General features: G+C 29.0%; 205 protein-coding genes, 3 tRNA genes, 2 rRNA genes and 4 pseudogenes. 63 read left to right on the forward strand and 151 right to left on the reverse strand.

Annotation, left to right across the window (positions count from 1 at the left end):
- From MBBWO_RS00365 to MBBWO_RS00380, 4 genes are all read right to left on the reverse strand, one after another.
- Positions 1 to 1,118, reverse strand: a 1,118-nt coding sequence (locus tag MBBWO_RS00365) for a restriction endonuclease subunit S (protein ID WP_116668909.1), incomplete at its 3' end; no start/stop codon positions are given.
- An 8-nt stretch (positions 1,119 to 1,126) separates the two neighbouring features.
- Positions 1,127 to 2,593, reverse strand: coding sequence for a type I restriction-modification system subunit M (locus tag MBBWO_RS00370; protein ID WP_116668910.1), 1,467 nt, complete (start codon positions 2,591 to 2,593; stop codon positions 1,127 to 1,129).
- Between the two features lie 18 nt (positions 2,594 to 2,611).
- Positions 2,612 to 4,894, reverse strand: a complete 2,283-nt coding sequence (gene hsdR / locus MBBWO_RS00375) for an EcoAI/FtnUII family type I restriction enzme subunit R (RefSeq protein ID WP_116668911.1) — start codon at positions 4,892 to 4,894, stop codon at positions 2,612 to 2,614.
- A 107-nt stretch (positions 4,895 to 5,001) separates the two neighbouring features.
- A complete protein-coding gene (locus MBBWO_RS00380; RefSeq protein ID WP_243408438.1) occupies positions 5,002 to 8,073 on the reverse strand; it encodes an RNA-dependent RNA polymerase family protein in 3,072 nt (1,023 codons plus the stop codon).
- A 124-nt stretch (positions 8,074 to 8,197) separates the two neighbouring features.
- Here MBBWO_RS00380 and MBBWO_RS00385 point away from each other — a divergent pair, with 124 nt between their 5' ends.
- Positions 8,198 to 11,332, forward strand: a complete 3,135-nt coding sequence (locus MBBWO_RS00385) for an ATP-dependent DNA helicase (RefSeq protein ID WP_116668912.1) — start codon at positions 8,198 to 8,200, stop codon at positions 11,330 to 11,332.
- A 60-nt stretch (positions 11,333 to 11,392) separates the two neighbouring features.
- On the opposite strand, the gene MBBWO_RS00390 is transcribed toward MBBWO_RS00385, so the two are convergent.
- Together MBBWO_RS00390 and MBBWO_RS00395 are read right to left on the reverse strand one after the other, a co-directional pair.
- The gene (locus MBBWO_RS00390) at positions 11,393 to 11,797 is read right to left on the reverse strand and encodes a type II toxin-antitoxin system VapC family toxin (protein ID WP_116668913.1); all 405 of its coding nucleotides are present in this window, start codon (positions 11,795 to 11,797) and stop codon (positions 11,393 to 11,395) included.
- Positions 11,794 to 12,018 carry a hypothetical protein gene (locus tag MBBWO_RS00395; protein ID WP_116668914.1) on the reverse strand — a complete coding sequence of 75 codons (225 nt, stop codon included), beginning with the start codon at positions 12,016 to 12,018 and terminating at the stop codon, positions 11,794 to 11,796. Before MBBWO_RS00395 ends, MBBWO_RS00390 begins: the two co-directional genes overlap by 4 nt.
- A 163-nt stretch (positions 12,019 to 12,181) precedes the next feature.
- Between MBBWO_RS00395 and MBBWO_RS00400 the strand changes: the two genes are divergently transcribed.
- Both MBBWO_RS00400 and MBBWO_RS00405 read left to right on the forward strand, forming a co-directional pair.
- Positions 12,182 to 12,592, forward strand: coding sequence for a hypothetical protein (locus tag MBBWO_RS00400; protein ID WP_116668915.1), 411 nt, complete (start codon positions 12,182 to 12,184; stop codon positions 12,590 to 12,592).
- Between the two features lie 71 nt (positions 12,593 to 12,663).
- Positions 12,664 to 12,981, forward strand: coding sequence for a hypothetical protein (locus tag MBBWO_RS00405; RefSeq protein WP_116668916.1), 318 nt, complete (start codon positions 12,664 to 12,666; stop codon positions 12,979 to 12,981).
- 38 nt (positions 12,982 to 13,019) lie between these two features.
- Here MBBWO_RS00405 and MBBWO_RS00410 read toward each other — a convergent pair whose 3' ends face one another.
- The 3 genes from MBBWO_RS00410 to xseA are packed head-to-tail and all read right to left on the reverse strand — an operon-like array spanning position 13,020 to position 15,251.
- A complete protein-coding gene (locus MBBWO_RS00410; RefSeq protein ID WP_116668917.1) occupies positions 13,020 to 13,436 on the reverse strand; it encodes a hypothetical protein in 417 nt (138 codons plus the stop codon).
- 8 nt (positions 13,437 to 13,444) lie between these two features.
- Entirely contained in the window at positions 13,445 to 13,651 is a 207-nt protein-coding gene (xseB, locus tag MBBWO_RS00415; protein WP_116668918.1) for an exodeoxyribonuclease VII small subunit, read from the reverse strand.
- Positions 13,652 to 13,664: 13 nt separating this feature from the next.
- Positions 13,665 to 15,251, reverse strand: a complete 1,587-nt coding sequence (xseA, locus tag MBBWO_RS00420; RefSeq protein ID WP_116668919.1) for an exodeoxyribonuclease VII large subunit — start codon at positions 15,249 to 15,251, stop codon at positions 13,665 to 13,667.
- A 223-nt stretch (positions 15,252 to 15,474) separates the two neighbouring features.
- On the opposite strand from xseA, the gene MBBWO_RS00425 reads away from it, so the two are divergent.
- Entirely contained in the window at positions 15,475 to 18,825 is a 3,351-nt protein-coding gene (locus tag MBBWO_RS00425; protein ID WP_116668920.1) for a helicase C-terminal domain-containing protein, read from the forward strand.
- A gap of 8 nt (positions 18,826 to 18,833) precedes the next feature.
- On the opposite strand, the gene MBBWO_RS00430 is transcribed toward MBBWO_RS00425, so the two are convergent.
- Positions 18,834 to 20,330, reverse strand: a complete 1,497-nt coding sequence (locus MBBWO_RS00430) for a DUF2142 domain-containing protein (RefSeq protein WP_116668921.1) — start codon at positions 20,328 to 20,330, stop codon at positions 18,834 to 18,836.
- Positions 20,331 to 20,552: 222 nt separating this feature from the next.
- Between MBBWO_RS00430 and MBBWO_RS00435 the strand changes: the two genes are divergently transcribed.
- On the forward strand, positions 20,553 to 20,798 hold the full coding sequence (locus MBBWO_RS00435) for a DUF5654 family protein (RefSeq protein WP_116668922.1): 246 nt from the start codon (positions 20,553 to 20,555) through the stop codon (positions 20,796 to 20,798).
- A gap of 96 nt (positions 20,799 to 20,894) precedes the next feature.
- On the opposite strand, the gene MBBWO_RS00440 is transcribed toward MBBWO_RS00435, so the two are convergent.
- Both MBBWO_RS00440 and MBBWO_RS00445 read right to left on the reverse strand, forming a co-directional pair.
- A complete protein-coding gene (locus MBBWO_RS00440; RefSeq protein WP_116668923.1) occupies positions 20,895 to 22,280 on the reverse strand; it encodes a glutamate synthase-related protein in 1,386 nt (461 codons plus the stop codon).
- Positions 22,281 to 22,372: 92 nt separating this feature from the next.
- Complete coding sequence (locus tag MBBWO_RS00445) at positions 22,373 to 22,993, reverse strand: LemA family protein (protein WP_116669099.1); 621 nt, start codon at positions 22,991 to 22,993, stop codon at positions 22,373 to 22,375.
- A gap of 97 nt (positions 22,994 to 23,090) precedes the next feature.
- Between MBBWO_RS00445 and MBBWO_RS00450 the strand changes: the two genes are divergently transcribed.
- The 3 genes from MBBWO_RS00450 to MBBWO_RS00460 are packed head-to-tail and all read left to right on the forward strand — an operon-like array spanning position 23,091 to position 25,870.
- Entirely contained in the window at positions 23,091 to 25,106 is a 2,016-nt protein-coding gene (locus MBBWO_RS00450; RefSeq protein WP_116668924.1) for an FUSC family protein, read from the forward strand.
- 13 nt (positions 25,107 to 25,119) lie between these two features.
- On the forward strand, positions 25,120 to 25,335 hold the full coding sequence (locus MBBWO_RS00455) for a hypothetical protein (protein ID WP_116668925.1): 216 nt from the start codon (positions 25,120 to 25,122) through the stop codon (positions 25,333 to 25,335).
- Positions 25,328 to 25,870 (forward strand): DUF2115 domain-containing protein, encoded by a 543-nt coding sequence (locus MBBWO_RS00460; RefSeq protein WP_116668926.1) that lies wholly within the window; start codon positions 25,328 to 25,330, stop codon positions 25,868 to 25,870. Before MBBWO_RS00455 ends, MBBWO_RS00460 begins: the two co-directional genes overlap by 8 nt.
- Before the next feature lie 10 nt (positions 25,871 to 25,880).
- On the opposite strand, the gene MBBWO_RS00465 is transcribed toward MBBWO_RS00460, so the two are convergent.
- Complete coding sequence (locus tag MBBWO_RS00465; RefSeq protein WP_116668927.1) at positions 25,881 to 27,302, reverse strand: nicotinate phosphoribosyltransferase; 1,422 nt, start codon at positions 27,300 to 27,302, stop codon at positions 25,881 to 25,883.
- Positions 27,303 to 27,481: 179 nt separating this feature from the next.
- On the reverse strand, positions 27,482 to 27,850 hold the full coding sequence (locus tag MBBWO_RS00470) for a flagellar protein, FliL (RefSeq protein ID WP_116668928.1): 369 nt from the start codon (positions 27,848 to 27,850) through the stop codon (positions 27,482 to 27,484).
- Positions 27,851 to 27,975: 125 nt separating this feature from the next.
- Here MBBWO_RS00470 and MBBWO_RS00475 point away from each other — a divergent pair, with 125 nt between their 5' ends.
- Positions 27,976 to 28,605: a queuosine precursor transporter gene (locus MBBWO_RS00475; RefSeq protein WP_116668929.1), complete on the forward strand. Its 630-nt coding sequence runs from the start codon at positions 27,976 to 27,978 to the stop codon at positions 28,603 to 28,605.
- Positions 28,606 to 28,607: 2 nt separating this feature from the next.
- On the opposite strand, the gene MBBWO_RS00480 is transcribed toward MBBWO_RS00475, so the two are convergent.
- Both MBBWO_RS00480 and MBBWO_RS00485 read right to left on the reverse strand, forming a co-directional pair.
- Positions 28,608 to 28,934 (reverse strand): hypothetical protein, encoded by a 327-nt coding sequence (locus MBBWO_RS00480; protein ID WP_116668930.1) that lies wholly within the window; start codon positions 28,932 to 28,934, stop codon positions 28,608 to 28,610.
- 22 nt (positions 28,935 to 28,956) lie between these two features.
- Positions 28,957 to 29,316, reverse strand: coding sequence for a cyclophilin-like fold protein (locus tag MBBWO_RS00485; protein ID WP_116668931.1), 360 nt, complete (start codon positions 29,314 to 29,316; stop codon positions 28,957 to 28,959).
- 245 nt (positions 29,317 to 29,561) lie between these two features.
- Between MBBWO_RS00485 and mch the strand changes: the two genes are divergently transcribed.
- A complete protein-coding gene (gene mch, locus MBBWO_RS00490) occupies positions 29,562 to 30,527 on the forward strand; it encodes a methenyltetrahydromethanopterin cyclohydrolase (protein ID WP_116668932.1) in 966 nt (321 codons plus the stop codon).
- A 68-nt stretch (positions 30,528 to 30,595) separates the two neighbouring features.
- Here the strand turns inward: mch and MBBWO_RS00495 are convergent, their stop codons facing one another.
- Both MBBWO_RS00495 and MBBWO_RS00500 read right to left on the reverse strand, forming a co-directional pair.
- Positions 30,596 to 31,105 carry a nitroreductase family protein gene (locus tag MBBWO_RS00495; protein ID WP_116668933.1) on the reverse strand — a complete coding sequence of 170 codons (510 nt, stop codon included), beginning with the start codon at positions 31,103 to 31,105 and terminating at the stop codon, positions 30,596 to 30,598.
- A 646-nt stretch (positions 31,106 to 31,751) separates the two neighbouring features.
- Positions 31,752 to 32,072, reverse strand: a complete 321-nt coding sequence (locus MBBWO_RS00500) for a transcription factor S (protein ID WP_116668934.1) — start codon at positions 32,070 to 32,072, stop codon at positions 31,752 to 31,754.
- A 151-nt stretch (positions 32,073 to 32,223) separates the two neighbouring features.
- Between MBBWO_RS00500 and MBBWO_RS00505 the strand changes: the two genes are divergently transcribed.
- Together MBBWO_RS00505 and MBBWO_RS00510 are read left to right on the forward strand one after the other, a co-directional pair.
- Positions 32,224 to 33,525, forward strand: a complete 1,302-nt coding sequence (locus tag MBBWO_RS00505; protein ID WP_116668935.1) for a phenylacetate--CoA ligase family protein — start codon at positions 32,224 to 32,226, stop codon at positions 33,523 to 33,525.
- A gap of 12 nt (positions 33,526 to 33,537) precedes the next feature.
- On the forward strand, positions 33,538 to 33,969 hold the full coding sequence (locus MBBWO_RS00510) for an acetolactate synthase (RefSeq protein ID WP_116668936.1): 432 nt from the start codon (positions 33,538 to 33,540) through the stop codon (positions 33,967 to 33,969).
- A gap of 53 nt (positions 33,970 to 34,022) precedes the next feature.
- Here MBBWO_RS00510 and MBBWO_RS00515 read toward each other — a convergent pair.
- The 10 genes and pseudogenes from MBBWO_RS00515 to MBBWO_RS00560 all read right to left on the reverse strand — a co-directional run bounded on the left by MBBWO_RS00515 (position 34,023) and on the right by MBBWO_RS00560 (position 43,707).
- Positions 34,023 to 34,549, reverse strand: a pseudogene (locus MBBWO_RS00515) (ferritin).
- Positions 34,550 to 34,669: 120 nt separating this feature from the next.
- On the reverse strand, positions 34,670 to 35,470 hold the full coding sequence (gene cfbC / locus MBBWO_RS00520; protein ID WP_116668937.1) for a Ni-sirohydrochlorin a,c-diamide reductive cyclase ATP-dependent reductase subunit: 801 nt from the start codon (positions 35,468 to 35,470) through the stop codon (positions 34,670 to 34,672).
- Between the two features lie 10 nt (positions 35,471 to 35,480).
- Positions 35,481 to 36,722 (reverse strand): peptidase U32 family protein, encoded by a 1,242-nt coding sequence (locus MBBWO_RS00525; RefSeq protein WP_116668938.1) that lies wholly within the window; start codon positions 36,720 to 36,722, stop codon positions 35,481 to 35,483.
- 9 nt (positions 36,723 to 36,731) lie between these two features.
- Entirely contained in the window at positions 36,732 to 38,153 is a 1,422-nt protein-coding gene (gene purF, locus MBBWO_RS00530) for an amidophosphoribosyltransferase (protein WP_116668939.1), read from the reverse strand.
- Between the two features lie 78 nt (positions 38,154 to 38,231).
- Positions 38,232 to 39,152, reverse strand: a complete 921-nt coding sequence (locus MBBWO_RS00535; RefSeq protein WP_243408440.1) for a hypothetical protein — start codon at positions 39,150 to 39,152, stop codon at positions 38,232 to 38,234.
- A gap of 9 nt (positions 39,153 to 39,161) precedes the next feature.
- Positions 39,162 to 40,130 carry a UDP-glucose 4-epimerase GalE gene (gene galE / locus MBBWO_RS00540; RefSeq protein ID WP_116668940.1) on the reverse strand — a complete coding sequence of 323 codons (969 nt, stop codon included), beginning with the start codon at positions 40,128 to 40,130 and terminating at the stop codon, positions 39,162 to 39,164.
- 9 nt (positions 40,131 to 40,139) lie between these two features.
- Entirely contained in the window at positions 40,140 to 41,321 is a 1,182-nt protein-coding gene (locus MBBWO_RS00545; RefSeq protein ID WP_116668941.1) for an NAD(P)/FAD-dependent oxidoreductase, read from the reverse strand.
- 9 nt (positions 41,322 to 41,330) lie between these two features.
- On the reverse strand, positions 41,331 to 41,495 hold the full coding sequence (locus MBBWO_RS00550; RefSeq protein WP_116668942.1) for a 4Fe-4S binding protein: 165 nt from the start codon (positions 41,493 to 41,495) through the stop codon (positions 41,331 to 41,333).
- A gap of 99 nt (positions 41,496 to 41,594) precedes the next feature.
- Positions 41,595 to 42,002, reverse strand: coding sequence for a universal stress protein (locus tag MBBWO_RS00555; protein ID WP_116668943.1), 408 nt, complete (start codon positions 42,000 to 42,002; stop codon positions 41,595 to 41,597).
- A 1-nt stretch (position 42,003) separates the two neighbouring features.
- Positions 42,004 to 43,707: an ATP-binding cassette domain-containing protein gene (locus MBBWO_RS00560; protein ID WP_116668944.1), complete on the reverse strand. Its 1,704-nt coding sequence runs from the start codon at positions 43,705 to 43,707 to the stop codon at positions 42,004 to 42,006.
- A gap of 161 nt (positions 43,708 to 43,868) precedes the next feature.
- On the opposite strand from MBBWO_RS00560, the gene MBBWO_RS00565 reads away from it, so the two are divergent.
- Positions 43,869 to 44,174 (forward strand): hypothetical protein, encoded by a 306-nt coding sequence (locus MBBWO_RS00565; protein ID WP_116668945.1) that lies wholly within the window; start codon positions 43,869 to 43,871, stop codon positions 44,172 to 44,174.
- Between the two features lie 39 nt (positions 44,175 to 44,213).
- Here the strand turns inward: MBBWO_RS00565 and MBBWO_RS00570 are convergent, their stop codons facing one another.
- The 6 genes from MBBWO_RS00570 to MBBWO_RS00595 form a co-directional block, all read right to left on the reverse strand.
- The gene (locus MBBWO_RS00570) at positions 44,214 to 44,741 is read right to left on the reverse strand and encodes a zinc ribbon domain-containing protein (protein ID WP_116668946.1); all 528 of its coding nucleotides are present in this window, start codon (positions 44,739 to 44,741) and stop codon (positions 44,214 to 44,216) included.
- Positions 44,742 to 45,045: 304 nt separating this feature from the next.
- Positions 45,046 to 46,797 carry an excinuclease ABC subunit UvrC gene (gene uvrC / locus MBBWO_RS00575; RefSeq protein ID WP_116668947.1) on the reverse strand — a complete coding sequence of 584 codons (1,752 nt, stop codon included), beginning with the start codon at positions 46,795 to 46,797 and terminating at the stop codon, positions 45,046 to 45,048.
- An 18-nt stretch (positions 46,798 to 46,815) separates the two neighbouring features.
- Complete coding sequence (locus MBBWO_RS00580; RefSeq protein ID WP_116668948.1) at positions 46,816 to 53,142, reverse strand: DUF3320 domain-containing protein; 6,327 nt, start codon at positions 53,140 to 53,142, stop codon at positions 46,816 to 46,818.
- A gap of 190 nt (positions 53,143 to 53,332) precedes the next feature.
- A complete protein-coding gene (locus MBBWO_RS00585; protein WP_116668949.1) occupies positions 53,333 to 54,187 on the reverse strand; it encodes a PfkB family carbohydrate kinase in 855 nt (284 codons plus the stop codon).
- A gap of 23 nt (positions 54,188 to 54,210) precedes the next feature.
- Positions 54,211 to 55,092, reverse strand: a complete 882-nt coding sequence (gene pdxS / locus MBBWO_RS00590) for a pyridoxal 5'-phosphate synthase lyase subunit PdxS (protein ID WP_116668950.1) — start codon at positions 55,090 to 55,092, stop codon at positions 54,211 to 54,213.
- A gap of 133 nt (positions 55,093 to 55,225) precedes the next feature.
- Complete coding sequence (locus MBBWO_RS00595) at positions 55,226 to 56,749, reverse strand: SulP family inorganic anion transporter (RefSeq protein ID WP_116668951.1); 1,524 nt, start codon at positions 56,747 to 56,749, stop codon at positions 55,226 to 55,228.
- Between the two features lie 161 nt (positions 56,750 to 56,910).
- On the opposite strand from MBBWO_RS00595, the gene MBBWO_RS00600 reads away from it, so the two are divergent.
- Entirely contained in the window at positions 56,911 to 57,087 is a 177-nt protein-coding gene (locus tag MBBWO_RS00600) for a hypothetical protein (protein WP_243408441.1), read from the forward strand.
- On the opposite strand, the gene MBBWO_RS00605 is transcribed toward MBBWO_RS00600, so the two are convergent.
- Entirely contained in the window at positions 57,082 to 57,768 is a 687-nt protein-coding gene (locus tag MBBWO_RS00605) for a HisA/HisF family protein (RefSeq protein ID WP_116668953.1), read from the reverse strand. The two genes, MBBWO_RS00600 and MBBWO_RS00605, sit on opposite strands and share 6 nt — an antisense overlap.
- An 89-nt stretch (positions 57,769 to 57,857) precedes the next feature.
- Positions 57,858 to 59,105, reverse strand: a complete 1,248-nt coding sequence (locus MBBWO_RS00610; RefSeq protein WP_116668954.1) for a YhgE/Pip domain-containing protein — start codon at positions 59,103 to 59,105, stop codon at positions 57,858 to 57,860.
- A 127-nt stretch (positions 59,106 to 59,232) separates the two neighbouring features.
- Between MBBWO_RS00610 and MBBWO_RS00615 the strand changes: the two genes are divergently transcribed.
- Positions 59,233 to 59,652, forward strand: coding sequence for a PadR family transcriptional regulator (locus tag MBBWO_RS00615; RefSeq protein ID WP_116668955.1), 420 nt, complete (start codon positions 59,233 to 59,235; stop codon positions 59,650 to 59,652).
- Between the two features lie 542 nt (positions 59,653 to 60,194).
- On the opposite strand, the gene MBBWO_RS00620 is transcribed toward MBBWO_RS00615, so the two are convergent.
- The 17 genes from MBBWO_RS00620 to MBBWO_RS00700 form a co-directional block, all read right to left on the reverse strand.
- Positions 60,195 to 60,479 carry a DUF3194 domain-containing protein gene (locus MBBWO_RS00620; protein WP_116668956.1) on the reverse strand — a complete coding sequence of 95 codons (285 nt, stop codon included), beginning with the start codon at positions 60,477 to 60,479 and terminating at the stop codon, positions 60,195 to 60,197.
- Between the two features lie 34 nt (positions 60,480 to 60,513).
- Positions 60,514 to 60,870: a prefoldin subunit beta gene (locus MBBWO_RS00625; protein ID WP_116668957.1), complete on the reverse strand. Its 357-nt coding sequence runs from the start codon at positions 60,868 to 60,870 to the stop codon at positions 60,514 to 60,516.
- A gap of 52 nt (positions 60,871 to 60,922) precedes the next feature.
- Positions 60,923 to 61,189 (reverse strand): KEOPS complex subunit Pcc1, encoded by a 267-nt coding sequence (locus tag MBBWO_RS00630; RefSeq protein ID WP_116668958.1) that lies wholly within the window; start codon positions 61,187 to 61,189, stop codon positions 60,923 to 60,925.
- Positions 61,190 to 61,192: 3 nt separating this feature from the next.
- Positions 61,193 to 61,672: a Brix domain-containing protein gene (locus MBBWO_RS00635; protein WP_116668959.1), complete on the reverse strand. Its 480-nt coding sequence runs from the start codon at positions 61,670 to 61,672 to the stop codon at positions 61,193 to 61,195.
- Positions 61,673 to 61,748: 76 nt separating this feature from the next.
- The gene (locus MBBWO_RS00640) at positions 61,749 to 61,880 is read right to left on the reverse strand and encodes a DNA-directed RNA polymerase subunit P (RefSeq protein WP_116668960.1); all 132 of its coding nucleotides are present in this window, start codon (positions 61,878 to 61,880) and stop codon (positions 61,749 to 61,751) included.
- The gene (rpl37A, locus tag MBBWO_RS00645) at positions 61,881 to 62,156 is read right to left on the reverse strand and encodes a 50S ribosomal protein L37Ae (protein ID WP_116668961.1); all 276 of its coding nucleotides are present in this window, start codon (positions 62,154 to 62,156) and stop codon (positions 61,881 to 61,883) included. It lies immediately after the preceding gene.
- Positions 62,157 to 62,395: 239 nt separating this feature from the next.
- Positions 62,396 to 63,880 carry an IMP dehydrogenase gene (guaB, locus tag MBBWO_RS00650; protein WP_116668962.1) on the reverse strand — a complete coding sequence of 495 codons (1,485 nt, stop codon included), beginning with the start codon at positions 63,878 to 63,880 and terminating at the stop codon, positions 62,396 to 62,398.
- A gap of 17 nt (positions 63,881 to 63,897) precedes the next feature.
- On the reverse strand, positions 63,898 to 64,617 hold the full coding sequence (locus MBBWO_RS00655; protein WP_116668963.1) for a (5-formylfuran-3-yl)methyl phosphate synthase: 720 nt from the start codon (positions 64,615 to 64,617) through the stop codon (positions 63,898 to 63,900).
- A gap of 124 nt (positions 64,618 to 64,741) precedes the next feature.
- Complete coding sequence (locus MBBWO_RS00660) at positions 64,742 to 65,941, reverse strand: LUD domain-containing protein (RefSeq protein ID WP_116668964.1); 1,200 nt, start codon at positions 65,939 to 65,941, stop codon at positions 64,742 to 64,744.
- The gene (locus tag MBBWO_RS00665) at positions 65,938 to 66,600 is read right to left on the reverse strand and encodes a (Fe-S)-binding protein (RefSeq protein ID WP_116668965.1); all 663 of its coding nucleotides are present in this window, start codon (positions 66,598 to 66,600) and stop codon (positions 65,938 to 65,940) included. Before MBBWO_RS00665 ends, MBBWO_RS00660 begins: the two co-directional genes overlap by 4 nt.
- Before the next feature lie 101 nt (positions 66,601 to 66,701).
- Positions 66,702 to 67,055: a DUF2304 domain-containing protein gene (locus MBBWO_RS00670; protein ID WP_116668966.1), complete on the reverse strand. Its 354-nt coding sequence runs from the start codon at positions 67,053 to 67,055 to the stop codon at positions 66,702 to 66,704.
- A 10-nt stretch (positions 67,056 to 67,065) separates the two neighbouring features.
- Positions 67,066 to 67,782: a glycosyltransferase family 2 protein gene (locus tag MBBWO_RS00675; protein ID WP_243408442.1), complete on the reverse strand. Its 717-nt coding sequence runs from the start codon at positions 67,780 to 67,782 to the stop codon at positions 67,066 to 67,068.
- Positions 67,783 to 67,793: 11 nt separating this feature from the next.
- A complete protein-coding gene (ribC, locus tag MBBWO_RS00680; protein WP_116668967.1) occupies positions 67,794 to 68,252 on the reverse strand; it encodes a riboflavin synthase in 459 nt (152 codons plus the stop codon).
- A gap of 61 nt (positions 68,253 to 68,313) precedes the next feature.
- Complete coding sequence (locus MBBWO_RS00685) at positions 68,314 to 69,147, reverse strand: ATP-binding cassette domain-containing protein (RefSeq protein ID WP_116669101.1); 834 nt, start codon at positions 69,145 to 69,147, stop codon at positions 68,314 to 68,316.
- An 11-nt stretch (positions 69,148 to 69,158) separates the two neighbouring features.
- Positions 69,159 to 69,845, reverse strand: coding sequence for a cobalt ECF transporter T component CbiQ (cbiQ, locus tag MBBWO_RS00690; RefSeq protein ID WP_116668968.1), 687 nt, complete (start codon positions 69,843 to 69,845; stop codon positions 69,159 to 69,161).
- A 133-nt stretch (positions 69,846 to 69,978) separates the two neighbouring features.
- On the reverse strand, positions 69,979 to 70,266 hold the full coding sequence (locus MBBWO_RS00695) for an energy-coupling factor ABC transporter substrate-binding protein (protein ID WP_116668969.1): 288 nt from the start codon (positions 70,264 to 70,266) through the stop codon (positions 69,979 to 69,981).
- 14 nt (positions 70,267 to 70,280) lie between these two features.
- On the reverse strand, positions 70,281 to 70,955 hold the full coding sequence (locus MBBWO_RS00700; RefSeq protein ID WP_116668970.1) for an energy-coupling factor ABC transporter permease: 675 nt from the start codon (positions 70,953 to 70,955) through the stop codon (positions 70,281 to 70,283).
- Between the two features lie 190 nt (positions 70,956 to 71,145).
- On the opposite strand from MBBWO_RS00700, the gene pyrF reads away from it, so the two are divergent.
- Positions 71,146 to 71,790, forward strand: coding sequence for an orotidine-5'-phosphate decarboxylase (gene pyrF / locus MBBWO_RS00705; protein WP_116668971.1), 645 nt, complete (start codon positions 71,146 to 71,148; stop codon positions 71,788 to 71,790).
- On the opposite strand, the gene MBBWO_RS00710 is transcribed toward pyrF, so the two are convergent.
- The 3 genes from MBBWO_RS00710 to MBBWO_RS00720 are packed head-to-tail and all read right to left on the reverse strand — an operon-like array spanning position 71,782 to position 74,199.
- Positions 71,782 to 72,309 (reverse strand): hypothetical protein, encoded by a 528-nt coding sequence (locus MBBWO_RS00710; protein WP_116668972.1) that lies wholly within the window; start codon positions 72,307 to 72,309, stop codon positions 71,782 to 71,784. The two genes, pyrF and MBBWO_RS00710, sit on opposite strands and share 9 nt — an antisense overlap.
- Complete coding sequence (locus tag MBBWO_RS00715; protein WP_116668973.1) at positions 72,310 to 73,233, reverse strand: deoxyhypusine synthase; 924 nt, start codon at positions 73,231 to 73,233, stop codon at positions 72,310 to 72,312.
- A 57-nt stretch (positions 73,234 to 73,290) separates the two neighbouring features.
- Complete coding sequence (locus tag MBBWO_RS00720) at positions 73,291 to 74,199, reverse strand: CBS domain-containing protein (protein WP_116668974.1); 909 nt, start codon at positions 74,197 to 74,199, stop codon at positions 73,291 to 73,293.
- A 205-nt stretch (positions 74,200 to 74,404) separates the two neighbouring features.
- Between MBBWO_RS00720 and MBBWO_RS00725 the strand changes: the two genes are divergently transcribed.
- The 3 genes from MBBWO_RS00725 (at position 74,405) to MBBWO_RS00735 (ending at position 77,022) form a co-directional block, all read left to right on the forward strand.
- Positions 74,405 to 75,619, forward strand: a complete 1,215-nt coding sequence (locus MBBWO_RS00725; RefSeq protein WP_116668975.1) for an aldo/keto reductase — start codon at positions 74,405 to 74,407, stop codon at positions 75,617 to 75,619.
- A gap of 61 nt (positions 75,620 to 75,680) precedes the next feature.
- The gene (locus MBBWO_RS00730; protein ID WP_116668976.1) at positions 75,681 to 75,890 is read left to right on the forward strand and encodes a TIGR04165 family Cys-rich peptide; all 210 of its coding nucleotides are present in this window, start codon (positions 75,681 to 75,683) and stop codon (positions 75,888 to 75,890) included.
- A 1-nt stretch (position 75,891) separates the two neighbouring features.
- Positions 75,892 to 77,022, forward strand: coding sequence for a TIGR04083 family peptide-modifying radical SAM enzyme (locus MBBWO_RS00735; protein ID WP_116669102.1), 1,131 nt, complete (start codon positions 75,892 to 75,894; stop codon positions 77,020 to 77,022).
- A 181-nt stretch (positions 77,023 to 77,203) separates the two neighbouring features.
- Here the strand turns inward: MBBWO_RS00735 and MBBWO_RS00740 are convergent, their stop codons facing one another.
- The 11 genes and pseudogenes from MBBWO_RS00740 to MBBWO_RS00790 form a co-directional block, all read right to left on the reverse strand.
- Complete coding sequence (locus tag MBBWO_RS00740; RefSeq protein WP_116668977.1) at positions 77,204 to 77,569, reverse strand: DUF2283 domain-containing protein; 366 nt, start codon at positions 77,567 to 77,569, stop codon at positions 77,204 to 77,206.
- Positions 77,556 to 77,882, reverse strand: a complete 327-nt coding sequence (locus tag MBBWO_RS00745; RefSeq protein WP_116668978.1) for a hypothetical protein — start codon at positions 77,880 to 77,882, stop codon at positions 77,556 to 77,558. Before MBBWO_RS00745 ends, MBBWO_RS00740 begins: the two co-directional genes overlap by 14 nt.
- A gap of 70 nt (positions 77,883 to 77,952) precedes the next feature.
- Positions 77,953 to 78,653 (reverse strand): annotated as a pseudogene (gene rhuM / locus MBBWO_RS08215) (RhuM family protein).
- A gap of 217 nt (positions 78,654 to 78,870) precedes the next feature.
- Positions 78,871 to 79,581, reverse strand: coding sequence for a glycosyltransferase family 2 protein (locus MBBWO_RS00755; protein WP_243408443.1), 711 nt, complete (start codon positions 79,579 to 79,581; stop codon positions 78,871 to 78,873).
- Positions 79,551 to 80,519 (reverse strand): NAD-dependent epimerase/dehydratase family protein, encoded by a 969-nt coding sequence (locus tag MBBWO_RS00760; RefSeq protein WP_116668979.1) that lies wholly within the window; start codon positions 80,517 to 80,519, stop codon positions 79,551 to 79,553. Before MBBWO_RS00760 ends, MBBWO_RS00755 begins: the two co-directional genes overlap by 31 nt.
- Positions 80,520 to 80,531: 12 nt before the next feature.
- Positions 80,532 to 81,374 carry a UTP--glucose-1-phosphate uridylyltransferase GalU gene (gene galU / locus MBBWO_RS00765; protein ID WP_116668980.1) on the reverse strand — a complete coding sequence of 281 codons (843 nt, stop codon included), beginning with the start codon at positions 81,372 to 81,374 and terminating at the stop codon, positions 80,532 to 80,534.
- Positions 81,375 to 81,540: 166 nt separating this feature from the next.
- Positions 81,541 to 81,624 (reverse strand) — tRNA-Leu (locus MBBWO_RS00770).
- 105 nt (positions 81,625 to 81,729) lie between these two features.
- Entirely contained in the window at positions 81,730 to 82,308 is a 579-nt protein-coding gene (locus tag MBBWO_RS00775) for a hypothetical protein (protein WP_116668981.1), read from the reverse strand.
- Positions 82,301 to 83,032, reverse strand: coding sequence for an ImmA/IrrE family metallo-endopeptidase (locus tag MBBWO_RS00780; protein WP_116668982.1), 732 nt, complete (start codon positions 83,030 to 83,032; stop codon positions 82,301 to 82,303). Before MBBWO_RS00780 ends, MBBWO_RS00775 begins: the two co-directional genes overlap by 8 nt.
- Before the next feature lie 3 nt (positions 83,033 to 83,035).
- Entirely contained in the window at positions 83,036 to 83,359 is a 324-nt protein-coding gene (locus tag MBBWO_RS00785) for a helix-turn-helix domain-containing protein (protein WP_116668983.1), read from the reverse strand.
- A 115-nt stretch (positions 83,360 to 83,474) separates the two neighbouring features.
- Positions 83,475 to 86,048, reverse strand: coding sequence for a bifunctional glycosyltransferase/CDP-glycerol:glycerophosphate glycerophosphotransferase (locus tag MBBWO_RS00790; RefSeq protein WP_243408444.1), 2,574 nt, complete (start codon positions 86,046 to 86,048; stop codon positions 83,475 to 83,477).
- Positions 86,049 to 86,202: 154 nt separating this feature from the next.
- On the opposite strand from MBBWO_RS00790, the gene MBBWO_RS00795 reads away from it, so the two are divergent.
- Positions 86,203 to 86,694, forward strand: a complete 492-nt coding sequence (locus MBBWO_RS00795; RefSeq protein WP_116668985.1) for a hypothetical protein — start codon at positions 86,203 to 86,205, stop codon at positions 86,692 to 86,694.
- 40 nt (positions 86,695 to 86,734) lie between these two features.
- Here the strand turns inward: MBBWO_RS00795 and MBBWO_RS00800 are convergent, their stop codons facing one another.
- From MBBWO_RS00800 to MBBWO_RS00825, 7 genes and pseudogenes are all read right to left on the reverse strand, one after another.
- On the reverse strand, positions 86,735 to 87,547 hold the full coding sequence (locus MBBWO_RS00800; RefSeq protein ID WP_116668986.1) for an acyltransferase: 813 nt from the start codon (positions 87,545 to 87,547) through the stop codon (positions 86,735 to 86,737).
- A 9-nt stretch (positions 87,548 to 87,556) separates the two neighbouring features.
- Positions 87,557 to 88,165 (reverse strand): methyltransferase domain-containing protein, encoded by a 609-nt coding sequence (locus MBBWO_RS00805; protein WP_116668987.1) that lies wholly within the window; start codon positions 88,163 to 88,165, stop codon positions 87,557 to 87,559.
- Between the two features lie 51 nt (positions 88,166 to 88,216).
- A complete protein-coding gene (locus tag MBBWO_RS00810; RefSeq protein WP_116668988.1) occupies positions 88,217 to 89,227 on the reverse strand; it encodes a hypothetical protein in 1,011 nt (336 codons plus the stop codon).
- A gap of 16 nt (positions 89,228 to 89,243) precedes the next feature.
- Positions 89,244 to 93,941: a glycosyltransferase gene (locus MBBWO_RS00815; protein WP_116668989.1), complete on the reverse strand. Its 4,698-nt coding sequence runs from the start codon at positions 93,939 to 93,941 to the stop codon at positions 89,244 to 89,246.
- A 15-nt stretch (positions 93,942 to 93,956) separates the two neighbouring features.
- The gene (locus MBBWO_RS00820; RefSeq protein ID WP_116668990.1) at positions 93,957 to 95,144 is read right to left on the reverse strand and encodes a glycosyltransferase family 2 protein; all 1,188 of its coding nucleotides are present in this window, start codon (positions 95,142 to 95,144) and stop codon (positions 93,957 to 93,959) included.
- Between the two features lie 234 nt (positions 95,145 to 95,378).
- Positions 95,379 to 95,760 (reverse strand): annotated as a pseudogene (locus MBBWO_RS08220) (FkbM family methyltransferase); the annotation flags it as partial.
- 299 nt (positions 95,761 to 96,059) lie between these two features.
- Positions 96,060 to 99,641, reverse strand: coding sequence for a bifunctional glycosyltransferase/CDP-glycerol:glycerophosphate glycerophosphotransferase (locus MBBWO_RS00825; protein ID WP_116668991.1), 3,582 nt, complete (start codon positions 99,639 to 99,641; stop codon positions 96,060 to 96,062).
- Between the two features lie 83 nt (positions 99,642 to 99,724).
- Here MBBWO_RS00825 and MBBWO_RS00830 point away from each other — a divergent pair, with 83 nt between their 5' ends.
- Together MBBWO_RS00830 and MBBWO_RS00835 are read left to right on the forward strand one after the other, a co-directional pair.
- Positions 99,725 to 100,504, forward strand: a complete 780-nt coding sequence (locus MBBWO_RS00830; RefSeq protein WP_116668992.1) for an ABC transporter permease — start codon at positions 99,725 to 99,727, stop codon at positions 100,502 to 100,504.
- Positions 100,505 to 101,226: 722 nt separating this feature from the next.
- Positions 101,227 to 102,051 (forward strand): annotated as a pseudogene (locus MBBWO_RS00835) (ABC transporter ATP-binding protein); the annotation flags it as partial.
- A 29-nt stretch (positions 102,052 to 102,080) separates the two neighbouring features.
- Here the strand turns inward: MBBWO_RS00835 and MBBWO_RS00840 are convergent.
- Complete coding sequence (locus MBBWO_RS00840; protein WP_116668993.1) at positions 102,081 to 103,403, reverse strand: UDP-glucose dehydrogenase family protein; 1,323 nt, start codon at positions 103,401 to 103,403, stop codon at positions 102,081 to 102,083.
- Positions 103,404 to 103,424: 21 nt separating this feature from the next.
- Positions 103,425 to 103,847: a DUF371 domain-containing protein gene (locus MBBWO_RS00845; RefSeq protein WP_116668994.1), complete on the reverse strand. Its 423-nt coding sequence runs from the start codon at positions 103,845 to 103,847 to the stop codon at positions 103,425 to 103,427.
- Positions 103,848 to 103,926: 79 nt separating this feature from the next.
- Between MBBWO_RS00845 and MBBWO_RS00850 the strand changes: the two genes are divergently transcribed.
- Positions 103,927 to 104,349 (forward strand): GIY-YIG nuclease family protein, encoded by a 423-nt coding sequence (locus tag MBBWO_RS00850; RefSeq protein WP_116668995.1) that lies wholly within the window; start codon positions 103,927 to 103,929, stop codon positions 104,347 to 104,349.
- On the opposite strand, the gene MBBWO_RS00855 is transcribed toward MBBWO_RS00850, so the two are convergent.
- From MBBWO_RS00855 to MBBWO_RS00880, 6 genes are all read right to left on the reverse strand, one after another.
- Positions 104,346 to 106,931 (reverse strand): DUF5814 domain-containing protein, encoded by a 2,586-nt coding sequence (locus MBBWO_RS00855; protein ID WP_116668996.1) that lies wholly within the window; start codon positions 106,929 to 106,931, stop codon positions 104,346 to 104,348. The two genes, MBBWO_RS00850 and MBBWO_RS00855, sit on opposite strands and share 4 nt — an antisense overlap.
- Before the next feature lie 87 nt (positions 106,932 to 107,018).
- Positions 107,019 to 107,837, reverse strand: coding sequence for a DUF368 domain-containing protein (locus MBBWO_RS00860; RefSeq protein ID WP_116669104.1), 819 nt, complete (start codon positions 107,835 to 107,837; stop codon positions 107,019 to 107,021).
- 141 nt (positions 107,838 to 107,978) lie between these two features.
- The gene (gene uvrA, locus MBBWO_RS00865) at positions 107,979 to 110,870 is read right to left on the reverse strand and encodes an excinuclease ABC subunit UvrA (RefSeq protein ID WP_116668997.1); all 2,892 of its coding nucleotides are present in this window, start codon (positions 110,868 to 110,870) and stop codon (positions 107,979 to 107,981) included.
- 145 nt (positions 110,871 to 111,015) lie between these two features.
- Positions 111,016 to 112,977 (reverse strand): excinuclease ABC subunit UvrB, encoded by a 1,962-nt coding sequence (gene uvrB, locus MBBWO_RS00870; RefSeq protein ID WP_116668998.1) that lies wholly within the window; start codon positions 112,975 to 112,977, stop codon positions 111,016 to 111,018.
- Between the two features lie 21 nt (positions 112,978 to 112,998).
- A complete protein-coding gene (locus MBBWO_RS00875) occupies positions 112,999 to 113,295 on the reverse strand; it encodes a hypothetical protein (RefSeq protein WP_243408446.1) in 297 nt (98 codons plus the stop codon).
- 5 nt (positions 113,296 to 113,300) lie between these two features.
- Positions 113,301 to 114,200 (reverse strand): ribose-phosphate diphosphokinase, encoded by a 900-nt coding sequence (locus tag MBBWO_RS00880; protein ID WP_116668999.1) that lies wholly within the window; start codon positions 114,198 to 114,200, stop codon positions 113,301 to 113,303.
- 142 nt (positions 114,201 to 114,342) lie between these two features.
- Between MBBWO_RS00880 and MBBWO_RS00885 the strand changes: the two genes are divergently transcribed.
- A complete protein-coding gene (locus MBBWO_RS00885; protein WP_116669000.1) occupies positions 114,343 to 114,834 on the forward strand; it encodes a hypothetical protein in 492 nt (163 codons plus the stop codon).
- Positions 114,835 to 114,889: 55 nt separating this feature from the next.
- Here the strand turns inward: MBBWO_RS00885 and MBBWO_RS00890 are convergent, their stop codons facing one another.
- Genes MBBWO_RS00890 through MBBWO_RS00905 form a run of 4 tightly spaced genes read right to left on the reverse strand, consistent with a single transcriptional unit; the run spans position 114,890 to position 116,744 of the window.
- On the reverse strand, positions 114,890 to 115,261 hold the full coding sequence (locus MBBWO_RS00890; protein ID WP_116669001.1) for a zinc ribbon domain-containing protein: 372 nt from the start codon (positions 115,259 to 115,261) through the stop codon (positions 114,890 to 114,892).
- Between the two features lie 7 nt (positions 115,262 to 115,268).
- Complete coding sequence (locus MBBWO_RS00895) at positions 115,269 to 115,802, reverse strand: nitroreductase family protein (protein ID WP_116669002.1); 534 nt, start codon at positions 115,800 to 115,802, stop codon at positions 115,269 to 115,271.
- 45 nt (positions 115,803 to 115,847) lie between these two features.
- A complete protein-coding gene (locus MBBWO_RS00900) occupies positions 115,848 to 116,360 on the reverse strand; it encodes a GNAT family N-acetyltransferase (RefSeq protein ID WP_116669003.1) in 513 nt (170 codons plus the stop codon).
- Between the two features lie 15 nt (positions 116,361 to 116,375).
- Positions 116,376 to 116,744 carry a hypothetical protein gene (locus MBBWO_RS00905; RefSeq protein WP_116669004.1) on the reverse strand — a complete coding sequence of 123 codons (369 nt, stop codon included), beginning with the start codon at positions 116,742 to 116,744 and terminating at the stop codon, positions 116,376 to 116,378.
- Between the two features lie 106 nt (positions 116,745 to 116,850).
- Here MBBWO_RS00905 and MBBWO_RS00910 point away from each other — a divergent pair, with 106 nt between their 5' ends.
- Positions 116,851 to 117,759 carry an ADP-ribosylglycohydrolase family protein gene (locus MBBWO_RS00910; protein ID WP_116669005.1) on the forward strand — a complete coding sequence of 303 codons (909 nt, stop codon included), beginning with the start codon at positions 116,851 to 116,853 and terminating at the stop codon, positions 117,757 to 117,759.
- On the forward strand, positions 117,756 to 118,187 hold the full coding sequence (locus MBBWO_RS00915) for a hypothetical protein (protein ID WP_116669006.1): 432 nt from the start codon (positions 117,756 to 117,758) through the stop codon (positions 118,185 to 118,187). The genes MBBWO_RS00910 and MBBWO_RS00915 overlap by 4 nt, the downstream gene beginning before the upstream one ends.
- Before the next feature lie 178 nt (positions 118,188 to 118,365).
- Here MBBWO_RS00915 and lonB read toward each other — a convergent pair whose 3' ends face one another.
- The 3 genes from lonB to MBBWO_RS00930 all read right to left on the reverse strand — a co-directional run bounded on the left by lonB (position 118,366) and on the right by MBBWO_RS00930 (position 124,229).
- Positions 118,366 to 120,336, reverse strand: coding sequence for an ATP-dependent protease LonB (gene lonB / locus MBBWO_RS00920; RefSeq protein WP_116669007.1), 1,971 nt, complete (start codon positions 120,334 to 120,336; stop codon positions 118,366 to 118,368).
- 876 nt (positions 120,337 to 121,212) lie between these two features.
- Complete coding sequence (locus MBBWO_RS00925) at positions 121,213 to 122,127, reverse strand: DNA-processing protein DprA (protein ID WP_165807903.1); 915 nt, start codon at positions 122,125 to 122,127, stop codon at positions 121,213 to 121,215.
- 5 nt (positions 122,128 to 122,132) lie between these two features.
- Entirely contained in the window at positions 122,133 to 124,229 is a 2,097-nt protein-coding gene (locus MBBWO_RS00930; RefSeq protein WP_116669009.1) for a P-loop NTPase family protein, read from the reverse strand.
- A 468-nt stretch (positions 124,230 to 124,697) separates the two neighbouring features.
- Here MBBWO_RS00930 and cobQ point away from each other — a divergent pair, with 468 nt between their 5' ends.
- Positions 124,698 to 126,233, forward strand: coding sequence for a cobyric acid synthase CobQ (gene cobQ / locus MBBWO_RS00935; protein WP_116669010.1), 1,536 nt, complete (start codon positions 124,698 to 124,700; stop codon positions 126,231 to 126,233).
- 5 nt (positions 126,234 to 126,238) lie between these two features.
- Here the strand turns inward: cobQ and MBBWO_RS00940 are convergent, their stop codons facing one another.
- The 9 genes from MBBWO_RS00940 to tgtA form a co-directional block, all read right to left on the reverse strand.
- Complete coding sequence (locus MBBWO_RS00940; RefSeq protein ID WP_116669011.1) at positions 126,239 to 127,984, reverse strand: DUF2207 domain-containing protein; 1,746 nt, start codon at positions 127,982 to 127,984, stop codon at positions 126,239 to 126,241.
- 18 nt (positions 127,985 to 128,002) lie between these two features.
- Entirely contained in the window at positions 128,003 to 128,554 is a 552-nt protein-coding gene (locus MBBWO_RS00945; protein WP_116669012.1) for a LemA family protein, read from the reverse strand.
- Positions 128,555 to 128,645: 91 nt separating this feature from the next.
- The gene (locus MBBWO_RS00950; RefSeq protein WP_116669013.1) at positions 128,646 to 129,806 is read right to left on the reverse strand and encodes an acetyl-CoA acetyltransferase; all 1,161 of its coding nucleotides are present in this window, start codon (positions 129,804 to 129,806) and stop codon (positions 128,646 to 128,648) included.
- Between the two features lie 21 nt (positions 129,807 to 129,827).
- Positions 129,828 to 130,865, reverse strand: coding sequence for a hydroxymethylglutaryl-CoA synthase (locus tag MBBWO_RS00955; RefSeq protein WP_116669014.1), 1,038 nt, complete (start codon positions 130,863 to 130,865; stop codon positions 129,828 to 129,830).
- A 188-nt stretch (positions 130,866 to 131,053) separates the two neighbouring features.
- Positions 131,054 to 131,127 (reverse strand) — tRNA-Gly (locus tag MBBWO_RS00960).
- A 4-nt stretch (positions 131,128 to 131,131) separates the two neighbouring features.
- A tRNA-Gly gene (locus MBBWO_RS00965) sits at positions 131,132 to 131,205 on the reverse strand.
- A gap of 56 nt (positions 131,206 to 131,261) precedes the next feature.
- The gene (locus tag MBBWO_RS00970; protein ID WP_116669015.1) at positions 131,262 to 132,686 is read right to left on the reverse strand and encodes a flippase; all 1,425 of its coding nucleotides are present in this window, start codon (positions 132,684 to 132,686) and stop codon (positions 131,262 to 131,264) included.
- A 47-nt stretch (positions 132,687 to 132,733) separates the two neighbouring features.
- Positions 132,734 to 133,399, reverse strand: coding sequence for a class I SAM-dependent methyltransferase (locus MBBWO_RS00975; protein WP_116669016.1), 666 nt, complete (start codon positions 133,397 to 133,399; stop codon positions 132,734 to 132,736).
- A gap of 9 nt (positions 133,400 to 133,408) precedes the next feature.
- Complete coding sequence (gene tgtA / locus MBBWO_RS00980; RefSeq protein ID WP_116669017.1) at positions 133,409 to 135,388, reverse strand: tRNA guanosine(15) transglycosylase TgtA; 1,980 nt, start codon at positions 135,386 to 135,388, stop codon at positions 133,409 to 133,411.
- A gap of 225 nt (positions 135,389 to 135,613) precedes the next feature.
- On the opposite strand from tgtA, the gene MBBWO_RS00985 reads away from it, so the two are divergent.
- Positions 135,614 to 136,825 carry an MnmC family methyltransferase gene (locus tag MBBWO_RS00985; RefSeq protein ID WP_116669018.1) on the forward strand — a complete coding sequence of 404 codons (1,212 nt, stop codon included), beginning with the start codon at positions 135,614 to 135,616 and terminating at the stop codon, positions 136,823 to 136,825.
- A gap of 15 nt (positions 136,826 to 136,840) precedes the next feature.
- Positions 136,841 to 137,899, forward strand: coding sequence for a glycosyltransferase family 2 protein (locus MBBWO_RS00990; RefSeq protein WP_116669019.1), 1,059 nt, complete (start codon positions 136,841 to 136,843; stop codon positions 137,897 to 137,899).
- 4 nt (positions 137,900 to 137,903) lie between these two features.
- Here MBBWO_RS00990 and MBBWO_RS00995 read toward each other — a convergent pair whose 3' ends face one another.
- From MBBWO_RS00995 to purC, 6 genes are all read right to left on the reverse strand, one after another.
- The gene (locus MBBWO_RS00995) at positions 137,904 to 138,788 is read right to left on the reverse strand and encodes an FkbM family methyltransferase (protein ID WP_116669020.1); all 885 of its coding nucleotides are present in this window, start codon (positions 138,786 to 138,788) and stop codon (positions 137,904 to 137,906) included.
- A 54-nt stretch (positions 138,789 to 138,842) separates the two neighbouring features.
- Positions 138,843 to 140,642: a glutamine--fructose-6-phosphate transaminase (isomerizing) gene (gene glmS / locus MBBWO_RS01000; RefSeq protein WP_116669021.1), complete on the reverse strand. Its 1,800-nt coding sequence runs from the start codon at positions 140,640 to 140,642 to the stop codon at positions 138,843 to 138,845.
- 117 nt (positions 140,643 to 140,759) lie between these two features.
- Positions 140,760 to 141,473 (reverse strand): uroporphyrinogen-III C-methyltransferase, encoded by a 714-nt coding sequence (cobA, locus tag MBBWO_RS01005; protein ID WP_116669022.1) that lies wholly within the window; start codon positions 141,471 to 141,473, stop codon positions 140,760 to 140,762.
- 7 nt (positions 141,474 to 141,480) lie between these two features.
- Positions 141,481 to 142,125: a phosphoribosylformylglycinamidine synthase subunit PurQ gene (gene purQ, locus MBBWO_RS01010; protein ID WP_116669023.1), complete on the reverse strand. Its 645-nt coding sequence runs from the start codon at positions 142,123 to 142,125 to the stop codon at positions 141,481 to 141,483.
- Positions 142,126 to 142,145: 20 nt separating this feature from the next.
- Complete coding sequence (gene purS / locus MBBWO_RS01015) at positions 142,146 to 142,415, reverse strand: phosphoribosylformylglycinamidine synthase subunit PurS (protein ID WP_116669024.1); 270 nt, start codon at positions 142,413 to 142,415, stop codon at positions 142,146 to 142,148.
- 9 nt (positions 142,416 to 142,424) lie between these two features.
- Positions 142,425 to 143,162 carry a phosphoribosylaminoimidazolesuccinocarboxamide synthase gene (gene purC / locus MBBWO_RS01020; protein ID WP_116669025.1) on the reverse strand — a complete coding sequence of 246 codons (738 nt, stop codon included), beginning with the start codon at positions 143,160 to 143,162 and terminating at the stop codon, positions 142,425 to 142,427.
- A 148-nt stretch (positions 143,163 to 143,310) separates the two neighbouring features.
- Here purC and MBBWO_RS01025 point away from each other — a divergent pair, with 148 nt between their 5' ends.
- Both MBBWO_RS01025 and MBBWO_RS01030 read left to right on the forward strand, forming a co-directional pair.
- A complete protein-coding gene (locus tag MBBWO_RS01025) occupies positions 143,311 to 144,393 on the forward strand; it encodes a glycosyltransferase family 2 protein (protein ID WP_165807904.1) in 1,083 nt (360 codons plus the stop codon).
- On the forward strand, positions 144,374 to 145,207 hold the full coding sequence (locus tag MBBWO_RS01030) for a LicD family protein (protein WP_116669027.1): 834 nt from the start codon (positions 144,374 to 144,376) through the stop codon (positions 145,205 to 145,207). Before MBBWO_RS01025 ends, MBBWO_RS01030 begins: the two co-directional genes overlap by 20 nt.
- 11 nt (positions 145,208 to 145,218) lie before the next feature.
- On the opposite strand, the gene MBBWO_RS01035 is transcribed toward MBBWO_RS01030, so the two are convergent.
- Together MBBWO_RS01035 and MBBWO_RS01040 are read right to left on the reverse strand one after the other, a co-directional pair.
- Positions 145,219 to 145,914, reverse strand: coding sequence for an IspD/TarI family cytidylyltransferase (locus MBBWO_RS01035; RefSeq protein ID WP_116669028.1), 696 nt, complete (start codon positions 145,912 to 145,914; stop codon positions 145,219 to 145,221).
- Between the two features lie 9 nt (positions 145,915 to 145,923).
- On the reverse strand, positions 145,924 to 146,892 hold the full coding sequence (locus MBBWO_RS01040; protein WP_116669029.1) for an NAD(P)H-dependent glycerol-3-phosphate dehydrogenase: 969 nt from the start codon (positions 146,890 to 146,892) through the stop codon (positions 145,924 to 145,926).
- Positions 146,893 to 147,023: 131 nt separating this feature from the next.
- Between MBBWO_RS01040 and MBBWO_RS01045 the strand changes: the two genes are divergently transcribed.
- The 7 genes from MBBWO_RS01045 (at position 147,024) to MBBWO_RS01075 (ending at position 153,962) form a co-directional block, all read left to right on the forward strand.
- Positions 147,024 to 148,232 (forward strand): M48 family metallopeptidase, encoded by a 1,209-nt coding sequence (locus MBBWO_RS01045; protein WP_116669030.1) that lies wholly within the window; start codon positions 147,024 to 147,026, stop codon positions 148,230 to 148,232.
- A 225-nt stretch (positions 148,233 to 148,457) separates the two neighbouring features.
- Positions 148,458 to 149,225 (forward strand): uroporphyrinogen-III synthase, encoded by a 768-nt coding sequence (locus MBBWO_RS01050; RefSeq protein WP_116669031.1) that lies wholly within the window; start codon positions 148,458 to 148,460, stop codon positions 149,223 to 149,225.
- Positions 149,222 to 150,325, forward strand: a complete 1,104-nt coding sequence (locus MBBWO_RS01055; RefSeq protein WP_116669032.1) for a glycosyltransferase family 2 protein — start codon at positions 149,222 to 149,224, stop codon at positions 150,323 to 150,325. The genes MBBWO_RS01050 and MBBWO_RS01055 overlap by 4 nt, the downstream gene beginning before the upstream one ends.
- A gap of 4 nt (positions 150,326 to 150,329) precedes the next feature.
- Positions 150,330 to 151,424, forward strand: coding sequence for a UDP-galactopyranose mutase (gene glf, locus MBBWO_RS01060; protein WP_116669033.1), 1,095 nt, complete (start codon positions 150,330 to 150,332; stop codon positions 151,422 to 151,424).
- 5 nt (positions 151,425 to 151,429) lie between these two features.
- A complete protein-coding gene (locus tag MBBWO_RS01065; protein ID WP_116669034.1) occupies positions 151,430 to 151,714 on the forward strand; it encodes a signal recognition particle subunit SRP19/SEC65 family protein in 285 nt (94 codons plus the stop codon).
- On the forward strand, positions 151,711 to 153,111 hold the full coding sequence (recJ, locus tag MBBWO_RS01070) for a single-stranded-DNA-specific exonuclease RecJ (protein ID WP_116669035.1): 1,401 nt from the start codon (positions 151,711 to 151,713) through the stop codon (positions 153,109 to 153,111). Before MBBWO_RS01065 ends, recJ begins: the two co-directional genes overlap by 4 nt.
- A 47-nt stretch (positions 153,112 to 153,158) precedes the next feature.
- A complete protein-coding gene (locus tag MBBWO_RS01075) occupies positions 153,159 to 153,962 on the forward strand; it encodes a DUF7839 domain-containing protein (RefSeq protein WP_116669106.1) in 804 nt (267 codons plus the stop codon).
- Here the strand turns inward: MBBWO_RS01075 and MBBWO_RS01080 are convergent, their stop codons facing one another.
- Positions 153,963 to 155,255, reverse strand: a complete 1,293-nt coding sequence (locus MBBWO_RS01080) for a DEAD/DEAH box helicase (RefSeq protein ID WP_116669036.1) — start codon at positions 155,253 to 155,255, stop codon at positions 153,963 to 153,965.
- Positions 155,256 to 155,447: 192 nt separating this feature from the next.
- On the opposite strand from MBBWO_RS01080, the gene cas4 reads away from it, so the two are divergent.
- Positions 155,448 to 156,134, forward strand: coding sequence for a CRISPR-associated protein Cas4 (gene cas4, locus MBBWO_RS01085; protein ID WP_116669107.1), 687 nt, complete (start codon positions 155,448 to 155,450; stop codon positions 156,132 to 156,134).
- An 87-nt stretch (positions 156,135 to 156,221) separates the two neighbouring features.
- Here the strand turns inward: cas4 and MBBWO_RS01090 are convergent, their stop codons facing one another.
- From MBBWO_RS01090 to MBBWO_RS01105, 4 genes are all read right to left on the reverse strand, one after another.
- Complete coding sequence (locus MBBWO_RS01090; protein WP_116669037.1) at positions 156,222 to 156,635, reverse strand: RDD family protein; 414 nt, start codon at positions 156,633 to 156,635, stop codon at positions 156,222 to 156,224.
- 11 nt (positions 156,636 to 156,646) lie between these two features.
- Entirely contained in the window at positions 156,647 to 157,666 is a 1,020-nt protein-coding gene (hypE, locus tag MBBWO_RS01095) for a hydrogenase expression/formation protein HypE (RefSeq protein WP_116669038.1), read from the reverse strand.
- A 304-nt stretch (positions 157,667 to 157,970) separates the two neighbouring features.
- Positions 157,971 to 159,401, reverse strand: a complete 1,431-nt coding sequence (locus MBBWO_RS01100; RefSeq protein WP_165807905.1) for a DUF2142 domain-containing protein — start codon at positions 159,399 to 159,401, stop codon at positions 157,971 to 157,973.
- Positions 159,402 to 159,816: 415 nt separating this feature from the next.
- Entirely contained in the window at positions 159,817 to 160,200 is a 384-nt protein-coding gene (locus MBBWO_RS01105; protein WP_116669040.1) for a 30S ribosomal protein S8e, read from the reverse strand.
- 349 nt (positions 160,201 to 160,549) lie between these two features.
- Here MBBWO_RS01105 and proS point away from each other — a divergent pair, with 349 nt between their 5' ends.
- Genes proS through thiD form a run of 3 tightly spaced genes read left to right on the forward strand, consistent with a single transcriptional unit; the run spans position 160,550 to position 163,383 of the window.
- A complete protein-coding gene (gene proS, locus MBBWO_RS01110; protein WP_116669041.1) occupies positions 160,550 to 161,956 on the forward strand; it encodes a proline--tRNA ligase in 1,407 nt (468 codons plus the stop codon).
- Positions 161,957 to 161,967: 11 nt separating this feature from the next.
- Positions 161,968 to 162,639: a 2-phospho-L-lactate guanylyltransferase gene (gene cofC, locus MBBWO_RS01115; protein ID WP_116669042.1), complete on the forward strand. Its 672-nt coding sequence runs from the start codon at positions 161,968 to 161,970 to the stop codon at positions 162,637 to 162,639.
- Between the two features lie 3 nt (positions 162,640 to 162,642).
- On the forward strand, positions 162,643 to 163,383 hold the full coding sequence (gene thiD / locus MBBWO_RS01120; RefSeq protein WP_116669043.1) for a bifunctional hydroxymethylpyrimidine kinase/phosphomethylpyrimidine kinase: 741 nt from the start codon (positions 162,643 to 162,645) through the stop codon (positions 163,381 to 163,383).
- Here the strand turns inward: thiD and MBBWO_RS01125 are convergent.
- From MBBWO_RS01125 to MBBWO_RS01140, 4 genes are all read right to left on the reverse strand, one after another.
- The gene (locus MBBWO_RS01125) at positions 163,366 to 164,109 is read right to left on the reverse strand and encodes an ABC transporter ATP-binding protein (RefSeq protein WP_116669044.1); all 744 of its coding nucleotides are present in this window, start codon (positions 164,107 to 164,109) and stop codon (positions 163,366 to 163,368) included. The genes thiD and MBBWO_RS01125 overlap by 18 nt on opposite strands.
- 15 nt (positions 164,110 to 164,124) lie before the next feature.
- Complete coding sequence (locus MBBWO_RS01130) at positions 164,125 to 164,865, reverse strand: ABC transporter permease (RefSeq protein WP_116669045.1); 741 nt, start codon at positions 164,863 to 164,865, stop codon at positions 164,125 to 164,127.
- Positions 164,866 to 164,984: 119 nt separating this feature from the next.
- On the reverse strand, positions 164,985 to 167,111 hold the full coding sequence (locus MBBWO_RS01135; protein WP_116669046.1) for a heavy metal translocating P-type ATPase: 2,127 nt from the start codon (positions 167,109 to 167,111) through the stop codon (positions 164,985 to 164,987).
- 24 nt (positions 167,112 to 167,135) lie between these two features.
- Positions 167,136 to 167,411, reverse strand: coding sequence for a DUF6110 family protein (locus MBBWO_RS01140; protein WP_116669047.1), 276 nt, complete (start codon positions 167,409 to 167,411; stop codon positions 167,136 to 167,138).
- Positions 167,412 to 167,638: 227 nt separating this feature from the next.
- Between MBBWO_RS01140 and MBBWO_RS01145 the strand changes: the two genes are divergently transcribed.
- On the forward strand, positions 167,639 to 168,559 hold the full coding sequence (locus MBBWO_RS01145; protein ID WP_116669048.1) for a CPBP family intramembrane glutamic endopeptidase: 921 nt from the start codon (positions 167,639 to 167,641) through the stop codon (positions 168,557 to 168,559).
- A gap of 22 nt (positions 168,560 to 168,581) precedes the next feature.
- Here the strand turns inward: MBBWO_RS01145 and MBBWO_RS01150 are convergent, their stop codons facing one another.
- The 4 genes from MBBWO_RS01150 to MBBWO_RS01165 all read right to left on the reverse strand — a co-directional run bounded on the left by MBBWO_RS01150 (position 168,582) and on the right by MBBWO_RS01165 (position 171,436).
- The gene (locus MBBWO_RS01150; protein ID WP_116669049.1) at positions 168,582 to 168,929 is read right to left on the reverse strand and encodes a carboxymuconolactone decarboxylase family protein; all 348 of its coding nucleotides are present in this window, start codon (positions 168,927 to 168,929) and stop codon (positions 168,582 to 168,584) included.
- Between the two features lie 83 nt (positions 168,930 to 169,012).
- A complete protein-coding gene (locus MBBWO_RS01155; RefSeq protein WP_116669050.1) occupies positions 169,013 to 169,435 on the reverse strand; it encodes an RNA-binding protein in 423 nt (140 codons plus the stop codon).
- Between the two features lie 71 nt (positions 169,436 to 169,506).
- Positions 169,507 to 170,064, reverse strand: a complete 558-nt coding sequence (locus tag MBBWO_RS01160) for a 50S ribosomal protein L15e (protein ID WP_116669108.1) — start codon at positions 170,062 to 170,064, stop codon at positions 169,507 to 169,509.
- Between the two features lie 175 nt (positions 170,065 to 170,239).
- Complete coding sequence (locus MBBWO_RS01165; RefSeq protein WP_116669051.1) at positions 170,240 to 171,436, reverse strand: glycosyltransferase; 1,197 nt, start codon at positions 171,434 to 171,436, stop codon at positions 170,240 to 170,242.
- A gap of 355 nt (positions 171,437 to 171,791) precedes the next feature.
- Between MBBWO_RS01165 and MBBWO_RS01170 the strand changes: the two genes are divergently transcribed.
- Complete coding sequence (locus MBBWO_RS01170; protein WP_116669052.1) at positions 171,792 to 172,739, forward strand: ABC transporter ATP-binding protein; 948 nt, start codon at positions 171,792 to 171,794, stop codon at positions 172,737 to 172,739.
- A complete protein-coding gene (locus tag MBBWO_RS01175) occupies positions 172,739 to 173,353 on the forward strand; it encodes an ATP-binding cassette domain-containing protein (RefSeq protein WP_116669053.1) in 615 nt (204 codons plus the stop codon). The genes MBBWO_RS01170 and MBBWO_RS01175 overlap by 1 nt, the downstream gene beginning before the upstream one ends.
- A 62-nt stretch (positions 173,354 to 173,415) precedes the next feature.
- On the opposite strand, the gene MBBWO_RS01180 is transcribed toward MBBWO_RS01175, so the two are convergent.
- From MBBWO_RS01180 to MBBWO_RS01290, 23 genes are all read right to left on the reverse strand, one after another.
- Positions 173,416 to 174,414, reverse strand: coding sequence for an NAD-dependent epimerase/dehydratase family protein (locus MBBWO_RS01180; RefSeq protein ID WP_116669054.1), 999 nt, complete (start codon positions 174,412 to 174,414; stop codon positions 173,416 to 173,418).
- 15 nt (positions 174,415 to 174,429) lie between these two features.
- The gene (locus MBBWO_RS01185) at positions 174,430 to 175,068 is read right to left on the reverse strand and encodes a CBS domain-containing protein (protein ID WP_116669055.1); all 639 of its coding nucleotides are present in this window, start codon (positions 175,066 to 175,068) and stop codon (positions 174,430 to 174,432) included.
- On the reverse strand, positions 175,069 to 175,908 hold the full coding sequence (locus tag MBBWO_RS01190; protein ID WP_116669056.1) for a 4Fe-4S binding protein: 840 nt from the start codon (positions 175,906 to 175,908) through the stop codon (positions 175,069 to 175,071).
- Between the two features lie 78 nt (positions 175,909 to 175,986).
- A complete protein-coding gene (locus MBBWO_RS01195; protein WP_116669057.1) occupies positions 175,987 to 176,952 on the reverse strand; it encodes a carbohydrate kinase family protein in 966 nt (321 codons plus the stop codon).
- 10 nt (positions 176,953 to 176,962) lie between these two features.
- Positions 176,963 to 177,850, reverse strand: coding sequence for a formylmethanofuran--tetrahydromethanopterin N-formyltransferase (locus MBBWO_RS01200; RefSeq protein WP_116669058.1), 888 nt, complete (start codon positions 177,848 to 177,850; stop codon positions 176,963 to 176,965).
- A gap of 16 nt (positions 177,851 to 177,866) precedes the next feature.
- Entirely contained in the window at positions 177,867 to 178,913 is a 1,047-nt protein-coding gene (locus tag MBBWO_RS01205; protein WP_116669059.1) for a hypothetical protein, read from the reverse strand.
- Positions 178,914 to 178,918: 5 nt separating this feature from the next.
- The gene (locus tag MBBWO_RS01210) at positions 178,919 to 180,271 is read right to left on the reverse strand and encodes a 4Fe-4S binding protein (protein WP_116669060.1); all 1,353 of its coding nucleotides are present in this window, start codon (positions 180,269 to 180,271) and stop codon (positions 178,919 to 178,921) included.
- A gap of 4 nt (positions 180,272 to 180,275) precedes the next feature.
- Entirely contained in the window at positions 180,276 to 181,316 is a 1,041-nt protein-coding gene (locus MBBWO_RS01215) for a 4Fe-4S binding protein (protein WP_116669061.1), read from the reverse strand.
- Positions 181,317 to 181,318: 2 nt separating this feature from the next.
- A complete protein-coding gene (locus MBBWO_RS01220) occupies positions 181,319 to 182,443 on the reverse strand; it encodes a hydrogenase large subunit (RefSeq protein WP_116669062.1) in 1,125 nt (374 codons plus the stop codon).
- Positions 182,440 to 182,889, reverse strand: a complete 450-nt coding sequence (locus MBBWO_RS01225; RefSeq protein ID WP_116669063.1) for an NADH-quinone oxidoreductase subunit B family protein — start codon at positions 182,887 to 182,889, stop codon at positions 182,440 to 182,442. The genes MBBWO_RS01220 and MBBWO_RS01225 overlap by 4 nt, the downstream gene beginning before the upstream one ends.
- Positions 182,890 to 182,907: 18 nt before the next feature.
- Entirely contained in the window at positions 182,908 to 183,297 is a 390-nt protein-coding gene (locus MBBWO_RS01230) for an EhaM family protein (protein WP_116669064.1), read from the reverse strand.
- Between the two features lie 4 nt (positions 183,298 to 183,301).
- Positions 183,302 to 183,610 carry an energy-converting hydrogenase subunit EhaL family protein gene (locus MBBWO_RS01235; protein ID WP_116669065.1) on the reverse strand — a complete coding sequence of 103 codons (309 nt, stop codon included), beginning with the start codon at positions 183,608 to 183,610 and terminating at the stop codon, positions 183,302 to 183,304.
- A 9-nt stretch (positions 183,611 to 183,619) separates the two neighbouring features.
- A complete protein-coding gene (locus MBBWO_RS01240) occupies positions 183,620 to 183,880 on the reverse strand; it encodes a hypothetical protein (protein ID WP_116669066.1) in 261 nt (86 codons plus the stop codon).
- Positions 183,881 to 183,893: 13 nt separating this feature from the next.
- Positions 183,894 to 184,754, reverse strand: a complete 861-nt coding sequence (locus tag MBBWO_RS01245; protein ID WP_116669067.1) for a respiratory chain complex I subunit 1 family protein — start codon at positions 184,752 to 184,754, stop codon at positions 183,894 to 183,896.
- A 7-nt stretch (positions 184,755 to 184,761) separates the two neighbouring features.
- Entirely contained in the window at positions 184,762 to 184,977 is a 216-nt protein-coding gene (locus MBBWO_RS01250; protein ID WP_116669068.1) for a DUF788 domain-containing protein, read from the reverse strand.
- Positions 184,978 to 184,987: 10 nt separating this feature from the next.
- Entirely contained in the window at positions 184,988 to 185,674 is a 687-nt protein-coding gene (locus MBBWO_RS01255; RefSeq protein ID WP_116669069.1) for a hypothetical protein, read from the reverse strand.
- A gap of 14 nt (positions 185,675 to 185,688) precedes the next feature.
- Positions 185,689 to 186,384 carry an EhaG family protein gene (locus MBBWO_RS01260; RefSeq protein ID WP_116669070.1) on the reverse strand — a complete coding sequence of 232 codons (696 nt, stop codon included), beginning with the start codon at positions 186,382 to 186,384 and terminating at the stop codon, positions 185,689 to 185,691.
- Positions 186,384 to 186,977: an EhaF family protein gene (locus MBBWO_RS01265; RefSeq protein WP_116669071.1), complete on the reverse strand. Its 594-nt coding sequence runs from the start codon at positions 186,975 to 186,977 to the stop codon at positions 186,384 to 186,386. Before MBBWO_RS01265 ends, MBBWO_RS01260 begins: the two co-directional genes overlap by 1 nt.
- Positions 186,974 to 187,234, reverse strand: coding sequence for an EhaE family protein (locus MBBWO_RS01270; RefSeq protein WP_116669072.1), 261 nt, complete (start codon positions 187,232 to 187,234; stop codon positions 186,974 to 186,976). Before MBBWO_RS01270 ends, MBBWO_RS01265 begins: the two co-directional genes overlap by 4 nt.
- A complete protein-coding gene (locus tag MBBWO_RS01275; protein WP_116669073.1) occupies positions 187,227 to 187,499 on the reverse strand; it encodes an EhaD family protein in 273 nt (90 codons plus the stop codon). Before MBBWO_RS01275 ends, MBBWO_RS01270 begins: the two co-directional genes overlap by 8 nt.
- 9 nt (positions 187,500 to 187,508) lie before the next feature.
- Complete coding sequence (locus tag MBBWO_RS01280; protein ID WP_116669074.1) at positions 187,509 to 187,757, reverse strand: DUF2109 domain-containing protein; 249 nt, start codon at positions 187,755 to 187,757, stop codon at positions 187,509 to 187,511.
- 5 nt (positions 187,758 to 187,762) lie between these two features.
- Positions 187,763 to 188,260 carry a hypothetical protein gene (locus MBBWO_RS01285; RefSeq protein WP_116669075.1) on the reverse strand — a complete coding sequence of 166 codons (498 nt, stop codon included), beginning with the start codon at positions 188,258 to 188,260 and terminating at the stop codon, positions 187,763 to 187,765.
- A complete protein-coding gene (locus tag MBBWO_RS01290; RefSeq protein ID WP_116669076.1) occupies positions 188,253 to 188,588 on the reverse strand; it encodes an energy-converting hydrogenase A subunit A EhaA in 336 nt (111 codons plus the stop codon). The genes MBBWO_RS01285 and MBBWO_RS01290 overlap by 8 nt, the downstream gene beginning before the upstream one ends.
- Positions 188,589 to 188,896: 308 nt before the next feature.
- Here MBBWO_RS01290 and MBBWO_RS01295 point away from each other — a divergent pair, with 308 nt between their 5' ends.
- On the forward strand, positions 188,897 to 189,829 hold the full coding sequence (locus MBBWO_RS01295; RefSeq protein WP_116669077.1) for a GDP-mannose 4,6-dehydratase: 933 nt from the start codon (positions 188,897 to 188,899) through the stop codon (positions 189,827 to 189,829).
- A gap of 46 nt (positions 189,830 to 189,875) precedes the next feature.
- On the opposite strand, the gene MBBWO_RS01300 is transcribed toward MBBWO_RS01295, so the two are convergent.
- Positions 189,876 to 190,250, reverse strand: coding sequence for a hypothetical protein (locus MBBWO_RS01300; RefSeq protein ID WP_116669078.1), 375 nt, complete (start codon positions 190,248 to 190,250; stop codon positions 189,876 to 189,878).
- 214 nt (positions 190,251 to 190,464) lie between these two features.
- Between MBBWO_RS01300 and MBBWO_RS01305 the strand changes: the two genes are divergently transcribed.
- The 9 genes from MBBWO_RS01305 to MBBWO_RS01345 all read left to right on the forward strand — a co-directional run bounded on the left by MBBWO_RS01305 (position 190,465) and on the right by MBBWO_RS01345 (position 200,582).
- Positions 190,465 to 191,025 carry a helix-turn-helix domain-containing protein gene (locus MBBWO_RS01305; protein ID WP_116669079.1) on the forward strand — a complete coding sequence of 187 codons (561 nt, stop codon included), beginning with the start codon at positions 190,465 to 190,467 and terminating at the stop codon, positions 191,023 to 191,025.
- A gap of 19 nt (positions 191,026 to 191,044) precedes the next feature.
- Positions 191,045 to 192,712 carry an AMP-binding protein gene (locus MBBWO_RS01310; RefSeq protein ID WP_116669080.1) on the forward strand — a complete coding sequence of 556 codons (1,668 nt, stop codon included), beginning with the start codon at positions 191,045 to 191,047 and terminating at the stop codon, positions 192,710 to 192,712.
- Between the two features lie 21 nt (positions 192,713 to 192,733).
- Positions 192,734 to 193,018 (forward strand): 4Fe-4S dicluster domain-containing protein, encoded by a 285-nt coding sequence (locus MBBWO_RS01315; RefSeq protein WP_116669081.1) that lies wholly within the window; start codon positions 192,734 to 192,736, stop codon positions 193,016 to 193,018.
- Positions 193,011 to 194,069 carry a 3-methyl-2-oxobutanoate dehydrogenase subunit VorB gene (locus MBBWO_RS01320; RefSeq protein WP_116669082.1) on the forward strand — a complete coding sequence of 353 codons (1,059 nt, stop codon included), beginning with the start codon at positions 193,011 to 193,013 and terminating at the stop codon, positions 194,067 to 194,069. Before MBBWO_RS01315 ends, MBBWO_RS01320 begins: the two co-directional genes overlap by 8 nt.
- Before the next feature lie 12 nt (positions 194,070 to 194,081).
- Positions 194,082 to 195,542, forward strand: coding sequence for a 2-oxoacid:acceptor oxidoreductase family protein (locus MBBWO_RS01325; RefSeq protein ID WP_116669083.1), 1,461 nt, complete (start codon positions 194,082 to 194,084; stop codon positions 195,540 to 195,542).
- Between the two features lie 13 nt (positions 195,543 to 195,555).
- Positions 195,556 to 196,866 (forward strand): Glu-tRNA(Gln) amidotransferase subunit GatD, encoded by a 1,311-nt coding sequence (gene gatD / locus MBBWO_RS01330; RefSeq protein ID WP_116669084.1) that lies wholly within the window; start codon positions 195,556 to 195,558, stop codon positions 196,864 to 196,866.
- A gap of 13 nt (positions 196,867 to 196,879) precedes the next feature.
- Positions 196,880 to 198,745, forward strand: coding sequence for a Glu-tRNA(Gln) amidotransferase subunit GatE (gene gatE / locus MBBWO_RS01335; protein WP_116669085.1), 1,866 nt, complete (start codon positions 196,880 to 196,882; stop codon positions 198,743 to 198,745).
- A gap of 87 nt (positions 198,746 to 198,832) precedes the next feature.
- A complete protein-coding gene (trxB, locus tag MBBWO_RS01340) occupies positions 198,833 to 199,753 on the forward strand; it encodes a thioredoxin-disulfide reductase (protein WP_116669086.1) in 921 nt (306 codons plus the stop codon).
- 244 nt (positions 199,754 to 199,997) lie between these two features.
- Complete coding sequence (locus MBBWO_RS01345) at positions 199,998 to 200,582, forward strand: Ig-like domain repeat protein (RefSeq protein ID WP_116669087.1); 585 nt, start codon at positions 199,998 to 200,000, stop codon at positions 200,580 to 200,582.
- A gap of 135 nt (positions 200,583 to 200,717) precedes the next feature.
- Here MBBWO_RS01345 and MBBWO_RS01350 read toward each other — a convergent pair whose 3' ends face one another.
- A complete protein-coding gene (locus MBBWO_RS01350; RefSeq protein WP_116669088.1) occupies positions 200,718 to 201,440 on the reverse strand; it encodes a DUF4012 domain-containing protein in 723 nt (240 codons plus the stop codon).
- Positions 201,441 to 201,713: 273 nt separating this feature from the next.
- Here MBBWO_RS01350 and MBBWO_RS01355 point away from each other — a divergent pair, with 273 nt between their 5' ends.
- On the forward strand, positions 201,714 to 201,920 hold the full coding sequence (locus MBBWO_RS01355) for a TOBE domain-containing protein (protein WP_116669089.1): 207 nt from the start codon (positions 201,714 to 201,716) through the stop codon (positions 201,918 to 201,920).
- Between the two features lie 30 nt (positions 201,921 to 201,950).
- Here the strand turns inward: MBBWO_RS01355 and MBBWO_RS01360 are convergent, their stop codons facing one another.
- Entirely contained in the window at positions 201,951 to 202,514 is a 564-nt protein-coding gene (locus tag MBBWO_RS01360) for a hypothetical protein (RefSeq protein ID WP_116669109.1), read from the reverse strand.
- Positions 202,515 to 202,544: 30 nt separating this feature from the next.
- On the reverse strand, positions 202,545 to 202,982 hold the full coding sequence (locus MBBWO_RS01365) for an Rpo12/RPC10 RNA polymerase subunit family protein (protein WP_116669090.1): 438 nt from the start codon (positions 202,980 to 202,982) through the stop codon (positions 202,545 to 202,547).
- A 263-nt stretch (positions 202,983 to 203,245) separates the two neighbouring features.
- Here MBBWO_RS01365 and MBBWO_RS01370 point away from each other — a divergent pair, with 263 nt between their 5' ends.
- Positions 203,246 to 204,859, forward strand: a complete 1,614-nt coding sequence (locus MBBWO_RS01370; protein ID WP_116669091.1) for an ABC transporter substrate-binding protein — start codon at positions 203,246 to 203,248, stop codon at positions 204,857 to 204,859.
- A 149-nt stretch (positions 204,860 to 205,008) separates the two neighbouring features.
- On the opposite strand, the gene MBBWO_RS08090 is transcribed toward MBBWO_RS01370, so the two are convergent.
- Positions 205,009 to 205,152 (reverse strand): hypothetical protein, encoded by a 144-nt coding sequence (locus MBBWO_RS08090; protein WP_165807907.1) that lies wholly within the window; start codon positions 205,150 to 205,152, stop codon positions 205,009 to 205,011.
- A 130-nt stretch (positions 205,153 to 205,282) separates the two neighbouring features.
- Here MBBWO_RS08090 and MBBWO_RS01375 point away from each other — a divergent pair, with 130 nt between their 5' ends.
- From MBBWO_RS01375 to MBBWO_RS01400, 6 genes are read left to right on the forward strand one after another with little or no spacing between them, the layout of a single operon-like run.
- Positions 205,283 to 205,846, forward strand: coding sequence for a GMP synthase subunit A (locus MBBWO_RS01375; RefSeq protein WP_116669092.1), 564 nt, complete (start codon positions 205,283 to 205,285; stop codon positions 205,844 to 205,846).
- A gap of 2 nt (positions 205,847 to 205,848) precedes the next feature.
- A complete protein-coding gene (locus tag MBBWO_RS01380) occupies positions 205,849 to 206,115 on the forward strand; it encodes a hypothetical protein (protein WP_116669093.1) in 267 nt (88 codons plus the stop codon).
- 12 nt (positions 206,116 to 206,127) lie between these two features.
- Positions 206,128 to 207,054: a glutamine-hydrolyzing GMP synthase gene (gene guaA / locus MBBWO_RS01385; RefSeq protein WP_116669110.1), complete on the forward strand. Its 927-nt coding sequence runs from the start codon at positions 206,128 to 206,130 to the stop codon at positions 207,052 to 207,054.
- 18 nt (positions 207,055 to 207,072) lie between these two features.
- Positions 207,073 to 207,732 (forward strand): DUF4234 domain-containing protein, encoded by a 660-nt coding sequence (locus MBBWO_RS01390; protein WP_116669094.1) that lies wholly within the window; start codon positions 207,073 to 207,075, stop codon positions 207,730 to 207,732.
- 39 nt (positions 207,733 to 207,771) lie between these two features.
- Positions 207,772 to 208,944 carry an Nre family DNA repair protein gene (locus tag MBBWO_RS01395; RefSeq protein ID WP_116669095.1) on the forward strand — a complete coding sequence of 391 codons (1,173 nt, stop codon included), beginning with the start codon at positions 207,772 to 207,774 and terminating at the stop codon, positions 208,942 to 208,944.
- 1 nt (position 208,945) lies between these two features.
- The gene (locus tag MBBWO_RS01400) at positions 208,946 to 209,917 is read left to right on the forward strand and encodes a DegT/DnrJ/EryC1/StrS family aminotransferase (protein WP_116669096.1); all 972 of its coding nucleotides are present in this window, start codon (positions 208,946 to 208,948) and stop codon (positions 209,915 to 209,917) included.
- Here MBBWO_RS01400 and cgi121 read toward each other — a convergent pair.
- From cgi121 to MBBWO_RS08180, 4 genes are all read right to left on the reverse strand, one after another.
- Positions 209,901 to 210,401: a KEOPS complex subunit Cgi121 gene (gene cgi121 / locus MBBWO_RS01405; protein WP_243408447.1), complete on the reverse strand. Its 501-nt coding sequence runs from the start codon at positions 210,399 to 210,401 to the stop codon at positions 209,901 to 209,903. The two genes, MBBWO_RS01400 and cgi121, sit on opposite strands and share 17 nt — an antisense overlap.
- Positions 210,402 to 210,414: 13 nt before the next feature.
- Entirely contained in the window at positions 210,415 to 211,884 is a 1,470-nt protein-coding gene (locus tag MBBWO_RS01410) for a (R)-citramalate synthase (RefSeq protein WP_116669097.1), read from the reverse strand.
- A 112-nt stretch (positions 211,885 to 211,996) separates the two neighbouring features.
- Positions 211,997 to 212,115 (reverse strand): 5S ribosomal RNA (gene rrf, locus MBBWO_RS01415).
- 135 nt (positions 212,116 to 212,250) lie between these two features.
- Positions 212,251 to 212,369 (reverse strand): 23S ribosomal RNA (locus MBBWO_RS08180); the annotation flags it as partial.

The following is a 212,369-nucleotide window of genomic DNA, read 5'->3' on the forward strand; positions in this document are numbered from 1 at the left end:
ATAGAAAAATTGACAACACTACCAAATCTGCACCATTCCCATGTTTCAGGAATATCGAAAGGTATTTCATCATCAATGCAAACAGGTTCTCCATTTTTACCTATTTTCTCATAAAAATGATTATTTTCTTTATAAATAAATGACTCTTTATTATTCCTCTTAATCTTCTTATCCTTAATCAACTGCTCTTTTTCTTCCCTAATTCTATCTAAAAGAACAGAAGCAGACTCATCAGAAGAATCCTGAGGAACAAGTTTTCCCTGAATAGCTTCTTGAAGAATAGACTTTTTAATTAACTCCGGAAAATTATCATTCAATATTGTCAATTCTTCTTCTAAATAATCATATTTTTCAACATAATATGATAATTCATCAATTTTTTTTACAATTCTTTCTTGCTCATTGAATGGAGGAATTGGTAAAAGTAAGTTTCGTAATTTATTTATTCCTACTCCTCCTATAATTCCTGTTGTTTTTGATTTGAATACTTCTATAAATAAAGGATTTTGTAAATAATAAAATAAAAATTTGTTATTTATTCCATAACTTGTAAAACATGCAAGTTTATTACCAAAACAAATTGTTTCTTCTGTTATTGCTATTTTTCTACCAGCACTTCCTCCTTCAATACAAAGTAAAACACTATCTTTAGCTGCGATTTTAAATTTTTCTAAATCTTTTGGGATTTTAATTCCATTATTATAATCAATTGTTGAATCAAATTTCACATCTTTAGTTGCAATATAATTATAGCCCTCAGTCAATCCAGTAAATTTTCTTTCTTTTTCTGTTTTATTGATACTATTTCCAGTAAAAATATTATTTACAGTACTTAATCTACACCATTCCCATGTTTCAGGAATATCAAAAGGTATTTCATCATCAATGCAAACAGGTTCTCCTTTTTTACCTATTTTCTCATAAAAATGATTATTTTTTCTAAAAATAAATGACTCTTTATTATTCCTCTTAATCTTCTTATCCTTAATCAACTGCTCTTTTTCTTCCCTAATTCTATCTAAAAGAACAGAAGCAGACTCATCACTAGGATCCTGAGGAACCAATTTACCTTCCATGGCTAATTGTAATATTGAATTCTTTAAATCTTGAGCTTTCACAAAAACACCTATTCAATATTTAGTATCTTTTTAATTTCATCTAATGTTCTATCAATCTCTGCATTTAAGCTAGCGCGTTTTTCTTGATATTGTTGAATGAGCTCTTTTGGAGGTAAGATTTCATCTTCTTCATGAGGAAATCCACATAAATCCAAATTATAATTATTATTAACAATTTCATCAAGTGTGTACTTTTTTGCTTTGTCAAATCCATCAATTTCAACAGGAATACGATTATCCCACCAATTTATAGCATCATTGAAGTGTTCTAATTTCATAGGTTTTGTTTTTGAGAAATGTTTATATCCTTCAGGCATATCAACCCTATAAAACCATGTTTCTTTAGTAGTGCTTTTTTTATCAAAGAATAATATATTTGTTGTAATATTTGTATATGGAGCAAATACATCATGAGGTAATCTAATTACAGTATGCAAATTAAATTCTGATAAAAGTTTCTTCTTAATAGCAATTTTAGTGTTATCAGTACCAAATAAAAATCCATCAGGTAAAATAACTGCTGCTCTTCCATTTTCTTTTAAACGATACATAATTACAGACATGAATAAATCAGCAGTTTCAGAACTTCTTAAATCAATTGGAAAATTAGTTAAAACAGTTTTTTTCTCATGTCCACCGTATGGTGGATTCATAATTACAACATCAAATTTTTCATCATCAGAATATTCAAGCACATTTTTGTCAAATGAATTTCCATGAATAATATTAGGATTATCAATATCATGTAAAAGCATATTTGTTACACAAAGCATATATGGAAGTGCTTTTTTTTCAATCCCGAAAATAGAATTTTTATATTTTTCCCTTTCCTCAGTAGATACAACTTTTTTATCTAAAATTTTTAAAACAGATGTTAAAAACCCTCCAGTACCACAGGCAAAATCAGCTATTTTTTCACCTAATTGAGGATTTAACATTTGAGCCATAAAATCAGTTACTGCACGAGGTGTGTAAAATTCTCCAGCATTCCCTGCACTTTGTAAATCCTTAAGAATTGTTTCGTAAATTTCACCAAAAGCATGACGATCTTCATATTCTTCAAAATTAAGTTCATCAATAATATTTATCACTTGTCTTAAAAGAACACCGTCTTTCATATAGTTATTATTATCTTCAAAAACACCTTTTACAATAATCTGACTTTTTGTGCTGTTTTCATCAATTGGTAATGATTTAAGTCCGGGAAATAATTCATTATTAACAAAATCTAATAAAGAGTCAGCAGTTAATGCATTTCCGTCTTTTTTGTCTACTGCCCAATTTCTCCATCTTAATTCATTTGGTATTATTGAACTATAATTATCATCATAGAGCTCCCAAATTTCTTCTTTTGAATCATATATCTTAAGAAACAAAATCCATGTCATTTGCTCTATTCTTTGTGCATCTCCATTAACTCCTGCATCATTTCTCATGATATCCTGTATTCTTTTAACAAATGTATTTAAACTCATAAACTAAATCTCCACATATTATATAAACAGTTCTCTTTTTAAATCATGCATTGCATTTAATAAATTATTTTTTCCACCAAAAGCTTTAACTATTTTAATAGGGCTACCAAAATTTCTAAATGGTTCATTATCCAAAACCTGAATATTTTCAATATCTTCAATGCCATCACTTGCATATTTATCAATTAAACCATTAATGACTTGTTTAGCTATTCCTTCATATTTATTAAGATATCCTCTTTTTTTAACATTGTTTGCTCTTTCTTGACGAGTTAATGGTTTTTTATCAAATGCTATGTGACAAATCAAATCAAAATCATCAATATCTTTGTTTCCAGCAGCTTCTCTAAGTTCATCTAAAAAAATATCATGTTGATATAACTCATCTATAATCGCATTTCTTTTCATTTCGCTTGTCCATTTTGATAAAAAGGTATTTAAATCATTATATTCTTCAATTAATTTATTTTTACTATAATTAATCAGATTTTCAGTAATTAAATTACCATTACTATCATAACATTGATTTTGTTCTAAAATGATATTTACATCAACATCATTTATTTTTGGTTTAGGCTTAGGAGGTTTATATCCATCAATCTTAGGAGAAAGAGTAAAAATTGGTTTATCAATGTCAATATCTGCGACAGATATTGGTTCTCCATCAAATTCAGGATCAACAAATTTTCGACTATTATTTCTAAAATCAAGAATTGTAAAATGATTTTTACCATATTTTTCTTCAATTCTTGTTCCACGACCTATTATCTGTTTAAATTCAGTCATAGAATTGATATTTTCATCTAAAACAATTAATTTACAAGTTTTACAATCAACACCAGTAGTGAGTAATTTAGAAGTTGTTACAATTGTAGGATATTTTTCATTATTTGATATAAAATAATCTAATTGTCTTTTACCTTCTTCATCATTTCCAGTTATCCTCATAATATATCTTTCATCTTCCGCAACTAAATCACTATTTTCATTGATTAAATAATGTCTCATTGCATCTGCATGCTCTGTATCAACACAAAAAACAATAGTCTTTGAAAATCTATCTGTTTTTTTTAAAAATTCAGTGATTTTTTTAGCAACAAGTTTACGTCTTTTCTCAAGGATAATATTTTTATCAAAATCTAAAACATTATATTCTCTATCTTCAATTAAATTACCATTTTTATCTTTTTTTCCTTTTTCAGGACGATAACCCATTAAATCTTTATCAATTCCAATCCTAATTACTTTATAAGGAGCTAAAAAACCATCTTTAATACCATCTTTTAAACTATATGTATAAATTGGTTCACCAAAATAATCGATGTTAGAAATTTTTTTAGTCTCTTTAGGTGTAGCAGTCATTCCAATTTGTGTTGCTGTATGGAAATATTCTAAAATTTGTCTCCACTCTGAATCTTGTGAAGCACTACCCCTGTGGCATTCATCAACAATTATTAAATCAAAAAATTCCGGCTCTAAACTTGTAAATGGCTGTTTAGATTTTTTATCATCTACTAACTGCTGGTATAAAGCAAAATATATTTCATAAGAAGTATCCATTTCTTTTTTTTCTATTTTTGTCATGACCTTCTCAAATGGTTTAAAGTCATTATCCATTGTTTGATCAATTAAAATATTCCTATCAGCTAAATACAAAATCTTTTTTTTCAATCCAGATTCTTTTAATCTATGTGCAATTTGAAATGCAGTGAAAGTTTTACCAGTACCTGTTGCCATAACAAGCAATATTCGGTTTTGTCCTTTTGCTATTGCTTCAATAGTTCTATTAATAGCAATTCTTTGATAATAACGAGGTTCTTTATTACTATTTATATCATAATAATAAGGTTGTGTTACAATTTTTTCTTCAGTTGGGGTGAACTCTTTGCTTAATTTATATCTTTCCCAAAGCTCTTCTGGACTTGGAAATTCATCTAAACTAATTTCTCTTTCAGTTCCATTAATCCTATCTCTCTCTAAAAATCCAGTACCATTTGAACTAAATGCAAAAGGGATATCTAATATATTTGCATAATCTACTGCTTGTTGAATTCCATCACCTAAACTGTGATACTGATCTTTAGCTTCAACAATAGCTATTGGTAAATTTGGTTTATATAATAATAAATAATCTGCACGTTTCTTTGGCCCTCTATTAGTTTTATCTCCTCTGATTTGAATTTCACCATCAGTAAAAGAATATTCAAATTTAAATTGATTTTTATTCCAGCCAGCATCTTCAATTGCAGGCGTAATAAATTGAAATTTTACATCTTCTTCAGTTAATTTATCAAAAGTCATTATTGATATCCCCTTATTATAATATACTATGAAAATAAAACTATAAAAAATAGTAACAAATTACTCATAGTTATATTAAAAAAAAGAAATTTAAAATTTATATAAACTTATTCTAATTTCATTCTTTTTTTTATTATAGTCATATCAAGACCTGGGGGTTTAGGTTTAAAAGTATTCTCTTTATCATAAACATCATCTTTAATTGCATTTTCTCTTAGGATATTAATATCTAAATTACATGTTACAACATAATCATCATCCCCTCCTTTTAAATTAATTAAATATTTATTTTCAGAAGAAGATGGTTGTATAATTACATTACCTCCAAACTCTGAAGTGTTTGATTTAATACAATAACAAAATAAATCTCTAGATAACGACTCTCCAATTCCATTAAAATAATTTACATCTTTATTAAATTCTGAAACCGTAATTATATCACACCAACTTTTAAAAATATTTCTTGAAGAAATATCTGTAATTTCAAAACAATAATATGGTGCAATATATACATTATTCCAATTAAACAAATAATAAAAATCTTTTTCAGTTCGAATTAGTTCTTTTCCATAAGTTTTTAATAACTTAATCTCAGATGGTGCATAATGATTTTTTAAACGATAAAAAAGTGTAGATTCATAATATTTTTCATTGATAATAAAAGGAAATGCCATCATTATATAATTTCCAACATATCCTTCACTTTCAATAGGTTCTACACCAAAAATAATTGCCATTTGATGATCTTTAGATATCTTAACAAGTTCTCCTATCCATTCATAGGGAATATACATTTCAGGCATCAATAATAAATCAACCTCTTTTTTTATTGATTCATTAATTAATTTTTTGAGCATATCAAATCGTTTATTTGATAAATTTGGAATTTTTTTTATTCTATCAGCAATATCTTTCTCTTCAAGTTTTGTATTTAATAAACCAACTTTTATTCTCTGTTTTATATCAGTTCCAATGTTAAAAACCTTGCATGCATAATTATAACTCATATGCTCTTTTTTACACATATTACAATTTAAATTACAGATATCTTTAACATTTAACCCACAACCTTCTTTTATTTCATTAATATTTCCTTTATCTTCAAAATTATATTTATAATAAAGATTGATAGAGTCATTAATATAATTTAAATCACAATTTTTTTTAAACAATTCTTTATTGATGTTATACAATATAAACTCGTGAAGTTTTATGAATCTAGGATATATTCCTAAAAATTCATCATAATCCCCATTATTTGTTTTAATTAAATTATAATTATCATTATTCTTATAAACCATATATGCATTTTGTAAAGGATATTTCATTAGATTATTATTTTGCATTAATGAAAAAAGAATCATTTTAATATCTTTTTTATAATTATAATTATCAAAAGTATTTTCATTAATATGAGTTAGAAGTCTTTTAAAATGATAATTATTTTCATTAAAGCTTTTTAATGAAAATGTTCTTACTAAAGAGAAATACAAAAATTTAAATAATGAATTTTTAATATTATAAGTTTCATCAATATCCTTTAATAAAAAATCAAAAGTTTCTTTTTGAGAGTTATTATCTTTTATACAAAATGAAATAGTAGAAATTTCATTAATAATATCAAGACAGTATAAACATAACTCTTCAAATTTATTATTAATATATAAAAATGAAAATAATTTTTCCCAAAGGCTAAAAAATTCCAATGATTTTCCATTAAATGCATTTAAAATTTCTTTAACAATATCCATGGAAATTGTATTACTCATATTTTTTGAAGCAATATTAAGTCTAGTTAAAATTTTCGAAATCTCAAATTTATTAATTTTTACATTTTCAATATCATTCAATTTATTAATAGACTCACGATAATTAATTTGATATATATTATCTTCAAGTTCATCAATTATTGACTCAAAACCATGCATTAATCTAAATTCACTTGAATTTTTATATATTTCTTTCCTAAAATTTTTTAGAATAACATCTGAACATTTGTAAGAAAATTTATATATCTTTAATTTATCATTTTGTATTTTCAAATTGTTATAGGGATAATAATTTTCTTCATTATTATGAACAGGTATATCACACAGCATCCAATCAGAATTATTCTTTTTAAAAATATTATTATGTGGATTTTCATGTTTATAAGTCAAATATTTTTCAATAAATTTATTTAAAGATAGTTCGTTTATATGTTGTTCACCATGAAGTTCACTTTTTTCATGTGATTCCATAACTATCAAAACATCATCAACATATCTCCCATAATAAAATGGATTTATATCTTCTAAAATAGATTGATCAAAACCTTGTAAATTCCAATTTGCAATAATTAATGAAGGTAAAAATCCTAATGGTATCATGGGTAAATTTTCTTCATTATTTTTGTCAAAAATTCTTTTAAATTTTAATGAATAACAATTAAATACTTTTTCAATAAATGAATTCAATTTTTCATCAAAATCCGTATGAGGAACATTAATTTTTTCTTTAGAATCAATAATATCATCATTTAAACGTTTAAAATCAATTAATGATCTATAATAATAATCTTTGAAATCTAATGATAACATGATTGCATTTTTATTATCTTTTAATAGAGTAGTAATACTATTTAATGCATTATCTCTCCAAGAGGAATATTTCTCATAATATGGATGAAATAAAAATGGTGAAAAAATATTTTTATTGTTTAAAATAGAATCAATTAAAGTATCATTAATCCGGTTAGCATAACAATTATTATATAATCTTTTATCAAGAACAAAACCTGATTTAATAATCCACAATACACTTAGAATATGGCCTTCAATAGGTAAATCAATAAAATAGTGAATTTTTGAAATATTGTTCTTTTTTTTATTACAATTTGAAATAACTTTAATAGAATCTTTATCATTTGATACTGATTTTGGTAATGAAATAACATCAATTTTATTAACAATATCTGAAATTACATTATCAAAATCACTGATTAAATCTTCTGCAAATTTATAAAAAAATCTATCAAACACATCTTTATCAAAGATATCCTTATCATTTCTAAAATTTTCGAATTCAAAATTTGCTAATTCAAATCTTTGAATAACAGCATAGTTATCATAATAAATATGATTTTTAAGTTTTTTATAAGAAGCAATTAATTGATCTTTTAAAATATCTATATCACCCATAAATCTCACCATTAATTCAAAAAAATAGATTACTTTTAGAATATTGATTTTAATATAATTAATTATATATCTATATATACTATTAATTTTATTTATAAGATAATAGATATTTATGTGAATACCCATGTCAATTGAATTAAATCCAGAACAGAAAGAAGCAGTAACCTATTTAGGTCCAAAACCTTTACTTATTGAAGCAGGACCTGGATCAGGTAAAACACGCGTACTTATTGAAAGAATTAAATTTCTCCTAAATCATGGCATTGAGCCTTCTTCAATGCTTATAATTACTTTCACTAAAAAAGCTGCACATGAACTTAAAGAACGTTTAAACAATGATAATATAGCTCAAAGTGTTATCAATGAGATGCAGATTTCAACTATTCACAGTTTCTGTTTGAAGCTACTAGCTGACAGTAATATCAATATATTTAATATTTATGATGAAAAAGAGCTTATAATGTTTTTAAGCCAGCACAAAAAAGAGTTAGGATTTACAGGAGAATTTTATATCCCTAACAGTCAGTTAAAAGATGTTGTTAAAAAGTATGATGAGTATTCACTTTTTGATGTAGATGTTAATGGATTATGCGATTATATCCATGAAAATCACCCTTATAGTAAGGAATATGCTGATTTTGTAAAAAGAGAATTTAGACAAAAAGGCAAATTTCCAAGAAAAGCCCTTAAATATGACAAAAAGGTTAAAAAAGGTGAAAGAAATCTGGAAGATGACTGGTATGATGCAAAGTACTTTAAAATAGCTGAGTCTTACCCTAAATTTTTAAAGCTTTTAAAAAAAAATAACCTTTCAACTTACGATTTGCTTCAAAAAGAGGCTCTTAATTATCTTATTAAAAACCCTAAAACACAATATACCAATATTTTAATTGATGAGTTTCAGGACACTGACCCTATTCAAATTCAGATTTTTGAGATTCTTTTAGGTGAAATACTTAAAAATAAAGGTTCTTTTACTGTTGTTGGTGATGCAGACCAGAAAATTTATGGTTTTAGAGGTGCAACTGGAGATTATTTTGAGTATTTACACTCAAGATATTCCTGCAAAAACCTGGCACTTAACTATAATTACCGTTCCACTGATGATATTATCTCAATTTCCAATAATTTTATTAAGCATCAGAGAAGTAAAACCTCTCAAAAAATGCTTAAAGGATTTAGAGAGATTAATAAAGACTCTTTTTACATGATAACTTCAAGTGACAAGAGATCTATAAAAGTTAGTGAAAGTGAAAATATTGGCCATCTTATTAAGTATTTGGTTGATGTAAAAGGCTTAAAGTATAGTGATATAGCTGTTCTTTACCGTTCACTTAAAAATGACTCCGAACATTTAGTTAATTATCTTAAAAAAAATAATATACCTTTCCAGATGTCTGGACTTGCTGATTTGGAACTTAAAGATGAAATTCAAATTATTCTAACCCTTTTTTATTATATTGTTGATTTTACATCTAAAGTTCCTCTAAGAAATAGCTGGAGTGGAAAATGGCTTAGTTTAGAAACACTAGCTGAATCTGAGCTTATTAATTTATCAGAAAGAACTTCAGATATTTTAATTAAAAAACAGGAAGAATATGAAGAGGATGCTTTTAATCTTTTTAAAGATATGTATTTAGAGGAGTTTGGTGAGAAAACAAGAATAAGATCATTCAATGGCATTTTTACAAATCCTCAGGTGCCTGATGAGTTTATAGAAAAATTATTTGATAATATTGAAAAACCAACTCTTGAATTAAGTCAACTGGAAAATTGGGGAATTACTGATGAGGATGATTTAAAATTCTTTGAGAAATTCAATCTTATTAGAAATCAGGTAACTGCACTTCCAGATATTAGACAGATAAATGATGAAGAATATTTAAATGAAGTAATGGAAGTGTTTAAAGAACAGTTCAATATGGAATCAATTCCTACAATCCTGGATATTTTCTATGAGATTTTAGAGCTTTGTGGATTTTTAGAAAACTTCCAAGAAAATGTATTTAAAAATATAGGCAGATTTAGTGAAATCTTATATGAATATGAAACTGTTGTGTCAAAATATGATTTTGTTGGCTTATTCTGGTACTTATCATCTAATCTTCGTGACTATGAGTCTTCTGTTTCAAAAGATAAAGGTGTTTTCTTATCAACTATCCATAAATCCAAAGGTCTTGAATTTCCAGTAGTTATTGTTGCTTCAATTAGAGATGGTGCCCTTCCAAAAGAGTTTACAAATCCTCTTGAAAACAGGTTCAAAAATGGAAGTGCTATCTATTACACTCCATCTGAATATTTAAAACACAAAAACTTAACATTAGATGAAGAAGAAGCTGAACATCAAAGAGAAGAGGAAAGGATTCTTTATGTTGCAATTACAAGAGCAGAAGATATTGTAATTCTATCTCTTAATGAAATTGAAAATCAGCTTCCTGAAATTGGTCAAAATTTAGTTGAGAATAATGATGAGTGCCTAAAGGAACTTACTTTAGATAATTTAGATGAACTTCCTCAAATTGAAAGTAGTGATGTAGATAACAGTGGAGAAAAATTGGATTTAAGTTATACTGGTTTAAATGATTATCAGATGTGTCCATTAAAATACAACTTAATCTACAACTATGGATTTAAACAATCAGATAGTGAAGATATTAGCTATGGATTAATAATGCATGAAATATTCAACATCATAAATAAAGAACTTAAAGATTATGGAAAAATGCCTAATGAAAGTGAAATCAGAAAAATAGCTGAAAAATCATATCATAAAGAACAGAATATTATCCATAATTCAGAAGAGCTGAACTCCATTGTAACAGCTGTAAATGAATACTATGAGAAAATAGGTTCAAAAATTAAGGTATTGGAAAGCGAATATGACTTCAATATACGTAAAGATAGTTATAACCTAAAAGGAGCTATTGATTTATTATATGAAACTTCTGAAGGTAAAATAGGAATTCTAGACTATAAAAACAGTGAAGATGGAGAATCCAAGAAATGGAAATATGAAAAACAGCTCTCAACTTATATATTAGCTCTTAAAAATGATGCTAAATACAAAGACATTAAAGTTGATGAAGCTAAAATCTACACAATGAAAGATTCTAACTTAATTGATATTGAAATAAATGATACAGATAGCTATAATTTAAACATAGATAAAGCAGCTAGTAAAATAGAAAACAATAACTTTAAACCTCATGAAAGTGCTGCCTGTGACTATTGTAAGTTTAAATTTTTCTGTAATAAATAAAAAGATAATATTACTTTTTATTTATTTTTTTTAAAAAAAGTTATAAAATATTCTAAAATCTCAATAAATCCAATTAATATTTTTAATTCTTTTAAATTCTTTATCAAAACTAACTAAATTTTCAATACCATATTCTTGCATTAATATAATAATACTAGAATCTGTAAAAGATAATTTTGTATTAGTTAATCTATAAACATCTAAAACTTTATCATTGAAATTGTTAATTTCATATTCATTTAAAATATTAAAATTATCATTTACAAGTTCATAAGCTTCAATAGCTGCTGTTAATCCCAATTTATTTCCTATCACAGTGATAATCTCATTTATAATCAAATTTGAAATATAACATTCATTATTTAACAAATCTTCATTTATAATCAATTTTTTTGCTTTTTCATGATTAGAATCTGTCTTAATAATCGATGAAACAATAAATGAAGTGTCTAAAAATACTTTCATTTATAAAGCTCCTTTTTTAACTCTACACTATTTGTTGGTTCATCTAATGAATATTTACCTAACATCTCTTTGAATGTTCTTTTTTTCCTGAATTTTACTTCATAGGTATTGTCTTCTTTTTCTATCCATTCCACGATAGTATTATTATCAATAGATTCTTTTTTTCTAAGATGTGCAGGAATTGTAGTTTGATTATTGTATACCTTTGTTTCAATACCCATTTTATCACCTATTAAATTGTATATCAAAAGGCATAAATAAATTTACCTATTAATTGAAATCAATACGGTTATTTAAACTAATTTTCATCAATTCCTATAAATTTTAATCATGACATTTAATAATATCAAAAAACATACTTTAATAATATAAAGAAGTGATTAAATGAGTAACAAATCATTAATAACAATACTTATTATACTAATTGCCTGTTGTATTGTTGTTGGATTATTCTGCGTATTTTCTGCAAATACTGCAGAAGACAATAATATGACCCTTAACAATACAACTAATTTAACAAACAGTACAAATGCGACTGTTGTAGAGGAATCATCACAAAGCTATGAATCATCATCCCAATATCAAGATCCCCATCCTGACTGGGTTTGTGAAGGTGACACATGGTATAGTGTTGAGTTAAGTGAAGGACATTATGGATTATATGATAAAGAAAGCGGAAGATTAATTGGAACTGGAGATATGCCAGATAGACATGGATACCATAGCCCGGAATATCTCGAAGATCAAAGCTCTACTGTAAAATACAGAAGTGATGGTGAATATTACTCTGATTAATAGAGAAAAAACACCAACAAGAAATAGTTTAATAATCAATAGCTAAATACTATTTAATAGGAGTTTATATTATGGTTTCAATTTATAAAGTTTCAAAAGAAGATGTTAATGCTATTTTTGCAGTTGACTTTGCAGCTAACCCTGTTTTGTATTTCTTTGAAAATAGTGAATGGGTTAAAGATGACGATAACATCACTAACGACTCAATAGCTGAAATTTATGGTGGCGATGTTACTTTAGATGATTTGAAAGCTCTTGAGTTAGGTGAAGGTTCCAAGATTCCTGATGGAGATATAACTTGTTTAACTAAAATGGAAGAACTTTCAGAAGATGTTGAAGAGTTCTTAAACACCTATGCTGAAATTATTAAGATTCAGGAAGATTTTTAAAAATAAAAAAATAGCTAGTTTAAAGATTTCCTTTAAAACTAGTAATTTTCTTCCATATATTCATCGCTTATTCCATTATATCTGTCGGGATAAGCTTCTTCTAATTTTTGATTTGCATATTGTGCACCCTCTTCAGTTTGGAAATAAGGGTTTGTTGCACAGCTATGACAAACTTTACCTTGTGTATATTCATCATTAGCTTCAGCTTCTGTTAATGGAGCTCCACAAACAGCACAATATCCAAATTCTCCATTAGGGCCTTGATTTGAATTTGTACTCTTTTCTTCTGTAACTTTTTCAACTGCAACTGTTGTATTATTTGTAATATTGGTTGTATTGTTTGTAGCGTTTATTATCTTAGTTTCACTAGAATCTGATAAATAACCGGCTAAGATAAATCCAACACATACTATAACAATTACAGCAATAATTATACCTAATAATTTGTTATTCATTATCTCACTTAACCGTTAAATTCTTCTAAAGCTCCATCTTCACTTATTTTTTGAATTAATTCTTTAGTATCGTTTAATTCATCCCCACATTCTTTAAGAAGTTTATTTGCCTGAGTGTATAATTCAACAGCTTCTTTTAGTGGTACATTTTCTGATTCCAATTGTTTAACAAGACTTTCAAGTTCATCTAATTTTTCTTCAAAGCTTTTATCCATAATTACACCTTATTTATTTCAATATAAGTAAAATCATCAATATTATTACAATTACTAAAAATATAAGAATAATTATACTTTTAATTTTAGATTTTCTCATCACTTCAGGATCTTTTACAACATATCCTTTTTCAACTAATTTTTCAGGATTTAAAACAGCTAACTTTTCTTCAAGAATAGCTAATTTATTTTCATAGTTTTCTATTGTTCTGTTAATATTATTTTGTAAACTTTTATTTATTTCATTAACCTGCTCATATTTTCCATCCAATAGCTGACAGGAATTGGTGAGAACATGATTATTTTTAAAAATCATCAGATTATTTACTGATGAACTTAATTTATTATCCATTATATTATCAAGATTATTTCTAACTAAATCCAGATTATTCCTTTTAATTTCAAAAGATTCCATTAAATTTACTGATTTTAAAGATTTATTCTGTAAATTAAGTTTGTTTTCACAGCTAACTAATAGATTTTTAATGTTTTTAGACAAGTTATCCTTAAATAAAGACAGTTTAGTAACTTTTTTATCTAAAATATAATCTGGATTATTAAGTAAATATGAACTTCTAAATCCATCTAAGAGCATCTGATTGGAGGTAATTAGCTGATTTATTGATTTATCAGCATTTGACTTTAATAAATTTAGAGTTTCATGCTTGCTTTTATATTTCAATAAAGGATTTTTCAGATAGTTATTATTCCTGGAATTATTATATCTGTGAGTTAGATTATCTAATTTGGAATTCATCAAATCATTTAATCTTATCTCAAAGTTTCTTAATTTTTCATGTATCTCCATTTTATTTGGAACTGCAATTTCAGCAGCTTTTGTTGGTGTAGCTGCAACTTTATCTGAAGCCAAATCTGATAAAGTTTTATCAGTTGAATGTCCAATAGCTGTAATGATTGGTTTTTTAGAATTAGCTACTGCTCTTACAACTTCTTCTTTATTGAAATCCCATAAATCCTGTGCACTTCCACCACCACGACCTAAAATTATCAAATCAACATCAGATTCATTAGCTAGTGCAAGATTTTGAGTTATACTAACAGTTGAGTTTGCACCCTGTACAGTTGTATTCCAAATTAAAATCTCTGCAGGCCATCTTTTTTCAATATTACCTACAATATCTTTAATAGCTTTACCGCTGGCTGATGTTAATACACCAATCTTTTTAGGAAATTTGGGAAGTGGTTTTTTTAAATCAAACAAACCTTCTTTTAGTAATTTCTCTTTAAGTTCCTCATAGGCAACATATAGTTCCCCCAAACCTGCCTCTTCCATATTCTTAACAGTTATCTGTAGATTTCCACGAGGCTTATAAAATGAAACATCACCTTCGATTATAACATCCATTCCATTTTCAGGCTTGAATTTAAGATTTCTTCTGGCATGTTTAAACATTACACAGGAAATTTCTGATCTTTTATCCTTTAGTGAAAAATAGAGGTGTCCTGAAGCATAACGTCTGTTTAAATTAGTTATTTCACCCTGAATTTTGACATGTCTAAATTCATCATGAGAGGTGATTTTTCTATTGATTAAATTATTTAAAAGACTGATTGAGTAAATTTTTTCCTCTTCTTGCATTAAAACACCTGGTTAAATATTAAATTTAACTAGATTAATCTTTTATAATTAATGTAATTTAATTATTGTTATTTAATTATGTTAATTAAGTGTGTAGAAAAATAACTCTTTACAAAAGTGTTCTATAATTAAGAAGATAATTAAATGTTATTAAAATAGAAGTTAAATGCATTAATTTTATTATTAACATACCATAAAGTATAAATTAGAATTCTATAGGGGAATGTATACTATTAAAATAGACTATCATAAGCCATTTAAAGATGGAATATCAGGAAAGGTAATCGAGCTTAGAGACCATCAAATAAAAGCAATAAAAGCTGTTTTCAGTAAAATAAAATCCAGACAGAACGGATATATTTGTATTGCCAAAGGATGTGGAAATTCTACAACATCCTTTAGATTAGCTCAACTGTTAGAGAATAAACACCATAAAGTTGTTTATTTAACAAGCCCTGACATTTTAAGAAAGTTACCATCAGCAATTAGTTTTAGAAAGGGAAGTTCATTAATAAAAAATTTTAATAATAAAAACTTAATCTGTACAACAAACGGAATTCTTTTTAATGCACTTAAAAAAAGTCGTAAGAAGTTTAACAGGGAAAAATGTATTTTTATTTATGATGAGTGTAGATGGGCTTGCACCAATAATAAGCATGAACTTTTTAAAAGTTTATTTAATAATTCATTATTTTATGGATTTACTAACTCCCCAATTTACATGAATACTTCAATTTATGATAAAACATCTAAAAAGATTTTTTCAAATGAATTATATTCTTATAACCTAAAAGATGCATTAAATGATGGATATCAAACTCCATTTAAAATCAAATACTTTAATGTCCCTACAGATTCTAAAAAAAGAGTTTCAATAGTTTCAAATTACATTATACGTAAAGAAACAGATTTTAAGGGTATTCTAATTACAAGCCTAAACCAAATACATCATTACTATAACTATTTTAAAGAGAACTCTAATTTAAAGATAGCTACTTTTTATTCAGCTAAATCGGATTCTTCAAAAAAGAAGTTTAAAGAATACTTAGAGGATTACAATAAGACATTTAAAACATCCTTTAATTTAAATGAGAACCAGAAAATTCGAGATCACATATTCAATAATCAAAATATTAATCTGTTAATTATTTCCTATGCAGATTATATAAAGGAAATTGATTTAACTAATGTTAATGCCATATACTTTGATAAAATATATGAAAATATTTTAAATACTATTTTAGATATTAATAATAGGTGCAATAACCTAATAACAGCACATCTTTTTAGAAATGTGAAATCAGAAATTGATAATAATCTTAAACTACTCAATGAAAATCATCCATCAGAAAAACCACGATTGAAGAAATATTCCAACTATATTAAGGAATTTAATAAAAATATTACAACAATCCAAAACAAATTGCCATCTCCATTTGATTTTTACAACTTAAAAGAAAAAGATAAGGAAACCATTTCCAATTTAATTGATATATCTGAATATAACTTAAAAAATGCAAAAACTTTCTTGAAATTTTCAGAAAAGAAATTAAGGATAGGAATAGATCTTTTTAATAAATATTCAGAAGCTAATTATAACTATAAACAAGAATCAATAGAAAAAGACAATAATTTAAAATTTAAACTAGTTAAAACAGACCTTATTAATGAAGAATATATTCAAAATCTTCTTGAAGGCAAAATAGAAGAAATTCCAGTAGCAGATGAATATCAAATAACAGAAGAAGACTTTGAAGATGATAGCTGGAAAAGTGATGCATTAAAAGTATACCAATACTGGAAAAATAAAGATTCCTTTGAAAATGAGAGTGCATCTATTGAATCAGTACAAAATTCAATTGCTGATTCTTATGATAAAAACCAGAAAAAATCAACCAAATCAAGTAGTGAAAAGTATGCTTTTAGTAAATGGAAATACAGCAACTGGATCAAAGTATATGAGGAAGTGAAAGAAACATTCCCATTTGATAAGCCTAGAAGTGGCCAACTAGAAACAATATCTGAAATCCAACATGCAATCAATAAAGGTTATAAATATATTATACTAGAAGCTGGAACTGGAACTGGAAAATCAGTAATTGCAGCAACATTAGCTATGCTGCAAGGAAATTCATATATTTTAACAAGCACTAAACAGCTTCAAAAGCAATATTTAAAAGATTTTGAAGGGCATGGATTTAAAGAGGTTAAAGGCCGTCAGAACTTTGACTGTAAAGTCATCAAGAGTACTTGCAAAGAAGGAAAATGTCAAATTGATGATTATAACTGCCCATATGGAATAACAAAAAGAAAATCTGATGGAACAAAACAAGCTTATAAATACTTATATTGGAAAAGCAGTACACATTGTAATTATTATCAGCAAAAAATTGATGGCTTAAACTGTCCTCACATAATAACTAACTATGCTTATGCTTTAGTTGAGCTTAATAATGTGAATGACTTTTTAAAAAGGGATTTGTTAGTTTTAGATGAAGCTCATAATGTTGAAGATATCCTAATGGATTTTTTAACTTTAGAGTTTGAAAGAGAAGAGCTTAAAGAAAACCTTCAAATAAATCTATCAAAAAAAGTTATTGATACTTTAAAGAAAAAAGGACAAAACCATTGGATAAAATTCGCTGAGAGAATACTTAGCAAATATAATGAGGAATATGAATCCCTATCAAAACTTGTTAAAAATAGTAAAAAAGATTTATCCGCTATACAAAGCAAAATTTTTACTTTGAAAGACAATATTAAAGAAATTGAATTTTTTATCACCCAAATTAATAGATATCCTAATGAATGGGTTATGAACTATGATAACAGAAATCTAAAACTTTCATTTAAACCTATTAAAGTAGATAAATATGCAAAGGACTTTTTATTTAGATATGGTAATGTATGCTTATTTATGAGTGCAACCATCCTTGATCCAAAACAGTTTTCTAAGTGGCTAGGTATTAAAGAACATGAAATCTATACAGTCAGAAGAAAAAGTCCATTTAATATAAAAAGACATCCGATTTATACAAAAAATAGCGTAGATATGAATTATAGGAAATTAAGAGAAAATGCACCCTCTACAATCCCAATGATTAAAGAAATTTTAGATAAACATTCCAAAGATAAAGGCCTGATTCATTCAATTAGTTATAATTGTGGAAAATATATTAAAAATCATGTTATCAATAACAGATTAATTATACATGATAGTAAGAATAGAGAAAAAATAATTAAGGAATTTGAAGAAACTGCAAGTCCAAAAGTCTTAATAAGCCCCTCAATGAATGAAGGAGTTGACTTGCCATATGATAATTGCCGTTTCCAAATTATATATAAAATACCATATCCTAATATCACAGATAAGCAGATAGAGAAACGAAAAGATATGGATATGAATTGGTACATCTATAAAACTGCAATTTATCTACTTCAAACATATGGAAGAGGAATGCGTGCTGAAGATGATTCATGTGTAACTTATATTGTTGATTCAAGATTAACAAACTTCATTTACAAAAATAGAAGGCTTATACCAGACTATTTCATTGATGCAATTCAAAATTAATAGCTAAACTAATAATAATGAGATATTGTAAGAATTAGAAGACCTGATAAAAAGACAATAATCAAAGTTATAATCCAAGAATCAAGATCCTTTATTTTTAATTTATTCTCTTTTAAATTAACTATAAGAGGTATTAAAAGAATTATAGGTAAAAAATATCTTGCTTGAACTCCAAGAACTACATTTAATCCCACTGGTGTCCATTGAAGATATTGAATTGCATAAAATCCAACATAGACTACTAAAAAGATTATAGCTAAGAAAATTCTTTTTATTTTACTTAAATTAACCTTATTGCAATAGAATATTGAAACTGCAAAGAAGAAAAGGAAATAAAGTATAGTTAAAAACTTGGTTCCTTTAAAACCACCATAATGGAAGAAAGTTAACTCTGTAATAAATAAATTTGGAACTGATTTTACAATATATACTAATAAATCAATACAGATTAATGGATTTGCCAGAACAGAATTCAACTGACCCTGGAGACTAACATTTGATGTTGTTTGAACTACATTAACTGCTTGAGAAGTGAAAATATTATTAATCAAACCTCCATAAGATAAAATAACTGCTAAAAATAGAACTATTAAAGAAGCTATAATTGCATACACTTGTTTTCTATTTTTTATTAATATTTTCCTTGGAATTATGAATATAGTTAATCCAAGAAGAATGTAAGGAGGCTTAATTAAGCTGATTAATAAACATGATATGAAAAATATTGCCAAGTAGCTATTTTTAAGACCTTCATTATACATTTTCACCAAATAAGTTATAACAACCATTGATAAAGTTAAAATAAAGCTGTCATAGCTTACTGAACATATTTGAGCCATAAGTAGTGGTATTGTCCCCAACATCAAAAGAGGAACTTTAAAATTATCATTAGTTACTTTAATAAGATAAAAGAACACAACTGCATAAAACAGAAGGTTGAATAATCTAGAAACCCATAATGCAAAAATAATTGGAAAGTCTAAAACCTTTGTAAATAAAATTCCTAAGGCAGATAAGAGATAGGAATAAAAAGGAGTTTGTGTAGTTACTGGCCAATAATCCTTAGAATCACCAATAGAACTGTAAAAGCTATCAACATCTAGAAAAGTCAAACCATCATAAACAGTATTTAAAGCAAAGTAATAATCATTTACATAATAACCCTTTTCAGTTGCTTCTGGATATAGTTGCCCCTCTGTTATCAGTTCAGCACGGGTAAAGTGTGTACCCTCATCAGGAAAACCCATTGGTGGTGCTAGAACAATCAACAGAACTCCAAAAATAAGAACTATCAAAAAAGCTATTTTATGTAGATCTAATTTCTTTTTAAATGAATAATATATTAAAATACATGAAACAACAGTTAAAATAGAAACTAAAACCAGCTCATTTTTAAAATATGTGTAGTTTTCATTGTTAAAAGAAAATAACACAAATAGCAATATAAATACCAAGTAAATAAAAATGAATTTATTATTTGTAATTACATTACTATTAAATTTCATATAAATTATTTATATTTTATTAACTACTTATATTTGTAGGTTTAAATAAGAAAAAATAGAAAATTCCATAAGAATAGGATTTATGATTAAAAATAAACATTTACTCCCCCCATAAATTCTTCCTTTTTTACTAATTTTTAGGAAATTTATATTAATCATAACAATTAAAAATTAACAATATAGTTTATAGAAACTATTCTTTTTTTAATAAAATAAATTAATATGGCAGATGCAATACATAAAGAGATGTTAAGAACAATTTCAGTTTTAATGACAACTGCTTTCGCATTCGTTGCTGGTTCTGCTTGGAACACAGCTATTCAAGGATTAATTGAAGAATTCATACCAAAAGGTTCAGCTATCACAAGCTTACTCATTTATGCAATTGTTGTAACAATTATCGCTGTAGCAGTAACTTTATTCATTGGTAGACTTGTCGGTAAAGTTGGAATTGATATTGAAGACTAAATTTAAATTAATAATAGCTTATTAAAAGCTATTACCTTATTTTTTATTTTAACATACTTTTTCTAAAAAAAAATAAAATTAGATTAAAAATCTAATTTAAACATGTTTTATATTGGTATAATCAGATATTTCACGATTGAATGTTGCCAAATCATTTATATTAAAATCATGCACATCACTGTGGTGAGTCATTCTTGCAAATTCCTTAATTTCATTTAAAGACTGATTCAGGAAGTTTGCAACTCTCCAAGATGATTTATCGATTTTAAATCTTTCCCTTAACTCTTCTTTTTGAGTAGCTATTCCAACAGGACATTCTCCAGTTCCACAGATTCTATACTGCTGACAGGATGCTGCAATAATAGCTGCAGTTGCAATAGCTATAGCATCAGCACCCATAGCTAGTGCCTTTGTAAAGTCAGAAGAAACACGTAAACCACCAGTAATCACTAAATCAATATCTGATTCATGCTCATCAAGATATTTACGAGCTCTGTGAAGTGCATATACTGTAGGTACAGAAGTTGATTCACGCACAAGCAGTGGACTTGCACCAGTTCCACCACCACGACCATCCAAAGTTACAAAATCAGGATCTGCATATAAAACATGCTCCAAGTCATCTTCAATTCTTCCAGCAGCTATTTTAATTCCAATTGGTCTTCCTTTAGAAGTTTCTCTTAACTCATCAACAAGATCCTTTAAGTCTTCCTTTGAGTTTACCCATGGAAATGAAGCAGGTGCATGAATAGATTCCCCTTCACTGCGACCTCTAATTTCTGCAATTTCAGCAGTTACTTTATTTCCTGGCAACTGTCCTCCCAAACCAGGTTTTGTACCCTGACCAATTTTAATATCAATAGCATCTGAATTTTGAAGGTTTTCATCTGTTACAGAGTACTTATTTGGAACATACTCAAAAATATACTTATATGAAGCATCCATTTCCTCTTTTAAGATACCTCCTTCACCACTGCACATAGCTGTTTTAGCAAGAGCACTTCCCTTTGCAAGAGCTATTTTAGATTCCCTTGATAAAGCTCCAAAGGACATGTGAGAAATATAAACTGGACTTTGCAGTACCATCGGTTTTTTAGCCTTTTTACCTATAACTGTTTCAGTATTAACTTCTGCATCATAATCCAATGGTTTAGGGTTTAGCTGACATCCCATTATAAGAATATCATCCCAGTTAGGCATTGGCATTGTAGTAGCCATTGAAGCAACAACAGATTCTCCAGATACAGCTATCTGATGAATTGTATCCATGTGTCTTTTAGTTTTATCACTTCTTGCATCACCATGGTCATAATATAACTCTTCAGATTTATTTGATTTTTCTCCTGCTTTTTTAACCTCTTTTTCTTCGTTAAATTTTTCAATTGGTTGTTTACATACTGGACAATGTTTTAAATCCTTTAATTTAATTCCAGTTTTTTCTTCATCATGGACATATCCACAAATGCTGCATTTATAAATCATAGTACCACATCTTTATGTTGAATAGTATAACTAACTGATTTAATATAATTTGTTAAAAAATTAAAAAAAGAGAGATATTTAAAAAAAAATAATTAAAATTGAACTTTAGGAACCATTCTGGATTCATCATCACTTTCAAAGAAATCAGCTTCATTAAAATTAAACATCTTTGCAACTACATTGCTTGGAAACTGTTCACAGCTATTGTTGTAGGTAAAAACAGCATTATTATAACTTTCCCTATAAGATGCAATAAGATTTTCAGTATTTTCAAGCTGATTTTGTAAATTCAAGAAGTTTTCATTAGCTTTCAAATCAGGATAAGCTTCAACAATAGCAAATAATGACATTAAAGAGTCTGAAACCTGTTTATTTGAAGTTGCCATTTCAGGCACTGTAGTTGCATTTAAAAGACCTGATCTTGCCTCTATTACTTCCCTTAAAGTTTTATTTTCATGCCCGGCATATCCTTTAACTGTTTCTACAAGATTATAAATTAAATCTGCTCTTCTGTTTAACTGAACTTCAATTTTACTCCATGCATTTTTTACCATGTTTTTATCATTAACTAGCTGGTTATATTCATGTATAATAAAGTATGCAACAATTGCAAGAACAATAATGATTACCCATGAACCTGGAAGGAAATTATTAACCCATGATGCCAGTACTAAAATAAGAAATCCAATTAAACATTTTATAAAGAAATTCATTATATCCAATCCAATTTTCTCTAAATGATAATATGTACACAATATGTTAATAATGATTTCTAAACTTTAATAACCTATAAAAATAAACTTTTAGTTAATGACTGAATCTGATTTAGAGAAAATAAATATTGTTAAAAGAATAATCAATGTATTTCACAGAAAACCTTCACCTCAATGGGAAAATATCCTTATTGTGGGCTGTGGAATGATTTTAACCTTGGCAATAGCTATATTTTTAGGATTAACCAACTATCTGGATTTAATCATTATTGTTACAACCATTGTGGAAATGTTTGTTGTTCAGAAAATACCTCTAAAAAGAATGGCAAGGTTTCTCTTAATCCTATCACTGTCAACAGGAGCTACTTTCCTAACAGCTACTTTAAGTGTTGGCAATTTAGCTGTTGCAGTATTTTTCTTTATAATCTGGTTTTTGATTTTTGTTATTTTGCAGTTAAGTGAAAGTCCACTTGCTAAAATTGGTTTAAGCAATATTTTCACTTTCTTTTTTGCAGCTACACAAATTGAAACCATGAATCTTATAGTATTTCCAGTTATGGGATTTTTAATTGTTATAGTTGCATCTATTCCAATGTTTATATCAGAAATTGGCAGAAGAGATCCTCATAAAAGAAGACTGCTTGCTGAATTATTTGATGAAGACATTACATTTCATGAGTTTCTTGAAAACAGAGAAAAGATTCTTAAAAGTGATGATTCAGCACGTGTTAAAAGTTTAATAGCTATTGCCATGAGCTTTTTTATAGCGGGAAATAATATTAAAAGCCTTTCACACTTTTTAAATCCTGAATCTTTTGAAAGATATAAACCCTTTGAAAATGAGATTAACAGACTGTTAAATAAAGTAAAGAATGCTATTTTAGGTGCCTATGATTATGATTTTGAGCTTAATTTAGGATATATCACTGAGTTTCAAAAGGACTTGGAATTTAAGTTAAACTCCATTGATGATTTATCTCCAAAATTAGAACTCTTTAATCTATCAATAAGAAAATATAAGACAATGTTTGAGGATTTAAATCTCGTTTTAGCTGATAAAAAGGTGCTTGAAGAGATTGAAATTCATCCGCCATATAACTTCAGATTAAATCTTAAAAACAATTTATCTTTTAGCAATAATAAATTAAGATATTCTATCAGATTTGCAGTTGCAAGTTTTTTAGGTTTTACTGCAGATATATTACTTCATAGTCAGCCGTTATATCCTACAACATTATTTACAGGTTTTACATTATCTCCAAATCAGATAAATACTAAAAAATTAGTTTATCTTAAAGCTGTAAGTACTGCAATTGGAGCTGTTTTATCAATTCTCATTATTAATATCCTATTTAACTACAAAATAGAAGATTTGGCCTTTATAATAGCTGCCATATCCTTTTTACTTTTCTTTGTATTTGAAGAAGACAAACATATAGCAATGATATTCTTTATGCTTGGAATCAGCTTATCAATGCCACTTCATTTAGTGCCACATACAGCTGTTGAACATTTAGTTGCAACTTTAATTGGAGTTATAATAGTTTTAGTTGTTAATTACTTTGTATTTCCAAATGATAATGATAATCTATGTAATCTTATACTTAAGAAAATAAAGATTACAGAAGATTTTATTAACGATACATTAGTTCTTAAAAAAGACACCTATAAATCAACTAAAAAGATTATCATCAATAACTCAGATATAAGTAAAATTATTGATGAAATAAATGCAAATTATTACAATGTTGATAAAGATATTATAATCTTCAGTGAATTAAATGATACTTTAGGAGAAATTCGTGATATAATTATAGGTATAGATACATACATTGATAAAAATTCCATAGATTACAACTTTTCAAAAATCAATAGATTAACTAAAGAATTTTTCATGTTTATGAGTTATGCAATATCTGAAGAAAAATACATATTAAATGAAGATTACAACTTCAAAGAGCTGGAATCAGAAATCAATAAGATAGGAAATGAAATAAGTGTATTAAAACCTTCATTTGAAAGTATTTTAAATAGCCTTCAATATATAAATAATTTAATTATTAAAGGAGAATCAAAACAACTATTTGATATTTATAATGAAGATTTAGTTTAATAGAGATGATTTGATGTTATCACCATATGTATCTGCAATAATATCCTTTTTTATTCCCGGATTAGGCCAGATTTGTAAAGGAGAAATAATAAAAGGCATAATTTTATTTATAATAGCTATGATAATATTTATTGTTTTAAAAACTTATTTAACTCAAAATATTGGGTTAATTTATATTTACAATTTATTCACTGCATATGAAGCATATAGGGGGAAACTAAATGGATAATGCATTAATAGAGCTTAAAAATAATGAAGAAATTTATAAAAGCACATTAATGGAAAATTTAGTAAGAATAGCTAAAACAATATCTGTTTTTGATCAGATGAACTTATCTTCAAGCATAAAAAATGATATGAATCATGTTCAGGGTGCTTATCAGGATGAATTCAGTGATTTATATGTTAAAGGATTTATAATGCGCATAAATGAAGTTAGACAAAAAACAGTCACATATACCGATGATGTGATTGATAAAAATAGTTATTGTGATGCTATTGATTTACTTATACATCAGGAAGAACTTAATCGTCAGGAAGAAGAAGGTGAAAATGAAAAATTTAGAGATGTTTACACAATAATCTCTTTATATACAACATTTGTTATTGATGAACCAATCCATCCAGTTGGATCTCCATTTCCAGGTCATCAGCAAGTGGAATATATTAATGGAATATATTACTGTCCTGTTAAAAAAAATAATGAGGATAATCCAAGAGCTGTTTGTAAATTCTGTGTAGCAGAACAAACAATCGACTCCTAGATTAATTTTTTTATCTGTTTACTGGATATTGTGAATAGTTTTGAGCTCTTTTTTGGATTTGGGCAAATTTATCATTAACTAAGAGTTCACCATCTCTAAAGACAGTCTGCAATATATCCTCACCCTCTTCATCATATTTAATGGTTTTGAAGTTATTGCCATCCTTAATTAATTTAAATCTACCTGTTTTTGATTTTTTACTACTGTCCAATGGATTTTTAAAGATGTCAAACCATTTTCCATCTCTTTTTTGAGCAGAACATTTAAATGCATTTCTTTGAGTGTCACGAGTTACTGCTGAGTGCAATCCTCCACCCATACCAAAGATAATGTTTTCAGCTGCCCATCCATTTGATTTCATAGCAAATAAAATATCCCTTATTTTGTGATAGTTTAAACCATCTCCCCATAAAAGACCAATATTTGAATCAAAGACTTTATATCCTTTATCTGTTTTATAGCTTCCAAAACCGCTTTCAAGGATATTTAAACAGTCTAAAGTAGTTGAAACAGGTTCACCACTATCTGGTCTAAAAACTACTTTATTTGATTCAGTTTTGTCTAAAAATTTCCATATTGCTTCATTAAGCTGGCATCCTTCAGTGGTTGCTTCAGCCAGGAAGTTACGGTAATTATAGCTGTCAATAACTATTGACAATATTCCATCTTTAGCATTTTTAATTATATTTAATGCCTGATTTATTTCTAATTCTGGTCCTAAAGCAGTCATTACACTGTGTTCTGTTGCCTGAACTGAAAATCCATAAAGGTTTGAATCATTATAGTATTTTCCAGGCACAGTCAATGCAGGTATGTTATCAGTACCTTTAAAGTTAAGTAAAGATGCTGAACCACAGAGCATTGCTGATTCATTTGATGTTGCTCCTCTATAACCAAAATCATGTAACATAAATTCAAGATTATCCTTACATGATCCAGTTACATCTAAATAGAACTCACATAGCTTTTTAACCTCTGCAGTTAATGTAGCTATTGTTGAAGGATACCATACTTGAAGAAGTAATGATTCCAGATAATTAGGAAGCCAGAAACAATGTTTATCAGTATTTTCAACAGTCATTAACACATTTCCAACATTTACTGGCATACCTTCTGGGACCGCTTTAATTTCAACTGGTAGTTTTCCATCTAACTCATTAGCTATGTATAACCAGTCAGAAAGATTGAAAATATCTTCACCAATATGGCTGTTAACTAAATCATTAGCTTCAAGTACTTTTTCTTCTGAGACTACAGAGCCTTCTAAATATTTTTTAATAATATACTGAAGTCCGTAGAATACTGTTCTATTAAACTCAGCCCCTACTCTACTTTCAAGGTATGAATAAATCTTTTCTGTACCTTTTGGGTAGAAATAATGGTGAGTTACCTTGTAGCTGTCTGTTAAAAGACAAATATTGTTTTCATACATTTTTTCACCATATTCCCAAGTTTATACTAATTTGTACACAAAATAATTTGTGTGAATAAGATTTTAGATTTTTGAACTATTTAAAGTTTTCTGTTAAAATAAGGAATAGCTATTAAAAAATGTTTAAAAAATAAGAGTTAATTTAGAAAATAGAAAAAAAGAAGAATAATAAATTTTTATTATTCCATACTAGGCAAATATTTTTGGTCAGATGGATAGGAAGAACCTATTAATTCTCCAGTGTTTACATCATATTGACGGAAATTACCATCAGAATATTCAACTTGCCTATAATAACCTTCACCATTTTGATAATTGAATTCTACAGATTCACTTACAACATATGGATCATTAGAAGAATCTCCACCTGCTGAGTTTTGACTACTGCTAACACTTGATGTGTCAACTGTTGTATTATTAGTGATATTGGTTATATTTGTGCTATTAGAATCATCAGAACTATCGCCAGTTAAAAAAACAGCACTTACTGCCCCAATTACTACAACAATAATAATTATAATAGCAATTAAAAGTTTATTATTATCCATAAATAAACCTCCTTTTCTGATTTATTAATAATTAGTCAACCTTATTAAAAAATATTTCCTTTTCAGTATATAAAAAGAAAGAATTAATAAAAATAAAAAATAAAAATAATTCAAGGTGAATTTAAATGTTTAAAAATATTACTAAAACAGATGCATTTTCTATTTTTACTGCTTTTTTCTGCAGTTGTTTAATTATTAGTAATGTTTTAGCCTTTAAAACCTTTGAGATTTCATTTATAACATTGCCATGTGCAGTAATTATTTTCCCTGTGCTTTATATTGTAAATGATGTTTTAACTGAAATCTACGGATTTGAAAAAGTAAAAAATATAATCTTTTTAGGATTTTTCCTTAATTTAATAGCTGTTATTGCTTATGAGATAGCTATTTACCTTCCTGCTCCAAGTTATTTTGTCGGTGCTGATGCCTTTGCACTGGTACTTGGAAACAGTTTAAGAATTTTAATTGCATCGTTTATCTCATATATTGTAGGATCACTTGTAAACTCCTATATTATGGACAGATTAAAAGCAAAATTCGAAAAATATCTCTTCGGCAGATGTATACTCTCTACACTTTGTGGAGAAGGACTTGATGCTTTAATATTTATTTCAATAGCTTTTATAGGAACAATGCCATTTGAAGCGCTTCTTATAATGATTGTTGCTCAGGCATTATTTAAAACAGCCTATGAAATTGTTATTTATCCATTAACAAGATTTATAATAAATAAAGTAAAAGGATTACCTCAATAGGTTTAATATGACTTCTGCATTGCATATATTGCTTCAAGGCCCTGTGAAACTCTATCTAAAAAAAGAGTATCATCCTTTAGACTTTCAATGTAGTGAATCATATTTAATCTTAAATCCTCTAATTTTATACGTGCCTCCAAATCATCAAAATTTAGAGTAAAAATAAAAGCATAACAAATATCACCATCATGTGAAACTAATTTCCAGGTTAATCCATCCATCTTTAAAACATGAACTTTCCATTTGTCAATCCATGCTTCAATAGCTTCACTAACAGATTCAACATCAAAATCTGAGTCTATTTCAAAAAAAGAGCTTCCAAAAGTCATAATTAAAAATTAAAAAAAGTAATTAATCTGCAGTTTCACAGATTATATGAACATTTCTACCACAATCTTTTAAGTATTCACTTGCATCTTCTTCAAAATCACCGATATGGACAATTTTGTAGTTAGCCACTTCCTCATCTTCAAAGGTGATAAATAATGCATTCCATTTTTTATGATAATACAATTTATTTGCATGTAATTTATCAGTTAAAGGACATCCTTCATCATCAGCTGGAGATGGAAGCTTTGTAAAGTATTCATGTCCATGAAAACTTTTAAAATTAGATTCAAATGGACACATTTCAGCTATTTGATTAACTAAATCATAATCAAGCATATTAGCATGAAATTCGTTATCATCAATAGTTATTTTAAATCTCACTATTAACCTCCTATAAAATCTAATTAATAGTATATTTATCAATGAAACTATATTATACTTTCTATTATGTTCATAAATTTTAATCTTTAAATAAAAAATTTCAAGATTATATTTACTTCAAAAGATGTGAAAAAACTGAGAATCTGAAAAAATGAGAGTTATTTATAAAATTATAAATAACAATTAAACTAAAATTTAATTAACTTACTATAAATGTAAGTATTATCATATTATGAGGTTAAATAATGGTAAGTGTAAACTTAGAAGCTAAAAAAACTGTAGATGTAATGATTGAAAAAGCAGATGATTTAAACATTGCTGTTAGTCAATTATCCAACGGTGCTACAATCATCGATTGTGGTGTAAACGTTGCAGGAAGTTTTAAAGCAGGAGAACTTTATACAAAAGTTTGTCTTGGTGGATTAGCAGATGTAGGTATCTCAATACCTGGTGATTTATCTGAAAAATTCGCATTACCTTCAGTTAAAATTAAAACCGATTTCCCAGCTATCTCAACATTAGGTTCACAAAAAGCTGGATGGTCTGTATCTGTAGGAGATTTCTTTGCATTAGGATCAGGTCCTGCAAGAGCAATAGCTAAAAAACCTGCTGAAACCTATGAAGAAATCGGATATGAAGACACCGAAGCAGACATAGCTATTTTAACTTTAGAAGCAGATGTATTACCTGTTGACGATGTAGCTCAACACATTGCAGATGAATGTAATGTTGACCCTAAAGATGTCTATTTACTTGTAGCTCCTACCTCTTCATTAGTTGGATCTATCCAAATTTCTGGAAGAGTAGTTGAAAACGGAACCTACAAAATGTTAGAAGCTATTAAATTCGATGTAACAAAAGTAAAACACGCAGCTGGTATCGCTCCTATTGCACCAATTGACCCAGATGGATTAAAAGCTATGGGTAAAACCAACGATGCAGTATTATTTGGTGGAAGAACCTACTACTATGTTGAATCTGAAGAAGGCGATGACATAGCTGAAGTAGCTGCAAAATTACCATCATCTGCAGCAGATGGATATGGAAAACCATTCTTTGATGTATTTAAAGAAGCAGAATTCGATTTCTATAAAATCGACAAAGGAATGTTTGCTCCAGCAGAAGTTGTAATTAATGACTTAACAACTGGAAAATTATATAAAGAAGGTTATGTAAACGTAGATTTACTTAAGAAATCTTTCGGATTATAGAATAAGTTAATCACTTATTCTAACACCTTTTTTTATACTATATTAAATATAGTCTTGTTTTTTTAAAATTAATATCTTGCAAAATGAATTTTTTCTGGTTTGAAATTTCTCCTGGCAGCAGGTTTTTCTACAGGATATCCTAATGCAATAACTGCAAATGGAATAATATAATCAGGAATATCAAAATATTCTCTAAGTGCATTAACTCTTTCTTCATTAGGATACATACCTAACCAAACTGACCCTATTTTTCTATCAGTAGCCTCAATAAGACAATTTTGAGTGCATGCTCCCAAATCCTGTTGGAAATAATCAAAAGTACCATATTCTTCTAGGATTTTTTTGTTAGCTAGTACTATGATTAATTTTTGAGCACCTGCAGCAGGTCCTGCATATGGAGACATTTTTGAAACAGCTTCCATATCTTCTGGATCATTAACAACAATAAATTCCCAAGGCTGTGAATTCATGGCAGACGGTGCCTGCATACCTGCCCTAATGATATCCTCAATGTCCTGAATTTCCACTTCTTCTTCTGTAAATTCACGAACACTAGCTCTTTCAAATAAAGAGTTCATATAAATTTCCCCCTATTTTTGTTATTTATATAGACTCAGATAATTTTAATAATATAATAATAGGTTATTAAAATATATAAAGTTACCTACTAAAAGTTCAATTAATCTTTTATTAGTGGAATATTTATTTAACAGATTAAAATAATTAAAAGATAAACATATATAAATAAAACTAAAAACTAGCTAATTGTTCAATATAAAAAGATAATATCTCCTTATAGACAAATAATAATTAAAATAAGAAAATTTAAAGACTTATTATAAAATTAGATTATTATGCTTATATAGTTATCGATTTTATAAGATTATAATTGAGATTTTTTAAAAATAAGAAGCATTAGTATTTATTTTAACTAAAATTTTTTAAGAAAATAGGAAGTAAATCTAAACTAGGAACTATATACAATATAATAATTTTAATTAATATTCATACTTTTTTAAAAAAAACTAAAATTTTTTTAGTTGATATTGAAAAAATTAACACAAATAAAAAGGTCAAAAAAAGTTATTCTCTTAGCTTTAAAGTTAAAAATCAATAATCAAATTTAATATTCAGTAAAAAAAAAAAAAAAAAAAAAAAAAAAAAAAAAGCTATAACTTTATATGAGAACTTATTTTAAGAATTTAAAACTTTATTGAACTTTAACTAATTAGACTGTCTCCAAGTGTTTCCACAGTTGGTACATCTAATGAAATAGGTCGGTGCTTCATCAGCAGATCTTGTTTGTAAAACCCACCAGACCCCTTCTGTTCCACCACATTTATAACAGGTAATCTTCTTAGTTGGCATAGCTGTACTTTTCTTATCTGTGACAATTACTTCTTGTTGAGGGTTTGTTTCACCTTCAAAGCTGTACTGTTCCTTTACTTCTTCATCAGATATTGAATCTTCATATCCACAGCTACATTTTAAGTTTCCATCTTTATCTGGCAGTAATATTTTACCACATTTTGGACAAAATTCCATAGATAATTAACCTCTAGAAAATCTTATTAAAAATAGTATTAGATTAAACTTACTTAAAAAAGTAATGAATATTCCATAAAAAGCACAACTTTTAAAATTATTAAAATAGAAAGTTAATAATATTATATTAAGCTATTTTTTGAGGAATAAAATGATATGGAATGAAAAGATTGAGTGTATGGAAAGAGATGAACTTGAAGAATTACAACTTAAAAGACTTCAAGAAACTGTAAAAAGGGCTTTTGATAAAATACCTTATTACAATAAAAAATACACTGAAAATAATGTTTTTCCAGAAGATATTGAAACTTTAAAAGATATTGAAAAATTACCTTTTATAACAAAAGATGATTTAAGAGAAAGTTATCCTTTTGGACTATTTGCTGTTGATAGAAAGAAAATAACAGAAGTACATTCATCTTCAGGTACTACCGGTAAGCCAGTTGTTTCTGGTTACACACCTAAAGACCTTGATACATGGAGTGAAACAATAGCTCGTGGTTTAACAATGATGGGTCTTGGAGAAGAAGATATTATCCAAAATACTCATGGATATGGTCTTTTTACAGGAGGATTTGGTGTTCATTATGGTTCTCATAAAATTGGAGCAACTATCATACCAATCTCCACTGGACAGACAAGAAGACAAATTGAAATTATGAAAGATTTTGGAACTACCTGTTTGATATTTACTCCTTCCTATGGAATACACCTTGGAGAAGTAGCTATTGAAGAAGGAATTGATCCAAAAGAATTGGGTGTTAAAGCTATTGGTTTTGGAGCTGAAATGTGGACTGAAGAGATAAGACAAAAAGTAGAGGATATATTTGGAGCTAAAGCTTACAATATCTATGGATTAACAGAATTAATGGGTCCTGGAGTGGGAATTGAGTGTGAAGCACAGAATGGTCTTCATATACCTGAAGATATTTACTATCCGGAAATTATTGACCCTAATACCTTGAAAAATTTAGGTCCTAATGAAAAAGGAGAACTTGTATTAACTAACCTCTACAGAGAAGGAATGCCAATAATTAGATTTAGAACTAAAGATATCACTTCAATTACCTATGAACCATGTGAATGTGGAAGAACACTTGCAAGAATGAGCAGAATCACCGGAAGAAGCGATGATATGATTAAAGTTAAAGGAGTAGCTATTTTCCCATCACAAATTGAAACAGCTCTTCTAAAAGCAGGAGATGTAGAACCTCATTACTTAATCATTGTTACAAGGCCACATGTTCTTGATGAAATCGAAGTTAAAGTTGAAGCATCTAAAGACCTTTTCTTTGACGGTGTAAAAGAAATGGTAAATGTAAAAGACAGAATAGCTAAATCTATTGAAAATGAAACAGGAATAAGGGTTAAAGTAACCTTAGTTGAACCAAAAAGCCTTCCAAGATTTGAAGGAAAAGCAAAAAGAGTTATCGATGAAAGAAACCTACACTAAAGGAGATATTTTATGAAAATTAAACAATTATCAATATTTTTACAGAATAAAAAAGGAAGTTTATATGATGCATTAGATGTTTTATCTAAAGGAGGAATTAACATTAAAGCTCTTTCCCTTGCAGATACTTCTGACTTTGGTATCTTAAGAGTTGTTGTTAACAATCCTCAAAAAGGGTTAGAAATTCTTGAAGAAGCTAATTTCCTTGTAAAAATGACTGATATAATAGCTATTGAAATGAATGATAATCCTGGTGGACTTTCAGATGTGTTAAAAACCATTAAAGATAATGATATTGATTTAGAATATCTTTATGCATTTACACATAATAAAACAGATAAAGCTATTCTTTTATTACATACTGATGAGTTAGACAACTTGGCAGCTGTTTTAAAAGAAAATAATATAACTGTTGTATCTTCTGAGGAAGTATACAACTTATAAATACTTTTTTTACTATTTTTATTTTTTTAAAAAAAAAGAAAGGAAGAATAAATTTATTCTTCAGAAGTTGATGGAGTGTAAACTCTGGAACCTAATTCAGAGTCTAACATGTATAAAATGTTTGCTGCTCCGCGTTTGCTGCTCCGCCAGCTCTTTTGATTTTTCCTAATACTTCCATAGCTGACTCTTCTTCTTCAACTTGTTCTTCTACATACCATTGTAAGAATTGGTTAGTTGCGTGGTCTTTTTCTTCGATTGCAATGTCAACTAAGTTGTTGATTAAGGAAGTTACCATTTGTTCATGTTCTAATACATGTTTGAATACAGCTTCAATGGAATCCCATTCTGTTTGAGGTGCTTCAATAGCTGTTAAGGTTACTCTTGCTCCTCTTGTGTTTAAGTAGTCATAGAATTTCATTGCATGATCTAATTCTTCTTGTGCTTGTACTCTCATCCATTGTGCAAATCCTGGATAGTCTTGATCTTCAAAGTAAGCTGCCATTGATAAGTATAAGTATCCGGAATACATTTCTGCATTTAATTGTTCGTTTATTGCTTTTTCCATATTTTCTGAAACCATTTATATCACCAGTTTTTATTCAATTAAAATATAAGTATTGATAACTATAAATACTTTGTGTTTTTTATAACTTTTTGTTACTATAATATGAATTTAAAAAAATAATAGAAAAATCAGGAATTATTTTAGGAAACCTTTAAAGAATTCCTCAAGTTCTTCATCTTCCATAGGTTCCGGAGTAGAAACAGTGTCATTGTTCAATATATTTAAAGCAAGCTTCCTGTATTCTTCAGTTTCTTCACTTTCAGGATATTTTTCTACAACGGTTTTTGCATCTAATTCACTTTCTTGAATTAAATCACTCCTATTGATAACACCAATTACATGTGTACCTATCTTTTTTGCAAACTTATCAACAATTTCCACTTCATTGTTGACTCCCTTACAGTTACAGACAATTCCACTTAACTTACCTTTAAGTTTTTTAATTCCACGAACAATGTTGTTTGCTGCATATAGGGACATGTACTCCCCTGAAGAGACAATGATAACTTCATCTGCATACTTTTCACGAAGAGGAACAGAAAATCCACCACATACAACATCCCCTAAAACATCATAAATAACAACATCAAGATCCTTGTCAAAGATACCTAAATGTTCAAGTCTTTTCATAGCTACTATAACACCACGTCCTGCACATCCAACTCCAGGTTCAGGACCTCCACTTTCAACACATAAGATATCTTTATATCCTTTATAAACTAAATCCTCTTCAACAGGGTCTTTTTTATCTTTTATAGTTTTTACAACAGTTGGAATTCTGCCACCACAAAGTGTACGTGTTGTATCAGCTTTTGGATCACAACCAATAACTAGACAGTTCAAATCTTCAAAATCAGCATAGACTGCAGATAGATTAGCTACGGTTGTACTTTTTCCAATTCCGCCTTTTCCATAAATAGCTATCTTTTTAATCATTAAATCACTTTTAGTCTCTTTCAGTTAGTTTATACACAAAATCATTTTCACGAACTTTAGTTTCACATGCAACAGCAACATTACATCCCTTTGGAGCTTTTTCAATTGGTTTTCTATCAATTTCCATAGATTCAATTACATGTTCAATTGATCCTGTAGTCTGGCCCTGAATAAGAATCTTATCTCCAAGAGCCAAATCATCCCATATCTTAAGTTCAGCCACCTTTACTTTACTGTAATAGTTAACAACTTTACCAATATCCTTTTTAATATATTTGGACTGATTGTCTTCACTTATTTCATAAGGCTGATTGAAATAAAATCCTGTATCAAATCCACGGTTAAATACTTCACTTAATCTCTCAATCCATGATGGGTCAACTTTATAATCATCAGGGTTTTCAAAATACCTGTCAATAGCCTGCCTATATACACCAGTAACCATTGCTCCATAGTCAGGACTTCTTGCACGCCCTTCAATTTTAAAGCTGGCCACTCCTGTGTCAACCAGTTCAGGAATGTGCTCAATCATCATCATGTCCTTTGGTGAGAAAAAGTTAGTCCTATAGGAATCATCATAGGATTTAGATATTACAAAGGACTCATCTGAGATATCTGAGAAGTTAACGACATTATCATCATCACTTTCCTCATAGGTCAAGGTCCAGTTCTTACGGCATGGCTGAAGACAGTCCCCGCAGTTGGCGCTTCTTCCATATAATCCATAGCTTAAGAAACATCTTCCAGAAATAGCCATGCACATTGCACCATGGATAAAAACTTCTGTTTCAATTGGAGATTTTTCAGTTATCCTTTTAATCTCATCAATTGACAGCTCCCGTGAAAGAATAGCTCTCTTAGCACCTAATTTTTTAAGTGTTTTTAAAGTAAAAGAATTAGTAATATTTTCCTGAACACTTATGTGAGGTTCAAGACCATGGCCTGCAGTATCTTCAATTAAACCAATATCAGAAAGAATAAGACCATCAATTTCAGCTGCAGCTATTTCAGGTAACTGACTTTTAAGTTTAGCTGCTGTATCTTCTCTTAAAATAGTGTTAGTGCAAAGATAAGTTTTTGCGCCGTATTCAGCAGCTGTCTTTGCAACTTTATCCAAATCATTAAAAGTAAAATTATTGGCATTAGCCCTCATATTGTACCCATCAAGGCCAATATAAACAGCATCTGCCCCATTTTCAAGAACAGCTCTAAGGGAAATAAAATTTCCAGCTGGTGCTAATAATTCTACCATATTAAATCTTTAAGGTTTATAATAAGTTTCAGCTTCAATATCCTCTGGAAGTTCAGTTGGATATTTCTCATTAATACAACCTAAACATAGATCTTCCTTAGGCATTCCAATAGCATCAACAAGAGCTTCTAAAGTAATGTATCCTAAAGAATCAACATCTAACTGTTCTCTAATTTCTTCAACAGAGTAGTTAGCTGCAATTAATTCTTTTTTAGTTGCCATAGCTACTCCATAGAAACAAGGAGATATTACAGGAGGACAGCCTACAAGGAAGTGAATTTCTTTAGGTTCTGCTTCTTTAACAAGTTCTAATAATTGCTGTGATGTAGTACCTCTTACAATACTGTCATCAATGAGAATAATCCTTTTTCCTTTAATAGCTTCTTTAATAGGGTTTAATTTAAGTCTTACAGCTAGTTCTCTTTCTTCCTGTGTTGGCATAATAAATGTTCTTCCAACATACCTGTTTTTAATTAAACCTTCACCATAAGGAATTCCTGATGCTCTTGAATAACCAATAGCTGCAGGAATTGAAGAATCTGGAACAGGAATTACAACATCTGCATCAATAGGATATAACTTATGGAGCTGTTCACCAATATTTAATCTGGTCTGATATACATTAACTCCGTCAATTGTACTGTCAGGTCTTGCAAAATAAACATATTCAAACATACAGTGTGCTAAATAAGGTTCTTCCCCCTTATCTAACATGTAGCTGTTGATTTCATTGTTTTCAAAGTAAACTACTTCTCCAGGTTCAATATCACGGATGTACTTTGCATTAATTACATCAAAAGCTACAGTTTCTGATGCTACAACAAAATCATCTTTTCTTTTTGCAACAGCTAAAGGTTTCATACCCATAGGATCACGTACAGCATATAACTCACCATTAATAAGGATAGTTAATGCATAGGAACCAACAAGTTGTTTACAGACAGCTTCAATTGATTCTAAAATGTCTTTTTGATTATCATGGTGTTCCCTTTTAAGTAAGTAACAGATAACTTCAGAATCAGTATTGGATTTAAAGGAGTAACCTTCTTCTATAAGCTCATCTCTTAACTCTCTGGAATTTACAATATCCCCATTATGAGCCATTGCGATAAATCCATTATCAAAATCAGTTACAAAAGGCTGAGAATTTTCAAGTTTAGATTGACCAGTTGTAGAATATCTTACATGGCCAATTCCTACATTTCCACTAAGATGATTAATCTCGTAATCTTTGAAAACGTCTGAAATTAAACCCATACCACAATAATAATTCAATCCTTTGTCTAAATTATAAGTAGCTATACCTGCTGACTCTTGTCCTCTATGCTGAAGGGCAAAAAGGCAGTAATAAATAAAAGAAGAAACATCCTTACTTTCATTTTCAGAATGAATCCCTACAACCCCACATTTATCTTGCAATTCATCTTGCATGTACAATCTCCTTTAATTAGTAAATATAGTTATAATTATAAAATTTATCTTATTAAATAGTAACGGTTTATTTATATATTAACCAAAAAAGTCACCAATATTGTTTGGTATGTCATACTCTCTTTCATCAATGATTTTATCATCTGATTCATTATTAAGATTATTCAGCTCTTTTTTCAATTCCTCTTCTTTATCTTCAACAAAAATTAAAGCTGTTTTAACAACTTTTAACCAGTCAATAGCTGTTGGTTTGTCTACAGCTCCAATAAAACCTTGACCAACTATAATATTGTCAGGTCTGAATTTATTTGTAGCAATAATGATTTTTTCTTGATTTAAAAGAGATTCATCAAAAACTTCCTGCCATAAATCATTTAAATCATAGATTTCCAGGATATGTTTATTATGAATATCTTCAAACCTACCTTTAAAAGAAGAGAAGTCTGATTTAATCTTGTCAATATTATGATTAAGGTTAGTGATTTCATCTTTTAGTTCAAGGTTAACTTTTTCAAGTTTTTCATTATCATCAATTAACCCATTATAATCATCTAAAAGACTGTTATACTTTCTTGTAAGAGATGAGAGTTTATTTTCTAAAGAATGAATATTAATGATATTTAAAGAATAAGAAAGTCCTGCCTTTATAATGGAATTGAAGATTTCCCTTTCAGCATGACTTATTTCAATAGTACCTTCATCTGAAATAACATTATCATAATTAAATAAACCTATATGATTAAAATCAGTTTTTAAATCATTATATAAAATATTATAATACTCATCATGTCCATAGCTGCCAATGAGAATTATATCTGCACCAGAAGCTACCTTCTTAGCAAGCTCCATATCTTTGGTTGGTATGATGGAAGAAACAATGATATTATAATCTTTCTCAAGCTGCACATTATTTATTGCTTTAGAAACTATTTCTGCCATGTTATTTTCTGAAACAATAACTCTAACATCAACTTTTTCAATAGTTTGATTATCATCCATTCTTTCAACCTAAATCATTTTAACTTTTTTATGCCAATCCCATGCAGAAGAAACAATAGTTTCTAAGTCATATTGAGGAGTCCATCCTAAAACATCCCTGACCTTTGATGAATCAGCTATTAAAACATCAGGATCTCCTTCACGACGGTCTGCAGTTTCAACCTTAAAATCAACACCTGTAACTTTCTTACATGTATCAATAATTTCCTTAACAGAGTACCCTTTACCATTTCCTAAATTAAAGAAATCAGATTTTCCCCCATTAGCTAAATATTCATAAGCAAGAATATGAGCCCTTGCAAGGTCATTAACATGAATATAATCACGTATACATGTACCATCAGGAGTATTATAATCAGTACCAAAAATAGAAATAGAATCTCTAATACCTAATGCAGCATCTAAAACTAATGGAATTAAATGAGTTTCAGGATCATGATACTCACCAACTTCACAGTCAAAATCACAGCCAGCTGCATTAAAGTATCTTAGAGAAACAAAATTAAAATCTCCTTTTTCAGCTTCCCTACTTAAAGATTTTTCAACAATAAATTTTGAATGACCATAAGGATTAATCGGTTTTAACTTTTGGTCTTCAGTAATTGGAATTTTTTCAGGATTTCCATAAACAGCTGCAGTTGAAGAGAGAATAAACTTATCAACCCCAAATTCTCTCATAACCTGCAATAAATTTAAAGTGTTTTTATAATTATTTTTAAAATACATCTGAGGATGTTCAACTGATTCAGCTACTGATGAAAAAGCAGCAAAATGCATTACAGCATCAATATCATGAGTTTCAAAGATTTCTCTAATATCTTTACTGCCAGTATCACCATTTACAAATTCGCCCCATTTTACAAAATTTTCATAACCCTTGGAAAGATTATCTAACACAACAGTGTCATATCCTTCCTGATTTAGCATTTTGTTTGTATGGGAACCAATATAGCCTGCTCCACCAGTAACTAAAATCAAATAATCACCTTAAATTAATTTACCTAATTTTAGTAAAGCTTTAGGAGATACTTTAACTAAGTTTTTAATAAGTTCTGTAGTGGAAATTTTTTCGAAGTTAACATCTTGGAAAGCTTTAGCGATATCATTAAGTTCTTCATCACTTAAGGATAATAGGAACTCATGAGGTTTTTTATACTTGTCAATTTCACTTTTAAGCTCTTTTCTAACTTCTTCATCATATTTCTTAAGGAATTTTTTAGAGCAGTCACCTGCAGCAATAGCTTCTGCAGCTACTTTACCAGCATACATACCTCCAGTCATACCACTGGAAATTCCTCCACCAGTTAATGGGTTTACCTGACCTGCTGCGTCTCCACAAATTAAAAGGTTGTCATCATACATTTTTTTAGGCATTCCACCAACAGGGTCTCCACCAACATTTAATTCAACAGGCTGAGCATTTTTGGTAGCTGGACATTTAGCAATGAATTCATCTAAATATTCAATAGCTGGTTTTTCAGCTAAATGAGAAAGAACAGCTAATCCTACATTTGCAATGTCATCTCCTTTAGGGAAAATCCATACATAACCACCAGGAGCACAGGATCCAAAGAAGAACTCTAAAACACCATCTCTTTCAAAGTCAAGACCTACCATTTCATATTGGACACCAGATTCCATTTCTTTAGCTTTTGTGGTAGGTTTTAATCCTGCCCATCTTGCAACATGACATTCAGGACCATCAGCACCAATTACGATTTTAGCTCTGATTTCTTCTTTCTTACCCATAGATTCAACAGATACAATGAATGCATCTCCATCTCTTCTAAGGCCAGTAGCTAAAGTTTTAATTTTGATTTGAGCACCAGCTCTTGCTGCATCCATAGCCATATATTTATCAAATACTTTTCTCTCTAAGATGTAACCTGCTTCAGGCAATTCAATTTCTTCTTCAGTCATCCATACATCAGTACCATCAGGAGAAACAAGTCTTATACCATCGATTTCTTTAGTAATCCAACGAGGATTAGGTTCAATACCTAATTTTGCAAGACCTTTTTTAGATATTCCTTCAGCACATCTTTTTGGAGCACCGATTTCAGATTTTTTATCCATCAATATTACTTTTGCACCACCAAGAGCAGCATGCTTAGCTGCACTAGAACCTGCTGGTCCTGAACCAATTACTAATACATCAGTTTCAATCATAAAAATCCCCTATTCTCTCTCTAATGCTGTGATAGGACAAGCATCCACACACAAATTACATTCTCTACACTCACTATCATCAAAGATTAAAGCATATTCTTTGACGGTAATTAAATTCCTTGGACAAACACCTGCACATTCACCACAGAATGAGCACCAATCTTTAACAATCATAGAAAATCTCCTATAAAAACCTAATAATATAGTTTATATTAATATAATAATAAGATTTTTATCTTATTTAAGTATATTACTATTTTTAATAAAAATCCTTTATCTAATCATTAAAATAGGAACAGTAGAAGTTTTTAAAACTCTATCTGTTACACTTCCAATTTGATTTTCATTTAGTTCTTCATCAAAAGTATTAGAACCATAAGCATGCATAACAACTAAATCAGCATTTGTTTTACGAATAATAGTTTTCATATCTCTTAAAGGATCACCAGTAATTAGATGCTCAATAACATCAACACCAACTTTATTTGCTTTTTCAGTTATTTTACCTAATATAGCATCACCTTTATCTTCTTCACTGGCATAGCTATTAAATGAAAATTCTTCAAGAACATGAACTGCAGCTATTTTAGAGTTAAATTTCTCTGCAATTTCAATAGCATAATCAACAGCCTTATCACCATATTCAGAGCCATCTACTGGTACAGTAATAGTTTCAAACATTTTATTCCTCCATTAAGTAGTCTGCATGACAGAAACCAATGAAATCATCTACAATTTTATCAACATCAGTATCATCATCAATAACAAGTCCATTATCCATGAAAATAGCTCTGTTACTTAATTCCTTAATGAAATCAGTATTATGTGAAACCATAACTATTGTAATTCCATATTTCTTGGAAATCTTTTTAAGAGAGTTGGTTACAGTTCTTAAGGTAATTGGGTCTAAATCACCAAATGGTTCATCAAGCAATAAGAATTTAGGTTTGGAAATTAAGATTAAAGCAAGCATTACCCTAACTTTTTGACCACCAGATAATTCATAGGATTTCCTATGTAAAATATCCAAAGATAAATCCAAACTATCAAAAATGTCCTTAACGGCTTCCTTAGTTGCAGTTTCTGGGAATTTAGGGAACAAATCATTTAAAATCTCAGGCATTAAACCAACTTGTTCCAAACGTGCTTTAGCTTCATGTTCAGGTAAATCAGTTAATAAGTAAAGTGAATCTAATAATTCATCACTTAAATCCAATTTTTTAGCTCTTTCTCTTGCTTCTTTTACAATATTATGATTTTTATAACCTAAACGAACAGCTAATTGATTAAGAACTGTTGCATAATGGCTTAAGGCAAATTCCTGATGCATAAATCCTAATTTACTTCTAATAGCCATTCTACCCATACCTGGAAGGGCAATATCTTCCCAGTTTCCATCTACATTATAGAATACATCCCCTTTATCTGGGAAATCTAAACCACCAAGCATTCTTAAAAGAACAGTTTTTCCAGCCCCACTAGGACCTACTAAACTAAGGATGTTTTCGCGGTTAACCTTAAAGTTAATATCCTTCATCTGTAGAACTTCACCACCAGTTACAAGATAGAAACGTTTATAGATATCTTTAGCTTCAATTACTTCTTCATCAGTAGCTACATTCTCAATATCTACAATAGGTTCCATATCACTCATGAATTTATCTGTGATTTCAACTGGATCTCCTTCATCTTTAATCTCACCATCTTCAAGCAATATAACCCTATCTGCAAGATATTTTTGAACATCTGGAAGGTGGGATACAACAATAACAGTAATATTTAATTTTTCATTAATCTTTTTAACAGCATCTAAAATTTCCTGTTTTGTTTTTGGACAAGCCATTGTAGCTGGTTCATCTAAAAGTAAAAGTTTTGGTCTTTTTGCTAATTGTCTAGCTATAATCAATCTTTGTTTTTCTCCACCACTTAAAACAGATGCATAATGACCAGATTTCTCTGTTAATGATACCAATTCAAGAATTTCATCTGCTTCTTCACCAAACTCACTTTCAGCTACTTCAAAATCAGTACTTGCTTCATCAAAATATCTTCTTGAGTATAATTTTCTTAAAACATTTTCACGCACTGTTTCCGGCCATATACCGAAAGATCTTTGAAGGTGAATAGCTGTTTCTTTTTTAAGCATATTATAATAAAATTGAGAAGATTCAGAATTAACAGTAACATCCCCAACAGTGATACTTCCTGAATCAATGTGTTCTACTCCCCTTAATGCTCTTAAAAGAGTAGTTTTACCAGAACCACTTTTTCCTATGATTCCTAATATTTCCCCTTCTTTTACTTCAAAGCTAATATTTTTAATTCCAGTGACAGTTTCACCATCATCTAATTTGTAACTTTTACTAACATTTTCAATTTTTATCATCTATTATGCTCCATTTATTCTATGAATTCTTTTTATAGGAAAAAAACATTGAATTAATTTAATAATATTTACTATTTGAAGATTAAAATATTTAAACTCCATCATTATTTTATATAGTGTAAAGTTTAATATAAAAATAATTAAAATAATTTGTGATAAAAATGAGTTTTGATGATAAAGTTAATGAATTTTTAGAAAAAGTAGAACATGAAAAAATAATGATTGAAACACAATTTGCTGATATTGAAAGTTATATTAAAGACCATGATGATATTGATTACGATAAACTTGTTTCTATCTTATCCCATTTCAATACATTAAATATCCAATATGAACAGCTCTGTCATGATTTAACCATATTTATTTCAATATTCAAATCAAAAGAAGAACAGCAAATAAGAATTTATAAAACAGAAGAGTTAGTTGAATTATTAGAAGCTGAGGTAAATAAAATTAATAATCAATAGCTATCGCTAATTTAACTACTTTTTTTTACTATTTTTTATTTACACATGAACAGATACGCCACCATTTTCAGCAGTGGTACTGTTTTCAGAAATAACTTTACCATTTTTAAGTAACTGTACTTTGAGTTCACCAGAGCCATAATCTGTTTTTTGAATATTTGCAAAGGCTTCATCCCATCCAGCGCAACTTAATCTGTATGTCTGATTGCCAGATCCAGACCTTTCAGATGGATGATCAACATCACCTAATCTACCATACCAGCTGCCATCATAGGAAATAACAACTTCAAAAGGAGTGCTTGATGGACTGTTAGCACTTTCATTAGCTGTGATAATATTTAATGAACTTTCAGGTGATGGTTTAGTAACTTCCTGAACAATGGAAAATAGTACTAATGCAATAGCAACAATTCCAATTACTAATAAAACTTTTTTAGCAGTGCTTATATTCCAACCATCATTTTTTCTTTTTTTAGTTAGAATTGCTTTATCAAGTGGATATGTACAGTTTAAACAATATGCATTTTCATCATCATTTTCATATCCACATCGCGGGCACTTAACCATAATCTATACCTCAAACTTCTTTTGTCTAACATCAATTTTATTACATTATCATATTTAAAGTTAATGAAAAAAATGGAAAAAAACCGAAAATTTTAGCTTTTTTTAAAAAATAGGGAAATAAAAATAATACTTATTTCCTATAGCTAATATGTTACTCATTAGAAATAATATTAAAGCCATAGATTAATTATTTTAAGTTATAAGTTAAAAAGTATACATGCATTTCAAGTGTAAGTTATAAGTTAAAAAGTATACCTCCATTTCAAGTGTAAAAATTAAATAAAAAAAATAGCTAAAAAAAGAGTTAATGGTAATAATCATAGACATTTTGAGCAACTTTTGAATTCATAGATTTTACCTTGGCCAATTCATCAACAGAAGCTTTTTTAATAGATTCAACATCCCCAAATTCTTTTAATAGATTTAATTTACGATTTCTACCAATGCCCTTAATATCATCAAGAGAAGACTCGCTGATGTTTTTACTTCTTAACTTTCTATGATATGTAATGGCAAATCTGTGAGATTCATCCCTAACACGTTGAAGAAGGTGTAGTGCCTTATTATTTTTAGGAATTATAATAGGACGACTAGAGTTAGGAATAAATATTTCCTCAAATTCCTTAGCTAAACCAATAATAGGAATATGAGAAAGATTAAGGTCGTCTAAAACCTCACATGCAACATTTAACTGACCTTTACCACCATCAATAACAATCAAATCAGGTTCTTCATCCTGATCCAACATCTTAAGACGTCTGGTTAAAAGTTCCCTCATCATTTCAAAATCATTAGGACCTGGAGTGTTAATTTTAAAGTGTTTATACTTCTTTTTATTAGGTTTTGCATCAAGAAATGAAACTTTGGAACCTACAGCCATTTTACCTGAAATATTACTAATATCATAACCTTCAATAACTCTAGGTAGTTTATCGAGTTTTAAGTACTTTTTAAGTTCAATTAAAGCGTTTTCAAGAGTTTTCTTTTGATGTTTAATAATTTCTGCATTCTTTTTAGCCATTTGAACTAATCTTAATTTAATTCCTTTTTCAGGGACTTTAATATAAACTCTATTTCCCCTTAAATCTGTAAGCCACTCTTCAAGAAGTTCATAACCTTCAATTTCATTATCAACAATAATCTGTTTTGGAATATGTCTATTATACCCATAATACTGTTGAATGAAAGCATATAAAACATCTTCATTAGAATCATGCTCTGTTCCACTCATTAAAAAGTCATCTTTGCCAATAATCTTACCATTACGTATAGCCATTACAACGATAATTACAGTGTCTTTATTTTCTGCAATAGCTATTACATCCTGATCTAAATCATCATCAGCCAGTTCAACAAATTGTTTATCCATAATTTCTTCAATAGATACAATTTGATCTCTTAAAACTGCTGCTTTTTCATATTCTTGATTTTCAGCAGCCTTCATCATCTCCTTTTTAAGATTTCTAACAATAACAGAGTACTTTCCCTGGAAAAACAAATCTATTTTTTTAATAATCTCATTGTATTCCTCTTCAGAGATGTTTCCATCACAAGGAGCATAACATAAATCTATCTGACTATTAAGACAAGGCCCATCCATATTTCTGCATGTTCTTATTTTAAATAAAGATTTTAAAAACTTTACAGTTTTTTTAACAGACCCCACATCTGTAAATGGCCCATAATAGCTACCATTTTTTGTAATGTTTCTTGTAATAACTAACCTTGGAAACTTTTCACTAGTTATTTTAACATAAGGATATCTTTTATCATCCTTTAGCTGAATATTATAACGAGGCTTGTGTTTTTTAATTAAATTAGCCTCTAAAATTAGAGCTTCTTTTTCAGAATTTGTTACAATGTACTCTAAGCTATCAAAATGACTCATTAATATTTGAGTTTTAGGCCTGTCAAGAACTGGACGAAAATAAGATTTAACTCTTTTAATGAGGTTTTTTGCCTTACCAATGTAAATAATTTCATCCTGTTTATTCCTCATTATATAAACACCAGGTTTATTTGGAAGATTTTCAGGAGATTTAACTTTAGTTGACATAACACCCACTAAAAGAAATTATTTAAGTTCAACAATGTCTTTATTTAACTCTACTTTTCCTTCAGCTATTAAGGAATCCAATACCTTGTTAATTTTAGCTGCAGTCTTTTTAGAAGTAGATTTAAAACCAAAGTTACGAGAAACATCTTTTGTTAATTTATTAAGCTCAATTGGTTCTTTAAATTCTAAAACAGTTTCTATATTTTTAGTAATTTCTTCATTAGAAATCAAATCAATGTTAGGTTTCACTCTTTTTCTAATCTCAACATCATTATTCAAATTAAATAAAAAGTCGTCAATTATTATTAAAGAACCTTCATCTTCTGATACTTTAATAGCATCATTAACTGCACTTTTAAACTTGGAACCTGCTCTTTTAATATCACAGTTCTCTTTAACTCTGTTTATTACTTCATTAACATGGATTGGTCCTTCAACATCAACAATTCTATTTATAGATGCAGAAATTTCTTCAGGACTTTTATCATAAAGTTCATCAGAAGACTTTATACCAATATCTTCTGCTTTTTTATAATCATAAATAAAGTCTTTAACAGTTTTACCTTTACCTGGAAGCTTTTTATCATCAAAATCTTTCAATTTATAATTCTGTTTGTGTCTTTCATGTTCTATTTCCTTATATTCTTCATCCACTTCATGAATAATATCTTCAAGCTCCATGTCTTCTTTTGCTTTCCTTCTTTCTTCTTCATGGATTGTTAAGATACTATTATCATCATTAGACAATTCTTTCTTAAGAGCTTCCATTAACTGTTCTTCACGAATTCTTTTCTCTTCCATCTCAGCAAATTCAGAATCATCAATATCAATAATTTTTTCCTCTTCATATTCATGATAATCTTCTTCATCAACCATTGGAGTTATATAATCATCATTTTGTAAGCTAGTTTCAGCCATATTCTGAGCTGCAAACTCATTAGAATAAGAAGTTTCCTGAGGATTATCATTAGATTGAGGATATTCAACTGGATCTTTTGTTCTGTCAATTACACTGACATATCCAATTTCAGTAGGATTTTCAATTTCTTTTAAAGACTTGTTAATATATTTTAATTCATCTTTAAATGCACTGATTTTTCCTAAAGCTGATTTTTTATCATGATACAAATTATTTTTCTTAAGAGGGCTATTGACATCATTTATTCCCTGATAATAATATTCATTGAACTCTGGTTCATTATTGATATTATTTTCTTCAAATTTAGGCATATCCCCAATATCTTCCTCTGTAAGATCATCTAAAAGTTTATCAAAACTATCATTAACAACAGTTGTAGCCTTTTCATGAATTTCTTCATCATCCCAATTTATATTGGATTTAAATTTAATATTATCAAAAGGAGATTTATCATCTTCAATTATATAATCTTCAAATGGAGAATCAGCTTTTTCATCAATTTCTATCTCTTCTATTTCCATTTTCTGATTATCATCATTTGATTCTACTTGATAATCATTGTCAATTTCATAAATAGCTGATTTTTCATCACTAGATTTATCTTCAATTTTCTCTTCTAGATTATCTTCAACATTATTTCGTGGATTTAAATAAGATTCTCCTTCTGTAATTCCTGAAATAATTGAGTTAACAATTCTTTCTTTCATAGATTGTTTTTTTCTAGGTCTGTTAACCTCATTATCCAAAGATTTGCTATTATCATTGTTAAGTATTTTATCTTTAATTTTAGGTTTTTTAAGAGAAGCATTATCATTATTCATTTCTTTTTTCTCCTCATCACTAGACTCTTTTTTATTATTCTCTTTTTTAGAATTATTTATTTCAATATCATTATCTGAATCAGTTTTTTTATCTTTAAAGTTAACAGTGTAGACATTTTCCTCTTGCTTAACTTCATTAAGGAATTCATCTTTAATATCTGCTACATTAGTAACTTCTTCCAATTCATCAACTTCAGATACAACCTCAATATTCTCATCATCAGATACTTCACGAGGATTTACATCTTCTAATTCATCAACTTCAGATACAACCTCAATATTCTCATCATCAGATATTTTACGAGGTGTTACTTCTTCTTGAGGAATAATATACTCTTCATCTTCCTCACTAGCTATTTCATCATCTAAGTTATCTGAAGCATCATCTAAATCTTCTAAATCATTAACTTCCTCAGCTTCCCTTGCTTTTGCTTCAAGTTCAGCTTTACGTGCTTCTTCAGCTTCTTTTTCTCTTTCAAGTTTTGCTTTTTCAGCCTGCTGTTTAAGTTTAAGTGCTAATTTTTCTGCTTCTTCAGTCTTTTTCTGTTCTAATTTTACAGCCTCTTTTTTAGCATTTTCAACTGCTTCAAGAAGTTTTTTGCGGCCTAAATCCCTATTTCTATACCAGTCAGTAGACCATAAATGATAAAGGTTCCATCCAAGGCCGGTTAAAACCTGTTCCCTTAGCCTATCCCTATCTCTAGCTACTTTACTTGAGGCATACATTTTTCCATCAGTGTTAATTCCTAAAATATATTTTCCAGGATTTTCATCATCCACAATAGCTAAATCAACTCTAAATCCTGCACAGCCCACTTGTTTATCTACTTCATAGCCATTTTCTACAAGGAAACTGTAAATTGCATCTTCAAATGGTTCATCCCTATACTCTTCAACTATCTTATGGCCTAAAGTTAAGGTTTCTGCATATCCCAGGAATTCTTTTAGTGCCTTTACACCAAATGGAGGGTTTGCTGTTAAATTCATATCATATGCTTTAAAGTTGGAAAATACTACACATTTTTCTCTGGCACGAGTAATCAATACATTTAAACGTCTTTCTCCACCGTCCTGATTTAAAGGACCAAAATTAAGAGACATTTTTCCATTTTCATCATATCCATATCCAACACTTATGAATATAACATCTCTTTCATCCCCTTGTATTGTTTCAAGGTTTTTAACAAAGAATCTTTCATCCTTATTTTCTGCAAATAAAGGTTCAAGTTCAGGCCTGTTTTTACGTTCAAGCTCCAATTCTTCAAGTATTGCATTTTTCTGTGCAACAGAGAATGTTCCAACTCCAAGACTTTTGGTGTCTCCATATTTATCAAAGTGTTTGAATATCTCTTTAACAACATCTCTTGCTTCAGCACGATTAGCAGATGAAGAACCTCTGTCATATACAGTGTTTGGATTATAATGAAGTTTTAAACCTAATTCTGGATCATTACGTGAGGGTGAAGGATAAACTAAAAGTTCATCATCATAGAACAGGCTATTTGACACTGAAATCAATGATTCATGACGACTTCTGTAGTGCCATTTAAGCATTTTAACTGGGAATGATAATTTACATAAATGTAGAATACTTTCCATATCCATTGATGTAGCTACTTCTTCTTCACCTTCTGCAGAAGACATTTGATCAAAGAAGGATGTTGGAGGTAATTGTTGAGTATCTCCCATTACAACTGCAGTTTTACCTCTCATAAATGCACCTAAAGCATCTTCAGGTTTTACTTGACTAGCTTCATCAAAGATAACAACATCAAACTGTAACTTTTCATTGGTTGGATCTAAATACTGTGCAATGGAAAGTGGACTCATCATAAATACGGGCTTAATCTGTTTTATTATTCCACCTGCTTTTTCAAGCAATTTTCTAACTGGTAAATGTCCGCTTTTTCTTGTAAACTCACCAGCCAATACTTTTGCTTCTGGATTTTCAGTAGCTCCAAATATTTGAGGAATATTGCTATTTAACTTATGGAATATTCTTTTACGGTTTAAAGCCAATATTCTTTGATCTAAATCCTTAAATTCCCTTATTCTATTATCATGAAGTTCACCAATAAATGTAGCTAGTTCCTGATTTTCCAGGAAAAGAATATTCAATAGTGAATCTGCAAAGTTACCTATTACCAATGAGTAGACATCATCTTTTTTAATATTCCTTTTCTCAATAGCTTCAATAAATGGTTCAGCATGGGTTCCTTTAGCTCTTTCTTTTGTGTTTAAATATTGTGACCATAAATGAAGGCTTGATAGCTGTCCTCTCCAATTATTAAGTTGAGTTCTCCATTGATTAAATGTGACATCTCCAAAATCCCTTTTGAAGATTAATTTACTTCTTGGATTTAATTTATTCTGGAGACTGTCTAAATCATTTTTAAAGATATTTCCAAGCCTAATATATTCTGAAAGGTTTTCTTCAGGATTTACATTAAATAAATCATTAGATAATAAATTTACAGTATCTTCAGAAAACATTCCGCTTTCTTTAAGAACTAAAAATTCCCTCATCCATTTGGAAATAGCTTTTAGGTCATTGATATCTGCTTTTAGATGCCAGTAATTACCAAAATAGTCATAAGCTATTTTTTCATTATCATCCATTTGTTTTTTAAGATGGAGTGCACCTTCCACTGCTCTTAAATCATTTAATATCTCATTAGTTCCTGGAACTGAGCCTTTATAATACATTTCAACTAGTTCTTCATTCTGTTTACTTTTAAATAGACGGAACTTTTTATTAGCTAATGACTGAAATTCATTGATTAATTTTCGAATATCTGCAGAAAATATAGTGTTATTAAATTTATCAAATATCTTAGCTACACTTTGATACTTCTCCAAATTACTGATTAAGATATTTGCACCATTAGCATCAGATTCCCAAGCATGAGATTTTAGAATATGTGCATCAATTAAAGATGCATTTTTAGATTCAATTAGCTTAAATGCCTGAAGGGAGTTAGTGAAATCATTTAATGAATCTGGTTTTTTAATTCCAAAGGTCTCATAAACCATATCTCTTTCCATTATAAAGTTGTTTAAAGAGTTTAAAGTATCATTAATTAAGATTTCAATCTCTCTTAAATCTGCAGGAAGTAAACTTTTTGGAGAGCATTTGCTCCATGGATTCTCATTTGAAATTGTCTGATAAAGTTCTGCTAAATTTTCAAGAGATAATGTAATATCATCTAAATCCTTTAAGGTTAAAGTCTCAGGATGGTCAAATCTAACCAAAGGAATAATTGTATCCTTTTTAGAGAAATGATCATCTGCAGATTCCTTCATACCATACAACTGGAATGCAGATAAATTAACAGCATATAATGGTTTATGAATAATTTCTGCATAATCATCAAGCTGTTTTCTTAAGGTTTCAAGCTTCCTGATGATTTGATCTACTTTAAATGGTTCTTCAGCCCTTACAGAAGTAGCTTTTTTCAAATCATTTAAGAGTTTTTTACGTCTTGTTTTATGAGAATGCAACTCCAATACAAATTTACCTAAACCTACTTTTGTTAAACGGTCCCTAACCACATCTAATGCAGCCATTTTCTCACTAACAAAAAGTACAGATTTTCCTTCAGCCAAAAGTTCAGCTATTAAATTTACAATAGTCTGTGATTTTCCCGTGCCTGGAGGTCCTTCCACAACTAAATTACGACCTGCTTTAACATCCTGAATAGCTGCAATCTGTGAAGAGTCAGCATCTAAAACCTGATACATATTCTCATATTCCAAGGTAGAGTCAATATCCTCTTCCTTAAATGAGTCCTTATCGTTTTTACTTGGATTGAAAATAGCTTGAATCAATTCATTTTTAGTTAAATCCACATTGTCAGCCCAGCTTTTAGGATTTAAATCATTGTACATAACAAATTTAGTGAAACTGAAAAATCCTAAAGCTACATTATCATTTACTTTCCAGTTTCTAATTGGACTAACTGCCTGTTTAACTTCCCTTAAATAATGATCAATAACTTCTCCATATTTTTTAGGATGGAATTCAGGTAATTCAATACCATTTTCTCTTAATTTAGCTTTAAGAGATATATTAGTCTGTAAATCTTCCCCAGTCCAAGATAATTCAAAGGACTTACCTACTTTTTTACGTTCCATTACAACTGGAATAAGAACTAATGGTGCCAAATTCTTTTGTTTTGGCTTGGTATTATCATTCCATTCTAAAAATCCAACAGCTAAATAGAGAATATTATAACCTTTCTCCTGGAGCATTGTTTTTGCCTGGTTATTTATGTAAAATAATCTCTTTTGAAGCTCATTAGGAGTTAAGTTAGTTTGTAAAGTATTATCAGGACCAGTGAATCTGGAAAAATCAATTGGTGAATGATCCCATATTGAAAATCGAGACTTTTCTTCCTTTTCTTCTTTTTTATTAGCTACAAAATACATTTTTTTATTTTGTAGGACTAATGTTTGGTAAACATTGATGGTTGATTGATTTACAACAGTTATTGTTTTTGCTCTTGCTTTAAAGTTAAGAAGTTGATTTCTTAAAGTTAAATCCAATAACTCCTTACGTAAATTTTCAAACTCCTTTTCAATTTTATTAGAAGATGTCTTTAACATAATCGATTTTCCTTTTTAAAAAATAATAACAAACTCACAACATTAATATTAATGTATATTTATTTTAGTATAACATTAATAAATCTTTCGAACTTCCAAATAAAATAAGTTTAAATTAAAAATTACCAATAAATAAATGTTAAAAAACAGTATACAATTATTTAAATCAACAGTTTAATCAAATAATGGTTTAAAGTTTTTTATAAGGACCATCAGAAGATAATTTTTCACTAGCTATTAAAGAAGCAAAATTACCAGCTTCAAGTGATGATTTAGCCTCTAATTTTTTAGAAATATATGCTGCCATATATGTATCACCACATCCTGTAGAATCTACAATATACTTCTGCTCTACAGGTTCAATAATAATTTCGTTATCATTGATATTTGAGATAATTCTGGAACCTTTACTTCCATTTGTTACAATAATTTCTCCCACATTACAGCTTGAAAAATCATTATCCTCAAACATAATGTCAAATTCATTTTCATCTAAAAATATTCCAGATGTGTCATTAACAATAGCTTGTATATTTGAATTTTTATCTAATAGAATACCATTGTATCCATCATCATTTTCCAAAGAATCTTTTTTTCTTAAAAAACCCTGAATAGATAAATAAATAGGAACCTTGAAATTCTTTAAATAATCCATAGTTTCTCTTGGAAAATCATATTGATTTAAAGGATTAATGACAAATGCATCAATTTTATCAATCTTATCTAAAATAGGCTTTAATTCATCTACAAAAATAGGAATATTTGCAAAATTAGACAGCTGAACTCTCAAATCAAGATTATCCTCATTAGGATATTCATTTATAAAAAAGTGTGTATCCTCTTTTAAAAGAGCTATTACTTTATTTTTATCTGGAAATTTATCTATTATATCTAAATTTGATAAGTTTACAATAGCTAGATAATCAATATTTAAAGCTTCATATACAAAAGCCTGAAAAAAAGTTGCCCCACCTACTTTAGATTCTTTCATACCATTTTTTATAATGATATCTTCAGTAGCAGGCCCTAAAACTACAAGTGTCATGAAAAAAAAATAAAGTAAAGGAATTAGATTCCTCTATCTTGCATTCTGTCAGCTTCAGTTAAAGTAGACATTTCAATACCTTTCATTGCTTCACCAAGGCCTTTGGAAACTTCAGCTAAAACTTCAGGTTTATCATAGTTAGCTGTTGCTTCTACAATAGCTTCAGCAAATGCTACAGGATTATTGGATTTGAAAATACCTGAACCAACAAAAATACCATCTGAACCTAATTGCATCATTAAAGAAGCATCTGCAGGAGTAGCTATTCCACCAGCAGCAAAGTTAACAACAGGTAATTTACCAAGTTCAGCAGTTTCTTTTACAAGATCAATTGGAGCTTCAATTTTTCTTGCATATTTCCAGATTTCTTCTTCATCTAAACCTTGAATAGTTCTGATTTCACCCATTACCATTCTCATATGACGAACTGCTTCAACAATATTTCCTGTTCCAGGTTCACCTTTAGTACGGATCATTGCTGCACCTTCATCAATTCTCCTTAAAGCTTCCCCTAAATTACGTGCACCACATACGAAAGGAATGGTGAATTCTTTCTTGTTAATGTGATATTCTTCATCAGCAGGTGTAAGTACTTCACTTTCATCAATCATATCTACACCCAATGTTTCTAAAATTTGAGCTTCTGCAATATGGCCGATTCTTGCTTTAGCCATTACAGGAATAGAAACTGCATCAACTACTTCTTCAACAATAGTAGGATCAGCCATTCTAGCTACTCCACCAGCAGCACGAATATCTGCAGGTACTTTTTCTAAAGCCATTACAGCAACAGCACCAGCATCTTCAGCAATAGCTGCTTGTTCAGCATTAACAACATCCATAATGACTCCACCTTTAGTCATTTTAGCAAAGCCTTCTTTTAAAACAGTAGTTCCTTTTTTCATGAGTAGTCTCCAATAAAAATTATTAAAAATATTTTTAAAATTAAAATATTACCTTTAACTCTCTCTTTTTTAACATAAGTATTTTATCAAAAATAAGTGAAAAAATCAATATTTTTCAATTTAAATTATAAAATTAATCAAGCTCATCATGAGGTATCCTATAGTAAGGGTCATCAAGATAATTAACTTCAATTAAACCTTCTGCATTATCTAACAAATCAGCACTGTCCCTACTTAAATAGCTTAATAAAACCTTTTTACCTCTCTTAGCATACTTGGCAGTTACTTCATTAATAATATCAATAGCTGAATGGTCCATAACTCTTGACTGGGAGAAATTTATAACAACACTATCTGGATCGCCATCATAGTCAAATAATTCTTTAAAACTTGATGTTGAACCAAAAAACAGCGGCCCTTGAATTTCATAATATTTGACATCATGTTTTTTATCATAACTAACAATAGCCGTAATTCTTTTTGAATTTTCCCAGGCAAAGGATAATGCTGAAATAACCACACCTAAAATAACAGCCAATGCAAGATTATCAAATATAACAGTGACTAAAGTAACAACAACCATTACAACAACATCAATATTTGGAACATTATGGACTAACTTAAAAGATTCCCATTTAAAGGTATTAAAAGAAACCATAAACATAACTCCAACCAATGCAGCCATTGGAATAATGTTAACCACTGGAGAAGCAAATAAAACAATGCATAACAAAGTAATAGCTGAAATAATACCTGACAACCTATGTCTTCCTCCAGAATTGATGTTAACAATACTTTGACCAATCATAGCACATCCTCCCATACCACTAAAGAATCCACAAACAGTATTAGCTATTCCCTGTGCATAAGTTTCCCTATTTGGCTTTCCACGGGTGTTAGTCATCTCATCAACTACTTCCAAAGTTAATAAACTTTCAATTAGACCAACCAATGCCATAACAATGGAGTAAGGTAAAACAATAGATATTGTTTCAAGATTTACAGGAACCATAGGTATATGAAACTGAGGTAATCCTCCAGCTATTGAAGATAAATCACCAATGGTTTTAGTTGGTACTGCAATTACTAAAGATAAAAGAGTAACAACCATAATAGCTACAAGAGAAGAAGGAACAGCCTTAGTGAACTTCGGAAGAATATAAATGATAATCATAGCTATTACAACAAGAGAAATCATGAAAACCATGTTCATTCCAGATAACAGCTGTCCAGAATCCGTGTAAAACTGATTGAACTGAGATAAAAAGATTACAATAGCCAGTCCATTTAAAAAACCAAAAACAACAGGCTGAGGCACTAACCGAATAAATTTACCTAATTTCAGAGCCCCAATAACTATCTGTATCAGACCCATTAAAATAACAGCTAAAAATAGATATTCTACACCATAACGAACAACCAGTGCAGTAACAACAATTGCAACAGAACCTGCAGCTCCTGAAATCATTCCTGGCCTTCCACCAATTAATGAAGTTATAAAACATAAAAAGAAAGATGTATAAATAGCTGTTAAAGGTGATGTGCCTGCAACAACTGAAAATGCAATAACTTCTGGAATTAAAGCCAAAGCTGAAGTTAATCCTGAAAATAGTTCTGTTTTAATTGTAAAAATATTAATTTTTTGAAAATTAAACATTAATAATTATTTTGTATTTATTGATATTTAAAATAAAGCAAATAAAATATAATCCCTATTTAGTTAATTGAATAGATAACTAAAAGCAGAATTAAGATTACATATGGTAAATAGGATTAATTTTATATATCATAGCAAATTAATATATGTAATGTGATATAATGCCAGTTGGAACAACAATTTTTTCTCATATATTACCAGTAATTTTAGGATTTTTTGGAATTCTTTTGATAATTTCAGGTTTATTAGATGAAAAAAAAGAACTATGGGTAATTGGAATTATACTATTTATTTGTGCATGTATTTTCCCATTTATTATATTAAGTGCAATATTATAAAATAGCTATTTCTCCAGAATGAAGAGAAGTACCTATTAACACTTTTTTTATACCTTCTTTTTCAAGTTCTGCAATAGAATCTTTATTTAATCCACCAGCTATTATTAATTTATCTTTAAACTCTTTGAATTCATTAAGAAGTTCATAGTTAACTCCTTTATTGGTACCTACACCTGTGATATCCAATAGGATTATCTCATTTGGATCTAATTCTTTTAAGATAGGTTTAATCTCATTTAATGTAAGATTTAAATTTTTTGTATATAACTCATTATCTTTAATATCAATACTAATAACGATTCTTTCTTTTGGATATTTATTAAAAATCTTTTTAAGCTCATCTATACTTTCTAAAGTCTCTGTAGCAACGATTATTTTATAAGCATAATCCAAAAAAAAAGTGTATGAATCAAAATCTTTAACTCCACCATCAAAAATTACTGGCAAAATTGAATTAACCATTTTTATTTCATTGATATTATGTCCTTTGGATTCAATTAGATCTAAATCAGCTATATAAATTTCAGAAGCCCCATTAAGTTTTAAATTTTCAGCTATTTCAACAGGATTGGCTGAGTTTGCATAACAGGTATTTAATGGTGTGTATGTTTCTCTCTGACCTGATTTTCCACTTACAGCTATTCCACCTTTTAAATCTAAAACAGGTATTTTAAGCATCATTATATTCACCTATTTTTATAATTAGAATAATAAGTTTAATAAAAGTTATTAGTTTTATTTAGATATTTAAAAAAAGAATAGTGGGAAAATTAGTTAAATAGACCACTATCCCTCATTGTTTTATTCATTTTTGCAACAGCACGATCTACAAAACCTGTTGACTTAATAAGTAATGCAATAATTATAAAAATAGCTGCAAATACTAATAGACTTACTAAAGAAGCAGATAATATAGGCCAGTTTAAATTAAATACTCCTTCTCTTAACAATTGAATTCCATATGTTATTGGTAAATATGGATTGATTGTCTGGAATAAACTGGTGTATGCAGTTGTTATTTCTATTGGATAAACTCCCCCTGTTGCTCCAACCTGCAACACTAATCCAATAACTGCAATTAGCTTTCCAACATTTCCAAGTGCTGAAATCAGTGAATAGACAATAATCATATAAGCTAAACTTGAAACAACAAGACCAAGAAGTAACATAAAACTGTTTGTAACCTGAACACCCATATTTAAAGTTAATATAAATAAAATTAAAGCCTGTAAAATAGCTATTAATACAAATATAAATAATTTTCCGAAATATGCTTCATATGATTTGTATCTTTTCTCTGAAATTGGTTTTGATGGGTTTATATTCATTATTACACAGGATACCAATGCACCTACCCATAATGATATAGAAGTATAGAATGCATAAAATAAATCCCCTAAATGGCTGGAATCATTTTCACTTTCAACTATTAACTCAATTGGTTCTACAGATAAATTTAGAAGTTCCCCACTAACAGGCCCATTTACTTTAGACAATGTCTGATTATTGAAGCTTTTTGCAAAATCATTATTAATTTCATTGATTATTGCAAGTGAAGATGCATTTGTTATTGAATACATCATTGAACTTTCCTTATGAGAATCATAAAATACTAATGATGCCTTTTCACTGCTTAATCCATTTGAAATAGCTAGTATATCTTCAGTGAAATTTGATGGTATTATAAGAGTTGCCATATATTTTCCATCATCTACACCTTTTTTAGCATCATCTTCATCAAGAATAACCCAATTGTACTTATCACTTGAAGTTAAATTGTCCTCTATTGTTTTACCAAAATTATAGGTCTGACCATTAATTGTAACAGCCTCATCATTATTTACAATTGCAAAATCAAGATTTTCTGTTTCTTCACTAGGATCCCATGAAACTGCAGTATTAGTTAATCCATATATGGATGGAATTAAAAGTAAAACAATGAACACTACAAGGACAATGGGGTTTTTAGCTAGTGCCTTAATATCATCCTTTATAATTTCAAAAATATTTGATAGCATAAAATTCACCTTATTATTTTATAAGATATATATCGCAATAAGAAATATATTATTATATGAAATATGTCCTTAAACTATATAAATTATTTGATAAAAATTATATTTTAGTAATAAGTGAGGGTAAAAAATGACTGATGCTACTAAAGAAGAATTAATAACCTTAATGTTAAAAGAGAATAAAACCATAACTAAACATCTTGAAATAGGTCTAACACGATTAATTATACTTTGGAAGATAAGTAAAGGAGATATATACGGATATAACCTTATGAAAACCATTGATGAATTTTACAAAGATCAGATTGAATTAGGGCTTGTTAAAAAAGCAAATCCAAGTAAAATATATCCAATTCTTAAAAAAATGGAAGAAAATGAACTTATTATAGGTGAATGGGAAATTAAAAACAACAAAAATGTGAAAGTATATAAAATAACAGAAAAAGGAAACCTCTTAGTTGACGCATTAAAAGACAAAATAGCTGCCACAAGTCTAAATCCAAAATGGCAGGAATTTATTAAAGATATGAGCTCAAAAGTAGAAAAATAAAAAAAACAGTAAATAATTAAGCTAAACTGCTAGCTTAATTAAACAATAAGAAAAATGATCAATGAGGAAAAAATCATTTACCCTTACTTATACTAAGAACAACATAGTATTTAAATCTTTAGTTTTAATTTAATTTTATTAAAGTATAATTGAATTATACAATCAATAAAAATAAAGAACTTTTTTTAAAAATATAGCTAAAAAATTAAATTAAAATAAATAAAATTCTATTTTTTAATGTAAATTACTAAAAAAAAATTATTTTAATCAATAAATTTAGCAAAATAAAGTCAAATATACTTTATTAATTGATAAGACAGAATAGAGTTTGAAGTAAATGGAGGAAAGGTTTAAAGATAAAATTCTATCGTAGGGTTTATTAATATTTTGGCTAAGCTATCTCAATGTGTTTCATTTTCAATTTACTTCAAACATATTTATTAATTAAACTCACAACTATAAATACTTTTTTATTAAAAAGTATTACTAATATAATAAAGAATATAAAAAAAGTATTAATAAGAAAGAAAAAAATAAAAAAACTACTCTTTGTAGTTATTTTCAATGAAATTATCTAATTTTAAATAAGCTTCATCAATAGCATTTTCTAAAGAATCATTGGAAACTTCAGTAAGTTCATCAAAAAGAAGTTCAACATTACAGGAAACATCTAACTGATCATCGAGATAATCGGCAACAATACCTAAATCAATGTCTTCTAATTCTTTAGTTGAAACAATTTTAGAAATTTCTTCTTCTAAAAAATCTCCAAAAGTGTCAGAAATAGTAATTAAATCTTCATCATTAAGTTTTTTAAGTTTAGACATAATATCTTAAAAAAAAAGAAAGGAAGTGATGAATTTATTCATCAGCTGGAGCTACACCTTTCATTGCAGCTTGAATGGAATTTTGCATTTCTTCAAGTTTTTTCATAACTCTTTCTTCTTGACGTTCCATAGTTTGTGCTCTTAATTTAAGAGTTTCTAATTTGTCTTCCATATCAGCAACAGCTTCTTCGTAGTTAACTTTAATTAATAAAGTTCCAGCTTGTTTAAATACTTCAGTAGAAGCATCAGTTTTGTTAAGTTCTTCAAGAGCTTTTTCAGTTTCTTGTTTTTGAACTTCAACATTTTGTTTTTGCATGGTTACTGCTTGAGCTTGTTGTTGTAATTGTTGGAATTGGTTTAATTGATGTTGAATATTTTCTGGGATTTCCATTTTTTCACCTTTTAATTTTTATTAAGAATTTTTATAAATATGATATTTAAACTTAATTAGTTAAATTATTAATCTCTAAAGAGAGTTTAATCCATTTAATAGCTGAATTTATAGAGGCTCTAAATGAAGTTGAATCTTCTGCATCAATATTAATAATAATGCTTTTCCCCTCAACAGTTATAGTCATGGAAGATCTATAATCAGGAGCAGTTTCAAATTCTAATAAAATAGAATCATATATCAGTTGAGCCTGTTTTTCACTATCAAACTCAATGTTAATATTAGATGAAACATTCTTAAGAGGTGTTGATTCAATCATAATTTACTCTTTTAAAACTTTACGAACATTAATTTGGAATGGAATTTCTTCTTCAAATTTGTTAATAAAGTTAATTTTAGCTACCAAATCATCATCAGTCTTATTTATTTTAATATAATTTGCACTATCTTCTTCAACTAAAGGGAATGTGAAGATTTCAGCTAATGAATTTAACTTTTCAACTTCACTAACAACAGTTAAATTCTTAGGAGAAATATGAAGTCTCTCATTTGTAAGAGTAACATTAATAAGCAATACTAATAAAACTTCTCCTTTATTTGAATAAAAAGTAATTCTACTTGGATTACCTTTAATCTCATGTACAACAGCTATATTAACTTCTCCTAATTCTAAAGCTTTTAAAAGAAGCTCACGCATATTCATTTTTCCTCTATTGACATAGCTGGAAACAGTTGCATGAGAAAAATTCTTACAGAATTTTCTAGTTTTTTGAGAAGGTTTTCTAGATGTTGAAATTAACATAAAAATACCCTACTGAAAATAAGCAAATATTATTTAATAAAAAGCAAATAAGAGAATAAAATAAAAATAAAAAAAATTATCTTGCTTTTATAACTCTTGTTACTTCGGGAACATTTTTAAATAAAATCCTATATCTACATTTAGGACATTTATTTTCCATGTAGCTTTTATGGTCTACTTCTGTCCCACATTTTGGACATCTATACAATTATTCTCCCCCTGCATTAGCATTTCTGCTGATGTTACGTGCTGCAGATTTTGCCATAGGAGTTTGAGGAACAAATGCCCCACCAGTAAATACTGCACCACATTTTCTGCATTTCCAGATACCTGCAGCTTGTCTTTTAACATAAGGTCTATCACATTTAGGACAAACATGATTTTTTTTCATGTTTTCTTCGATTAATTTTACAGATCTTTTAGCTTTTCTTCCGTATCTTGCACCAAATCTACCTGTAATTCCCACTTTTTTAGTTCTTGCCATTTAAATTCTCTCCGTTTTATAAAAAATAAATATTATCTTTATGAATAACAATGCAATTATTAAAAATTACATTTAATAAAATAAATCATAAAATTATCTAATGTAATAATATTATATATACTAATATTTAAAGTTAATGTTTTTTACATCAAAAAACATGCAATTTGATATCAAAAATTATAATAAAAATTTAAAATCAAATCTCATGATTTAAAAAAAGATAAAAGTTAATTAACCAACTAATCAAGAGTTGGATAATTAGGACTTTCATTAGTAATTAATAAATCATGTGGATGTGATTCTTTAATACCACTTGCAGTAATTCTTACAAATTTAGCTTTGTTTTGCATGTCTTGAATATCTTCAGCACCACAGTAACCCATAGAAGCTTTAAGACCACCAACAAGTTGGAATAAAATCTCACTAACAGTTCCTTTATATGGTACTGCTCCTTCAATTCCTTCAGGAACATATTTAGTATGTTTCATATGGCCTTTTTTAGTACCTTGGAAGTATCTGTCTGCACCACCATCATATTCACTGGTCATTGCACCCATAGATCCCATTCCACGGTATTTTTTATATTGTTTACCATTCATAACAACAATTTCACCAGGAGCTTCAAGGGAAGCAGCTAATAAATTACCAAGCATTACAGCATCTGCACCAGCACCAATAGCTTTTGCAATATCACCGGAGTATCTAATACCTCCATCTGCAATAACTGGAATTCCATACTCTTTAGCAACATCTGCAACATCAGAAATAGCTGTTAATTGAGGTACTCCAACACCAGCAACAATACGAGTAGTACACATTGAACCTGGACCAATACCTACTTTTAATCCATCTACTCCCATGGAAATTAAGTCTTCAGCAGCTTCTGCAGTAGCAATATTACCAACACATAAATCTGCATCAATATTATCTTTAATAGTTTCAGTGAATTTTACTGCATTCATATTATGAGCATGAGCACAGTCAATTGAAATAATGTCAGCACCAGCTTCATCAAGTGCCATTGCTCTATCTAAATCAAATGGTCCGGAAGCAGCAGCTACTAAAAAGTTTCCATTTTTATCACGTGCTGCATTAGGATATTGAGATTGATTTAAAATATCTTTAATAGTAATAATACCAACTAATTTACCATCACGAAGAACAGGAAGTCTTTCAACTTTGTTTTCATATGCAATGTTCAATGCTTCTTCAGCAGTAATTGGTTCTTCAACTGTTACAACATCTGAAGTCATAATGTCTTTAACAGTTTTTTCAGCCCCAGATTTTAATACTGGTCTAATATCCCTTTTTGAGATGATACCAATAATTTCATCTCCATCCATAACAGGAAGACCACTGATTAATTCATCATTCATCTTATTTTGAACATCCGCAATAGTTGAATCAGGAGTGATAGTAACTACATCACGAATAGTTAATTCCTCTGCATTTTTTACTTTTTTAACTTCTTCAACTTGTTGTTCTTGAGTGATATTCCTATGAATGACCCCTATACCACCTTCTTGTGCCATAGCTATTGCAAGACGTGATTCTGTAACAGTATCCATAGCTGCACTTAAAATAGGCACATTTAATTTAATATTCTTACCTAATTCAACTTTTGTATCAACATCTTTAGGTTCTACATAACTTGCATTAGGAGTAAGCAAGAAGTCATCAAAGGTATAAGCAACTCTAGCCTCTTGTACTTTTTTTGAAAACATTGAAAAACACCTTTTATTTAATTATCAAATGATTCGCATAATTCTTTAAGTTCAGCTACTGCAGTATGGTGAATATGACCTGTATTTCTGTCACCACCTACACATGCTGCCCCTCTAATTCCCACAACATCACAGCCAATGTCATGTAATGGTTTTAATTGATCTTTTTTAACAGAACCTGCAAGAGCAGTTTTAAGTCCATAGCTATGAGCTTCATCTACAAATTCTTTTAATTCATCCATATTTAAAAAGTCAAATAAAGTTTTTCCATCTTTTACAGCAGTATCTAACATAGCTAAGTCACATCCAGCATCTTTAGCTACTTTTGGAATTTCCATAGGTCCAACTGCACCTACACGATGTGCATCTGCATATCCTGCTGCAACAATAATAGTGTCTGGACTAATATCTTTTACAGTTTTTACTACATTTTCCATTACTTCAACTGCTTCATCATGATTTTTAGTTCCGTATAATCCTACTTTAATGTAATCTGCTCCAGAAACATGAGCACCCATTGCTGCAAGAGAAACAGTACCTGGTTTATAAGGTACATCTCCTAAAGTAGCACTAACTAACTTGTCTTCAGGTGTTAATTCCCTAATATCTTTAATAACCCATGGAAAGTTAGCACCAAGAGATCCTTCTTTAGGATTTTTTACATCAACAATATCTGCTCCACCCTTAATAGATTCAAGAGCTTCTTCATGATTTATAGGACTTATTAATAGAAGCATGTATTTCCTCCAATAAATATTATTTAAGTTTAAAATATAATAATTTAATATTATTTCTTTATTATTTATATATATTTTCCTTAAATAAGAAAAAAAATAAAAAATCATGATAAAAAAAGAAAATTTAGTAAGGAGAGTCATGATTGGAAATATTTTTCCTAATTTTTCCATGAACCTTAGGATAAAATCCTTGAGAATTTGACAACTTCCTTAAGTTTTCAATAATTTCATTTGTTGGAATTGAAACAGGACAATTAAGTGTACATAACCCACATAGAGTGCACATAAATAAACCTGAATCATAACAGGTCTCATCATCAGTGATAAATTTACTCATAGCCACTCCACGACCACCTAAATAATTGTTATATCCAAATTCATTACCAACAGCATTATAAACAGGACAGTGAACAATACAGTTTCCACAACCAATACACCAGAGACATTCAGACTCAGCTTCACTTCTTCCATTATCTAAAAGAATAACAACAACCCTTTCTGCTCCATACATATTTTTAAGAAGTTTTTTCTCAATATCTGCAGTTTTTGAAGGTCCAGAGATAATGTTAACATAAGATGTCAAATAATTACCAGTTGCATAAACTGTTTCAAGTTTAGCTATTGAAATTGCATCTTCAAGAGAAGGCACTATTTTATCAATTCCAGCTACAATAATATGCAAATCTTTTAGAGAAACTAATGAAATATTGCCTTCATTATGGACTAAAAGAACTGCACCCTCTTCAGCAGCTATAACATTGGCTCCACTTATACCTACAGTGCAGTTTTCAATGCGGTCAAGGACATCTTTTCTAACAACTTCCATAATCTCACGAGGAATAGGATCCACATCCACATCCATAGATTCATTTACAATATCTGTAATTTCACCTACATTTAAATGAGATGCAGGACCTGTAGGGTGAACTGGTTTATTATCCGTCTTTTTAAGCTGTAAAATTCTATCTCCCAAATCAGTTTCAACAACATCAAATCCTTTATCTGCTAAAAAGGGTTTAAGATTAATTTCACCTAAAGTATTAGATTTAGCTTTAGCAATAGCTTTTGAATTTGAATACTTAACTAAATCATAGATTATATTCTGACATTCTTCAGCATCATTAGCACAGAAAACATCAATACCATTTCTCTTAAAAGAATCAATAGCTATCTCCCTTAAGGAATCCATATTGTTAATAGAGTTTTCTGCAATTTTTTTAACTCTTTTTTCAAGCCTATCAATTTTAGGAGATTCCAACTTGGAAGAACGGTTTTTAACTGTGTCAAATGATTTCCTCATTGTTTCCAATTCCTCTTCTTTCATTGAATCCCTCCATATTTAGATAAAAATTCAGTCAAATCTAAAACTTCAATTCCTTTATCTTCCAGATTTAATTTACAAAAAGGACAGGCTGTAATTAATACTTCAGCACCAGTTTCTTTAGCTTCCTTTATTTTAAAATCAGCCAACTGATTAGCTATTTCAGGGTATGCTGATTTGACCCCTCCACCAGCACCACAGCAGGTACCTTCTTTTTTAATATGCTCCATCTCACAAAGATTAGCTACTGATTTAATAACATCTCTTGGTTCATCAAAAACACCGCAGTGTCTAGCTAAGTGACATGAATCATGATAAGTAACCTTTAAATCAGATCTGTTTAATTTAAGTTTACCTTCATCAATGAGCTTTTTAAGTAATTGTGAAATATGAATAACTTCTAAACCATAATAATCTTGGGACAATGTTTTATAGCATCCTGCACATGATGTGAGAATAGTTTCACCCTTAAAATCAGCCATATTTTTTTCCATTTGTTCTTCTGCTTCTTTTTCAAAACCTGTTCTTAAAAGAACAGAACCACAACATTTTTCATCTTCTAAAATGTGGTAAGAAACACCGGCCAATTTTAATAATTTTTCAGTAGCATCTGCAATACTTGTTTCTCTCTCACGTGCAGTGCAACCTCTAAAATATAACATAACAATACACCTAACATTACAAAATATATTTTTTAAACTATATTAAATGCACTTAAAAAATAGAGATTATTAAAAATTAATTAAAAAAATAAAAAAATAGTTTAATCTTTTTTATTATTGTCTTTTTCAGCAGAAATTTCATTGTTAAGAGCAATTTCTGTAACAATATCTGTCATTTCCTCTTGTAACTTGTCTACTTTAATATATAATCTAAATACCAAATAGAACAAAACAATAATAGCTACAATAATAAGAAAGTCCAGTCCTCTTGAAATACCGAAAACATTAGCTATGGCTATACTTAATTCTGGAACAAATGCAAATATAACAACAAATAACCAGATTAAAATCCAGAATAAGTAAAACATTATTGATTTTTTAAATAATCGGATATAGCATAAGTATAGGATAGCTATTAATGCAATAAGACTGGCAATAATAGGATATATCATCATTTTTTATCACCTATTCAAATAGTACTTCTTTAAGCATTCTAAACATGATTTTTAATCCAACAATAGCATTAGTACCCTTAGCTTGAGTTTCAGGAGTGTATATTGTAGTAATAGTAACTTCTTTTAATTTAATTTTATTCTCTTTAAACTGTCTTAAAAACTCAGAAGCAATAATATAACCTCTGGCACGAATATCTACTTTATTTAAAGTATCTATTGTAAATGCCCTGAATCCAGTCTGTGAATCAGAAACATTAACCCGATAAAATATTCTTGTTAAGAAATTCATTATATTATTTGCAAAACTTTTAGAAAAAGGCATGTCTTTAAAGGGACGAACTCCAATAACAGCATCAGCTTCTCCTTTAATCAATGGTTCACATACTTTATCAATATCTTCAATAGCATGCTGACCATCAGCATCCATATTAACAATATACTTTGGATTATGTCTTTTTACAGCTTCCAGACCTGTTCTAATAGCTGCACCCATCCCCTGGTTAATAATATGATTTAAAATGAAAATATTTTTAGGATATCTGTTCTGAGACTCAATAAGCTTTTCTAAAGTTTTATCTTCAGATCCGTCATTTACAATAATCATTCTGTATCCGAGCTTAGCTATTTCTTCAATAACTGCCTGAACTCTGGTTTCTTCATTATATGCTGGAATTACCATAAATGTATGTTCTTTATCCTCTTTAGACATTTTAAATTTATTATCCATAACTACACCAATTAAAGAGGACCAACATTTTCTTTTCCTTCACGAACGCCAGTTCCTGCCTCTTTTCTCATAGCTTTTGGATGGTACATCATTTTAATAAGATTTTGCGCATGTTCACGTGCCCTAGTTTCAGCTAGTTTTTTAAGCTCTTCTGGATCATCTTCTTCATCCTCATGGACAAAAACTTCTAGAATATGAGTATTAGTCATTAATTGTGCATTAATAAGACCAGTTGATGCTTCATGAGCACACATTTTATCTTTTTCCATTGGTCCAGGCATTCCCAATGCCATTACAATATCACAGTTTTCCTCTTCAATGAGAATTTTAGCAGTTACTGGTAAATCCTTAACACCAGGTACAGTTTCCCTAATTATCTTTAAATCAGTAGCATTTCTTTTTAATTCATCAATAGCTGCTCCACCCATATCAAATCTAGCAAAAGTAGTGTCACAAATTCCAATTCTCATTTATAAACCATCCATTATTAATCATTTAATAATAAATGTATAATCATTTTAATATATAAAATCATTTAATTAATTTTAAAAATGTTTCATATCCTTCTTCAATTGTTAAAGGATACTTCCCATTAAATGATATATCATCAGATTCAGATTCGATTTTTTTGAAAAAATTAGCTATAATCGGTAAATCAAGATTTGCTTTGTCAATAAGCACTTTATTTGAAAATATGTCTCTAGCAGTTCCATCACCAATTATTTCCCCTTCATGTAAGACATATACCCTATTAGCATACTGAGGCACTAAGTCTACATCATGAGTAGATATTATAATTGTAATTCCCTGCTCATTAAGTTCCTTTAAAAGATTAATTATCTTAGAAGCACCTTTAGGGTCAAGACCTGCTGTAGGTTCATCAAATACCATGATTTCAGGTTTCATTGCAAGTATTCCTGCAATAGCTACTCTTTTTTTCTGACCTCCACTAAGGTGGTGTGGTGCTTTTTTCTCAAATCCTGCCATTCCAACTCTTTCAAGTGCTTCATGAACTCTTTTCTGCACTTCTTCCATTGGCAGTTTCAGATTTAAAGGTCCAAAGGCAACATCTTCCTCTACACTTGGTGCAAATATCTGATCATCAGGATTTTGAAATACAAGACCTACTTTCTGTCTAAATTTTATTAAGGATTTTTTATCATATTTTAGCTTTTCCCCATCAATTATGATTTCACCATTGTCTGGTCTTAAAATACCATTAAAATGAAGAAACAGAGTTGATTTACCTGCACCATTTTTTCCAAGTAAAGCTACAATATCCCCTTTATCCACTTTTAGATTAACATTATTTAATGCTTCAGTACCATCATCATAAGAAAAAGTAATATTTCTTGCTTCCAACATCATTTATACCTCTATTTTACCGGTTCATAGACAGGTAATTCTCCATCATAACCTCTTGAGTCAAGAGAACACTGTAATGTTTCACTTTTTTCTAATGATTTTAAAAACATGTTTACTCCAAGTGAACTTAATGAATTAACAGAAGTTTTATAATCAACATAACCTAATCTTGTTTCTTGAGCTTTTTTCATAGTGTCTACCTGATTTAAAAAGATAAATATTGTATTATACATTAATAATGCAATTTCAATTAATGTTTTTGGAACTTTAGCTTTTCTAAGAGAGTATAAAATATTAGCTATTGGTGTTGTTAGTGCTAAAAATCCTAAACATGAAAAACATCCAAATACTCTGAAGAATGTGTGAATAGCTAAGTTTAGGGAATCTTCTCTAACAGCAATTCCAAATATTCCAGTATTATAAACTATTTCACCATTTCCAAAAAAGAACATTAAAAATAAACAGGTTATAAATGTGAATAAAAAAGGTATTGTAATGAATTTTAAGTAGTTTTTAATAGAAATCCCTGCAACTGCCATTATTAAAATAGCCATTAGAAGGAAAATAAAGCAATCAAGATATAGATTATCAAAAAATAAAGTGATTATCATTGCAACAACAGCAAAAATCATTTTAAAATCTGTATTTACAAATGATAATTTATTGTTGTGAGAAATATAATCTATATCAAATTTCATAAAATTCAAACCTCTTTTAATTATATACAACTAAAGATTATATAAATATTTTGATAATAAATAAAGTTTACTTGAATAAAAAATTTTTAAAATAAAAGAAACTTTAAAAAAAATAAAAAAAAAATAAAAAAAATTATTTATTTTCAGATTTGCCTCTCCAGTATCCAAAGAAGTAACCTACAATTAAAGCACCGATAGCTGCTTGAAGGGCAAATAATAGTGATTCTATTTCACCGCTTGGTGGCTCCCATATTGAGGAAAACCACGGTTCAAAACCAGTTTCTTCAATTGCTTCACCAGCAGCACCATCAGCACCACCAAAGTATCCATCATCTTCACCAAGTCCATTATACATAGCTAATGGAGCAATGAAGATTATTGCAACAATTACAAGTAAAATTATTGTTGTTTTAGTATCCATATTAAACACCTTAATTATATTGTAGATTCCTCTTTTCTTCCTAAAGAGCCTAACTTTTCAAGTAATTTAGGTTTATATTGTTTTAATTTATCCCATATGATTGCAGTTAATATTCCTTCACCAATAGCTAATGGAATTTGAGTAACAGCAAAGATTACTAAAAAATTAGCTAAAGATGCACCAAATGTTGGAGTAGGGAAAGCTAATGCTAATTCAAAAGAGGTTGCAACATAAGTTAAAAGATCTCCAAAGAATGCAGCGAAGAAAATTGCAATTGTAGAGGATATGTTATTTTTAACTAAAAATTTATATACAATCCAAGCTACAAATGGTCCAACAATACCCATAGAGAACACATTAGCTCCCAAAGTTGTTAAACCACCATGAGCAAGCAATAAAGCCTGGAAAAGTAAAACAATAGTAGCTAATACTGCAGCAGCAGCTGGACCAAAAATAGCTGCACTTAATCCATTACCTGTAGGATGTGAACAGCTTCCAGTAACAGAAGGAAGTTTTAAAGAGGATAAAACAAACATGAATGCTCCACTAACAGCTAATAATGCAGTTGATTCAGGAGTTTCTTCACGTGTTTTCTTTATTTGATAAATTCCATATACAATTACTGGTATTGATATAATATACCAAACAATACACCATTCCAAAGGTAAATATCCTTCCATAATATGCATAAAATCATTCCATATTTAATTATTATTTAATAAGAATCAATTAATTTTAATTATGAAGAGTATTAATTAAAGTTAAATTGATATTTAGTAATCTTAACTTTATAGTATATAAAGGTTGTGCATAGTAAAAATTTTATTAAATAAACACTAAAAATAAAAATATATATTAAAAACTCATGAGGAGTTCCAAATGAAAGTAAAAAACAATATTATTTTAGCATTAGATGTAATGAACATGAAAGAAGCTACAGAAATTTGTGAAAAACTTGAAAAGGATTTAGATACTATAAAAATAGGTTATCCACTTACATTAGCTGAAGGACTTGAAGCAGTATCTGAAATTAAAGAAACATTTAATTTTAAAGTAATTTGTGATTATAAAGTAGCTGACATCCCAGCAACTAACTCAAAAATATGTAATCAAACTTTTAAAGCCGGCGCTGATGCTATAATCTGTCATGGATTTGTAGGCCAAGACAGTGTACAGGCATGTGCAGATGAAGCTGGAGAATTCAATGCAGAAGTATTTCTTTTAACTGAAATGTCACATCCAGGTGCAAAATTATTCTTACAGGAAAATGCTGATGCAATTGCAAAAATGGGTGTTGATATGGGAATTAAAAACTATGTTGCACCTGCTACAAGAATCAATAGATTAAAAGAAATAAGAGAAATAGTTGGAAAAGATGCATTTATCATCTCCCCCGGTGTTGGAAAACAGGGAGGAGATGTAAAAGAGACTTTAACCTATGCAAATGCTGCAATTATAGGAAGATCAATCTATGAATCAGATGATTCTCAAAAAGCATTAAAAGATTTCATAAGTTTAATTTAATCTAGCATAAACAAGTCCAGCAAGTTCATAGCTTAATTCAAATAATAAGAACAATAGAAATACTTCAAATCCAAAAGCTCCAAAAAGAGCCAAAAGAAGTATTACAACTTTCATTACACATCTATATTCAAAAAATAGATTAACATACTTATTATTTGTTATTGAGCCTATTTTTTCATGGCCAATTTCATCCAATAATGCTGAAATCATAGCTATTATTAAAACAGCAATACTTAACTCTGGAATACCACATATTATACAGATTAATACATAAACAATTAATGTTGCAATGTGGTGTTTCCCATCTACTTTTAAAGCCAATAGATTTCCAATTAAAATAGCTATAAAAATATATGCTGAACCTGCATCCCAAATAGTGGCCAATGCAGACGCAACAGCACAGACAATTCCAAATATGATAGCTAATTTATTATTATGGCCTACATCAAAGTAGTCATCTGAATATTTCATTGAAAATCCAGATAAAATAAATAAAATAGCTAAAACAACAAAGTTCATCTAATCACTGTCTAATTTATCTAAAGCACCTGCTAATATTAATGGGAATATAACAGTTACATCACCAATAACAGTTGCCAAATCAGAACCGCATTTTGCTTTGGACCAGGATTTTGCCTCTTCAAGAGGAGCTCCACTTAAACTTCCAGTTTCCGGCCTATCCATAGTGATTTGAATAGCCATATCAAGTCCACCTTTAAGTAAATTGGAAGCTAAAGTGTAATGTTTTGTTAATCCTCCACCAAGAAGTATTCCACCTACTTTTTCACTGTTAAATACAATATCCGAAAGATAATGCATATCTTTAACAGCATCTACAGTAAAATCATGATCTTGGTTAAACATCCATAGCTGAAGACCAAACATGCTGTCAATAAGTCCAGGTGCAAAAATAGGAACATTATTACGTGCAGCATTAGCTAAAATAGAATTTTCATCATCAATTAAAAGACCAACTTCATATAATAGCTCCTGAATTGATACTACTTTCTTTTCACTAGCTATTTTTTCAAATATTTTGGTAATTTCCTTTTCAAATATTTCAAAATCCTCAGAACTTGTATAAACATCAGCTATTCTTCCAATACCCTGAGAATTTAGTTCTTCATCATCTCCACCGACATCACGATAATGAGAACCACCAAAGCTTTCAAGTAAATCATGAGTTATGTTAGCCCCACTTGATACAATTAAGTTAACCTGTCCATTTTTAATCATATCAGAAATTACAAATCTTAATCCTCCAGGTACAAGGGGACCACCTAAACTCATAAAAACATTTGTATCTTCATCAGCTATCATTTTTGCAAGTAAATTACATGCTCTGGAAACTCTACCTGACCCTAATACTCCAGAACCGTCAAATTCTTCTATTAATTCACTTACTTTCATATCTTTTTTAATTTTAATCTGGTTTACTTTCATGAAATCACTTGAGAAATAAATATAATTAAATAAAAATTAGAATAGGCAGGAAAAAAGTTATTTTTTACCTGCAAAAATAGGGAATTGTTTTAAATTAGCTAAAGACTCTATTAAATCAGTTCTTGTTATAATTCCAAGTATATCATTATCTTTATCTGCAACAACTAATCTTCCAAGTCCTTTTTTAAACATTATATCAACAGCATTAGCTATTTTCATATCTTCATCTACAATATAGACATTATCAGACATTACATCCCCAACAGATAGATTTTCTTTACCTTCAGCTACAGCCAAAACAATATCAGTTACAGAAAGCATTCCTACAGCTTTTCCTTTTTTCATTACAGGTGCTCCTTTAATGCTTTTTTCGGCAATGATAGCTGCTGCATCCCTTAATGAAGTATCAACAGTTAAAGAAATAATATCTCTTGATGCAATATCTCCAACAGTATTTTTAGGAATACTACGGATAGTTGTAGTGTCTACAAGGAGAATATTATCCATATCATCTCTGCCAACAATTTTACCCATAACTCCTAAATTATTAACAGGTGTTGGACCAACTCTAATGTTATCTCCTAAATTGAGGTCTTTGATGTTTCCTAAAACCTTAATAGCTGCTTCACATTCCCCTGGCTGTGGAACACTGGTAAATTCTATCTTTGCAACAGAAACTCCTTTTACTTCCTCACCATCTTTATATAAAGGTACATGATGATCTTTATCTGTAACTGTAATATTCAAGGAATGATAAGCTTCAACAGTAGGTTTGTAACCTCCTCTAGGACCTGGAACACCTTTAACTAAACCTAAACTCCTGAGAGATTGCATCTGATTACGAATAGTTCCTGGATTTCTATTCATTACCTCAGCAATATCTTCACCTTTTATGGACTTACCATTGGAAGATTGATATAGGTTAATTAAGTTTTGTAATATTTCTTTTTGTACAGATGTTAACATAAATCCACCATAAAAATATAAAATTTAATTATTAATTATGTTAAATCTTAAATATAAATATACTTATTCTAAATTATTTATAATTCATCATTTACAATTGATAAAACAATTTTTATTGATATTAATCTTATATAATATCTAGTTAATAAGTTTTAATAGAATTAGATTCTATTAATAAGTGAAAAAACACTACTTGAGGATAGCTATGAAAAAGAGATTAATTAAAAAGACTGGTGATAAAGTATCACCTTTAGGTTTTGGAGCTATGAGATTACCTCTAAAAAATGGTAAAATCGACCGTGAAGTAGCTAAAAAGCTCATATATCATGGAATTGATAATGGAATTAACTTCATTGACACAGCTGCATTATATGGTAATGGAGATAGTGAAAAGTTCCTTGGAGAAGTCCTTGTAGGAGAATATAAAGATAAAGTTCTATTATCTACAAAATTACCTGTTTATAAGATAAAAAAACATGAACAAATGAATAAAACCTTAAATAAACAGCTTGAAAGGCTTAACCGTGACTCCATTGATTATTATTTCTTACATAATATTGATCTGGAGAATATGAATCGTTTACTTAAATTAAATGTTATTAAATTTCTCACAGAGGCAAAAAAAGAAGGAAAAATAAAGCATGTTGGATTTTCCTATCACGGCAAAAGCAGAGAGTTTCCATTAATTGTTGACAGCTATGACTGGGACTGTGTAATGGTCCAGTATAATTTTATGGACTCAAATACTCAAGTTGACATTGATGGAGTAAAACATGCCTATGAAAAAGGCCTTGGAATATTTATAATGGAGCCTCTAAAAGGAGGTATTCTTGCAGGAAAGATGCCAAATAAAGCATCAAAAATATTAAATAAACAAGACCCTGAAAAAAGTACTACTGAATGGTCACTCTCATGGGTATTGAATCATCCAGAAGTAAGCTGCGTACTATCTGGAATGAATGAAATATCACAGATTGATGAAAATATAGCTATTGCATCGAAAGTAGAAAGCAATTCACTAACTTCTGGTGAAATAGAAACTTTAGATAAAGTAAAAGAAGTGATGCAGGATCTCTTAAAAATAAACTGCACATCATGTGGATATTGCATGCCCTGTCCTCGTAAAGTAAACATTCCTGAGTGTATTAAGATATATAATGAAAAATATCTCTTTAATCAGAAAGGTTTATTAACAGATGCATTTATTAATTATTTCACCTCAGTTGGAGGAGTTATGAATGAAAAAGGAAATGCAGGACTTTGCACTAGCTGTGGAGTATGCATTGAAAAATGTCCACAGCATTTAGATATTCCAAAAGAGCTTAAAAAGGTTAAAAATGAATTTGAAGGTCATGGATTTAATTTCAAGCTATGGTTTATAAAAAACATTGGAATGCCAATCTATCAAAAGTTCTTTTAAAAAGCATAGAATAGTTTTAAAAACTATAAACTAAATAGTAGTAACTAATAGGTGAATTATTATGAAATTAGAAGAAATGTTAGCACCATGCCCGAAATGTGGTTCTAAAGACAAAACAGCACATAGAAAAATGTTAGATAACCACCGTGCACATGCAGAATTAGATACTGTAAGATGTGACAACTGTGGATACATTTTCTTTGTAAATGACAACATAGAAGATGACGAGAAAAAAGAACTTCTTAAAGAGTTAAATAAATTCTATGGATAAAATGACATTTCATGTAATGATTATCCCTACTTTAAACTGTCCATCAAACTGTAAATACTGCTGGGGATCTGAAAACACAAAAGAAATAATGGACATATCAATTATTGATAATATAATTGAATGGTTAAAAGATTTCAGGCAAGATAAAGTTCATTTTACCTTCCACGGTGGAGAACCTCTTCTTGCAGGCTATGATTTTTATAGTGAAGCTCTTGAAAAATTATCTAACATCCCTAATTTCGAAGGATTTTCACTACAAAGTAATATCTGGCTTTTAAATCAGGACCTTATTGATTTATTTAAAAAATACAATGTTGTTATTAGTACAAGTATTGACGGGCCAAAAGAAATCAATGATTATCAAAGGGGAGAAGGCTACTTTGATAAAACAATGTCCAAATATGAACTAGCTAAAGAAAATGGACTTCCAATAAACTTTGTTTTAACTGTAACAGATTATTCTAAAGATTACAGTGATGAATTATATGATTTCTTTAAAGAACATAAAATGAACCTTAAAATACATGCTGCCTTACCTTCACTTAGGGGAGACAATGCAGATCCATGGGCATTAGACCAGGAAGAACATGGAAAGCTATTGATCGAATGGCTAGACAAATATCTCTATGATTTAGATAAATTTGTAATAAAAGACTTAGACCATATCTGTAAAAGCACTCTAAGAAGAAGAGGAACCTTATGTACTTTTGCAGATTGTATTGGTACAACACTAGCTATTGGAGCTGATGGTTCAATATATCCATGTTACCGTTTTGTAGGAATGGATGAATACATTTTAGGAAATGTTAAAGACAATCCTTCCTTTGATAAATTAAAAGAATCTGATGCATGGGCTAAATTACAGGAATTCAGAGATTATGTTGATGAAAACTGTAAAAAATGTAGATATGTGAAATACTGTGAAGGAGGATGTCCTTATAATGGAATTGTAGCATATCAAACACCAAAAGCAGTTGACCCTCAATGTACAGCCTATAAAATGATTTTTGGTGAAGTTTCAAAAAGAATGAACAAGGAATTTGCTAAAAATGCAATTCCAGGACTGGCTCCCAGTGGACCAAAATCAGAAGATGAACCATTTAGTATAATGGATTTAATGATGAAGCCATGAAAAATTTGTTACACTTAAATCATTATTTAATAAATATTAAAAAAAAAACTTATTATTAAAATATTTATCAAATAAGATTAATTTCATCACCACCATGACAAAATCCATTTAAACTTTTTTTTAATTAAATATTCTTGATTTTTCTAAAGTAATTGTAAAAAGAAAAAAGAGAATATTCAATTTAGACAAAAGCAAGATTTAACTCAGGAAGATTAACATTATTCGCGAGACTATTCCGTAAACGATTACTTACAGATTTATTATGTACAAGAACAACAATTAAAGTACTTAATTCAATCAATTTAGAAGTAACATTAATAGAAACATTAATTTTCTTAATATTCATTAAACTACTTTTATCAAATCCAAATAACTTAGAAGCATTTAAAAACTCAAAAGCACAAGGAATACCATTGATATCAAAATCAACTATAACATCATTAGACAACTCTAAAGAATAATCATAATCATAATTTCCATCATACTTTAACATTAAAGCATCACATTCATAATCATAATTTTTAATCAAAGGTTTACCTGAACTCATTTTCACCCATTCTCCTACTAGACTTAGCTTCATATGTAGTTATCATTTTCAAAGATTTAAACTCATTAATTACAATAATAAGATAAAAATCCTTATTCTCTTTATTAGGATACTTATAACATAGTTTAAATTTATTTTCAGCTTGCTTATTAATACCTAACAGTTCATGATTAAATAAAATATCAATCCATAGCTCTTTATTATCATGCCTTAAATCATTATTAAAATTAAAATGTTTTGTTGTGCGAATTTCAGATGCATCATTTAAAGAATTGATAATATCAATAGCCTCTTGAATAGAAAAATCTTTCATAATAATTTTTCCTTTAACATATTTTTTATATAAACTCAAAAATATAAATAATTTTACTTAATTTATTTATCTAATTTTTTAACATCTTAAGAATTTTACCATCATGAACATGATTCCATGTGGTTAATCCCATATGTTTTTTAGTATGGTCTGCTCTTTCATTGATAATCTCTGCTGCAGTTTGACCAGTATTGCATAATGTAATTTATTTTGAACTTTAGAATAGAATTCCCTTGCAGTTTCAGAGTCTTTATCATAATTCCAACTACATTCTTTAAAAATATCTGTAATTTTTTGATAAACTCTTCTTTCACTAGCTCATATTTCCTTAATCTTTTCTAGCAGTTCATCAAAATAATCTTTACCAAATCTAGAACCATTTTTTAATAATTCAGTATCTAATGCAAATCCTTTAACCATATACTCCATAAGAATCTTTGTAGCCCATTTACGGAACTGTGTAGCTTCTTTACTGTTAACACGATAGCCTACAGATATAATAGCATCAAGATTATAAAAATTTCTATTATATTTTTTTCCATCATTTGCAGTTGTTTCCATTTTGGAAATAACTGAATTTTTAGTTAATTCACCTTCATTAAAAATATTTTTTAAATGTTTACTAATAGCTGGAACATTAACATTAAACAGTTCAGCTATTGTTTTTTGTGTAGCCCACATTGTTTCATTTTCTTGATCAATAACAACATTAATTGAAACTGCACTTTCCTCATTTTTATATAATAAAGTTTCTACAAGATTATTAGTCATAATATTACAAATCCTAAAGTTATCAATAAAATCTACTTATCTCTTATTATTATCAAAAAAATCTTAATAAATATTTTTATTTATAAAACATATAACTTAGATAGAAAATGTTTAGAAAAAATTGTATGAATTAAACAAAATTTATATAATTACAAAAAATAATGGCTAAAATAAACATACTAAAAAAAGAAAGAAAGGAATAATTAAAGAAAAATAGCTATTTTTTAAAGGTTCTGATGAATTTATCTTTAATTATTTTAAGTAAAACGCCAACACCATGAGATACAGGGTTTTTTGTAGACCCGTCAACATCATATCTTACAGTAATTGGAACTTCAAGTATTTTAAGATTGTTATCGGCTGCATCAGCCAACATTTCACTTTCAATACCAAAACCAGTGTCTCTAAATCTGAAACATCCAACTGCTTTTTTTGAAAATGCCCTAAAACCACTTTGAGAATCAGTTACATGGATTCCACAGGAAATATTAGTAGCTATATCTAAAACTCTTTGACCTACACGTCTGTAAGCAGGAGTGTTTTCTTCAAATCCATCTAAATACCTGCTTCCATTAACCAAGTCAGCAGTTCCATCTAAAATAGGTTTTATAATAGCTGGAATCTCATCAGGATTATGTTGCCCATCACCATCAATAGTTACAACAACATCATAATCCCTAACTGCATTAAAACCTTTTTTTAGAGCTACTCCTTTTCCCTGGTTGGTTTTATTTGTTATTACCTTTGCACCATGAGAAATAGCTATTTTAGAAGTATTATCACTACTTCCATCATCAATTACCAATGCATCATCAACATATTTAAGGGATTTGTCAATAATTGAACCAATAGCTACCTCTTCGTTAAATGCAGGTATCAATACAATTGATTTCATATTCATTCTATTCTGTAGTAGTCTTTCATCCATTCTACAGTTCTTTTAATTCCTTCTTCAGGTGGAACTTTAGGATCATGTTTTAAATCACGAATAGCTTTTGAAAAATCAATAGTTTTAACTTTTGTTGTGAAATCTTCAGCTGGAGTGTAGGTTACAAGAGAATCATCTACTCCAACAGCATCAAGAACCATATCAGAGTACTGTTTAATATCTCTTTCCCATTCCTGTTTACTTCCTACATTGTAAACTTCTCCAGGAATGAAGTTATCTACGATATTTGCAAAGGTTCTGACAGTGTCTTCCACATAGTCAATAATTCTTTTATGACCCATATGTACTGAGTATGGAAGTCCATGTAGAGCTTTATATATGAAAATTGGAATAAATCCTTTATATGGTGAGTAAGCTTCATGTGGTCCATAACAGTTTACTGGACGAACCCTAACAGTTTCAGTTCCAAACATAGTAGCCGAATTCATACACATTAATTCTCCAGCCCATTTAGAGATTGCATAATCGTTCATCTGGTAGGTTTCAGATATTGGTCTGTTTTCCATTACATCTTCGCTCATAACTCCTTCATAGTCTCCGTAAACTTCAGCTGAGGAAAATGAAATCATTCTGTAGCCTAATTTTTCCTGAAGACGAATCATGTTTTTAAGACCGATTACATTGGTTTCCCAAAGGTTTTCATAGTAACCTTCACCATTCCATCTTCCATATTCTGCAGCAAGATGGTAAACATAGTCAAAGTCATCATTGTCTTCGAAAATCCTTTCCATTTGACGGTAACTTCTTACATCTCCACGGACATAGTCAGAGTAGGAATCAGAGTATAAATCTGCTTCTTCTTCATGATGTAACAAGTCTACAGCTAGTACTTCATGTCCACGGGATCTTAATTCATTTACAAGGTTAGTACCAATAAAACCACTACCACCAGTAACTAAAATTCTTTGAGTTTCCATAATATTTTCTCCTTAAACAATTGTTCTAAGATATTCTAATAAGTCTTCTCTTGATTCTTCATCATCCATTGCAAATTCAATTGATGTTTTAAGCCATTCTAAACGATTACCTATATCATAGGTTTTTCCTTCAAAGGTATTTCCATATATTGCATCTAATTTAGATAAAGCATCAGTAAGTTGGATTTCACCACCAACACCAGGTTCTGTTTCATTAATTTTATCAAATATATCTGGTGTTAAAACATATCTTCCCATAATAGCTAAATTTGATGGTGCTTCACTCATTGGAGGTTTTTCAACAAGCTGATTGATTTTATAAACATCCTTTTCAATTTCTTCCCCTTTGATAATTCCATATCTTTCCACTTTTTCCATTGGAACTGCTTCAAGAGAAATAGCTGATGCATCATATTTATTGTAAATATCAATTAACTGTTTTGTACATGGAGTATCTCCTTTTGTAATTGTATCTCCAAGCATAACAGCAAATGGTTCATCACCAACATGTTTTCTTGCACAGTATATTGCATCTCCAAGTCCTTTCTGTTCTTTTTGACGGATATAACAAATATCTGCTAAATCAGTGATATCTCTAATTTGTTTTAGGTATTTGTCTTTTCCAGCAACCTCTAATGTATGTTCCAGTTCAAAGGATTTGTCAAAATGATCTTCAATAGACCTTTTGTTTTTACCTGTTACAATAAGAATATCATCAATACCTGAAGCTACTGCTTCTTCGATTACATATTGAATTGTAGGTTTATCAAAAACTGGCAACATCTCTTTTGGTTGCGCCTTTGTTGCAGGCAGGAATCTTGTTCCAAAACCAGCAGCAGGAATAACAGCTTTCATATATTTATCACCATGTAAATTATTTTATACTATTTATATATCTTAATATTTAAATAGTTAATTCATTTTAAAAAGTAGTTTTAATAATTAGAAACTAAATTATTCTTGGTTAAATAAAAAAGCAGTTAATAAAAGTTAGTTTTTGAAAAAAATAAAAAGGTTTGAGTGCGGGAGACGGGACTTGAACCCGCGAAGGGACTAACCCAATAGGCCCTCAACCTATCGCCTTTGACCACTCGACCACCCCCGCAAGAGAGTAACAAAATAAACAGTAATAATTAGTTTATTTGAAATTATATATAAACTTAACTATTTTAAAGGATTTTAACTAATGAAAATGAAAAAATTAAGATTATTATTTTAACTTAAAGACATTAAACTTTTTACAGTCTTCTGGATAAATGATGCTATAATAATGTTTAAATGAAGATGCAGGCAAATTTCTTTTTCTATCAATCATTTTACTCCACATTTCTTCAGCATCATCTTCAAAGATTATATTTTTCTCTAAGGCTTGAACTAGTATAATTGAAGATGTTAAAATATACAAATCATTATCCTTAATATAAAATTCAATATCTGATAAATTATTACTTGCAATAACCCCCTCATTTTGTATAGCCAGTGCTAATGCTGCTGCCTCTCCTTTACCAATACATTTTTCATCTTCATGCCAAACACCATTTTTAATTTGTTCATATACATAATACTCTTTATCTTTGATGCTAATATCTTTAATTTCAATAAAATTATCTCTTTTATACTGTTCTAATTCCTTTTTTATTATTGGAGGAGAATTAGGATGAGACAATTCATCATATACCTGTTTTGGTATTATAATCTTTGAAAATAATTTATTTAACAAATCTCCTTCTCCAATAACTAAAAAAGAAACTAAACAATCAGTATCATAAAAAATAGGAGAATCAATCAAATAGATCACTCTCATTTAAATTATAAACAATATCAGACCGGTACATATCAAGAAGAAGTTCATCTTTTTTACCAGCAGAAATTTTATTTTTCAAAAAAGCCTTTTCAGTTAAAGATATAAAAGCACCTAAAGAGAAATATTGCATACTTTTTCTAGAAGGTTCATATAATTCTGTACTGAAACCTCTTTTAGCAGCTTCTGCTTTAATACTTCCTTTAAATTCATCAAATTCTTCAGCTGTAATTAAATTCTCTTGCATTAATCTAACTAACATTGCATGATGACTAATTTTAAAATATTGTTCACACTTTATAATATCCTCTAAAGACCACTTTTCAATGTTATGCTTCTTAATAAATCTCTTTAAAGCAACTGGAGGTAATAAAAAAGAAGATGCAAAATTATTTGCTCTTTTTTCATTATCATTATTTGATTGCTCGTTTTTGCATATTATTGTATCAATATCATCATACAAAATATGATAAATTTCATGAGCTAAAGTAAAATTTTGCCTGCCTTTAGAATGTTCAGAATTAATGATAATCAATATATCATTATTATTTTTAGAACATGCCCCACTAACTAGATCACCTAAAGGCAACCAAAGTAATGTTAAATTATTTATCTTTTCTAAAACCAAAGAAGAAATATCAATAGGATTTGTATTATTAACTCCCCAATCATCTCTTAATTCTTCAGATAACTCATTAATATCAGAAATCATTGATTATTCCCCATTTAATTTTCTAAGTAGTTCTAAATTATTCATTACTGAGTTAATTTTTGCAACAACATTTAAATCAACATCATTTCCATCAGATCTAAATGCAACACTTCTTTTTTGATAATTATCTGCTTTTCCCAAAATATAATCAGGTGAACAATTATATAATTGACATATTTTATCCAATAAAGATAAATTTAAAGTTCTTTCACCTTTTTCAATTCTAGATATATATGCTTGGTCAATATCTAAATATTCAGCTATTTGTTTCTGCGTATAACCATAATCCTTCCTTAATATTTTTAATCTATCTCCTACCACACTCATATTATCACCAGCAACACACTAAAAAATAAACACCTAATTAATAATATGGCATAATAAATATATAAATTTTATTTTAAAAATATGACAATACTTTAAAAAAATATAAATTTAGCAATTAGTAATCAGTATCAATTTTTTTAATTGCATTATAAACTCTTTCACAGTTATGTTTATCTTTAAATTCAAAGAAGTCATCAACTCTTTTCCTATATTTATCCTTCATTTGACAGTTATTTACAATATAATCCATAATTAAGTTAACAAGACTTTCATGATCATGAATAACTTCCCCAAAGCCCATTTTCTCATAATCAAAATAGCTTTCCTCTAAATCGAAATGATAATCCGCAGAATAATGGTAATATACAACTGGCTTCTTAAGATAAGCAAAATCAAAAGCTATTGAAGAGTAATCTGTTATGATTAAAGAGGAATGGGTGAAAATATCATTGTACTTTCTCTCAGTATCTATAGTAACATAATCATTGGTTTCAAATAAATCAATGAAACGATAAACATTAGGATGAGGCTTAAAAGTCAACTTATAACCATGTAATCTGCAAAATTCAATTAAACGTTCATCATTAATTAAGTCATTGTAAATATTGAAGTAATTTGATTTCAAGATATTTTCCTTTGTGGAATGATGGAAATATCTTCTCCATGAAGGCATGATAACTATTTCGCGATTATTTGCTTTTTTCTCAAGAAAATCAAATCTTGGAAAACCTAATAGCTGAACAACTTCCTTATGATAATTATATGGAAACATAAAGAATGATTCAAGCTCTTCTTTAGATGAAGTAACAATTAAAGAGATATTCTTATCTGCCTTGTTAAGCCATCCTGAAATATTATCCTTAGTAATACCATGCTGTAGGAATACGAGTTTAAAACGTGTAAGACCTGATAAAAATGGATAATTTCCCCAGTATGGATAAACTAAACCATTATCAGGGTGAGATGAGATTACTTTCTCTGCAAATAATGCATAGATTCTATGTTTTACAGATCCATATTCTATGGTTTTTCCAATTTGAGAAACATCATTAAATGCAATATTATTTCTATTTAATACAAATACCTTTTCAATACCATCATCTTGCCCAACAGCATACTTAAACATGGCCAAACCATTATCATCAGCCAAATATGGCAAGTCCATGAAAATCCAAATCCTTTTAGATGCAAAAAATGGAAGTAGCATAAAGTAGATTATTCTTAATAAAACACCAGTTTTCCATCCCTGCTTTTTCTCACGAAGCATTGAAGTTAATGTTAAAATCTCATTTTTAAATACTCTCTGGAAATTCCTTGGTTTAACAGTGATTTCATTATAGTCAACTCTACTAACATATTCTTTAGACAGTAAATATTTGGAAATGTTAGATAACCTACATGGCCTGTTAAATTCAATTAAAAGATTGTGAAAATCTGGGAAATTAGATTTGAACTTGATATGAGTAACTTTAGAAGTTATTGGAATATAAACCTCAAAGTTATTGTTATAGCCATATTTAAAGTTTAGAGAGTACTTATCCCTTTGAGGATATTGAAGCTCTTTACATTCATAGAACTTATTATTAGCTTCAACGAATATGCTGCCTTTTTCATTGAAAAAGGTTGTAAGCACCCCTGAAATATAAATCATATCATTCCTAATTTCATAAATATCAATGAAAATCTGATTTAACTCCAAATCATCAGTTAAAATATCTCTAATTAATCTTTTTTTATCTCCCCAAACATTTGAAAGATTAATATATTCGCCTTTAAGATACTTTAAAAATATAATATGTGCCTTAAGCTGATTTGAAATGTTTTTTTGATTAATTATTACCTTATCATCAATATTTTGTAAAATAATAATCAGATTCTTAAAAAGAATACCAATTTCTGTTTCAGATAAGATATTATCAACAGCATTAACCATGAAAACCCATTGGAGATCATACATTATTACATACTGTATGAACTTTAAGATCCTACCATACTTATATTTAGACTCATTAAGGAGTTTAAAATAGAAATGTTCAACTCTTGATGTGTAAAAGGTTTTTGTATTAGTGGAATAATCTAAAAGGGAATTTTTAGCCTCAAATTTCCTATAATGATATTCAGCTCCTGAAACAACCCCTATTTTTAACTTATTTAAAAGAATCTCATTTATAAAAAGAGCATCTTCTGATGTTTTTAAATTTTCATCAAATCTTAAATCACCAATAGCTTCAGCTTTAATAAAAGATGAAGGAGCAGATAACTGGATATTTTTAGGTTCTTTTAATAAATCAATTACTCTGCTTTTTTTAAATTTAAAATTTAATGGATGAGCTCCTTTTTTTGCCCCAAAATAATAAATAGGAATTGAAACCAAATCCACTTCATCATAATGCTTTTCAAAAAAATTTAAAACTTTTTTAAAGGCATTTCTAGAAATATAATCATCACTATCTAAAAAATTAATATATTTACCCTTAGCTTCATTTAAACCTAGATTCCTAGCATGTGATGACCCAAAACATTTCTTAGTTGAAACATACTTAAAGTTCTGAGGGTACTCAACATTATACTTCAAACAGATATCTTCTGTATTATCAACACTTCCATCATTAACAACAATAATTTGAATATTATCCTCAAAATCCAAACTTTGATTAATAATAGATTCAATAGCTTCCCTTAAATACAAATCTGAGTTATAACTTGCAATAATTACAGAAAATAGAAATTTATGTTGAATCTTAAAGTCCCCCTAAGATTATAATCAAATCCATAAACTTAAAAAAATATATTTATCATTATCTATATAAAGTTATTATAATAAATCTTTTGGTGATAAACTTATGAAAAAATTATATTTGGTTTTAATCCTGTTGATTCTAGCATTAATTTTGGTAAATTACTACAATGAAACTGGATTTGATTTTAATGACAATAAAGCGCAAATCAATGAAAGTGAATTCAATATCCCTGATAATTTTGTTGTTGAAAATCAGACAGGAAATTACCTTGAACTTTATGATTCATCTAAAAATATAACAATAGAAATGACTCATTTAAACAATAATACATCAATTGAAAGTTATTTCCAAAGAGCTGCAAATGAAACAATGACAGTAAATAATGAAACAACAACAATGTCAAATATTGATGTATATGTAACTTATCGCCATACAGATTTTACAAATTCAACACAAGCATTCTTTGAAAAAGATGGACACAATTACCGTCTATGGGGTTTGAATTATCACAATGATGATATGGATTACTTCTCACAAGTATTTAATGAGATAATTTCATCCCTAAGACCAGTAGATCAAGGATATATTGCATAAAGCAAATATCCTTTAATACTTTTTTTTAAAAAAAAAAAAATTATTTAATAGTAAATCTATTTTTTCTTTTGTTATAAACAAGTAATTTCTGAATGAAATCTAGGGAATCCTCAACATTTAAAGATTTCAATATTTTATCAATTTCATCAAAAACAAGTGTTTCATTAGGAATTACATTGTAAATAAAAACATCACTTACATAATTATCCATAGTATTTGAATCTTCTTGTTTAAAAGCCCCTAAATAATCTTTAGTGAAAAAAACATCATCTTGTATAATTTCAACAGGATTACCACTTAAAAAACAGTTAGATTTACAAATATAATTTGGCGGAACATAAGAATTGTTATCAACAGTAGTGCCTGACCCTAACCTGGCACCAGAAGCAATATATGACAAATGTCCTAACCAGACATGATCACCAATAAGAACAGAACCAGGATAATTTACTCTCTCCTTTGTTGAGCCAGAAAAAAGAGGATAAGCAAAAGAAGTTCTTATATTAGTACCACTACCAATATTACAGTCATCCCCTATAATTAGATTCTGATGTTCCTGAACATTTATATTAATAGGAGCAGTCATATTGTTGTCTCTTCCAAAAAAGATAACAGAATCATGATAAACCTGTAGAATTAAAGGGTAAATAGCATTTGGTGAAGAAGATAAATAAATTAAAGAGTTATTACCTTCAAAATAAATTTTTGCATTATAAAGTTTAACATCTCTTTCACAATAAAATAAATTGTTTTTTCCATTAAAACGAACAATTGAATTAACAAATTCTGGTTTGCCAATAAAAGAATTATCTTTTAAATCATTAATTTGATCAATATTGCTTACTGACTCCATAGTAACACCTTATTTTCCTTTTAATGAATCTAAAATAACATCAACTTTATTTTCAAGATTCCCCATCCTTATTTCTAAATCTGTTACTCCTTTTACATTTGATTTAGGTTTTCTAGCAACTAAACAGCTATCACACCAAGGTTTACCCTCTTTATTTGTTGAAACGTGAAGAATTTCAAAATCTGCATATTTAGCAAGAGTTGCCATACCATCTTTACAAAAACGATAACAATCTGTGTCTGATACACCGTGTTTAGGACCTTCACTAGGTGCAATAATACAACAAAAACCACCTGGTTTTAATACTCTTTCAATTTCTGCCATAGTAAGCCAAAAAAATTCTAAGTGTTCAAATAGTTGACCTGAAATAATAACATCATAACTTTCACTTTTTATTTCATGCCAATTATAAATATCTTCTACTACAATGTCTACATTATAACCTTCTTCACAATCAAGGCCTGTATAAGACCAATTAGGATTATTAAAAATAGATTTATAATTATAATTAGTCTCACTTGTGTCTAAAGACCCGACATCTAAGATTTTTAAAACTTTTTTACCACTAATATAATTATTTTTAAACCAATTCATCCTATCATAACTAGTTTTATGCATTTTTTCACCAATCTCTAATTAACTCAATTAAAAAGAATAACATTCAATAAATTAATACCAACCTACAAACATATTATCCTCTGAATAAATAACTAATTGGTTTTTAAGGCCAGTAAAGATAAAGGAATGATATTTAATTCCTTTTTCAGAAAATTTATTTAATAATTTTTTAGAAGTATTAACCTCTCCTTCTCTTTCATAATCATCAATTATTATAACAAAACTTTCTGCAATATTATCCACTAAATCCAAAATATTAGATCTAGGATACTTCTGACCAAACCCTAATGGTCCATCAATAATTACTAAATCAAATGATTCATTTTTCACTAAATTATTGAAATCTTCATATTTTAGACATTCAAAAGAATCTATTAAAACTTTTTCTGTGTCCACTTGATTTATTTTAACATTTGAACAAATATTTAATTTATTAGAGAAATAATCAATCCAATCTTGATTATCCTCAATAACCTGCAATTTTGCATCTTTAAAGAAAGATACATACTGAGTAGTCATAATTGTTGACTGACCTAACCCTAATTCCAATATATTTGAAGGCTTTATTTCATTTAGAATTCTATAAAGAACATAAATAAAAGAATAATTTGCTGCAGAGTTATTAAGTGAAAAAGATTTATTAGCCAACCATTCGGAATTATTAATTGTATCTTTAAATACATTAGCATATTTAATTTCATTTAATAATTTCTCATTGTCATGATTTAATCTCTCATTGTCATAAGTTAATTTTAAATTATTAACTAATTCCATTTGCTGTTTTAAACAATTTGAAATATCCATTAACTGTTCTTTTAATTCTCTATTTTGATTATATAAATCATTAATTAAGGAAAAAATATCATTAAACTGTTTATTTGAATCTGAAATAGCAGTTATTTGATTTTTAATAAATGTGTAATCTCTTTGAATATCACATAGAGAATCATCTAATTTATCAGAAAATGGTTTCTCATACTTTCTTTTATTATACTCGGTTTTATAAAAATTGTAACTACCACTCTTTTCTAACATTTTTTTCTTAAATGAATTCAAAGCCATTAAAAAAACCTCATCATTACTTAAAAATATTTTTTAATTTAGTTAAAAAGCGTCCTGTTTTAGAATTATTAATTTCATTCCTTAATAATCTATTAGAGTATTCTAAATACTTAATCCTATCTTTATATCTTCTATTAAGATTAATTAAACTTAATACTTGCCTATTAGAATATGAATCATATACAGAATCCTCTAAATACCTATCATTTAAATCAACTTTTTTTAATTGTAACATTAATTGACACTCTTTAAAAGTATCTGAATCAACAATTGACTCATAAAAATAACGATTTTCATTAGTTAAATTTGGTTCGACTAATAAGTTATTGATATATTTATTTTTTTCAAAATCTTCTTTTATACATTTGTAAAAATCGATTTTAAATTCATCATCAATTTTTCCATACCACATTTTAATTACAGAAATCTTATGGTTAAATAAAATATGGCTAAACTCATTAAACAAATTATGATCAATAAATACTGAAATAACTTCATTTAAAATAGAAACAATATCCAGCATTTTCTTATTTTTATTTTGCATTGTTGAATTACCATGAACACGCCTATAATAAAAATGTTTAGGGATGAAAGAACACCTTTTAGCAGATAAAAAAGCATTATGTGAAAATGGATTATCTTCAAACATAGAATATTCTTCTGGGAAGTAAATATCATTCTCTTTAAGTAAACTAGACTTATAAATTTTATTTACAGGACCTACAGGAATTGAAAATATCTTATTTGAAATATTTTTATAATTGAATATTTCTTTTTCATTATTAAAAAAATTCATGTTATAATAATCAGTTTCAAAATATTTATCAGAAGTATCATCAAAGTTTATTAATTTAAAAAGAATTAAATCTAAATTATTTTTTTTAGCAAGATTATATGAACATTCAAAGGTATTTAAATCTATCCAATCATCGGAATCAACAAATGCTATATAATTACCTTTACTTAGTTTAATACCTCTATTTCTAGCGAAACCCTGCCTATGGTTTTTATTTAATGAAATGATTTTAATTCTTTCATCTCTTGATGCAAAATCATACAATATTTCTAAAGAATTATCAGTTGAACAGTCATCAATACATATAATCTCAATCTCATTAAGAGTTTGATTAACAATACTGTTCAAACAGGTATCCAAATATTCTTCAGCATTATAAACAGGAATTATAACTGATAATTTAATAGGTGAATTAACAACATGATTATACAGAACATCCTCAAATAAAATCTCCCATTTTTTAATTATAAGATCATCTAAAAAGTTATTTAATATATTATTCCTTGCAATTTCACCCATTTTAATCGCATTATCAGGATTATCTAGTAAATCAATGATTGATTCAGCTAATGAATTTATATCATATTTATCAACAATAATACCATCTTCCCCATTTACAATTATGTCAGATGGTCCATAATTAAAATCAAATGCAATCGCTGGAGTAGCACATATCATTGATTCAATAATAGCTAAACAAAAACCTTCTGAATGTGATGTGAAAACTGTAGCTAAAGAATTTTCCATTTCTTCATAAATATTATCACTATATCCTCTAAAAATAACATTATTTTCCATATTATTTTCTTTAATAAACTTTTTAATCTTATTCAGCTCTTCAATTTCTACAGGAAGATAAGCACGACCAAATACTTCAAGCATTGCATTTCTATTATGATCTATAACAACTTTAAAAGCTTTAACAAGATCAAAAAGATTTTTATGAGGTGAGATACTTGAAACAAAACTAATTTTATTTAAATCCTTTTCAACATTATTTAAATCAACATACTCTACAGAATTAGGAATTGTAATAAATCTATCATATCCAAATTCCTTAATTAAATCATTTTTCTGACTTTCAGTTAATGTGATAACCCTTTCTAAATTTTCTCTATCATTAATTGCAGAAAATGATTGAATTTCACTACCTAATACATATGGCTCTTTAAATACATTACCATGCAATTGACCTATTTTATAAGCTAAATCCGAGGAAACATTTCCAATACTTGGTATATGACCTGTAGATTCAATAATTAAAAATGGTTTATCTTTACAATTACCACATATTTCCTCGAAAAAATATGTTTGAAGGTGCAAATGTTTGTTATATTCATGGGCTGCACTAATTTGAATAGATAAATCTTCTTCACGATCATTTAAACAATAAAATTCACGATTATTTTTAATAAACATCTCATAAAAACAAAATCCATCTTCTGTGAAGGATTTTTCTTTAATACATTTATCATTCTCAAAATATTTTTCAATTGCTAAATAATCATTAAAAAATCTTTCTGTTTTAATTTTATTACCATTTTTAAAGTAATTTTTATCAAAAGAATTATCATCATTATAAATAATTTCACAATCATCATCATTTTCCACATACTCTTTATTTGGAGTGTTGACCGCATTTTTGTTTTTATAATAATCAAATAAGTTAATAATATCCACATTTTCAGCTAATAAATTATTATCTCTCAATTTAGCAGTTATAAACTCATAATTCTGACCAAAATCAACTGTTAAAATAGTAACATGATAACCTAAATCAGATAACTTTTTAGATCTACTTAAGACTGCTTTTGCAAGACCACCAATTTGTGGCTCTATTGCATAACATGCAAAGAAAATTTGTTTATTTTTTAATAACAAAGAAACTTTATTATTATAACTTTCATTTAATTTAGACAATTCAATGATAACATCATCATAATCCTTTTTAGAAATTGCATCAAATAATAAGGAATAATTTGATGAAACTGGAAGATTTAAATCTAAAAATCTTTGAAAAAGATTAGAGGAATAACTTACAATCTCTTTAATCTCAGAAAATAATAAATCTGAATCAATAAATTTAGTAATCCAATAATACAAAGATTTAAGTACAATCTCAGTATTATCTGGAGCATAATTTTCAAATAAATCCAAATGTTTATAATATAATTTTATAAGACCAACTAAAACTTTTTTTGAGTTGTTACATGATACAGATACCTCTTTTTCATCATCAGAATTACGTGCAACATAAGAAACAATTGCTTTATTTATAAAAACAATACCTTCTGCCATTAACAAAGCATGATGAACAAAAAATAAATCTTGACCAGGAACATTTTCTGGAAAAACAATATTGTTAGATAAAATAAAATCTTTTCTAAGTATTTTAGCCCAAACAGAAGGATAAACATTAAATAAATTCATATTTTCCTTAATAGAGCTAACTTTTATTTCATCCCCTTTTAATCCAAATTTTTCTTCCCAATCATACATCTCATTATTCTGGAAAAAATAATCTGCAAAATTACCTGAAACAATATCAGCTTCTTCTGAAATAATTTTATTATACAATATTTCACATGCATCCTCAAAATAAGAATCATCCGGGTCTAAAAACATTATATAATCTGCAGAAGCATAGCTCATACCAACATTTCTAGGTTTACCCGCAAATCCACTATTTTCTTTAAGAAATACGCCCTTAATATTATGATATTTATCACAGTAATCTTTAATTATTTTTCTAGAGTTGTCTGTTGAGCAATCATCAACTAAAATCACTTCTAAATTTTCAAAACCAAATGTTTGATTTTTAATTGAATCTAAAGCTTTTGAAAGATGATCTTCCATATTATAAATAGGAATGATTATTGAAATTTTATAAAATATTTCAATATCTTTAACTGAATGTTCCTGATTAATAATACCATTCTCATATTTATAGAATTCATCGTATGAATCACTAAATAAAACATTTATAACTTTCTTTTTATAAGAATCAACTAATAAATTTACATTATTCTGAGTATTTAAGAATGTACTGAAATCAGATTTTATTTTTAAGAAAAATTCCTCTTTAAATTCATCTGCTGTTTCATTAAAACGTGTGAAAACTGAGTACATAAATTTATTAAAAAGAAGTTTTTTATATTCTTCATCATAGTTGTTTGTTTTAATAAATTCCTCACGAATTAATCTGAATGCATCAACAACATTCATAAATTTATTATCTTTTCTAAGCATGGTAGAATTTTCCCTATTTACTCTATAATAATAAAGATAATCATCAAATAAGGAAACCCTCTTTGCATTTAAATATACTTTATAAAAAAAAACTTCATCTTCAAAAATTATATCTTCAGGAAACAAAAAATTATTGTTAACTAAAAATTCCCTTTTATATATTTTTTCCCATGGTGAAACAGAAATATTACAAGTAACCTGTTTTGTGTCTTTATGAGTAAAAATTAACTTATCTAAACCATCCAAACATTTAAATGAAAGATAATCTTTATTAAAATCAGTCAACTCGCCAGTTTTATTATCAAAAGCAAAACTCTTAAATAACAATAAATCTAAATCTAATTTTTTAGCTTCATTATATGTTAATTCAAATAATTTTGTGTCAATCCAGTCATCAGAATCTACAAATCCTACATATTCCCCAATAGCATGTTTAATCCCTACATTTCTTGAAAAACCTTGACCTTTATTTTCACTATTTTTAATTATTTTAATCCTTGAATCTTTTTTAGCATAATTATTCAAAATATTTAATGAATTATCCGTTGAACAGTCATCAACACAGATAATTTCAATATCTTTCAATGACTGATCTAAAACAGAGTCTAAACACTCCTCTAAATAATCTTCAACATTGTATACAGGAATAATAATTGAAACATTAACCATTAAAAAAAACCCCAGTTAAAATAAATTTTTAAACTTCAAAAGTTTTGATGAATTGATATTCTTAAGTTCTAAATTTAATTGTTCATTTTCCTTCTTAAGATAATTATTTTCATCATCTTTAATTCTTAAATTTTTCAATAAAATTTTATTATCATATCTATATTGATTTAAAATATTTTTAACCTTTTCATATTTATAAAAAATATTATTTTCAATATTTGTCTTAATGTAACTAATTAACTCAGAATTATAAAAAATTCCTTTTTCTATGTTATTAAATATTAATTTAAACTCAGTAGCTATGTTAAAAAAATCATGATTTTTAAATTCATTAAAAATAGGAGAATTAAAAAGATCAGATAATTCTTCAGAACTCACTTCCTTTTTTGACAACTGACTATTAAAAAACTGTAAATGAGAAATTAAAATCAATTTAATTAAATCCACTTTTATATTACAGTCTAAACATACATTTAATGTTAAATTATATGCTTTAATCAAACCTAATAAATATTTAGGAGTTACATTTAAAGAAATAGACTTGTCCAATTCATTAAATCTTAATACCCTATTATAAACAATGAAGTTATTTAAAGTTAAAACTTTTTTTGCATGAAAAATCGAGTTTAATACGAAAACTAAATCTTGACCAGGAATACCTTCTGGAAATCTAATATTATTATCAATTAAAAAAGATTTTTTAAAAATTTTAGCTGAAATAGAGGGATTTATTCTAATCAAATCAATATCATTATTAGTGTCATAAATATAAGTCCTACTTGAATTTCCAGGTGGTAAAACAACCTGTTCATTATCACCATGGATATTAACATAACCCCCCAAAACAATATCTAAATCTTTATCATCAATAATTAAATTATATAATCTTTCAATAGCATTTTCTACAAAATAATCATCTGAATCTAAAAACATTACAAAATCAGAAGATGCTTCTTTAAGACCAATATTTCTAGGTTTACCTGCAGAACCACTATTTTGATTTAGGTGAATTGCTCTAAAATTATCATATTTAGATGCATATTCATCAATAATTACACCACTATTATCTGTTGAACAATCATCAACCATTATTACTTCAATATCATTTAAATTAAAAGTTTGATTAATAAGACTATCTAATGATTTTTTAATATGATTTTCAACATTATAAACTGGAATAACAACTGAAACCTTTTTAAGCATAATATAACTATTTAATTAATAATATATAATTTTAGGTGTGAGATATTTATATCCTCAAAAATAATCCATTCTCTGTTTAAACTAGTTATCTACAAAGAAAAATGCAATACAATAAACATACATCATATGCTTATCAAAATATAAAAAAAGTTTCTTATTTTCCTAAATTAATCTTCAAGCACAAAAACCCTATTAAAATGGCAAATATAATTAATAATCCAAATCAAGTGATTAAATTCCTGGTTTTATCTCAAAGAAATCAACAACCTTATGATAAATACTTATGAATAAAAGAGGCTTCTGTTATTTTATTACATCAATCACACCTTTTAGTAGATTTTGGTCTGCCTCTTCTACATCAATTGTAATCAATCCAACATCCAAATCATTCCCACTTACAAACTGATCAACAGTAACTTCATCAACTTTTAATTCTTCAATATATTGCCCTAAACTAGTATCAGAAGTTACTCCTCAAATTAGACAAATAAAGAGTTCCCTCATCATTAATATCACATAATGATTTATGTACTGCACAACATTAGATAATTATAGCTTCAATATATTCTTTTAATAAATTATAATGCTCTTTAAATAATTCAAAGGCATAAACATTTAATAAAATGATAAGAATTTCTTTAAAAGATGCTATTTAAAGATATTAATAAAGATTTACTTAAGCAAAAAATAGTATAAAAAAAGTAGTTTAGCCTAAAAAAATAAAAAAAAGGAAAAAACATTAATGTTAAAATTTATACAGTATTATGAAAATATACCTATATTCTTAAACATATTACTATAAAAATATTAAAAATAAATCAAAAAAGATATATAATTGCTTAAATTTATTTCACAATTCAAAAATATTGTTTAAACAATCATTTGTAAAATAATAAAAATATTAAAAAATTATATTTAATCATTAATTAAAAAATTATAAACACGCTTACAATTTTGTTTGTCCCTAAATTTATAAAAAGCATCCACTCTACTTTTATAAACATCTTTCATAAGACAATCAGTATCCAAATAGCTTTTAATTAAGTCAACTAATTCTTTTTCTTCAGATACAACTTCTCCAAATCCCATATCTTTATATTTGAAATAGCTTTTAGATAAATCGAAATTATAATCATCTGAATATTGATAATAGATAACTGGCTTTTTAAGATAAGCAAAGTCAAAAGCAACAGAAGAATAATCAGTGATTAAAAGCATAGATTCATTAAATAGCTCTTGATAAGTTTTTTTATCATCTACAATGATATCTTCAGATAAATCAAATATATCAATAAACTTAAACAATTTAGGATGGGGTTTAAAGATTATTTCATAACCTTTTTCTTTAGCAAAGCTAATTAAATCTTCATTTTTAAGTAAATTATTTAACTCTATGAAATATTTTGACTTTTTAAGACCATGTACACTTTTTTGAATGTTTTCTCTCCATGAAGGCATAATCAAAATCTGTTTTTTAAGGTTTTTACTTTCTAAATTATCAAAGCGTGGAAAACCAAGCGTTTGAATAATTTCAGGAGCATAATTATAGCTAGGATCTAAAAAAGATTCTCTTTCTAAATCAGAAACTGTTAATATTAAAGATAAATCCTTATCATACTTCCTAAGCCATCTTGAAATGTTATCTTTAGTAACACCATGTTGTAGGAAATATTTCTCTGATGTAATAAGGCCACTATATAACTCACCGTTTTTTCCATGGAATGGATTTAAAATGTTTTCATCAGGATGAGAAGAAATGATTTTATCTGCAAATAAATAAACAAACCTTTGTTTAAAAGAATAAAATGGCAAAACATTTTTAAAACCACTTAAACGATTGAAGTCTTTACTTTCACAAGAAACAGTGAAATACTTACTTATTTTATCATCTTTTGCTGATGCATATCTAAATAAGTACTCAGCATTATCATCTGCAGCTTCTCTTCTATCCATAAAGAGCCATATTTTCCTATTTTTTAAAAATGGATATAATACAAGATAAATTACTCTGAAAAACAATGCTGAAGTAAAAAATGGTCCTCTATCCTTAAATATTTTCAACAAACATCTTACTTCATACATCAGCATACGAATAAAAGAATAAGAATTAAGATAAAATGAATTATCTTTAAATAAAACCATTTTTGAATCTTTAATAAAGTAATTGCTACTAGCTGACAATCTTGCATGATTTTCAAAAGCTATAGGCAACTTATAGTATTTACCATCATGTAAAACCATAATTTCTACTTTATTATCCTTGAGATTAGCTAATGGTATTTCTAAATCAAAATCATAAGGGAATTTATATTCAATAGATAGGAATTTCAAATTCTCACGAGTTGGATAAACAAATCTGCTTGCAACAAATTTTTCATCTCCACAAATAGCTACTATTTCAATAGTGTCTGGATTGTAATAACTCATTAAAAGACCGGAAATATATAAGATATCATTTTTTATCTTGATTATGTCAATATAGCATCTGTGAGTAGCTATTTTATCATCAATTTTCAAATTACTGATTGTTTCAGGAGTGAAATTATATTTTTTAATAGCTAGTAAAAAGTCACGAACATCAATATTTAATGTTTTATGTGTTTTTATAACATCTACATCTATATGTGACAATACATTTAGGAAGGTTTTCCAAAATTCTTTTTTTTCTGTTTCATTAAAAACATTATCAATATCAGGAGCTTTCACCATCCACTGGAGGTCATAGACCAATGTGTACTGTATAAATTTTAAAGTTTCACCAGTAACTTCATTAGAATAATTAATAAGCTCCTCAAAATAATACTTCAATCTGTCTGTGAAAAATCCTTTCTTTTTTTGAGAGTTATCAATTGTGGAAGATTCATCAAAACGTTTTCTATATAAATAATTAGCATCCTTAACAAGCCCTAACTGAGGATTGTTAATTAAAATCTTATTTAAAAGTAATGCATCTTCTGAATTCACCAATCTTGAATCAAAATACAGTCCATCAATAGTTTCTTTTTTAATAAATGCTGATGAAGCTGAAAGCTGAGGATATTGAGGATCTTTGATTAAATCAACAACTTTATCTTTTTTATATTTATAATTGAGAAGATGTGGTCCCTGTTGGTTGTCAAAAAATGTTATTGGAATTGATATCATCTCAACATCAGGATTTTCCAATATAAACTCATAAACTGCTTTAAAAGTATTTGGAGATAATTTATCATCACTATCTAAGAAATTAACATAATCTCCTTTAACATATTTTAAACCAAGATTACGTGCACTGGCCTGACCACCATTTTCTTTATGGATTACCTTAATATTGTCTGGATAGCTAGCCTCAAATTCTTTAGCTATTTTAAGTGAATTGTCAGTACTTCCATCATCTACAATGATAAGTTCAACATTATGTTCAAATCCGAAATTTTGAACTGTTAAGGATTCAATAGCTTCAGCAAGATAATCTTCATTGTTATATAATGCCATTACAACAGAAAATATTTTATAAGAATCCAATTCATTAAATTCTTCAAGATTAGCTGCTTTTAAAACTTTTAAAGTCCTTGATTTAACTCTAGGCTCTAATTTATTTATGTTTAATCTAACGCCTGAAAGTAATTTATCAGATAAAATCTCTTCAAAATCTTTTTTCATTAGATTAAAGAAATTCTGCCTATATTTAGGTGCAGTTTGACTGAATCTCCATAACGTAAGATGAATAAATCTATTGTAAACTTTTTCTTTATAAACATCTACATAACCAGTTTCAACAAGTAAGTCTCTAATTAATCTAAAAATATAAATTACATCAATATAATCATTATCTGAACTTTTTGAAACAGTTGAACCTTTCCTATTGGTTCTGTAATAATATAAATTCTCATCAACTAAAGATATTCTTTTTGCTTTAAGATAGACATTGTAAAAGAATACTTCATCTTCAAAAATGTATTTATTAGGAAATCTTATATTATTTGTTTCAATGAAACTTCTTTTGTAAAGTTTATTATATGGAGTTACTGAAATAGAGTCTGTAAACTTCTTGGTATCAAGATTGTTAAATACATCTTTTTTAAATCCATCAAAACATTTAAGGGAGTAATACCATAAGTCATCATCTACTTCATGAGTTTCATTGTCAAAAGAAGAAACTTTACACATTACCAAGTCAAGATTGTTATTTTCTGCTTTATTATACAATTTCTCAAGCATATCCTTTTTAATAAAATCATCAGAATCTACAAAAGATATGTATTCACCCTGTGCATTATCTAATCCCACATTACGGGCAACACCTTGACCTTCATTTTCTTTAGATATGATCTTAATACGTTTATCCTTTTTTGCATAATTTTCAAGAATATCTAAAGAGTTATCTGTTGACCCATCATTAATGCAAATAATTTCAATATCTTTTAAAGTTTGGTTTAAAATACTGTCTAATGATTCATTAAGATAAGATTCAACATTAAAAACCGGAACAATAACAGATACTTTAATATTTGACATAAATTAGTAACCTATAAATGTTATTTTAAATAAATATTATATAATTAGTATTTTATATTTTATAAATTTTTAGTGGGAAGGTTATGTTTAAAGAAGTGATTAAAAGAGGTACTAGTGAACATTTCTTACTTAAACAGTTAGTTAGGAAAAATTTCACATCCAAATATAAAGATTCAATTTTAGGAATCCTTTGGAGCTTTATAAATCCATTATTAACAATGCTTTTACTTACAGCTATTTTTTCAACAATATTTGCTGGAAATATTGCTAATTATCCAGTTTATTTCCTTGCAGGACGTTGTATGTATGATTTCTTCAGTTCAGGAACAAAAATAGCTATGAACTCTATAAAAGGAAACTCTGGTATTTTAACAAGAATCTATGTTCCAAGACATATTTTTGCTGTTGGTGGGGTTTGCTCAGAGTTTATTAATTTTTTAATATCATTAATAATACTTGTTGCAGTAATGTATTTAACTGGCCTTGCATTAAACCCAATTGACATATTGGTTATTGTCCCAATTGTAATTTTATTTGTAATGATTATGGGAGTAGGTTTAATATTATCCATTGTATGTACTTACTTTAGAGATATTGAATACCTTTATAATATATTTACCATGTTATTAATGTATGCATGTGCTATATTTTATCCAATGGAAATCATTCCAGAACCATTAAGGTCATATGCTGAATTAAATCCAGTGTATATGGTGATTGATCAATTTAGAGATATTGTGATGTACAATGTAGTGCCGAATATTATGAGTGTTATCAACAGTGCATTATTTGCAGCAATTGTATTCGTTATTGGGCTTATTGTATTTAAGAAATATCAAAAGAGAATTACTTTAGAATTATAATTAGTTAATAGGGGTTATTTTAGATGGTGGAGAATAAAAAAAATTTACGTTTTAAAGGCAATGTAAATGCTGATACAAATTCAAAATCAGCAAGTGGAAACAATGGTGAAAACCAAAAAAGAACACAAAACTATTTTCAAACAGTTAATCAGAGAAAAGAACCACGTGAAGTTGTTTTTGATTCAGGAAATGAAAAACAAGTTGCATACAACTTAAATCAACAATTAAGAGTTCAACAACTTAAGAGAAATGAAATGCAACAAGATTATTACCAACAAAGAACACCTCAAACAAAACCTAATCTTCACCCTCAAAATAGACAACAAATATCTTTCCAAAAACCATCTGAAATACCAAAACAACAAGTAACACTACAAAACATTCCACAAAAATCACCAGTAACTCCGAAACCAACTCCTGAAACACCAAGACCACAAGTTAGTGAAAAACCAAAACAAAAACCACAAAAAACAGAAAAAAAACCAAAAGAACAGCCAAAACAGGAAAAAGTTGAAAAACCAAAAGAAACTGAAAAGAAACAAGAACCACAAAAAGATGCTGAAAAACCAAAAGAAGAACCTAAACAAGAAAAAACAGCACCTAAACCAAAAAATAGCGAAAATAAAAAAGAAACTAATAAAAAAGAAAATAAAAAATCCAAAGATAAACCTAAAAAGGATAAAAAATCCCCTAATAATAAAAAAGATACAAAATCTGAGGAAGAACAAGATGTTGATTCATTAGTTTCTCAGTTTATTCCAGGATATAAAGAAAAAATAGCTGTTCAACTTGAAAATGTTTCTTTAAGCTTTAAAGTAAGTAATGATAAAATTGATAACTTAAAAGAATATGTAATTCGTACAATTAAAAGAAATAAAGAAAAAACAAGAAAATTTAAAGCATTAGATAACATTTCTGTTAAAATTTATCAAGGTGAAAAAGTAGGTCTTATTGGATATAATGGAGCAGGAAAAAGTACTTTACTTAGAATAATTGCTGGAGTATATGAACCTGATGAAGGAAATGTAACAACAAATGGAATTATTGCTCCTTTACTATCATTAGGTGCTGGATTTGATTACAATTACTCAGGTAGGGAAAATATATTCTTAAATGGGGCTATTTTAGGATATACAGAGGATTTCTTAAAATCCAAATATGATGAAATCGTTGAATTTTCAGAACTTGAAGAATTCATTGATTTCCCAGTTAAAAACTACTCTTCAGGTATGCAAGCAAAACTTGGTTTTTCAATAGCTACTGTTGTAAATCCAGATATTTTAATTATTGATGAAATATTATCTGTTGGAGATGTAAAGTTCCAAAAGAAAAGTAGTGATAAAATTAAATCATTAATGGGATCTGGTACTACAGTTTTACTTGTTTCACATTCAATTCAGCAAATTAGAAATCTCTGTGATAAAGCTTTATGGATTGAACATGGAAAAGTTGTTGCTTATGATGAAGTAAACAAGGTTTGTGATGCTTATCTTAAAGCTGCTGAAAATGCAACCAAAGATGAGCTTAAAAACATTAAATTAGAGTAAGTTTATTTTTTCTTACTCTTAAAATAGAATTAACATCCGATTTGATATAATTCAAATCCTTCTTCTTTTATTTTTGAATCAAATATGTTTCTTCCATCAAATATGATTTTTTCACTTAATCTTTCAGCTATTTCTTCAAAATCAGGGTTTCTAAATTCTTTCCATTCTGTAACTAAAATTAATGCATTTGCATCATTTATTGCATCATATTTATAGTTTACAAACTCAATTGAATCAATATATTTATCATCAATAGCTACTTTAAAGGTTTCAATAGCTTTTGGATCATATGCCCTAATTTTTCCACCTTTATCGATTATTGACTTAATAACTTCAATTGAAGGTGCTTCACGAACATCATCTGTACCTGGTTTAAATGCAAGACCCCAAATACTGAAAGTTAAGCCTGATAGATCTTCACCAAATCTTTTAACAACTTTATTTACAAGTACTTTCTTTTGATTTGCATTGACAATTTCAACATGATTCAATAATTCCGGAGTGTAACCATTATCAATAGAAGTGTTAATTAAAGCCTGCACATCTTTTGGGAAGCAACTTCCACCATAACCACAACCTGCATAGATAAAATCATAACCAATACGTTTGTCTGAACCAATTCCAATTCTTACATTTTTCACATTAGCACCAGTAACCTCACAAATATTGGCAATTTCATTCATAAATGATATTTTAGTTGCAAGCATGGAATTAGCTACATATTTTGTCATTTCAGAGCTTTTAACATCCATAGTTATTATCCTATCATGTTTTGATACAAAAGGAGCATATAAATCTTTTAATAAATCAAAGACTTCTTCTTTTTCAGCCCCAATAATAACCCTATCTGGATGCATACAGTCTTCAATAGCTACGCCCTCTTTTAAAAACTCAGGATTAGAGGCTATGTCAATATTAATATCTAAACCACGAGAAGCAATGATTTCTTCAATATGTTCTTTAACTTTAAATGCGGTACCAATAGGCACAGTAGATTTAATAACAACCAAGGAATCTTTAGATATGCTATTTCCAATATTATCAGCTGCAGAATAAATATAATCTAAGTTTGCACTACCATCTTCCCTCATTGGTGTTCCAACAGCTAAAAATATAATATTAGAATCATCCAATGCCTCTTTTAAATCTGTAGTAAAGATTAAATCATGTTTTTCCTGGTTTTCCCTAACTAAAGTGTCTAAATTAGGTTCATAAATAGGCATTATATTATTTTTTAAATCATTAATTTTCTTTTCATCAATATCTACACAGTAAACCTTGTTTCCCATCTCGGCAAAACAAGTTCCTGTTACAAGTCCAACATAACCAGTACCAATAATTGTGAGTTTCATAATAATATAGTATTATTATTTTTATGATTTAAAATTAACTGAAATTGTAACTTCCATAGCTTTCTTATTTTTTAAATCTTCAATTAATTTTTCATCTAAATCACATGCAGCTTTGTTTGCCTTTATCATTAAAGTACGACTGCATGTATAATCGCTTTTTCTGCATACAATATCTGTTGGATGAGTTAAAGTTAAATTTTCATGTCCATATCCTATAATTTCATCATGCCCATTTTCTGTATCTAGAACAACATGAATTTCACTGTCAGGATTAGCTATTGCCTTTTTAAAATCATCTGGAAACTCCAACATGGAATTATCCATAGCTACTCCAACAATACAGTCTGCAGATAAACCAATTTCTGGATCTTTTGTAATTTCAAAGGTTGATTTATGTTTTGAAGTTACATTTTCATGCCCATAAGCCTTAATCTTAAAAATCATACTTATTAATTTAAAGTTAAAATATAATAAAAATTTCTACATCAACACTTAAATTAAAAGATAAACAAAAATAAGAATGATGAAAGGGACTTACTGTTTATTAATTAATCTTAAAAAGGATTCAAGAATTAAAATCGGCAATAAATTAAGTTTTATTAATTTTAAAAGTGGATATTACATTTATGTAGGTTCAGCTATGAATTCACTTGAAGCACGTCTAAATCGCCATCTATCAGATGATAAGAAGAAACACTGGCATATAGATTACCTGCTTTTAAATAAAAATAGTCAGATAACTGATATCTATTATACAGTCTCTACAAAGAAAGTTGAGTGTGAAATAGCTAGAAATATCAGCCCAAACTCTTCAGAAATTGATAACTTCGGCTCATCAGACTGTGACTGCAATTCACATTTATTCTATTTTGAAAATATAGAAGATGCAATAACTAATATTAAAGACACCTTCAAAAAATTAGGTTTAAAGATTGAAATATATTAAGGATTTTCAATCTTTTTAATTAAAATATTAACCTCTTTAACAGCTCTTTTATTTTTAAATGCTTTAGCTATTCTTTTTACAGCATCAAGATTTTTCAGATAGTTATCAAGCCATGAAAAGATATCTCCAGGATATATCTGAATCTGATATTTCTTCATAACCTTTTTAGATATGTCTATTGGATCTTTACCTTTTAATCTTTCAAAGATTATAAATTCACTAATTCCTCTTTGAAGACATCCACAAAATGGTCTTTCACTACAACTGCAACGTAAGAAATCAATTTGAAGATTAAGTAATGATTCCTGAAACTTAGAATCAAGTTTAGCTAGTGTATCACCTGAAGATATAATATCTAAAGTAGATTCTGAGAATAGTCTTGTTGATACATTCATTTTAAGTGCATTGGATAATTTTGAATGAATCAAAGGAGATAAATATGCACTTTCAAATAGCTCAAGCTCCATTGCAATAAATAAAACTACATGACGAACAATATTTAATTTCTTATTATTTAATTTAAACAATATTTTTTTCTCAAATACATTTTCTTGATTAATTAAAACATTTCTTAAGTAGTTTCTATTCTGTAAAGACTTTCTGATGTATTCAGCATCTTCCACATTTAAAAATGACATTGCAACAGCTCTACCATAAGAAGTGATTGACATATCAGACCTTACAAGCTCTTTATCAACTAATTCATCACAAATTGACTCCAGACTTACTGGAAATTCAATACCTTTGTAAAAATCAGATACCTGCTGATGATTTCTAACAGCTAGTGAAGATATATCCGATAGAACTTCCTCAATTGCATCATCAGGAGTGTAGTCTATAATTACTTTTTCAGTATCACTTTCCAATAGATTAAGAGCAACAGCTTCTTCATTTTGATTGTCAAAGGAGTTTCCAATCTCTGGAAGCAAGTATACTTTTCCTAAATCATGATAAGATGGTCTTCCTGCTCTTCCAAGCATCTGTGAAAATTCATTTGGTCCAATCCATGAGTTTCCCATTAAAAGAGAGTCAAAAATTACCTGAGATGCTGGAAAATCAACTCCTGCTGCAAGAGCTGCTGTTGTAACAACTGCAGCTATTTTTCCTTTATCAAAATCCTTCTCGATTTTCTCTTTTTTAAAGTATGACAAACCTGCATGATAAGGCCTTACATTTAAACCTTTACCAGACAGATAATTAGCTATCTGGTGAGTTTTACGCCTTGAATTAGTAAATATTATTGATTGACCTTTAAATCCTTTAGATGAAAGTGAATTATACTCTTTTTTAACTAATTTACGCATTAATCTTCTTTTTTCAGATTCATTTCTATTATATATGATATGTCTTTCAATTGGCACTGGCCTTTGACTGTATTCAACTAAATTTGCCTTTAAAATACTTGCCAAAAATTTAGGATTTTTAACAGTAGCTGAAAGTGCGATATTCTGAACATTAGGAAATAGCTTGTTTATCCTTTTTATAAGACCAAAAAGCCTTATTCCCCTATCTTCATCATCTAAATTATGGATTTCATCAATTAAGATAACTCCAATTTCACCAAGCTCTTTATAATTTCCACTTCTAAGTAAAAAATCAATTCCTTCATAGGTTGCAACAATAATATCAGCATCTGTTACCTTAGATTTTTTAATTCTAAGTTCGCCTTTAGCTTTAACACGATTCATTCCTACTTTTATTGTCACTTTAAGGCCTAAAGGTTCATATTTTTTCTTAAATTCCCTATATTTTTGATTAGCCAGTGCAACAAGAGGTGTCAGAAATATAAATTTTTTACCCTCCATTGCTTTCGGTACACCTGCAAGTTCACCAATTAAGGTTTTTCCACTTCCTGTTGCAGATACAGCAAGTATATTCTTTCCTTTTAAAAGTCCTTCTTTAATAGCTAAATACTGAACAGGCAACAATTTCTTATTTCCATGTTTAATTAGGATATTCTTAAAATCTTTTGGAATTTTAAGCCTTTTCATATCAATATCAGGAATTTTAGATACTTTATCTGCTTTAATTTTATCATATAATGTGTAATTGGAATTAAGTTCATTAAATTTATGATGAATAACTTTTATGATTTCTTCTAAATTACCACTTCTTTCAAATAACTCTTTAAAATTTCTAAAAACACTTTTATCATAACCCTGCTGATTTAACTCAGATTTAATAGTGTTAAATGCACATTCTTTACAGATTAACTGATTGTTCATTTTGTAAGTGTTTTTTGAGTTTATAATTGTAATATTCCCTTCATATGCACAAAAATCACAAATATGAGTGAATCTTACTTTAATTCCCTGTTTTTTAAGAAATTCCTCTAATAATTCATCTTTTTCAACAATAAAAACAGCTTGTGATTTAAGAAGTTTTAAAACATCAGAAGGAGGGAGAAGTTTTTCTTCATTTTCATACTTTGCAATGAATCTACTAATATAAATATCATTATTTTCCCTTTTAAACTTTAAAATTCCAATAAAAGAAGGTACTCTTTTCGAATTTAAGGCACCCTTAGGAGAACCAATAGGAAAAACTTCATAACTCTTTTTCTTTTTTTTAATTATAATCATTACAAATAGTTTTTACATTCTAATAATATAAAATTAATCCTTAAAAAAAAGAGAATTTGAAAAAATAAAAAAATAGTGTTGCTGAAACTAATTTATGTAATCAAATTTAGTTTCCATAACAACAATAAGAACAATACCAATAACTGCTACAATAATACAGAGTAAAATTGGAAGTATACCTGGATCAATAGTTGTAATAATATTAACAGCAGGTATCTTTAAAGTACCAACCATTACACCAATCAAGAAAGCCATTGTAGCTTCTTCATGATGCTGCAATAAATAATCCAAGAATTTGGAAAATCCTAAAATACCAATAGCTGCACCAACAATAAATACAATAATTTCAGACCAGTGAAGCTCTTCAAGAGCTGTTAACATATAATCATACTGACCAAGTAAAAGTAGTAAGAAAGAACCTGAAATACCGGGTAAAATCATTGCACAAATAGCTATTAAACCTGAAATAAATAAAACAGGCAATGTATGATTAGTAGCTATTGGATTAAGACTTACAAATATATAAGCAGCAATAAAACCAATAATTGTTAAAACAATATGGCTAAAGGTAACTTTAGATATCTTTTTATATAAAACGTAAGCTGATGCAATAATTAATCCTAAAAAGAAGGAAAATGTTAATGCAGTATGTACATCCATACAATAAGTAACAACATTAGCTAAAGTAAGCATTGCAACAGCAATACCTAAACCTAATGGAATAAAAAATTTAAAGTCAATTTCATCAAGTAATTTATCTTTAAAACCTGAAAAATCTAGTTTAACTAAAGGTTTTATAAATGAAAAACGAATTTTACTAATAGCATGAACCAAATGCTCATAAATACCAGTAATTAATGCAATAGTCCCCCCTGAAACACCAGGAATAATATCAGCTGATCCCATAAGGATACCGCGAATAAAAATTAAAAAGGACTCATATAAATTTATTTTCAAAATAAAATCTCCTTATAATAAATTAAATAATAATAAAAGAATTGAAATAATTATGTAATATATTTTCTTCCTTTTATTATTTAAATTAATTTATTTACTCATCTTTTCTTCAACAAGCTCTTTTGCATAAGGAGTAATATTATTTGTTAACATCTGTTTAAGGAATTGACCAGTGTAGGTATCAGTACTAGCTATTTCTTCAGGTGTTCCAGTAGCTATTACCTGACCTCCACCATCTCCACCTTCAGGACCTAAGTCAATGATATAATCTGCTGTCTTAATAACATCCAAATTATGTTCAATAACAACAACAGAATTTCCTGAATCAGTTAACCTGTTAAGAACAGATAACAATCTCTTAATATCTGCAAAATGAAGACCAGTAGTTGGTTCATCAAGAATATACATTGTTTTTCCAGTGCTTGTTCTTGAAAGCTCTTTAGCTAGTTTAATCCTTTGGGCTTCACCACCAGATAAAGTAGTAGCCGGCTGACCAATTTTCATATAACCTAAACCAACATCCTGTAAAGTTTTAAGTTTCTTATGTATTTTAGGAATATGTTCAAAGAACTCCATTGCTTCATCTACAGTCATTTCAAGAACCTCATAGATATTTTTACCTTTGTAACGAATATCTAAAGTTTCTTCATTGTAACGTTTTCCACCACAGACTTCACAAGGAACAAATACATCAGCTAAAAAGTGCATTTCGATTTGAACAATACCATCACCAGAACATGCTTCACATCTTCCACCTTTAACATTGAAACTAAATCTACCTGGCTTATATCCCCTGGCTTTAGCTTCAGGAGTTTCAGCAAAGAGTTCCCTAATGTAAGTGAATAATCCAGTGTAAGTTGCAGGATTTGAACGTGGTGTTCTACCAATTGGTTTTTGATCAATAGCTATGATTTTATCAATATTTTCTACACCTTCAATCTTGTCATATTTACCTGCAAATGTAAATTTATGGTTTAATTCACCATTTAACCCTTTATAAAGAATTTCATTAATTAAACTACTTTTACCTGAACCACTTACACCAGTAACACATGTAAATTTACCTAGAGGAATTTCAACATCTACATTTTTAAGATTATTCTGTTTTGCACCCACAATTGTAATATGCTGACCATTACCTTCTCTGCGACTTTCTGGAATTGGTATAATTTCCCTCCTTGCAAGGTAGTTACCTGTAATTGAATGTTCAGAGTTCATAATTTCTGTAGGAGTTCCTTCAGCGACAACACGACCTCCATGCTCTCCAGCTCCAGGCCCAATATCTACAACATAATCTGCAGATAAAATAGTTTCTTCATCATGTTCTACAACAATTAATGTGTTTCCCAAGTCTCTGAGTCTTTTTAAAGTTTCAATAAGCTTTACATTATCTCTTTGATGAAGACCAATACTTGGTTCATCAAGAATATATAAAACACCAACTAATCCTGAACCTATTTGAGTAGCTAGTCTTATTCTTTGAGCTTCACCACCAGAAAGAGTTCCTGAAGATCTTTCCATTGACAAGTAGTCAAGTCCTACATCAACAAGGAATTTAAGTCTTTCTCTAATTTCTTTTAAAACTTCTTTTGCAATGAAATTTTCTCTTTCAGTTAACTTTAAATCAAGGAAGAACCTGTAGCTATCCTTAATAGACATTTCAACAACATCAGCTATTGATTTACCATTAACAGTTACAGCTAAAACCTCAGGACGAAGCCTTTTACCATGACAAAGAGGACATTTATGGTTACTCATAAATTTTGAGATGTATTTACGATTGTAATTAGATTTAGTTTCTAAGTATAAACGTTCCATTCTAGGAACAACACCTTCAAATTTACGGTTTACCATGTAAGATTTATTTCTACGTTTAAATGAAAATGGTATTCTCTCATCACATCCATAAAGAATAATAGTCTGTTCTTCTTTAGTTAAATCCTTAAAAGGAATATCCATACTAAATTTAAAGTAATTAGCTACTGCTTCAAGCATTTGATGATAATAATTCTCTTTTTTATTAGATTTGGACCATGGTACAATAGCTCCTTCATTTAGAGATAATAGTTTATTTGGAACTATTAAATCTGGATCTATTTCCATTTTAGAACCAATACCATTACATTCAGGACATGCACCCTGAGGTGCATTAAATGAAAACATCCTTGGAGTTAACTCTTCAAAGTTTATTCCACAGTCCACACATGCAAACTGTTCAGAATACTTTTTCTCGTATTCTTCATCCCCATTATCAAATAATACAGTTACAAGACCTTCTCCAAATTTAGTAGCTGTTTCAAGTGAATCAACAAGCCTTCTTTTGAAATCAACATCTTTTCTTATTTTTAATCTGTCAACAACTACATCAATTGAATGTTTATATGTTTTTGCAAGTTTAATATCCTCATCAAGACCCCTAATTTCACCATCTACTCTTACTCTTGCAAATCCCTTATTGCTTAACTCTTCAAAGATTTGCTTATGTTCACCTTTTCTATCACGAACAATTGGAGCAAGTAAATGGATTTTTAAGCCTTCACCTTCTTCAATAATACTGTCGGCTATTTGACCTACAGTTTGATGAGACACCTCTTTTCCACATTTTGGACAATGAGGTATTCCAATTCTTGCAAATAATAATCTTAGATAATCATAAATTTCTGTTATAGTTCCTACAGTTGAACGAGGATTTTCTTTAGTTGTTTTTTGATCTATTGAAATAGCTGGAGATAAACCTTCAATATAATCCATTTCAGGCTTTTTCATTTGGCCTAAAAACTGTCTTGCATATGCGGATAATGATTCTACATATCTACGCTGTCCTTCAGCATAAATAGTATCAAAAGCTAGTGAAGATTTACCAGACCCACTTAATCCAGTTATTACTACAAATTCATCTCTAGGAATTGACAAATCAATATTTTGTAGGTTGTGTTCTTTAGCACCTTTGATAACAATTTGTCTTTTTGAATCTTGCTTCATTTTTCCTCACCTATTATATTATTCAAAATTTAAATCATATTTTTAAAATTAATATAAAAATATACTTTTGCTTAGAGCAAATGAAAATTAAAATAGATATAATAATTATACTGTTCGCAGTATATAAAACTTTCTTAAGAAGTAATTATTTCTTCAAACCTTTAAGTTCAAATAACTTATTTCTAAGTTCAGCAGCTCTTTCAAAATCAAGATTAGAAGCAGCTTCCTTCATATCATTTTCTAAATCTTTAATAAGTAACCTAAGCTCATCTTGAGGGATTTTACTAATTTCATCCATAGATTTACCATATTTCTTAAGGTCTTCTCTTTTCTCTTTGAGATTACGTGTTGTAGATTTAGGAACAATACCATATTTTTCATTATATTTTAATTGAAGAGCTCTACGTTTATTTGTAATATCCATAGCATTCTGAACAGAATCAGTCATCTCATCAACATACATAATGACACGACCATTGACGTTCCTTGCAGCTCTACCAATTGTCTGAATAAGAGAAGTTTCATTTCTTAAAAATCCTTCCTTATCAGCATCTAAAATAGCTACTAAAGAAACTTCAGGCAAATCAAGACCTTCTCTTAAAAGGTTTACACCAACTAAAACATCAAAGGTTCCACGCCTTAAATCATCCACAATTTCAGTACGTTCCAAAGTATCAATTTCAGAGTGCATATACCTGACTTTAACACCTATTTTAGCATAATAATCTGTTAAATCCTCAGCCATTCTTTTAGTTAAAGTAGTAACAAGTATACGCTCATCTTTTTTAGCTACTTTTTGAACTTCACCAAGCAAATCCTCAACTTGACCTTTAACTGGCCTTATAATGATTTCAGGATCAACTAAACCAGTTGGACGAATAATCTGCTCTACAACATTTTTAGACCTGGATAATTCATACTGGCCAGGAGTAGCTGAAACATAGATGACTTTATCAAGTGCTGCTTCAAATTCATCAAATCTTAAAGGTCTGTTTTCTTTAGCTGAAGGCAATCTAAAACCATGCTCAACTAAAGTTTCCTTACGTGCCCTGTCCCCATTATACATTCCACGAACTTGAGGTACAGTTACATGAGACTCGTCAATAATGGTTAAAAAGTCATCAGGAAAATATTTAAGTAAAGAATAAGGAACATCTCCCCAGTCTCTTCCAGACAGATGCATGGAGTAATTTTCAACCCCTGCACAGTAACCCATTTCTCTTAACATTTCAATATCAAAACGGGTTCTCTGCTCAAGTCTCTGAGCTTCTAATAACTTATTTTGGAGATTTAATTCAGCTAGTCTTTCATCTAACTCATTAGATATTCTGCTGATAGCAGTATCCATCTTATCCTGACCTACGACGAAATGCTTTGCAGGGAAAATCATATATCTTTGCAAATCTTCAGTTTTTTTACCTGTGACCTTATCAATTTGACTAATAGCATCAATTTCATCACCGAACAACTCAATTCTTATTGGTGGTGTTCCATGAACTGGGTTAATCTCAATAATGTCTCCACGAACCCTGAATTGACCTCTGGCAAATTCAATATCATTACGTTCATACTGCATAAAAACTAGTCTTCTGATGATTTCACTTCTATCATAGATGTCTCCAACAGCTATTCCAAAAGCAAACTCACCATAATCTTCAGGAGAACCAATACCATAAATACATGACACACTAGAAACAACAATTACATCATCTCTTGATAGGAGAGACTGAGTAGCTGAATGTCTCATTATATCAATTTCTTCATTGATAGATGCTTCTTTATCAATAAAAGTATCAGTTCTTGGAACATAAGCCTCAGGCTGGTAATAATCATAATAACTTACAAAGTACTCAACTGCATTATCTGGAAAAAAAACCTTAAATTCTTCATATAGCTGAGCAGCTAATGTTTTATTATGAGAAATAACAAGAGTTGGTTTTTGGACTTTTTCAATAACATTAGCCATTGTAAAAGTCTTACCTGACCCTGTTACACCTAAAAGAGTCTGTTCCCTTGCACCATTATTAATACCATCAACTAAGGAGTTAATAGCCTTAGGTTGGTCACCTAATGGCTTATAAGGTGAATTAAGTTTAAATTTTTTCATCAAATCTTCCCAAGAGATTGTCTATTTGTCAACTGCAATATTAAAACTAATATGGAAATAATATGGTGCACAGCAAGGGATAACTTTTCTATTTCTTACTTTAAGAACACCAATATCTTTAAAAGCTTTTTCAATTTCACTTTGGATTTTTTTAACATTGTCATCATTGAAAACCCTTAAATTTCCTAAAAAGCTTGTATTTTTTGCAGTATTTAAAATAGCTATATCATCTACAACATAAGATTCATCATACTTTTTTAAAATTTCATTTGATTTGTCAATAAGTTCCTTTTTAATTGAATCTTTTGACATTGACATTTAAATTACCTCAAATATTCAGCTATTATTTTTGCAAGAGAAACCCGTGAAGTATCAGAGGATAAACTGTTGGTTGAGATAACACTACTAGCTCCAGCTTCATATATTCTTGTAGTAGCTGCATTAACAAGAATTGGATGAACACAACATACATCTACAGATTCAGCACCATATTGTTTTAAAATATTAATTGCATTAACAATAGTTCCACCAGTAGCTATAATATCATCAATAATAAATGCTTTTTTATCTTTAACAGAATCCACATTTACAGTTTCTTCAGATCCGCCTTCACATCTTACATCAACAATTCTAGTTTCCACTTTGTCTGGTCCAAGACGAACTTTAGAAAGGTATGTGCATTCACATTCTAAAATTTGTGCTATTTCTTGTGCAAATGGATAAGCACCTTTGTCAGGAGCAACAATTAAAGGTACACCATCAATATTCTCTTTAATATAATCAGCTATTGCTGGCATTGCAGAGAGAGTGGTAGCTGGAATGTCAAAGAAGTCAAGAACACATTTTTCATGAATGTTGAAAGTGATAAACTCATCAGCACCTGCAGATTCAATTAAGCTAGTTACAATCTTGGCTGAAATAGCTTCACCATCATTAAAACGTTTTTCTTGTCTAGCATAACCTAAATAAGGCACAATAACTCTAACCTTTTTAGCTCCTAAATCTTTAAGAGTTGAAATTAAAAATAAAAGTTCCATTAAATTTTCATCTTGTGGATAACCAGTAGATTGAATAATAGTAACTTCATCTTCAATAGAATCAGTAACTCTCAAATATCTTTCCCCATCTGGGAATTTTTTAGTTTCAACATGACATAACTTTTCATTAAGTTCATTTGCAACTTTAGCTGCAAGATCTTGGGAAGCAGAACCGCCTATAATCACATAAATCACCAAAATATTATAATAAATAACATTACATTATATGATTATTAAAATATAAATAAATTTACATTAAATTGATAAATAGCTGAAACTATTGAAAAATAGGATATATTTATTTAAAAAGAACAACATAAGAAAAATTATGAAAACCGCACTAAAACTAATCTTTGCTATAATAGTTGTAATTATTATAGTATTAGCTGGTTTAACTGTGACATCAAATGCATTAGTAATAGCTACTGATACAACCGAAGGAACTCCTGGTGTTGATATGGCAGCTGTTTGGACTTTATCTGATGGTTTTGAATGGATTTATCCTGGAAGTTCTCTTAATGCAGAAGGACAAACATTACATAACATCTATTTAGATGATCCTGACAGGCCTTATGACGCAGCAGCGGATATAATGGAATATACTTATAATATACGACCAAATGTTGTTGTAACCGTAAACAATGCAGCTGCAGAAAAGATATTTGGTGGAGATATTGTTTCAGATATTCGTGAATATGATTGGGGTCAAGGATATGACCGTGGTGTTGCAGTAGAACAAGCTATGGGAGATTTTAATATTAACTACTTAGCAATCCCAGAATGTATATTAACTGGAGATATTGCATTCCATTTTATTTAAAAATTTTTAATTTTACTTCTTTTTTATCTTTTAAAAAAAAAATAGCAACTTTTATTTAAAGATTAAAAGCTGCCCAATATGATAATACAAGACCAACAATTGAAAGTACTAATTGTATATAACCATGCTTTTTGATTTCTCTATCGCTAGACTGAAGCATGTAAAATGGTAGAAACAATCCAAAAAAGCCAATAAAGCTTATATGAGAATGTGAAAGGAGCAACTTAATAACAAGACCTCCCCATGCAAGAGCAATGGTTATAACATAAGAAAGTATAATAATATTTCTTTTTTGCCTGTCGTTTAAAGGCATTACAACATCAAACTGAGGAGTTTCCACTCCTTCTATAAGAGATGTTCCACATTTTGCACAAAAATTAAAGGAATCATCATTCTCATAACCACATTTAGTACATATTCTTGTCATATTAATCTTATTTTATATAGTTTATATTATCTGGAACTTCACGTTCAGGTGATTCAATTTGCACATCTGCTTCATATCCCATTAAAATAGCAGATACAGGTTTGAAACCTTCAGGAAGTTCTAATTTATCCAAATAACTTTCAGTTAAAGTTTGGATTGGAGAAATTGCATAACAAGTTCCTAATCCTAAATCAGTAGCTGCTAAAATCATTGTAGTTGCTGAACATGCAACATTGATTTGTGTAAAAGGAGTTTCAGGAGCAGATAAAACAATAACAGTTGGAGCACCATATAAAGGTTCATATCCTTCCATAGAAGCTCTTTCTTTCATAAAACCTTCACTAGCCAACATCATTTCTTTGGTTTTATCATTAATTTCTTTTAAGAGATCTTTATCCTGAATTACAGTTACATAGTAAGGACCTGCATTTGGAGCTTTATTTGCAACACTTAATACTTTTTGAAGCTCATCATCACTTATCTGTTCATCTTTATATCCTCTAATACTTGACCTTTTTTCAATTGCATCAAATGTTTCCATAATTATTACCTCGATTTTATAATAAGATTTAGGTTTATATAAAGTTCACTGATTTTCTAAAACCATAACCACTTCCATAAATCTTTCACCAGTGAAATCTTCATTAATAACTGTATCAACAAATTTAAAGCCTAATTTTTCAAGTACTCTTTTTGATTGAAAATTATCATTTCTAAAGGTTGCATATATCTTTTCAAGCTTTAAATCATCAAAACCATGTTTCAATAATTCAATTGAAGCTTCAACAACTAATCCTTCACCCCAAAATGGTTCTCCAATCCAGTATCCAAGCTCTCCACAGCCATCACCCCAGTAATGATTTCCATCAGGATGAATTAAAAGACCAATAGAACCAATAGCTTCACAATTTTTTGTTATTGCATAAGTCTCATTTTTAGCAAAAACAGTATTGATAATTTCCAAACTATCTTCAACACTTTTATGTGGAGGCCATCCCGCTATTGGACCAATTTTAGGATTTTGAGCATATTTATATAAATTTTCAGCATCCTCTTCCTCCCAAGGCCTTAAAACTAATCTTTCTGTTTTGATTATCATCAATTATCAAATATATTAATTTAAGTTATAAATAGCTATTTCAAAAGTTTGCTGATTCAATGCACAAAAATTACAGATTACAACATCTAAAAATTTGGATATTAACATATAAGTTGTTAAAATAATAATTTCACAATTAAAGATTATAACTTCATTAGTTATAGTTATTTTCAAATTTAAAGAGTCAATTTTGGATAAACTTGATTTATCAATCTTAAAAAGTCGTGAAGCCTTTAAAATTTCTATAAAAACAATTTGATTTTCATTATCAAAAATCAAAGAAATATTGGGATTTAAATTAAAATTTCTTTTAAAAATCCAATATTTAGTGTTAAAAATAATTAATACATCAGAAAATTCATCATAATCTAATTTAAACCTCATAAAATTAAATTAAAATGAAATAGAAGATATAATTTCCCTTATAAGAGAAATAAATATTTTAACTAAATAACAACATTTAATTAATTTAATAACAATATTTTGAATTATGAAAATTAAAGATGGAATTGTTGGATTTGTTGTAGGTGATGCATTAGGAGTCCCTGTAGAATTTGAATCCAGAAATAAACTTAAAGATTCACCAGTTACAGAAATGATTGGATATGGTACCTATCATCAACCAAAAGGAACTTTTTCAGATGATTCCTCAATGATATTGGCTACAATGGACAGCATTATAAAAAAGGGACATATTGATTATGAAGATATAATGGATTGTTTTAGTGAATGGTGTTATAATGGAAAATACACACCATTTGGAGAAACTTTCGATATTGGAATTACAACAAGAAAAGCAATAGCAAATTACACCAAAAATCCACCCCTAGAATGTGGAGAAAAAGATTTTAGAGATAATGGAAATGGATCTCTAATGAGAATTCTTCCAATAGCTTTTATGGATGTGAATAAAGAAACAATCAAAGAAATGTCCTCATTAACCCATGCACATGATATTTCTAAAACAGCTTGTGTTTACTACTGCTATTTAGTGAGAACCATTTTAGAAAATAGTGAAAAAACACTAAAGGAAAACATTCAGCTTACTAACAGTAAAATGAAAGAAATGTATAAAGATGATGATATTTTAAATATATTTGATAGTATTATAGATGAAAATATCTTTGATTTTTCTGAAGAAGATATTAAAAGCACAGGATATGTAGTTGATACATTAGAAGCAGTTATCTATTGTTTGCTAAATAATGACAACTATAAAGACACAGTGCTAGCTGCAGTAAATCTTGGAGGAGACACAGATACAATAGCTGCAATAGCTGGCGGAGTTGCAGGAATATACTATGGGTATGATTCAATACCAAAAGAATGGATTGATAGTATAACAAAAATCGACTATGTACTTGAGTTATGCGAGGAATTTGAAAAAGTGATTAAATGAATGTTGAAAAAACCATTGAAAATATCAGAGAAAAATGTGATAGCTATATCGACCCTGAACTCTTAGTTACAGCTATCAGCGATGATTATTATATGGGATCTAATGAGAATATAGGTGTTAAAAACCTGGAATTTGAAAATATCTTCATTAACCTTGGACTTTTAACTTTTGCACCAATAATCAATGAATGTGACATATATTCCTTTAAAGATAGCACTGTTAAGTTATCAACTGAAGAATTCAACAGCTATGAAGAGATAAAAGATGAATACTTTGGCATTTTAGTTAAAAAGAACAGCTGTGAATATATCATAGGAACCTGTGATGTTTGTGGCTGTAAAGTTGATTCGAAATTCACTCCACTTAATACAGATGGAGAATTATATAAAGAATTAGAAAAATTAGTTAATGAAGTTATAATTAAATGAATAGATGTACCTGTAAAAATAGAATAAACCTAAAATATAATTAATCTTTAATTAAAACAAAAACAAACACAATAATTTTAGATAGTTAATCAATAGCTATTAAAATTATTAACTCTTTTTTTAATTTAAATAAATGAAATCTAAATAGTAAAAAAATAAAAAAATAGAAAAAACCAACTTAGTTGTGAGTTGGTTTTGAAATAGATGAAGATACAGTATCAGAAACTTTATTTTTTAAAGCACTCATTTTTGAAAGTAAATTGTCTTTCTCAGTACTGTTAATAAGAATATTTTCTAAAACATCACTTAAAGTTTCAGTCGGAATGATTTCAATCATATCTTCATATTTTTTCTCAATCATTACATCTTTTAAGTTGGATTTAGGAATTAATACCTTTTTCAAACCTGATTCAGCAGCAGCTTCAATTTTAGCAGTTGCACCACCAATAGGCATTACATCTCCACGAACATTTAATGAACCAGTTAAAGCAACAGTTTGATCAATAGGAATATCCTCAACAGCTGAAATAACTGCAGCAGCTATTGATACACTAGCACTGTCCCCTTCAACACCATCATATGTTTGGATAAACTGAACGTGAATATCATAATCAGAAATATCCTTATCAGTATATTTCTTAATTAATGCACTTACATTTTGTACAGATTCCTGAGCAATTTCACCAAGTTTACCAGTAGCTATTATTTTTCCACCGTTTTTAGATAAGGATGGAGCAGCTTCAGCAGCAATAGGTGAAACAATACCACTTCTATCACCAAGAACAGCTAAACCATTAACCATACCAACTTTTCCACCTTCAGCATTAACCATACTGTATTCTTTTCTTTGGATAATTGATCTGTCAGCTATTTGCTGTTCAAGAGTTCTTGAGAATTTTTTAGCTTCAAGTACATGTTCCGCAGTTACTAAATCCGCACCATGTTCAATAGCTACATCTCCAGAAGACCTTACAAGTCCTCCTAACTCTCTTAATCTTAATGTTAAAGCGTTTTGTTTACCTGACCTACGTTTAGCCTCTAAGATAATTTCATCTAATGCATCTGGAGCGAAATGAGGAATTCTTCCATCATTTTTAACTTCCTGAGCTACAAACTGAACAAGTTTTTCCCTGTTTTCTTCAGTATCATCCATGGAATCTTTCATGAATACTTCATACCCATATCCACGAATCCTTGATCTCATAGCTATATGCATACCTTCAAGAACTTGAATGTTACCTGATGCTACAAGTACAAAGTCACATGGAGCTGCTTGTGATCTAACCATTGCTCCACTACTGTTTTCACTTTGACCAGTAATTGCATATTGTTTTTCTTGCATTGCTGATAAAAGTTCTTGTTGGGTCTTCATAGACATTGTACCAATTTCATCAATGTATAAAACTCCTCTGTTAGCTTTGTGAATCATTCCTGCTTCAACACGTTCATGTGCAGGAGTTCCAAGACCACCAGATTGGTATGGGTCGTGACGTACATCTCCAAGTAAAGCACCAGCATGTGCACCAGTTGCATCCATAAATGGAGCAAATCTTTTATCTTCATTATTAACAAGTAATTTTGGAGATAAAGTAGTGTTTCTTGGTTTTAATTGAATTGATATCAATAAAATTAAAGCACATGCGATAATTGATTCAAGTAATCTTCCATACATAAATCCAATAACAATAACTGCACCAATTGCAAACATGGTTAAAAGGTTTTTCTTTTCTTCATAACCTTTTGATGAAGCTTTAGTTGCTTGAACAATCTTTTTACCTTCACCTGCAGGGACAGTTCTAATTAAAGGATGATTTGAGTCCTCAGCATTAGGATAAATTAATACATCTTGTAGAGTCTCATGAGGTAAAATCTGTGCCATACCTTTAGCAAGCATGGATTTACCTACCCCTGGATCTCCTATAAGAAGCACATTCCTCCTTTGTTTTGCTGCTTTTTTAATTGTTTCAATTGACTCTTCATGTCCAATTACTTGATCAATTAATAATGGAGGAACATCAATATCTTTAGAACTTTTAATATTTGAATAATCTAACATAGGTTTAGTTTCTTCAGCCACTTCTTCAATAACTGGCTCTTTTTCTTTATTTTCTGATGAATCTATTTCTGATTCATTCACATTAACTTTCATAAAACAAACCTCTATTTCTTTTAATCATCATATCATTTATAATTAAATTCCTATACTATTTAAATATTATCTATATAAGAGTATAAAAAGCTTTCTATTTTAGTAAATTTTAGTAACTAAAACATTAACATTTGATAGTTGTACTAATTGAGTGCAAGAATTTAAAAACACATCTTTTTAGTAAATAAAATGATGAATAAATGTATTGCATACATGAATTCAAAAAAACATCTTTTAATATAAAAAATGGGATTTATTAATAGAAAAAAAACAGCCATAAATTTCTGTATTCGATAGTTATTTTATGGTTTCTAATTGATATACAGACAATACATCAGTATTTTGCTCTAACTTCACAGAAGAAGAATTCTTCATCATTGAAAACTAATAAATCTAGAATCCACTTATTCTATTATTATAATCCTAAAGCATATACTATAAAATCGATAATATTTAATTATTTTCAAGTAATTCACAAATTTTAAGAATTATATTTTTTGATTCAACCTTATGCGATGCTTATTAACTTCATCAACTAGATTAACATTTTTTAAATAATTAATTCTATCGTTTATTTCATCTTCACAAATTATAAAAAAAAGTCATTATCATAGAAACCATATTTATATCCTTTGCTTGGAATCTTTTAAATTTTTTAAATACATCTATGAAGAGCTTTTAATAATCTTTCCAAGGTTTGTTTTCACTGAAAATGCATCATACTCATTGGACTCATAATATTAAATGGCAAATTCCTCACTAATATACTATTCACCTTCAAATGGGAATAAAGGCATGTTAGATTTGGTATTTATTTTAATATTGGCATTAGTAAATTCCAAATTTCATTGAGCATATTTTTTAAATTGCATTTTTCTAAAATAATGTTTGTTGAACTGATTTAGTAGTTTTTTTAGTTTTTAAAGTATATAAATCATCTAAAAATTCTTCGAGATTTTCAACTTTTAAAGCATCTTGATTATTTTGCAATATAAATTCATTTCCATCATAAGATCCTTCCGGTCTTTCATCAGGAAGATAAGAGTAAATTTGTCTGTTATATTCATTTGCAAAATTTACTGTATGCATTGTTCCACTTTCAACCCCACATTCAACAACAAAAATAGCATCTGAAAATGCAGCTACAATTTTATCCCGTTCAACATAATTTCCTTTTTGAACTCTTGTTCCAGGTTCATATTCAGAGATTAAACATCCTCCAGTTTTAATAATTTCTTCAGCCAGATTCTTGTGTGAAGCCGGTTTAACATTAATAACATCACCTGGAAGAATGGCAATTGTAATTTTATTTTCATCAACTGTTGTTTGATGGGCAACTTTATCACAGCCCAAAGCTAAACCACTTACAACAACTCTATTAGTACTAACAATGTTTTTCACCAAATTTTGTTCAAATTCCTGACTTAATTTTGATGGTTTTCTTGTTCCTATAATTCCAATATTTGGTTTTGTTAATACATTAACATCCCCCCTAACATATAAAATCAAAGGTCTTTTATTTTCCATTACATTTAATTTTTTAGGATAATTTTCATCAAAAACTGTTATAATACCTATTTCGGAATTCAAAAGGTCATCATATAACCTTTCAGCATTATCCATAGCTTTTTTAATTTCCTCAGTTGAGAATTTAGAATTCAATTCTACTTCTGAAGCTAAATCATAAAAGTCATCTGAATTTTTAAGCATATTCCAATATGTTTTATATATAGTTGCCTTCCCGACTCCTTTAAGACTATTTAAGAATAATATTTCTTTAAGTTTAATCATTAATATCACCATACTGTTTTAAATAATGCGAATTTGTAGATATTTTCTTTTTTAACCCCATTATTAATTAATATGTCTTCACAAACATTCATTATTGTTCCTCTTGTCGATACATCATCCAATATAATAAAAGCCACATCATCCTCATTTAATATATTATTTTTTTCATGAGCAATAGAGTTTATATGTTGAATATAACTTACACGTTTATTTTTATGAGATGTATCAACATCAATAACTCTTTTTAATAAATTTCCACAATTTATAATTTCTTTTTTGCAATTAAATTCTGACCTAGCTTTACCCTCATTATACCATTTTTCAATAATGTTAATACTTTCTTTTACTGTTGCAAGATTATCTCTTTCAACTGTAGATGATGGTACACTTACTAAAGCTAATTTATTAAATTTAACATCAATTATCAGGTTTGATAACTCTGAAATTGCTTCCATTAATTTTGTTGTGAAATAATTAAATTCTTCTTTATGTATATTTGGAATTTCTTTATTATAATCTTTATATGCCCATATTTTTTTATTTTCATGTCTTTTATATTTATCATAGTCAAATAAATAATAAACACCAAATTGCTTTTTAATATTATCCGAAACAAATCTTGAATTTTCCATATCCAAATCAACAATTAAATCGATGATATAATTTGGAATAAAGTTATTATGAATAATGTCTTTAGTAATGCTTTTTAAAATTCCTTCATCTAGAATATATGTTGTACAATAATCATGCTCTGATGTAATTGGTCTTTGTAACGGCTCCATTAAATTTATAATTTGTTTATAGGAATACCAATTACATCTTTTTTCTTTATATTTTGATCTTTCATTATTTGGATAACTATGTTGTTTCACAATAATTTGAAATTTACATTGATTATATGGAAATTCTATTCCATCTTCTAAAAAATCAGTAACCATAACAGAATTAAAACTCTCACTAAATTTTTTAAATTGTTTATAATACTTAGAATCACTATAAGTTAATAATCTCTGACTTTTAATTTCTCCCATTATCTCCTCAGAATACCGGCGGTGATTTGTGAGAATTAATCCTTTTTCAGTATTATGTCTTTCCAATATATTCTTTATAAGAGGGATTAATAAACTTAAATTATTATTCTGCATGTTAACAGTTTTTCTTGCATAGATTTTGTTTTTATCTGAATTAACTGGTAAGTTATAATGAATAAATTTTATTTGAGAACTATCAAGCCCTAATTCAGTAGCAAATAATTCAAAATCAAGAATTGATGAACTAATTAAAATGCAAGTTTTACTTTTACTAAAATAATACTCATTTGCAAGATTTCCAATATTTAATGGATAAAATGATAATCGATTATAATAATAATAACTATCATCATATGAACAAATCCAATTTTTAGGATTTTCCTTAATGCATTTAACTACTCTTTTAATTTTTTCATCATCTAATGATAAATAATTAATAAAATCAATCCAAAGAGTGTAATCCTTCTCAGGTAAATCTTTAACTTTGCATTTGAAATTATTTATTAATTTATTATAATTGGATAAATCGATAGTGTAAGAAAATAAATTAATAATATTTTCATCTAGTCTATGAGCATCATCAATAATTAATATATTACTTTTTTCAATGTTTTCAAAATCATCCAAGAACTTTATTTGATTTGTAAGATGAATATTAAAATTTTTTCTTAATTGATATTTCCTGTTATATCTCATCTGAGACTTTTCATTAGCAGTTAAAATAATAGAACTTTCAAAATTATTCGCTAATTGAACAACAGTATCTGAATTCTTATGATTTGCTTCTAAAACAATGAATTTATACCCTTCTTTAACTGAATCCAAAATTTCAGATAGTATTTTTTCTTGGAAGTTAGACGACTGTGGAGGAATAATTTTTGGAATAATTTTTTCTTTATTAGATTTTAATCTGTTACTATATTTTCTATTAGGTATGAAAACTTTTTGCGGAGAATCAGCTTTAACTTCTTTATCTATTTTATGATCTTTATTTTTATCTGTTTTATTAAAATATCCGCAAATACAATTACTTTTAAGCATACCACAATTCGGACAAAACATAAATCTCATAATTACCTCCACTTATCAAGAACAGATAATATAATTTGTACAATGTTTCTCAATGAATAAAATTAAAATTATTATCCATAATTTTATTATTTTACATTATAATTAGCACTTCTATAATAATATTGTTAATTAGTTATTATTTTGTTATGAAATATATATTTTATTAAATAATTTACTATATTCTCATAATCTAAATAACCATAGTTAGACAGGTAATGCACCCTCATATTTTTCTAAATTAATAAAACTATGGCATTTGATGATAAATAATTCTATTAAAAAAAAAAAACATTTCAAATAAAATATTGATGGCTTTAAAGGAAATAAACGAAATAAATCTTAATTTATAGCAAGAAATCACCATTATTTCATAAAATCTGATAAAGTAAAATTGATAATTAATTATATAACCTTTAAAAATTAAAAGTATAGAAAGTATTAAAAAATTAACTTCAAATGCGTGTTTATATGGTAAATTGTATAATGGTTCAAGGAACTTCATCAAATGCAGGAAAAAGTGTGCTAGTAGCTGCACTTTGTAGAATCTATAAAAATAAAGGATATAATGTAGCTCCTTTTAAATCTCAAAATATGTCTTTAAACTCCTATACAACAAAAGAAAATGGAGAAATCGGAATAGCTCAAATGTTACAAGCTGAAGCAGCTAAAGTAGAACCAAGCGTACATATGAATCCAATTCTTTTAAAACCAAAAGGAGAATTTACATCAAATGTAATAATACAGGGAAAATCAATTGGAGATATGGATTTCTACAAATATCAACATGAATACCATGATGAAGCACTAAAAGCCATTAAAGAATCATTGTCCATATTAGAAAAAGAATATGATGTAATTATCATTGAAGGTGCAGGATCACCAGCTGAAATAAACATGCGTAAAGAAGACTTGGCTAATATGGAAATTGCACATTTAGCTAATGCAAATGTAATTTTAGTAGCTGACATTGAAATGGGAGGGGTATTTGCAGCTATTGCAGGAACTTATGCACTTCTTGATGATCATGACAGAAGCAGACTAAAAGCTACTGTAATTAATAAATTTAGAGGAAATCTTGATATTTTAAAGCCAGGAATTGATAGAATTGAAGAAATCACTGAACAGCCTGTTTTAGGAGTCTTACCTTATGATGAAAGTTTAAGACTACCTGAAGAAGACTCCGCATCCCTTACAACACACGTATTTGATGAAAACAAAGATATTACAATAGGCGTAATCAGACTTCCAAAAATATCCAATTTTACAGATATAGATCCCTTTGAATATGAAGAGGATGTTGGAATTAAGATGATTAACATAAATGATGATATTGGTGATGTTGATGCATTGATAATTCCAGGAACACGTAACTCAACAGAAGATGCATATGAACTATTTGAAAGTGGAATTGCAGAAAAAATCATTGAAAAATCAAAGGAAATACCAGTTGTTGGAATCTGTGGAGGCTTGCAGATACTTGGTGATAAAATTATTGATGAATCTAAAAAAGAATCATCAATTGGTACAATAAAAGGATTAGGGCTTTTAAATATCATATCACAATTTGAAAAATCAGATAAAATTGTAAAACAATCAGTTGGTAAAATTTCTGAAAATTTAAAAGGTATCAGCTTAGAAATATTTAAAAATATTCTTGGTGAAGAAGTTACAGGCTATGAAATCCATGAAGGAAGAACAAAAGTAGGTAATAATGCTTTACCATTAATAAATGTTGAAAAAGGCCTTGGAAATGATGATGAAATGATGGTAGATGGAGCTAGTGAAGGTAATGTTTTTGGAACTTACTTCCATGGAATATTCCACAACTACAACTTTAGAAGAGAATTTTTAAATTATTTACGTTCCAAAAAAGGTTTTGAAGTTAAAAATGGAGCAGATCCCTATGAAACACAAAAAGATTACTCCTTAAATAGAATAGCTGAAATTGTAGAAGAAAATTTAGATATGGATATTATTGATGATTTACTTTTTAAAAGAAGATAGAAGAGCTAAAAAGCTCCTCCACCTCCACCACCAGAACCTCCTCCAACACCACCCGGACTGTCTGGACTTACTGTAGAAGATGCAGTTGAAAATGATGAAGCAAAAATCATATAACCACCATAGAAACGGAATCTATATAATTCATCATCATCTATGTAAGATTCAGGAACTAATTCCTTCATTGCTTTTTGAACATTATCTGCTACTCCTAAAGCAGTTGCATAAACTAAATATTTATTCCAGATAACAATAGACTCTGGAGGATATTCCTTAATTAATGAGAAATCATTTAGATACTTTTTAAAATTATCCCATTGCTTATGTTTTAACATTCCTTCTTCTGTCCATCTTCCTGCAAATGTATTCGGAAGGAACAGGCAGATTACAGAAATTATAATTAATGGAGCCATTGTATAATAAATTAAATAACTAAAATCAAGGACAAAAGTAACTATAGATAAAATAATAGCTACAGCTAGTCCAATAATTGCAGAAACTAGCATATAAATATATCCATTATCATCAAATAACTCATCCATAATAGGTTCAACATGCAATGCTTTAAAATCAGATTTAAACAAATTAAAGTCATCTAAAAATGCCTGTGCACGCATTGATGATGAAAGTTGACCTTCAATTGAGTTTAAATCAATAACGCCATCTACTTCAAAGCCTCTAATTAATCTAATGACATCTCTTTCATAATCTTCAAGTTCAGAAGGATTATACTTGTCAGTGAGCTTTAAATTTAATTTATTATCCTCATCACTGAAAGATAATATTTTTCTATCAATTAAATCCATAATAACTGCTTGGAAACCATCTTCATTGATTGTACCAACATTACCTTTACCATACATTGCATTAACAATTAAAGGAGCATCATCGCTTGGAGGCTCTCTTTCATAAATACCATTGTAATTAACCTTAGGTTCCCTACCAAACTTCACATAAACTCCAACAAAACATATAATGAATAAGACTAATAATCCAGGAGCTATTAAAGATAATGCATTATTTAAATCTGATTTAAATGCTTCACCATCTTGGATTTTATGAATTTCACTTAATCCTGGTTCATCTATATGTCTTGCATATTCAGCATTTGAAAACTCGGATAAAGGAATAGCTGATCTAAATTCCAAATATTCACTAGAATACAATTGATTTGATTCAATGTTTAAAATATTGCCATTCCAAGACTGATTCACCTGAGCATTAAAAGGATTTATCCAATATTCAACACCAGCATCTGATGGGAACTGAATATGTGCAGAGAATTCTCTTGCATTTTGATCCCATTCATCACCCCATAATTTAAACTGGACTTCACCAGTGTCAGAATAAATCTTTGTGACATTAGCCATGTCATAACTGATAAAAACAGAAACAGATGTGTCTCTAATTGGCTGTGTCATTGCAGCATCACTATATAAATAGACTTTAATCTCTTTACCATCATCAGTATCTAAAAGTTCATAAGTCCCATAAATTCCATTTGATAGTGAAATTTCAATATTATCGATTGATTCTCCTTCTTTTAAAGGAATATCTCGATAAATACCATTAAATTCTCCATTAAAATTATAAGAAATAAATTCATTAATATGAAGCAATCCATTAGGCAATATATCTAAAAATATATCATAATCCTCAATAGAGTAATCTCTATCTTCTGCAAAAACTGGTGTAAGAGATGAAAATAAAATTAGAGAAATAAATAATATTCCTAAAATTTTTTTATTGAACATTTTTATCTCCTAAAACCATTAGAATTTAACTTTAGGTGCTTCGGCAGCACTTTCATCAGCTTCAAAGAAATCAGCCTGATTAAATTTAAATAAACTAGCTATTATATTACTTGGAAACATCTCACATTGATTATTATACATTAATACAGTGTCATTATAAAATTGTCTTGCATAAGCAATTTTATTTTCAGTTTCAGTTAGTTGATTTTGTAAATCTAAGAAGTTTTGATTAGCTTTTAAATCAGGATAACTTTCAGCAACTGCAAATAAAGATTTTAAAGTATCAGTTAATATATTATTTGCATTAGCTGCTTCTTTAACAGAAGAAGCATTCATAAGCCCTGCTCTTGCCTCTGTAACTTCTGTTAAAACACTTTGTTCATGAGATGCATAACCTTTAACAGTTTCAACAAGATTTAAAATTAAATCTGCACGTCTTGTAAGTTGTACATCAATTTGAGACCATGAATTTTTAACTTTGTTTCTTCCACCAACTAAATCATTATATAGCTTAACAATGTAAGCTACAACAGCAATAATAATTATAACCAAAATTATTGTAAAAATCATAATTACCACCTAAAAAGAAGAAAAACTAAAATAATAACTATTTAAATTAAAATAAAAAATAAAAAAAGAAAGAAAAAAGGAAATTAAATCCTTAGTTTCTGTTTACACTGAAAATATGTACAGCAGCAGTACCTCCAGTACCACCAATGTTATGAGTCATACCTATTTCAGCACCGTCTACTTGACGTTTACCTGCGTCTCCTCTTAATTGCCATACAACTTCAGCAGCTTGAGCAATACCTGTAGCACCAAGTGGGTGTCCACGTGCTTTAAGACCTCCAGAAGTGTTTATTGGATGATCACCATCAATTTCTGTTTGTCCTTCTTCAATAGCGATTCCACCTTTACCTTTTTCTGCAAATCCTAAATCTTCAACTGCTAAAAGACCATTAATTGAGAAACAGTCATGTACTTCAGCTAAATCAATATCATTTACACCTACACCAGCCATTTCATAAGCTTTTCTAGATGCAACTTTAGTTGACTCAATAGTAGTTATATCTTTTCTATCATGTAATGCAATAGTTCCAGATGCTTGAGCAGATGCTCTTACATAGATTGGAGTATCAGTATATTTTTTAGCATCTTCTGCAGGAACCATAATAACCGCAGCAGCACCATCAGAAACAGGTGAACAATCTAAAAGAGTTAATGGATCAGCTACCATAGTAGAGTTGATAACTTTGTCCACAGTTGTTTCAAATTGGAATTGTGCATTAGGATTGTGTTTAGCATTTTTGTGGTTTACAACAGAAAATTGAGCTAATTGTTCCCTAGTAGTTCCATATTCATACATATGTCTTTTAGCTATCATTGCATATAATGATGGGAAAGTAGCTCCTTGTTGTGCTTCCCATTCTTGATCAGAAGCAGTAGCAATAGCTGGAGTTGCATCAACAATATCAGTCATTTTTTCAACTCCTGCAGAAATTACTACATCATGATAACCAGATGCAACAGCCATAATTCCTTGTCTTAAAGCAAGACCACCAGATGCACAAGCAGCTTCAACTCTTGTAGTTGGAATTGGATTAAGACCTGTGTGATCTGAAATAAGGGCAGCAATGTGTTCTTGATCTACAAATAAACCAGAAGACATGTTTCCTACATACATTGCTCCAATATCATTACCTTCAACATTTGCATCTTCAATAGCTTTAATACCAGCTTCAGCAATTAAATCTCTGAAAGAAGAGTCCCATAACTCACCAAATTTAGTTTGTGAAACTCCTACAATTGCGACATCTCTCATAAATATATCCCCTAATAAATATTACATTTTAATTTTACCTTTGTATTTAGCATAAACTGCATAATCAACATATTTTTTATTATCGATAATTTCTTGAGTTTTAGGAGCTAAATCTCTTTTTTCTGTAATTTCGTCAGTTACAGTTATTGTGAATCCATCACTACCAGCACCAGAACCATAGGATACAACAAATATTTCATCACCAGGTTCAGCATGGTCTAAGATATTGGATAAACCTAATGGAACTGCTCCAGAATAAGTGTTTCCTATATTTGGAGTTAAAAGTCCATATTTAAGTTGATCAGAGTTAAATCCTAAGATTTTACCTGCTCTTAAGTAAAATTTACCATTAGGCTGATGGAAACAAGCATGATCATAGTCTTCAGCTGAAGTGCCAGTTTTTTCAAATAATCCTTTAGCTGCACTTAATACATGTTTAAAGTATGCAGGTTCACCAGTAAATCTTCCACCATGAGAAGGATAATCTTGACCTTCTCTTCTGTAGAAATCAGGAGTATCTGTAGTATAACTATAAGTAGCATTAATATCTGCAATAGTGTTTTCTTTTCCTATAATGTATGCTGCACCTCCAGCAGATGCAGTGTATTCTAATGCATCTCCAGGTGCACCTTGAGAAGTATCAGCACCAATAGCTAATGCATATTCCATCATACCAGAATCAACAAGTCCCATAGACATTTGAATACCAGCAGTTCCTGCTTTACATGCAAATTCTAAATCTGCAGCAGTTAATTCAGGAGAAGCTCCAACAGCTTCTGCAACAATAGTAGCTGATGGTTTTACTGCATAAGGATGAGATTCAGAACCAACATATACAGCACCTATTTTTTTTGGATCGATTCCAGCTCTTGCTAAAGCATATCTAGCAGCTGTTACTGCAATAGTAACAGTATCTTCATCAGCAGAAGGTACGGATTTTTCATTTACAACTAATCCTCTTGATAAAGCAACAGGGTCATCTCCCCATACTTTTGCAATTTCTTCTACTTTAATTCTATATGAAGGCACATGTGCCCCATATCCAACTATACCTACCATTAAATCACCGTTTAATATGTTAAAATAGTTTTTTTGTTCTAAAAAATTATTTATTAATTTTATTATATGTTGTTATGTATTATATAAAAGTAACTACAATATAATATTTTTTTAAGAAAATAAGGAAAAATAGTTGGATTTTCTAGATAATAATAAAAAAAATAAGTTTATATAAAAACAGTAATGAATGCAGTTGCCGGGATTCGAACCCGGGTTGTAGGCTTGGAAGGCCCAAGTAATAACCAGACTATACCACAACTGCAAAATGCGGCGTCCGGGATTCGAACCCGGGTCTCTAACGTGGCAGGCTAGAGTCTTAACCAGGCTGGACTAACACCGCATCAGAATAAAACAGCATACATACTATTTATTTTAATGATATATAAATGTTTCGATTTATCTACCAATTATTTGTTTAATTACATAAATGTCATCATTATCAAACATCTTAATTACAAATCCAACAACCAGATAAACAATAATAGCCACTGGAATAGCTACCCACATTGATAAATGAGCAAAGTAAAGTGCAGATCCCATTACAATAGATGCAACCACTATTTTCAAGGTATCAAGAATTAATCCCTTATTTGGAGATAAATTAAGTTTATGAAGAGCATAAATCTCTAAAACAAATATTAAGATTTCACTAAGAACAGTAGCTACTGAAGCTCCAATATAAGAATATCTTGGGATTAAAATTAAATTTAAAATCACATTAAATACTGCAGCTATAACATAAATTTTTGTAACTGAATACTCCCTATGAGATGCATTTAAAGAATTTGAAGCAGCCCCATTAATAAATAGGAACACAACTGTCCAGATCAACACATTTAAAACTACACTGGCCTGTGCATATTGATTTCCATAAATAAACTGAATAATGTCAGGTGAATAAATCATAACCCAAATAGCTATTGGAACAGTTATTAATGAAAGATATTTAATAGATTTTGAAAGGGTAGTTTTAAGCATTGACTTTTCCTTTGCATACAATTTAGACATTACTGGAAAAAATACAGCTGTATAAATTGAATAAAATAATGTTAAAACATTGATTAACTTATATGTAGCATTATAAATACCAGTTGCAAAGTCCCCAATTAACTGATTTAACATGAAGATATCAATAGAATAATAGATTGTATAGAAAATGGTTGTTAAAGCAAAGGGGAAACCGAATATTGCTAGCTGTTTCCAGAATCCAAAATCAAATTGAATTTTTGGAACCTCAAAATGCTTACACAATATATAAACTGTATAAACAATACAGGCTACATTTGCAAAAATATAAGCCCAGGTTATTCCCCATAAACCAGCATCAAGATAAATAGCCAGTATTATGAAAACAAAAGTCAATACATTCAGTATTGTATTAGCTATTGCCTGATAGGATCCCTTTTCATGAGCCTGAAATACTCCATAAAATAGACTACAAAAGTTCTTAATAACACTTTCAAATGCAAATAATAGACCAATTAAAATTGTAATTTCACTGGAATCAGTTATTAAAAGCACAAATAGAATAACTAAAATATAAACAACAGATAAAAGAGATTTAAAAGGAATTGCATTTCCCAAATAATCCCTAGCTTTAGAATAATCTACAGATACCGACCTTACAATATGAGTAGACTGACCTAAATCAGAAATAATTGCAAACATTGCTGATAAAGACACTACAAAACCTAAAATACCATAATCATTAACACCCAAATATCTGGCAGTGAATATTGTCCAAAAGAATGCTAAGATGCTGGTAATGATTTGTGAAGTAGCTAACCAACTCATATTTGCAAATATTGTCCTAATATCCATAGTTTACCTTTAAATTTTTAATTTTTTAAAATAAACACAAATCATTCCTAATTTTTCCTTGCAAGAATAACAATCCAATCATTTTCTTCATTAATATGTGTTTCAAAGTCTCCAAAACCAGCCTCAGTTAATGATTCCTCTAAAACTTCTTCAGAATAGATATTCATATCCAATAGCTTAGCCAAATCATCATATTTTTCCATTTCTCCTTTTTTGTAAACAACCTCATTACAGAAAAATACTAATCCTCCTTTCTTAAGGACACGATTAACTTCTTTTAAGTCATTTACAAAATCAGGCCAGAAATAAATTGTTTCAAAACCAGTTACTATATCAAAGGTTTTATCCTCAAAAGGCATGTCTGAAACAGATCCTTCAATGATTTCAACTTTACCCTCATTAATAAACTCTTCATTTCTCTTAGAGGATTTTTCAACACTTACATCAGAATAATCAAGACCAATAACTTTACCTTCATTAGATATTTGACCAGCGAAGCGTTCTACATTCACTCCACCACCACATCCAATATCCAATATGTAATCCTCTTCATTAATGTCAAAATAGCTAACTCCCCATTTTGCCATCTCTTCATGTGAATTATTCATCCTATCCAATATTTTATGACCTAATTCACCTTCAGGCTTTCTAGCATTTTTAATTAAATCAGAATCTTCATAATGATTGCCTGTATAAACCTCTTTTTCAGCCATTAAATCACCTTATTTCTTCATTCCTTTTCTGGTTTTAACTGCTTGGCCTGTATTAAAATCGCCCATTTCATGAGCACATAACAAAGCTTTTCCATAAGCCAGTAACTCATCATCTTCACTTACAATTAAAACTTCATCATTGGACCTGATATTTTCATCACAATCTACAACAAATTTTGCAAATACACTTTTTCCATCCCGTGCAAAAGGAACAGAATCCTCATTTACAACAACTCTGTTCTCTGGATAAGGCATGGAATTGTGTAATCTTTTTGCACCTTCTTTTGAAAGTACTAAAAAGCTATCTGAAGCTCTCATATTAGCTACAATTACTCCTTTATCATAGATATGTCTGATTTTTCCTGTTTTTTTACTTTTTTCAATTTTGATATTTCCTTTAAATAGTGCTTCTCCTGCACCAACACCAAATTGATAGTCAGCAATAGCCTTAATTTTTCTCAAATCATCTTTTTTAAATCTGATTTCATCTGATTGAGAGTGTTTATTATAAAGGCCTATTTCCAAATCCTTAATAACTCTTGAATGTATCAAAGTTTGATCATAGTACTCGACAAATTCAGATATGAAGTCTTCAATAAATTCAATACTGTCCACATCTTTGATTTTAGGAGATTCATTTTGACTTAATGGATAGACTTCATCAATATCTAGAGGAACTAAACCGAATGGAATATCTAAAACCATAAAATCAGTATCCTCCAAATCAAGCTCTCTTTCACTGCCATAAATATAGAATTCACCTAATTTTCCAGAGATAAATTTAGAATAAGGCTTACGGGATGGAGGCAATATTACTAAATCACGTTTTTTAGGCATTTCCCTTAATTTATTCATGTGCCTTTTAACTTCACTTCTGTATAATGATTCGGGACCTGTAAAGAAGAATGCAGATTTCTTACTTCTTGGATTATATTTCTCCATATCATCCATATAATTAGCTAGTTGACGGTAAGCATTTAATAGCTGTGGATGAACTCTGCAACGTTCTTCAACAAGTTCCATTAAACTGCCTTCATAAATAGCTTGTCTAACTAATCTTAACTCAGCAAAGGAAACATGTAAATTATGAATAGCTATTAAATCTCTTCTTTCTTTTTTATCCATAGCCCTCAAGTCATCAGGAGTATATTTAGTACATACTTCACAGGAACATGGCATTTCTTGAAGATTTTCTAATTTATAGGTTCCGCGAGTGGATAATAACCTATCATCTTCAGCATATAAAATATAAGCTGCTGAGTCAAATAAATCACAACCCATTGCTGCAGCTAATGCAAAAATCATAGGATGGCCTGCACCCATTAAATGACGTGGCTTATTGTCAGGTAAATGAGCAACAGAATTCATTACAACATCAACTAAGTCTTTATAATGATAAGATTCCATTAATGGTACAACAGCACCAATTGGATATAAATCAGCATCTAACTTAGTTAATTCATCAGCACAGTATCTTCTTAAATCTGGAAATGTTGAACCTTGAACTACAGAATTTAACTTCATTTCCATATTTTGAGAGTTTCTATATTCAATAGCTTCACGGGCACGTTGTAAAGTGATTTCCAAATCTTCTTCTGCTTTTTCACGTGTAACAAAAGGAGCTGTTGGGATATCTAAACTAGTTCCAATATCTGTTTTAATTAATTCTTGAAATTCAATAACTTCCTTATTAGTTATATCCACATCACCGTAAACTGATAGCTGGAAAGAACCAGAGTCAGTCATTATCGGTCCATCAAAGTTAATAAGTTCATGTAGACCTTTATCAATTGCTTCTTGTTTTAAATCTTCATCTTTATAAATTAAGTAAGCATTAGTAATTACAATATCTGCACCATACTTCTTAACATCAATAGCCTGCTTACGCGGATGAATAACAGGCATTAAAGCAGGAGTTTTAACATTTCCATGTTTTGTTTTTAAAACACCTACTCTTCCTCTATTATCTTTTGCTTTAATTTCGAACATTGTCAAATTCCCTTAATTAATATAGATTAAATTTTATAACTAAAAATTATATAAACTTTGCTTAGAAATAAAATTAAAAAATAAATAAAACTATTAAAATTAGATTAAAATGAAAAATTGACAATAATAAAGACTTATTAATAAAAAAAGACTTTAAAAAATAAATTTAATTAAATTGCTTTAAACTTTATATAAAATTATAATAAAAATTAATAGTTAGATAAAATGAGTTACGAAGAAAGCGCTACTGTAATTAATGAAACAATTTTTGATTTGGTAAATAAACTTTTTGATAAAGAAAAAGAAACCTCTGATGAAAGTTTACGTGAAAACTTTTTTAATGAAAATAAAGAATTCTTTGTCTTAACAGATGATGGTTCATACTCCATTAAATCAAAAGAGATTAATCATAAAATAGAAACACTTCACACATCAACAGGTGCAATTAGTGAATCCTTTGAAAAGTTCATTAAACCTTTGAAATTAAATTATAGTGAAGATATAGCTATTTTAGATATCTGTGCTGGTCTTGGTTACAATACTTCAGCAGCACTTGCCGATTTTATTAAAAATTCAAAAGACAGTAATTTACATGTTGATATGGTTGAAATATCTAAAGCTACGCTCGCCTGTGGTCTTTTAGTTCCTTCACCAATCCCAGAACATGACATAACAAAAAAGGCAATTGAAGATGAACTAATTAAGCAGGACTATGCAACCCTATCTCTTGAAAAATGTGAGATTCCTGAAAATATTGACATTGCTCTTTATATTGATGATGCACGTCAAACCATCCAATCTTTAGAGGACAACTATTATGATGCAATATTTTTAGATCCATTTTCACAAAATATGGCTCCAGAATTATTCTCTACTGATTTTTTCAAAGAGTTTAGACGAGTTATTAAAAATGATGGAATTGTGTGTACTTACACTTCATCTGCACCAGTTAGGGCTGCATTTATTGAAAACAACTTCCATATTGGGCAAGGCCCTATTTTTGGAAGAAAACAAGGAGGTACACTAGCTAGTCCTAATCCTTTGATGCTTAAAAAATCATTACCAAAAAATGATGAAATTAGAATAGCTTTATCTGATGTGGGCATTCCATTTAGAGATCCTGGACTTAACAACAGTAGCGAATATATTTTAGAAAGCAGAACTGAAGAAAGGCATGAAGCACGTCACAATACTAAGATTTCATCAGCCGTTAAAACACCAATCTTTCTAACACAGGAAATGGAAGATGAAAAACTAAAAAGAAGGGTTGAAAGGAATTTAGCTAAAATGAATATTCCGTCAACAACTTCAAAGGAAGCTTTTTATATTTTAGAGCCTGAAAATAACTATTTAGAAGCACAGGAAATTGATAACAATTCCCGTTCAAGAATACTTCAAATGATTGATAATTTAAAAGAAGTTAAAGAGAACAAATAACTAATGTGAGATAAAATGTACCAAGTTTCTGTAATAATACCTTTCTACAATGGTGAAAGCCATTTTAAGGAATCCTTTAAATCAATAAAAAATCAAAGCATTGGTTTTGAAAACATTGAAGTTATTTTTGTCAATGACTGTTCAAAAGATTCAAGCCCTATTTTAGCTAAAGAATACAGTGAAAAATATGAAAACTGTAAATTTGTTGATTTAAGTTTATACCATTCAAAAAACTCTGGTTTTCCTGGAAGGCCTAGAAACTATGGATTGAAAGAAGCTACTGCAGAATATATAGTATTTTATGACATTGACGACTGTTATCATCCTAAAGCCTTTGAAAAGTTATTGAGCACTATGAAAAGTGAAAACAGTGACTTGATAATAGGAAACTATTCTACAGAAACAAACAATGGTTCAATTAAAAATAGGTTCTGCAAAACAAAAAAAGATTTAATCAATATTAACCCGCTGAAAAATCAGAAAACCTTTGATAAAATAAGCAATATTACTTTTATAAGTTCATGGGGTAAACTATTTAAAAAAAGCATTATTGAAAAAAACAATTTAATTTTTATTGAAGATGGACCTGTTGAAGATGCAGATTTCTACTTTAAATATTTACTATATGCAAAAACAGTTACTATCTTACCACATGACTATTTATACTTCTATAATGAATATTCTGATTCAACAATCCATAGACATGACAAAAAACTTCTAAAAAGATATTTAAAAGGCTTTAAAAGAATATGTGAGTTTATGGATAAAAATTATACATTATCTTATGATTTATTTTATGGAGATTATTTATCCAATTTACTGCTAATTTTTATAAATACAAAAGGCAAAAGAGAAACTAAAATAGAACTATTAGAAGAAATCAATACTTTTGAGGAAAATAAAGATAGTATAGATCTTGGAAAACCTGAAATTAACTTATTAAATAATTTAATTAAAAAAAGAAAATTTAAAAGAGCTATCCTTTTATCTAAAGTTTATGATGTTATGTATAATAATCAGACTATAAAAAAAATTTACAGGAACTTAAATAACAATAGACGAAACAAACAATAAGCTATTACTTATATGCATGAATAAATCCCATATCATCAAAATCAAAGCTGAAACTACCATATTTTTTTATTTTAAAGCCTTCATTTTCCAATTTTTTAACTAAACTATTATACTCTTTCTTTACCATTTTAGAGTGGTGTTCAAAAATAATATCATTAAACATTGAAAGGTCAGAACCCTCAATTATCCCAAATTCACATCCTTCACAGTCCATTTTTAAAATATCTGGTTTTACATTATACTTTCTTAAAATATCAGCTATTGTAATAACATCCACATCATAAAAATGCTTTTGATTAACAGATGAGGTATAAACAGAAATGGAATCCATTAAATCAATGTTAATTTTACCTCGTTTATTAGAAACAGCACAATTAAAAAAATGGACTTTATCCTTAAGATTATCATTTAAAGAAGCATTTTTTAAAGCTAATTCATGGAGTTCAATAACTGGTTCAAAAGCAAAGACTTCAGCCCCATTACTTGCAAAAAATAAACTTGAATCACCAGCATTTGAACCAACATCAATAACAACACGACCATTAAAGTCTATACCAAAACTATCCCAATAACCTTCATGAAAACGCTCATAAAAGGAACCTATTGGAAGATTAAATTGATTATAAATCTTTATATCTTCCCAATTAATAATCTCTTTTGCTGATTCTATTTCATAAATAAAGTTAATCAATCCATCATAATCATTAACTCCACAAGCAAATGCATTCATTAATCTGTTTAAAGAAGAGGGATTTTTAATTGTTATTAATTGAGCGAAATCTTTAGATTTAACCGTGATTTCTTTTTTAAAACCTGCCTTAAAAAGTAAACATTCCACGGGATTATCTAAAAACTTAAAATAATCAAAAAAAGAGTAAATTTCCCCCATAGTTAAACATCACTAAAATTAATAAAAAAAATAAAATTCCTTAAAATAAAGGAATTATTCTACAGTAACACATTTTGCGAGATTTTTAGGTTGATCAGGGTTTAAATCTCTTTCAATAGCTACATAATATGAAAGTAATTGTAATGGAACAATATAAACTAATGGTGCAATAATATCATCAACTTCTGGATTAATAATAAATACATCATCAGATTTGGAAATTAAATCTTTATCATTAGAAGCCCCAATAGCTAAAACTTTTGCTCCACGAGATTTTACTTCCTCTAAATTACTCATAGTTTTTCTGTGGTTTTCTCCAGGTGGTAAAACAACAACTACAGGAATATCCTCATCAATTAAAGCTAAAGGACCATGTTTTAGCTCCCCTGCAGCATAACCCTCACCATGAATATAAGTAATTTCTTTAAGTTTTAAGGCACCTTCCAATGCAACAGGATAAGAGTAACCTCTTCCAATAAAGAAGAAATCATTAACATTCTCTCCATCTCTATTTACATTATATATTTTTGCTATTTCTTTAACAACATCTGCATCTTTTAATAATTCATCAATATAGGAAGGTACTTTATTTAATTTTTCTAATAACTCTTCATTTTTGCCCATTAATGCAGCAAATATATAAATAGCAGTAAGTTGACTTAAATATGTTTTAGTAGCAGCCACACCAATTTCAGGACCTGCTTGTGTTTGAATTACATATTTAGCACGTCTTGTCATTGAAGAACCAGCAACATTAACAATTCCTAAAGTTTGAGAAGATTCATTTGCAACATCAAGTGCTTTTAAGGTGTCAGCAGTCTCACCTGATTGTGAAATGAAAATAACCAAAGTATGTTCATTTAATGTGTTTGTTGAATATTTAAATTCAGATGCCAAAATAACATCTGTAGGAATTCCAGCTAGTGATTCAAGTAAATATTTACCAGTTAATGAAGCATGGTAAGATGTTCCACAAGCTACAAAACAAATACGATTAATATCTTCTAAATCATCAATAATTTTTTGGATATTATTTCTTTCAGTTAATGTGTTTCTAACAGCAGTAGCCTGTTCATTAATCTCTTTAATCATGAAATAATCATAACCTTCTTTTTCAGCCATTTCAGGAGTCCAGTCAATTGTTTCAACATCTTTATCAATTACATTACCATTTTCATCTTTAATTGTAACTCCATTTTCTTCTAAAATAACAAATTCTCCCCTTTCAGGATAAATGATATTATTAGCATATTTTAAAATAGCTGGAGAGTCAGATGCAACAAAATAACCATCTTCACCAAGACCAACAATTAAAGGGCTGTCTTTACGTGTAGCTACAATTTTATTAGGCTCATCCTTACTGATAACTGCCATTGCATAAGCACCATGAATGATTTCTGTTGTTTTTCTAACAGCTCCTTCAAGATTTAATCCTTCATCCATGAATTTTTGAACTAAATGAGGAATAACTTCAGTATCAGTATCAGATTTGAAAACATGACCTTCATTTTCAAGTTGTTCTTTAATTGAAGAGTAATTTTCAATAATACCATTGTGAACAACAGCTATTGCATTATCTTCATCTGTTTGAGGGTGAGAATTGATTTTACTTGGATCACCATGAGTAGCCCAACGTACATGAGCTATTCCATAACTTCCATCCATATCCCCTAAATCCAATTTAGAGTCAACTTCCTTAATTTTTCCTTTATCTTTTTTGATGTTAATATTTTCATCAAAAGTAGCTATTCCAATAGAGTCATATCCTCTGTATTCCAACTTTGAAATACAATCTAAGAGTATAGGTGCTACTTGTTCTTTATTTTTTAATATACAACCTACTATACCACACATTTAATGACACCTTAAAATTTAATCTTTTTTAATATTATGATATTTTTAGTTTATCATAATATAAATACATTAATAATAGCTTAAAAAAGAGAATAAAAAAGAAATTAAAAAAAATAGTTAATTGTAATTATAGATATCTTTATAAAGATTTACTACTTCGCCAATAATTAAAATTGCAGGAGTATTAATTTCTTTAGTTGAAATATCATCAAGAGTTCCAAAAATAACTCTTTCTTTAGGTAAAGTTCCACTTTCAATAACACAAACTGGAGTATCTGGAGCGCGATATTTCATAATTTCATTAGTGTTTTCCTTGATATTCCCAATACCCATCAAAATAATTAATGTGTCTGCAGTATAATCCCATTTAACTTGTTTTTCAGATTTTGTTGGATCTTCATGTCCAGTCACAATAGTAACAGAAGTAGCTAATGCTCTATGAGTTACAGGAAGACCTAATGAAGTTGGAGCTCCAATAGCTGATGTTACACCAGGAATAACCTCAAATTTAATATCATTTTCCATAAGTGCAAGAATTTCTTCTCCACCACGACCAAAAACAAATGGATCTCCACCTTTAAGGCGAACAACATTCTCATTTTCGCGAGCTTGAGCAATAATTAACTCATTAATCTCATCTTGAGTTTTATAATGTTCACCTGCTTTCTTACCAACATATATCCTTTTAGCTGATTTAGGAGCATGTTCTAAAATTTCTTCATTAGCTAAATAATCATATAAAACAACATCTGCTTTATTTAAAGCTTTAACTGCTTTTAAAGTGATTAAATCAGCATCTCCAGGACCTGCACCAATTAAATAAACTACCATCTAATCACTATAAAAATCCTTTAAAGAAGTTTAAACCATCAGTTGAACCTAAAATAGATTCACAAGCCCTTTCTGGATGAGGCATCATAGCACAAACTAAACCAGATTCATCACAAACACTTGTAATAGCTTCAAGTGAACCATTAGGGTTTTTATCTTTAAATTGTAAAACAATTTGATCTTGATCTTTTAATAAATCAATATCTTCTGTGTAAAATCTTCCTTCTGCATGAGCTATTGGAATTTGAACAGTTTCACCTTTCTTAAAGTTTTTAGTAAAAGGAGTTCTTGTAGTTCCAACTTTTAAATCCACCCATTCACAGTTAAATTTAGGATTCTCATTAGTGATGAAAACACCAGGAACAAGACCAATCTCACCTAAAATTTGAGCACCATTACATATTCCTAAAACAGGTTTTTCTTCTTTAACTAATTCTTTAATACCATCGATAACTGGAGTTATAGAAGCCATAGCTCCTGCTCTTAAATAATCCCCATAAGAAAAACCACCAGGAATCACAATACCATCAAAATCTGATAAATTTTCCTCATTCCACCAGACATACTCAGGAGTTGCTCCAGCGAGTTCAATAGCTTTAGCTACATCACGGTCACAATTAGTTCCAGGAAATCTAATTACACCAATTTTCATGAATAAATCTCCTTTAGTAATTATTGAATTCCACATGCACTATTTTGGGGAATAACAGTTATTTTATAATTGTGAATTACTGGATTACAAAGTAATCTTTCACAAATATCAACTACATTTTCACGAATAACTTCTCTATCTTCCCCTTCCATTTGGAATTTAATAATATCAATAGTTTTTGCATTTTTAACTTCATAACCAAGTAAATCAAGAGATCTTTCAATTGTAGTAGCCTCTGGATTTAACATACCATTTTTTAAAGAGATTTTAACTTCAATATCAAAAATCATTAAAAACACCTATAAACCATATTTGGATTTATCATCATCAGATAATACCCTGTTATAAACTTCTAAATAAGCATCCATTACTTCATCATCTTTTCCTTTTCTGAAAAGTTCTTTATCCATCATTTCTAAGGTTTCTTTATCCCATAACCTGCAGCTATCTGGACTGATTTCATCACCTAAAATGATGTTACCTTCTTCATCTCTACCAAATTCTATTTTAAAGTCGACTAAAATAATTCCAGCTTGATCAAAGAATTCACGAAGAGCATCATTGACTTTACCAGCAAGTTCAACAAGTATATCAATTTCATCTTGAGTAGCTATTCCTAATGCTTTAATAATAGAGTAATTTAACATAGGATCGTGGAACTCATCATCTTTATAATCCATTTGAACAATAGGAGGATCTAATTTAGTTCCATCTTCAATAGGATATTTACGAACTAAACTTCCAGTTGCAATATTTCTAACGATTACTTCAATTGGAATCATATCCAATTTTTGAGCAAGCATTACATTATTCTCTAAAAGTTCAATAAATTGAGTTTTAATTCCTTTACTTTCAAGGTATTGGAAAATTTTAGAAGAAATAACTGCATTTAAGCATCCTTTTTTATTCATAACTTCTTTTCTTTCTCCATCCCCAGCAGTCATGTCATCTCTAAACTCAATAATTACTTTATCCTCATCAGTAGTATTGTAAACACTTTTTACTTTACCACCGTTAATTAATTCTTTACGCTCCATGATATCATCATATAAAATTTAATAAATTATAAATATATTTTAGTTATATTATTATATAACTTTTTTAGTTGAAAATAATTAATTAACATTTTTTTTATTAATGAAATCCAGAAAAACCTTTGAAAAAGAACAATCGATAGATGATAAAATGGAATATAACTATAAAATAAGTATTATAATTCCAACATACAACCGTGAAAAATATTTAAAAAATCTTATTGACTCATTAATAGCTCAAACAATAGGATTTGATAATCTTGAGGTTATATTAGTTGATGATTGTTCTACAGATAACTCAAAATCAATTATAAAAAATTATGCTTCAAAGTATAATAATATAAAACCTATTTTTTTAGAAAAAAATACTGGAAATCCAAGTATTCCAAGAAATAAAGGTATTGAACATTCAACAAGCCCATATATTTTATTTATTGATGCTGATGACAATATATTGCCTGATTACTGTTCGACATTATATGAAACTGCAATTAATGAAAAAGCAGATGTTGTAAATTGCGAACATATCCGCAAAATGAAAAACAGCTATTTTATATTAAAAAGTATTGAAAAAATAGATAAAACTTTTATCGAAGAAAATGAAGATGATAAACTCTATTTAAGAGGTACTGTATGGGGAAATCTTTTTAAAAAATCTATAATCACTGAAAATCGTCTTAAATTCGAAGATACATTACTTGAAGACAGTGTTTTTGCAAAACAATGCTACATACACTCAGATAAAGTATTAAAAATGCCAAAATATTGCGGATATATTTATCAGGTCGACAATAATGAATCTTTAACTCATAATGTTAGTTTAACTGAATTTAACAAATTTATTGAAGGATTTGAAACCTTAAAAAATGTTTTAATTGACAATAAACTTGAAAATCATATTGTTGAAATGATGAATATCCATATTCCTATGCTATTTTTTATGTTTTTCAAGCTAAAAGTTAATAAAAAAGAAAAGAAAAGATGCCTTGAAAAGATTTACAAATTTGAAAAATCAATTAATGGCAAAATCACCTTAAAATCAAAACCACTTAACATACTTAATAATTATCTTTTAAAAGAACAATATTCAAAAGTAATGATAATATCACATATTTGCGGGTTAATTTATGAAAATCAACATGTGAAAAATTTCTTTTTTAAAAATTACAGTAATATAAAAGAAATAGAATTAAAAATATTAATGAAGGTTGAAAATGAAATTAAGAAAGTATGATGAAAAAGAATTAAAAAAACTACAGCAGATTGAATTAAAAATACTAAAAGAATTTATTTCAATTTGTGATAAACATTCTCTTGACTATTTTCTCTATGGAGGAACCAATTTAGGCGCTATAAGACACTCAGGATTTATTCCATGGGACGATGATATTGATGTAATCATGTTTAGAGATGATTATAACAAATTCCTTAAAATCAGCAGTGAAAGAGAAATGGGAGAATTTAAATTAATAAATTCAAATGTTTACGAAGATTACTTCCTCCAACATAGCAAATTAACCTTAAAAAACACAAAATTTGAAGAATGGTGGAACAAACAGGTTTCTTATGATGTTGGAATATTTATAGACATTTTCTGCTTGGATAATGTTCCAAATAACCCTAAAAAAAGAGATTTACATGTAAAAACAATCCGTTGTATAAATAAGGCTATTGGTGTAGCTACTTTAAAAGATATTGAATATAGAGGAAATATCAGCAGAAATATAAGTAAAATAATTCATAATCTCTTAAAAATTATCCATTTAAAACCTAAACACCTGCAGAAAATATCAAATAAGTTACTAACAAAATATAAAGAAGATAACTGTGATTTTGTCTGTGATATTTGTTCACTTAATTACACTCAAATATATGACAAAAAGGATTTCATTCCTCCAAAAAAAGTAAAATTTGAGGATATTGAAGCAAATATTCCTAACAACTCCGATAAAATACTAACACAGATTTATGGAGACTATATGCAAATGCCACCAGAAGATAAAAGGTACAATCATGCACCTGAAAAATTAGATTTTGGACCATACTAATAGCTTAAGCATTATTTATTTAAAATAAATTCAGCTAGTTCAAGATCAAAAGGATGGGTAATTTTAAAATTAGACTGTTCTCCTTCAAATAAATAAACATCTTCACCCCTTAAATTAAATAAAACCATTGCTTCATCTAATTTTTCAATTTCTTCCTCATTTAAATCATCATAAATCTTTTTATACTTAAAGATATTAAATGACTGAGGAGTTTGTGAATGTAAAAGCTCTTTTCTCAAAGGGACTGAATCCAGTTTATTTGGAGTTATACTTTTAAATATTACATCAGTTGCAGGAATTACAGGACTAGCTGCACCATACTCAATAGCATAATCAATACTTTTCTTAATTAAAAATGGTGAGGCAAAAATTCTTGCGGCATCATGAGTAACCATTACAGAGTCCTCATCTGCACCACATTCAATAGCATAATTGATAGAATTATTAATGGTGTCCTTGCGTTGAGCACCACCTTCAATAACAACTATTTTATCATTTTCCGGGAAATATTTTTCAATTAGTTCTTCTGTATAGTCTATGAAATCTTTTGGAGAAGAAACAATAATTTTATTAAAATCATCAACTTCCAAGAATTTTTCTATTGAATGGATTAAAATAGGCTTATTACCAACAGTTAAAAACTGTTTTGGACTGTCTGAGTTTAGTCTTTGTCCAATTCCACCAGCCAATATTGCAGCAAATATCAATAGAATCACCTATAAATTATCCCATAATTTAACAAAAGAAGTCTTAGGATTTTTATTTTCAATTATAACTTCATAAACAAAATCTACAATAGTGCTTTTAACATTTAAATCTTCAATTATATTTTTAAATATCGATACTGTATTTTTTCCTTCAAAAAGAACACCAGACTTATTTTCATCAATAATAATTCCTTGTCCATAAAGAGTGCCTAAAGTATGGTTTCTACTGACTGTTAATGTTGAAGCTGTGATAATATCTCCAAATCCACAGTAATCATCTACAGTATCTCGCATACCGCCCAATTTTTCTATAATATCTTTTGTTTCAATATAACTTTTAGAAAATATTGCAAATCTTGCATTATCATTAATATTCATTCCTTCAAAAATACCTTGAGAAATAGCTAAAATATTTTTGATAATACCGCAATATTCAGTCCCTATTACATCATTATTTGCATTAACTTTAAATTTATCAGATTCTAAAACATTTTTAACATCATTTAAATATTTTTCATTCTTACTAGCTATTGTAGATGCAGTAAACAATCCTTTCATCATTTCTGATGCAATATTGGGTCCTGAAAAAGCAACAGCAGGACGTCCAGTTTCTTCCCCAATAATAGTACTCATAGGTTTATATGAAGAAACTTCCAATCCTTTAGCAGTGTTAATTAAAATACAATCCTTTGAAATAATATCATTTAACTCAGCTGTAATAGATCTAACTGTTGAAGAAGGAATACATAAAAAAATCATTTCAACATTATTAAACTCTTTAAAATCATTAACTGCTCTAATATTAGGTCGTACTTTGATATTAGGATAATATTCATCATTATACCTTGTGTTATTAATTGCATCTGCAACAGATTTTCTTCTTGCATATAATAATACTTCATCAACATTTTCTGCAATCATTTGAGCCAATGCTGTTCCCATTGCCCCAGCTCCAACAACACCAACTTTAAAATCCAAAGTAACTACCTCATTAAATTAATAAAATTATAGGTTATACCCTAATTATCATCCATTTAAATATTAACAAAAATTAATTATATAAATATATTTATAAAAAATTAAACACAATATATTACCAAGGTGAAAAAATGAGTAAGGATGAGCGAAGCAGTGTTAATCCTTTTACAGGTAAAAGTCATTTAGATTTATTAGATGATGATAAATTTCTAAAAGACTGTTACAATGAATACTATAAAATGATTGAAGAATGGGAAATTCTTGATAATACAGATAATGGAAAACTAGTTTCTGAAATTTCATATAATCTGATAAAAGCTGTTGAAGAATATTTGGCTAAAATTGGAAGATCTGATTATACAAAAGATTATTATGACTGGGAATTTCATTTAGTTGCCAATGATACTGTAAATGCATTTTGTATGCCTGGAGGAAAAATAGTTATGTTTTCAGGCATGTTACCAATAGCACAAGATGCAAATAACATTGCTTTTATTTTAGGCCACGAAATGGCACATGCTCTACTTGACCATTCAAGAACAAGAATTAGTGCTCAAAATACAAAAGACACCTTGGCAAATGTTGCAAGAATAGGAAGTATTGGCCTCAGCCTATTTGGTCTTGGAGAGCTTGGAGCTATTACACGTGTAGCTACTGAAGTTGCAGATGTTGGGTCTGAATTCTTTTTAATGAAACCTTTTGGAAGACAACATGAATTAGAAGCTGATAAACTTGGAATGATGATTGTGCACTGGGCAGGTTATGATATAAGTAATATTCCTGAATTTTGGCAAAGAGTCAGTGCCCAAGGAGCAAACAATTTTGATTTCTTCTCAACACACCCTTCAGATGATAAAAGAATAGCTGCAATGAGAGAATTAATTGTTGAAATTGAAAATGGAAAAGATGTTATTAACACTCCAGTACTATCAGATGGTTCTTCCACAACCCAAATAAAAGTGAATAACACTTCAAATAACAGTCAAACATTCACACAGGACTCCCCTAAAAATCATGAAGAGTATACTAATTCTCCAGATATTATAGCTAGTGAAACTGAAACTATTAACCAAAAATCAGTCAGCAAATGTCCTAAATGCGGATTTGACATTTATCCTGAAGATAAATTTTGTATTAACTGTGGAGAAAAAATAAAAAAAGAAAAAAATGAAAATAACTTAAAATGTCCAACATGTGGAGGAATCGTGAAAAAAGAAGATAAATTCTGTTTTAATTGTGGAACTAAATTGAACTTCCAAATGAACTGTCCTAGCTGTGGTAAACCAATTAAAGCTAGTGATAAGTTCTGTGGTAACTGTGGAAGTAAAATCCAATCCTAAATTTATATTTTTAATAATAATTAAACAGTAAAACATCAATTATCTTCAATAAAAACCCACTGAATAGTTATCTATTTAATCATACTCATTTTTAAGTTCATAAACTGAACATAATACAATTTTTATATATGAAAAATAGTTAAAAAATAAAATCAAAAACTTAAAACTAATATATAATATATTAACATAATTAGGATTGTATAAAAATTATTAAAGGGTATCAAAATGTTAAAACCTATAGTTGCAATTACAAGACCTTTTGATAGAGCAAAAGCTGCTTGCGATATTGTTGAAGAATTAGGAGGTATTGCTTATCTATCACCTACTTTAGAACTGACTCCAGTAAATTCTGATTCTTTAAAGGAGTTAGTATCTATAAAAAGTGATTTAGATTGGATTGTATTTACATCTCCAACAACTATTGATGCAATTGAACAATTTTATCCAGATTTTCTTGATGATTTAAATTGTAAAATAGCTGTTATTGGTAGAAAAACAGCAGAAATAGCTGAGAATCATAATTTAAAAGTTGATTTGATTCCAAATAATTATACAGCAGAAGGTCTTATAGAAGAATTTACAAAACAAAACATTAAAAACCAAATTATTGGTGTTCCTAGAACTGCATCTGCTAGAGACACATTACCTAATGGATTGAAAGACCTTAATAATGAAGTCATAGTTGCAGAAGCTTATAAATCAATGTTTCCAGAAGATATTGTTAGAATTGAATATTTAATTGAAAAAATCTTTAAAAAAGAAATTGATGCTATTACTTTCACAAGCCCATTAACTGTTGAAAATCTCTTTAAAGTTGTTGAAAATAAAGAAGAAATAGCTGAAAAATTATCAAAAGATGTTTTAACAGTAGCTATCGGCCCAATAACTGGAAAAATCTTAGATAAATATAATGTTTCCCATATTTACCCAGAAACTTATACTGTGAAAGATATGATGGAATTATTATTTGATGAACTGGAGAAGTCTCAATGAATGAAAAAATCAGCATCATTTTACCCATTTTTAATGTTGGATCTCACCTAAAAGGAGGAATTGATTCCTTAATTAATCAAACTATTGGAAATGAGAATCTAGAAATAATAATGGTTGATGACTGTTCTACTGACGAATCTGGAAAAATTATTGATGAATATGATGAAAAATATGAATGTTGTAGGGCAATTCATTTAGAAAAAAATACTGGTGCAGCTAATGGTCCTAGAAACAGAGGAATTGAAGAATCTAGCGGCGATTACATAATGTTTCTAGATCCAGATGACAGATACACTCCTGACTGCTGTGAAAGATTATACGAAGAAATCAAAAAACATGATGCTGAAATTGCATTTGGAAGATTTAGACGTGTTTTCACATATGGTGAGAAAGTTCAAAAATCCTATTCTCCTTATTTAGATGATTTAGAAAAAAATTATCCAGATGAAACATTTGAAGATGCAAATCCACTAAATGTTTCTGATTTTATCTGGAACAACATATTGGAAAAAATACTCTATGGAAAAGATATAGAAAAAGAATATAAAAGGGATAAACCAATTGATGTTATTTATATTGATAACATTGAAGAAGAACCAGACATTTTAAAGATACCGCCTTCTGTTTGGACTAAATTATATAAAAGAGAGTTAATCATAGACAATAATATTCGTTTTCCACCATATGTTTGTGGCGATGACATGTCTTTTGCCCTTGAAACTTTTTTAAAAGCAAAAGGTATCGTATTTTTAAATAATTTCATCTGTTATGATTATTATATTCGCGATTTGCCAGACGATAAATCTATTACAAATAATGTAAATGTACGTTTCTTAGGAGATTTAATGGATGCTTATACTTACTGTAGAAATCTAACAGAAAACTTTTCCCCAGATATTCAAACTGTTTCCGTTACTCCACATTTATTGTACTGGATGAATACATGGAAAAATTCTCCTTTCACTAAAGAAGAAAATAAATTGCTTCTTGAAAAAGTTAATAATCTTAAAAAAATCCATAAATCTTCAATGAAAACAAAATTAATTTTATCAGCAATGACTAAAATGCTTGAAACTTCCATTAACACTAAAAAAGAGTGAAAAAATGAAATTTAAATATGTTGTTGTAGGTGCTGGGCTTTCTGGTCTTACAATAGCTGAAAGAATAGCTAATGAACTTGATGAAGAAGTTTTAATAATAGAAAAAAGGCCACATATTGGTGGAAATATATATGATTCCTATAAAGAAGGCATTTTAATCCAGAATTATGGGCCTCACATATTCCATACCAAAGATAAAGAAGTTTATGAGTACCTTTCACAGTTCACTGAATGGCACGAATATGTTCATAGAGTTTTAAGTTATGTTGATGGTAAACTTGTCCCAATGCCAATTTGCATTGATACTTTAAACAAACTATATGATCTTGATTTAGATGAAGAATCTATGAAAGAATATATTGCTAATGTTAAAGAAGACATTGGTGAAATAAAGTCAAGTGAAGATGTTGTACTTAAAAATGCTGGTCGTGACATCTATGAGAAGCTTTTCAAAAATTATACTGAAAAACAGTGGGGAACATCAGCAGCTAATCTTGATTCATCTGTAATTTCACGTATTCCCTTTAGATTTAATCATGACACAAGGTATTTTGAAGATAAATATCAGGGAATGCCAAAAGAAGGTTATACAAAGATGTGCGAAAATATGATTAAAAATAATAAAATACACATCATTTTAAATACTGATTATAAAGAGGTTATTGATGATATAGAATATGAAAAATTAATTTATACTGGTCCTATTGACTATTTCTATGACAATAAATTTGGTAAATTATTATATCGTTCTTTAAAATTTGTAACAGAAACTCATGATTTATATTCTTATCAGGAAGTTGCTGTTGTTAATTACCCAAATGACCATGATTTTACAAGAATCACAGAATTTAAAAAACTTACGGGTCAAGAATATCCAAATAAAACAATAATCATGAAAGAATATCCTGGATTTGATGATGAACCCTGTTATCCTTATCCTACAGAAGAATATAAAAATAAATTTAAACAATATAAAAAATTAATGGATAAAGAAAATGATGTTATCTTTATTGGACGTTTAGCTGAATATAAATATTATAATATGGATTTAGTTGTTAAATCTGCTCTTAATGCATTTAAAAATAAAATCAAGGAATAAATATTATGAATAAACAGAAAAATAGAATAATAATTTGGCCTCAATATTTTGATAAAAATTTAAGCCACTCTGAAGGTCGTAAAGTATCTCTTGAGTATGCTATTAATGAACCAACAGTAAATGATATTTCCAGAGCTCTTAAAAGACTTCAAATTCCAAATATAATTCATAATGAAAAGGCATACCCTGGAAAATGGTATGAAAAGTCTGGTTGTATTTTAGCTGAAAGTGATCAAAATAAACTTCAACTTTTAAAAGAAATTGGTTTAAAACTCAAAGAGATAAAATGATAACAACTGAATTACCTAAAGAAATGTCAGAGCTCTATAAAAAAGCTCAGGAATTAATAGATAAATCCCGAACTATCAAAATTTATACACATATTGATTGTGATGGAATTTCTGCTGGTGCAATTCTTTCAACATTGCTTGATCGTTTAAATAAGCCTCATGAAATTGAATTTGTTAATTTAGATGTTTTAGATAATGTAAAATTAGAACATGATTTAACAATATTTTCTGATTTAGGTTCTGGTCAACCAGTAGACAAGTATGCAACACCAGACACCAATATTTTAGTTTTAGACCATCACCCTCCTTTAAGAAACCTTAACTATGGTGATGATAAACTTTATGATTACATAGAAATTAACCCACTTCACCATGGAATTGAAGGATCATACTATGTTTGTGGTGGTGGATTATGCTATTTCCTAGCTAAAGAATATGGATATAAAGATTTAAGTTGGATTGGTGTTCTTTCAGCTATTGGAGATATGCAAAATTCAAGAACTGGAAAATTGGAAGGTTTAAATAAATCTATTTTGCAAGATGCCATTGATGAAGGTTATGTAAAACTTATTGAAAACGATATAAACCTTTATGGAAGAAAAACAAGACCAGTATTTGTAGCTCTTTCTTATTTTAGTGATGTTAATTTACCACTTACAAATAATCAAAATGAAACACTTGCTGTATTAGATTCTATTGGTGTTAAAAACAAAGATAAACCTTTATCACTCTTAACACATGATGAAAAAGGTAAAATATTCAACAAACTTGTGGAGATGTTATCTAAAGCTCTTCCACCAAATTATGTGCAGTATATTCCAAAACTTCTTATTGGAGATTCCTATGATTTCACTCATGAAGATTCAGCAAGTTTTTTAAGTGATGCATCTGAATTTTCATCTGCTGTAAATGCATGTGGTAGAAATAAAGAAGAAAAAGTAGCACTTGGAATTCTAAAAGGTGATAGGGGAGAAACTCTTGATTTGCTTGAAGCGGTCAGTAAAGAACATAAAATTAACCTTGCAAAGGCTATTGAAAAAATTGGAGAAAATGGAAATATCATTGAATTAGATAACCTTCAATACTTTGATGGTGGAGATATAAAACCTGAAATTGTTGGTACAGTAGCTGGAATGGTTTTAGGATATTGTAACTGGAAAAAACCAATTATTGGATTTACAAAAACTGATGATAACAATTTAAAAATTTCTTTGAGGTGTTCTAAACTTCTTGCTTATGCTGGAATTCATTTTGGTAATATAATTCGTGAAGTTGCTCAGGAATTAGGTGGTACTGGTGGTGGTCACTCAGTAGCTTGTGGTGCATACATTAGTGCAGATAAAAAAGAGGAATTTATTCAAAATTTCAATGAAAGAATAGATGGTTTAATAGATTAAATAAATTTAATATAAATTAGATACTAAAAGTAGGAGAAGATTTCATGATGAAAGCATTTAAAAAAAGAGGGGCTTTAACACATTTTCAAATTTTAAGTGAAATATCCAAACAAGACCCTCATTTAAAACAAAAAGATTTAGCAAATACTCTTGGAATTACAATTCAGGCAGTTTCTGAAAACATTAAAACTTTAATTGAAGAAGGATATATTACCTCAAAAGATGGTAGATCCCCTTATAAAATTACTCAAAAAGGAATTGAAAAGGTTAAAAAAGATGCTATCAATCTTAGAAGGTATTCAGATTCCGTTCTTGAAACAATGAATCATTTTAAAACTGTTTGGCCTGCAATAGCTAATGAAAAACTCAAAGAAGGTGAAAAAGTAGGAGTATATATGGATGATGGAGTATTATATGCTGGAAAAGTTGAAGCTAGTGCAACTGGAACTGTATTAAAAAATGCTTCCAAATACCATGATGTTCCTTTAGGAGGACTAAATGGAACTATTGAAATGAATGTTGGAGAAGCAATAATCATCACCATACCTAATATAAAAGATGGTGGGTCTAGAGCAACAGATTTAGAATTAATTAAAAGAGTTTATGAAAATGGAACCCAACATGGCTCTAAAATTGACAGAGTAGCTACTGTTGGTACTGTTGCACGTTCTGTTGCATACCAATTAGACATCCCTATCAGCATTGAATTTGCAGCTGCTCAGGCAACAGCTAATGCTGCACGTAAAGGATTAAATATTTTAGCATTATCTGTAGGTGAAATGACTAAAGCATTTGTTCGTGAGCTTGAAGAAGAAAAAATCAAATATAATATTATTGATGGTAAGAAATAATCATTCATTATCCTTAACCATCTTCAATAGAGCACCAGCTATTTCTAAAGGAGTATAATCTTTCTTCATGATTTCCTTAATTACTTTATTATACTCTTTTAAATCATCTTTTTTAATGGAATTAATAATATTATCTGCAATCTGTTTATTCCTAATCCTTTCAAGTTCTTTAAATGAAGGTACTTTTTTTCTTTTAATTTTAGATTTTGTAACACTATTTATAGTTTTAAGAGCATGCATTTCTTTAAAATCAACTAAAGTGAATGCATAACCTCTATTTCCAGCTCTTCCAGTTCTTCCAATTCTATGAACATAATATTCTGGATTTTGAGGGACATCATAGTTGAATACCACTTCTACATTTGGTACATCAATTCCACGTGCAGCAACATCTGTAGCTACAAGAATAGAAATATTTCCATTTCTAAATTTATTCATTACTTTATCACGGATAACCTGTTTCATATCACCATGAATACCATCTACAGAGTATCCCCTCCTAGACAAATCACGAACAACCAAATCCACTCTCTTTTTAGTGTTACAGAATATTAAACATAATTTAAAATCATAAATATCAATTAAACGTGTAACTGTGTCAATTTTATCTCTAAATCGAGTTTCAAAATAACATTCATTAATTTCAGGTACAGTTAACTGTTTTTGAGAAATTTTTAAATGTTTAGGATTGTTCTGATAGAATTTGGTAATTTTACGAATAGGTTTAGGCATTGTTGCTGAAAATAATAAAGTTTGCCTTTGTTTAGGAGTATGTTTTAAGATTGTTTCAATATCATCCCTAAAACCCATATTTAACATTTCATCTGCTTCATCTAAAACTACTGTCTCAATACCAATTAAATCTAAGGTTCCTCTGTCAATATGATCCATTACACGGCCAGGAGTTCCTACAACAACATGAACCCCTTTATTTAACACTCTGATTTGACGTCCGATAGGCTGACCACCATATACTGGTAAAATCTTTAAATTTTTAATATGTGAACCTACCTTTTTTATCTCTCCAGCTACTTGAATGCATAATTCCCTTGTTGGACATAATATAATAGCTTGAGGAGATTTATCTTTAATAAAAATCTTTTGAAGCAAAGGAACTGCAAAAGCAACAGTTTTACCAGACCCAGTTTGTGCTTGACCTATGATATCTTTTCCTTTTAAAGCTTCAGGAATTGTGAGAGCTTGAATAGGACTTGGTCTTTTAAATCCCATATCTGTTAGAGCTTTTTTAATTTTATTAGATATATTAAAATCATCAAATGTTGTAACTGTCATAAAATCATCAAAAATAATACTTTTAACTAAATAATATCTGTTTTTAGTTTTATTTAAATTTTTAAGAAATTTTAAAGCTATAATGTAAGTTTTTTCTATAAATATAGTAATTCTAATAAATATAAAAAATTAATTTGTACTGAAAAATTAATGGCAAAATATGTATATTTTAATAATTTCAAAATAAGAAATATGAAGAATAAAATAATTACAGATAACATAGAAAACCTTGATATTAAATGGCATCCTCAAATAAAAGGTGTTCAAATTATTAATGGAAAAAACAATTTCCCCATTAGCTGGTTAAATCAGCAAGGATATTGCGAATATCAGATATATCTTCAATACTTAAAAGGTATAAAAGTAGGTCAAACTAGAGCAATGAAAGAAGGAAGTAAAGAACATGAAGATTTAGAAGATAAATTTAAAGAAACAGCAAAACCTACAACCTTTAATGAAGCTATTGAAACATCCAAAGAAGAAGCAAGCCTTACAAGAGAAATGTTTGTAATTTCACCAAAATACGGGATAAGAGGATATATTGATGAAATTTGGATGACTCCTGATGAATTTATAATCATTGATGACAAACCAGGACACACTGCATATCCTTCAACAATAAATCAGGTAAGAGCATATTGTCTTGCCCTAAAAGATATGCTTCCAAATGATACAAGAAAAATCAAAGGAGCACTACGCCAAAGAGGTACCAACAATATCTTTTGGAGTGAAGATTTTGATGAAGATGTTGAAAAATCAATAAAATATACAATAGAAAGAATGGATAGTCTTTTTAAAGGAGAAAAACCTTTCATTCCAACAAAAAACAAAAATAAATGTAAAAGCTGTAGATATCAAAGTTACTGTGAACATTTCTAGATAACAATGATAAATAGTAACTCACATCCTTGTTATTTTAGAATAAATAAAAAAAAGAAAAAATTAGTAAGAATATTTTGCAAAAATCTAATATTCCGGAACTTCCTCTTCAATAACAACAGTTTTAGTTATTACATTGAATAATCTGTCCCCTTTTCTAATTATCTTACCAATAGCCCAATCAAAAATTATTGGAATCCAAAAAATTTTAGTTAAATTACGTACAATAGCTTGAGCCCAATTAATAGGATGTCCATTATAGGATCTAACTTCTAGATACATTAAAGCTTTACCAACAGTTGCTCCTTTAATTTTTTCACATAAAACAAAGTAAATCATACATACTACTGGAACAACAAATGGGAAATAACTGTAAATAGTAAACATACTTAATGGATTTGCTACTAAAGATAAGAAAAATGATATAATCCACATAAATGCTGAAACAACAAAGAAATCAGCAATATATGCAACAATTCTTCTTGAAAATATACTTGCCATAAAAATCACCATTAACAAACTCTAGGAACAGGATCAGCTATTGGAGCTTCAAGAATTCTTTCACCACCAATTGGTGTTTGGACAATTACATAATCTCCTTCAACAACTTCACCAATAATAGCTGCATTTTCACCATATTTTTCACTGCGTATAGCTTCTAATGTTTCTTCAGCCAAATCAGCTTTAACACCCATTACAACTTTTCCTTCATTAGCTACTTCAAATGGATCAATACCTAACATTTCAGATACTGCATGTACCTCCTCTTTAATAGGAATAGCTTCCTGTTGGAGTAGAATACCATTTCCTGATTTTGATGCCATTTCATTAATTGCATTTGCAAAACCACCACGAGTAGGGTCTTTCATAGCTGTAACTCCTCCAACATCTAATGCTTTTTTAATTACATTCCACATCGGAGCTACATCAGATTTTAAATCAGTTTCAAAACCAAAACCTTCTCTAAAAGACATTAAACTCATTCCATGATCACCAATAGAACCAGTGACAATAATCTTATCACCAACTTCTAAGGTTGAATCCCTAATGATTTCGCCTTTTTTAGCTATTCCGATACCTGTAGTAACCATAACGATACCATCTAACTTATCTTGTTGCATAACTTTAGTATCACCAGTTACAACAGCAACATCCACTTCTTGACAGGTTTCATCTAAAGATTTTATAATTCTATCAAGATCATCTATTGGGAATCCTTCCTGCATAATAATTGCATTAGAAATAGCTAGTGGTTTAGCCCCCATTACTGAAACATCATTTATTGTTCCTGCAGCAGAAATTCTTCCAATATCTCCACCTGGGAAAAATAAAGGGTCAACTGTATGACCATCTGTAGTAACTACAAGTTCATAATCTCCAAGAGGAATGGTAGCTCCATCATCTAAATCATCTAGGCTAACACCACCATTTACACTTTTTTTAGTGATATTATCTAGAATTGTTTTAGAGATTAGATTTGCCATCACTTCTCCACCAGCTCCGTGATTCATACCAATTTTATCGTCTGACATTCTATCTCCTAAAATATAAAATTATTAATATAAAATTAATTATGTAAAAAGACCTATATTAATTTAGTTGGTAATTAGTAAAATCAAATGCAAAAAAATAGATACTACTTTATTTTCATTATATTCTATAGAAAAAAAATAACAATATAAATTTTATAAATATCTGAAGATAAGGATTGTTAGTAATCCGCTAATTAATAGTGCAAGTCCTCCACCAGTATTATTCATAAAAAGAATAATAAACAACATCTTAACATTTCATTAAAAAAAAAAGAATATTGTTATCAGAAACATGATATTTTTTTTAGTAAAAAGTACTTATTGTCAATATTAATGTTCCAGATAAAAATATGATAACTGCCAATATAACTTTTAAATCAAAATTTTTAATTTTTACAGATGCAGGTAAACAGAATATTAATGGGAAAAGGATTAAAAGTGGAATGTAATACCTTGCATAAACTCCAAGTAACATATCTAATTTATTGTAACCTACAGATGCCCAACTTAAATATTGTATGAATAATATCCCTATATAAATTAAAAATACTATTATTCCTATTTTTAATCTATTTTTATTGTTAAGACTAATTTCATGCGGATAAATAAAGCAAAACATTGAAAAGAAAATAAGATATAATATGCTTAGAACTGGTGATGTGTAAATCCATTGCATAAAAGAGAATCTAAATAAATCAGTTACCATTTCAGGAATTAAATTAGCACTCTGTAAAAAGAAAGTGAGTGCATTAAGAGGATTATTTATCATATAATTTATCTGACCTTCAGGACTTACATTAGCTTGAATAAAATGAATTTGTCTGAAAGTATTTTCAAGTTGAGGAGAAGCATAAAAAAGACTATAAGCCATACTAATAATCATTATACCAATAGGAATACCTCTTGATACAAGGAATACTTTTTTAGAATCAAATTTTTCTCTTGGAATTAAAAATATGAAAAATGCAAATAAACCATAAGGAAATTTAAAAAAACTTACCAACAATATTGAAATAAAAAAAAATGCCATATCTTTATTGTTAATTAATGAAGAAGTTTTATACATGTAAATGAAATATCCTATAGATAATATGCAAAAACTATATACAAATCCATCTACATTAAAAGAAGCTGCCTGATATACACTCATAGGCAAACAGCTTATAACTAGCAATGCCATTTTATAATTAGGAGATTTTTTAATACCTATTGCACAAATTCCCGCATACAGGAATAAATTAAATAAACGACCAAGCCACATGGCCCAAATCACACTTAAATCCAATAATTTTGCTAGTAAAATACCAAATCCTGAAAGAATATAACCATAAAAAGGATTTTGAGGAAAACCAGCATCATAAAATGTTTTCGTATTGTTTATCGGATCCTGATAAAAATCATTATCTACAATAGTCTGCCCCATATTATTCTGTAATTGATAAACAAGATCAGAAACAACATAACCTTCTTTTTGATATTCAGGAATCAAAATTCCTAAAGAAGTCATATCACTTCGTGCAAAGTGCTCATTTTCATCAATACTAATTAATGTGGGTGTTGTAACAACTGTCAGTATTCCAAAAATCAATATTATAACAAATGCTACTTTATGAAGTTCATTTTTATGTTTAAAAGAATAAATAATAGCTATTAAACCAGCAATAAACAATACAGTTAATAATATGATTTCTGCTTTAGGAAAAGTATAATTTTCTACTTTAAAAAATGTAAACATGAAAAATAATAAACTTAAAGCAAATACTAAAATATATTTTTTATTTTTCAATATACTATTAAAAATAGTTTGAATATATTTATTAAAAATTTCACACATCTCATTCATATAAATAATGATAGTAAATAATAATATAAATATAATTATATATTCATCAATAATCTCTTTTTAATGATATCCTACACATGATTAAAAAGTTATCCACTTAAATATAGCAATTAACTCAAATAATATTTATATACTCCCATAATAACCTGAAAGCCATATATAATTATTTTTTTATAATTATTGGAACTAAACATTTGATATATTAAATTTAATATGAAATTATTATACCAAAATAATGATAAGAAAAATAGTAAATATAAAAAATAGTTATTAAAATATTAAAAAAAGAGAAAAAAAAGTAAAGAATTTATTCTTTGATTAAAATTCCGTTAATAACACCATCTTGACCAGGTCTAGAGGTAACTTTTGCATTTCCTTTAGAAGTTTCTACAATAGCACCTTTGGTAATGATATTCCTTCTTACGTAGTTTGGGTTTGCACTGTTTTCAATTACACCAATAATGTCAACTACTTCAGTGGTGTTATCATCAGGGTTAGTTACATTGATTTTGTTACCAGTAGATAATCTGAGTTTTTCGTTTCCACCACGGGTTCTGATTTTTTTCAATCTTTTTTCATCTACTCTAGTTTCTGCTGGTTCTCTACCTAATTCAGATTTCCTTTTTCCACGGTTAGCTCTAAGTCTAGCACCAGATGGACTTCTTGTTGATTTTCCTTGAGAAATTGCCATTATTTCACCTTAATAATAATTTTATATATAATTAATTAGTAATCGCAAAACATCAAAACTCTTTCATTTAAATTACTAGCAAGAATATGTAATTTAAATCATGAGAGCAAAAAAGAGCTTTAATGAATAATGATAATTAAATATATTTAACTTTCTAATATAAAAAGATATGGTTTTTTAAAAGTTAAACTAAAGTTATTTATTATTTATTCTTTTTTCATATTTAAATGATAATACAAGAATATTAAATAAAAATCTATCTTAATTAAATTAATTTATAGAAAGCAACTAAACTTTAAAAGTAATTAAGACAAATATTATATTATTATATAAAATTATAGGTGATACTGTGGAAAATTTTAGTGAATGGTTCCATGATATTTTAGAAAAAGCAAATATAACCGATTCAAGATATCCAATTAAAGGAATGGCAATTTGGATGCCTTATGGATTTCAAATAAGGAAATATACATTAGAAGTCTTAAAAGAGTTAATGGATCAAGAATGTGATGAAGTTTTATTCCCTATGTTAATTCCTGAAGAAGAACTAGCTAAAGAAGGAATTCATGTTAAAGGATTTGAAGATGAAGTATACTGGGTAACTCAAGGCGGACAAAAAGAATTAAACGAAAAATTAGCTTTAAGACCAACCAGTGAAACCTCAATGTATCCAATGTACTCCTTATGGATTAGATCACATATTGACCTTCCAATCAAATATTATCAGATAGTTAACACATTTAGATATGAAACTAAACACACCAGACCTCTTATAAGAGTTCGTGAGATTACAACTTTTAAAGAAGCTCATACTGCTCATGCAACTAAAGAAGAATGTGATGAACAGGTTAATACCTTTGTTGAATTATATAAAGATTTCTTTGATTATTTAGGAATTCCATATCTTATAAGTAAAAGACCAGAATGGGACAAATTCCCAGGTGCAGACTACACAATGGCTTTTGACACCATTATGCCTGATGGAAAAACCTTGCAGATTGGTACAGTGCACAATTTAGGTCAAACTTTTGCAAAAACCTTTGATATTACCTTTGAAGATAAAGATGGTGAACATAAATTAGTTTATCAAAGCTGTGCAGGTCTTTCTGACCGTGTAATTGCAGCTTTTATTGCTGTTCATGGAGATGAAAAAGGATTAAAACTTCCAGCAATAGCTGCACCAGACCATATTACTATTATACCAATCTTATTTAAAGAAGGTAAAGAAGAAGTTATTGCAAAATGTATGGAGCTTAAAGAGTTATTTGAAGATGCAGGACTACGTGTAAATATTGATGACAGAGATATTAGACCGGGTAAAAAATTCTTTGATTGGGAACTTAAAGGAACACCATTAAAACTTGAAATTGGACCAAGAGATCTCAAAAATAATAAAACAATAGCTATGAGAAGAGATGAACTTGAAAAAATAGAGCTTGATTTAGATGACAGTCTTCTCGACAAGGTTCTAGATTTACTTGAAGATTATGATGATAATCTATATGAAACCTCTTGGGATTTCCTTGAAGAACATGTTAAATTCACAGAAAACATTGATGAAGTTAAAGACTTAATTGAATCTGGAAATGTAGTGTCCTTTAACTGGTGTGGAGATGAAGCATGCGGTAAAGCTATTGAAGAAGAAACAGGCTACGACATTTTAGGAATCCAAGAAGAAATCACAGATAGTGATGCTAAATGTATCCATAGTGGAGAACCAGCAAAATATGTTGCAATAATGGCTAAAACTTACTAGAGGTTGTTATAATGGATGAAATTTATGGAATAATACCTGTAAGCAGGTTTAAAGAATGTAAAACAAGATTATCTCCATTTTTAAATGAAGAAGAAAGGGAAAACCTCTTGAAAGTAATGCTTAAAGATGTGACTGAATCTGTAGCTAAATATGTTGACAATATTATCATTATTAGTGCTGATGACGATGTTTTAAACTATGGTAAAAGTTTAAACCTTAAAACATTAAAAGAAAATGAAAATTCAAACTTAAATAAAGCACTAAAACAGGCTATGGATTACTGCAAATCAAAAGCTAAAAAAGTAATAATTTTACCTTCTGATGTTCCTTTAATTGGAAAAACAAATATTAAAATGCTAATTGATTCAAGCAAATCTTTAGATTTTATTATTGTTCCATCTAAAGGCGGAGGAACTAATGCAATTATTATGAAACCAGGAGCTATTAGAACTAAATTTGGTGATTTCAGTTATAAAGAACATGTAAATGCTGCAGATAGAAAAAATCTTAATCCTCAAGTCCATGATTCTTTCTTCATGGCATTAGATGTTAATACAACTGAAGATTTAGGAGAAATAATGGTTCATGGTGAAAATACCAACACCAGAAAATACTTAAAAGAATTAAAAATCAATGTTGAATCTGTTCATGGCAGTGAAAGATTAAAAGTAACAAGAGGTTAACTGATGATTGCAATGTCCATAGCTGGGGTGGATCCTTCAGGAGGTGCAGGTGTTTTTGCTGATTTAAAAACATTCCAAGCTCTTGGTGTTTATGGAACAGGAGTTGTAACTGCACTTACTGCACAGAATCCCTATAACATGTTTTCTTTAAAAGCAATTGATAGCAACTATGTAGCTGAACAGATTGATGCAGTCTTAGATAGCTATGAAATTGAATATATTAAAACAGGAATGCTTTATTCAAAAGAAATAATTAAAACAGTATCACAAAAAATTAAAGAATACAATTTAAAAGCTATTGTAGATCCAGTTATGGTTGCAACATCTGGAGGTAATTTATCTAAAGATGAAACTGCAGAATCTTTAAAAAGATATTTACTTCCAAATTCTTTTTTTACAACACCCAATGTAGATGAAGCAGAAAAACTAAGTGGAATCAAAATAACAAATGAAGAAAATGCAATAAAGGCTTCAGAAAAATTACAGAAAATATGCAACAATATGATTACTGGAGGTCATCTTCAAGGAAACAATATCATAAACATCGATGGTGAAATAACCATTAAAAAACAAAAACTATTAAAATCTGAAAATCTTCATGGAAGCGGTTGTAACTTCTCAGCTGCAATAACAGCTTATTTAACAAAAAAAGATAGCTTAAATGAAGCTATTTCAAAATCATTAGATTATACTTATGAAAGTATAAAAAATGGAAATTATGGGACCTTAATCCCATACATCTAATTCTTCAACAACTTCATTTACTAATTTTATAAATTCTGGTGATTCTCTTTTTCTAATACGAGGTAAATCCACATTTACCACTTTTTTAATCTTACCAGGATTTCTGCTCATTATAACAATTTCATCAGCAAGGAAAACTGCCTCATCTACATCATGAGTAACAAATACAATTGTATTATCAAATCTTTCCCAAACTCCAATTAATTGTTCTTGAAGTTTATGCCTATTTTGCATGTCCAAAGCAGAAAAAGGTTCATCCATAAGTAAAATAGGAGTATGTTTAAGTAAAGACCTAATAATAGCTACTCTTTGTTTCATACCTCCAGAAAGTTCATGAGGATAATTATCTTTAAATTCAATTAATCCTACTCTTTCAAGATATCTCTCAGCAGTTTTAAGATTTTCCTCTTTTGAAGCTTTACCAGAAATATTAAGACCAAACATTACATTATCCAATACAGTTAACCATGGGAAAAGAGAATACTGTTGGAAAATAACAGCCCTATCTCCAGAAGGACCTTTAACAATTTCCCCATCTGCAATGATTTCTCCAGAAGAAGGTTTATCCAAACCAGCTATTAAACGTAAAAGAGTTGTTTTACCACAACCTGATGGTCCTAAAAGACAGACAAACTTACCATCATCAATGTTTAAATTAATATCTTCCAAAACAGATAATTCATCATGTTTAAAAGATTTATTTATATTTTTAATTTCAATCGCCATTGAATTAACCTCCATCTACCAGAATATTTTGTCTTGAACATATCCAAAGATAAAGTCAAGAATTAAACCGATAATACCGATAGTTAACATTCCTACTACTGTTGTTCCAGTATCAAAAAGATTTGTAGCAGTTAAAATCATGTATCCTAATCCACTACTTGAACCAATCATTTCTGCTGAAATAGTACACATTAAAGCTATTCCAATACCTACTTTAAGACCAGAAACAATGTATGGTATAGCAGATGGCAAAATAACCTGTTTTAAGATAACTCCATCAGTAGCCCCTAATGTTTGAGCTGATTCAATTAATACCTTATCAGTTCTTTTAACACCATCAATAGTATAAATTAAAATTGGGAAAACACAACCCATAAAGATAATAAATACAGCAGGAACAGTTCCAATACCAAACCATAAAATTGAAAACGGAATCCAAGCAACTGGTGGAATTGGTCTTAAGATACTAATAACAAAAGTACAAATATCTTCTAATCTTTTATACCAACCAAGTAAAATTCCAAGAGGAATAGCTACAATAGCTGCAATGAATATACCGGCAAATACCTTAAATAATGTGTCAAATGCATCTCTAAATAATTCACCAGATATTATTAAATTCCATGCAGAAAAACAAACCTCTACTGGACTAGGCAGTATATAAGGATCAACTAAATTAAAAACAGCAGTTATCAAATACCAAACAATAATAATAAAGATTGGTAAAATCACTGGTGTAAATTTATTTTTATACAATTATATCACATACTTTTAATTAATTTAATATAATAATAGTATTAAATTGTAAAAAAAACTATATAAATCTTTATAAAGAATTTTAAGTTAAAAAATAAAAAAAAGATAAGAAAGATAACTTAAGATTCAATTGATTCTACTTTATCTCTCTCATTTAAAATAGATTTTGTACTTAGAGCTCCTAAAAGCATTGTAGATAAATTATGAACTGTAGATGAAAATGCAGGAGTTATTGCACCGCATACTCCAAGAAGGATTAATCCACCATTAATTGCAACAATTCTTTGGTAGTTACTGTTAATCCTATCTAACATTCCAGTACTTAATTTTCTAAGTGTAATTAAATCATATAAATTATCAGACAATAAAGAGATATCTGCAACTTCTCTTGCAATGTCTGATGAATTTTTCATAGAAACTGAAACATCTGCAGTAGCTAATGCTGGAGAATCATTAATTCCATCACCAACCATTATAACAGTTTTATTTTCTGCTTTTAATTCTTTGATGATTCTAGCTTTATCCTCTGGTAGAACTTGGGATTTATAATCGGTAATTCCTAAAGCTTCAGCACTTGCTCTTGCACCATTTTCGCTGTCACCTGTAAGCATTACAACATTTTCAATTCCTAAAGATTTAAGTTCACTAATGACTTCTTTAGCTTCATCCCTTACAGGATCTTCAATACAAATTACTCCTTCAATTTTACCATCAAGTGCAAAGTAAACAACAGAATATTTTTCAGCCTTCTCATTGATGATTTTTTCTTGCTCAGGACTTACTTCAATTTTTTCATCATCAAATAAAAAGTGCTTACTGCCAATTACTGCACGTTTACCTTCATAGCTAGTTGCAATACCATGAGCTACTATATATTCCACTTCACTATGGTCTTCACTGTGAGTTAATCCTTCTTCCTCAGCCTGTTTAACAATAGCTTTTGCAATACTGTGAGCAAAGTGCTCTTCAATACATGCAGCCATTCTAAGGACTTCATCACGTGAATAATCACCAAGAGGTATTACATCCACAACTTTTGGAGTTGCATTTGTTAAAGTACCTGTTTTATCAAATACAATTGTGTCTGCAATTGCATATTTTTCAAGGAATTTTCCACCTTTTACCATCATTCTATTGTCAGAAGCTTCACGCATTGCAGAGATAATAGATAATGGTGTTGTTAATTTAATTGCACATGAAAAATCAACCATCAAAACAGATAATGCTTTTGTAGAATTTCTAGTTAACAGATATGTAATAGCTGTTGTAAGAAAACTATATGGAACAATAGAGTCAGCTAACTGCTCAGCTTTACTTTGAGCATCTGCTTTTAACTCTTCGGAGTTCTCAATAAGATCAATAATTTTATTTAATCTTGTTTCTTTATTAACAGAATAAACTTCAATTATTAGATTACCTTCTTCAACAACAGTTCCTGCATGGACAGTTTTGCCCAGTGTTTTAAATACAGCTAATGGCTCTCCAGTCATAGAAGATTCATTAACCATCCCTTCACCTTCAACAACTTTTCCATCTACAGGAATTACATCACCCATATGTATTTTAATGCGATCTCCTTTTTTGATTTCACTAGCTGGATGAGATATTTCTGTTTGATTACCATCTTCATCCTCACAAACCAACCATACAGTATCAATATTTAAAGCTAAACTGTCTTTTAATGTGCTTTTAGTTTTTTGCATGGTGTATTCTTCAAGAAGGTCAGAAATTGAAAGGAGAAACATCATTGAACTAGCTGGAGCAAAATTTTTCTTATATAAAGAACCTAAAATAGCTGCCCCATCCAAAAGTGCAACATCCATTCTAAAATCTGTTAGACTATCTAATCCCTTTAAAATATATCTTGAAGCGCGACATAATGTTAAAATTCTTTTAAATGGTATTGGCATGAATAATCTGAAAATTATTCTTTTTGTAATCATTTTGGTTAATTTTAATAAAAAACGATTTGTAAGTTCCCTTAATTCTTCTTTAGAAGTAGGTTCTCCCTTAACCAAATCAGATCTACGAATATTATTTAAAATAGAAAGTATTCTATCTTTATTTTTAATATCATCATAAACAATTAAAATACTTCCATTTCTATGAGATGTTGAAACTTCTTTAATAAAACAATGCTCTCTCAATGAAGCTGCTAAACCATACCCTTCTTCTTTAGTAAATGCATCTTTTCCAGAACGGACTCTAAGCCTAGTTCCTTTATCATACATTATTTGGTATTTCATTTTTATGGCCTTATAATTAAAAAATTATTCTTTATCTTCTTTTTCTTCATCCTCTGGATAAATTTCTTTTTTTGAAATTTCACTTGCATCTACAACAATATCCTCCGCATTGTCTTTCATATCCTGGAAGTATTCTTCAGCATCTTTTTTCATTGACATTACAGATGCCATTCCCTTAGTACATGCATCTTTTACTGTATCAGATTCTAATACTTTTTTTCCAATTACAGCAGTTGCAATTCCTCCAGCAAAAATTAATGCATGTTTATGTTTTAATACTCTATCAAAATGTTCTAACATTTTTATTTAATCTCCTTTAAGTTTTTTAGTTAAATTTTACCTAATTTTAAAATATGAGGAAATTTTTAGGATAACCTAAAAATATTATTAGGTACACCTAAATATTTATTTTCATAATATATAAAATTTATGCATACCTAAATTTTCAATAAATGAAATTCAAACTGAAAAATTATATATTGTAAATAAAAAAAATATAGCAAAAACAATGACAAAATGGTGACAATTTGACAAATATAAATAGAAAATTTTTCTCAAAAATAGGGTTAAATTACACTTTTTTTGGTGTATTTGCAATAATCATGCAAATAATAATAATCAACATAATTGGATTTGCAAACCCAATAATTTTAAATGACATAAATTTAACATCAATTATTGCTTCAGTCTGTAACTACATTCTACCCCTTCCAATATTCTTATATTTAATGAATAAACTAGAAAAACAAGAAATACATTCAAATAAACTCACCATAAAAAAATTCATAGTATACATTGCCATATCACTAACATTAATGTGGGTGGGAAACCTTATTGGATTAACAATAACAGAAATACTTGGAAATTTAATACAAAGCGAAATAGCTAATCCAATTGTAGAAACAATTGATTCATCAAGTGTTTATACAAATTTATTGTTAATGGTTATAATGGCGCCAATATTTGAAGAAATAATATTTAGAAAGCTATTAATTGACAGGACAATAAAATATGGTAAAGGAGTTTCTATTTTACTATCTGCACTTATATTTGGACTGTTTCATGGAAATTTAAATCAATTTTTCTATGCATTCTTAATTGGTGGATTTTTCGCATATGTTTACATAAAAACTGGAAAAATAATTTATACAATACTATTACACTTAACTGTAAACTTCTTTGGATCAATTATAAGCGTAATTGTAGGAAATTCCCTAAACAATATGAATACAATGGCAAATTTACCAATAGCAGATGCAGGCATAATTATAATCTATTTCCTGATTTATGTCTTAATTGTAATAGTTGGTGTTATAGGGCTTTTAAAAAATTATAAGAAAATCAGTCTCTTAAAAGATAATCTAATAAAAAAACCTTATACAACATCCCTTATTAATGTAGGGATGATTTGTTTCTATATTTATGTAACATATATATTTTTAATGTAAAAAAAAAAGTAAAATGTGAGATTTAATCTACTAAATCTCCAACTATTTTTTCTTCTTCAATGCCTTTTAAAACTTTAACAGCTCTATTAAAAGCAGGCATACCAGATGTTAATAAAACAACCTTTAAAACATCCATAATTTCATCTTTTGTTACACCAACTTCCTTCATACTGCTAACCATTTGTTTTCTAGTAGCTCCAGTATTATGTTTAGATGCAACAATTCCAATAGCTATCAATTTCTGAGTTTTGTAATCAAGAACTTTACCATCAAAAACTATTTCATTTAAATCTTCAACAAGTTTATAAATCTCAGGAAATTCATCTTTCATCTCTTTAATACCTTTTCCATAAAATACTCCTTCTTTCATAATAACAACCTCATGTTAATAATAAGTAAAGAGTAAAAACTATTTAAAATTTATGAAAAGCTTTTTCTAAAAAAAAATAATAATTATTGATGAAGAGCTTCACGAACTTTTTCAATAGCTATTGATTTTTTAGCTGGAAAGGCAGCTATCTTAACTTTTAGATGAATTGAATCACCAGAATCCAATATCTCAATCTCATCTTCAATTGCAGCTTCTTTAGATAGTCTTAAAAATAAGTTCCCTTTTTCATCCATTTTTCTTTCTAAATCATTATCAAGTTTATCTAACTGATCTTGGTTTAGTTCAAGAATTCTATTGAAAAAGGCTTTAGTGTGTCTTTTTTTATCAACAACACCAGAAAGAATAATAATTTTATCTTCAGTTAAACCTTCAGCTTCTTCCATCTCGATAGAAGCATCTGGAAATATATTTAAAATAGCATCTGTAAGTTCATCTAAATCCTCATCTTCATAGACAAACTCTCTAAAACGAATATTATGTATCATAAATACCAGATAAATTTTATTTTAATAAAAAATTAGTTAAAAAAAGTTTAAAAAAAAGAAAAGGTGAAGAATTATATTTTTCTTCTTCTAGCTTGTTCACTACCTTTTCCTTTTGAAGTTATTCCACGTCCTTTAGTTCCAGCACTAGTTAAACCTCTAAGAGCTCTGTTAGTGTGTTTGTTGGAACAAATCCAATTGATTTTTTTATCATTAATAATGGAAGGACTGTTAGGATCTACTAAAATTACTTCATAATATTTATATTTACCATCAGCCCATACCCAGTAAGAGTTTAAAACTTCTAAGTTTGGATATTTTTTAGCGACACGTTCTTCAGCTATTCTTTGGATGGATTTAGCTTGAGTAATTTTGTTTACACCCATTCTTTTAGGTTTACGACCACCGATGAAACGAGATTTTCTTCTTCCACCACGTCTTACTCTGGTCCTAACAACAACAAAACCTTTTTTAGCTCTGTATCCTAAACTTCTAGCCCTATCAATCCTTGTAGGCCTATCAATTCTTTGAACAGCTCTTTGTCTTCTCCATTTAGGAGCTCTTTCCCACATGAGTTCTCTTACATAGGATTCATCTGGGTTTTTCCATGCATCTCTAATATATTTATACATCATAAATAACACCTTTGTTCAGCTTAAAAGCCACATCCAGGGACTTGAAATCCCAAAAAAGTATTAAAAAAAATATCGTTAAAATTCTAACGATAGTAAAATATTTGTTATAACTATTAATAAATGTTACTATTAACTAAGTTAAAAATTAAAAAAAAGGAAAAATGAAAAAGAATTAATTTAAAAGGTTTTTCATAGCCTTTTCAAATTTGTCCACAATAGCTTCCCAATCATTATTCTGAACATATTCTCTTCCAGCACTAGCTATTTTATCATATTGACCATTATCAATAATATTTTTTGCTAAATCAAGAACTTCTTCAGCTTTCTGAACATATTCAATCCCATGACCATATCCAAATTCTTTTGAAATTCCAGGCAATTCACTAGCAATTACCACTTTTTTCATGGCTAAGTATTCATATAATTTAATAGGAACAATATCCTGCATAATTGGCTCATCAATATATGCTGGAAGTAGACAGAAGTCAGCTGAGGATAGATATTCAGGAATTTTAGTGTAAGGTTGTTTTCCTGTAAGAATTAACTGATCACCCAAATTATATTCCTCTTTTATTGATACCATTTCATCAAAGGCATCTCCATCTCCAACAATGAGAATTTTAAAGTTTGGATATTTTTCCTTATTTTCACCTAAAGTTCTCGCCAATTCTTTCATTCCTGCAAATTCGTAAATCCAACCCATGAAAAATAGAACAATATCATCCTTTTTAATATTCCATTGAGCACGAATAGAAGAATCATCTAAATCTGGATTAAAATCATTTAAATCTATACCTGCATCGATTAAAATGGTTCTGTTTGGATCAGCACCCATAGTTACTGCAAATTCTGACAATTTCTTATTAATGGTTATTACTAAATCTGAGTTTTCAATAGCTTTTTGTGTGAATTTTTTTCCCAATTCCTGGAACGCTTTTTCAGGAATCAATGCATGTAATACATCTATAAAATAATAAACAAATGGAATGCCCATCTTTTTAGCTATTTTAGAAGCATTATAGGTATTCAATATTCCAAGCCCTAAAATTATATCCGGTTTAAATTCCTTGATTTGTCTTTTGATTTCTTTTTTATGGCTGAAAAATAATGATGCATAGTTAAGACCTTTTACTTTAATAAAACTTGGTCTTATTACATCTATCTCTGCATCTTCTTTTATTTTTGAAATCCCTTTATGAACTTCCCTTGGATATGTTAATCCTTTAGAATCCTCATCTTTTGGCCAGTCAATAGGATAATCGATTACTCTAATCTCATGCCCTCTTGTTGCCATTCTTTCCATTAAGTGATGTTGTTGATGTGGATTTCTCTCTAACCAGTCTGACTCTTGAACAACTAAAATTCTCATTATATCCCTTTTAAAATAAGATTAATATTATTTTAGCAACAATAATATTTAATGATATAGGATAATATTACTACTTTAATTTTCCAATTAAACAATCATATTAAAAATATAATAAAAACTAATAAAATAATTGAAAAAAAGCTAATTTTTAAACAAATTACAATAAGCAAAATCAAATTATTACTTTACAGCATTTATATTTAAAAATAAAGATAATTTAGGTTTTAAATATGAAAAAAAGAGTTAGAAAAGTTTTTATAATAGCATAGCTAAAATTAATTTAAATAATATAATTATATGATAAAGTATTACTAATTACTTGTAAAATCAATAATTATGATTACTGAGTGATAAGATGAATGAATTATTAAATGTTAATGAGGTTTCTATTTCTTTTAGACAGTATGTACAAGGACTTAAACAGAAGAATTTAGAAGTCATTACTGATTTAAGCCTAGATGTACGAGAAGGAGAAATAGTAGCTATTTTAGGTTCAAGTGGATCTGGAAAAAGTCTTCTTGCACATTCAATATTAGGCATTTTACCTGAAAATGCAAACCAACAAGGAAAAATAATTTATAAAGGACAGTTATTGGACGAAGAATTAAAAGATAAATTAAGAGGCGATGAAATCGCTTTAATTCCACAGTCTGTTAATTTTTTAGATCCTTTAATGAAAATATCTGACCAAGTAATTGGAGACTGTAGTGAAGAGGAATATCCTCAAAAAAAGAAAAAACAAGAAGAATTATTTAAACAGTATAATCTTGATAAAGACGTTGAAGACATGTATCCATTTCAGCTTTCTGGTGGAATGGCAAGAAGAGTTCTTGTATCAACAGCATTAATGAACAATCCAAAGCTTGTAATAGCTGATGAACCGACCCCTGGACTTGATGAAAAGGCAGTAGCTGAAACCTTAAAACATTTAAAACAAATGGCAGAGAATGGCGTAGGTGTTTTACTTATTACTCATGATATTAATGCTGCACTTGAAGTTGCAAATAGAATAGCTATTTTTTATGCAGGATATGTAATAGAAATAGCATTAACAAGTGATTTTAAAGAGGATGGTGAAAATCTTCTTCATCCATACACAAAAGCACTATTTAAGGCACTTCCAGAAAATGGATTTGAACTAACAGAAGGCCATCAACCTTTACATGGAGACATACCTGAAGGTTGTCCTTACTTTAGCAGATGTCCAAATTCACTAGCTAAATGTGAACATGAAAGACCTCATCTAATTAATTTAGGTGATAAAAAAGTTAGATGCTTCCAATATGAAAAAGAGGAATTATAATGAATTTAATTGGAAAAAATATATCTTATAAATACCCATCTGGAAAAGAGTATATCCTAAAAGATGTTAACATTGAAATAGATAGTGAAAAAATCACAGGTCTTGTTGGAGATAGTGGAAGTGGAAAATCAACATTATGTAAAATATTATCCAATTATATGGCAAAATACGATGGTGAAGTATTTATTGACTCCGAAAAACTGCCAAAATCTGGTTTTTGCCCAGTTCAACTAATTTACCAACACCCAGAAAAAGTAATGAATCCTAAATGGAAAATGAAAAAAATCTTAGATGAATCTTGGCAAGTTAGTGAAGAACTTTTTAAAGAATTCGGTATTCAAAAGTCCTGGCTTAACAGATATCCTTCAGAGCTATCTGGAGGAGAACTACAAAGATTTTCCGTTTTAAGAGCACTTAATCCTAAAACAAAATTTGTAATAGCTGATGAAATGACTACAATGCTTGATGCAGTAACTCAAGTGCAAATCTGGAAAAAAGTCATTGAATACTGCAGGAAAAATAGTGTAGGACTTCTTGTTGTAAGTCATGACAAAAAACTAGTTGATGAAATCTGTGATGAAGTAATCTATCTCAATGAAATCAACAAAAAATAAATATATCTTTTTTTAACAAAGAAAAATAGAAAAATGGGGAGGATAACCCCCTAATTATTTCTTTAGAACTCAGCAGATTCTTGGATGTTGTCCCAGTTTTCAACAAACCATTCATGAGTTCTAACAAGCCCATCTTCAAAAGAAACTTTTGGAGAGTAACCTAAAATGTCTTTAGCTTTATCAATTGAAGATAAAAGTTTAGTTTTTGCATCCCAATTTCTACGAGCTACATAATTGATTCCTGCTTCATTTCCAGTTAATTCATTAACTTTATTAGCCATATCAATTACTCTGTGGTCTTTACCAGACCCTAAGTTAATAGCTTCACCAATAGCTTCTTCTTCGATTCCCATAGCTACTAATCCACTAACAATATCTTCAACAAAGGTCCAATCTCTTGTTTCAGATCCATCACCAGTAATTGGTAATGCCTGACCATTTTTAGACCAGTAGAAAAAATTAGGAATTACATTTCTGTATTTACCTGGAACTTCACCAGGACCAAATACATTGAAGAATCTTGCATTTACAATTGGCAACTCATATAAATTATGGAAATAATTAGTATATAATTCACCTAAAAGTTTAGTAACTTGATAAGGAGTGTGAAGTGAAATGGAAATATCATGTTCTTCAAATGGCATTTTAGAGTCAAGCCCATAAACACCACAACCAGAAGAGGAATATACAAATCTTTCAACACCAGTTAATTGTGCATATTGAAGAACTTTTAAAATACCAATACCATTTACCATTAAATCTTTTTCAGGGTTATCTACACTATTTTGATTTGCAAAGTGTGCAGCCAAGTGATATACATAGTCAGGTTGTTCTTTAAATACTCTTTTAAGTGCAGCATCATCAAGAATATCTCCTTGAATAAATTCAATATTGCCCCTATCAGCAATATTCCATTCATAAGCAGATGATAAGTTATCTAAGATAATTACTTTTTCTGCACCTAAATCTGCAAATTTTTTGGTTAAATTACTTCCAACACAGCCAGCTCCACCTGTTACCAATACAGTTTTACCTTCATATTCAGTGTATTCTTTACTCATAATTATTCCTCAAATTTATTTTTTTCTTGCTCTACCAACTTTACGAGCGATAACTAATTCACCAACAGCTATTAAACCTGTGAAAAATTTTTCAAGTCCTCCAGTAGCCCAAATTGCACTACCAAATGTGGATTTTCTAATATTATCTTCATATTGCTCAGGGGTGATTTTTTTACCAGTTGCTCTTCTTGAAACAACAGCAGAAGCTTCCATTAACTCATCCCAGGTAATACCTTTTAATTGCTCATTCATTGCTTCATATAATTTAACAACTTTAATATCATAAAGTGCAGATAACAATTTTACGATATCACAAGCACGAATCATACCAATAACTTGATTATCATCATTTAAAACAGGCAAAGTTACAAATTTATTATCTGCTGTTTCAATAACTGCAAGTCTAGCTGATTCATTTTCATTGATTGTTGTAATTTCCTCATAGGAACTCATGATTTCATGAATTTTTTCATTACCTTCCCTTAAACCACGAGTAATGTCAAATGAAGTAACCCAACCAATTAATCGTTTATTATCATCCACAACAGGACAGGTGAAACGACGAATTTTTTCCATTGTTTTTGATACTTCTACAACAGAGTCATTTTTACTAACATAAATAAACTCTTTATCCATTAACTCCTTAGCTTTCATTTAATCATCCCCATTATTTCTATTAACAAATTTTAATGCTCCTACAGGACAATGATTTGTACAGGAGATACATCTAATACATTTATTATCATCTAATACAACTTCATTGTCAATAAGTTTAATAGCTTCAACTGGACAGTTATCTTCACATAAGAAACAAGCAACACATGTTTCTTGATCAACTGTAAGGTCTTTAATATGAATAATCGGACCAATAGTCCTCTCAAGAGTTATTTCATCATCCATACAAAGATTTATACAAGCTCCACAGCCAATACAAAGCTTTTTATTAATATAGGGATATAAAGTGTCTTCCTCTAAAGTGACATTTATATCTTCATTTTCTTCTAAAAATTCTTTAAATTCAAGTGTAAGTGCGCCTGTTGGGCAATATTGACCATAATCAATATCAGGATTACATTTTGAATAATCAATGGAAATATCATCCATCCTAATAACCCTATGTGGGCGACTAATATTAACAAGACTATATTCTACAACGCCTTTATCCGAATCATCACCCTTTTTAAAGATAACAGAATTACTAATTAATTTAATAGCTGAAATAGGACAAGATTGAACACAAATTTCACATTTAACACATTTATCTGTAATTTTAGCTATTTTAAAATTATTAGCTGGTTCAATAGCATCAACTGGGCATGTTTCAACACATAGATTGCATCTAATACATTTTGGTGCAATAGCAATTATTTCTTCTTCAGATTGAAAATCATCAATCTCGAATTTAAAATCATCAATATCATCATCTAAATCCACAGATTTAAAAAGAACTTCACGTTCCAATGACTCCATCTGCTTATTAAAAGATACATTCATAATTATACCAACTAATTAAATAATTGAGTTTAAATCTATATTTAGTTATTAATAAATATAGCTAAATAAGATTACTCTTTATTCATCCATAAACTCCTCTAATTGATTTAATGAAGGAAACGCATTCATTCCATAGTCTTGAATAGATTTACTAGCTACCCAATTACCAATGATACAAGCTTTTTCAAGAGAATAGTCATTTAACATTCCAAATAAAAATCCACTATTAAAACTATCTCCAGCACCTGTTGTATCAACAACATCAGATTTAAAAGCTTCTACAAAGCATTCTTCACCATCATTATTAACTGCATAAACTCCTTTGGAGCCTTGTTTAACTACTACAGTTTCAATACCATCATCTAAAACATGTACAGCAATTTCTTTAAGAGAAACCTCCTCTACATTATCTATAGCTTTATAATAATCTTCATATAACAATCTAAGTTCAGTTTCATTAATTAAAAGAATGTCAGTACGTTCCAAAATAGGAGCTAATTCATTTAATCCCTTTTCAACATATAACATTCCTGGATCAAAACTTAATTTAATATCATCATTTAATTTTTCAAGTAATTCAATTTGGGTTTTAAATGAATCACCTACAAAAGATGTGTAATGCATTATTTTACAGGTGTTAATATTCATAAGATTTATCTCACCCATCTTTATCTCATCGTTAACTCCAGGATCTACATAAAGCGCTCTGTCCCCTTCATCATCAACAAAACCCATTACTTTACCAGTATTTCCATTATCAGAATAAATTAGATTATTTGTATAAACCTCATTCATAGCTAAATTAAGTTCTATTAAATCACCATCACTATCTTCACCTATTTTTCCAATAATAGATGTTTTTTTACCTAAACGTGAAAGTCCAATAATAGTGTTAGCTGCAGAACCTCCAGGAGTATCAGTCTGGCTTTTTATAAATGATTCTTCATCTTTACCTGCAATACTGCCAACAGTATGAAGTTTATCAACATTTAAGGCTCCAAAACCTATAACATCCACATCAATATCATTATTTAAGATTTTCATTTTAACCCAGCTATAAAATATCTAGTAAATTAACTTTTTTATCTCCTAATTTTCCATCATAGTTTCCTGCAGAAATTCCAATAACACCCTCAACATCTAATGTTGCATCAATAGCTGCTTTCATTGCAGCATTCATTGAATCTTCATCTACTGCATTAAATACAATTTCAGGAATATAATTAACTCCTTCAGCTACTTTAGACTCATCACCTAATTTGTCTTTAAGTGAAGGACAGTAAACATGATTTGTAGTTGGTCCAATTTCAGGATAATTAGTTTCAGGTTTAGAAGCTGCAGAACAAATATCAAATGGTGCAATAGCCCCTTCAACATTTTCAATAGCTTCAAGTGCTTTTTCACCAGCCTCCAATACTGCTTCAGGAGTGGAACATAAATACCAGAAATTTCCACCCATTATACCATCATTTAATTTAAATTTTTCTTCAATTTGGAAATCTGGAACAGCTATTGGAACATTAATCATTTTTCTTCCATATTCTTCAACTATCCATTCATAGCCATCTCCACAATGACCAACAATATCCATCATCTCGATATATTCATCAGATTCTTTATCAGAATAATCAAAAATACGGGTAAATGGTTTAACAAGAATATCTTGTCTTAAACGGTAAGATAATTCAAATGCAAATTTTTTAACATCATCTCCACCAAGCCAATATTGTACAACAGCACCAGGTCTTCCATCAGGTGTTTCATCACCAGATAAAAATCCTTCTACTCCACCTTCAACTCTTCCAATAACTGCACTTGGAGTTGAAGTTGAATCAAATGCTGCTCTTCTAACAATTTTTTCATTTGGACCTGTAATTAAAGCTCTTACATATTTTCCTTCAAAAGCTTCAAAAAATGTATCTTCAACTTTTTCATAACTCATTTTAATTATCCTCCTTTTAACCTAATCCACCAATATCTTGACCACGAATTTCATTTCTCATTTTAGTACTTGCTTCTAAAATTTCATCAAAGTTTTCCTGGTTAACAATTTTTATTATAGGTTTATCATAATTTTCAAATACCTTGAAAAATTCTTCTTTAACATTATAATCAATATCATATTTTTTAAATAACTCTTCCAAGTTATTTTCGTCATTATAATCATTTATAAAATCTAAAACAAGTTTTTTATCATTATCTGCATAAATATTAGCTATTACAGCAGTTGTAATTGCAGATGGTGATATAATAGCTATTTCAGCTTCTTTTAAAGGATATATATTACCATTAAAAGATATGCTAATACCATCATGGTCTCTAGCAAACCTTAAAGGCTCAACATCAGTAATGCTGTCTCCAATATAAAGAATTTCATTAATATCTATTGAATCATTATCAATAATTTTATCAATAGCTAATTTTTTACCTTCTCCACCAATAACATCAACTTCTTTAATTAAATTATAAAAACCCATCTTTGGAATTTCATTAAAGAAAATAGAATCGAATAACTCATAATCTTCAGGGTTTTCCAATATTTGATCTTTAAATTCAATTATTTTAGATATTTCATCATCAGTAATATCCAAAGCATCTACATCTACTTTAGTATAAAATGTATTTTTAAATGGGAAATCCATATAATTAGCTAAAGCTTCAATATATTGGCCATAGCTAGTGCTGACTATGTATGTATTCATCCTTTCTTTAAGATAATCAAGTAAAAATTTTGACTCACTTACTGTGAAAATATTATTCCTAGAAAATTCAATCATATCCTTGTTTTTAATGTTTTCAACTAAGAAGAAAGGTAATATTAAAAGTAAGGTATTACCCGCTTTATAATTAGGTTTTTTAACTTCATCAACAAGATAATCATCATATAAACTAAGGATTTTAAATAATTCTCCACCATTATCAATGAAATGATTAGCTAATTCAAAAGCATTGTCATTTAAAGTTAAGGGACCTTCACAGTCTGTAATAAATGATTTTTTATACAATGAACTCACCTAATTTTAATTCTAATTGCATCAACAGGACAAATAAATTCACATTCCCTACATAAAAGACATTTATCTTCATCCCAAGAAATCTTATCATCTAAGGTTAATGCACCAGTAGGACAGTTCTTAGTACAGATTCCACATGCTTGACATTTATCATGAGATAAAGAATAATCCCCTTCTCTAGGTCCACTAATGTAGGATCTTGCATAATATAAATCCCCTTCTTCACTATAGAAGTAGTCACCATAAACTCTAATTGCATCAAATTGACATTTCTCTACACATAATCCACAATAGACACAATTTGAATTGATTTTAATAGGATTTGGAGCATTTAAATCAATAGCTTTTGTTGGACAAACCATTTTACATTCACCACAAGCTATACATCTTTTATCAATTACTTCAATATTCCTATCAAATAAATAGTTGTCAAACAATTTGTTAAATCTTTTAACAGTAATACTTGAATCTAAAGTCAAACCAAGCTCTTTTTCCATTAATTCATTGATTTTAACCCTCATAAACTCATTATATGGTGCATCATCAAATTCTAATGATAAAGATTGTGCAATAGCTTTAAGTGCTTTATTAAGACTAATAAGATTTAAAGATAATTTTTTCATATCTTTATCAACAATTGAAGATACAATATCTTCTGATTTAATTTTACTATATGATGCAAACGCTTTTTTACGTGAAGAATATTTAATAGCAGTTGATGGACAGGAATGCATACATTCTTCACACCTTGCACAATAAGCAGGATTAATATAAGGTAATTTATTATTTCTACCAACATTAATAGCACCAATGGATGGACAGACCCTAGTACAAGTCATACATCCAATACAATCCTTTTGGTTAACAACAATAGCTCTTCCACCTTTAACTGTTCTTGGAAGGAGTTCACCATATTTAATTGCATCTGTTGGACAAACTCTAAAGCAGTACCCACAGCGAATACATTTATCTGGATCAATTTCACTATGTGCTTCACCTTTTTTATTAGATTTAATATGAATAGCACCAGTTTTACAAGCTTGAACACATGCTCCACATGCTTTACATAATTTAATATTAATATTTGGAACATTTTCTTTTATAGGAGGTGCAAAAGTCCTTTCAATTTTAATAGCATCATAAGGACAAGCATTACGACATAATACACATCCAAAACAAGTGCTTTTAATTTTAGTAATGCCATCCTCTGGGTCAATGAAAATAGCATCAATTTCACAAGCATTTAAACAAGGTTTATCCTCACATTGTTCACATTTACTTTGATCAATTGAATACTCAATATCAACCTCTCTTAAAGGTCTTGGAGTTTTAGAATAAGCATCAATCATAATTTCACTCCATTAAAATCTCACTTGTTAAATTAGAAGTCTTTACTGTGATGTAAATAATATCATTTCCATCATCATCTTTTTCCATTGCAAATTTAGCTAAGAAATACTTAATAACTGAAAATGGACATGTTTGATAACAGATACTGCAACGTAGACATTTTTCATCACTACGTACAATTGTATCATTTTCTACATCAAAAGTAATAGCTCCAGTTGGACATTCATCTACACAAAGTTGACATTTCTTACATTCATCACTGTTCCAGTCAATAACTCTAATTTTAAGCCTATTAACAGCATTAGTAATAATTTCCATTACTACTTCTTCATCCGGAATTATTTCATAAGCTTTATCCCATATTTCAGCTAGTGGAATTTCATATTGAAGTAAACTGTCTTTTTGAAGAGATCTTAAGTCTTCTTTTTTACTTTCAATATATTTTTCAAGAAATGTTACAGTTAATAGAATTATCTCTTTTTGGTCCTGTAAATTATCCACAAATACTCCTTTCATAGCCCCATTAACAGGACAAGCATCTAAACAATCTCCACAGTGAATACATTTAAGCTGATCAACATGAATTTTATCATCTACAACAGATATTGCTTCAACAGGACATTTCTTCATACACTTCTTACATCTAATACAAAGATAATCATCTACAATAAACTGTCTTTTCGAAGGAATTATATTGAATTCAGGTTTTAATAAGTGATTCTGACCACACTCAATTGTTTTAGGATCAGTAGGACAAACTTCTGCACAAAAACCACAACGAATACAGGCCCCTTCAAAGATAACAGGATAAGTCATACCCTCTTCTTGCTCATTATCTTCATCCCTTACTAATTTAATAGCATTTGGTGATGGGCATGATGCAGTACAAGCTCCACAAGCAATACAAAACTCAGGATTAATCTTTGGAAAATCTCTGAAACGTTCAGGTTTTTCCATGATTTCATGCTTACTTCTTGCATTAGCGAAACCATCAACCCATGCCTTCCTAGCAAAGTCGTAGATATACCATATTAATGAAGACATATTTAAACTACCTCATAAAAGTCTTTAATATCACATTTACCATTTTCATCAGTAATAGCTACTCTTTCAGCACATGCAATACATGGATCACTAGAAGCATAAGTTGAAACTGCATCTGCAACAGTAGCTACATTTTTAAGCATGTATTTCGCACAAGAATCAATATTCGGGATACTTGGAGTTCTAATTGAAATATGTTTAATTAAATTACCATTAGTTTCCATCATGTAATTCACTTCTCCCCTTGGAGCTTCATTTTGGAACTCTGCATATCCAGTTTTAATATCAACAGGAGTACGTATTTTTCCTTTAGGCATATTCTCAATAGCTTGCCTAATTAAACTAATAGATTCTGGAATTTCATCAAAACGGTTTAAAGTTCTTGCATAATTATCTCCTTCTTTTCTCCAAACTGTTTTAAAGTCAAAGTGGTCTTTGTAAGTGTAATGGTCTTGTCTATAATCTTTTTTAATTCCAGATCCCCTTCCAATTGGACCTACAGCTCTTCCTCTAATAGCTTCTTTTTTAGTCATTACACCAACATTTTTTGAACGTAAACCAACAGCTGGCCCTTCAGCAAATAATTCTCTTGTTCTATCAAATTTATCTTCAACTATCTTAAGATTTTCAAGGATTGGTTCAAAATGACGATCATCAGCATCCATTTTTACTCCACCAACAACATTCCAACCCATATTAACCCTATTACCAGTTAATAATTCAATAGAATCCATGATATATTCCCTCATATCAAGAACATGCATAAATAAGGTTTCATGATCAAGTGTTTTGAAATAAGTTGAATTTGCAAGCAAATGAGATTGAATCCTATCTAATTCATTAGTAATTACCCTTAAAAACTGTGCTCTTAATGGTGCTTGAACATCTGATATTGTTTCAATAGTTTCTGCAAATGTTTGTGTATGCTCATAGGAACAAATCCCACAGATTCTTTCAGCCAAAAAGATACCTTTCTGCCAGGTTTTACCTTCCATTATCTTTTCAATTCCTCTATGAACATAACCATATTCAATTTCAGCATTAACTACTTTTTCACCCTCAGTTTGAACTTTAAGCCTTATAGGTTCCTTAAATCCTGGGTGAATTGGTCCTAATGGCAATATCATTCTTCTTCCCTCCCACGTTTAGCAATAGCATCAGGTCCAACAGACAAAATTGCTTCTAAAATTTCACTTGGCCTTGGAGGACAACCTGAAATTGCAACATCAACAGGTATATAATCAGAAGCAGGTGCATGGACTGTTCCTCCTTCTTGATTAAAAACATCTCCAGATTGAGGGCAATTTCCAACTGCTACAACAATTTTTGGTTCTGGAGCTTTATCATAAACTCTTTTAAGGTTAGTAACCCATTGCTCAGTAACTGCTCCAGTTAATAAAAGTACATCAGCTTCACGAGGATTATTATGTACATAAATACCATATTGCTCTAAATCATATCTAGGAGACAATAATGCAACTATTTCAACGTCACAACCATTACAACCGCCACAATTAACAATACAAACATGAATTGAGCTTTTTCTAACAGCATCTTTAATAGTATTTAACATTGTACGCCTCTATCATTTTTAATATTCATAATTTTTAATAATATTTAATATCTCTTTTCTACCTTCAATTAAAGATTCATCATAAGATTTACCATTAATAACATCATAAGCTAAGGATTTACAGATATTATCAGCTTCATCTGCTGAAACAAGTTCTAATGTCTTAGAAAACCAGCACAATCTTAAATCAGCATAAAATTTCATAGCTAAGGCTTCAAGTTCAGCAACTTTGAAAGTTCCATGTAACCCTTCTAAAGAAGACATATCTAAATCGTTCATAAATATCTCTTCCATCTCTTCAGTTGAAATACCAAATTCTTTAGAAAGAGGAATAATAATATCTTCTTGCCATCTAAAGCTTTTTAATATTCTTGTTTTCATTAAAATGAAACGTTCATCCTCATTCATATAATCACACCATTAAAATTAAATGCCAAATTAAGTAAATCACAGCTGAAACAACAATACCAATAACAGTTTCTAATCTACCATAACCTGGTCTTTCATTAAGTACAAAACCAACTAGGAAGAATCCAATAGCTAGTAAAATAACAGACCAAGTAAAGTTAAATATTAAAATCCAACCAATAAGAGCAATTACAGTTATGGCTATGTCCAAACCTTTAATAACATAAGGTTCGCCATGTTTTTTATAACTCCATAATAACCCCAATATTGATCCTATAACAAATGTAAGTATGTAAATTAAATATTCAATCATAATTATCCCCTACATTGGCCTATATAATAATATAAATGAAATACAAATTACAGCGAAAGTTATAAAGAAAAATACTTTCTCTAAATTTTCTAAACTATGTCCAAATTTATTATTTTTGGCTAATAATGCTAACAGTATAGTGAAAAATATTCCTAAAATTATAATTGGAATTCCAATATCTGTTTGAAATGCAGATATTATTATTCCTGAAACTAATATTCCTACTGCTACAATTATACTAAAATATACAGTTGCGCCTTCTTTTTCCATTTTCACCATACCTCTATATTAATACCATTATAATTGTTCCCACAATACATACAACTGCAATTGTAATTTGTGTCATTATCGAATGATTTGGATTTAACATAGGAGTTACTGCATTAATAAAACCAGTAACAACTGACATTAAAATCATTCCAATAATTAGTTCGATTATTGACAATGGTCCAAAGAATATTGTTAAGAATAACCAAACCATAATGTACCATGAAATAGATTCTGAAAACATTATGAAGCCTCTTAAAAATCCATAATGTTCAGTTTCAAATCCTGAAATTAAGGTTTTATCCTTAGTGATTCCAAAAGGAGAGTAAGGAGATTTACTTAAAATCAATACAAAGAACATTAAAGCTGCAAGAGGAATGGTAAATACTAAAGGTCCATTAGCTCCTTGATAAGCAATTATTTCACCAATATTCATTGTTCCAGTTACTAAATAAACTAAAGCAATAGCTGCAAATAATGGAAGCTCAGTAGCTGCTGATAAAACTGCTCTTACACAACTTAACTTTCCATAAGGAGAACCAGAACTGGATCCAGCATTATGTTCAACAATTTTGTAAACAGCATATACTCCAAAGAGTATTAATAAAGAATCATGAGTAACAGGTCCTGCGATTACACCAATAACCCAAACAACAGCCAAAATAACTACAATAGATACATAAAATGGCATTGATGCATTTTTTGGAAATGTGCTTTCTTTAAAAAAGAACTTTAAAGAATGCAATAAATGTTGAATAATAGGAGGACCTGGCCTAAGTTGAACACGAGCCATTACTTTCCTATGTAATCCTAATAAAAGACTTCCAGCAAGAAATGCTATGATTACATTAATTAAAATATCCGCCATCAAATTCATAATATCACTAATATCCAGTGAATGGTTCTTTCACCCTTTCTTCTTCATCTTCTTTTCTTGGTTTAGCCATTGTAAGTAATCCAAAAGATAAAACCCATAAAGGAATACCAATAATAGCTACCAAATAAACAATCCAAGTTTCTACATTAAATATTAAACAGTAAACTATAGCTATAGTTGATAATATTAATAATATAATTGAAATCGCTTTTTGCATACCCATACTCTCACACTCACATTAAAATAATTAATAATATCTCAATAGCTCTTATAATAATAAATAATGAACTTAAATGTATAATAACTAAAAATGGAGAACCTGGAGTTCTAAACATTTCAGCTTTTGTTGCAAAAAATGGTGCAACTCCACTTTCACCAATAATACCTATTAACATCAATATAGCCCCAAATATCACCATAGGTGATGGAGTTATTTGAGATAAAACAGCTAAACTTAAAGTTCCTGTTGATGCAAGAATAATAGATGCACCACCAAACAATGGTAAACTACACATCATAGCTATTAAACCATAATTATAGGCAGAATTCAAAACAGAAGTTTGTTTAACTGCAGATACAATACCAATGTTTAATATACCAATTAAAGCCATGAACAAAGTGAAGTTAAACAAATCTCCAGTAATCATTGCACCAGCAGATGCTATACCACAGATAATTGATAAAAATCTTCTTTGTTTAAACTCTTTCTCACCTACTGATACCTCAGTATTCTCAAGTGATCCAAAAGAAGCTTCAGTTTGAGTTTCTGTCTTACTAATAGCTATTAAAAATGTAAAAACTAATAAACATGCAAAAAGGAACAAGTTAAATGGAGTTACATACAAAACAATGTCCCCAAGAGGAATTGTTCCAAGTAAATTACCCCCTAATGCACTTTCAGTAATTGTTGAAAAATCCATAATAACGCCTCAAACTATTTTTTACCAATATCCTCTCTCATAAGCACTCCAATTAATCCAACTTTTGAAGCTACTTTTAATAACAATCCAAATGCTGAAAGTAATAAACTTAATAACCATAATTCTGGCATTACAAAGTACAATGCAAAACCAATAATCCAGCAACACCATGCAATACCTGAAATAGCACCAACACCATCTAAAACAAATACAGGTAATCCTCTTATTTTTCTAGATAAAGCATACAATACCATTCCACCACCAGCTACAGCACCACCAGTAAATCCAGTTAAGAAAATACCATAACCAATTAAAACTAATGCAATGAAATTAGGAGCAGTAGTCATAATCTCCATATTCAAAGTAAATGAAGTTGGGAATAATGAAGAAGTTGGTGATAAATTCTTTTTAGGATTTGCTTCAATTTTATGCATCTCTCTTGATAGCAAAATCTCAGAAATCGCCAAGGTTTCTGCTAACTCTACTACTAAACCAGGCAATACTAAAGCTTCAGCTAAATCAGTACCAACAGCAGAAACAACAACCAGCATAGCTAAACCAACAATATCAGTTAAGATAAGAATATGAATTTCCTCTCTTTTCATAGCTATTGCCATTGTACCAATAAAACCAATTATTAAACCTGCATAAATAGCTGGTAAATACATTGATAAAAATACATCAGGAACAAACTGAGGAATAAATACCATTAGTTATCCCTCCTATTTTGCCTTTCATGTGCTTTCATATCATTAGCTTTAATTTCTCTAGCTACATTTGAAGAATCAACAATAGCCTTTTTAACATCAGATTTTATATTTTCTGTGTCATGTTTTCTATTCATTGTATAATTAATTGCAAGCCAAGATGCAATAATAAATGACATCATTAAAATACTAGATTCTAAAATTGTATCGAAACCTCTAGTATAATACAATATTTCATCAATTAATCCACCAGGAGATGAATAAATAGATGTTCCAAAGTATGGAGATATAGATGCAATCCATAAAGCTATTGGAGACATATATCCTGTAATCATTCCCAATGAAGCTGCATTTTCAGGATATTGAGGTGAAATAATACCTGGTTCTTCTAATGGAACTCCGCCCCTATCATAGGGTGCAATAGCTAATCCTTCATCCATTTGACTTTGAGGAGCCGGTCTAACATAAAGCTGATCATCATTTAATTCAAATGGGATAACAAGACCTGCAATTAGTATAATTCCTAAACATGCTGCAAATAATCTTGGAACATTCTTAGGATTAGCTAATTTATTCCATAAGGTTCCAATCCTCATAAATCAGCCCCCATTTCTTCAAGACGAATAACTGCTCTAAATAAAATTAAAGTAATAACCACAGTTGTAGCAACAAGAGTTAATAAAGCTAAAACATGGTTATAAGATAATAAAACTAATGAAATACCAATTGAAGCAATTTCTGTATTAAATAATCTTACAACTGGATCATTAACTCCAGGACCCCAAGCAGTAGCAAGACTTCCTACAATAGCTAAGAAGATACCAAAATAAAAGAATAATTGAAAATCAATCATGTATCTCACCACTATTTACTTTTTTGTGTCTAATTTCACTAATTTTTACAATTGAAAGTAATAAAACTAAAGTAGATAATGGAGCTGATAATGCAATGAAGAATGCTACATCTAAATATTTAAATAAAACAACAGCTAACATGAACCCTGCATCTAAAATTGAAAACATAATAACCTTATCAAAAGGCTTTTTCAAAAATATAATACCAAAGGTTCCAATCAACATTAAAGCCATTGCTATTATTGTAATAACAAATTCATCCATTTTAATTCCTCAATCTAAAATCACTTCATCATCTAATCTTTTTAAACTATATGCAATAGCATTTGAACTAATTGTAGAACAAACGAAAAATACCGCAGCTACAATAAGAGCAAAAGGAGTGTCAATAACTAAAGCAATGAGTGCCGGGACTGTAAAACCTATTACATTTAAATATAATAATTTTTCAGCCCTATTTCGAGTTATTAATGCTCTTAAGGCTACAAAAATTGTAATAACGCCAATAATCTCCACGTACATAAAAATCACTCTTCCGCATGCCTATTAAATATTTTAGCTATTCTTCCTAAAACTCTTGATGCTCCAGGTTGATCTATGCCTTGAATAGTTAAAATAGCTATAATCATACCAACAATAAACATTTCTGGGGTTATACCCACAAATGAAGCAATAAATAAAATCACAGTCATAGTTAATGAACCAATAGTACCTGCATAACCTGGGTCTGCACATAAACGGTTACCTATGAAAACTAGAAATGCTGCAATAATACCTCCAGGAATTCCTAAAACCAAATATCCAATAGAAGCTATTAATGTACCTGCAGATGCATCTGGAGAACAAAGAATGTTTCCTTGGAAATAACCTCCTGCAATGTCACCATTTCTATTTTTAACATCTTCACCAATATTTTTTGCACCAATAACCCCTGGCTGTTCAGGAAGTCCCATAAAAGTATCAATTATAACAAAATTTAACCAGCAGACAATTGCTGCTATTATAATTCCTAAAATCTCATTCATTTAATAAGACCTCCTCAGATTCCTCAGCTGGAGGCTTTGGAAATACATAAAAAAATAAATATTTAACAAATAAAGCTGAACAAACACCAATAATTAATGCAACTAACATTCCATTATATGCAAATAAATAATTTAAAACAACAAAGAATGAAAATACCCCAATAGCTATTATAGGAGTGGGATAAAGTGCACTCACATTAAATGAATACCTATAAGGTTTTTCAGGCAATAATGGAAGTCTAAGTATTAAAGCAACAACTATTGATGAAAATATAGCAATTAAATAATCTATTATAAAATAGCTTATATCCACACCCATATACATCATGTTAACTAGACTCCTTATTAATAATATAATATAGTAAATATAAAATATATAAATATTTTTACTTAAAAATCATTATTATTATTGAGTTATGTATAAAATAAAAGTTCATAAACCTATTTTAAATAATATATCCCTAAAAAAATCATTTAAAAAGAAAACTAAAATCATTGAAAGCTTATTATATTAAAAATAAAGATTATTTGTAATATAACAAACAAAATTAACATCATATTTTTATATAATAGTACACTATTTATTAAATAATAAATTTGATTAATTTTTAATAAAAAAGATAAATCGTGATTTAATTGAACAACAGAAATATTCTTATTACTGGAGGACTTGGTTTTATTGGTTCTCATATTGCAGATGAATTAATTCCAAATAACACAGTCACCATCCTGGATAACAAATCTACGGGAAAAATAGAAAATTTAAAAGAACCAAATCATAAAAATTTAACAATAATTGAAGAAGACATAAACGATGCTGACCTAAACACAATCTTAAAAGATGTAGATTATATATTCCATCTTGCAGCTATGGCCAGTGTACCTTTAAGTGTAGATGATCCTATTGGCTGTACAAAAAACAATGTAAATGCAACCATCAAATTAATTAATGCTGCAAAAGATGAAGGAGTTAAAAAAATTGTATTTTCCTCTTCTTCAGCTGTTTACGGTGAAAATAGGAATATGCCATTAAAAGAAACTGAACCTATGATGCCAACTTCCCCATATGCTGCATCAAAAGCTAGTTGTGAAGTTTATATAAACAGTTTTACTGAGTCCTACGGATTAAATGCAACATCCCTTAGATATTTCAATGTATTTGGACCAAAACAAGATAAAAATTCACAGTATGCAGCAGTTATACCTAATTTTATCAGTGCTATTTTAGAAAATGAACAGCCAGTCATTTATGGTGACGGAGAGCAAACCAGAGATTTTGTCTATGTAAAAGATATTGTAAAAGCCAATATCGCAGCTGCTGAATCAGATTATAATGGAGTTGTAAATGTAGCTTCTGGAAAGAAAATAACTATAAATAAATTATATGAAATTGTCAAAGAAACCTTAAAAACAGACATAGAACCAAAATACCTTCCAGAAAGACAAGGTGACATTAAGCATTCCCTTGCAGACACATCTAGAATGAAAAATATTAATTTTGAAGTTGATTCCAGCGATTTTGAAAAACAATTAGCTGAAACAGTAAATTGGTTTAAAACCCAATTATAAAAAAAGAATAGCTATTAATGAAAATATAGCTATTTTAACTTATTTTTTAGTGGAATCCACAGTTACTGCAAGTTTCACACATTTCTTCATCAGATGGTGGAACTTTACCAGTTTCTTGAAGTAAAACAGAAACAAAATAATAGTCTGTTCCATTATCAGAAGATTTTGTAACAGGTGAAATTCCTTTAAACTGTGCACTGATATCTCCAGTATTACCAATATCTACTTTAATTGGTTCAAACATTTTAAAACGTTCAAAGTATTCCATAACTTCATTTTTAAGGTCTTCTGGAACTTTAAAATTAAATGAAAGCATATTATCTTCTTTCATTGTAAGACCAACATAACTTTGATCAATCTCTAAATTAAGTCCTAAATGTTTTTTGAAAATAACTATATTATCAATATTTGATGATGTCATAAATAACAAATTGCTTTTAAATATTATATAAATATTGCCCCACTTGTTAGCAATTTATTATAATTTTAATATTTTAAAGAATTATCATAAATCTTAATGAATTATCACGATTTATAATAAGCTTTAAATAAAAAAAAATTCAAAAATATTTAATGTTATTAAATAATATAATTCTATATAATTTAACTTTTATTTAACAAATTTACTTTATTAGGTGTTTATTTTGAATGAATATAATAAAAATATTGGAAGGAGAATTAGAGAACTAAGAGAACTTTCCGATATATCCACCAAAGAAATTGCAGATTTATTGGACATTGAAGAGGAATTATACAATAAATATGAAAATGGAGAAACTGATATTCCAGCTAGTTTCTTATATGAACTTGCAAATAAATTTGAAGTTGATTTAGGACTAATTTTAACTGGTGAAGAAACTAGAATGAGTATTTTTGATGTAACTCGTGCAAATAAAGGAGTATCAATTAAAAGAAGAAAAGAATACCATTATGAAAATTTATGTGAAAGATTCATGCATAAAAAAGCAGAAATGTTTATTGTGACTGTAGATCCTAAAGAAGATGCAGTTCCTTCTTTAAATACCCACCCTGGTCAAGAATTTAACTATGTTCTTGAAGGCAGTTTAAAAATATATATTCACAACAATGAAATTGTTTTAAATGAAGGAGATTCCATAATATTCGATTCAAACCATAGACATGCAATGATCGCACTTAATGATAAAAAAGCTAAGTTTTTAGCTGTTATAATGTAATTTTAATGAGGTTTTATATATGACAACCTTAATAGGAGATTTCGTAAATAGAGTGGATTTTAAATCCTATGAAGATTTTTATGAAAATTTCGAACTAAAATACAACGAAGATTATAACTTCGGTTTTGATGTAGTAGACAAATATGCAGAGATAGATCCAGAAAAAGTAGCTTTAATCTGGGTTAATGAAGAAGGCGAAGAACATATTTTCACATTTGAAGATATGAAAAAATACAGTAACAAAGTTGCAAACTTATTCAAAAGGTTAGGCATTAACAAAGGTGATAAAGTAATGCTTACTTTAAAAAATAGGTATGAATTCTGGTTCTGTATGGTTGCACTTCATAAAATTGGAGCTATTGTTATTCCTGCAACACATATGTTGAAACTTCATGATATTGACTTTAGATTAAAAAAAGCTAATGTTAAACTTGTTGTATCCGTTGAAGAAGATGATTTAATTTCTGATTATAACACTGCAGAAAAAGAATTAAGAATTGACTTGAAAAAATTAGTAATTGAAAGAGATATTGACGGTTGGATTAACTTTAACAAAGCTATTGAAGAAGAAAGTGATGTTTTCGAAAGACCAACCGGTGAAGATGCAACAAAAGCAGATGAACCATTTTTAATATATTTCACATCTGGAACTAGTGGACTTCCAAAAATGGTTGCACATAAACATACTTACAGTTTAGGTCACATCCCTACAGCAAAATATTGGCATAATGTTAAAGAAGATGGAATCCATCATACTTCTGCAGACACTGGATGGGGAAAAGCTGTTTGGGGAAATCTCTATGGACAATGGATTGCAGGAACCACAGTATTTATCTACGACTATGAACGTTTTAATGGAATTAAATTACTTGAAAAAATCATAGAATATAAAGTAAATACCTTCTGTGCACCTCCAACAATCTACAGATTCTTAATTAAAGAAAACATTGAAGGATATGATTTCTCTAATCTAAGTTATGTAACTACTGCAGGTGAACCATTACCTCCAGAAGTATCTAAAAAATTCAAAGAAATCTCTGGTTTAACAATTAAAGAAGGATTTGGACAAACAGAAAGTACTTTAATGATTGGAACCTTCATTTGGCTTGATGCTAAACTTGGTTCTATTGGTAAACCAAGCCCATTATTCAATGTAGAGCTTTTAGATAAAGATGGTGAAATCGTAGATATTGGAGATGAAGGAGAAATATCCATAAATGTATCTGAAGGTGTAAAACCAGGATTATTTAAAGAATACTATAAAGATCCTGAAAAACAAGCAGCTAGCTGGTATGATGGACATTACCACTGTGGAGATACTGCTTGGATGGATGAAGAAGGATATTATCATTTCATAGGAAGAAACGATGACATTATTAAAAGTTCTGGATACCGTATTGGACCATATGAAGTAGAAAGTGCTGTTCTTTCACATGATGCAGTTTCAAATTGTGCTATTACTGGATATCCTGACCCTATAAGGGGACAAATTGTAAAAGCAACTATCATATTACAACCAGGATATGAAGAAAGTGAAGAACTTATTAAAGATATCCAAAACCATGTGAAAAAAACAACTGCTCCATATAAATATCCTAGATTAATTGAGTTTGTTGATGAAATTCCAGAAACAATTAGTGGAAAAATAAGAAGAGTAGAAATTAGGGAGAAAGATAACTCCAATTAAATAAAAGATGGTGAAAGTATTATGATAACCGATGGAAACCCTTATCCTGTAATACATAAAGAAGAATGCAAAGGATGTCAAAGATGTATAATAGCATGTGCAAAAGATGCTATTAGTCTTAGTAGCGAATTCAATAATGCAGGTTATCCATATGCTTATTATAAAGGTGAAGGATGTATAGCATGTAAAGATTGTTATTATACATGCCCTGAACCATTAGCTATTGAGATTTACAACTTTAAAAGACCAAATAATGATATTGCAGTAATGATTCAAAGTAAAGTAAGGAGGAAACATAATGAGTAATCAAATGGTAAAAGGAAATACCGCTGTTATTATTGGTGCAATGTATGCTGGCTGTGACTGTTTCTTTGGATACCCAATTACCCCAGCTAGTGAAATCTTACACGAAGCATCAAAATATTTCCCAATGGTAGGAAGAAACTTCGTTCAAGCAGAAAGTGAAGAAGCTTCAATTAACATGATTTATGGTGGAGCAGCTACTGGACACAGAGTAATGACTGCATCCTCTGGACCAGGTATTAGTTTAATGCAAGAAGGATTCACATATTTAGCAGGAGCAGAATTACCTGCAGTTATTGTAGATATTATGAGAGCAGGACCTGGACTTGGAAATATTGGTCCTGAACAAGGAGATTATAATCAAATTGTTAAAGGTGGAGGGCATGGAAACTATAAAAATATAGTTTTAGCTCCAAATAGTGTTCAAGAAATGTGTGATTTAACAATTAAAGCATTTGAACTAGCTGATAAATATAAAAACCCTGTTGTAGTATTAGCTGATGGTACTTTAGGCCAAATGGCAGAACCATTAAAATTCCCAACAGAAGCTATTGAACCAGAGATAGATGACTCATGGGCAGTTCGTGGAAGTAAAGAAACAATGAAAAATCTCGTTACTTCAATCTTCCTTGATTTTAAACAATTAGAAAACTTTAACTTTGAACTTCAAGAAAAATACGATCTTATTTCAAAAGAAGAAGTTATTACTGAAGAATATCAGCTTGAAGATGCAGATATCGTTTTAGTTTCCTATGGAATAAGTAGTAGAATAGCTAGGACTGCTGTAGACAAATCTCGTGAAAAAGGATTAAAAGTAGGATTATTAAGACCAATTACTTTATTCCCATTCCCAGAAGAAAGAATTAAAGAATTAGGAGATAAAGGAGTTAAATTTATTTCTGTAGAAATGAGTAATGGTCAATTATTAGAAGATATACAACTTGCAGCATGTAGAAAAGATGATACTTACCTTGTTAACAGAATGGGTGGTAATCTTCTTGAATTAAGAGATGTTTTAGAAAAAATCGATGAAGTTGCAGGATTAAATGATTAAGGATGTGAAAAGATGAGTAAAAAAAGTTTCAGTACAGATAAAGCAAGAAATTTAGACTTAAGAATATTTAAACATCCTGAATCTATTTATGATTCTTTCCCAAGAAAAGGAGAAACAAATCAAACAACAACCCACTACTGTGCAGGATGTGGACATGGAGTTCTCCATAAATTAATTGGAGAAGTAATGGATGAACTTGAAATACAAGACAGATCTGTTATGATTTCCCCAGTAGGTTGTGCAGTATTTGCATATTACTACTTTAACTGTGGAAATGTACAAACTGCTCATGGAAGAGCACCTGCAGTAGCAACTGGAATTTCCAGAGCTGAAGATAATGCAATTGTAATGAGTTACCAAGGAGATGGAGATTTAGCATCCATTGGATTAAATGAAACCTTACAAGCAGCTAATCGTGGAGAAAAAATTGTTGTTTTCTTTGTTAACAACACTGTTTATGGTATGACTGGTGGACAAATGGCTCCAACTACTCTTGTTGGTGAAAAAACAATCACTTCACAAAATGGAAGAGATCCAGCATATGCAGGTTATCCAATACATATGTGTGAGTTAATAAACACTTTAAAAGCACCAGTATATATTGAAAGGGTCTCATTAGCTACTCCTGAAAAAATTAAATTAGCTAAAATGGCTATTAGAAATGCTTTACAAATCCAAAAAGAAGGAAAAGGATATGCATTTGTTGAAGTATTATCCCCATGTCCTACTAACCTTAAACAATCCGCATATGATGCTCAAGCATTTATTGAAGAAAAAATGGAAAAAGAATTCCCTGTTAAAAACTTCAGAAACAGATATGGTGAAGTAGAACCTGTTATTAGACCTGAAAATGATTACAGCATTGAATCTTTAGATGAAATATTTAATGTTGAAAGAGGGTCTGAAGATGATTTTGTTGATGATCCTGATTTAAAACCATTATCTATTAAAGTTACTGGATTTGGTGGTCAAGGGGTATTAAGTGCTGGTTTAACAATTGCACAAGCAGCTTGTAGTGAAGGAAAACATGTATCATGGTATCCAAGTTATGGTCCAGAACAAAGAGGAGGAAACTCAAATTGTTCTATTGTAATTTCAGGAGAAACTATAGGAACACCTGTTGTTGATGACATTGATATTTTAATTGCTTTAAATAAACCATCACTTGAAAAATTCTCCAAAGATGTTAAAGAAGGAGGAGTTATAATTTACGATTCACGTATTGGAGAATTTACAACTGACAAGGATATTGAAGTAATCGCAGTACCTTCTGTTGAAATAGCTGAAGAACATGGAAATGCTAGAACAGCAAATACTGCTCTTCTTGGAGTTTTAATGGAATTAAGAAAAAGTATCTCACCTGAAGCTTATGAGAATGCTATTAAACAAATGTTTGCTTCCAAACCAAAAGTTATCGATGTAAACATTGATGTTTTAAAAGCTGGATCTCAATGGATGAAAGATAACTCATAAAAAATGTGGTTCAATGACATACAAAGAAATAGCTAAAAAATATTTAGAAACTAATGGAATTACCATAGGAGATACAATCAAAGTTAAAAAAGAAGATATCTCCTATGAAGGTATTTTATTAGACAGATCTGAAGATAGTGAAGATGGCTATCTTGTTTTAAAACTAGACAGTGGATATAATATTGGAGTAGCTATTGAAAATACTGAAGCTGAATTAATTGAAAAAGGAGATAAACCAAAAATAGGTTATGAAGGTGGAGAAATAGAAAAAGACCCTAATAAAATGGACATTTCTATTATCTCTACTGGAGGAACTGTTTCTTCAATTATAGATTATAAAACTGGTGCAGTTCACCCTGCATTTACAGCGGAAGATTTACTTAGAGCTAACCCAGAACTTTTAGATTATGCAAATTACAATGTTGAAGCACTTTATAATATTTTAAGTGAAAATATGAAACCTAAATATTGGGTTGAAGCTGCTGAATCAATAGCTGATGATATATCAGAAGGTAGTGACGGTATTGTAATTGCTCATGGTACTGATACCCTACATTATACATCAGCAGCACTTAGTTTTATGTTGGAAACTCCAGTTCCAATTATTATTACTGGTGCTCAAAGAAGTTCTGATAGACCTTCAACTGATGCTCATGTAAATCTTATTGACTCTGTAATAGCTGCAAAATCTGATTTAGCTGAAGTTAGTGTTTGTATGCATGGAAGCCTTGATGATAACTACACATACCTTCATAAAGGAACTAAAGTTAGAAAAATGCACACTTCAAGAAGAGATACCTTTAGAAGTATTAACTTTGAACCAATAGCTAAAATAGAGAATGAATCTATAGAAATTAACCCTCATTACAATTACACAAAAAGAAATGAAAAAGAATTGAAGGTTAATACAGCTATTGAAGAAAAAGTTGGATTCATTAAAAGTTTCCCTGGTATTTCTGAAGAGTTTATTGAATATCATATTGATAAAGGATATAAAGGACTTGTTATTGAAGGAACTGGTCTTGGACATGTCCCAGATAACTTAATTAAATCATTAAGTAGAGCAAATGATGAAAATATTCCAGTTGTTATGACTTCCCAATGTTTATATGGAAGAGTAAATATGAATGTTTACAGTACTGGACGTGAAATCATTGATGCAGGAGTTATTTCTGGAAGAGATATGACCCCTGAAACAGCTTATGTAAAATTATCTTGGGTTTTAGGTCAAAGCGAAGATAAAAAAGAAGTTGAAAAATTGATGAACACAAATATTGCTGGAGAGTTTAATGAAAAGTCTTCAATAAAATATTTCTTAAATTAAAGGTTGTGAAATAATGGATTGGGAAAAATTAGGACTTAAAATGGGACTTGAAATTCATCAGCAATTAAATACTCAACATAAATTATTCTGTCCATGTAAAACAGAACTTATTGATGATGAACATAATGAATTAATAAGAAGAAATTTAAGACCAACACAAAGTGAATTAGGTGAAATTGACAGAGCTGCTCTTCAAGAATCACTACGTAACTTAAATTTCCAATATGAAGCTTATAACTACAATACCTGTCTTGTAGAAACTGATGATGAACCGCCTCATAGCTTAAATGAAGAAGCTCTTGAAATTTCAATTACAATAGCTGCTTTAATGAACATGCACATTGTAGATGAATTCCATACAATGAGAAAACAGGTTATTGATGGAAGTAACACTGGAGGATTTCAAAGAACAGGTTTAGTAGCTACTGACGGATATCTTGACACACCTTATGGTAGAGTAGCTATTGAAAGCCTTGGTCTTGAAGAGGATGCTGCTAGAAGAATTGAAACAACCGATAATTATACTGAATTTAGATTAGATAGATTAGGTATTCCTCTTGCAGAAATTACAACAGATCCCTCTATGCATCATCCAGAACAAGTACGTGAAGTTGCATATATGATTGGTCAGGTATTAAGAAGTACTAATGTAAAAAGAGGTCTTGGAACTATCCGTCAGGATTTAAATATTTCCATTAGCGAGGGAGCACGTGTTGAAATAAAAGGTGTGCAAAATCTTGATTTAATGAGCACAATTGTTGAAAATGAAGTTACAAGACAACTTAACTTAATTGATATTAAAAAAGAGTTAAATGAAAGAAATGCAGAAGTTCTTGAGGAAATTCATGATTTAGATGAGTTATTTGAAAATACTGAATCTAAAATATTAAAATCTGCAGAATCAATTAAAGCAGTGGTTCTTAAAGGATTTAATGGACTCATTGGTCGTGAAGTACAGCCAGGAAGAAGATTCGGTACTGAAATTGCAAGTTATGCTAAGAAACGTGGAGTTTCAGGAATATTCCATAGTGATGAATTACCTGCTTATGGAATTACCCAAGAAGAAGTTGATAAAGTTGCTGAATTCTTAGATATTGGTCCTGAAGATGCATTTATCATTGTAGCTCATGATGAAGACATAGCTATTTCTGCTCTTGAAGAAGTAAAAAGAAGAGCTAACCTTGGATTTGAAGGTGTTCTTGAAGAAACACGTAAATCATTAGATGATGGAAATACTGAATATATGAGGCCACTTCCTACTGCTAATAGGATGTACCTTGAAACTGATATTCCTTTATTTAAAATTACTGATGAACTTGTTGAACCAATTAAAAACAACCTTCCGGAACTCCCTGATGTTAAAAAAGAAAGAATCATTAAAGAATATAATCTTAGTGAAGACTTAGCTAATCAACTTGTAAAAAGATTAGAAGCTGATGTCTTTGAAAATATATTAAGTGATGTTGATGTTAATCCTACACCTGTTGCATCTCTTCTTGCATACGACCTAAGGGAAATCAAAAGAGAAGGATATGACATCACTATTTTAACTACCCAACACTTTAAAGATCTTTTCCAATTATTAGCTGATGGAAAAATAGCTAAAGATAGTGTTACAAAATTAGCAACAGCTATTATTGAATCTCCAGAAGAAGAAGTTATAAAAATAGCTGAAAATAACAATTTAACACTTCTTAGTGAAGGTGAAGTCTGTGAAATTATAGCTAACATTGTAGCGAAAAATGAAAACATGGTAAAAGAGCGTCAAATGGGAGCTATGGGTCCTTTAATGGGTATGAGTATGAAAGAACTTAAAGGAAAAGCAGATGGAAGCCTTGTAAATAAAATTGTTAAAGAAGAAATACAAAAATTATTATAACTATTTCTTCTACTTTTTTTCTTTTTTCATTACATTTAAATATTAAAATCAAATATAAGTTAAAATATTATAAGGAGAGATATTTAAATGGAAAAATATGACATAATCATTGTAGGTGCAGGGCCTGGAGGATTAACTGCTGGAATATATGCCGGTCGTCAAGGAACAAAAACACTAATTTTAGATAAGAATTTAGCTGGTGGAATAGGTCGTGAAGTACCAGAAATGGAGAATTATCCTGGTTTTGATCTAGTTTCTGGTCTTGAACTAGCTGAAAAAATGAAAAATCAATGTGTGAAAAATGTAGAGCTTCATGAAAATGAAGGAGTTAACACAATAGAAAAGATAGAAGATAATGATTATAATTTTAAAGTAGAAAGTGACGAACATAGCTATTTAACAAAAACCGTAATAATAGCTACTGGCAGTTCTCATCAGCAATTAAATATTCCTGGAGAAGAAGAATTTAAAGGAAGAGGTGTTAGCTATTGTGCTACCTGTGATGGAATGTTTTTTGCAGGAAAAGACATTGCAATGGTAGGTGGAGGAAATAGTGCACTTCAGGAAGCTGTTTTTCTCTCAAATCTAGGTTGTAATGTAACTGTTATTCACAGAAGAGAAGAATTCAGAGCAGAGCAATACTTACAGGATAAACTTAAAGAAAAAGGAATAAAAACCATTATGAATGCAACTGTTGAAGAGATAAAAGGAGATATGCTTGTCAACTCCATAACCATTAAAGATAAAGAAAGTGGAGAGTTAAAAGACCTTGAAGTTAATGGTGTGTTCATAAGTGTTGGATATAAACCTCATACAAAACTAGCTGAAGAATTAGGTGTTGATTTAGATAAAAATAATCAGATTATAACTGATAAAAATCAAAAAACAAATATTAATTATGTTTATTCAGCAGGAGATGTTTGTGGAGGGGTTAAACAATGGGTTGTTGCATGTGGTGAAGGTGCAATAGCTGCAACTTCTGCATATAAAGATATTGAAAATAGCTAGTGACTATGTTATTTTCTATTAAATTCTCCTTTATTTTGATAAAAAGAACATACTCTCTTTTATTTATTAAAATTTTTTTATTGATCAATACCACTTATTTTTACAAGTTTTTAAAAAAAAAAACTATTAAAATAATTTTTAGAATTAATGAATAACATCCCTATTAAGTTAAAAAAAAAAGTTTATAATATTATAATAACAAGATACACATATAAAAATTTATATGTAAAAAATGGAGGGTACTATGAAACAAAAACATATAATTTTAATCTGTTTAGCAATTATAGTTGTTGTTGCAGCTTGTGTTGCATTATATCTAAACTCACAAGTAACTACCCAGTTAACTCCATCTAATTCGAACATTACAAATGGAGATAATTTTACGGTTACTTTAACAAGTGAAAATGGAGAAGCGTTAGCAAATCAAACAGTAACCTTAACTATAATAAACCAATTGAATGAAACAAACAATTATACACTTGTTACTGATAGTTCTGGGGCAGTTACACTGATTATTAATATGAGTAGTGGAAATTATACAATCAACGGTGTATTCAATGGAAATGGACATTATAAAGGATCAAACTTCACACAAAGTTTAATTGTAACAGAACCTCTTGAAAGTAATTCTCAGTCTAGTTCAGCAAGTGGAACAATGTCAAGTTTTGAAAAAACATTAGAAGCATTTGAAAATTCACCTAATCCAGATTTTGAAACTGGCATAATAACAAAGCCTGATGGTTCAAAATGGGTTGTTACTGGAGATCGTGAAGCACCTTACGGTTCAGCAGAAGGAGAAGACATATTAAATAGTGCTATGGGATACTAAAATTAAAAAAATCAAGCAAAACTTTAAAAAATATTTTTATTTTTTTATTATTTTATCTATTTAAAAAAAAACAAGAAAAAACTTACTTTGGATGTAATTATCTTCTTCAATTAATAAAAAATAAAAAAAAGAAAGTCATGTAAGACTTTCAAAACCTTTTGTAGCTAATAACCTTATAAATGAATCTTCAGGTTCCATTACAATATTTCCTTCAGAATATTGTTCAATAGCTACTTCAGTCATTGTAGCTTTTTTACCTGGATCTTCAGCAGCTTCAGCAAGTGCTTTAGCCAATACTAATACTGCATCTCCCCTTGACATATTACCTGTAATTCCAGTATCCCTACCAGCATATCCTGCATAGTTATCATTTTGCCTTACAATATCAACTGAACTGAGGTTGGTTACAACACCATTAACTTCAAGTGGTCTTATTGAATCTATAATAGCATCTAATCCTTCATCATAAACAATTACTACAGCATCAGCATGCATTCCAGTATTATATTCTACAATTTCTTTTGCATTTTCTATACCTTCTTCTGGTCCATTCCATAATGAATCATGAAGGAACATTGGTCCTGAAAGACCACCTGGAGCAGTTTTATTAGGATGTGTCATTCCTCCAGGATAAATAGGAGTATAATTAGCTAAAGTTCCATTGTCAAGTTCAACCATGAAAGCCATGTCCAAACCTCCACCAGTCTGTTCATTTTTATCAACAGCTAGAACTAATATGCTTTTATCTCCTAAAGTTAAAGTAGGACTATCACTTAAGAAGATACTTCCTATAAAAACCCCCAATCCAATAATAATTAACATAATAATTATTATAATAATCTTATTTCTTCGTTTCATAGTTACCTCACATTAATGTTTATACTGTGTAATAAAAAGTATCTTAATAGTTAATTATTTAGTAAGTTATAGTATTAAATTTTAACCTAAAATCATTATTACCCTTTTAATTAAATACAATACTTCATTATTATATTAATATAAATGTCTATCAATATTTTAAATGTTAAAAATGTTGTTTGAATAGAATAAAAAAACAATAATACTCTAAAAAATAATTAGATAAAATATTTATATACTACCATTTATACAAAATAAATGGAGGAATAAATTATGGAAATTAGTGCAAGAAACGGATTAAAAGGAAAAGTAGAAAGTGTAAAATTAGGTGAAGTAGTAGCTAGTGTTAAAATTAAAGTAGATGAACCGGGTATGATTACTGCTGTTATTACAAGAGAATCTGTTGAAGAATTAGGAATTAGCGAAGGAGATGATGTAAAAGCTATAATCAAAGCTACTGAAATTATGGTAGCTAAATAGATTATATCTTCTTTTTCTATTTTTATTTTTTTAAATAATTATTTTATAACCTTTTTTTCTATTATCTCTTCTTCTAGAATCAAAAGAAACTAAATCATAAACTAGTGGATTTTGAATTAGAATTTCCCATACTTTGTAAGTGACTTTGATAAAATCATCATTTAATCGAATGTTATCTTTCATTATAGGGCATTCATAAGGTATTTCATTTTCATCTAAAATTAAGTGTAGTTTCCTATCTTTTGAGATATGTGCTATTAATGGAAAAGTTCTGCATTGTATTGGTCTTATTGAACGATCACACTTTGGAGGATTAATACATTCCACCATAAAAACATCTTCTTTCCATGAAGGTGGGAAATCAACTTCTTTCGAATTAACTGCATATAAATTAAAGTTATCACTGTCCTCATACATTAACTCTTCACCAGGTAAAAGGAATAAACCTACTGCTTCATGTTCTTCACTTTCATCATAAACACAACATATTTCACCACATAATTTTCCACAATCATAATCTAATGGTGAGACTTCCTCAAGCAAATCATATATTTTTTGAATACTTTTTTTCATTTCATCAGCTGTAATTTCCATTTTATCCCTCATTTATCTGATGATTACTTATTAATCCCAAAGAATTTCACCAATAAAATCCATAATAACACCACATTTTGGACACTTGAATACATCATCTTTTTTTAAATGAAGTTCTCTGCCACATTCTTCACATGAATACCTTGGAACGAAAAGTTCACCCTCTTTAGAGCGAATTCTAAAGAAATTAAGAGGATAATATTTTTCACAATCACTACATTCATATAATTCTCCAGATAAAACATGCTCAAACAGATATTCTGGATTTTCATATTTATCCTCATCATTTTCATGAATAAATGATTCAGAAGAAAGAATTTTATCAAGCTCTTCCCTATTAATTAGATTATCTAACTCAGATAATATTTCACAGGTTTTCTTAAAATCAGGAAACAACCTTCCAAAACCTAAAAAATAGGAAACACTATGTCCACAATTAGGACATACATACTCCATTCCATAACCCATAATCTCACTCCCAAACAAACTCTTTAACAAAATTTAAAAAGAGCTATTTCACATTTATTTATCTTTTTAAGAGAAATAATTTAAATTTTACTAACCCTTTTTAACTACACAACAACATTTTAAAAAACTATTTATAGTGCTATTAACTAATTAATGTTTATAATATTAATTTAAAAAAAAGTAATACTATTATCTTAATATATTTTATAAAAGTATTACAAAGGATAATTAATATTTGAAAATGAATTAAAATGTGAAGGCTTATGGACAAAAAGAAGTTGACTATAATTGCAGTAGTCATAGTAATTATAATTATTGCATTAGGTATTGGACTCAGCATGAATACAACTAAAGATACAAATCCACAACATATTGTAATTGCTGATTCAAATAATCATGGAGAACCTGATAATGGTTTTGATGCTCTAACTGGATGGGGATCAGGCCATTCAAATCACAATACTTTAATTTACAGCACATTATTTAAAACTGATGAAAATGGAACAATAATTAACGATTTAGCAACTAACTACACAATAAGTTCCGATGGTCTTATATGGACCGTAAATATAAGGGATGATGTTAAATTTTCAAATAATAAAACTTTAGATGCTGAAGATGTTGCTTTCTCATTTAATACAGCAAAAAATAGTAGTACAGAACTAGATTTAACAAATCTCAATTATGCAAAAGCTATTGATAACTATACAATAGAATTCCATTTAAATGAATCAAGATCTACATTTATTTATGATTTAAGATATTTAGGAATTGTTTCAGCTGAAGATTATAATAATGAAACATATGGATCAAATCCTATTGGTTCTGGACCCTATATTTTAAAAGAATGGGATCGTGGCCAACAGGCAATATTCACAATTAATGAAAATTATTATGGAGAAAAACCATATTTCACACAAATTACATTACTTTTCCCAGATGAATCCAGTTCTTTAGAATTAGTAAAATCTGGAGAAGTAGATGTAATATCTGCACCATTCAATGGACTTAACGAAACTGTAGAAGGTTATAATAAAATTAATTTATCAGCTGGAAGAGCACAAGGAATTTCACTCCCATACCTTCCAAATAATGGAACAACAAGTGAAGACGGTGATGTAATAGGAAATAACGTAACTTCTGACATTAACATTAGAAAAGCATTAAATATTGGAATTAACCGTTCAGAAATTGTTGACAGCGTATATTCAGGATATGGTCATGTTGAATATAGTGGAGTAGATTCAAGGGACTATGGAAATACAGAAGCAGCAGTAGAAGATGGAGATATTGAAAGTGCAAAGAATATACTTGACGCAGCTGGATGGAAGGACTCAGATGGAGATGGTATAAGAGAAAAAAATGGTACCAAAGCATCCTTTGAATTGTATTATCCATCTGAAAATATAGACAGACAATCTGTTTCACTGCTTTTCTCAGAACAGGCAAAAGAATTAGGAATTGAAGTAGAACTAGTTGGAACTGATTGGGACACAATATATACTAAAATGTACAGCCAAGCAGTATTCTGGCAGCAATCCTCACAAAATCCATACACAATGATTTATCAACAGTACCACAGCAAAACAGCTGATAATAGCTACATGAATCCAAACCTTTATAATAACTCAGAAGTAGATTCAATACTCCATGAAGCAGTTACCACTACTGATTCTGTAAGTGCAAACAGTTTATGGAGTAAGGCAGCTTATACTGGAGATGGTGGATTTGGACCTTCAGGTGATGCACCATGGGTATGGATAAGTACTTTTGACTATGTATACTTTGTAGCTGAAGATGTAAACATAACCACTGAAAGGCCAGACAACTATGGAAACGATTTATTAATAAACATTGAAAAATGGAGCAGAAATTAAATTTTAATTAATGAGTAATTATATAAAAGAATTATAACTATTCATTTAACTTATTTTTATATAAAAAAGTAATTTATCACTTATCTAAATTTTTACTAAGTTTAAATTTCTAAATAAGTAATAAAAATAATATTTAGAAAAATAATTTTTTAGTACTTATCAGAAATAAAAACATAGATAACAAAAGCTATAACTAAAATTACAATAATAGGCAATAACCAAGCAAATATTTGGAATATAGCTGCTGCAATTAAAATAGCTATTATGATATAAAGTAAATCTTTAAGTTCCATGAATTAATATTACTGATAATCCTATTTAAAACTTAAGAAAAATACTATTTTTTAATCTATGAAAAAAATAAACTATAAAATATAAAAACTTCTAATATTATACTATTGTTATAATATTTAGGAGTATAAAATGAAAATTCTAGTTGTTAATAATAAAGGTCAATATAATCACAGAATTCAACGTAGTTTACAATATCTTAAAATTCCATCAGAATTAGTTTCAAATACATTGAGTATTGAAGAAATAGAAGCTAAAAACCCAATAGGTCTCATTTTAGGTGGTGGACCTTCAATTGAAGGTGCAGGAAATAGTGAAGAATATATTAAACACTTTGATATACCTATTCTTGGAATCTGTTTAGGTCATCAATTAATAGCAAAAACATATGGTGGAGAAGTTTCTACTTCTGAAACTGAAAGTTACGCAAAAGTAGAAATTGATATTTTAAACGATGAAGATTTATTTAAAGGATTAGCTCCTAAAATGGAAGTTTGGTCTTCACATAAAGATGAAGTGAAAACAATCCCAAAAGATTTCAAAATATTAGCTAATTCAAATTTATGTGATGTTGAATCATTTAAACATAAAGATAAAGATGTATATGGAATACAATTCCATCCAGAAGTACATCACACTCCTAAAGGTTCAGTAATCTTTGAAAATTTCTATGATATTTGTAAAGAAAAGGTGTAATAATGATTGATAATGCTGAAGACTTAAAAAACAAGGCAATGGACAATAAACCTGCATTAAAAAGAAAATATATTAACATCCCTATTGGTGATGTGGAATATGGCTTCAAAGTAAGTGGAATTGGTGCAAAAGCAATAAGACTTGAAAAATATGTCAAATATGATGAAATAATTGAAGCTGTTGAAGAAGGTAATGATGAAGGTTTAGAGGCTTTGATTAAAAAGTTTATTGAAGATTATGAGCCTGAAGATGAAGACGAAGAAGAGTAAGTGGTTACAATGATGTTAGACCCAAAAGATTTTATTGAAGAAGCTATCTCTAAAATAAAAGAACAAATTGGAGATGAAAAAGCTATTATTGCATTATCCGGAGGAGTTGACAGTTCTGTATGCTCTGTTTTAGTTCAAGAAGCTATTGGCGATAATTTAATAGCAATTTTCGTAGACCATGGACTTTTAAGAGAAGGAGAAGTTGAAGAAGTAACAAACACCTTTAAAGATAGGTTAAATTTCAACTATGTGGATGCATCTGATGAATTCTTAGATGCTCTTGAAGGTGTAGAAGATCCTGAAGAAAAAAGAAAAATCATTGGAAAAGTATTCATTGATGTATTTGAAAGAGAAGCAGCTAAAACCGATGCTAAATATTTAGTTCAGGGAACAATTGCACCTGACTGGATTGAAAGTGAAGGTAAAATTAAATCTCACCACAATTTAGCATTACCTAGTGGTATGGTTTTAGAAGTTGTAGAACCTATTCGTGACTTATACAAAGATGAAGTAAGAGAAATAGGTTTAGAACTAGATTTACCTGAAAAAGTAGTATTTAGACAACCATTCCCAGGACCTGGACTTGGTGTAAGAGTAATTGGGCCATTAACTAGAGAAAATTTAGCTATTTGTAGAAAAGCTAATAAGATTGTAGCTGATGAAATTGAAGCAGCAGGTATTGATAAAGATGTATGGCAATATTTCGCTGTTTTAACTGATAGTAAAGTTACTGGAGTTAAAGGAGATCAAAGAGACTTTGGATATCTTGTTGTTGTAAGAATTGTTAATTCTGTTGATGCAATGACAGCATATGTTCCAGAGTTACCTTGGGAAGTTATTCGTAAAATCTCCCAAAGAATTACATCTGAAGTTTCAGAAGTTACACATGTTGCTTTATCCATAAGTGATAAACCACCTAGTACTATTGAATTTGCTTAAATAAATTTGGATTATACTATGAAAACTAAATTTTGCCCCAATTGTGGCAATGAAATACCATTAAATGAAGATATCTGCAGATACTGTCTTAAAGATACTGCAGATACTAGTTTTTTATCTACAAACAGTGGACAATATCAATATAGTTTAAAAACTTTTAAACCAGAAAAATCATCCAAAATAAACCCTCAAGTTAAAGAAACAAGAAAAAATATTAAAAAATATTCTGAAGGAATACCAATTAGAAGAATATTACTTTTAATGATTGTTACTTGTGGTTTATATGTGATTTATTGGTTTTATAGAAGTTCAAAATTTACAAAGGAAAATGGAAAAAATGTAAATCCAATATTAAGAACAGTACTTTTCTTTATTCCAATTGTAAATCTTGTTGCTATCTATTTACTATTCTATGATATTAAAAACATTGTTAAAACAAAAGACATATCATTTAATGTGCCTATTAACTTTGTTTTATTTATATTTGGATATTTACTTAGTTTATGGTCAATAATTAACATACAAGAAGCAATGAATGAATATTATAGATTAAATAATCCAAATTTAATTGAAAAAAGAAACTTTACAACTAGTGAAAAAGTAGTAATGGTAATATTTATCTTAATTTATGCGATAATTATTTTATCCATATTATGCTTAATTTTCATGTTTATTTAATTATAAACATACTCTTTATTTTTTTATAGATGATTTACGATGATTACAACAAAAAATGCTTACCTTCAAAAGTTAACAGAACAAATCCAGATGAAATCTGTTAAAGTTGGAAAAGATCTTGAAGGAAGTACTCCACCATCTGTTTTTATTGGACGTTGGTCATATCCTAAAGTTTATGCAGGACCTATGATGGTTGGTGAAACTGGAGATACATCAATAATGGATTCACCTGAATCATGGATTGGAGAACATAAAACACAAGAGGACATTATAAATTACAGAATGAATTTAGTTCGTGGCAAGCAACTTATTAAAATAACTGACTTGGAAAACCCCTTTGTTGAAAAATTACAAGATATATCCCTTGCATCAAAATCTATTGACAGTGAAGCAACCTTTGGTAAACGTCCAAGAGGTGCCTTACTTACAGAAGACAGTATGCCCCATGGACCTAGTGCAGTTATTGAAAAATTTGATATTGATGCTGTTCGTTGGGATAAACAATTAGAAAAGACTTTTTATGATACTGATTTAACTGCACGTGAAGCCGTTTTAAATCTGCACAATAAAGATGTTCCTTTTACAGCAATGCAAAAGGCATTTTCGGTTGGTGCAATTGGTACCAAATACAAAAGAAAATTAGTTCCAACAAGATGGTCTATAACTGCCTGTGATTCTACTTTAGCAGATTTATTCTTAAAAGAAGTGAGAAAATTTGATATACTTGACACCTACAGAGTATATGAATTTGGAAGTTTAAATAATTATTATATTATTATATTAACACCAACAGAATGGCAGTATGAGTGGTATGAAGCATTTATCCAGTTAATTGGAAAAGAAGAGTTAATCTTTTCAGATTATGAAACAAATACTGATAAAAAAGAATATTCCTCAGTAGGTGGATGTTACTACACCAGTAAAATGGCGGTGCTTGATGCATTAGTTAAAGAGAAAAAACAAGCAGGTTTAATTGTGTTAAGAGAAGCTTATGAAGGATATGTTCCTCTTGGAGTGTTCAATGTTCGTGAAAATATGAAAAATGCAATGTCAAGCCCATACAAAGAATTTGAAACCTTAAAAGATGCATTGAAATATGCTGGAACTAAACTTAAAATTCCAATAAGCAAATATGTTAAACAGGGAACTTTATTAAATGAGTTATTACATACAAAACAGACTACATTAGACATGTATTTTAAGAAAGGATAACATGATATTCAAATTTAAAGAACCTTCAAATAAAACTAAAGAAGTAATGAGTGAAGTTGCAAAAGGCAACATTGATACAGACTTTGAAAGTGAAGCAGAAGCAAAAATAAATAAGATAACAAACCACAAATTTGTAAAACTGACAAATAGTGGAAATGCAAGTATTTTTCTAGCTATTGCATCAACAGAAGGACCTATAATAATTCCAGATCAAGGTGGATGGAATGGATTTAAACAGGTTGCCAATTATTTAAACAGAGATATTATCACATTAAAAACAGATTATGGTTTTATAAATACTGATTATTTAGAAGATATTGATGAAGGAAACCTTATTTTAACAAGTTTTGCAGGATACACAGCAGAACAGGATATAAAAGCAATTTATGATATTTGCAGTGATAAAAATATAACACTTATTGAAGATGCATCTGCAGGTCTGGGAGATGATAAAAATATTTTAGGTAATGGAAAATATGCAGACATCATAGTTGCATCAACAGGCTCACCTAAAATAATAAATGTTGGAAACGGAGGATTCATCTCAACAGATAATCCTGATGTTTTAGAAAAAACAAGAATTCTTCAAAAAATTGTAAAAATAAATGAAATTACTGCAAGTGGTGTATGTGTAGAACTTGAAAATATAGGCAAAAAACTTAACACCACAATAAATGCATGTAACTATCTCAAAAACAGCCTTGACGATGTAATACATGCAGATAAAAGAGGGCTAAATGTAATAATTAAAGATGCTAAACCAAAAGACTTTTCATGGAATTTGAAAAAGGAACTTAAAACTGATAAGAAAGGATTCATTACAAAATGCCCTAATTATAATAGAATTAAGGAAAAAGCAGTAGCAATTGAAATTAAAAATTTAGATTATAATTGCCTTAAAAAAGAATACTTAGACAAAATTATAGAGATTATAGAAAAAAATAAAACAGAAAAAATCAGTAATCAACAATGAGTTTTGTGATTTTATCAATAATGACATCTTCCATACATATATTGTCTAATTCATCATCAGAAATAGAATAAATCTTCTGTAAAATAGAATTGTCAGCTATTAAAACATCATCATCACGAGTAAACATTGAAGATAATTTATCAACAATTTCATCTGAGCAATTTATCAAAACAGCACATAAATTCATTTCACCTTCTTTAAGACCTAAAATTTTAAATGATTTGGAAATCTGTTTTTGAGCTGAACATCTAACACAGATTTCAACACCCAAATCATCAGCAAAATTTTCATCTCTCCCAAAAGCAAGAAATGCCTGATTAATTCCATGAATAACATGCTGTTTACCAGCTATTGCATCAGCATTTAACAATTGAACAATAGAATCATCATCTTTAAAAGAATTAATTTCACTTAATGTATCCTCAACAGAATCAATAACTCCTTTAAACCCTAAAACTTTAATATCTGAATTATCAATCATCATAAAATCACATCATCTAAGAAATTAATCTATTAACACCTGCAATATATGCTTTAACACTTGCATTAATAATATCCGGTTCAGTACCTCTAGCAGAAATTATTTGATCTCCTTTTTGAAGTTTAACAATAACATCAATAAATGCATCAGTACCCCCAGTAATCGCGTCTACATGGTATTCAACAAGTTCAATATCTGCAAATTCTGAAATTGATTTTTTAACAGCATTAATAGCAGCATCAACAGGACCAATACCAACACCTGCTTCTAAAACATCATTACCATCAATAGTTAATTTAATAGATGCAGTTGGAAGTACTTTATTACCTGAAACAATAGTAACTTCTTCTAATTTAATTCTATCTTCATAATTAATATTTAAAACATTATCAGCTATTGCCTGTAAATCCACATCAGTAACAGTTTTTCCATTGTCTGCTAAAAATTTAATATTATCACATATTTGCTGAAGCTGATTACTATTAACATTAAGACCTAATTCTTTTAACCTACTATTAAGACCATGAGTACCCATGTGTTTTCCAATGACAAATTTACGTTTACGTCCAACTAATTCTGGAGTTATAGGTTCATAAGTACTAGCATTTTTAATAATTCCATCAGAATGAATACCAGATTCATGAGCAAATGCATTTTCACCAACAATAGCCTTATTAGGTTGTATGTATACACCAGTTAATCTTGCAACTAACTTTGAAATAGAATACAACTCATGAATATCAATGGAAGTATCAAAATCTGGAAGCAATGAGTTAATACTGACGACAGTTTCTTCAAAAGAAGTATTACCTGCTCTTTCACCAATACCATTAACAGTAGAATGGAATTCAGAAGATCCACCTTTAATTGCAGCTAATGTATTGGCAACTGCAAGACCAAAATCATTATGACAATGACAGCTTACAGGAACCTTAAGATCTCTTAAGCTATTGAACATATTAAAAGAAGCATCAGGAGTAAAAATACCAACAGTATCACATACACAAACCCTATCAGCACCACAGTCAATAGCATTATTAAAAACTGTTCTTAAAAAATCAACATCAGTTCTAGATGCATCTTCTGCAGAAAGTTCAACAACCAATCCATGATCCTTACAGTATTCAACAGCAGAGTTAGACATTTCAATAAGCTCTTCTTTGGTGGTGTTTAATTTTTGAAAAATATGTAAATCTGAAGTGGGAACCACTAAATTAACAGCATCTACACCACATTCAATACAGTAATCAATATCCTTGTTTAAAGGCCTTGAAAAACTTAAAATTTCAGCATTTAAATTTTCATTAGTAATTGTTTTAATACAATCTCTTTCACCTTCAGAAGTAATTGCAGAACCAGCTTCAATAAAGTCAACACCAATCTCATCTAATTTAAGAGCTATTCTTAATTTTTCAGAAGGATTTAATGAAACACCAGGAGTTTGTTCTCCATCCCTTAAAGTAGTATCTAATACCTTGATATTCATGAATATCGCCTATAACGATGTAAAATAAAAGTAAAAAACAAACAATAACAAGTAAAATAATAATAAAAACAAAATAACAAAAAAAAAGAATTGATAATTGTATATATGAGATGGCTTGCAGCGAAATGAAATTCCCATAGAAAAACCATAGTACACAAACAAAACACAAAAAGACTTCACTTCTGGGATCGAAACGAGACCAGGTATAACCCTCATGCTATGACCGCAAAACCAATCATATATACTAATGATAATGAAAAAATAATTCCAAACACTTTCACCCTAAACTGAATACACCTAACCAAACCATTATAAAAATCATGGTATTATTCATGTAAAAAACATGAAAAAGTTATTATAAATTCGAAAATAATGCAAGCGAACAATTGGAAGCAGCGGACTAAACAACTCGGAAAAAAAACCTCGAAGCTCACATCCCTACCCCATCAAACAAGTCTTCTACTCGCGTTCTATAGCAATCTATT

The organism is Methanobrevibacter woesei, from assembly GCF_003111605.1.
GTDB classification, from domain to species: Archaea; Methanobacteriota; Methanobacteria; order Methanobacteriales; family Methanobacteriaceae; genus Methanocatella; species Methanocatella woesei.

What these genes read in the sequence shown, in the direction of transcription:
- MBBWO_RS00370 (WP_116668910.1), bottom strand. Translation starts at nt 2,593, where the DNA reads ATGAGTTTAAATACATTTGTTAAAAGAATACAGGATATCATGAGAAAT.
- hsdR (WP_116668911.1), bottom strand. Translation starts at nt 4,894, where the DNA reads ATGACTTTTGATAAATTAACTGAAGAAGATGTAAAATTTCAATTTATT.
- MBBWO_RS00380 (WP_243408438.1), bottom strand. Translation starts at nt 8,073, where the DNA reads ATGGGTGATATAGATATTTTAAAAGATCAATTAATTGCTTCTTATAAA.
- MBBWO_RS00385 (WP_116668912.1), top strand. Translation starts at nt 8,198, where the DNA reads ATGTCAATTGAATTAAATCCAGAACAGAAAGAAGCAGTAACCTATTTA.
- MBBWO_RS00390 (WP_116668913.1), bottom strand. Translation starts at nt 11,797, where the DNA reads ATGAAAGTATTTTTAGACACTTCATTTATTGTTTCATCGATTATTAAG.
- MBBWO_RS00395 (WP_116668914.1), bottom strand. Translation starts at nt 12,018, where the DNA reads ATGGGTATTGAAACAAAGGTATACAATAATCAAACTACAATTCCTGCA.
- MBBWO_RS00400 (WP_116668915.1), top strand. Translation starts at nt 12,182, where the DNA reads ATGAGTAACAAATCATTAATAACAATACTTATTATACTAATTGCCTGT.
- MBBWO_RS00405 (WP_116668916.1), top strand. Translation starts at nt 12,664, where the DNA reads ATGGTTTCAATTTATAAAGTTTCAAAAGAAGATGTTAATGCTATTTTT.
- MBBWO_RS00410 (WP_116668917.1), bottom strand. Translation starts at nt 13,436, where the DNA reads ATGAATAACAAATTATTAGGTATAATTATTGCTGTAATTGTTATAGTA.
- xseB (WP_116668918.1), bottom strand. Translation starts at nt 13,651, where the DNA reads ATGGATAAAAGCTTTGAAGAAAAATTAGATGAACTTGAAAGTCTTGTT.
- xseA (WP_116668919.1), bottom strand. Translation starts at nt 15,251, where the DNA reads ATGCAAGAAGAGGAAAAAATTTACTCAATCAGTCTTTTAAATAATTTA.
- MBBWO_RS00425 (WP_116668920.1), top strand. Translation starts at nt 15,475, where the DNA reads ATGTATACTATTAAAATAGACTATCATAAGCCATTTAAAGATGGAATA.
- MBBWO_RS00430 (WP_116668921.1), bottom strand. Translation starts at nt 20,330, where the DNA reads ATGAAATTTAATAGTAATGTAATTACAAATAATAAATTCATTTTTATT.
- MBBWO_RS00435 (WP_116668922.1), top strand. Translation starts at nt 20,553, where the DNA reads ATGGCAGATGCAATACATAAAGAGATGTTAAGAACAATTTCAGTTTTA.
- MBBWO_RS00440 (WP_116668923.1), bottom strand. Translation starts at nt 22,280, where the DNA reads ATGATTTATAAATGCAGCATTTGTGGATATGTCCATGATGAAGAAAAA.
- MBBWO_RS00445 (WP_116669099.1), bottom strand. Translation starts at nt 22,993, where the DNA reads ATGAATTTCTTTATAAAATGTTTAATTGGATTTCTTATTTTAGTACTG.
- MBBWO_RS00450 (WP_116668924.1), top strand. Translation starts at nt 23,091, where the DNA reads ATGACTGAATCTGATTTAGAGAAAATAAATATTGTTAAAAGAATAATC.
- MBBWO_RS00455 (WP_116668925.1), top strand. Translation starts at nt 25,120, where the DNA reads ATGTTATCACCATATGTATCTGCAATAATATCCTTTTTTATTCCCGGA.
- MBBWO_RS00460 (WP_116668926.1), top strand. Translation starts at nt 25,328, where the DNA reads ATGGATAATGCATTAATAGAGCTTAAAAATAATGAAGAAATTTATAAA.
- MBBWO_RS00465 (WP_116668927.1), bottom strand. Translation starts at nt 27,302, where the DNA reads ATGTATGAAAACAATATTTGTCTTTTAACAGACAGCTACAAGGTAACT.
- MBBWO_RS00470 (WP_116668928.1), bottom strand. Translation starts at nt 27,850, where the DNA reads ATGGATAATAATAAACTTTTAATTGCTATTATAATTATTATTGTTGTA.
- MBBWO_RS00475 (WP_116668929.1), top strand. Translation starts at nt 27,976, where the DNA reads ATGTTTAAAAATATTACTAAAACAGATGCATTTTCTATTTTTACTGCT.
- MBBWO_RS00480 (WP_116668930.1), bottom strand. Translation starts at nt 28,934, where the DNA reads ATGACTTTTGGAAGCTCTTTTTTTGAAATAGACTCAGATTTTGATGTT.
- mch (WP_116668932.1), top strand. Translation starts at nt 29,562, where the DNA reads ATGGTAAGTGTAAACTTAGAAGCTAAAAAAACTGTAGATGTAATGATT.
- MBBWO_RS00495 (WP_116668933.1), bottom strand. Translation starts at nt 31,105, where the DNA reads ATGAACTCTTTATTTGAAAGAGCTAGTGTTCGTGAATTTACAGAAGAA.
- MBBWO_RS00500 (WP_116668934.1), bottom strand. Translation starts at nt 32,072, where the DNA reads ATGGAATTTTGTCCAAAATGTGGTAAAATATTACTGCCAGATAAAGAT.
- MBBWO_RS00505 (WP_116668935.1), top strand. Translation starts at nt 32,224, where the DNA reads ATGATATGGAATGAAAAGATTGAGTGTATGGAAAGAGATGAACTTGAA.
- MBBWO_RS00510 (WP_116668936.1), top strand. Translation starts at nt 33,538, where the DNA reads ATGAAAATTAAACAATTATCAATATTTTTACAGAATAAAAAAGGAAGT.
- cfbC (WP_116668937.1), bottom strand. Translation starts at nt 35,470, where the DNA reads ATGATTAAAAAGATAGCTATTTATGGAAAAGGCGGAATTGGAAAAAGT.
- MBBWO_RS00525 (WP_116668938.1), bottom strand. Translation starts at nt 36,722, where the DNA reads ATGGTAGAATTATTAGCACCAGCTGGAAATTTTATTTCCCTTAGAGCT.
- purF (WP_116668939.1), bottom strand. Translation starts at nt 38,153, where the DNA reads ATGCAAGATGAATTGCAAGATAAATGTGGGGTTGTAGGGATTCATTCT.
- MBBWO_RS00535 (WP_243408440.1), bottom strand. Translation starts at nt 39,152, where the DNA reads ATGGATGATAATCAAACTATTGAAAAAGTTGATGTTAGAGTTATTGTT.
- MBBWO_RS00545 (WP_116668941.1), bottom strand. Translation starts at nt 41,321, where the DNA reads ATGATTGAAACTGATGTATTAGTAATTGGTTCAGGACCAGCAGGTTCT.
- MBBWO_RS00550 (WP_116668942.1), bottom strand. Translation starts at nt 41,495, where the DNA reads ATGATTGTTAAAGATTGGTGCTCATTCTGTGGTGAATGTGCAGGTGTT.
- MBBWO_RS00555 (WP_116668943.1), bottom strand. Translation starts at nt 42,002, where the DNA reads ATGTTTGAAACTATTACTGTACCAGTAGATGGCTCTGAATATGGTGAT.
- MBBWO_RS00560 (WP_116668944.1), bottom strand. Translation starts at nt 43,707, where the DNA reads ATGATAAAAATTGAAAATGTTAGTAAAAGTTACAAATTAGATGATGGT.
- MBBWO_RS00565 (WP_116668945.1), top strand. Translation starts at nt 43,869, where the DNA reads ATGAGTTTTGATGATAAAGTTAATGAATTTTTAGAAAAAGTAGAACAT.
- MBBWO_RS00570 (WP_116668946.1), bottom strand. Translation starts at nt 44,741, where the DNA reads ATGGTTAAGTGCCCGCGATGTGGATATGAAAATGATGATGAAAATGCA.
- uvrC (WP_116668947.1), bottom strand. Translation starts at nt 46,797, where the DNA reads ATGTCAACTAAAGTTAAATCTCCTGAAAATCTTCCAAATAAACCTGGT.
- MBBWO_RS00580 (WP_116668948.1), bottom strand. Translation starts at nt 53,142, where the DNA reads ATGTTAAAGACATCTTCTAATAAAATTGAAAAGGAGTTTGAAAATTTA.
- MBBWO_RS00585 (WP_116668949.1), bottom strand. Translation starts at nt 54,187, where the DNA reads ATGACACTTGTAGTTTTAGGGCCTGCTACTGAAGATATCATTATAAAA.
- pdxS (WP_116668950.1), bottom strand. Translation starts at nt 55,092, where the DNA reads ATGAAAAAAGGAACTACTGTTTTAAAAGAAGGCTTTGCTAAAATGACT.
- MBBWO_RS00595 (WP_116668951.1), bottom strand. Translation starts at nt 56,749, where the DNA reads ATGTTTAATTTTCAAAAAATTAATATTTTTACAATTAAAACAGAACTA.
- MBBWO_RS00600 (WP_243408441.1), top strand. Translation starts at nt 56,911, where the DNA reads ATGCCAGTTGGAACAACAATTTTTTCTCATATATTACCAGTAATTTTA.
- MBBWO_RS00605 (WP_116668953.1), bottom strand. Translation starts at nt 57,768, where the DNA reads ATGATGCTTAAAATACCTGTTTTAGATTTAAAAGGTGGAATAGCTGTA.
- MBBWO_RS00610 (WP_116668954.1), bottom strand. Translation starts at nt 59,105, where the DNA reads ATGCTATCAAATATTTTTGAAATTATAAAGGATGATATTAAGGCACTA.
- MBBWO_RS00615 (WP_116668955.1), top strand. Translation starts at nt 59,233, where the DNA reads ATGACTGATGCTACTAAAGAAGAATTAATAACCTTAATGTTAAAAGAG.
- MBBWO_RS00620 (WP_116668956.1), bottom strand. Translation starts at nt 60,479, where the DNA reads ATGTCTAAACTTAAAAAACTTAATGATGAAGATTTAATTACTATTTCT.
- MBBWO_RS00625 (WP_116668957.1), bottom strand. Translation starts at nt 60,870, where the DNA reads ATGGAAATCCCAGAAAATATTCAACATCAATTAAACCAATTCCAACAA.
- MBBWO_RS00630 (WP_116668958.1), bottom strand. Translation starts at nt 61,189, where the DNA reads ATGATTGAATCAACACCTCTTAAGAATGTTTCATCTAATATTAACATT.
- MBBWO_RS00635 (WP_116668959.1), bottom strand. Translation starts at nt 61,672, where the DNA reads ATGTTAATTTCAACATCTAGAAAACCTTCTCAAAAAACTAGAAAATTC.
- rpl37A (WP_116668961.1), bottom strand. Translation starts at nt 62,156, where the DNA reads ATGGCAAGAACTAAAAAAGTGGGAATTACAGGTAGATTTGGTGCAAGA.
- guaB (WP_116668962.1), bottom strand. Translation starts at nt 63,880, where the DNA reads ATGTTTTCAAAAAAAGTACAAGAGGCTAGAGTTGCTTATACCTTTGAT.
- MBBWO_RS00655 (WP_116668963.1), bottom strand. Translation starts at nt 64,617, where the DNA reads ATGCTTCTATTAATAAGTCCTATAAATCATGAAGAAGCTCTTGAATCT.
- MBBWO_RS00660 (WP_116668964.1), bottom strand. Translation starts at nt 65,941, where the DNA reads ATGAAAGAAGAGGAATTGGAAACAATGAGGAAATCATTTGACACAGTT.
- MBBWO_RS00665 (WP_116668965.1), bottom strand. Translation starts at nt 66,600, where the DNA reads ATGTTATATTTTAGAGGTTGCACTGCACGTGAGAGAGAAACAAGTATT.
- MBBWO_RS00670 (WP_116668966.1), bottom strand. Translation starts at nt 67,055, where the DNA reads ATGATGATATATCCTATTATTGCCAGTCTTATTGCATTAATAGCTATC.
- MBBWO_RS00675 (WP_243408442.1), bottom strand. Translation starts at nt 67,782, where the DNA reads ATGGATAATAAATTTAAAATGTCTAAAGAGGATAAAGAACATACATTT.
- ribC (WP_116668967.1), bottom strand. Translation starts at nt 68,252, where the DNA reads ATGAGAATTGGAATTTGTGACACTACTTTTGCTAGATTTGATATGGGT.
- MBBWO_RS00685 (WP_116669101.1), bottom strand. Translation starts at nt 69,147, where the DNA reads ATGTTGGAAGCAAGAAATATTACTTTTTCTTATGATGATGGTACTGAA.
- cbiQ (WP_116668968.1), bottom strand. Translation starts at nt 69,845, where the DNA reads ATGAAATTTGATATAGATTATATTTCTCACAACAATAAATTATCATTT.
- MBBWO_RS00695 (WP_116668969.1), bottom strand. Translation starts at nt 70,266, where the DNA reads ATGGATACTAAAACAACAATAATTTTACTTGTAATTGTTGCAATAATC.
- MBBWO_RS00700 (WP_116668970.1), bottom strand. Translation starts at nt 70,955, where the DNA reads ATGCATATTATGGAAGGATATTTACCTTTGGAATGGTGTATTGTTTGG.
- pyrF (WP_116668971.1), top strand. Translation starts at nt 71,146, where the DNA reads ATGAAAGTAAAAAACAATATTATTTTAGCATTAGATGTAATGAACATG.
- MBBWO_RS00710 (WP_116668972.1), bottom strand. Translation starts at nt 72,309, where the DNA reads ATGAACTTTGTTGTTTTAGCTATTTTATTTATTTTATCTGGATTTTCA.
- MBBWO_RS00715 (WP_116668973.1), bottom strand. Translation starts at nt 73,233, where the DNA reads ATGAAAGTAAACCAGATTAAAATTAAAAAAGATATGAAAGTAAGTGAA.
- MBBWO_RS00720 (WP_116668974.1), bottom strand. Translation starts at nt 74,199, where the DNA reads ATGTTAACATCTGTACAAAAAGAAATATTACAAAACTTAATTAACCTA.
- MBBWO_RS00725 (WP_116668975.1), top strand. Translation starts at nt 74,405, where the DNA reads ATGAAAAAGAGATTAATTAAAAAGACTGGTGATAAAGTATCACCTTTA.
- MBBWO_RS00730 (WP_116668976.1), top strand. Translation starts at nt 75,681, where the DNA reads ATGAAATTAGAAGAAATGTTAGCACCATGCCCGAAATGTGGTTCTAAA.
- MBBWO_RS00735 (WP_116669102.1), top strand. Translation starts at nt 75,892, where the DNA reads ATGACATTTCATGTAATGATTATCCCTACTTTAAACTGTCCATCAAAC.
- MBBWO_RS00740 (WP_116668977.1), bottom strand. Translation starts at nt 77,569, where the DNA reads ATGAGTTCAGGTAAACCTTTGATTAAAAATTATGATTATGAATGTGAT.
- MBBWO_RS00745 (WP_116668978.1), bottom strand. Translation starts at nt 77,882, where the DNA reads ATGAAAGATTTTTCTATTCAAGAGGCTATTGATATTATCAATTCTTTA.
- MBBWO_RS00755 (WP_243408443.1), bottom strand. Translation starts at nt 79,581, where the DNA reads ATGGATGAAAGACTACTACAGAATAGAATGAATATGAAATCAATTGTA.
- MBBWO_RS00760 (WP_116668979.1), bottom strand. Translation starts at nt 80,519, where the DNA reads ATGGAAACTCAAAGAATTTTAGTTACTGGTGGTAGTGGTTTTATTGGT.
- galU (WP_116668980.1), bottom strand. Translation starts at nt 81,374, where the DNA reads ATGAAAGCTGTTATTCCTGCTGCTGGTTTTGGAACAAGATTCCTGCCT.
- MBBWO_RS00780 (WP_116668982.1), bottom strand. Translation starts at nt 83,032, where the DNA reads ATGATTTCTGATATTAATGAGTTATCTGAAGAATTAAGAGATGATTGG.
- MBBWO_RS00785 (WP_116668983.1), bottom strand. Translation starts at nt 83,359, where the DNA reads ATGAGTGTGGTAGGAGATAGATTAAAAATATTAAGGAAGGATTATGGT.
- MBBWO_RS00795 (WP_116668985.1), top strand. Translation starts at nt 86,203, where the DNA reads ATGAAAAAATTATATTTGGTTTTAATCCTGTTGATTCTAGCATTAATT.
- MBBWO_RS00800 (WP_116668986.1), bottom strand. Translation starts at nt 87,547, where the DNA reads ATGGAGTCAGTAAGCAATATTGATCAAATTAATGATTTAAAAGATAAT.
- MBBWO_RS00805 (WP_116668987.1), bottom strand. Translation starts at nt 88,165, where the DNA reads ATGCATAAAACTAGTTATGATAGGATGAATTGGTTTAAAAATAATTAT.
- MBBWO_RS00810 (WP_116668988.1), bottom strand. Translation starts at nt 89,227, where the DNA reads ATGGCTTTGAATTCATTTAAGAAAAAAATGTTAGAAAAGAGTGGTAGT.
- MBBWO_RS00815 (WP_116668989.1), bottom strand. Translation starts at nt 93,941, where the DNA reads ATGGTTAATGTTTCAATTATTATTCCTGTATACAATGTTGAAGATTAT.
- MBBWO_RS00820 (WP_116668990.1), bottom strand. Translation starts at nt 95,144, where the DNA reads ATGCTTAAAAAGGTTTCAGTTGTTATTCCAGTTTATAATGTTGAAAAT.
- MBBWO_RS00825 (WP_116668991.1), bottom strand. Translation starts at nt 99,641, where the DNA reads ATGTCAAATATTAAAGTATCTGTTATTGTTCCGGTTTTTAATGTTGAA.
- MBBWO_RS00830 (WP_116668992.1), top strand. Translation starts at nt 99,725, where the DNA reads ATGTTTAAAGAAGTGATTAAAAGAGGTACTAGTGAACATTTCTTACTT.
- MBBWO_RS00840 (WP_116668993.1), bottom strand. Translation starts at nt 103,403, where the DNA reads ATGAAACTCACAATTATTGGTACTGGTTATGTTGGACTTGTAACAGGA.
- MBBWO_RS00845 (WP_116668994.1), bottom strand. Translation starts at nt 103,847, where the DNA reads ATGATTTTTAAGATTAAGGCTTATGGGCATGAAAATGTAACTTCAAAA.
- MBBWO_RS00850 (WP_116668995.1), top strand. Translation starts at nt 103,927, where the DNA reads ATGAAAGGGACTTACTGTTTATTAATTAATCTTAAAAAGGATTCAAGA.
- MBBWO_RS00855 (WP_116668996.1), bottom strand. Translation starts at nt 106,931, where the DNA reads ATGATTATAATTAAAAAAAAGAAAAAGAGTTATGAAGTTTTTCCTATT.
- MBBWO_RS00860 (WP_116669104.1), bottom strand. Translation starts at nt 107,837, where the DNA reads ATGGGATCAGCTGATATTATTCCTGGTGTTTCAGGGGGGACTATTGCA.
- uvrA (WP_116668997.1), bottom strand. Translation starts at nt 110,870, where the DNA reads ATGAAGCAAGATTCAAAAAGACAAATTGTTATCAAAGGTGCTAAAGAA.
- uvrB (WP_116668998.1), bottom strand. Translation starts at nt 112,977, where the DNA reads ATGAAAAAATTTAAACTTAATTCACCTTATAAGCCATTAGGTGACCAA.
- MBBWO_RS00875 (WP_243408446.1), bottom strand. Translation starts at nt 113,295, where the DNA reads ATGTCAATGTCAAAAGATTCAATTAAAAAGGAACTTATTGACAAATCA.
- MBBWO_RS00885 (WP_116669000.1), top strand. Translation starts at nt 114,343, where the DNA reads ATGAAAACCGCACTAAAACTAATCTTTGCTATAATAGTTGTAATTATT.
- MBBWO_RS00890 (WP_116669001.1), bottom strand. Translation starts at nt 115,261, where the DNA reads ATGACAAGAATATGTACTAAATGTGGTTATGAGAATGATGATTCCTTT.
- MBBWO_RS00895 (WP_116669002.1), bottom strand. Translation starts at nt 115,802, where the DNA reads ATGGAAACATTTGATGCAATTGAAAAAAGGTCAAGTATTAGAGGATAT.
- MBBWO_RS00900 (WP_116669003.1), bottom strand. Translation starts at nt 116,360, where the DNA reads ATGATAATCAAAACAGAAAGATTAGTTTTAAGGCCTTGGGAGGAAGAG.
- MBBWO_RS00905 (WP_116669004.1), bottom strand. Translation starts at nt 116,744, where the DNA reads ATGAGGTTTAAATTAGATTATGATGAATTTTCTGATGTATTAATTATT.
- MBBWO_RS00910 (WP_116669005.1), top strand. Translation starts at nt 116,851, where the DNA reads ATGAAAATTAAAGATGGAATTGTTGGATTTGTTGTAGGTGATGCATTA.
- MBBWO_RS00915 (WP_116669006.1), top strand. Translation starts at nt 117,756, where the DNA reads ATGAATGTTGAAAAAACCATTGAAAATATCAGAGAAAAATGTGATAGC.
- lonB (WP_116669007.1), bottom strand. Translation starts at nt 120,336, where the DNA reads ATGAAAGTTAATGTGAATGAATCAGAAATAGATTCATCAGAAAATAAA.
- MBBWO_RS00925 (WP_165807903.1), bottom strand. Translation starts at nt 122,127, where the DNA reads ATGATTAAACTTAAAGAAATATTATTCTTAAATAGTCTTAAAGGAGTC.
- MBBWO_RS00930 (WP_116669009.1), bottom strand. Translation starts at nt 124,229, where the DNA reads ATGAGATTTATGTTTTGTCCGAATTGTGGTATGCTTAAAAGTAATTGT.
- cobQ (WP_116669010.1), top strand. Translation starts at nt 124,698, where the DNA reads ATGGTAAATTGTATAATGGTTCAAGGAACTTCATCAAATGCAGGAAAA.
- MBBWO_RS00940 (WP_116669011.1), bottom strand. Translation starts at nt 127,984, where the DNA reads ATGTTCAATAAAAAAATTTTAGGAATATTATTTATTTCTCTAATTTTA.
- MBBWO_RS00945 (WP_116669012.1), bottom strand. Translation starts at nt 128,554, where the DNA reads ATGATTTTTACAATAATTTTGGTTATAATTATTATTGCTGTTGTAGCT.
- MBBWO_RS00950 (WP_116669013.1), bottom strand. Translation starts at nt 129,806, where the DNA reads ATGAGAGATGTCGCAATTGTAGGAGTTTCACAAACTAAATTTGGTGAG.
- MBBWO_RS00955 (WP_116669014.1), bottom strand. Translation starts at nt 130,865, where the DNA reads ATGGTAGGTATAGTTGGATATGGGGCACATGTGCCTTCATATAGAATT.
- MBBWO_RS00970 (WP_116669015.1), bottom strand. Translation starts at nt 132,686, where the DNA reads ATGGATATTAGGACAATATTTGCAAATATGAGTTGGTTAGCTACTTCA.
- MBBWO_RS00975 (WP_116669016.1), bottom strand. Translation starts at nt 133,399, where the DNA reads ATGGCTGAAAAAGAGGTTTATACAGGCAATCATTATGAAGATTCTGAT.
- tgtA (WP_116669017.1), bottom strand. Translation starts at nt 135,388, where the DNA reads ATGTTCGAAATTAAAGCAAAAGATAATAGAGGAAGAGTAGGTGTTTTA.
- MBBWO_RS00985 (WP_116669018.1), top strand. Translation starts at nt 135,614, where the DNA reads ATGAGTTACGAAGAAAGCGCTACTGTAATTAATGAAACAATTTTTGAT.
- MBBWO_RS00990 (WP_116669019.1), top strand. Translation starts at nt 136,841, where the DNA reads ATGTACCAAGTTTCTGTAATAATACCTTTCTACAATGGTGAAAGCCAT.
- MBBWO_RS00995 (WP_116669020.1), bottom strand. Translation starts at nt 138,788, where the DNA reads ATGGGGGAAATTTACTCTTTTTTTGATTATTTTAAGTTTTTAGATAAT.
- glmS (WP_116669021.1), bottom strand. Translation starts at nt 140,642, where the DNA reads ATGTGTGGTATAGTAGGTTGTATATTAAAAAATAAAGAACAAGTAGCA.
- cobA (WP_116669022.1), bottom strand. Translation starts at nt 141,473, where the DNA reads ATGGTAGTTTATTTAATTGGTGCAGGTCCTGGAGATGCTGATTTAATC.
- purQ (WP_116669023.1), bottom strand. Translation starts at nt 142,125, where the DNA reads ATGAAAATTGGTGTAATTAGATTTCCTGGAACTAATTGTGACCGTGAT.
- purS (WP_116669024.1), bottom strand. Translation starts at nt 142,415, where the DNA reads ATGATTTTTGATATTGAAGTTAAAATCTCTTTAAAAAATGGTATGTTA.
- purC (WP_116669025.1), bottom strand. Translation starts at nt 143,162, where the DNA reads ATGGAGCGTAAAGAATTAATTAACGGTGGTAAAGTAAAAAGTGTTTAC.
- MBBWO_RS01025 (WP_165807904.1), top strand. Translation starts at nt 143,311, where the DNA reads ATGGAATATAACTATAAAATAAGTATTATAATTCCAACATACAACCGT.
- MBBWO_RS01030 (WP_116669027.1), top strand. Translation starts at nt 144,374, where the DNA reads ATGAAATTAAGAAAGTATGATGAAAAAGAATTAAAAAAACTACAGCAG.
- MBBWO_RS01045 (WP_116669030.1), top strand. Translation starts at nt 147,024, where the DNA reads ATGAGTAAGGATGAGCGAAGCAGTGTTAATCCTTTTACAGGTAAAAGT.
- MBBWO_RS01050 (WP_116669031.1), top strand. Translation starts at nt 148,458, where the DNA reads ATGTTAAAACCTATAGTTGCAATTACAAGACCTTTTGATAGAGCAAAA.
- MBBWO_RS01055 (WP_116669032.1), top strand. Translation starts at nt 149,222, where the DNA reads ATGAATGAAAAAATCAGCATCATTTTACCCATTTTTAATGTTGGATCT.
- glf (WP_116669033.1), top strand. Translation starts at nt 150,330, where the DNA reads ATGAAATTTAAATATGTTGTTGTAGGTGCTGGGCTTTCTGGTCTTACA.
- MBBWO_RS01065 (WP_116669034.1), top strand. Translation starts at nt 151,430, where the DNA reads ATGAATAAACAGAAAAATAGAATAATAATTTGGCCTCAATATTTTGAT.
- recJ (WP_116669035.1), top strand. Translation starts at nt 151,711, where the DNA reads ATGATAACAACTGAATTACCTAAAGAAATGTCAGAGCTCTATAAAAAA.
- MBBWO_RS01075 (WP_116669106.1), top strand. Translation starts at nt 153,159, where the DNA reads ATGAAAGCATTTAAAAAAAGAGGGGCTTTAACACATTTTCAAATTTTA.
- MBBWO_RS01080 (WP_116669036.1), bottom strand. Translation starts at nt 155,255, where the DNA reads ATGACAGTTACAACATTTGATGATTTTAATATATCTAATAAAATTAAA.
- cas4 (WP_116669107.1), top strand. Translation starts at nt 155,448, where the DNA reads ATGAAGAATAAAATAATTACAGATAACATAGAAAACCTTGATATTAAA.
- MBBWO_RS01090 (WP_116669037.1), bottom strand. Translation starts at nt 156,635, where the DNA reads ATGGCAAGTATATTTTCAAGAAGAATTGTTGCATATATTGCTGATTTC.
- hypE (WP_116669038.1), bottom strand. Translation starts at nt 157,666, where the DNA reads ATGTCAGACGATAAAATTGGTATGAATCACGGAGCTGGTGGAGAAGTG.
- MBBWO_RS01100 (WP_165807905.1), bottom strand. Translation starts at nt 159,401, where the DNA reads ATGTTTACATTTTTTAAAGTAGAAAATTATACTTTTCCTAAAGCAGAA.
- MBBWO_RS01105 (WP_116669040.1), bottom strand. Translation starts at nt 160,200, where the DNA reads ATGGCAATTTCTCAAGGAAAATCAACAAGAAGTCCATCTGGTGCTAGA.
- cofC (WP_116669042.1), top strand. Translation starts at nt 161,968, where the DNA reads ATGGATGAAATTTATGGAATAATACCTGTAAGCAGGTTTAAAGAATGT.
- thiD (WP_116669043.1), top strand. Translation starts at nt 162,643, where the DNA reads ATGATTGCAATGTCCATAGCTGGGGTGGATCCTTCAGGAGGTGCAGGT.
- MBBWO_RS01125 (WP_116669044.1), bottom strand. Translation starts at nt 164,109, where the DNA reads ATGGCGATTGAAATTAAAAATATAAATAAATCTTTTAAACATGATGAA.
- MBBWO_RS01135 (WP_116669046.1), bottom strand. Translation starts at nt 167,111, where the DNA reads ATGAAATACCAAATAATGTATGATAAAGGAACTAGGCTTAGAGTCCGT.
- MBBWO_RS01140 (WP_116669047.1), bottom strand. Translation starts at nt 167,411, where the DNA reads ATGTTAGAACATTTTGATAGAGTATTAAAACATAAACATGCATTAATT.
- MBBWO_RS01150 (WP_116669049.1), bottom strand. Translation starts at nt 168,929, where the DNA reads ATGAAAGAAGGAGTATTTTATGGAAAAGGTATTAAAGAGATGAAAGAT.
- MBBWO_RS01155 (WP_116669050.1), bottom strand. Translation starts at nt 169,435, where the DNA reads ATGATACATAATATTCGTTTTAGAGAGTTTGTCTATGAAGATGAGGAT.
- MBBWO_RS01160 (WP_116669108.1), bottom strand. Translation starts at nt 170,064, where the DNA reads ATGTATAAATATATTAGAGATGCATGGAAAAACCCAGATGAATCCTAT.
- MBBWO_RS01165 (WP_116669051.1), bottom strand. Translation starts at nt 171,436, where the DNA reads ATGAGAATTTTAGTTGTTCAAGAGTCAGACTGGTTAGAGAGAAATCCA.
- MBBWO_RS01170 (WP_116669052.1), top strand. Translation starts at nt 171,792, where the DNA reads ATGAATGAATTATTAAATGTTAATGAGGTTTCTATTTCTTTTAGACAG.
- MBBWO_RS01175 (WP_116669053.1), top strand. Translation starts at nt 172,739, where the DNA reads ATGAATTTAATTGGAAAAAATATATCTTATAAATACCCATCTGGAAAA.
- MBBWO_RS01180 (WP_116669054.1), bottom strand. Translation starts at nt 174,414, where the DNA reads ATGAGTAAAGAATACACTGAATATGAAGGTAAAACTGTATTGGTAACA.
- MBBWO_RS01185 (WP_116669055.1), bottom strand. Translation starts at nt 175,068, where the DNA reads ATGAAAGCTAAGGAGTTAATGGATAAAGAGTTTATTTATGTTAGTAAA.
- MBBWO_RS01190 (WP_116669056.1), bottom strand. Translation starts at nt 175,908, where the DNA reads ATGAATGTATCTTTTAATAAGCAGATGGAGTCATTGGAACGTGAAGTT.
- MBBWO_RS01195 (WP_116669057.1), bottom strand. Translation starts at nt 176,952, where the DNA reads ATGAAAATCTTAAATAATGATATTGATGTGGATGTTATAGGTTTTGGA.
- MBBWO_RS01200 (WP_116669058.1), bottom strand. Translation starts at nt 177,850, where the DNA reads ATGAGTTATGAAAAAGTTGAAGATACATTTTTTGAAGCTTTTGAAGGA.
- MBBWO_RS01210 (WP_116669060.1), bottom strand. Translation starts at nt 180,271, where the DNA reads ATGATTGATGCTTATTCTAAAACTCCAAGACCTTTAAGAGAGGTTGAT.
- MBBWO_RS01215 (WP_116669061.1), bottom strand. Translation starts at nt 181,316, where the DNA reads ATGTCTTCATTAATATGGTATATCTACGACTTTGCTAGGAAGGCATGG.
- MBBWO_RS01220 (WP_116669062.1), bottom strand. Translation starts at nt 182,443, where the DNA reads ATGATATTGCCATTAGGACCAATTCACCCAGGATTTAAGGAACCTATA.
- MBBWO_RS01225 (WP_116669063.1), bottom strand. Translation starts at nt 182,889, where the DNA reads ATGTTAAATACTATTAAAGATGCTGTTAGAAAAAGCTCAATTCATGTT.
- MBBWO_RS01230 (WP_116669064.1), bottom strand. Translation starts at nt 183,297, where the DNA reads ATGAATGAGGATGAACGTTTCATTTTAATGAAAACAAGAATATTAAAA.
- MBBWO_RS01235 (WP_116669065.1), bottom strand. Translation starts at nt 183,610, where the DNA reads ATGATTGAATATTTAATTTACATACTTACATTTGTTATAGGATCAATA.
- MBBWO_RS01240 (WP_116669066.1), bottom strand. Translation starts at nt 183,880, where the DNA reads ATGGAAAAAGAAGGCGCAACTGTATATTTTAGTATAATTGTAGCAGTA.
- MBBWO_RS01245 (WP_116669067.1), bottom strand. Translation starts at nt 184,754, where the DNA reads ATGAATTTGATGGCGGATATTTTAATTAATGTAATCATAGCATTTCTT.
- MBBWO_RS01250 (WP_116669068.1), bottom strand. Translation starts at nt 184,977, where the DNA reads ATGGGTATGCAAAAAGCGATTTCAATTATATTATTAATATTATCAACT.
- MBBWO_RS01255 (WP_116669069.1), bottom strand. Translation starts at nt 185,674, where the DNA reads ATGGATTTTTCAACAATTACTGAAAGTGCATTAGGGGGTAATTTACTT.
- MBBWO_RS01260 (WP_116669070.1), bottom strand. Translation starts at nt 186,384, where the DNA reads ATGGTATTTATTCCTCAGTTTGTTCCTGATGTATTTTTATCAATGTAT.
- MBBWO_RS01265 (WP_116669071.1), bottom strand. Translation starts at nt 186,977, where the DNA reads ATGAGGATTGGAACCTTATGGAATAAATTAGCTAATCCTAAGAATGTT.
- MBBWO_RS01270 (WP_116669072.1), bottom strand. Translation starts at nt 187,234, where the DNA reads ATGATTGATTTTCAATTATTCTTTTATTTTGGTATCTTCTTAGCTATT.
- MBBWO_RS01275 (WP_116669073.1), bottom strand. Translation starts at nt 187,499, where the DNA reads ATGGATGAATTTGTTATTACAATAATAGCAATGGCTTTAATGTTGATT.
- MBBWO_RS01280 (WP_116669074.1), bottom strand. Translation starts at nt 187,757, where the DNA reads ATGTACGTGGAGATTATTGGCGTTATTACAATTTTTGTAGCCTTAAGA.
- MBBWO_RS01285 (WP_116669075.1), bottom strand. Translation starts at nt 188,260, where the DNA reads ATGAATGAGATTTTAGGAATTATAATAGCAGCAATTGTCTGCTGGTTA.
- MBBWO_RS01290 (WP_116669076.1), bottom strand. Translation starts at nt 188,588, where the DNA reads ATGATGTATATGGGTGTGGATATAAGCTATTTTATAATAGATTATTTA.
- MBBWO_RS01300 (WP_116669078.1), bottom strand. Translation starts at nt 190,250, where the DNA reads ATGACATCATCAAATATTGATAATATAGTTATTTTCAAAAAACATTTA.
- MBBWO_RS01310 (WP_116669080.1), top strand. Translation starts at nt 191,045, where the DNA reads ATGACAACCTTAATAGGAGATTTCGTAAATAGAGTGGATTTTAAATCC.
- MBBWO_RS01315 (WP_116669081.1), top strand. Translation starts at nt 192,734, where the DNA reads ATGATAACCGATGGAAACCCTTATCCTGTAATACATAAAGAAGAATGC.
- MBBWO_RS01320 (WP_116669082.1), top strand. Translation starts at nt 193,011, where the DNA reads ATGAGTAATCAAATGGTAAAAGGAAATACCGCTGTTATTATTGGTGCA.
- MBBWO_RS01325 (WP_116669083.1), top strand. Translation starts at nt 194,082, where the DNA reads ATGAGTAAAAAAAGTTTCAGTACAGATAAAGCAAGAAATTTAGACTTA.
- gatD (WP_116669084.1), top strand. Translation starts at nt 195,556, where the DNA reads ATGACATACAAAGAAATAGCTAAAAAATATTTAGAAACTAATGGAATT.
- gatE (WP_116669085.1), top strand. Translation starts at nt 196,880, where the DNA reads ATGGATTGGGAAAAATTAGGACTTAAAATGGGACTTGAAATTCATCAG.
- trxB (WP_116669086.1), top strand. Translation starts at nt 198,833, where the DNA reads ATGGAAAAATATGACATAATCATTGTAGGTGCAGGGCCTGGAGGATTA.
- MBBWO_RS01345 (WP_116669087.1), top strand. Translation starts at nt 199,998, where the DNA reads ATGAAACAAAAACATATAATTTTAATCTGTTTAGCAATTATAGTTGTT.
- MBBWO_RS01350 (WP_116669088.1), bottom strand. Translation starts at nt 201,440, where the DNA reads ATGAAACGAAGAAATAAGATTATTATAATAATTATTATGTTAATTATT.
- MBBWO_RS01355 (WP_116669089.1), top strand. Translation starts at nt 201,714, where the DNA reads ATGGAAATTAGTGCAAGAAACGGATTAAAAGGAAAAGTAGAAAGTGTA.
- MBBWO_RS01360 (WP_116669109.1), bottom strand. Translation starts at nt 202,514, where the DNA reads ATGGAAATTACAGCTGATGAAATGAAAAAAAGTATTCAAAAAATATAT.
- MBBWO_RS01365 (WP_116669090.1), bottom strand. Translation starts at nt 202,982, where the DNA reads ATGGGTTATGGAATGGAGTATGTATGTCCTAATTGTGGACATAGTGTT.
- MBBWO_RS01370 (WP_116669091.1), top strand. Translation starts at nt 203,246, where the DNA reads ATGGACAAAAAGAAGTTGACTATAATTGCAGTAGTCATAGTAATTATA.
- MBBWO_RS08090 (WP_165807907.1), bottom strand. Translation starts at nt 205,152, where the DNA reads ATGGAACTTAAAGATTTACTTTATATCATAATAGCTATTTTAATTGCA.
- MBBWO_RS01375 (WP_116669092.1), top strand. Translation starts at nt 205,283, where the DNA reads ATGAAAATTCTAGTTGTTAATAATAAAGGTCAATATAATCACAGAATT.
- MBBWO_RS01380 (WP_116669093.1), top strand. Translation starts at nt 205,849, where the DNA reads ATGATTGATAATGCTGAAGACTTAAAAAACAAGGCAATGGACAATAAA.
- guaA (WP_116669110.1), top strand. Translation starts at nt 206,128, where the DNA reads ATGTTAGACCCAAAAGATTTTATTGAAGAAGCTATCTCTAAAATAAAA.
- MBBWO_RS01390 (WP_116669094.1), top strand. Translation starts at nt 207,073, where the DNA reads ATGAAAACTAAATTTTGCCCCAATTGTGGCAATGAAATACCATTAAAT.
- MBBWO_RS01395 (WP_116669095.1), top strand. Translation starts at nt 207,772, where the DNA reads ATGATTACAACAAAAAATGCTTACCTTCAAAAGTTAACAGAACAAATC.
- MBBWO_RS01400 (WP_116669096.1), top strand. Translation starts at nt 208,946, where the DNA reads ATGATATTCAAATTTAAAGAACCTTCAAATAAAACTAAAGAAGTAATG.
- cgi121 (WP_243408447.1), bottom strand. Translation starts at nt 210,401, where the DNA reads ATGATGATTGATAATTCAGATATTAAAGTTTTAGGGTTTAAAGGAGTT.
- MBBWO_RS01410 (WP_116669097.1), bottom strand. Translation starts at nt 211,884, where the DNA reads ATGAATATCAAGGTATTAGATACTACTTTAAGGGATGGAGAACAAACT.